Source organism: Enterococcus sp. MMGLQ5-1, from assembly GCF_013155265.1.
Taxonomy (GTDB): domain Bacteria; phylum Bacillota; class Bacilli; order Lactobacillales; family Streptococcaceae; genus MMGLQ5-1.
In genome coordinates this window covers 1-210,424 of record NZ_JABJXU010000003.1, presented here as the reverse complement: position 1 = coordinate 210,424, position 210,424 = coordinate 1, and the positions used below count along the sequence as shown (strand labels likewise).

Annotated in this window: 195 protein-coding genes and 3 pseudogenes; 16 read left to right on the top strand and 182 right to left on the bottom strand. The window is 37.7% G+C overall.

What is annotated here, in order from left to right:
• Positions 1-375: 375 nt before the first annotated feature.
• The 11 genes from HOY35_RS05310 to HOY35_RS05260 all read right to left on the bottom strand — a co-directional run bounded on the left by HOY35_RS05310 (position 376) and on the right by HOY35_RS05260 (position 5,277).
• The gene (locus tag HOY35_RS05310) at positions 376-798 is read right to left on the bottom strand and encodes a hypothetical protein (protein ID WP_172212825.1); all 423 of its coding nucleotides are present in this window, start codon (positions 796-798) and stop codon (positions 376-378) included.
• Positions 799-808: 10 nt separating this feature from the next.
• On the bottom strand, positions 809-1,297 hold the full coding sequence (locus HOY35_RS05305; RefSeq protein WP_172212827.1) for an ATP-binding protein: 489 nt from the start codon (positions 1,295-1,297) through the stop codon (positions 809-811).
• 9 nt (positions 1,298-1,306) lie between these two features.
• Complete coding sequence (locus HOY35_RS05300; protein WP_249641525.1) at positions 1,307-2,119, bottom strand: conserved phage C-terminal domain-containing protein; 813 nt, start codon at positions 2,117-2,119, stop codon at positions 1,307-1,309.
• Between the two features lie 21 nt (positions 2,120-2,140).
• Positions 2,141-2,446 carry a hypothetical protein gene (locus tag HOY35_RS05295; RefSeq protein WP_172212829.1) on the bottom strand — a complete coding sequence of 102 codons (306 nt, stop codon included), beginning with the start codon at positions 2,444-2,446 and terminating at the stop codon, positions 2,141-2,143.
• Between the two features lie 3 nt (positions 2,447-2,449).
• Positions 2,450-2,860, bottom strand: coding sequence for a hypothetical protein (locus HOY35_RS05290; protein WP_172212831.1), 411 nt, complete (start codon positions 2,858-2,860; stop codon positions 2,450-2,452).
• Complete coding sequence (locus HOY35_RS05285; protein WP_172212833.1) at positions 2,847-3,074, bottom strand: hypothetical protein; 228 nt, start codon at positions 3,072-3,074, stop codon at positions 2,847-2,849. The genes HOY35_RS05290 and HOY35_RS05285 overlap by 14 nt, the downstream gene beginning before the upstream one ends.
• Positions 3,071-3,571 (bottom strand): hypothetical protein, encoded by a 501-nt coding sequence (locus HOY35_RS05280; RefSeq protein WP_172212835.1) that lies wholly within the window; start codon positions 3,569-3,571, stop codon positions 3,071-3,073. The genes HOY35_RS05285 and HOY35_RS05280 overlap by 4 nt, the downstream gene beginning before the upstream one ends.
• A 145-nt stretch (positions 3,572-3,716) precedes the next feature.
• A complete protein-coding gene (locus HOY35_RS05275) occupies positions 3,717-3,965 on the bottom strand; it encodes a hypothetical protein (protein WP_172212837.1) in 249 nt (82 codons plus the stop codon).
• Positions 3,966-4,014: 49 nt separating this feature from the next.
• The gene (locus tag HOY35_RS05270) at positions 4,015-4,296 is read right to left on the bottom strand and encodes a hypothetical protein (RefSeq protein ID WP_172212839.1); all 282 of its coding nucleotides are present in this window, start codon (positions 4,294-4,296) and stop codon (positions 4,015-4,017) included.
• Between the two features lie 14 nt (positions 4,297-4,310).
• Entirely contained in the window at positions 4,311-5,081 is a 771-nt protein-coding gene (locus HOY35_RS05265) for an ORF6C domain-containing protein (protein ID WP_172285818.1), read from the bottom strand.
• Between the two features lie 13 nt (positions 5,082-5,094).
• Positions 5,095-5,277: a helix-turn-helix transcriptional regulator gene (locus HOY35_RS05260; RefSeq protein ID WP_172212843.1), complete on the bottom strand. Its 183-nt coding sequence runs from the start codon at positions 5,275-5,277 to the stop codon at positions 5,095-5,097.
• 241 nt (positions 5,278-5,518) lie between these two features.
• Here HOY35_RS05260 and HOY35_RS05255 point away from each other — a divergent pair, with 241 nt between their 5' ends.
• The 5 genes from HOY35_RS05255 to HOY35_RS05235 all read left to right on the top strand — a co-directional run bounded on the left by HOY35_RS05255 (position 5,519) and on the right by HOY35_RS05235 (position 9,398).
• Positions 5,519-5,887: a helix-turn-helix domain-containing protein gene (locus HOY35_RS05255; protein WP_172212845.1), complete on the top strand. Its 369-nt coding sequence runs from the start codon at positions 5,519-5,521 to the stop codon at positions 5,885-5,887.
• The gene (locus HOY35_RS05250) at positions 5,871-7,019 is read left to right on the top strand and encodes an ImmA/IrrE family metallo-endopeptidase (protein WP_172212854.1); all 1,149 of its coding nucleotides are present in this window, start codon (positions 5,871-5,873) and stop codon (positions 7,017-7,019) included. The genes HOY35_RS05255 and HOY35_RS05250 overlap by 17 nt, the downstream gene beginning before the upstream one ends.
• Before the next feature lie 67 nt (positions 7,020-7,086).
• A complete protein-coding gene (locus HOY35_RS05245; RefSeq protein WP_172212856.1) occupies positions 7,087-7,548 on the top strand; it encodes an SHOCT domain-containing protein in 462 nt (153 codons plus the stop codon).
• Between the two features lie 154 nt (positions 7,549-7,702).
• Positions 7,703-8,125, top strand: a complete 423-nt coding sequence (locus tag HOY35_RS05240; RefSeq protein WP_172212858.1) for a DUF3788 family protein — start codon at positions 7,703-7,705, stop codon at positions 8,123-8,125.
• A gap of 124 nt (positions 8,126-8,249) precedes the next feature.
• Positions 8,250-9,398 (top strand): site-specific integrase, encoded by a 1,149-nt coding sequence (locus tag HOY35_RS05235; protein WP_172212860.1) that lies wholly within the window; start codon positions 8,250-8,252, stop codon positions 9,396-9,398.
• On the opposite strand, the gene HOY35_RS05230 is transcribed toward HOY35_RS05235, so the two are convergent.
• From HOY35_RS05230 to HOY35_RS05220, 3 genes are all read right to left on the bottom strand, one after another.
• On the bottom strand, positions 9,341-10,054 hold the full coding sequence (locus HOY35_RS05230) for a response regulator transcription factor (protein WP_172212862.1): 714 nt from the start codon (positions 10,052-10,054) through the stop codon (positions 9,341-9,343). The two genes, HOY35_RS05235 and HOY35_RS05230, sit on opposite strands and share 58 nt — an antisense overlap.
• 125 nt (positions 10,055-10,179) lie before the next feature.
• Positions 10,180-10,557, bottom strand: coding sequence for a RidA family protein (locus tag HOY35_RS05225; RefSeq protein ID WP_172212864.1), 378 nt, complete (start codon positions 10,555-10,557; stop codon positions 10,180-10,182).
• A gap of 551 nt (positions 10,558-11,108) precedes the next feature.
• Entirely contained in the window at positions 11,109-12,098 is a 990-nt protein-coding gene (locus tag HOY35_RS05220; protein WP_172212866.1) for a 4-hydroxy-3-methylbut-2-enyl diphosphate reductase, read from the bottom strand.
• A 153-nt stretch (positions 12,099-12,251) separates the two neighbouring features.
• On the opposite strand from HOY35_RS05220, the gene cysK reads away from it, so the two are divergent.
• Positions 12,252-13,181 carry a cysteine synthase A gene (gene cysK / locus HOY35_RS05215; protein ID WP_172212867.1) on the top strand — a complete coding sequence of 310 codons (930 nt, stop codon included), beginning with the start codon at positions 12,252-12,254 and terminating at the stop codon, positions 13,179-13,181.
• Positions 13,182-13,310: 129 nt separating this feature from the next.
• On the opposite strand, the gene yidD is transcribed toward cysK, so the two are convergent.
• The 26 genes from yidD to HOY35_RS05085 all read right to left on the bottom strand — a co-directional run bounded on the left by yidD (position 13,311) and on the right by HOY35_RS05085 (position 46,092).
• Positions 13,311-13,577 carry a membrane protein insertion efficiency factor YidD gene (gene yidD, locus HOY35_RS05210; RefSeq protein ID WP_172212869.1) on the bottom strand — a complete coding sequence of 89 codons (267 nt, stop codon included), beginning with the start codon at positions 13,575-13,577 and terminating at the stop codon, positions 13,311-13,313.
• Positions 13,577-14,074: a YbhB/YbcL family Raf kinase inhibitor-like protein gene (locus HOY35_RS05205; RefSeq protein WP_172212871.1), complete on the bottom strand. Its 498-nt coding sequence runs from the start codon at positions 14,072-14,074 to the stop codon at positions 13,577-13,579. The genes yidD and HOY35_RS05205 overlap by 1 nt, the downstream gene beginning before the upstream one ends.
• A 290-nt stretch (positions 14,075-14,364) precedes the next feature.
• Positions 14,365-17,004 carry an alanine--tRNA ligase gene (alaS, locus tag HOY35_RS05200; protein WP_172212873.1) on the bottom strand — a complete coding sequence of 880 codons (2,640 nt, stop codon included), beginning with the start codon at positions 17,002-17,004 and terminating at the stop codon, positions 14,365-14,367.
• Positions 17,005-17,273: 269 nt separating this feature from the next.
• Positions 17,274-17,834: a sugar O-acetyltransferase gene (locus tag HOY35_RS05195; protein ID WP_172212875.1), complete on the bottom strand. Its 561-nt coding sequence runs from the start codon at positions 17,832-17,834 to the stop codon at positions 17,274-17,276.
• Positions 17,835-17,886: 52 nt separating this feature from the next.
• Complete coding sequence (locus tag HOY35_RS05190; RefSeq protein ID WP_172212877.1) at positions 17,887-18,942, bottom strand: hypothetical protein; 1,056 nt, start codon at positions 18,940-18,942, stop codon at positions 17,887-17,889.
• Positions 18,943-18,976: 34 nt separating this feature from the next.
• Positions 18,977-20,320 carry a DEAD/DEAH box helicase gene (locus tag HOY35_RS05185; RefSeq protein WP_172212879.1) on the bottom strand — a complete coding sequence of 448 codons (1,344 nt, stop codon included), beginning with the start codon at positions 20,318-20,320 and terminating at the stop codon, positions 18,977-18,979.
• Positions 20,321-20,462: 142 nt separating this feature from the next.
• Positions 20,463-20,957, bottom strand: a complete 495-nt coding sequence (locus HOY35_RS05180) for a Smr/MutS family protein (RefSeq protein WP_172212881.1) — start codon at positions 20,955-20,957, stop codon at positions 20,463-20,465.
• 34 nt (positions 20,958-20,991) lie between these two features.
• A complete protein-coding gene (locus HOY35_RS05175) occupies positions 20,992-23,340 on the bottom strand; it encodes an endonuclease MutS2 (RefSeq protein ID WP_172212883.1) in 2,349 nt (782 codons plus the stop codon).
• Between the two features lie 103 nt (positions 23,341-23,443).
• Entirely contained in the window at positions 23,444-24,004 is a 561-nt protein-coding gene (locus HOY35_RS05170) for a CvpA family protein (protein ID WP_172212885.1), read from the bottom strand.
• Positions 24,001-24,399, bottom strand: coding sequence for a cell division protein ZapA (locus HOY35_RS05165; protein WP_172212887.1), 399 nt, complete (start codon positions 24,397-24,399; stop codon positions 24,001-24,003). The genes HOY35_RS05170 and HOY35_RS05165 overlap by 4 nt, the downstream gene beginning before the upstream one ends.
• Before the next feature lie 371 nt (positions 24,400-24,770).
• The gene (gene ileS, locus HOY35_RS05160; RefSeq protein WP_172212889.1) at positions 24,771-27,557 is read right to left on the bottom strand and encodes an isoleucine--tRNA ligase; all 2,787 of its coding nucleotides are present in this window, start codon (positions 27,555-27,557) and stop codon (positions 24,771-24,773) included.
• A gap of 304 nt (positions 27,558-27,861) precedes the next feature.
• Positions 27,862-28,596, bottom strand: a complete 735-nt coding sequence (locus HOY35_RS05155; protein ID WP_172212891.1) for a DivIVA domain-containing protein — start codon at positions 28,594-28,596, stop codon at positions 27,862-27,864.
• A complete protein-coding gene (locus tag HOY35_RS05150; RefSeq protein WP_172212893.1) occupies positions 28,593-29,390 on the bottom strand; it encodes an RNA-binding protein in 798 nt (265 codons plus the stop codon). The genes HOY35_RS05155 and HOY35_RS05150 overlap by 4 nt, the downstream gene beginning before the upstream one ends.
• A 133-nt stretch (positions 29,391-29,523) precedes the next feature.
• Entirely contained in the window at positions 29,524-29,790 is a 267-nt protein-coding gene (locus HOY35_RS05145) for a YggT family protein (protein WP_172212895.1), read from the bottom strand.
• 8 nt (positions 29,791-29,798) lie between these two features.
• Entirely contained in the window at positions 29,799-30,491 is a 693-nt protein-coding gene (locus tag HOY35_RS05140) for a cell division protein SepF (RefSeq protein ID WP_172212897.1), read from the bottom strand.
• Positions 30,492-30,594: 103 nt separating this feature from the next.
• The gene (locus HOY35_RS05135) at positions 30,595-31,266 is read right to left on the bottom strand and encodes a YggS family pyridoxal phosphate-dependent enzyme (protein WP_172212899.1); all 672 of its coding nucleotides are present in this window, start codon (positions 31,264-31,266) and stop codon (positions 30,595-30,597) included.
• A gap of 20 nt (positions 31,267-31,286) precedes the next feature.
• Complete coding sequence (gene ftsZ, locus HOY35_RS05130; protein ID WP_172212901.1) at positions 31,287-32,546, bottom strand: cell division protein FtsZ; 1,260 nt, start codon at positions 32,544-32,546, stop codon at positions 31,287-31,289.
• Between the two features lie 15 nt (positions 32,547-32,561).
• Positions 32,562-33,929, bottom strand: a complete 1,368-nt coding sequence (gene ftsA, locus HOY35_RS05125; RefSeq protein ID WP_172212903.1) for a cell division protein FtsA — start codon at positions 33,927-33,929, stop codon at positions 32,562-32,564.
• A 251-nt stretch (positions 33,930-34,180) separates the two neighbouring features.
• Positions 34,181-35,083: an FtsQ-type POTRA domain-containing protein gene (locus HOY35_RS05120; RefSeq protein WP_172212905.1), complete on the bottom strand. Its 903-nt coding sequence runs from the start codon at positions 35,081-35,083 to the stop codon at positions 34,181-34,183.
• A 134-nt stretch (positions 35,084-35,217) separates the two neighbouring features.
• On the bottom strand, positions 35,218-37,842 hold the full coding sequence (gene polA, locus HOY35_RS05115; protein WP_172212907.1) for a DNA polymerase I: 2,625 nt from the start codon (positions 37,840-37,842) through the stop codon (positions 35,218-35,220).
• Between the two features lie 395 nt (positions 37,843-38,237).
• Complete coding sequence (gene thrB / locus HOY35_RS05110; RefSeq protein ID WP_172212909.1) at positions 38,238-39,104, bottom strand: homoserine kinase; 867 nt, start codon at positions 39,102-39,104, stop codon at positions 38,238-38,240.
• Between the two features lie 31 nt (positions 39,105-39,135).
• The gene (locus tag HOY35_RS05105) at positions 39,136-40,425 is read right to left on the bottom strand and encodes a homoserine dehydrogenase (protein WP_172212911.1); all 1,290 of its coding nucleotides are present in this window, start codon (positions 40,423-40,425) and stop codon (positions 39,136-39,138) included.
• A 71-nt stretch (positions 40,426-40,496) separates the two neighbouring features.
• Positions 40,497-41,621, bottom strand: a complete 1,125-nt coding sequence (locus tag HOY35_RS05100; protein WP_172212913.1) for an N-acetyldiaminopimelate deacetylase — start codon at positions 41,619-41,621, stop codon at positions 40,497-40,499.
• A 162-nt stretch (positions 41,622-41,783) separates the two neighbouring features.
• Positions 41,784-42,485, bottom strand: coding sequence for a 2,3,4,5-tetrahydropyridine-2,6-dicarboxylate N-acetyltransferase (dapD, locus tag HOY35_RS05095; RefSeq protein ID WP_172212915.1), 702 nt, complete (start codon positions 42,483-42,485; stop codon positions 41,784-41,786).
• A gap of 645 nt (positions 42,486-43,130) precedes the next feature.
• Positions 43,131-44,084 carry a hypothetical protein gene (locus HOY35_RS05090; protein WP_172212917.1) on the bottom strand — a complete coding sequence of 318 codons (954 nt, stop codon included), beginning with the start codon at positions 44,082-44,084 and terminating at the stop codon, positions 43,131-43,133.
• Complete coding sequence (locus HOY35_RS05085; RefSeq protein ID WP_172212919.1) at positions 44,071-46,092, bottom strand: beta-galactosidase; 2,022 nt, start codon at positions 46,090-46,092, stop codon at positions 44,071-44,073. Before HOY35_RS05085 ends, HOY35_RS05090 begins: the two co-directional genes overlap by 14 nt.
• Before the next feature lie 112 nt (positions 46,093-46,204).
• Between HOY35_RS05085 and HOY35_RS05080 the strand changes: the two genes are divergently transcribed.
• The gene (locus HOY35_RS05080) at positions 46,205-47,011 is read left to right on the top strand and encodes a helix-turn-helix domain-containing protein (RefSeq protein ID WP_172212921.1); all 807 of its coding nucleotides are present in this window, start codon (positions 46,205-46,207) and stop codon (positions 47,009-47,011) included.
• Between the two features lie 124 nt (positions 47,012-47,135).
• On the opposite strand, the gene HOY35_RS05075 is transcribed toward HOY35_RS05080, so the two are convergent.
• The 15 genes from HOY35_RS05075 to HOY35_RS05005 form a co-directional block, all read right to left on the bottom strand.
• Entirely contained in the window at positions 47,136-52,583 is a 5,448-nt protein-coding gene (locus tag HOY35_RS05075; protein ID WP_172212923.1) for an S-layer homology domain-containing protein, read from the bottom strand.
• Positions 52,584-52,703: 120 nt separating this feature from the next.
• Positions 52,704-53,507, bottom strand: a complete 804-nt coding sequence (locus HOY35_RS05070) for a gluconate 5-dehydrogenase (RefSeq protein ID WP_172212925.1) — start codon at positions 53,505-53,507, stop codon at positions 52,704-52,706.
• Between the two features lie 171 nt (positions 53,508-53,678).
• Positions 53,679-54,518, bottom strand: coding sequence for a 5-dehydro-4-deoxy-D-glucuronate isomerase (kduI, locus tag HOY35_RS05065; RefSeq protein WP_172212927.1), 840 nt, complete (start codon positions 54,516-54,518; stop codon positions 53,679-53,681).
• 4 nt (positions 54,519-54,522) lie between these two features.
• Positions 54,523-55,482 carry a sugar kinase gene (locus HOY35_RS05060; RefSeq protein WP_172212929.1) on the bottom strand — a complete coding sequence of 320 codons (960 nt, stop codon included), beginning with the start codon at positions 55,480-55,482 and terminating at the stop codon, positions 54,523-54,525.
• Between the two features lies 1 nt (position 55,483).
• Positions 55,484-56,131 (bottom strand): bifunctional 4-hydroxy-2-oxoglutarate aldolase/2-dehydro-3-deoxy-phosphogluconate aldolase, encoded by a 648-nt coding sequence (locus tag HOY35_RS05055; protein ID WP_172212931.1) that lies wholly within the window; start codon positions 56,129-56,131, stop codon positions 55,484-55,486.
• A 19-nt stretch (positions 56,132-56,150) separates the two neighbouring features.
• Positions 56,151-56,993 carry a hypothetical protein gene (locus HOY35_RS05050; RefSeq protein ID WP_172213074.1) on the bottom strand — a complete coding sequence of 281 codons (843 nt, stop codon included), beginning with the start codon at positions 56,991-56,993 and terminating at the stop codon, positions 56,151-56,153.
• Positions 56,987-58,366, bottom strand: coding sequence for an MFS transporter (locus HOY35_RS05045; protein ID WP_172212933.1), 1,380 nt, complete (start codon positions 58,364-58,366; stop codon positions 56,987-56,989). Before HOY35_RS05045 ends, HOY35_RS05050 begins: the two co-directional genes overlap by 7 nt.
• A gap of 11 nt (positions 58,367-58,377) precedes the next feature.
• Complete coding sequence (locus HOY35_RS05040; RefSeq protein ID WP_172212935.1) at positions 58,378-59,046, bottom strand: DUF624 domain-containing protein; 669 nt, start codon at positions 59,044-59,046, stop codon at positions 58,378-58,380.
• Between the two features lie 5 nt (positions 59,047-59,051).
• Positions 59,052-59,855, bottom strand: coding sequence for a carbohydrate ABC transporter permease (locus HOY35_RS05035; RefSeq protein ID WP_172213076.1), 804 nt, complete (start codon positions 59,853-59,855; stop codon positions 59,052-59,054).
• Positions 59,856-59,891: 36 nt separating this feature from the next.
• Positions 59,892-60,788: a carbohydrate ABC transporter permease gene (locus HOY35_RS05030; protein WP_172212937.1), complete on the bottom strand. Its 897-nt coding sequence runs from the start codon at positions 60,786-60,788 to the stop codon at positions 59,892-59,894.
• 144 nt (positions 60,789-60,932) lie between these two features.
• Complete coding sequence (locus HOY35_RS05025; protein WP_172212939.1) at positions 60,933-62,198, bottom strand: sugar ABC transporter substrate-binding protein; 1,266 nt, start codon at positions 62,196-62,198, stop codon at positions 60,933-60,935.
• A 61-nt stretch (positions 62,199-62,259) separates the two neighbouring features.
• A complete protein-coding gene (locus HOY35_RS05020) occupies positions 62,260-63,411 on the bottom strand; it encodes a glycoside hydrolase family 88 protein (protein ID WP_349627490.1) in 1,152 nt (383 codons plus the stop codon).
• 4 nt (positions 63,412-63,415) lie between these two features.
• Positions 63,416-65,110: a heparinase II/III family protein gene (locus tag HOY35_RS05015; RefSeq protein WP_172212941.1), complete on the bottom strand. Its 1,695-nt coding sequence runs from the start codon at positions 65,108-65,110 to the stop codon at positions 63,416-63,418.
• The gene (locus HOY35_RS05010) at positions 65,103-66,890 is read right to left on the bottom strand and encodes a DUF2264 domain-containing protein (protein WP_172212943.1); all 1,788 of its coding nucleotides are present in this window, start codon (positions 66,888-66,890) and stop codon (positions 65,103-65,105) included. The genes HOY35_RS05015 and HOY35_RS05010 overlap by 8 nt, the downstream gene beginning before the upstream one ends.
• Positions 66,891-66,920: 30 nt before the next feature.
• Complete coding sequence (locus tag HOY35_RS05005; RefSeq protein WP_172212945.1) at positions 66,921-67,301, bottom strand: hypothetical protein; 381 nt, start codon at positions 67,299-67,301, stop codon at positions 66,921-66,923.
• A 215-nt stretch (positions 67,302-67,516) separates the two neighbouring features.
• Here HOY35_RS05005 and HOY35_RS05000 point away from each other — a divergent pair, with 215 nt between their 5' ends.
• Positions 67,517-68,563: a LacI family DNA-binding transcriptional regulator gene (locus HOY35_RS05000; protein WP_172212947.1), complete on the top strand. Its 1,047-nt coding sequence runs from the start codon at positions 67,517-67,519 to the stop codon at positions 68,561-68,563.
• Between the two features lie 330 nt (positions 68,564-68,893).
• Here the strand turns inward: HOY35_RS05000 and fucO are convergent, their stop codons facing one another.
• The 5 genes from fucO to rhaB are packed head-to-tail and all read right to left on the bottom strand — an operon-like array spanning position 68,894 to position 73,951.
• Positions 68,894-70,048 carry a lactaldehyde reductase gene (gene fucO, locus HOY35_RS04995; RefSeq protein WP_172212949.1) on the bottom strand — a complete coding sequence of 385 codons (1,155 nt, stop codon included), beginning with the start codon at positions 70,046-70,048 and terminating at the stop codon, positions 68,894-68,896.
• A gap of 14 nt (positions 70,049-70,062) precedes the next feature.
• Positions 70,063-70,374 (bottom strand): L-rhamnose mutarotase, encoded by a 312-nt coding sequence (rhaM, locus tag HOY35_RS04990; RefSeq protein ID WP_172212951.1) that lies wholly within the window; start codon positions 70,372-70,374, stop codon positions 70,063-70,065.
• A gap of 3 nt (positions 70,375-70,377) precedes the next feature.
• Positions 70,378-71,205, bottom strand: coding sequence for a rhamnulose-1-phosphate aldolase (gene rhaD, locus HOY35_RS04985; RefSeq protein ID WP_172212953.1), 828 nt, complete (start codon positions 71,203-71,205; stop codon positions 70,378-70,380).
• A gap of 27 nt (positions 71,206-71,232) precedes the next feature.
• Positions 71,233-72,489 carry an L-rhamnose isomerase gene (gene rhaA, locus HOY35_RS04980; protein WP_172212955.1) on the bottom strand — a complete coding sequence of 419 codons (1,257 nt, stop codon included), beginning with the start codon at positions 72,487-72,489 and terminating at the stop codon, positions 71,233-71,235.
• The gene (rhaB, locus tag HOY35_RS04975) at positions 72,476-73,951 is read right to left on the bottom strand and encodes a rhamnulokinase (protein WP_172212957.1); all 1,476 of its coding nucleotides are present in this window, start codon (positions 73,949-73,951) and stop codon (positions 72,476-72,478) included. The genes rhaA and rhaB overlap by 14 nt, the downstream gene beginning before the upstream one ends.
• A 141-nt stretch (positions 73,952-74,092) precedes the next feature.
• Here rhaB and HOY35_RS04970 point away from each other — a divergent pair, with 141 nt between their 5' ends.
• Positions 74,093-74,938, top strand: coding sequence for an AraC family transcriptional regulator (locus HOY35_RS04970; protein WP_172212959.1), 846 nt, complete (start codon positions 74,093-74,095; stop codon positions 74,936-74,938).
• Positions 74,939-75,267: 329 nt separating this feature from the next.
• On the opposite strand, the gene HOY35_RS13395 is transcribed toward HOY35_RS04970, so the two are convergent.
• The 78 genes and pseudogenes from HOY35_RS13395 to HOY35_RS04595 all read right to left on the bottom strand — a co-directional run bounded on the left by HOY35_RS13395 (position 75,268) and on the right by HOY35_RS04595 (position 148,074).
• The gene (locus tag HOY35_RS13395) at positions 75,268-75,531 is read right to left on the bottom strand and encodes a hypothetical protein (protein ID WP_213173253.1); all 264 of its coding nucleotides are present in this window, start codon (positions 75,529-75,531) and stop codon (positions 75,268-75,270) included.
• 11 nt (positions 75,532-75,542) lie between these two features.
• A complete protein-coding gene (locus HOY35_RS13390) occupies positions 75,543-75,845 on the bottom strand; it encodes an alpha/beta hydrolase (RefSeq protein WP_213173252.1) in 303 nt (100 codons plus the stop codon).
• A gap of 36 nt (positions 75,846-75,881) precedes the next feature.
• On the bottom strand, positions 75,882-76,199 hold the full coding sequence (locus HOY35_RS13385; protein ID WP_213173251.1) for an alpha/beta fold hydrolase: 318 nt from the start codon (positions 76,197-76,199) through the stop codon (positions 75,882-75,884).
• Positions 76,200-76,431: 232 nt separating this feature from the next.
• A complete protein-coding gene (locus tag HOY35_RS04960) occupies positions 76,432-77,118 on the bottom strand; it encodes a hypothetical protein (protein WP_172212960.1) in 687 nt (228 codons plus the stop codon).
• A 275-nt stretch (positions 77,119-77,393) separates the two neighbouring features.
• Positions 77,394-77,594 carry a hypothetical protein gene (locus HOY35_RS04955; RefSeq protein ID WP_172212962.1) on the bottom strand — a complete coding sequence of 67 codons (201 nt, stop codon included), beginning with the start codon at positions 77,592-77,594 and terminating at the stop codon, positions 77,394-77,396.
• Positions 77,587-78,714 carry a hypothetical protein gene (locus HOY35_RS04950; protein ID WP_213173250.1) on the bottom strand — a complete coding sequence of 376 codons (1,128 nt, stop codon included), beginning with the start codon at positions 78,712-78,714 and terminating at the stop codon, positions 77,587-77,589. Before HOY35_RS04950 ends, HOY35_RS04955 begins: the two co-directional genes overlap by 8 nt.
• 24 nt (positions 78,715-78,738) lie before the next feature.
• A complete protein-coding gene (locus tag HOY35_RS04945; RefSeq protein ID WP_172212964.1) occupies positions 78,739-80,427 on the bottom strand; it encodes a DUF262 domain-containing protein in 1,689 nt (562 codons plus the stop codon).
• 132 nt (positions 80,428-80,559) lie between these two features.
• Positions 80,560-82,122: a recombinase family protein gene (locus HOY35_RS04940; protein WP_172212966.1), complete on the bottom strand. Its 1,563-nt coding sequence runs from the start codon at positions 82,120-82,122 to the stop codon at positions 80,560-80,562.
• On the bottom strand, positions 82,112-82,540 hold the full coding sequence (locus HOY35_RS04935; RefSeq protein ID WP_172212968.1) for a recombinase family protein: 429 nt from the start codon (positions 82,538-82,540) through the stop codon (positions 82,112-82,114). The genes HOY35_RS04940 and HOY35_RS04935 overlap by 11 nt, the downstream gene beginning before the upstream one ends.
• 2 nt (positions 82,541-82,542) lie before the next feature.
• Positions 82,543-84,102 carry a recombinase family protein gene (locus HOY35_RS04930; RefSeq protein ID WP_172212970.1) on the bottom strand — a complete coding sequence of 520 codons (1,560 nt, stop codon included), beginning with the start codon at positions 84,100-84,102 and terminating at the stop codon, positions 82,543-82,545.
• Between the two features lie 59 nt (positions 84,103-84,161).
• Positions 84,162-84,401: an SHOCT domain-containing protein gene (locus HOY35_RS04925; protein ID WP_172212972.1), complete on the bottom strand. Its 240-nt coding sequence runs from the start codon at positions 84,399-84,401 to the stop codon at positions 84,162-84,164.
• Between the two features lie 224 nt (positions 84,402-84,625).
• Entirely contained in the window at positions 84,626-85,567 is a 942-nt protein-coding gene (locus HOY35_RS04920) for an N-acetylmuramoyl-L-alanine amidase (RefSeq protein WP_249641527.1), read from the bottom strand.
• Positions 85,536-85,949, bottom strand: a complete 414-nt coding sequence (locus HOY35_RS04915) for a holin family protein (RefSeq protein ID WP_025186379.1) — start codon at positions 85,947-85,949, stop codon at positions 85,536-85,538. The genes HOY35_RS04920 and HOY35_RS04915 overlap by 32 nt, the downstream gene beginning before the upstream one ends.
• A gap of 48 nt (positions 85,950-85,997) precedes the next feature.
• Entirely contained in the window at positions 85,998-86,417 is a 420-nt protein-coding gene (locus tag HOY35_RS04910) for a DUF1617 family protein (RefSeq protein WP_172212974.1), read from the bottom strand.
• Positions 86,404-86,565: a hypothetical protein gene (locus tag HOY35_RS04905; protein WP_172212976.1), complete on the bottom strand. Its 162-nt coding sequence runs from the start codon at positions 86,563-86,565 to the stop codon at positions 86,404-86,406. Before HOY35_RS04905 ends, HOY35_RS04910 begins: the two co-directional genes overlap by 14 nt.
• A 26-nt stretch (positions 86,566-86,591) precedes the next feature.
• Positions 86,592-90,635, bottom strand: coding sequence for a phage tail spike protein (locus HOY35_RS04900; protein ID WP_249641528.1), 4,044 nt, complete (start codon positions 90,633-90,635; stop codon positions 86,592-86,594).
• Entirely contained in the window at positions 90,632-91,324 is a 693-nt protein-coding gene (locus tag HOY35_RS04895; protein WP_172212978.1) for a phage tail protein, read from the bottom strand. The genes HOY35_RS04900 and HOY35_RS04895 overlap by 4 nt, the downstream gene beginning before the upstream one ends.
• Positions 91,325-91,392: 68 nt before the next feature.
• On the bottom strand, positions 91,393-91,914 hold the full coding sequence (locus HOY35_RS04890; protein WP_129555528.1) for a hypothetical protein: 522 nt from the start codon (positions 91,912-91,914) through the stop codon (positions 91,393-91,395).
• 73 nt (positions 91,915-91,987) lie between these two features.
• A complete protein-coding gene (locus HOY35_RS13450) occupies positions 91,988-92,224 on the bottom strand; it encodes a hypothetical protein (protein WP_249641529.1) in 237 nt (78 codons plus the stop codon).
• A gap of 24 nt (positions 92,225-92,248) precedes the next feature.
• A complete protein-coding gene (locus HOY35_RS04885) occupies positions 92,249-94,549 on the bottom strand; it encodes a phage tail protein (protein ID WP_249641530.1) in 2,301 nt (766 codons plus the stop codon).
• 67 nt (positions 94,550-94,616) lie between these two features.
• Positions 94,617-95,261, bottom strand: a complete 645-nt coding sequence (locus HOY35_RS04880; RefSeq protein WP_172212980.1) for a DUF1643 domain-containing protein — start codon at positions 95,259-95,261, stop codon at positions 94,617-94,619.
• A gap of 265 nt (positions 95,262-95,526) precedes the next feature.
• Positions 95,527-95,910, bottom strand: a complete 384-nt coding sequence (locus tag HOY35_RS04875) for a hypothetical protein (RefSeq protein ID WP_077418074.1) — start codon at positions 95,908-95,910, stop codon at positions 95,527-95,529.
• Positions 95,911-95,919: 9 nt separating this feature from the next.
• Positions 95,920-96,510, bottom strand: a complete 591-nt coding sequence (locus HOY35_RS04870; protein WP_077418078.1) for a major tail protein — start codon at positions 96,508-96,510, stop codon at positions 95,920-95,922.
• Between the two features lies 1 nt (position 96,511).
• Positions 96,512-96,853 (bottom strand): hypothetical protein, encoded by a 342-nt coding sequence (locus tag HOY35_RS04865; RefSeq protein WP_172212982.1) that lies wholly within the window; start codon positions 96,851-96,853, stop codon positions 96,512-96,514.
• Complete coding sequence (locus tag HOY35_RS04860) at positions 96,850-97,281, bottom strand: HK97-gp10 family putative phage morphogenesis protein (protein WP_172212984.1); 432 nt, start codon at positions 97,279-97,281, stop codon at positions 96,850-96,852. Before HOY35_RS04860 ends, HOY35_RS04865 begins: the two co-directional genes overlap by 4 nt.
• On the bottom strand, positions 97,274-97,612 hold the full coding sequence (locus tag HOY35_RS04855) for a head-tail adaptor protein (RefSeq protein ID WP_172212986.1): 339 nt from the start codon (positions 97,610-97,612) through the stop codon (positions 97,274-97,276). The genes HOY35_RS04860 and HOY35_RS04855 overlap by 8 nt, the downstream gene beginning before the upstream one ends.
• Entirely contained in the window at positions 97,609-97,920 is a 312-nt protein-coding gene (locus HOY35_RS04850; protein WP_172212988.1) for a head-tail connector protein, read from the bottom strand. Before HOY35_RS04850 ends, HOY35_RS04855 begins: the two co-directional genes overlap by 4 nt.
• Positions 97,921-97,930: 10 nt before the next feature.
• Positions 97,931-99,148 (bottom strand): phage major capsid protein, encoded by a 1,218-nt coding sequence (locus tag HOY35_RS04845; RefSeq protein WP_172212990.1) that lies wholly within the window; start codon positions 99,146-99,148, stop codon positions 97,931-97,933.
• Positions 99,149-99,151: 3 nt separating this feature from the next.
• Positions 99,152-99,904 (bottom strand): head maturation protease, ClpP-related, encoded by a 753-nt coding sequence (locus HOY35_RS04840; RefSeq protein ID WP_142667416.1) that lies wholly within the window; start codon positions 99,902-99,904, stop codon positions 99,152-99,154.
• Positions 99,795-101,162, bottom strand: coding sequence for a phage portal protein (locus tag HOY35_RS04835; RefSeq protein ID WP_213173249.1), 1,368 nt, complete (start codon positions 101,160-101,162; stop codon positions 99,795-99,797). Before HOY35_RS04835 ends, HOY35_RS04840 begins: the two co-directional genes overlap by 110 nt.
• A gap of 58 nt (positions 101,163-101,220) precedes the next feature.
• A complete protein-coding gene (locus tag HOY35_RS04830) occupies positions 101,221-101,784 on the bottom strand; it encodes a hypothetical protein (RefSeq protein WP_142667392.1) in 564 nt (187 codons plus the stop codon).
• Between the two features lie 76 nt (positions 101,785-101,860).
• On the bottom strand, positions 101,861-103,453 hold the full coding sequence (locus HOY35_RS04825) for a terminase large subunit (protein ID WP_213173248.1): 1,593 nt from the start codon (positions 103,451-103,453) through the stop codon (positions 101,861-101,863).
• 59 nt (positions 103,454-103,512) lie between these two features.
• Entirely contained in the window at positions 103,513-103,737 is a 225-nt protein-coding gene (locus HOY35_RS04820) for a hypothetical protein (RefSeq protein ID WP_172212996.1), read from the bottom strand.
• On the bottom strand, positions 103,727-103,924 hold the full coding sequence (locus HOY35_RS04815) for a DUF5049 domain-containing protein (RefSeq protein ID WP_142667390.1): 198 nt from the start codon (positions 103,922-103,924) through the stop codon (positions 103,727-103,729). Before HOY35_RS04815 ends, HOY35_RS04820 begins: the two co-directional genes overlap by 11 nt.
• Positions 103,899-104,093 carry a hypothetical protein gene (locus tag HOY35_RS04810; RefSeq protein ID WP_172212998.1) on the bottom strand — a complete coding sequence of 65 codons (195 nt, stop codon included), beginning with the start codon at positions 104,091-104,093 and terminating at the stop codon, positions 103,899-103,901. Before HOY35_RS04810 ends, HOY35_RS04815 begins: the two co-directional genes overlap by 26 nt.
• 1 nt (position 104,094) lies before the next feature.
• The gene (locus HOY35_RS04805) at positions 104,095-104,478 is read right to left on the bottom strand and encodes a DUF4314 domain-containing protein (RefSeq protein WP_142667388.1); all 384 of its coding nucleotides are present in this window, start codon (positions 104,476-104,478) and stop codon (positions 104,095-104,097) included.
• A gap of 88 nt (positions 104,479-104,566) precedes the next feature.
• Positions 104,567-106,153: pseudogene (locus HOY35_RS04800) on the bottom strand (DNA cytosine methyltransferase).
• Entirely contained in the window at positions 106,146-107,399 is a 1,254-nt protein-coding gene (locus tag HOY35_RS04795; protein WP_142667386.1) for a site-specific DNA-methyltransferase, read from the bottom strand. The pseudogene HOY35_RS04800 and the gene HOY35_RS04795 overlap by 8 nt, the downstream one beginning before the upstream one ends.
• Positions 107,384-108,166 carry an S-adenosylmethionine synthetase N-terminal domain-containing protein gene (locus HOY35_RS04790; RefSeq protein WP_172213000.1) on the bottom strand — a complete coding sequence of 261 codons (783 nt, stop codon included), beginning with the start codon at positions 108,164-108,166 and terminating at the stop codon, positions 107,384-107,386. Before HOY35_RS04790 ends, HOY35_RS04795 begins: the two co-directional genes overlap by 16 nt.
• Before the next feature lie 4 nt (positions 108,167-108,170).
• Entirely contained in the window at positions 108,171-108,749 is a 579-nt protein-coding gene (locus tag HOY35_RS04785; protein WP_142667414.1) for a P27 family phage terminase small subunit, read from the bottom strand.
• A 131-nt stretch (positions 108,750-108,880) separates the two neighbouring features.
• A complete protein-coding gene (locus HOY35_RS04780) occupies positions 108,881-109,246 on the bottom strand; it encodes an HNH endonuclease (protein WP_213173247.1) in 366 nt (121 codons plus the stop codon).
• Positions 109,247-109,389: 143 nt separating this feature from the next.
• The gene (locus HOY35_RS04775; RefSeq protein WP_172213002.1) at positions 109,390-109,803 is read right to left on the bottom strand and encodes a DUF1492 domain-containing protein; all 414 of its coding nucleotides are present in this window, start codon (positions 109,801-109,803) and stop codon (positions 109,390-109,392) included.
• Complete coding sequence (locus HOY35_RS04770) at positions 109,803-111,155, bottom strand: DEAD/DEAH box helicase (RefSeq protein ID WP_172213004.1); 1,353 nt, start codon at positions 111,153-111,155, stop codon at positions 109,803-109,805. Before HOY35_RS04770 ends, HOY35_RS04775 begins: the two co-directional genes overlap by 1 nt.
• Positions 111,152-111,439, bottom strand: coding sequence for a VRR-NUC domain-containing protein (locus HOY35_RS04765; RefSeq protein WP_172213086.1), 288 nt, complete (start codon positions 111,437-111,439; stop codon positions 111,152-111,154). The genes HOY35_RS04770 and HOY35_RS04765 overlap by 4 nt, the downstream gene beginning before the upstream one ends.
• Complete coding sequence (locus tag HOY35_RS04760) at positions 111,436-111,645, bottom strand: hypothetical protein (RefSeq protein WP_172213006.1); 210 nt, start codon at positions 111,643-111,645, stop codon at positions 111,436-111,438. The genes HOY35_RS04765 and HOY35_RS04760 overlap by 4 nt, the downstream gene beginning before the upstream one ends.
• A gap of 136 nt (positions 111,646-111,781) precedes the next feature.
• Positions 111,782-114,025, bottom strand: coding sequence for a phage/plasmid primase, P4 family (locus HOY35_RS04755; protein WP_172213008.1), 2,244 nt, complete (start codon positions 114,023-114,025; stop codon positions 111,782-111,784).
• Positions 114,018-114,362, bottom strand: a complete 345-nt coding sequence (locus HOY35_RS04750; RefSeq protein ID WP_113837337.1) for a DUF4406 domain-containing protein — start codon at positions 114,360-114,362, stop codon at positions 114,018-114,020. Before HOY35_RS04750 ends, HOY35_RS04755 begins: the two co-directional genes overlap by 8 nt.
• On the bottom strand, positions 114,355-114,567 hold the full coding sequence (locus HOY35_RS04745) for a hypothetical protein (protein ID WP_172213010.1): 213 nt from the start codon (positions 114,565-114,567) through the stop codon (positions 114,355-114,357). Before HOY35_RS04745 ends, HOY35_RS04750 begins: the two co-directional genes overlap by 8 nt.
• Positions 114,568-114,570: 3 nt before the next feature.
• Positions 114,571-115,239: a Rha family transcriptional regulator gene (locus tag HOY35_RS04740; protein ID WP_172213012.1), complete on the bottom strand. Its 669-nt coding sequence runs from the start codon at positions 115,237-115,239 to the stop codon at positions 114,571-114,573.
• Positions 115,240-115,384: 145 nt separating this feature from the next.
• Positions 115,385-117,322 (bottom strand): annotated as a pseudogene (locus tag HOY35_RS04735) (DNA polymerase).
• 62 nt (positions 117,323-117,384) lie between these two features.
• Positions 117,385-117,933, bottom strand: coding sequence for a DUF2815 family protein (locus HOY35_RS04730; RefSeq protein ID WP_172213014.1), 549 nt, complete (start codon positions 117,931-117,933; stop codon positions 117,385-117,387).
• Between the two features lies 1 nt (position 117,934).
• On the bottom strand, positions 117,935-119,077 hold the full coding sequence (locus HOY35_RS04725; protein WP_172213016.1) for a DUF2800 domain-containing protein: 1,143 nt from the start codon (positions 119,075-119,077) through the stop codon (positions 117,935-117,937).
• Complete coding sequence (locus tag HOY35_RS04720; protein ID WP_249641534.1) at positions 119,077-119,322, bottom strand: rRNA biogenesis protein rrp5; 246 nt, start codon at positions 119,320-119,322, stop codon at positions 119,077-119,079. The genes HOY35_RS04725 and HOY35_RS04720 overlap by 1 nt, the downstream gene beginning before the upstream one ends.
• A gap of 88 nt (positions 119,323-119,410) precedes the next feature.
• Positions 119,411-119,611 (bottom strand): hypothetical protein, encoded by a 201-nt coding sequence (locus HOY35_RS04715; RefSeq protein ID WP_113837330.1) that lies wholly within the window; start codon positions 119,609-119,611, stop codon positions 119,411-119,413.
• A gap of 98 nt (positions 119,612-119,709) precedes the next feature.
• A complete protein-coding gene (locus tag HOY35_RS04710; RefSeq protein ID WP_172213088.1) occupies positions 119,710-120,327 on the bottom strand; it encodes a sigma-70 family RNA polymerase sigma factor in 618 nt (205 codons plus the stop codon).
• A 419-nt stretch (positions 120,328-120,746) separates the two neighbouring features.
• Positions 120,747-122,636 carry a hypothetical protein gene (locus HOY35_RS04705; protein ID WP_172213018.1) on the bottom strand — a complete coding sequence of 630 codons (1,890 nt, stop codon included), beginning with the start codon at positions 122,634-122,636 and terminating at the stop codon, positions 120,747-120,749.
• 19 nt (positions 122,637-122,655) lie between these two features.
• Positions 122,656-124,050 carry a hypothetical protein gene (locus tag HOY35_RS04700; RefSeq protein ID WP_172213020.1) on the bottom strand — a complete coding sequence of 465 codons (1,395 nt, stop codon included), beginning with the start codon at positions 124,048-124,050 and terminating at the stop codon, positions 122,656-122,658.
• 12 nt (positions 124,051-124,062) lie between these two features.
• Positions 124,063-125,076, bottom strand: coding sequence for an AAA family ATPase (locus tag HOY35_RS04695; protein WP_172213022.1), 1,014 nt, complete (start codon positions 125,074-125,076; stop codon positions 124,063-124,065).
• A 10-nt stretch (positions 125,077-125,086) separates the two neighbouring features.
• On the bottom strand, positions 125,087-126,082 hold the full coding sequence (locus HOY35_RS04690; protein WP_172213024.1) for a hypothetical protein: 996 nt from the start codon (positions 126,080-126,082) through the stop codon (positions 125,087-125,089).
• A 5-nt stretch (positions 126,083-126,087) separates the two neighbouring features.
• Positions 126,088-127,956: a Dam family site-specific DNA-(adenine-N6)-methyltransferase gene (locus HOY35_RS04685; RefSeq protein WP_172213026.1), complete on the bottom strand. Its 1,869-nt coding sequence runs from the start codon at positions 127,954-127,956 to the stop codon at positions 126,088-126,090.
• A complete protein-coding gene (locus HOY35_RS04680) occupies positions 127,956-128,174 on the bottom strand; it encodes a helix-turn-helix transcriptional regulator (protein WP_077418231.1) in 219 nt (72 codons plus the stop codon). The genes HOY35_RS04685 and HOY35_RS04680 overlap by 1 nt, the downstream gene beginning before the upstream one ends.
• Before the next feature lie 172 nt (positions 128,175-128,346).
• The gene (locus HOY35_RS04675; RefSeq protein ID WP_172213027.1) at positions 128,347-129,096 is read right to left on the bottom strand and encodes a hypothetical protein; all 750 of its coding nucleotides are present in this window, start codon (positions 129,094-129,096) and stop codon (positions 128,347-128,349) included.
• A 186-nt stretch (positions 129,097-129,282) separates the two neighbouring features.
• Positions 129,283-131,316, bottom strand: a complete 2,034-nt coding sequence (locus HOY35_RS04670; protein ID WP_172213029.1) for an InlB B-repeat-containing protein — start codon at positions 131,314-131,316, stop codon at positions 129,283-129,285.
• A gap of 528 nt (positions 131,317-131,844) precedes the next feature.
• Complete coding sequence (gene rlmD / locus HOY35_RS04665; RefSeq protein ID WP_349627491.1) at positions 131,845-133,203, bottom strand: 23S rRNA (uracil(1939)-C(5))-methyltransferase RlmD; 1,359 nt, start codon at positions 133,201-133,203, stop codon at positions 131,845-131,847.
• 422 nt (positions 133,204-133,625) lie between these two features.
• Positions 133,626-134,816 (bottom strand): LCP family protein, encoded by a 1,191-nt coding sequence (locus HOY35_RS04660; RefSeq protein WP_172213034.1) that lies wholly within the window; start codon positions 134,814-134,816, stop codon positions 133,626-133,628.
• 175 nt (positions 134,817-134,991) lie between these two features.
• The gene (gene pheA, locus HOY35_RS04655) at positions 134,992-135,828 is read right to left on the bottom strand and encodes a prephenate dehydratase (protein ID WP_172213036.1); all 837 of its coding nucleotides are present in this window, start codon (positions 135,826-135,828) and stop codon (positions 134,992-134,994) included.
• A 12-nt stretch (positions 135,829-135,840) separates the two neighbouring features.
• A complete protein-coding gene (locus HOY35_RS04650; protein ID WP_172213038.1) occupies positions 135,841-136,353 on the bottom strand; it encodes a shikimate kinase in 513 nt (170 codons plus the stop codon).
• The gene (gene aroA, locus HOY35_RS04645) at positions 136,354-137,637 is read right to left on the bottom strand and encodes a 3-phosphoshikimate 1-carboxyvinyltransferase (protein WP_213173246.1); all 1,284 of its coding nucleotides are present in this window, start codon (positions 137,635-137,637) and stop codon (positions 136,354-136,356) included.
• A 144-nt stretch (positions 137,638-137,781) separates the two neighbouring features.
• Entirely contained in the window at positions 137,782-138,879 is a 1,098-nt protein-coding gene (locus tag HOY35_RS04640; RefSeq protein ID WP_172213042.1) for a prephenate dehydrogenase, read from the bottom strand.
• A 1-nt stretch (position 138,880) separates the two neighbouring features.
• On the bottom strand, positions 138,881-140,047 hold the full coding sequence (gene aroC, locus HOY35_RS04635; protein ID WP_172213050.1) for a chorismate synthase: 1,167 nt from the start codon (positions 140,045-140,047) through the stop codon (positions 138,881-138,883).
• Complete coding sequence (locus HOY35_RS04630) at positions 140,047-140,985, bottom strand: hypothetical protein (protein WP_216656362.1); 939 nt, start codon at positions 140,983-140,985, stop codon at positions 140,047-140,049. The genes aroC and HOY35_RS04630 overlap by 1 nt, the downstream gene beginning before the upstream one ends.
• A 90-nt stretch (positions 140,986-141,075) precedes the next feature.
• Positions 141,076-142,143: a 3-dehydroquinate synthase gene (aroB, locus tag HOY35_RS04625; RefSeq protein ID WP_172213052.1), complete on the bottom strand. Its 1,068-nt coding sequence runs from the start codon at positions 142,141-142,143 to the stop codon at positions 141,076-141,078.
• Positions 142,140-143,006, bottom strand: a complete 867-nt coding sequence (gene aroE / locus HOY35_RS04620) for a shikimate dehydrogenase (protein ID WP_172213054.1) — start codon at positions 143,004-143,006, stop codon at positions 142,140-142,142. The genes aroB and aroE overlap by 4 nt, the downstream gene beginning before the upstream one ends.
• 249 nt (positions 143,007-143,255) lie before the next feature.
• Positions 143,256-144,557, bottom strand: a pseudogene (locus HOY35_RS04615) (hemolysin family protein); the annotation flags it as partial.
• 55 nt (positions 144,558-144,612) lie between these two features.
• Positions 144,613-145,722 (bottom strand): AI-2E family transporter, encoded by a 1,110-nt coding sequence (locus HOY35_RS04610; protein ID WP_172213058.1) that lies wholly within the window; start codon positions 145,720-145,722, stop codon positions 144,613-144,615.
• Positions 145,723-145,905: 183 nt separating this feature from the next.
• Entirely contained in the window at positions 145,906-146,268 is a 363-nt protein-coding gene (locus HOY35_RS04605) for a TIGR02328 family protein (RefSeq protein WP_172213060.1), read from the bottom strand.
• A gap of 52 nt (positions 146,269-146,320) precedes the next feature.
• Positions 146,321-146,992, bottom strand: coding sequence for an ABC transporter ATP-binding protein (locus HOY35_RS04600; RefSeq protein WP_172213062.1), 672 nt, complete (start codon positions 146,990-146,992; stop codon positions 146,321-146,323).
• Positions 146,993-147,003: 11 nt separating this feature from the next.
• The gene (locus HOY35_RS04595; protein ID WP_172213064.1) at positions 147,004-148,074 is read right to left on the bottom strand and encodes an ABC transporter permease; all 1,071 of its coding nucleotides are present in this window, start codon (positions 148,072-148,074) and stop codon (positions 147,004-147,006) included.
• 280 nt (positions 148,075-148,354) lie between these two features.
• Between HOY35_RS04595 and HOY35_RS13660 the strand changes: the two genes are divergently transcribed.
• Both HOY35_RS13660 and HOY35_RS04585 read left to right on the top strand, forming a co-directional pair.
• Complete coding sequence (locus HOY35_RS13660; protein WP_172213066.1) at positions 148,355-148,456, top strand: LPXTG cell wall anchor domain-containing protein; 102 nt, start codon at positions 148,355-148,357, stop codon at positions 148,454-148,456.
• 19 nt (positions 148,457-148,475) lie between these two features.
• Positions 148,476-148,757 (top strand): SemiSWEET family transporter, encoded by a 282-nt coding sequence (locus tag HOY35_RS04585; protein ID WP_172213092.1) that lies wholly within the window; start codon positions 148,476-148,478, stop codon positions 148,755-148,757.
• A gap of 208 nt (positions 148,758-148,965) precedes the next feature.
• On the opposite strand, the gene HOY35_RS04580 is transcribed toward HOY35_RS04585, so the two are convergent.
• From HOY35_RS04580 to HOY35_RS04565, 4 genes are all read right to left on the bottom strand, one after another.
• A complete protein-coding gene (locus HOY35_RS04580) occupies positions 148,966-149,784 on the bottom strand; it encodes an alpha/beta hydrolase (protein WP_172213068.1) in 819 nt (272 codons plus the stop codon).
• Positions 149,785-149,858: 74 nt separating this feature from the next.
• Entirely contained in the window at positions 149,859-150,842 is a 984-nt protein-coding gene (locus HOY35_RS04575; RefSeq protein ID WP_172213070.1) for a DUF4003 family protein, read from the bottom strand.
• Positions 150,843-152,559: 1,717 nt separating this feature from the next.
• Positions 152,560-153,129 (bottom strand): NAD(P)H-dependent oxidoreductase, encoded by a 570-nt coding sequence (locus HOY35_RS04570; protein ID WP_172213883.1) that lies wholly within the window; start codon positions 153,127-153,129, stop codon positions 152,560-152,562.
• A gap of 64 nt (positions 153,130-153,193) precedes the next feature.
• Positions 153,194-154,027 carry a helix-turn-helix domain-containing protein gene (locus tag HOY35_RS04565; RefSeq protein ID WP_172213885.1) on the bottom strand — a complete coding sequence of 278 codons (834 nt, stop codon included), beginning with the start codon at positions 154,025-154,027 and terminating at the stop codon, positions 153,194-153,196.
• Between the two features lie 329 nt (positions 154,028-154,356).
• Here HOY35_RS04565 and HOY35_RS04560 point away from each other — a divergent pair, with 329 nt between their 5' ends.
• Positions 154,357-156,036: an InlB B-repeat-containing protein gene (locus HOY35_RS04560; protein ID WP_172213887.1), complete on the top strand. Its 1,680-nt coding sequence runs from the start codon at positions 154,357-154,359 to the stop codon at positions 156,034-156,036.
• A 612-nt stretch (positions 156,037-156,648) separates the two neighbouring features.
• On the opposite strand, the gene tsf is transcribed toward HOY35_RS04560, so the two are convergent.
• The gene (tsf, locus tag HOY35_RS04555; RefSeq protein ID WP_172213976.1) at positions 156,649-157,683 is read right to left on the bottom strand and encodes a translation elongation factor Ts; all 1,035 of its coding nucleotides are present in this window, start codon (positions 157,681-157,683) and stop codon (positions 156,649-156,651) included.
• A 104-nt stretch (positions 157,684-157,787) separates the two neighbouring features.
• Complete coding sequence (gene rpsB / locus HOY35_RS04550) at positions 157,788-158,567, bottom strand: 30S ribosomal protein S2 (protein WP_172213889.1); 780 nt, start codon at positions 158,565-158,567, stop codon at positions 157,788-157,790.
• Between the two features lie 397 nt (positions 158,568-158,964).
• On the opposite strand from rpsB, the gene HOY35_RS04545 reads away from it, so the two are divergent.
• Entirely contained in the window at positions 158,965-159,414 is a 450-nt protein-coding gene (locus HOY35_RS04545) for a GNAT family N-acetyltransferase (RefSeq protein ID WP_172213891.1), read from the top strand.
• A 798-nt stretch (positions 159,415-160,212) separates the two neighbouring features.
• Here the strand turns inward: HOY35_RS04545 and HOY35_RS04540 are convergent.
• The 19 genes from HOY35_RS04540 to HOY35_RS04450 all read right to left on the bottom strand — a co-directional run bounded on the left by HOY35_RS04540 (position 160,213) and on the right by HOY35_RS04450 (position 182,365).
• Positions 160,213-161,784: an alpha-galactosidase gene (locus HOY35_RS04540; protein WP_172213893.1), complete on the bottom strand. Its 1,572-nt coding sequence runs from the start codon at positions 161,782-161,784 to the stop codon at positions 160,213-160,215.
• A gap of 75 nt (positions 161,785-161,859) precedes the next feature.
• Complete coding sequence (locus HOY35_RS04535; RefSeq protein WP_172213894.1) at positions 161,860-162,861, bottom strand: sugar kinase; 1,002 nt, start codon at positions 162,859-162,861, stop codon at positions 161,860-161,862.
• Between the two features lies 1 nt (position 162,862).
• The gene (locus HOY35_RS04530; RefSeq protein WP_172213896.1) at positions 162,863-163,507 is read right to left on the bottom strand and encodes a bifunctional 2-keto-4-hydroxyglutarate aldolase/2-keto-3-deoxy-6-phosphogluconate aldolase; all 645 of its coding nucleotides are present in this window, start codon (positions 163,505-163,507) and stop codon (positions 162,863-162,865) included.
• A 74-nt stretch (positions 163,508-163,581) separates the two neighbouring features.
• Complete coding sequence (locus tag HOY35_RS04525) at positions 163,582-164,871, bottom strand: glycoside hydrolase family 125 protein (protein ID WP_172213898.1); 1,290 nt, start codon at positions 164,869-164,871, stop codon at positions 163,582-163,584.
• Between the two features lie 159 nt (positions 164,872-165,030).
• The gene (gene uxaC, locus HOY35_RS04520) at positions 165,031-166,425 is read right to left on the bottom strand and encodes a glucuronate isomerase (protein ID WP_172213907.1); all 1,395 of its coding nucleotides are present in this window, start codon (positions 166,423-166,425) and stop codon (positions 165,031-165,033) included.
• Between the two features lie 15 nt (positions 166,426-166,440).
• The gene (gene uxuA, locus HOY35_RS04515) at positions 166,441-167,508 is read right to left on the bottom strand and encodes a mannonate dehydratase (protein WP_172213909.1); all 1,068 of its coding nucleotides are present in this window, start codon (positions 167,506-167,508) and stop codon (positions 166,441-166,443) included.
• Positions 167,509-167,519: 11 nt separating this feature from the next.
• On the bottom strand, positions 167,520-169,115 hold the full coding sequence (locus HOY35_RS04510; RefSeq protein ID WP_249641549.1) for a mannitol dehydrogenase family protein: 1,596 nt from the start codon (positions 169,113-169,115) through the stop codon (positions 167,520-167,522).
• A gap of 40 nt (positions 169,116-169,155) precedes the next feature.
• Positions 169,156-170,166: a Gfo/Idh/MocA family protein gene (locus HOY35_RS04505; RefSeq protein WP_172213911.1), complete on the bottom strand. Its 1,011-nt coding sequence runs from the start codon at positions 170,164-170,166 to the stop codon at positions 169,156-169,158.
• 14 nt (positions 170,167-170,180) lie between these two features.
• Entirely contained in the window at positions 170,181-171,341 is a 1,161-nt protein-coding gene (locus HOY35_RS04500) for a Gfo/Idh/MocA family protein (RefSeq protein ID WP_172213913.1), read from the bottom strand.
• On the bottom strand, positions 171,341-172,213 hold the full coding sequence (locus HOY35_RS04495) for a sugar phosphate isomerase/epimerase (protein ID WP_172213915.1): 873 nt from the start codon (positions 172,211-172,213) through the stop codon (positions 171,341-171,343). Before HOY35_RS04495 ends, HOY35_RS04500 begins: the two co-directional genes overlap by 1 nt.
• 11 nt (positions 172,214-172,224) lie before the next feature.
• Positions 172,225-172,884, bottom strand: coding sequence for a hypothetical protein (locus HOY35_RS04490; RefSeq protein ID WP_172213917.1), 660 nt, complete (start codon positions 172,882-172,884; stop codon positions 172,225-172,227).
• Between the two features lie 7 nt (positions 172,885-172,891).
• Complete coding sequence (locus HOY35_RS04485) at positions 172,892-173,773, bottom strand: carbohydrate ABC transporter permease (RefSeq protein WP_172213919.1); 882 nt, start codon at positions 173,771-173,773, stop codon at positions 172,892-172,894.
• 3 nt (positions 173,774-173,776) lie between these two features.
• Positions 173,777-174,655 carry a carbohydrate ABC transporter permease gene (locus HOY35_RS04480; protein ID WP_172213921.1) on the bottom strand — a complete coding sequence of 293 codons (879 nt, stop codon included), beginning with the start codon at positions 174,653-174,655 and terminating at the stop codon, positions 173,777-173,779.
• 40 nt (positions 174,656-174,695) lie between these two features.
• Positions 174,696-175,325: an SGNH/GDSL hydrolase family protein gene (locus tag HOY35_RS04475; protein WP_172213923.1), complete on the bottom strand. Its 630-nt coding sequence runs from the start codon at positions 175,323-175,325 to the stop codon at positions 174,696-174,698.
• A gap of 34 nt (positions 175,326-175,359) precedes the next feature.
• Complete coding sequence (locus HOY35_RS04470; protein ID WP_172213925.1) at positions 175,360-176,682, bottom strand: ABC transporter substrate-binding protein; 1,323 nt, start codon at positions 176,680-176,682, stop codon at positions 175,360-175,362.
• Positions 176,683-176,883: 201 nt separating this feature from the next.
• Positions 176,884-178,299 (bottom strand): response regulator, encoded by a 1,416-nt coding sequence (locus HOY35_RS04465; protein WP_172213927.1) that lies wholly within the window; start codon positions 178,297-178,299, stop codon positions 176,884-176,886.
• A 23-nt stretch (positions 178,300-178,322) separates the two neighbouring features.
• Complete coding sequence (locus HOY35_RS04460) at positions 178,323-180,020, bottom strand: sensor histidine kinase (RefSeq protein ID WP_172213929.1); 1,698 nt, start codon at positions 180,018-180,020, stop codon at positions 178,323-178,325.
• A gap of 209 nt (positions 180,021-180,229) precedes the next feature.
• Complete coding sequence (locus HOY35_RS04455; protein WP_172213931.1) at positions 180,230-180,934, bottom strand: histidine phosphatase family protein; 705 nt, start codon at positions 180,932-180,934, stop codon at positions 180,230-180,232.
• An 84-nt stretch (positions 180,935-181,018) separates the two neighbouring features.
• On the bottom strand, positions 181,019-182,365 hold the full coding sequence (locus HOY35_RS04450) for a glucose-6-phosphate isomerase (RefSeq protein WP_172213933.1): 1,347 nt from the start codon (positions 182,363-182,365) through the stop codon (positions 181,019-181,021).
• 267 nt (positions 182,366-182,632) lie between these two features.
• Between HOY35_RS04450 and bioB the strand changes: the two genes are divergently transcribed.
• On the top strand, positions 182,633-183,604 hold the full coding sequence (gene bioB, locus HOY35_RS04445; RefSeq protein WP_216656382.1) for a biotin synthase BioB: 972 nt from the start codon (positions 182,633-182,635) through the stop codon (positions 183,602-183,604).
• 82 nt (positions 183,605-183,686) lie between these two features.
• On the opposite strand, the gene HOY35_RS04440 is transcribed toward bioB, so the two are convergent.
• The 7 genes from HOY35_RS04440 to HOY35_RS04410 form a co-directional block, all read right to left on the bottom strand.
• Positions 183,687-184,223, bottom strand: a complete 537-nt coding sequence (locus HOY35_RS04440; protein ID WP_172213935.1) for a ClbS/DfsB family four-helix bundle protein — start codon at positions 184,221-184,223, stop codon at positions 183,687-183,689.
• A gap of 18 nt (positions 184,224-184,241) precedes the next feature.
• The gene (locus HOY35_RS04435; protein WP_172213937.1) at positions 184,242-185,381 is read right to left on the bottom strand and encodes a YdcF family protein; all 1,140 of its coding nucleotides are present in this window, start codon (positions 185,379-185,381) and stop codon (positions 184,242-184,244) included.
• Between the two features lie 171 nt (positions 185,382-185,552).
• Complete coding sequence (locus HOY35_RS04430; RefSeq protein ID WP_172213939.1) at positions 185,553-186,305, bottom strand: SDR family NAD(P)-dependent oxidoreductase; 753 nt, start codon at positions 186,303-186,305, stop codon at positions 185,553-185,555.
• Positions 186,306-186,405: 100 nt separating this feature from the next.
• Positions 186,406-187,122: a transaldolase gene (locus tag HOY35_RS04425; protein ID WP_172213941.1), complete on the bottom strand. Its 717-nt coding sequence runs from the start codon at positions 187,120-187,122 to the stop codon at positions 186,406-186,408.
• Positions 187,122-188,495, bottom strand: coding sequence for a PTS ascorbate transporter subunit IIC (locus HOY35_RS04420; protein WP_213173254.1), 1,374 nt, complete (start codon positions 188,493-188,495; stop codon positions 187,122-187,124). The genes HOY35_RS04425 and HOY35_RS04420 overlap by 1 nt, the downstream gene beginning before the upstream one ends.
• A 25-nt stretch (positions 188,496-188,520) precedes the next feature.
• Positions 188,521-188,808 (bottom strand): PTS sugar transporter subunit IIB, encoded by a 288-nt coding sequence (locus tag HOY35_RS04415; protein WP_172213945.1) that lies wholly within the window; start codon positions 188,806-188,808, stop codon positions 188,521-188,523.
• Positions 188,809-189,276, bottom strand: a complete 468-nt coding sequence (locus HOY35_RS04410; RefSeq protein ID WP_172213947.1) for a PTS sugar transporter subunit IIA — start codon at positions 189,274-189,276, stop codon at positions 188,809-188,811.
• Positions 189,277-189,482: 206 nt separating this feature from the next.
• Between HOY35_RS04410 and HOY35_RS04405 the strand changes: the two genes are divergently transcribed.
• Entirely contained in the window at positions 189,483-191,399 is a 1,917-nt protein-coding gene (locus HOY35_RS04405; RefSeq protein WP_172213949.1) for a transcription antiterminator, read from the top strand.
• 54 nt (positions 191,400-191,453) lie between these two features.
• On the opposite strand, the gene glyA is transcribed toward HOY35_RS04405, so the two are convergent.
• From glyA to purC, 9 genes are all read right to left on the bottom strand, one after another.
• Complete coding sequence (gene glyA, locus HOY35_RS04400) at positions 191,454-192,722, bottom strand: serine hydroxymethyltransferase (RefSeq protein WP_172213952.1); 1,269 nt, start codon at positions 192,720-192,722, stop codon at positions 191,454-191,456.
• 111 nt (positions 192,723-192,833) lie between these two features.
• Positions 192,834-193,016, bottom strand: coding sequence for a hypothetical protein (locus HOY35_RS04395; protein ID WP_172213954.1), 183 nt, complete (start codon positions 193,014-193,016; stop codon positions 192,834-192,836).
• 19 nt (positions 193,017-193,035) lie between these two features.
• A complete protein-coding gene (purD, locus tag HOY35_RS04390) occupies positions 193,036-194,292 on the bottom strand; it encodes a phosphoribosylamine--glycine ligase (RefSeq protein WP_172213956.1) in 1,257 nt (418 codons plus the stop codon).
• A 48-nt stretch (positions 194,293-194,340) separates the two neighbouring features.
• Positions 194,341-195,885 carry a bifunctional phosphoribosylaminoimidazolecarboxamide formyltransferase/IMP cyclohydrolase gene (gene purH, locus HOY35_RS04385; RefSeq protein ID WP_172213958.1) on the bottom strand — a complete coding sequence of 515 codons (1,545 nt, stop codon included), beginning with the start codon at positions 195,883-195,885 and terminating at the stop codon, positions 194,341-194,343.
• Between the two features lie 489 nt (positions 195,886-196,374).
• Positions 196,375-196,962 carry a phosphoribosylglycinamide formyltransferase gene (gene purN, locus HOY35_RS04380; protein ID WP_172213960.1) on the bottom strand — a complete coding sequence of 196 codons (588 nt, stop codon included), beginning with the start codon at positions 196,960-196,962 and terminating at the stop codon, positions 196,375-196,377.
• Complete coding sequence (purM, locus tag HOY35_RS04375; protein ID WP_172213962.1) at positions 196,955-197,989, bottom strand: phosphoribosylformylglycinamidine cyclo-ligase; 1,035 nt, start codon at positions 197,987-197,989, stop codon at positions 196,955-196,957. The genes purN and purM overlap by 8 nt, the downstream gene beginning before the upstream one ends.
• 86 nt (positions 197,990-198,075) lie before the next feature.
• Positions 198,076-199,539, bottom strand: a complete 1,464-nt coding sequence (gene purF / locus HOY35_RS04370) for an amidophosphoribosyltransferase (RefSeq protein WP_172213964.1) — start codon at positions 199,537-199,539, stop codon at positions 198,076-198,078.
• A gap of 15 nt (positions 199,540-199,554) precedes the next feature.
• Positions 199,555-203,289 (bottom strand): phosphoribosylformylglycinamidine synthase, encoded by a 3,735-nt coding sequence (locus HOY35_RS04365; protein ID WP_172213966.1) that lies wholly within the window; start codon positions 203,287-203,289, stop codon positions 199,555-199,557.
• Between the two features lie 56 nt (positions 203,290-203,345).
• The gene (gene purC, locus HOY35_RS04360) at positions 203,346-204,053 is read right to left on the bottom strand and encodes a phosphoribosylaminoimidazolesuccinocarboxamide synthase (protein WP_172213980.1); all 708 of its coding nucleotides are present in this window, start codon (positions 204,051-204,053) and stop codon (positions 203,346-203,348) included.
• A 195-nt stretch (positions 204,054-204,248) separates the two neighbouring features.
• On the opposite strand from purC, the gene HOY35_RS04355 reads away from it, so the two are divergent.
• Complete coding sequence (locus HOY35_RS04355; RefSeq protein ID WP_172213968.1) at positions 204,249-205,391, top strand: cation:proton antiporter; 1,143 nt, start codon at positions 204,249-204,251, stop codon at positions 205,389-205,391.
• Positions 205,392-205,652: 261 nt separating this feature from the next.
• Here HOY35_RS04355 and HOY35_RS04350 read toward each other — a convergent pair whose 3' ends face one another.
• From HOY35_RS04350 to HOY35_RS04340, 3 genes are all read right to left on the bottom strand, one after another.
• Positions 205,653-208,301 (bottom strand): FtsX-like permease family protein, encoded by a 2,649-nt coding sequence (locus HOY35_RS04350; protein WP_172213970.1) that lies wholly within the window; start codon positions 208,299-208,301, stop codon positions 205,653-205,655.
• 5 nt (positions 208,302-208,306) lie between these two features.
• The gene (locus HOY35_RS04345; protein WP_172213972.1) at positions 208,307-209,008 is read right to left on the bottom strand and encodes an ABC transporter ATP-binding protein; all 702 of its coding nucleotides are present in this window, start codon (positions 209,006-209,008) and stop codon (positions 208,307-208,309) included.
• Positions 209,009-209,548: 540 nt separating this feature from the next.
• On the bottom strand, positions 209,549-210,424 hold an 876-nt coding region (locus HOY35_RS04340), incomplete at its 5' end, for an InlB B-repeat-containing protein (protein ID WP_172285816.1).

Genomic DNA, 210,424 nt, shown 5'->3' with positions numbered 1-210,424 from the left:
AAATGGATTCATGATAGCTTCTTCTAAAGAAGCAATTTCTTTTTCAATTTCTTTTTTATTCCTCAGCAAATCTCTAACATGATTTCTAGCTGTGTTACTTACTTTAACTGTTTCTTTCAATCTATCACTCACCTCTTCCTACTTCAGCCTAATTGAATTATGATACCTTTTTTCTGGTATCTCTTCCAGTTTCACTGGTACAATTTCATATAACTTATTGCTGCATCTTCTCTTCTTAAAATCTAATTCAGCTAAAGATAAAATACTGTATAATAACGCTTCATTTTTGCTTGTTCGCTGGTGTGGTCTAGGATATCTGTAATCTGTACCATATACCCACTTCTTTGACTTCTTCGCTCTTATTGCGTACATAATTCATACCTCTTGATTAGCAGTATTATCTATTTCATCTAATGCCAGCTCAATCATTTCAAACAAGTCCATTTTATTATTTGATATCATGCGAGCGTATAGATCATCTAATTCAACTTCGGGATGTTCAATCTCTCGTGTTGACTTGTAAACTTCATATTCTAAGCTATGAAGTTCATCGCACAATTCATATAACTTTTGAGATACCTTTTTAAAATCGTTAGTTTCAACAACCTTATTAATTTCGTTATAGTTAAATGCTTTTTGTAATTTATTATATGTTTCAAGAATTAATATAGTATCTGCTTCATACTTGCTGTACTTACTTCTAAAAGATTGATGTTCAGGCGATGATTTAAATTGTTTTAAATAATCAATTATCGCTGGTTTCAACATGTCATATCTTGCTTGACCAAATTTATCCATTTTATACTCCTTAAAATTTCATCTTTAAACGTCTATCATTCCCCTGTGCTTTATAAACATCAGTTTTATCCATATTTTCAAGAACTCGGCTCAAAATTCTATCGCCGAATAATTCAGCTAGTTCATCGCTTCTAAGATTAGTTGTGATGATATATATTGCTTTTTTATATTCTAAAATTCTGAATAGCTGATCTATTTCCCATTCGGTAGGTTTTCGACCTCCAAAATCATCTAACACAATTACATTAGGTTTAGTTCGTTTGCTGACAAATCTGACAGGCGAATAGTCGTTATACTTTAACATCGCTTGTTTCATTTTACTTAGAAGCTCTGGAACAAACATCACTCGTCCATTAAATTGTTTAGCTATTTCAGTAGCAAGATACGTTTTACCACGTCCTGTCTTTCCTGTTAAAATATAATTGTGAGTAGCACCGTTTTTAATTTTGTTTACAACTTGATCAAAATATTTTTGCTTATCTTCACTATCAAATTTCATGCTTACTCCTTAAAATAAATTATCCATAGCACCATCATCATTTCTGTAAAGCGATGCATTAAATGGCTTCTGTGGTGCAACCTCGTTTAAATAACCATCAAACTTTGGACTGAATAATGTTGAAGGTCTTAAATAAGTTACCATATCAGGATTACCAATCCAGTCATTATATTTTTTATCAATTACCTTTTTAAAATCATCTAAGCTATATCCGTCTTTAAATCTTGCTTTAATTGGTTTTAAATTACCCTCCACAAATTTAAAATTTTTACTTAACTTTTGATTTAAATATGCTATTGGTATTCTAAACTGATAATTTTCTGGATTACCTTTTTTTACCTGTTCGATAAATACATCATTGAGCCATTTTGGAAATTCATAAGCGGGTTGTTCGACATTATCTTTTTTAAATTCACTTAAATTAGATTCACTTATATTATCTTTACTTATATTGTGGCAACCATTGGTTGCCATTTGGTTGCCATTTGGTAAACCGTCATCTAAACAAGGTACTTTCGGACTAACTAAATCAATATATTTGCTAGGTGTATACCTGTCTTTTCGTATTGCATTTTGCTCACGAAAATCGACTATAAAATAAACCATTTCATCATTTAAAGCTTTAATAAATCTCTTTACGACAAGTAAGCCAAGACTATCATCACTAGCGCCAATCATTCTAACTACTGGGAACGCTTCAACAACACCATCATCATCTGCATTAAGTATTAAATGAAAATATAATGCTTGTGTTTCTAGTGGCAGTTTTAAAAATTTTTGAGTTTGAGCAACTGTTTTACTTATCATTCTTCTATTACCCAATATTTACCTCCTTCCTATAAATCAAACGTCCAAATCATCAGGAAAAACACCTTTAAAAACATCGCTTTCTTTATATTTTTTATGACAATTCGGACATTGAATAAATGATTTTGGATGATTAGGGCTAAAATTTTTGGGATAGCCTACTTTTTTACCAAAATTATCACCTTTATTACCATATCCAGTTTCAATAAAATCAAATCCATAAACTTTGATAAGCTGTGTACCGCACTTTTCACAAAGGACATCTATAAAGCAGCCTGTTTCTTTACCACCCACTCTTATATACCTGTCTTTTAAAGTGAACATCTTTTTTAATTCAGTCATAACTTAGCACCAAAAAACGCAATCATATATATCAGCACATTTCAATATCATCGTTTCTAAGCCATCTTCTTTAATGAACGAGCAAATATATTCATCAAACGTTTTAAATCGCTTAGGATTGCTTTTATTTAATATTTCGGGTGGTTCTAGATACAATTCTAATCGTTTATTCCACAATGAAATTAAAACCTCTACCCCTTGATAATATTTTGACATCTTTGAATTTACATCGGTTGTTTTCATCATCTTTTCATATTGATTACCTAGTTCTTTTTCAATTAATTCAGCAACTTGTCCGGGCTTTGAAAATAAAAGGCGCTTTCTGCCATTCATTATTTTTTTAATTGCTCTTTCTCTTACAACTTTATCCATAACATTTGCAAACAATTCATCAGTTAGTTTAATATTTGACATTTTCTAACACCTCCACCGTAATTCTCTCGTTATAATCACTTAAAGCTTTGATGGCAAATACCAAACCGTTTAAACCATTGATATCACTTGGTGATAAATTATCACAACTACTCAAATGATCGTTTACATAGGTATCTAATCCTGTAATCGCATTTTTTAATTGAATAGCAGAAATCATTACATCATTTGAATCTACTTTGTTATTTTCACTCATGCCAATACCTCCGATTTAAAAGTACCATTCATCTTAAATATTTCTTTTTCAAGCATTTTACAGATGTATTCTTTACCTTTTTGCTCATTGAGATATTTTGTATATGTATTACTTGAGATTACTCTACCTTCACGCTCACCATATTTATCAATGCATAAGCTAACTAATCGACCAACCATTTTGTTGTGTTTAACTTTTAAAGGTAGCTTGTGTAAATCACTATCTGAAATATTGCATTTCATAAGCTGAAGGTATTCTTTTTCTTCAACATTCAATTTGATTCTGTCTTGCATAAACATATCTTCCATTAGTTTAGAGACGGCTAAGACCGCAAACATAGCTAATTCGCTATCATGTTCATTGTGATAATCCATATCTTTATCTTCAACCAATTTTTTGACGAATGATTGGGCTAATGAGTAACCTGTAATTTTACGAGCAAAATCAAAATCTTGTAAATTTCCCTTATAAGTTGGTGCTAAATCTAGTACGTGCATAAAATTTTCCTCCAATTATTTAAAAATATTCAATAATCTGCTATAATTGGGAAAGAACATATAGGTAAAAACCTACATTTATCGCCTTTATCACTGTCCACCAAGACTATTTGTGATAAGGCTTTTTCTTTTCCATTCATAACTTTTAATCCTCGATTTCATAACCTAATAATTCATAAATTAATGGTAAAGTTGTTTCAAGAATATGGTTTGCGTGTCCTTTCGCCCTATCTAATGCACTTTCAGTATGATCAACACCATCAAGCTTATATGGATATTGTTTATTAGCTTCAAGCGAACCAGTATCAACCATAATATCTCCAATTTTCGTTAGTAAATCTTTTACAGACGGCTCTGTTTCCTTGTTTTGCTCCAATTCAATAATTTTTGCCATGCTTCATTCCTCCGTTAATTCTCTTTTTTATTAATTGCTTGCCGTGCGATTAATCTCTATATTTTTTATATTTTCTAAAAAATTCAATAACATCTGCAGTTTCATAAAATATCTTTCCGCCCTCAATTGGCTCTGAACGTTTTAAACCAAGTTCTTCATACTTAGCCAACGTATTATAAGCCAAATCATATTCATCAATTAATTTCTTTTGACTGATAAACTTGGGCTCTGTTAATAAAATTTGACGTTGCTTTAGTTCTTCGTCTACTTTTTCAAAAACAAAATCAATCAGCTTATCAATCGCTTCTTGATTCAACAGGGATATATCCATAAGTTCCCCCTTTATTAAAATAAAGAAATCTGACTAATTTTTGCTTTAGTTACAGAGGACGGCTCCCAAGAATAGATAAACTCTAAAACACTTTGAAAATCTTTATCTTTAATCCGCCCACGATTAGGAACATTAAAAACTTGTTTCACACTAGAATTAAGGTCTCGATACAGCATACTGACTGCTTCTTTCCCTAAATGACGGTCATTAGCAAATTGATAAACTTTATTGCGAACATGGCGCCCGATTGTGCCTACATCCTCTGAAGTAATCAGCTTATTTTCTTCAAAGCTAGTAATACGGCTCTCGACATCATCTAAACGCTCATTTGTCTCCTCGTTCGCTTGTAATGCCAATAATGTTAAATCTCGTGTTGATTTAGGGATTTTGAATTCTTGTTCTTTTCTCATACTGAAATAGTTATCAACTAACTGATCATAAATTTCCCAAGCCTTATCATCTTCAAGAATTTTAAGCAGCTTCGCATATCCACGTTCTGATAAAATAAATACTGCGTTTGAATTTCCCCATTGTGCTTTAGTAAAACCAAATTTCAAAAACACATCACTCTCAGTGATTTGTTTTAAATCAATCAAATCTACTTCTTGTACAAATCGCTTCATATTTCTGAAAATTGTTTGATTAATAGTTCTAACTTCTGTTCCATGAATTTCTGCAATATCTTTAACCAACATTGCTTTCTTATCTTCTCCGAACCCTCCTTCAATTCCTGTAAATTGAATTGAGCCAATTGTTTGTGTACCTGTTACTTTTAAATTTGTCATTTTATAATCCTTTCTAATTTTTAAATAAATCTTCAACACTAATTTCAAAATACTTTGCAACCCTTAAAGCAAAATCTAATCTAGGTTTACTTTTGTTCCATTTTGAAATAGTTCCATTCGAAATTTTTAAATGTCGTTCCAATTCCGCAATAGTAACTCCTCGTTCCTCTGCTAGTCTTTTAATTTTGTCATACACAGATTTCCACCTCCATCAAGTAGTTTTGTTTCTAAAAATGTTTAAAACAATTGACAAATATTAGCTTTTATTCTATTATGAATGTATAGAAAATAATCTAACATGTCGAGTAGCAAACAAGTTATGAAACTGAATTAAAATTTATGCTCCCTCAAGCACATCTTCAGTTTAATAGTTTTGTTTCTATTTGTCAATAGTTTTATTTCTATTTCTAGATATTTTATCAGAGTGGAGAATTATTATGAATACTAAAGAAATAATCAAAACTTTAGCTGGACAAAAAGGGTTAACCCTTGCAGAATTAGAAAGAAAACTCGGAATATCGAATGGTACTATCGGAAAATGGAATTTAAGAAAACCAAATTCTGAGCCATTGGAAAAAGTCGCAGATTATTTTAATACTACGACAGATTACTTACTAGGTAGAACTGATAATCCTTACAAACCCCTACCGGCTTCTGAAGATTTTGATGAATGGAATGATGAAGAGGAAGAAATACGTATTATTCAAAGAGCTGCGAAGAAAATGAGTGATGAAGATAGGAAAAAAGCAATAGACTTATGGAAAGTAGCTTTTGATAAAGCTTTTGAAGATGAAAGAAAAGATTAAACCGAATTTTAAATTTGCAAAAGAAACTGCATATAAAGTATTAAAAGAGGCAAACATACATACTTTTCCCATCCCTATTTTTGATATTGTAAATCAAGTTAAAACATTAAAAGTGCTTTCATATAAAGAAATGTCAGATTTAATTGGAATCTCCGAAGGTGATGTTGCAAAAATTTTAGCTTTGTCCGATGAAGGAGCTATTGGCACTTATGGAAAAAATAGGATTATCATACTTTATAACTCAGATATTTCAGAAAAAATGATTGAGCGAATTAGGTTCACATTAGCTCATGAACTTGGGCATCTTTTTCTTGATCATCCACACTCGACCCAAAACTCAATTTTATCAAGAAATAGCATCACAAATCTTGAAAATAAAACATTTGAAATTGAAGCTGATTTCTTCGCAAAAGAACTATTAGCGCCATCTTTCTTTGTAAATAAAATTGTACCTTTAGAAGTGTCAGAAGTATCAAAAAAATTTGAAATTAGTAATGAATCTAGCAAGTATGCAATAGAAAATGTTGTTAAATCAATCAATTATGGTGGATTAAGATTAAATAATTTAACTCCCCCTACTTGGTTTTCTGAAGTATTCAATAAATTTAAATTTATTGATCGAAAAAGGAATTTAAACTTGGTTGGAATGACGTTTGATAATGAAAATACTTGGTATCCTACTTATAAAAAAATAGTTTATTGTTCAGAATGTAAGACAATCATTTCAATAAATTCTGAAGAAAATCATCAATATTGTACCAGGTGTTCAAGCTCAAAAAATATAGAAATAAATGAAAAAAATTATTTTAGATTTCATGAAATGGAGGAGCAAAATATTTTGAATTACACTACATTAAAAGTGGATAATGACGGTCGGCTACAAGATAAATGTCCTATTTGTGAAAATGAAAATCTTCAAAATAATTATTGCTCTATCTGTGGAGTATACATAATTAATGAATGTTCAGGAAAACATGACGTAGTCTATGAAAATGGTTATGTAGAAGAAGAAGAAAGTCCCCATTGTGATAAAAAATTGGGAGGTGCTGATAGATTTTGCAGTATGTGTGGCGCAAAATCTTCGTTTTTCGTCAATGGCCTATTAAAGAAATGGGAGGATGAACCATTTTAAATCAGTTGAATAACACTATATGAACTAAATTGTGATTGATTAGTATCCAAATATTTAGGAGAAGCGAATGGAAAAAGAATATATTTTTAAATCAAATGCAAAAGCATACATCAAAATTTTAGATGATAAGATAATAATCACGAAAAAAGGGTTATTAAATGCAATTAATCAAGGATTGAAAGGCGAAAAAACGATATTTATTAAAAATATATCTGCAATTCAAGTGAAAAAGAACGGTCTTACAACTGGATATCTACAATTTTCATTAATCGGTGGCGGAGAAAGCAAGGGTGGTGTAACTGCTGCAGTAAAAGATGAAAATACGATTTTATTTAATAATAAAAAAGAATACAATCAAGCGTTAGAAATAAAAGAATATATAGAAAATTTAATTTCGGTAGGTGAACACCATATTTCTCAAGAAAAAAGCATTCCCGAACAGTTAAAAGAATACAAAGAACTGGCAGATATTGGAATAATTACAAAAGAGGAATTTGACTTAAAGAAAAAAGAATTATTGAATTTATAACAAATAAAAAACACGTTCCCACCGACCAAAGTTTGAACGTGTCTAATCGAAAAAAATCAACCTAAAGCTAGCCAGTGTAAAGCAGTCCAGCCCAAATAAGCCTATATATAGCTCAATTAAAGATGGTTACACCATGTCTAAAGGAGGTAATACAATGTCACTAAGTATGTTTGATAATAAAGATTTTCAGCCAACAAACGATGATATTCAAAGTAGTTATGATGAAACTAAATATATACTTTGGCAAACGATATGTCACTTAATTAATCAAGATTACCCTAATGTTCTTGAAGAGTGGAAATTCTATAGCAAAAAGGCTGGATGGTCTTTAGTTATCAAAAGTAACAAGCGAACTATGATCTATTTAATCCCCGGGAAAAATGAAATTAAAGTTAATCTTGTTTTTGGTAGTAAAGCTACAGAGCATGTTCTCCGAGGAGACTTTTCTGATAAGGTTAAGCGCTTGCTCAATGAAGCACATAGTTATGTTGAAGGTCGCTCTATAATGTTTGATGTTATTAGTAAAGAAGACGTTGATGAAATTTCACGATTATTGAAGATAAAAAACAAATATTAGTAAAAGATATACCTTCTCAAAAAATGGGCTTATTTTTTGCACCCTAATTATATCAATTGAAAGGAGTGATGCCAATACTTTATCCTAACAAATTGCTTGCCGTGCGATTGGAAAGGATTAATTTATGAAAATAAAGAAAATAGTTTTAAAAAATGGAGAAACACGTTATCGATCAAGTGTTTTTCTAGGTAAAAATGAATTAACAGATAAAGACGTAAAGAAAACAATTACTGCAAAAACCGAAAAAGAATTGATTAGAAAAGTAAATACTGCAATTGTTAAATTTGAAAGACATGGATCAATGAATGATTTTAATGCTAAAACATTTGGTGATTTTTTTAAACTTTGGTTTGAAAGCCATAAACCGAATATTAAAGATAGTTCAATTCATTACATAAGTTCAATGTTTAACCTTCATGTACTGCCTATCTTAGAAAATCTAAATATAAAAAAAATTACACCTATTTTTATGCAAAATATTGTAAATGGCTGGGCAGATACTGGTAAAGATATTTCTAGCTGGTTTATATATACTAAATTAGTATTTGAATTTGCGAGACGAATGAGACAAATTGAATATAACCCAATGTCCGATATCCTAATGCCCAAAAAACATATAAAAGAAAACCAAAAGGATAAGTCTTGGTCTAAAGAACAATTGTTAGCATTCTTCAATTTTATAAATGATAAAAAAAATTTATCGTCAAAATTTGATAATTTAACATTTATAACCGCAATACATTTAATCGCATATACTGGGTTGAGAATTGGCGAAGCAAAAGCATTAAATTGGGCTGATGTCGATTTTAAAAATAAAACTTTACAAGTAACAAAAACTCTTAGCAGGGCTGGTAAAGATTTTATTATAAGCACGCCTAAAACTAGAACGAGTATACGTAGTATATATTTAGATGATTATACTATCAAAGTCTTAAAAAATTATCTCAATCAGCAAAGAAGGCACTTGTTGAAAATAGGAACTAACAGTAATAAAATTCTATTTACTAACGATGGTAGCTCCTATATGTCTGCAGCAACTCTCAGAAAATTTAAAAATTTACAGATAAAAGCAGGGCTACCAGTAATTACTATACACGGTTTACGTCACACACATACTTCTATTTCTTTGGAAGCTGGTGCAAGTATTAAAGAAGTTCAAAATAGGTTAGGTCATGCCAATTCTAGCATCACACTAGATATCTATACTCATGTCAATCAAAATAAGCTGAAGCAAACAGGTGAAATATTCGCTGATTTCATTAAATCATCATAACTGCGTAAAACACTGCGTAAAAATAAAAAAAGCTGTTTTATTGGGTTATAAATCCCTTTAAAACAGCAATATTTTAAAAATGGTTGTTTAATTAGCTCATAATCAACATTCCAAATTCCTTTAAAAATTGTTTGATTGTCAACTAAATTATAATCGGCAGCCGTTAAAATACTAAAAAGCTGAAATTCTTTTTTGGATAAAACAATCGGTACACCATCAATGATTAATTTATGATTGATTACTTCTACATGATGTTTAATAAATTGGTCACTGACCGCTTCATCATAAATACTATTTAAAAAGAACGGGAATTCTGCGCTTTGCTTTAGATGCTTTGCCAATTCATCTGTTAATTGCGCTTTAGAAATCGGATAAGAAAGGTAGTAATTATTCTCATCTTCATTTAATGTCGAAAGGACAACCACTGGTGTTTTGAGCTGCTTCATTTTAATAATACACTCAGGTTTTAAATCACTTAGTATAGCTTGATTTAAAATAACTAAATCAAAGGCTTCACAAAAGTCCGTTTGACCTTTTGTAATTTCGGATAAACAGCTTGCCGAAACCATCACCTCATAGCCTTTAATTTCCAACGTTCTCTCAAGCTTCCTAACGGATTCAGCATCTCTTGTAATTAATAATAATTTTTCTTTCATTTGAACAACCCTTTCCATATATCCTTTTAATTGATTATAAATTATTTTAATTTAAATAGCAAGTATTTTTAATTAAATTTTAATTATTCTATCATCTAAATATAGGAAGAGTGAATCAAAATTAGTTATTTAACAAGAGCAATAACTTCAATTTCAATTAGGACATCCTTGGGTAAACGAGCAACCTCAACAGCGCTTCTAGCAGGAAAATCAGCGTTGAAGGCCGTCTTATAAACCTCATTAAATGCTATAAAATGCTCAATATCTGATAGGAAACAAGTCGTTTTAACAATATGATCGAAATCTGTGCCAGCTTCTGTTAGAAGCGCACCAATATTTTTTAACACCTGCTCTGTTTGTGCTTCAATCGTTGTACCGATTACTTCACCTGTTTCTGGTGATAATGGAACCTGACCTGAGGCAAATAAAAAACCATTTGCAATTTTTCCTTGAACATATGGTCCAATTGCTTTGGGCGCCAAATCTGTGTGTACTGTTTTCATAAAAAGCCTCCTAAATATTATTTATCTTGAAAGTAATTTCAAAATTAACTTGATTATATCAAAATTTTAAATATTAAAAAAGCTGAGAGTGCTTGTTATGACATGCTCGAACGGTAGATATTCATTTTCAAGATAAAGGAAATTTGCCAATTTATTGGCCTAATTGACTTATTGATGATAAATGAATATCTCGGGAGAGCACTGTCAAGCACTCGAGGCTAGATTATTAAAAAAGCTGAGAGTGCTTGTTATGACATGCTCGAACGGTAGATATTCATTTTCAAGATAAAAGAAATTTGCCAATTTATTGGCTTAATTGACTTATTGATGATAAATGAATATTTCGGGAGAGCACTGTCAAGCACTTGAGGCTAGATTATTAAAAAAGCTGAGAGTGCTTGTTATGACATGCTCGAACGGTAGATATTCATTTTCAAGATAAAGGAAATTTGCCAATTTATTGGCCTAATTGACTTATTGATGATAAATGAATATCTTGGGAGAGCACTGTCAAGCACTCAAGGCTAGATTAAATTAAAAAAATAATTTTTTTAGTCTTTATTTAACTGTGTTTTTCGCAAATACGCCATTCGATTGGCACGCTTATCTTCAAGAGCTTTGGCCTTACCACGCGGCAAAATCATTTCTGGTGATACTTGGGAGGTCAATTTTTCTCCAGCAGCAATGCGATGAATTTCTTTAATCACCTCACGAACAATTGGAGTAGGTGTCGAGGCACCAGCAGTGATACCTACAACTTCAACATCATTAAACCACTCTGAACGAAGCTCACTAATATCAGCAACCCGTTTGGATGGCACGTCTGCTTGCTCATTTGCAACCTGTGCTAAGCGATTTGTATTATTACTCTTTGGATCGCCTACAACAATCACTAAATCACAGCCTTTGGCTTGCTCAGCTACAGCCTCTTGGCGTTCCTGTGTTGCTTGACAAATATCCTGGTGGATTTCTACACTTGGATACTTCTCCTTAACCTTTGCCATGATTGAATCTACATCCCATTGACTCATCGTCGTTTGATTCGTTAGGAAAAGATTGCCAGTTAAATTTAAATTTTCCACTTCTGCGACATTGGAGATTAGATGAATTTTTTGTGGATTAATACCAATCACACCTTCAGGCTCCGGATGACCTTTTTTTCCAATATAAATAATTTCATAGCCCATTTTTAATCTTAATTCAACTAATTCATGTGTTATTAAAACATCAGGACAGCTGGCATCAACAATGGTTAATCCCTTCTCTTTTGCTCGTTTAACTACCTGTGGACTGACCCCATGTGCTGTAAAAATCACAGTACCTGCATCAATTTTTTCTAATATTTCCAATCTATTTGGTCCATCCAAGGTTTGAACACCAATCGATTCAAAACTGTCAGTAACATGCTTATTATGAACGATCATTCCTAAAATATAAATGGGGCGAGGGAGCTCTGGCGATAAGGATACATTTCTAGCAATTACCATTGCATCAATTACGCCATAACAATACCCTCTCGGGCTAATATTTACTATTTTCATTATCAAATACCTCAAATAATCATTTATCATAGTTTCAATCTATCACTCGATAGAAGAAACATTCTTTTTTTTTATCTATCTTCCGAGTATACTAGAAATGGTAAGGAACATAAAATATTATTTACTAAATTTATCTTTTTGGAGGAAGCCACTATGTCAGCTATTTACAATAAAGTCTTAGAACTTGTCGGTAATACACCAATTTTAAAGGTTAATCATCTTGTCCCAGAGGATGCTGCAGAGGTCTATGTTAAGCTTGAGGCCTTTAATCCAGCAAGCTCAGTTAAGGATAGAATCGCCCTATCAATGATTGAGGCCGCAGAAAATGAAGGCAAAATTAAACCAGGTGATACAATCGTTGAACCAACGTCTGGTAATACTGGCATCGGTTTATCTTTTGCTGGCGCTGCCAAAGGCTATCAAGTTGTCATTGTAATGCCTGAAACCTTCTCAGTTGAACGCCGTCGATTAATGCAGGCATACGGTGCAAAGCTTGTTTTAACACCAGGTGCTGGTGGTATGAAGGGGGCAATCGCTAAGGCGAAAGAATTAGCAGAAGAAAACGGCTGGTTCTTACCACTTCAATTTGACAATCCTGCTAATCCAAACATTCATGAGGAAACAACAGGACCTGAAATCATCGAAGCATTTGGCACAACTGGCTTAGACGCTTTTGTTGCAGGTGTTGGTACTGGTGGTACAATCACAGGAGCCGGTCATGTTCTAAAAAAAGCAAATCCAAACATTAAAATCGTTGCCGTTGAATCTGCAGAATCACCAGTCTTATCTGGTGGCAATCCTGGACCACATAAAATTCAAGGTATTTCTGCTGGCTTCATTCCAGTTGTCTTAGATACAGACTCTTATGATGAAATTATTCAGGTAACAGGTGATGATGCCATCGCTACAGGTCGTGACTTTGGAACCAAAGAGGGCTATTTAATTGGTATTTCCTCAGGTGCCGCAGTTAAGGCAGCAATTGAGGTTGCCAAAAAGCTCGGCAAAGGCAAAAAGGTTTTAGCAATTGCTGCAGATAATGGCGAACGCTATTTATCAACTGCTTTGTATGAGTTTGAAGATTAATAATCGATAATTAATAATTGATAATTAATAATTAATCGTTCATGAATAAAAAAATGTCATCTCATTTTACAAATTGTAGAAAGAGATGACATTTTTTTAATTACCGTTCAACCACTAGGTAAAATGCCATCATGATTGGTTGGGGTTAATATACTTTTCCTCTGGATTACGTTTCAAGCTAAATTTAGCAGGTACGTAATCAATACCACCTTTAACAAATGGATTGCAACGCAAAATGCGTGCCAAGCCCATTAAACTGCCCTTAAACGAGCCATGAATTTTAATCGCATCAATCATATAATTAGAGCAAGTAGGGTGATAACGACAGCTTGGCTTGGTCCATGACGAAATATAACGTTGATACCAGTGGACAAGTAATAATAAAAATTTAGACATTAATATTTACCTAATAAATTCAGCTGCGTTTTAGCAATCACTTTGTCTGCTATTGCGTGATAAAGTTCATTTAAATAAAAGCCATCCTCTAGCTTCGTTGGCGCCAATAAAGCATAAGCCGTCAAGGTGTACCAATGGTCCTCATTTGGTGGTTGTGGTCCAGTATAACGCTGTGTGACCTCGGGATTAATTTTACCAACAAATTTGGAAATTTGCGAATTTTTACCCTGAGATAGCTTAGTCTGACGACTGTAGTCTTCTGGAATGCGAATGAATTTATCCGTAACTTCAATATCAGCTACTGGCCAATGAATCCACGAGAAGCCTGCAACTGGGATTGCATCATGGTCGATAAGTGTAAACGCCAAATACCTTGCATTAGCTGGAATATCAATTATTTCAAATGGAAAAGACTTAACTGGGCATCCCTCAATGCGCTCAGTCGCTTTTTTGGCATATGAATCGGGAATTATTGTAAACTGTGCTTTAATATTCATTACATCCGCCTCTCTGACTATTCATTTTATACTCCCCATTTTAAACCATTATCAAATAAAAGCAATTCTAGGCGCTTAAACCTAAAATTGCTTTTATATAAAATTAGCTTAATAGCTCTGGTAGCTTCGCTAGGGCTGCTGGAATACCTGATGCAGCCTTACCGCCTGCCTGTGCGCGTCAAGCCTGACTCTGTTCATTGATTTCGTTCCGAAATCGAATAGCACGTCGTCGACTTTCCTTTTCCCACAAAATGTCAACATTTTGCGGGAACCCTGCCGATTTAGCACACTTAACCTAATAACTCAGCTAGCTTCGCTAGGGCTGCTGGAATGCCTGATGCATCCTTACCGCCTGCCTGTGCTAAATCGGGGCGTCCACCACCGCCACCGCCAACTAAAGGTGCAATTGATTTAATTAAATCACCAGCTTTAATGCCTACGTTATTAGCCTTATCGTTTGCAGCGACTAATAAATTAACCTTGCCCTTCGCTTCTAAAATTAGCAATAATACATCAGAAACCTGCTTTTGCTTCCAATTATCAGCCAACGCACGTAATTGATTCATGTCTGAAACATTGACTTTTTCGGCAATATACGTCAATTTACCTGTTGATTGCACATTTTCAAAAATAGAGGCCGTTGCTTGATTAGCAATCTTAGTCGCCAATTTTTCATTTTCTTTTTGCATCGCACGAAGTTCCGCCTGAAGGTTTTCCACTTTAAGTGCAACCTCATCAAATTTAGGAGCCTTAACCAAGGCTTGAATCGTATCTAGCTCTCCTTCTTCCTTACGATATAGTTCGTAGGCTTCCTTACTAGTTACTGCCACAATTCGCCGTGTCCCTGAACCAATCCCCTGCTCTGAAACAATTTTAAAAATACCAATTTCCGAAGTATTTTTAACATGAGTACCACCGCAAAGCTCAAGCGAATAATCAGCAATTTTAACCATTCTGACATCTTTACCATATTTTTCGCCAAATAATGCCATTGCACCTAAGGATTTTGCAGTATCAATATCGGTTTCAATCGTTTCAACATCGAGCGCTGCCCAAATTTTTTCATTAACCTGATGTTCAATTTGTGCTAATTCTTCTTTCGTTGTCGCGCCAAAATGTGTGAAATCAAATCGCAAAAATTCAGTTTCATTCAATGAACCTGCTTGATTTGCATGGCTACCTAAAGTATTTTTTAGGGCTGCGTGTAATAAATGCGTTGCCGTATGGTTCTTAATAATTTTTGCACGACGCTCTTTATCAATTTTTAGCAGATAGCCTTCGTCTTTAACTAGATGACCATACACTTTTACTCGGTGTAATGGTTGACCGTTTGGTGCTTTTTGAACTGCTATAACCTCAGCAACCATTTCCCCATCTTTAGCAAAAATTTGTCCCTTATCAGCAACCTGACCACCTGATTCTGCATAAAACGGTGTATGAGCAAAAACAAGATTGACCTCGCCTGTGCTAACCTCATTTAAAACAGATTCATCGTCAATAATGGCAACCAAGGCTGAGGTCATTTCTTGCTCAGTGTAAGAAAACTCTGAGGAGACTTGCAAATCAGTTAACGCTTGATTTTGCTTACCCATTGAAAGAGTTTGACTACGCGCATTTCGTGCTCGTTCCTGCTGGGCCTTCATCGCTACCTCAAAGCCTTGATGATCGATTTTAAAGCCTTCATCACTCGCCAATTCTTCCGTCAATTCAACTGGGAAACCAAAGGTATCATAAAGCTTAAAGATCGATTGACCATCCAGTACAGCTTCACCCTTAGCTTTTAATGAAGCAAGTAAATCCTCAAGCATGCCACTACCTGCATCAATTGTCTTATGGAAGGTTTCTTCCTCATTACGAATCACTTTTTCAATAAACTCCTGCTGTTCAGTCACTTCAGGATAATAGCTTGACATGATTTGCCCAACTGTTGGCACTAATTGATAAAGGAAAGTATCCTTAATGCCTAATTTTTTGCCATGCATCACTGCCCGACGTAATAGACGACGTAAGACATAGCCACGTCCTTCATTACCCGGTAGGGCACCATCGCCAATAGCAAAGGCAAGTGAACGAATATGGTCAGCAATGACCTTAAAGCTCATATTTTCAGCATGATTTTTGGGATCATATTGCTTACCAGAAATCACTTCAATTTGGCGAATAATTGGCATAAATAAGTCTGTTTCAAAGTTCGTTGGCGCACCTTGAATAATGGAAACCATTCTCTCTAAGCCCATGCCCGTATCAATATTTTTATGTGGTAGCTCTTGATATTCACTACGTGGCACATTAGGATCTGCGTTAAATTGTGATAATACAATATTCCAGATTTCAATGTAACGATCATTCTCAATATCCTCCGCCAACAGCTTAACACCAATATTTTCTGGATCGAATTCTGTGCCACGATCAAAGAAAATTTCTGTATCAGGACCACTTGGTCCAGCACCAATCTCCCAAAAATTATCTTCAATTGGAATTAAATGATCAGGCTGCACACCTTGTTTTAGCCAGCAATTATAACTATCCTGATCATCAGGATAATAAGTCATATAAAGCTTATCCACTGGAAAATCAAACCATTTCGGTGAAGTTAAAAGCTCAAATGCCCAAGCAATAGCTTCTTTGCGGAAATAGTCGCCAATTGAAAAATTACCGAGCATTTCAAACATTGTATGATGGCGTGCTGTTTTACCAACATTTTCGATATCATTGGTTCTGATTGACTTTTGAGCATTAGTAATCCTTGGATTTTCAGGTACAACAGAGCCGTCAAAATATTTTTTAAGCGTTGCAACCCCAGAATTAATCCAAAGTAGGGTTGGATCATTTACTGGCACTAATGAAGCTGATGGTTCGATTGCATGCCCCTTTGATTGAAAGAAATCTAAAAACATCTGTCTTGTTTGCGCACTACTTAATTGTTTCATTATACTCTCCTAGAAATGATTAATTTTCAATATAAAAACACCACTGCATTTGGGAACGTCGCAACGTGGTACCATCCCAATTTACAATGATGTCTCATTATTCTTTAAATCCGTAACGTGGAAATTCGTTCTGAGTGAATTCAGAATCAGCAAAAATACTTAGCACTTTAAAGATTCGACTTGTTTGCACCAAACACAAGCTCTCTTGACAAATCCAGATAAACTATATCTTCTATAAAATTAACACAAATTATGTTTTTTTTCAATACTTAGTCACTATCAGAAATATCACGGACAACACGACATGGATTTCCAAAGGCAACTTTGTTCGCAGGAATATCCCTAGTAACCACACTGCCAGCACCAATAATGCTATGATCACCAATTGAAACGCCTGGTAAAACAATAACTCCTGCACCTAGCCAACAATTTTTTCCAATAGTAATCGCTTGATTAAATTGATATTTTTCTAATCTTTGATTAGGAGAGATTGGATGACCTGCCGTTGCTAGAGTTACGTTCGGACCAATCATTGTATCATCACCAATATAAATATGTGTATCGTCAACACAGGTGAGATTAAAATTTGCATAGACTCGATGTCCTAGATGCAGATGATGACCACCCCAATTTGCATAAAAGGGCGGTTCAATATAACAATTCTCACCTATCTCAGCAAGTAATTGTTCAAGTATGTCTTGCCGTTTCTCATTTTGAGATGCTCTAGTATGGTTAAAATCATATAAACGATCTAACCAAAGATTCTGCTCTTTTACCAAGTCTTCATCGTTAGGCAAATATAATTTACCGTTATGCTGATTATTCACCAAAAATTAACTCCCTTCAGCTATCACAGATCAATATTAATAAAAGCTACATTTTTTAGTGGTCTAAAAGATCAATTACCTTTCGGTATTGAAAGTGCTCTGGTGAAAGCTTATCACTAATACTGACACCATGGTGCGATTGAAAATAGGTTGCCAGCGGCAAAATATCTCGTACGATATTTCCAGTCTTAGCCTGATTAGTAAGCTTCAAAACAAAGGCATCATTGGTCAGTTCATAGCGTGTGCGGCTCGAATCAATGACTAAACCAAACATATTTTCTGATTCAGTTACCTTTACCTTATGAAAGCTATCACCAGTTTCCAAAAGCGCTGCCACTTCGGCCTGGGTATTAAAACGAAATAATTTACGAGTCCCACCACCAACAACATACTCCCATTCATTTTCAGTTAACAGTCTAAAGCCCTGAGCATCAATCAATTGAATGTTTTCACGATAGGTTTGAGGCATGTGTCTAAATAAACGATATTTTTCAGTAAAAGGGAATAAATCTAAGAAAAAATGCTGCTTGTCTAAATAAATATCAGGTTGAACAAAATTAATACTTTCAGTAAACGATAACTTTGGAAATAAAATCTCCTGCACTGCCTCTTGAAATTCACGAAATGAGATTTCATCTCCTAAAAAAGTTCCAGTAATTGGATTAATCATGCCAATGAATTCTGTTGACGCTGGTAGTGCATATTTAGCAACTATCATCGGCGGAATATCTACCTTCCGTAAATGAGTAGTATGTGCATTAATCCAATCATTGAAATTTTGTCCACTAAATTCCTTTTGTCGTTCAGCACTATTCACTAATTCATCGTACGAATTAAGCAATACCTCACGCAAGATATCATCATTGCCACCATTATCCCAGCCTAAAATCACATTTTTGGCACCAGGAATAAAGGTGAACGGCTCCTGATTCAATAAAAATTGGAAAGACCGGAGCTTGATACCGCTCATTTCAAAGGTTTTCAATTGCAATTTAGTCAATTTCAAATTTTCAGAAATTTTCGGTTTAATTTTCAACTCAAATAGTTCATACTTTTCTTGATCATTGGTTTGTTTCCAGTAGGTACTCTCTAATTCTGGAATTACTTTCAATCCATTCACCGCCAGTTTTCAATCAATCTTTATTTTAGAAGTTTTGCTTACGCCCTTTTCGATCCTCACGATTTTTATGCTTTGTCTCTAAACGACGTTTGGCCTTGTTTCTCTCCGAAATCGCTCGGTCAATTTTCTTTTTATATCCCGGTTTAATTTTTTTCTTCTTCTTTTTAACTAAACCAATTAGTGTTGGATCGAGCTCGTCTTTTTTCTTTTCTCGCTGCTGACGACGATTTCGATCATAGCTATCAACAATTTCGTTATTTTTAACTGTTTTTGGCACAAACTGAATACCTAATTTTTCTAAACCGACAATTGCTTGATCATCACTTGGCGTAAATAAGGTAATCGCAATTCCAGCTAATTGATTACGCCCAGTACGTCCAACACGATGAATAAAAAAGTCCAAATCATTTGGAATTTCATCATTAATTACATGAGAAATGCCCTCGATATCAATACCTCTTGCTGCTAAATCAGTAGCAACAAGATACTGAAAATCAAGATTACGAACCTGCTTCATAATTCTTTTCCGTTCTCTCGGCTCAATGCCACCATGAATTTTAGCAACCTTTAACCCGTTTGATTTTAGAAAATTAGTAATTTCATCAACACGCTGTTTAGTGTTCGCAAAAATAATTGCAAGATATGGATTGGTAATATGTAGCAAATTTAAAATGACATTATTTTTATCCTGACCCTTGGTTGAAATTAACCAGTTATCAATTTTGTCGCTAATAATCGTTCGACTCTCAATTTGCTCAGCCACTGGATTTTTTAGATATTTTTTCAAAAAAGGTTGTAATTTTTGTGGAATAGTAGCTGAGAAAACCAAAAACTGCACATTCTCAGAAAACTGAGCAGCAATTTGATCAACCTCGGGTAAAAAGCCTAAATCAAGAGCCATGTCTGCCTCATCTACTACAAATGTTTTTGCCGTAAAAAGCTTTAGCTCGGTTTTGGTTAAATCAAGAATTCGACCACTTGTTCCAATCACTAAATGCGGTTGGCTATGCTCTAGCTTCTCAAGCTGCCTTTTTCTATCTGTGCCCCCAACATAATTTGCAACTCGATATTCCGCTTCAGAAAATTGGACAAGTTCAATGGCTGCTTGATAAATTTGTTCCGCTAATTCACGACTCGGTACTGTAATTACTGCCTGTACCTGATTTAATTCAGGATTAATTTTTTCAATAATTGGTAATAAAAAGGTGTGCGTCTTGCCACTGCCCGTTTTCGATTGACCAATAACATTTTTACCTTGGCGAATAATTGGGATTAAACGTTCTTGAACCGCTGTCGGTTCTGTAAAATTGATTTTTTCTAGTGCCTTTTGTAAAAAGGGTGGGAAATTATAATCTTTAAATTTAGCCATATTGCCTCATCTCTATGTACTGTAAAGTTATTTTTTGTAATTGCTTAATATTGCTCATTCTCTTATCCAAATTATTATAACATAATCAGTTAAAATATAAATTACACAATCTTAATGCAGCTCATTTTCAATATGGATGCTGTTATTTAAATTCAACAATCGTCACACCCCGACCACCAAGATTTTGTGGCGCAAATTGGAATTGTTTAACCTGTGAATGTGACCTTAGAAACTGCCAAACACCCATCTGTAAAGCGCCGCTTCCCTTACCATGATTAACTCGAATATAGCTGTAATCATTGATAATTGCCTGGTCAACAAATTGTGCCAGCCTTTCAATTGCCGGTTCATAGCGCATACCATGTAAATCAAGCTCTGCTGAGCCTGAGCTTAATTCATGATAACCAGATTTTTTATAAATTGTTTCAGAATTTGTCACAGTTTGCGCCAGTGGCTCTAAATAATCGATTGATTCTCTCAATTTTAAGCCATTTGCTAATATCTCAATTTGATAGATTTCAAGAGAAAGGGCTTGTCTAATCACCGCTTTTTGCTTTATACGTTTGGCATAAACTAACATGCCAATTTTATAGTGATTTTGCTGTTGAGCGAATTCTGATTTTTTTCGAGCTGCCATAAATGCACCTCCTTATTTTAATCTAATAGAAGCATTATTTAAACTCAACAATTGTCACACCATTACCACCAGAATTCGGCGTCGCAAATTCAAAGTGCTTAACCTGCCGATTGGCCCGTAAATATTGCCAAACGCCCTGCTGTAAGGCGCCTGTTCCCTTACCGTGAATGATTCTGACATGAGGATAATTTTGAAGTAGGGCAGAATCGATATAGCGATCCAGCTCCGTCATGGCAGCTTCGTAGCGCATACCACGCAAATCCAATTCAGTTTTAATGCTTTGAGCGCCGCTAATCGCCCGTTTCGCTCGCTTAACTGTAGCCTTTGATTGCTTTTCTACTTCCTTAGCTACCTTTTCCAGCTCTGAGCGCTTTGCCTTCATTTTAATTAAGCCCATTTGAACCTCATAGCTATCATCAGCTAGCAATCTAATAACCGTTGCTCTTTGACCATAATTTAATACCAAGACCTCATCACCAATTTTTAATGCCTTTTGAGCCTTTGCACGTTTTAATACCTTATTATTAGATAAATCAACGCCAGTATCACGAAGATTTTTTATTTGTGTTTTAGCTTCGATTAATTCATGCTCTTTCGCCGAATTTTTTTCCCGAAGAGCAGCCATAATTACTGCTGCATCAGTTTCTGTTTTAGCAACTATTGCTTGTGCCCTTTCATCAGCCTTCTTTAGCATCGCATCTTTCTCACGCGTAAATTTTTGATACATCGCTTCTAGGTCGGCATGCAATAATTCATTTTCTGCTTCAATCTGCTCTGCCGCTGCTAAGGATTGTGTTAATTGAGAATTCGTCTGCTCCAATTTTTCCAGCATTTCATTAATTTCATGACTTTCACTGCCTGCTAAGGACTTGGCGTGATTAATAATCCGATCATTTAAGCCTAAACGTCTTGAGATTTCAAAGGCATTACTCTTTCCGGGAATACCAATTAATAATTGATAGGTCGGGCTTAATGTTTCAACATCAAACGCCATACTCGCATTAATCGTGTTTGGTGTATTAACCCCATAGATTTTTAATTCTGGATAGTGCGTTGTCGCAACCACTAAACCATTTTGACTCCGGATAAACTCTAAAATGGCAATCGCAAGTGCAGCACCCTCCTGTGGGTCAGTGCCCGCACCTAGCTCATCAAATAAGGTTAAGGTATTTTGGCTTGTTTGCTTTAAGATAGAGACGGTATGCGTCATATGGCTTGAAAAGGTAGACAGGTTCTGTGAAATTGACTGTTCATCACCGATATCTGCAAAAATATCATCTAAAATTGCGACTGTGCTTGTTTCACGCGCAGAGATTGGCAAACCTGCTTGAGCCATTAGCTGAAGTAGTCCTAATGTTTTCAAGGTAATTGTTTTCCCACCAGTATTGGGACCGGTAATAACCATCGAACGATAAGCCTTACCTAACTCAATCGTATTTGCAACAACGAGCTCAGTGCTAATCAATGGATGACGTGCATCTATTAATTCAATTTCTTGCTGCTCACTAATATTTGGTATAATTCCTTTAATTTTAGCAGCAAAGCTCACCTTGGCCTGAACCACATCCAATCTACCAATCACCCATGTATTTTGCTTCAGCTCATTTAGATACGGTTTTAAGTCTGCTGTTAATTCACGAAGGATTCTTTGAATTTCCGCTTTTTCGGCTGACTTAGCGCTGCTTAAATCATTATTGAGAGTTAACGTTTTAGTTGGCTCAATATAGAGCGTTTGTCCACTGGCCGATTGATCGTGAATCACGCCACCAAATTTATTACGGTATTCATGCTTAACAGGTAAGACAAAGCGTTCGTTTCGAATTGTGATAATTGGTTCGCTTAAATATTCGGCACTTTCCTTAGTATATCGTTCTAGGCGTTCTCGAATTTGTCGCTCGATACGCTTAACTGAATGACGAAGATTAGCTAAATAATCACTCGCTTCATCACGGACATAGCCTGATTCATCAATAACTGCCAACGCTTGACGAATTTTGGGCAAGGTGATTAATTTATCAGCCAATTCTTTTAAACTAATAATAGGTGTCTCAATAGCCATCTGCTCAAAAAATTGGGCTAGCGTATTAACAATTCTTAAAACGCGACCAATTTGTGCTAATTCAACACCATTCAAGTCAGCGCCGATTTCAATTCTTTTAAAATGCTCAGAGAGATTAGGCAGCTCAGCAATTGGAATTTGTGACTGCTCTCGAACGATAGCAGTAGCCTCTTCTATTTCAGTAAAATCTTTTTTTATTTGCGCGCGGTTGTTAGTGGGATGTAGCTGATTAACAGCCTTTCGACCTTGAAAGGTTAAAGTATAGTCAGCGACCTGCTGGATAATTTCTTTAAACTCTAATATTTCTTCTATTTTATGATTCATTTTTATTTCTCCTGATAAAAAACTCATGCTTTAAAAAAAATAGACTGGAAAACAATCGCCAGTCTATTTTTGTGTTTCCATCTCATCAACAATAGCCAAAAGACTAAAATGGTTTTTGATTAATTATTTCCGTAACCCATGAATTAAAAATATCATGGGAAAATATAGGGGTTCTCAACAACATAGCCTTTGCTAAAAGACTATTGGACAATGCATTTTGAATATTATTTATTGGAATCAACGCTAAGACTGCTAAGAACAATAATATGACAAGGTATGATTCAAGCACGCCTAATACACCACCAACCCAATGATTGTGCTTTCCTAAAACTTTAAGCTTGCCAAGTGGATAAGCAAATATCCCTAATACTCTAACAAGAATCAACACAATGATAAAAATAAGCATGAAAGCAAAGGCTGCATAAAAGACATCATTTAAATCAAAGATAATAGATTGATTTAAAATTGTTAATTTTGATCCTTCTGACGCCGATGGAAAAGGCACCCATAGTGTAAAAACCTTAGCATATTTAGTAAAAAGAATCGTTGCAATCAAATAAGCAATTAGTGTGCCGATTATATAATAAGCCTGCAAAGCAAAGCCTCTAAAATATCCAATTGAAAAACCAATTGCTAAAAAAATTAAAATAATTAATGAAATCATTTGCCCTCTTCCTTACTCGAAAGTATTTGCTGCTTTGCTCGAGCATTACTCGCTTTTTGTTCTTTTAAGATATTTAATGAGTTTTCTGGTAAATGATTTGGATGATTGCGATGATCTAATTCTGCTTGCTTTTCTTCTAAAGCTTGCTGCAGCTGATTGACTTCTTGCTTGATTTTTTCCAACTCGTTTTCTCTAAGCACTTGCTCAGCAACAACTTGCAGACTCAAAAGAACTGCCACATCTTCTCGACTAGTTTGTGGGGCATGCTCTTTAATTTGTTGAAATTTTTCATTGACAATATCTGTAGCTGTCCGCAAAAGCTGATCATTAGCTGTTGTAATTAATACATATGGCTTACCATCAACAAGCGATTTAAATCTTTTCTTATTGCTCATTCATCAGTGCTCCCTTTTATATTTAATAATAGAAAACTTAATAATTATATTTTATTATAAATAATGACAATAACAAATTAATTTCTATCTGATTTCATTAAAATCAATATAGTCACAATAAATCAGTAAAATATTATAATTATTCAGATTAATATAGAGTCGTTTAAATCAATCTGTTCTTTCTTATAAGTATAACTTAAATATCTAATCTATTAAAGCCTTTAAAACCATTGATATAAAGAAAAATAGCTTAAAAAACTGCATTACTGTTTGTCCTATTAGTCTAAATTAAGATTCGTTAACGCCAAACAGCAGCTACCTATTAGGATAACTGCTGCAATGATATTAATTATAGATAATTTTCAAAAAAGCTAGTCTTCAAAGCCATTCGCTACAGCATCTGGGAAATTAGCCTCTAAAATTTCAGCGCAATGTGCACAAACAGCTGCTAAATGAGGATTGCTATTTTGACCGACCGTTTCATCCACCCGACGACAGCGGACACAGGTATCGCCCAAAGCGTGTTCGATCACAATTTTAACATCGTCAAATATCTGTGCTGACTCTGGTGCCTTACCATCAGCAATTTGGAAGTCAGAAACAATTAATAACTGCGCAATATCTTCGTCTAAAGCAGTTAATAAAACCTTCAGTGGCTCACTTGGATAAATAGTCACTTTAGCCTCAAGCGATTTACCAATTAGCTTGTCATTCCTAGCAACCTCTAGAGCCTTTAAGACCTGATCTCGGAAAGCTAAGAAATCAATCCATTCCTCCTTAAGTTCAGCTTGATCTGGATATTGAGTCACTTCCGGAAACTCCGCCAATTGAACAAATGCTTCCTCTTCCTTCAATTCTGCCCAAATCTCCTCGGCTGTATGTGGAATAATTGGCGTCAACAGTTTTGTTAAAGCGACTAAAATTTCATAAAATACAGTTTGCATCGCGCGTCTTTCGTATGCGGTCTTAGCCTCGATATAAACGACATCCTTCGCAAAATCGAGATAAAAGGCTGATACTTCAGTTGTTAAGAAATTCATAACTGTTTTATAAATCGTTATAAATTCATAGGAATCGTAGGCTGATTTAATTGTTTGCACCGTTTCATTTAAACGAATTAATAAAAATTTATCAACCGAACGTAGCTCTTGATATTCAACTGCATCCTTCTCTGGATTAAAATCCGCCGTATTCGCAATTAAGAAGCGCAGAGTATTTCTAATTTTACGATAGGTTTCAGCAACCTGTGTCAATATCTCCATTGAAACACGAACGTCAGATTCTGTATCAACCGAAGCGACCCAAAGACGTAAAATATCAGCGCCAAATTGTTTAACCACCTTGTCTGGTAAAATCGTATTACCAAGCGACTTACTCATTTTACGGCCTTCACCATCTAATACAAAGCCTTGTGAAAGAACCGCTTTATAAGGTGCGACACCATTGATTGCAACTGAAGTTGTAATAGATGAATTAAACCAACCGCGATATTGATCACTACCTTCAAGATATAAATCCGCCGGGAATGTCAGCTCTTTGCGACCACGCAAAACAGCTTCATGTGAAGAGCCCGAATCAAACCAAACATCCATAATATCTTTTTCTTTGGTAAATTCACCATTCGGACTAGACGGATGTGTAAAGCCTGTTGGTAATAATTCCTTGGCACTTTTTTCAAACCAAATTTTTGAGCCATGTAGGGCGAATAATTCTGCAACACGCTCAGTTGTTTCAGGCGTAATGATTGGCTCCCCATTTTCACCATAGAAAATTGGTAAAGGTACGCCCCAAGCCCGTTGTCTTGAAATTACCCAGTCACCACGATCACGAATCATATTATGGAGACGGGTTTTACCCCAAGGAATGACCCATTCAACCTGATCAACCGCTTCTAAAATATCTGCTCTAAATTTATCAATTGAAGCAAACCATTGGGCGGTTGCACGATAAATTACTGGTTTTTTTGTACGCCAGTCGTGTGGGTAGCTATGAGTGAAATAAGAAACTTTTAATAAAGCGCCTTTTTCTTGCAATAATTCAATGATTTCAGGTGCAGCCTTTTCATAAAATTGACCCTCAAACCCTGGCGCATCTGCCGTAAAAATACCTCTTGAATCCACAGGCGAAAGGACTGCTAAATTATATTTACGAGAATAAACATAGTCATCCTCACCATGTCCGGGCGCTGTATGCACTAATCCAGTCCCAGCATCATCAGAAACATAGTCGCCACACATAACCAATGAGGTACGATCATAAAATGGATGCTGAGCAGTCATATATTCTAAATCAGTACCTTTAAACGTCTTTAAGATTTCAACATCTTCCCAGCCAATCGCATCTTTAATCATTGGAAGCATGGTCAAGGCAACCACATATTTTTGACCATTAACTGCAACCTGCGCATAATCAAAATCAGGATTCACAAAAATACCTAAATTTGCTGGTAAAGTCCAAGCAGTTGTTGTCCAAATCACGAAATTAGTATCGGAATCTAATAAACCTTTACCATCAACAACCTTAAAAGCAATGTATAGCGAAGGACTTTCAACATCCTTATATTCAATTTCCGCTTCAGCGAGTGAGCTTTCAGAGCTTGGTGACCAGTAAATCGGCTTTAGACCTTTATAAATATAACCCTTTTCAGCCATCTTACCAAATACACGAACTTGAGCAGCTTCATAGCTAGGCTTTAAAGTAATGTAAGGATTATCCCAATCCCCAGCGACTCCTAAACGTTTAAAATCAGTACGCTGCTTGTCAACTTGTGAGAGTGCATATTTGCGACATTCCTCAAGATAGTCTACCAAGGGCATTTCTTTACGCTTAATCCCTTTATTAGTTAAGACCTGCTCAATTGGCAAGCCATGCGTATCCCAGCCCGGCACATATGGAGCACGGTAGCCAGACATTGATTTCGAGCGGACAATAATATCCTTAGAAATTTTATTTAATGAATGTCCCAGATGGATATTACCATTTGCATAAGGCGGTCCATCATGTAATACGAACGATGGCTTATCCTCATTCACTTTTTGTCTCATCTCATAAATATGCTTTTCTTCCCACTCCTTTTGCCAATTTACTTCGCGATTTGGCAAATTAGCACGCATAGGAAAAGCAGTTTTACCAAGCTGCAGGGTTTCTTTCATTTTCACAATTATTTCCTCTTTTCATTAATTTTAAAATAAAAAATTTTCAGTAGTAATGATATAGCATATTTTTAATCGTTATCTTCACTAATCGCGAAGATAAAAAAAGACCTTCTTCAGGGACGAAGAAAGTCGTGGTACCACCCTAATTTTGATTATAGGCTATTCAAACTATAATCACTCTTCGATCTATAACGCCATCACACGTTTTAATTAATATTAGCTGATAACTAGCCATCTATTGAATACAGCCTCACACCATTCGCTGCTCGCTTTAAATATTAATGCCTAATCTTGTTCTAATAAATTTTTATTTTTCAATTTCTGTCGCAGATTCCTTTTCTGTTTCTGCTGTGCTTACAGAATTATTGTCTGCAGGCTCTTGGATATCTGCCTCACTCAAAAAGCTTGTTTCCTCTGGGATATCTATTTCACCAGTAGCCTCGTTCTCATTAGAAATAACATCCGCAACCACATCCTTAAAGGTAGTTGCAGCATCTGGAATAGTACTTGAAAACGGCTGTAAAATATCGTCCCATTCATTTGTTTTAACCTGTTGGAGCTGCGATTCAAGCATTAAAGCCAAACGTTGATGAAAAACCTTTGTTTGTTTTTTCAGCTCATCAGTCTCTCTAGCCAAGGTTTTAGCATCCTGAACGGATTTATTTAATATTTCTGCTCCCTTTAATCTCGAATCGGTTAGGATAGCAGTCGCTTGACTCTTCGCGTTTGCTACTAATATATCTGATTGTTTTTTAGCATCATTTAAAAGTGCTTCTGCCTCACTTGAAGCACCAAGCTTAACCTTATCAGCCGTATCCTGTGCAACAATGATTGACTGATTCAGGGTATTCTTTAAATCATTGAAATATTCTAATTTTTCATTTGTTAGCTTCACTTGTTTTTCAAGCTCACGATTTTTTGATTGTATATCTTCATAATCACGCACAATGATATCTAAAAAATCATCAACCTCATCTTGATTATAGCCTCGCATTTTTGTTGAAAAGCTTTTATTTTGGATATCCAAAGGACTTAAATTCATTTGCTACTCCTATCTATTAACAATACCGCGACAACAATTTTTATTTTCCCCTTCTTTGACAAGCCGTTAATACTATCCAGCCTAAATCGACCAAAGCCTCTGACAGAAATTAAATCAAACAAGCTTATTTCTTCACTAACCTTTTCGATTAATTGAAAATTAAGCTTTACACTTCCTCGCTCAATTAATAATTTACTTCTTTCTCTAGAGATATTATAAACATTACTGATTAAAATATCCAATCTTAAACTATTTATTGTTAAAGCTTTCTCAATAAATTCATCAGAGGAAACAATTAATTCAGTGATATCCTTACGCTCAAGCCTGACCTTCAAGGCAGAAATCCGATCAATCTGATTAATCAAAAAGTCAGCAATTACTTCATCTACAATTACTTGAAATCTAGTACCATCCGTTAAAATATCCCCGATTTTATAACGCTCAATACCTTGAGATAACAGCGTTCCTAAAATTTCTGAATGAGAAAGCGTAGCAAATTTAACAGGATAATGAACTTCTAATAGCGCTAAATGAAAATCAGCTGCCTCAATTTCCATAAACTCAGGTACAACAATAACTCTTTGACTTTCTGCATTTATTGTACCACCAAAACTGCGAAATTTTAAATCGTTATAACGATTTATTAAAGTTTTCAAAATCCAAAGCTCTCTTGGATTTAAAAAATGAGTCAAAAAGGGCGTGTAGCTCTCTTCTACCTCAATTAAATGGGCATTCATTTGCTCAATAAAATTTTTTTCGTCCTTTTTGAAATGTTGATAAATATTTTCAAACATATTTTTCCTTCGATTAAAAATTAGTCAAAAGCTTTTTTAAAGCGAGTTTTGGTCGTACAACAAACGATTTCTTAGTAAAAATTAGTAAAAAAGAGTCGACTTGAATCATTCTAAGCCGACGACACCTTATCCACTAAAAAAAGCTGCTCACTAAAATTACAAGTCCTTGAAAAGCAAATTGCAAGACCATTAATGCAACAATTACTGAAAAATCAATCCCAGCAAACTGCAAGGGCAATCTTGAAAAAAGACTTAAATACGGTCTGACAATAGTAATTATCGCTTTGCCAAATTTGGTTTGATAAGCACCAGGAAACCAAGATAACAACGCATAAATAATAATACAAAAAGAATAAATTTCAATTAATTTGGAAAGTATACTTAGAATTATTCCGATCATCGCTTCACCTATATCTCATAATCAAAGTCTTGATTGTTAACCAAGCTTTTTGCTTCATTACCATCAATTTGAATTGACGCAGGTGTCAATAAAAAAATTTGATTGCCTACTCTTTGTAAATCACCATGTAAAGCGTGCGCAATTCCTGTCAAAAAATCAATAATTCGACGTGCTTGATGCTCTTCCATATAGTGAAAATTAACAAGTACAGCCTCATCGTTCATCGCAAACTCAGCAATTTTCATCGCATCTGAATAGACACGTGGCTGCTTGATTGTTATCTTAGGTCGATTATCCTTTTTCGGCTGCTCTGTTGAAAAAGCTGCTTTACTCTGATTCTGTTTTGCATTTGCAGAGGGTCTACGACGCGGTTCTTGATTAACTAAATAATCTTCACGTGCTTTAGTGGCCGATGGCTTAATCCGATCATTGACAGAAGAGGCACTACCGCCATTTCCATAACGTGCTGTTTCTTGACGTGCCTTTTCTTCGGACTGTCTTCTCATCGCAACAACATTATCAGCTTGAACTGGGGCCACTTGGCGGCGAAAATTTGATGACTGCTCCGAACGTGGCGCACTTTCCGTCCTAATTCGTTCTTGCTTCGGACGACTAATAGGGCTATCTCCTTCAAAATCATCCACTTCATCATTAATTCCAAAAAAATTTGAAAGATTATTAATTTTGTCTAAAAACGACATATCTTCCTCCTATATAATTACAAATCCAAATTCATGCAGGATTTATTATTAATCAAAATAAATAAATAATAATTTTTGTTTTCAGACACAATAAAGGCAAATTTCAGTTATTTTTGAAAAAATCACTACCAATTCGGACATAAGTTGCGCCAGCTTCAATCGCAATTGGATAATCACGACTCATTCCCATACTTAGCTCATGACAAGGTGCATAAGATAAATTTAAGGCCTCAATTTCATCACGATATTGGCGAAGTGCTGAGAAATACTTTCTCAGATCAGAATCATCAGCATCCATTGGTGCCATTGTCATTAATCCAACTACCGTAATATGACTTAAAGCTGCCAAAGCTTTAATAAATGGCAGCAAATCCTCAGGTGAGACGCCGTGCTTGCTCGCCTCACCTGAAACATTGACTTGAACAAAAACCGAAATGGTCTTTTGAGCTCTCTTTTGTATTTCTTGTGCTAGCTTAAAGCTGTCTAGGGCATGAAAATAATCTACTAAATTAATAACATCTTTAACCTTGCGACGTTGAAGACTACCAATTAAGTGCCAAGTTACTTCTAAGTCTTGCATGGCATGGTACTTTTCTAAAAATAATTCTGTTCGGTTTTCAGCAATCTCATCAACACCAGCCTGAACAAGCGCTCGTGCCTGACTAATATCAACATATTTTGTAACACCAATCAAATGCACTTTATCATGACGATTTGCTTTTGCCTTGGCCTGATTAATTTGAGCAACGATTGATTCAAATTTATCCTTTAGCAATTCGAATGCTCCAATCTATCTTAGCGTTTATTTCGTCTGAAAAATGGTGGTGTATCTAATTCTTCATCCGTTTTAGTTTCATTTTTTTCAAACGTATTGATACTTGTTGTATCTGTTTTTAGCTTTAATTCATCAACATTTGGTCGAACATTCGATTCACGACGGATATCCCAACCATTAAATGGTGAATTTTCATCTTCTTGTTCAACTTCAATCGGAGTTGGTTCAGGCGCTACATAGGCTTGTGGCTTATTTTGTGGCACACGATTTGCAGTTGTTGACGCATTAGTACGTCTAACATTAGCTCTACCTTTTTGTTTTGGTGTATCTTCAATGCCCGTCGCAACAACAGTAACGCGGATACGATCACCGAGGCTTTCATCAATTGAAGTACCTAATAAAATATTAACATCTTGTCCAGCAGCTTGTATCACAACTTCTGAGGCATCTTGTGTTTCCATTAATGACATGTTTAGACCACCTGTCACATTAAGTAAAACATTTTCAGCACCATCAATCGTTGTTTCAAGCAATGGTGAATTGATTGCAAACTGAGTGGCTTTAATCACACGGTCGTCACCCTCTGCTTCCCCAATTCCCATCAGTGCAGCACCTTGGTTTTGCATCACAGTTTTGACATCTGCAAAATCAAGATTGATAAAGCCTGGTGCTGTAATCAAATCAGATACGCCTTGCACACCTTGACGTAATACGTTATCTGCTTCGCTAAGTGCTTCCAACATCGGTGTTCTAGGATCAACAATTTGCAACAAGCTATTATTTTCAATAATAATAAAAGTATCAACATTATCTTTAAGCTCTGAGATACCCTCTGAGGCAAATAAGCTACGCTTAGTCCCTTCAAAACCAAATGGTCTTGTCACAACAGCAACAGTTAAGGCACCAATTTCTTTAGCAATATGAGCAATCACTGGTGCAGCACCAGTGCCAGTACCCCCACCCATGCCAGCAGTAATAAATACCATATCAGCACCGTCAAGTGCCTGACGAATATCTTCTTCACTTTCTTCAGCAGCCTTACGACCAACTTCTGGTTGCGCACCTGCACCTAAGCCACGAGTCAGCTTTGGTCCTAGTTGAATAACAAGCTCAGCCTTTGAAGACTTCAACGCTTGAACATCTGTATTAGCAGTGATAAATTCAACACCACTAACGCCTTCTTCTATCATTCGATTGACGGCATTACCACCGCCACCGCCTACACCAATTACTTTAATTACTGCGCCTTGATCGACATTTGTATCAAAAGAGATTTCCATTATTTCCCTCCAAGTTTAATCAAAAATATTATTAAAGAAGCCTTTAGCACGATCTACTAAGCTCGCACCCTTATCTTTTAGGCTATCCTGAGAATCATTATTGCCAATTGTTTCTTCTGGATAATCATAGGAGTCGGCATAATCATCGACATACTCACTGTCATTATAAGCCGGTTCATTGGCTATAACCGGAGCAGGACGATTGGCAACGACTGTCTGATTACCAATAACAGCATTGTATGAAATCCAATTAATTTCACTTTGCAACGCCACATGCTCAACAATACTAATTACATTTGTAAATACAGGATTTCTTAACCCCATTTGATTCGGTACATACAATCTAACGTTTACACCTAAGCGATCAGCTGCTAAATCAACCAAGCCCGGCAGAGTAGCGGCACCACCAGTCAAAATAATGCCTCCCGGTAAATTAAATGCTTCAATTTTGTCAAGCTCTTTTTGAAGCTTTTCAAAAATTTGACTCAGCCTTGCTTCAATAATTTCTGATAGATAGCGCTCGTTAACTCGAACTGGTGCATTTTGCCCAATCACATCAACAGGAAACTCTTCAGTTTCGCTTGCATGATCTGGATACGCTTCACCGTAATTAATCTTTAAGCCTTCTGCATTTTTTAGCGATGTATTTAAGACTACAGAAATATCCTTTGTAACAAATTCACCACCCTCTTGAATGACCGAGGTATATCTCACTTGATGATCAAACATAATGGCAATTGAAGTTTGACCGCCACCCATATCGATTACAATGGTACCAAAATCTTTCTCACCGTCTGTCAAAATTGATTCAGTCAACGCAAGTGGAGTGATAACCAGCTGATCAATGTTCAGCCCCGCCTTTCTAACGGTTGATTTAATGTTATGAATCACTGTTTTAGGTCCAGTAAACATTTGACCACGCATCTCTAAACGAATGCCAATCATACCTCTTGGATCACTGATATTTGCAAAACCATCTACTACAAATTCCTCTGGTAAAACAGTAATAATTTCACGTTCTGGTGGTACCGCTCTCACTAAGGCTGATTTAATAACTGCTTGAACGTCAGCATCTGTAATTTCTTGGTTATCTGCACCAACCGCTAATAAGCCTTGACATTCTTCAACACTTAGTAAATTTGCTGGCAAGCCAACATTTACATTTGTCACCTGAACACCAGCTTTTTCTTCTGCCTGCCTAACTGCTTTTTTGATTGATTCAACTGTTTTTTCAATGTCTACAATTACGCCGTTTTTTATTCCGTCTGATTTTGTATTTCCGACCCCTATAATATTCATTTGGCCGTCTATATATTCAGCTACTAGCACTTTAACTGAACTTGTTCCAATATCAAGCCCTGTAAAAAAACCATCTTTGACCATAATTAATGGTTCCTCCTGCATCTACAAATTATTTTTATGCCCTATTAGTCATTAATTTTAACATTCCTAAGTGTACCATAAAATCAACTTTCATTAAATCGTTTTTACGTTAAAATTACACTTTTTTAAGATTCTGAAACATATTTGTTAAAAAAGATTGACAAAAAATTGACATTACTTTTTTATCGTCTTAATCATAACAAAAAACCCTATAATAAGGTAGGGTTTTTATTTATAAAGTTAATTATTAATTAAGATTGAGGATACGGGTAGCTATAGATGCCAGCCTCCATATCAACAATTCCTTTTTCAGTCATTTGGCTCGCTACCTCAGGATAGTATTTCATCTTGTCATCAATATCCTCTAGTGTTATTTTAACCTGATTACCATCCGCCATTGTCAAGGTTAGAAAATCAGAATTAGCATTAGTTGGTGTCAACTCAATCAGCTTAATTTGCCCCCTAAGCTCTGGCGAAAGCCTTTGATACTGGGCAACGAGCTTTTTAATTTTTTTTGTTGACTTAAAGGCTTTAATGACAGGATAACTCTCATTTTGCGTTTCAACCTTATCATCAAGTATTGTACCGTCCACCAATACCACTTTTAAAATATCATTTTCCTGAACATATGCCAATTCAGCCTTTTCCTTGATTTTAATCACAAAACGATTTGGAAAAGAATAACTGACTGTTGCGGACTTTATGCGCTTAAATTTTTCTTGAAGATTTGGCTCAACCTGATTCATTTTTTTACGTTCTGCTAAAATACTCTCGCCAACAGTCAATTGTGAAGCCTTAACAACCGCCTTGCTGCTTTCATTTTGATTGCCACTTACCTCAATTGCACTGAGCTTGCTCAAGGGTGAGAGAAAAAAAACAGTTATTGGAAAAGCGAGCATAAAAAAGATGATTAAAGGCGTTAACTTCTTTAGAAGCTGAACCCTCTTTTCCTTTTTTATTTTGGGCAGCGTGTCAAGCATTGACTCATGAGTCGCTTTATCCTTCTTTTTTTCGGTTTCAATATCAGATACCAGCTTTTCATTGGAGCTATCAGCTTTTCTCGCCTTGAGCTTCTCTGCCTTGGCCTTCTCTTTTTGAAGCTTCTGATATTTTTGATTTTCCTTTTGCCAAGGCGTTAAATGATCATCTGTCACATAATACTCCTTTTTATCTCTAATAACCGCATCGCAATTAATTTTACGAATCAGCCAAGTACTTAGACTTAATTTTTACGAAAACACCAGTATTAAATGATAAGCGTTTGTTATAAAAAAGTCAATTTTAGTTATTATTTGGCGTCGTACCAATTTTTTCCATAATTACTGTCAGCAATTAATGGAACAGCCAGTTCAGTTGTATGCTCCATAATCTCTTTAACAATTTGATCCAATTGCTCAATTTCTGACTTTGGCACCTCAAAAACAACCTCATCATGTACTTGTAAAAGCATTCTTGCATTAAGCCCAGCCTTTGCAATCTCATGCTCCAAGCGAATCATTGCAACCTTTAAAATATCTGCAGCACTTCCTTGAATCGGTGAATTAATTGCTGTCCGCTCGGCAAAGCTTCGACGGTTAAAATTTCTCGAATTGATTTCTAAAATTTCACGCCTTCTATGAAAAAGTGTTTCAACATATCCCTTGTCGCGTGCTTCTCTAACAATTTCTTCCATGTATTTTTTAATACCCGGATATTTCTCAAAATATGTTTGAATGTAGTTACCAGCTTCTTTTCTTGAAATCCCTAAATTTTCTGCTAAACCATAATCAGAAATACCATAAACAACACCAAAATTAACAGCCTTAGCTTTTCTCCTAGTATTTGCATCTACCTGTTCTGTGTTTTGAATTCCAAAAACGCGCATCGCAGTTGACGTATGAATATCTTGCTTTTCTTCAAAAGCTGCCCTTAAATGCGCATCACCTGAAATGTCTGCTAGAACCCGCAGCTCAATTTGTGAATAGTCAGATGAGTAAATATAACCGTCTGCAAAGGATGGTAAGAACGCCTCACGAACTCGTCTACCTTCCTCAATTCTAATTGGAATATTTTGTAAATTAGGGTCAACTGAGCTCAGCCGACCGGTCGCAGTCAAGGTTTGAATATAACGTGTATGAACCTTGCCATCTGAGGCAACAACTTTTAATAAGCCTTCTAAATAGGTTGATAATATTTTGGCAATTTGACGGTATTTTAAAATATGCTCAACGATCGGCGCTTGTGGGGCTAATTTTTCCAAAACATCTACTGCCGTTGAATAACCTGTTTTAGTTTTTTTAATTACCGGTAATTGTAATTTTTCAAATAAAATAACAGATAATTGCTTAGGGGAATTAATATTAAACCGTTCACCAGCTAAATCAAAAATCTTTTCTTCAATACCTGCAAGAATCTCAGTATACTCAACCTTCATTTCTTTTAACCGATCAGTATCAACCTTAATCCCACGCATTTCCATTTTTGCTAAAACATCCGCCAAGGGCTGTTCAATCTCTTGTAAAAGATGCAGCTGATTGTTATTTTCTAACACCTCTAACATCTTTTGCTCACTTGCAACTAAAATAGCAAGCTTTCGAGCCAGGTGTGCAAATAATTTTTCATCCTCAGGAATCGCCTGCTTTGTTCCCTTGCCATATACAGCCTCATCTGTTTCAATCTCAATATTAGTATATTGACTAGCAATTATTTTAAAGGTATGCGCTGTTTCCGCATTTAAAATATATTTAGCAAGCAAGGTATCAAATGCCACTGTTTTAAGCTCAATTTGATAATGTGAAAGTAAAATTTTAGTTTTTTTGTAATCATAAGTTTTGGAGAAATTTGCTTGAATATCTTTAATAAATATTGAATTGTTAAAAAGTAAGTCGCCTTTGGCAACGTATCTTTTTTCTGCGTTTCCCCAAGCAATTGCAATCACTTCAGCAGTATGATAATTATCGGTCAAGGTTTCTAGGTATAAAAAATCACCCTTTGTGAAAGTTGCTGCCTGATATTCTGTCACAATTTGGTAATCAATCGTCTCTAGCGTTACCTCAGCCTCACCCAGCTCATTTTCAATAAACTTATTGAAGCTCATCTGCTCATAAAATCGACGCAGTTCATCCGTATTAATCGGCAATACTGCTAAATCAGATAGACTAATTTCAAGCGGGGAATCTGTATCTATTGTTGCTAGTTTTTTTGAAAGAAAGGCAATCTCCTTTTCATTAATTAGATTTTCTTTCATTTTACTTTTTTTCAATTCATCAATATGCGCATATAAATTTTCAAGCGATTGATAGGCTGTAATCAGTTTTAAGCCGGTTTTTTCACCAATTTTTGTCACACCAGGAATATTGTCTGAGCTATCCCCCATCAATGCCTTTAAATCAATTAGCTGGGTAGGAGCAATCCCTAGCTTTTCTTTCATATATTCAGGTGTATAGGTTTCAAGATTATCCACACCTTTTCTAGTTATCTGAACCGTTGTTTTTTCAGTAGTCAGCTGTGTTAAATCTCGATCACCTGAAAAAATTTCAACCTCAAAATCAGCCGCTTCCGCACGCTTTGCTAAAGTCCCAATAATATCATCCGCTTCATAATTAACCAGATCATAGGTATGAATTCCTTGATACTTAAGCATTTCACGAATAAAGGGTAGCTGCTCACGAAATTCAGGGACTATTTTCTGGCGACCACCTTTATATTCAGCAAACATTTCTGTTCTGAAGGTTGTTTTTCCTGCATCAAAAGCTACCAGTATATGAGTAGGAGCAACTTTTTTGATAATATTGCTTAGCATCGTATGAAAGCCATAAATGGCGTTAGTGTATAAGCCACTGCTATTTTTGAAGCTTTCAATATTTTGAATGGCAAAAAAGGCTCTAAAAGCAATCGATGAGCCATCTACCAGCAGTAATTTTTTTTTAGACATAATGTCCCTCGCTTAATCAGATAAATTTTATTGAGTAACTCAATCATTATAGCCTTGCGACATAATAATATATTAATTTCATTGTAACATAAATTAGATTTGCAGATTCTTAATAAAATCCTTTGCTTAAATTTTTATTTAGCATCGTCCTTTGAACAAAACGGGCTTCTCTTTCACAAAAATTAAAACAAAAGGTGTGATACTGGTCAAAAGCGAGTACCAAAGCACCAAAATATGCACTTAAAGAGATAGCTCAGCTGCTGTCCTTCTCAAAGCAAAAAATGGCAAAAAATAGACTTGATCAAATGCGCTTAAAGATAAGCAAAGAAAGCCTAAGGCATCAAAAAAGCCTCCAAAAATGAAGGCTTCAGTTAATTAATTATTCACTTATTTGGCTATGGATAAACCTTCAACCCTTCTGTATCAACCTCAAGCAGCTCAACCTGACCATTTAGCTTTTTAGCAGATAGGGCATCTGCAAAGGGAACAGCCTCCGCTTCAGGAAGCAGGGTTAAAATCGTGGGTCCCGCCCCACTCAAATAGGTTGCATAGCTGCCAAAGGATTTAGCGAGCTTGCGCACTGTTAAAAATTCTGGAACAAGCCTTTGTCGGAATGGCTCATGAAATTGATCTGCTTCAATCATTTGACCGGCCGTTTTTAAATCTGCTTTTAACAATGCCGAGATCATTACATTGGCAATCGAGCTCGCCAAAACAGCCGTTTTAAAAGGTAGTGTCTCAGGTAAAGCTTTGCGTGAATCGCTCGTTTTTAATTCATAATTTGGAATAAAGCCAACAAGTGCACACTTTGGAAAAGGATGAACAATCGTCTGTACCTGACCATTAACGTAGCTTGAAATCGTAAAATTACCGAGCAATGCTGGTGCAACATTATCTGGATGTCCTTCAATTTCCGTTGCAAGCTGAAGCTTTTCTTGATTGGTTAATTGAAGGTTTGAGAGCTGATTGGCAAGCTCAATGCCTGCAATAATCACACTACTACTAGAGCCTAAGCCGCGCGCCAATGGAATTTTAGAGACCATCTGGATTGAATGCGGTGCTAAGCTTGGATCAACCCTTAAAGCAGTCTGGATTAATAAATTATCAGCATCACTTGGTACTTCCGCACCTAAATCATGATGGATCTCCCATTGTTCAGTTGGTTCATGAATCCCAATCACTAAGTATTGATTGACCGCAATGCCACACGAATCAAAGCCTGGTCCAATATTTGCACTCGTTGCTGGGACCTGTATTCTCATAAAATACTCCTTAAAATTCTTAATCTGTTAATTATTTACCTAAAACACGCAATGTATTAATTAATTTAAACCCATCAATTGCTTCAATTTCAAGCTTGATTGCCTTGAACTGTGCATTAGAAATTGTATGTGAGATTGCGACTACTCTGGCCTTTTCGCCATTCGCTTTTTGCTGCAAAACTTGATCAAAGCTTGCATCATTATTTGTGAAAATTTCAGCTAATTTCAAGATTTGACCTTTTTTATCCGGTGTTTCAATCGCAAAATAGTATTTAGCCTTCACTTGATCATCGACCGCTAGCTTAGTCTCGGTTTGATATGGATTGAATTTTTGACCCGTTGTCCCCTGCGTAATATTTTTGGCAATTTGAACAACGTCTGCTACGATACTTGTTGCAGTTGGCAAGCTGCCTGCGCCTGGTCCATAATACATTGACTGACCGACACCATAAGATTCAATAAATACCGCGTTCATTTCATTTTTAATTGTTGCTAATGGATGCTGCTCTGGAACCAGCATTGGTGCCACCTCTGCCGATACACTACCATCAATTAATGCACTTTCACCAATCAGTTTAATGACATAGCCAAGCTTTTGCCCCATTTCTACATCATCCTTAGAAACATGGCGAATGCCACGACGTGCCACATCTGATAAACCAATATCCATACCGTAGGCAAACTGAGTCAAAATAACCATTTTATACGCGGCATCAATGCCGTCAACGTCATTTGTCGGATCGCTTTCAGCAAAGCCAAGCTCCTGTGCCTTTTTAAGCACAGCATCATAGTCCTGACCCTCTTCTACCATTTTAGTTAGCATATAATTAGTTGTGCCATTAACAATCCCTTGTACCTTAGTAATACCGTCATCTGAAAGGGAGTTTGCCAGTGTTCTCAAAATTGGAATCCCACCAGCAACACTTGCTTCATAATATAAATCAACCTTGTTTTCAACCGCAAGTGCAATCAGCTCAGGCCCATGCTGTGCTAATAAATCTTTATTAGCAGTGACAACGTGCTTTCCAGCAGACAAGGCACGACTAATAAAGGTTTTTGCTGGTTCAATTTTACCAATTAATTCAATCACAATATCAATTTCTGGATCCTCGACAATCTCATCAAAGCTTGTTGTTAGCTCAATATCAAACTGCTTTTTGCGCAATTCTTTTTCGGCTTCATCTCGCACTAAGCCCTTAGCCACAACAATATCAATCCCAGCATTTTGCTTGATTTTGGTAGCTTGTGCTTTCAAGATATTTGGGACACCACCACCGACTGTTCCTAATCCGAGTAAGCCAATTTTTATTTGTTTTGTCATTTGTTCACCTTTCAATACTTTCATCAATTAATCTACATAATTATAGCAGAAATTTTCAGACAATTCTTAAATTACACAATTTTTGTTGCTAAAAATTTACCAATCTCAGCTACTGCAAAATCCAAGGCCGCTTCATCTGGATTGAACTTCGGATGATGCAAGGCATAAGGTGTATCAACACCTAGCCAGAACATCGTACCAGCCACCTTAGAAAGCAGGTAACCAAAGTCTTCACCAGTCATCGCTGGCTCAGTAATTGTCAAATCAACCGCCGGCTGCTGCTCAAAAAACGCAATCAATTTTTCGGTTAGCTCAGGATTATTCTCAACTGGCAAGTAGCCCTTTTGATTTAAAGTCATTTCAATTTGACAACCGAAGGCTTGTGCCACACCCTCTGCGATTTCACGAATCCGCTTTTGTGTTAAAAGATTCATTTCCTGTGTTAAAGTCCGAATAGTGCCATGAACCTCTGCGGTTTCTGCAATCACATTATTGGTTGTCCCGGCATGAAAGCTACCAAAGGTGACAACCGCCCCTTCAATTGGATTCACATTTCTAGAAACCAAAGTCTGTACCGTTGTAATAAAATTGCTAGCAGCCACAATCATATCGTTCGCGCGATGCGGAAAGGCCGCATGACCACCTTTTCCTTTAAAGGTAATCCGGACCTCACAGGTGCCTGCAAATAAAGTACCAGCGCGAGTACCGATGGTGCCAACAGGTAATTCAGGATTAACATGCAAGGCATAAAATTCATCAGGCAGCCAGTCAGCAAAGACCCCTGCTTCATACATCAGCATCCCACCAGCTTCGTTTTCTTCAGCAGGCTGAAATAAAAATAATAAATTGTTCTTAGGCTGCTTCTGACTCAATTTTTCAAGCAGACCAAGTGCAATCGTCATATGGAAATCATGGCCACAGGCGTGCATATAGCCTTGTCGCTGAGATTTAAAAGCACTCTCAACTGCCTCCGTGATTGGCAAACCATCAATATCTGTCCGCCAGCCAACTGTCTTAGTTGGTGCATAGCCTTCGACAAATACTAAAATACCTGTTTGCCACGTCCGTAATTTAATGTACGATTTGTCAGCAATCAGCTGATTAATTTGATTTAATAAAAATTGATGCGTTTGAAATTCTTCTAAACCAATCTCGGGTATTTGATGTAAAGCACGTCTAATCTCAATTAAATTCATCTATTTCTCCTTAATAATCGAAAAAAAGCTCTCGATTAAAATCTTAAGCTCTTTCGATTTGAAACTCTTTGCAATTAACTTTTGAACAGCACTATTCTTTAGCCCTGCTGCCTTAATACACTGCAGTAAAGTAATAAGCTTGCCAAATGATTGCAAAGATTATTATAATTTTCTCAACTCATCCATTAATTCAGTTTTACTTTTAGTCTTTGCATCAACATTTTTGATGACCCGAGCTGGACTACCTGCAACAACCGTATTTGGTGCAACGTCCTCAAGCACGATTGCGCCTGCCGCGACTACAGCTCCTGCACCAACTCGAACGCCCTCAACTACAACTGCATTAGCACCGATTAAGACACCATCCTCGATAACTACTGGGTCAGCAGAAGGTGGCTCAATCACACCAGCTAAAACAGCACCCGCGCCAACATGACAATTTTTCCCAACTGTCGCACGACCACCAAGGATTGCGCCCATATCAATCATCGTACCATCACCAATAACAGCACCAATATTAATGATGGCCCCCATCATAATAACTGCATTATTTCCAATTGCCACCTGATCGCGAATAATTGCCCCTGGTTCAATTCGAGCATTGAATTGCTTTTTATCAACCATTGGCACTGCCGAATTACGACCGTCATTTTCAATCACCTGATCAGTAATTTTTGCTTGATTCTCAGCTAGAATTGCTGAAATTTCGGCCCAATCACCAAAAATAACACCTGCTTCTCCATTAATAAATGTTTTAATGGACTTTGGGAATGTGATATTAGCTAAATCGCCCTTTAAATAAACCTTAACTGGCGTTTGCTTCTTCGCATTACCGATAAATTGAATAATTTCCTCTGCCTTCATCGTCAGTTATCTCCTTAATTTATACTATTTCTCTCCATTATACGTAAGAAAAATAACTCTGTAAATGAATTTTACAGTATTTTCTGAAAATTTCAGTCAATGTTAGGTATTCAGCCCTTAGAAAAGCTAGGTAATAGTTTAAATTAATGAAGTGAGCAGAGGCGCTTATCAATGTCCGCTCCTGTAACCCCATACTCGCTTCATTTATAATAATAATTTACTGGGCTGGTTTCATTAGTATCTGGGTGATTTTAATCTTTGAAGCTCTCCACCCAAAAAGCATCAAGTAACTATCCAAATTTTATATAAAGGATTATCTTTGATTATTGTATCTTATGCTCTAACGCTTCTCACAAATATAGGTGGTATCATCTAAAATCGCTAACTTTATTTAAATAGTACCTTAGCCTTAAAATCTATACTGATCGCTTACCTGTCAGAAAAAACAATGCAAACGTATCTAAATATGTTCTCCAATATTTTTTCACCTCATTAATCGTTTTTTGGTTATGGAAGCTCATTGCGATTTTCAAAAATGTTATTTGTTATTTATTGTAGCCAAAGAAAAAATATGCTCCGTCTGTGAAATTAGACCTTTTAGTCTAATTTATAAACTCAGCATATTTTGTCATTTTAGCTAATTTTCTATGATTCTACCTCAAATTGCATTTTCACAAATTTTTCAGCAGTGCTTCCTTTTGATAAAGAAATGTTTCCCCAGGCTGGGTGATTAATAATATCTGGCTGTTCTTGAAATTCAATCGCCAAGCCTAAATTACTCGACATTTTTGTACCATTAACCTCGACAAAATTACTGACCTTTGCCGCACTGTATAAAACCACCGCCTGCCGATTACTTGAAAATATAACTTTGCGTCCACTTATCTCATCAAACATAATAAGCTGCGGATTTTGATTTTCAGATAGAATAAAGGTATTGTCTAAGCCAGTTTCAAGTTTAGCTAAGCTATCACCAAGCTGCCTTAATTGTTGAAAATCGTAAGCTGTTGTCTCAACCAGGATGCTTTCACCAGTTGGTAAAGTATTTTCATCTACCACTAATACCTCTCGACTTGAAACCTGTAAAAATTGTTTGCCAATATCTGTCTTAGCATCACCTGAAAGATTCCAATAGGCGTGATTGGTTGGATTAAAATAGGTGTCAGCCAGCGCAGTGCTAGTAAATCTTATCGTTAACTCATTCCCCTTTAGCTGATAATCAACTAAAACTTTTTGAGGAGGAAAGCCACTATTTTGGTCAATCAATTCAAAACGAACACCCTTGACCTCAGTATTTTCATATTCAGTTGCCTGCCACTGCTGAATACTCCAGCCATTTTCACCAGAGTGATTAAGATTCGGCCCATTATTGGCCTTAAATTTCAACTCGCCAATTTCAGCATTCTTAATCCGATTAGCAACTGGTCCAACTGTTTTGCCAAAATAATAGCCTAAGTCGTTTTTTATCGCCTCGTCATCATCTAGGGTCAAAAGAATATTTTCTTTTACACCTTGACGATTTTTCATTTCAATTTTTACTAAAGTTGCGCCAAATTCAGAAAGCGTCACTGAAATATTTTCATTTTCAATTAAAAACATCTGCTACCTCTCGTTCACTTTCGACGATTACTACATCATAAGACGACAAGGTTTTTTCATCTTTTATCGTATCTCCAGTTAATATGTCTTTTTGACCAATAAATATATTTGGAATTTTAAGCTCCCGTTCGGTAAAATTGATAATAAATGTATATTGTCGGTCTTTTTGGTGACGTCTGACAATCTCTAAATCATTTTTTTCAAAAGTGGTTAAATCTGCCTGTGCCTCAGCTTGTTTTAAAAGCATGGCCAGACTTACTTGATCAAGCTGAGTACCAATATAATAAACCGACCCCCGCCCAAATTGATTTTTCGTGGCAATCGGTAAGCCTGAATAAAAATTATCCACATATTCTCCAAGTGACGTTGCTCCTTCTAAGTGGATAATATCAGCCAATAAGTGGCTGCTACCACTTTGACCATTAGCCAGTCGAACTTGATTTGCTTGTTCAGGTGCTAAGGCGTCAATTTCTTCTACCCAAATGCCTGCCAATTTCCGTAATGGTCCTGGATAGCCACCTAAATGCACATTATCACTTTCATTAACAATACCGCTCATAAAGGTGGTCACAAGCGTTCCGCCCAATGCTACAAAATCCTCTAATGCTTCTGCAACACCAGCTTTGATCATATATAAAACGGGTGCAACAATTACTTTATATTTGGAAAAATCAGCATCGGTCGCAATCAAATCAACCGATATATTATTTTGATAAAAATATTGATAATACTGATGAATTTGCTCAACATATTTCAAATCTTGATTAGGTCCACTAGTATATTCTAGCGCCCAATAATTATCCCAATCAAAAATCAGACCAACTTCTGAGCGGTTTTCACTATTTAAAATTTTATCACCAAGACTTTGCAGTTCTTCGCCGAGCTTTGCCACTTCTCTAAAAACTCTAGTTTTTTCATGACCGACATGCTCAATCACGGCACCATGAAATTTTTCGCAGGCCCCAGCTGAGCGTCTGAGCTGAAAAAATTGGACAGTATCACCGCCATGGGCGATTGTTTGGTAGCTTTGTGCACGCATTTGACCGGGCTTTTTTAGAGAATTATACGGCTGCCAATTTTGCTGGCTCGGTGTTTGCTCCATCAGCATAAACGGCTGATTTTTTAAGCCACGCATTAAATCATGTGTCATCGCAACTAAACTCCATGGCGTATCATAGGCAGGATAATTATCCCATGAAACAAGATCCATTTCCTTAGCCCATTTAAAATAATCTAAATTTTTATAGGTACCCATTAAATTAGTTGTAATTGGAGTTTCATTGTCAAATTGACGAATCACATCACGCTCCATTTTAAAATTTTCAAGCATACTATCAGAATTAAAACGTCGATAATCGATTGAAATCCCAGCAAACGCTGTATTCTGATAATCAATCCCTTCACTTAAAGCATTGGGTAAGACAATTTCGTCCCAATCATAAAGTGTATGCCCCCAAAATTCCATATTCCATGCTTTGTTAACCTTTTCAATTGTTTGATACCTGTTACGCAGCCAAACTCGAAAGGCATTTTCACAATTTTCACAGAAGCATTCGCCACCATATTCATTATTAATATGCCAACATGATAAATTTGGGTGATTGCCATAACGCTCTGCTAATTTTTGAACCAAGCGTTTGGCAAATTTTTGATACACCAAGCTATTTGGACAAGCATTGTGACGCTGACCAAATTTATGATGACGACCCTCAAAGTCTGTTCTACCAACCTCTGGATAGCGTTTAAATAACCATGCTGGTAACGCAGCAGTTGAAGTTGCCATCACTATATCATAATTTTCTTGACTCAATTTCTCAAATATTTCATCTAAATATGAAAAATCATATTGATTTTCACTTGGCTGAATTTTTGCCCACGAAAAAACATTAATCGTCGCCGAATTAATCTTGGCAGCCTTAAAGACACGCATATCTTCCCGAACGGTTGCCTCGTCCCATTGATTTGGATTGTAGTCACCACCGTATAAAATTCGTTGAAATTGTTTCATTTTCTGACCTCCATTACTTTATAATAAGATTATTATAATATTGAAAACGCTTTTAAAGTATAATATGATAAACTAAATAATATAAGATTACGAAACAAAAAGGAGCTTAGCAATGCCAATCTATTTTCAACTAATGCAACAGGCTTTACCAATTAATCTAGAAAGCATCGGTAATCATTGGCAGCAGCATGCTGTCAACCGTAATCAAGGCTATCCATTATACCACTGGCTGCAAACAGAAAGCGGACTTGGTGAAATTACAATTGAAGGCCAACAAATTCGTCTAAATGCTGGTGAAGGTATTTTAATTGCACCATTTACCCCTCATAGCTATTCTCCAATCGATCAATGGCAAACAAATTTTGCAACCTTTAGTGGTGAAATCAAGTCATGCTTTAAGCAACTGCTAAAGGTGGAGCAATTCGTCCTCGCAAAAAACACTGAACAGTTCCAATTTTCCCTTTGGATCAACCAAATCATTGACTTACATCGTCAAAAACAGCTTGAAGCAAATATGCTATCAGTAGAATGTTACAAATTTTTAATTCAGTTGAGACAGGGTGCTATTCAACCTTTTGTAGACTTACCGACTAACGCTAAAAAATATCTGACACCAGCAATCAAGGAAATAGAAACTAATTTTGCTCAAATTGATAAAATTGAAGTCATAGCTAAAAATCTATATATTAGCCCGCAATATTTAAGCCGTCTTTTTCAAAAATATATCCATAAAAGTCCCTATCAATACTTAATAGATTACCGAATTAATAAGGGAAAAGAATATTTAATTAATCAGCCAAACCTTGAAATTCAAGAAATTGCAAGTCGAGTCGGATTTCAATCTCCCAGTCAATTTATTGCTATTTTCAAAGCTAAGGTTGAGCTGACACCAAATGCGTATAGAAGACTACATTATTAATATTAAACAGCAAACAGCATTTTAAAAACAGCAGAACCAAAAGTGACATTCAAACAAAAGTCACTTATGGTTCTATTTTTTTGCCCCACTAAGATAGCGCTAGCTATAGCTTCTGATTTCCGGCTTATTTTTTTGTGACATCATCAAAGCGTTTCAAGAATAATGCTGCATGCTGTCTAATCACGTTATCTTTTGCACCAAAAATGTTGCCATAGCCCTTAGCAATATTATTGGCCGCTAACCATGTAATTGCCTTAGCAAATTGATTGCTCGCTGGGACATCTACAAAGACTTGATCAGCTACAACTTCTGGTTCTCCCGCCTCACGATATAAGAAGGCGGCAAATTGTTCACGAGTTACCTTATCATTTGGACCAAAGTAGCCGTTACCATAGCCAGTTGTAATACCTGCTGCCTTCGCCCAATTGACCGCCTTTTTAGCTTCATCATTTTGATCAACAAGGTCTGGGAAAGCAGTTGTTGTTGCTGCTTTTGGACTACCTGCCAAACGATATAGGAAAAGCACGGTTTGAAGGCGTGTCAAGCTATCGTTAACCCCAAAGATAGTATGTCCGTCGTTATCAGTATCGGCATAGCCTGTGGTGACTTTGTTATCTAATAGCCACTTAATTGCTGCTTTTGCTTCTGCATCAGGCAAATTGACGACATCATCAAAGATAAGAGCTTCCGATGGTTTTTCAACTAATGCTTCAATTGCAGCTTCTAAGGCATTATTTGCAGTGGCTACCTCGGCTTTGGTCGCAGCTACCTTGTCTAAAATAGCTTTGGCTGACTGCAAGGCATCAGTAAATACCTTCCAGCTCGAAGCCGTATAGTTGCCTTTTACCTTGTCTTTATTAGCATCGTACAATTCTTGGAGTGCTGTCTTATCTACGATTTCTTTTTCAACTAAACCTTTAACCGCAGTATTTAAAGCAGTATGAGCATTATCAACTTCTTCTTGACTCGCAGCGGCATTCTCTAAAACTTTATTAGCTGAATCTCTAGCAGTTGTAAAAGCTGCCCAGCTTGCATCTGTGTAATTCCCTTTTGCTTTATCTTTATTAGCAGCATACAAGGTTTCAAGAGCGGTTTTATCAACAACATCTTTGGCATCCACGCCAGTAATATCAATGCCATCCAATTGGAACGTACCACCAATCACTTCAACTTTTGCCGTATGCGCTTGATTAGATAAACCAGTTAATACATATGAGTTCAAACGATCACCAGTAGCAGCAACCTTACCGGCATTATCGACAATCACATTATCTACTGAAACACTTAGTAAAGCAGCTGATGTATTACCGAATAAACTAAAGCCAGCACCTTTAAATTTAAAGACGAAATAATTTGGTGTTTCAATTTCAGCTGAGCTGTAATAGATTGAAACGCCACGATAATCCATATAAGTAGTGTTGGCTTGATTATCACCCAATGACACTTTGAGTGTATGTGCTCTTTCTTCCAAACCTCTCGCTGAATAGATCACACCATCTCCAGGACCATGATTACCTACATCAACACCATCAAGCTCAAATTTATATGCCGTATTGCTTGTATTAGCCTTAAAATCAATCCCAGTACCTGTAAAATTAATCACCAGATAAGGATTGTCAGTAAATGCTGCCCATGCATTAGAAGCTTGTGAGCCCCAATTACTTGATCCACCTCGATAAGCATAAACCGTATTTTCAGCATTACCAAGCTCTTCATCAGATTGAATATGTGTTAAAGCGGTTGGTGCAAGACTCCGAACGGCACCTGCTGTTTCATTTGAGGTAAATTCTGCTTTAGTAAAATTAATTGAACCTTTTGTTGATACTATTTTTAGTGTATGCTCCTTATAATCTAATCCTTCTTTTGACCAAACCATTTGTGGAATTTCACTATTATTTAAATATTGAATGCTATCAATTTTTTTATCATCAAGATAAACATCAGCTGTGCCACTGTTTTGATCAAGAACACCATAAACCTTAGCATCAACACCAGTAAATTTCATTTCAAAGGCCGCACCATCAGAAGTCGACCATGCCCTTGAAGCATTTGTTTGCCATGTGCCTGAATAATATACTTTATTCGCAGTACCCTGTTCTTCCGTTTTGTCACCAAAAGTAATGGTTGTCCCACTCCAAACCGGTTTATCAGTTTTAGTTTCTGTTAGTGTGCGATTATAATGCGCATAACCAGACTGTTTATAAGTCCATGCACCAACATAACCCAATGGATTAAGCTCATTCAATCCAGCAATGACATCATCTTCTGCTGTAGCTAAATCTGAATAAATCTTACCTTGACCACTATCAATTTTTAACGATTCATAACTTACCGTATCGATTGGATCCACTCGTAAATTATCAATTAATGTTTCATAATAGCCACTACCAATGGTTACTCGACCACTCATATTAGTTTTAGCTGTATCAACATATGAAACCTGTTTTTTTCCATCTACAAAGAATGAAATTTGATTTTCATTGGCTTCAATCGCATAATTATGCCATTTGGTGTTGTCAAAATCAGAAATAGTCCCACTTTCAACAGTCTTTGTCTGTCGCTTCAATTCCCATTTACCATCTGCATAAATTGCTGCCTCATAACCAGCTGAACCTTTCAGCTGCCTAACACCAAGTAGGACAAAATTTTTCCGATCAGCACGTTGTTCAGCGTTCATATCTAATAAAGCATCGAAAGAATATTTATAATTCGTCCAGCGGTGGTCACCAAGCCAAGTATAGCTCGTTCCATCAGTGTCTGCGCCATCAGTACCACCCCAAACACCCCAAGGCGCACCTACTGTGGCTGTCGTAATTTTTTGTTGCAGGACATTAGCATGGTCAGCTTGATCTGGAATGGTGACTGCTTTTCGAGCAGCATAGCTAGTTGAATTATTCCTGTCAGCATAAGTTACCTCTTTTGTCACTTCAAAAGCACCATTTTGATCAGTTGTATATCTCGGTGTCCCACCACGACGCTCAACATAATCACGACCTTTATCATCCTTGACATAATCTGAATATTCAAAATCATCTGTATAAGGCAACGCTAAAATCGTATCCTTAGATATATCAACCTGTTTTGCTTGATAAGGTGTTGTCACATCTGCGGCTAAAGTCGTTACCGTTAAAATTGAGTATGGTTTAACTGTAATCGTGTAGACGCCAGCCTCTGGTGTGATACTACCAATATTTTGCAGCCAGTTCGCATCATAAGCCTGACCTTGATCTGGTCCTCTTGTTTCCCACAGCTGCACGATACTATTTTCTTTGCCTGCCAAATTTTGTGCTGAAATGGTATAGGTTCTTGAATTCGCCGTATTATTCGTATAAATTGTTGAATAATCATTACTATCTGGTGATTTTAAGGTTAAATAATTATGAGTCCCGCTTCCTGCCGCAATACCACCATCACTATGATTACCATCATTAAAGGTTGCCTCTGGCAAATATTGCCAACGTGTATGATTAGTATTTGCAAAATTCATCACCTGACGTACACCTGAAATACCGCTATCTTCTTCATAAAAGCCTGACCAAGGATCATAAGCACTGATTAAATGCTTCGGATTATAACTTGAGCCTTCATAAAAAGCTGCAACAGCAGGCTGAAAATCAAAGGAAACTGCTTTGAGCGGATTGGTTGTTTCTCCTGCCCATGAATAGGCCGCACCGATACGCTGTACCACATCAACCGTACCAGCAGTACCACCAACACCACCGTATTGGGGCTCCATATTCAAACGATATCTGGAGTTAATCATTGGGGCAATCCCTTCTGATACCCAGACCTCCTTCGTTTTTTCGCCAGCACTTCTCAAACTATTTTGTAAAGCCGTTAATTCTGCTGAACCAGATAGACCGTAATGATAACTGATGACATCAATTCCAGCTTTAACCAAAGCATTATTATTCATCAAGCTTGCAATCGTTTTTGTATCTCTATAGCCATCAGAAGCGACGTATTTAATATTTTTATAGTCCTGCTCATAATTTGATTCTTTTTTGATTTGTTCTAAATAATAAATTAACCACTTATCTTCATTTTTATTATTATTCTGTGCACGTTCATTTTGCGATAAGCCAACATAATCTAATGACCAGCCAAATTCTGCTTTAACTGCATCAATCGTATTTTTGTACCAAGCATATTTTGCTGAATAATCAGTATTTTTAGAACCATTCCAAGAAAAACGAGGCTCACCCCAGCGTAGAATTTCGGTTGTAATATGTGGATTAATCGTTTTTGCATCATTAGCAAAGGTAAACCCTGCGCCACGAACAACATTTGCTGGCTCATCTAAATAGCGCATAGTCGCAGGCTCTGCACCAGAGGACGAGTTCACATCAGCGCCTAATTCTACTTTAATGTGGTCAATCCCTGCACCCGTTGTCGGATTAAACAATTTATTCATAATTTCCCAATACGCTGTTGGGTGTTCTTCCTTATAGTCCAACAATAAGCGTGAAGTATTATTGCAGGTTACAGTGCCAAAACCTTTAAAAGTATTTTCTGTATCAATAACTGAACCATCAATTGTAATTTCCTTACCTTCAACCTGTTTTGGCACTTTAAGCGCATAGGTTTCAGCTTTACCACGATAGCTGACTGTTAAATTGACATTTTTAGCTGTCGCACCACGAGTAACCACCCCAGAGGTTGAAATCGCTGTTTCATCTGTTGAAGTCCAGCTGATACCATTACCGGAAATCAATTTTAAATGCTCTTTAACTGTATCACCTGTTTTAAAACCTAAATCATTTTTCAATTGTTCAAAGCTAAAATCAAGATTTTCATTGGTAACAGACGCCACAGTCTCATCAGGTAATGCAACATTATAAATTCTTAAATCACGATAATGCAGATCAAGGTTAGGATTACTATTCATTCCCCAACGATTCAAACGAATTACGCTATTTCCAATTTCATCAGCACCAATCCCATTAGCCGCTACTTCAACTACCTTCGTTCCATCAACCCATAGCTTGAGTTTACCGTCATTACCGCCATCTAAACTCAAGGCATAATTATGCCAGGCGTCAGCTGCCGGCAAATCAAATTCAGCAACAATGGCATCCGAATTTGCTTGTCTGATAACAACCGCTGATTTACCAGTATCACGATTCCAATAGGGACGAATTGAGATACTATTTTGCAAATAATCTGTCTTGCCACCATAAATAAACATCGCTCGATCCTGCGTATAAGTATTTCTAGATTGTGTTGCATTAAGCTTGGCATCAAAAGTAAAGCTGATATAATCCCCTGAAACTTTGGCAGAGGCTGGCGTATCACCCGCAATATGTCCCTCATTCGCATTATTATTATTAACTAATGATACATAATCATCATTAAATGTCACGTTACTACCCGTAGGCAAAACTTCACTCGAATTAATGCTATCGTTATATTCTGTTGTTTTATTTAAAGGATAATGGGCAACTGCCCCTGTTGGTTCAGGATTTAAAGCCTCAGCAACAGCTCTGAATGGCTCTGAGCCTATCGCCAAGCACTGATTGGAAACAATCAAACTTATCAAAAAAATCCGAAATAATTTGCTACCTTCTTTCATTTAACCATTCTCCTTATATTTTAGATTTCATCTTAAACATATTACTGCATTTATTGCAAACGCTTACATTTTATAAAAAAACAAACTGCTGATTAGCAGTTTGGATCATTAACTTTTTAACTAAGGCTGTTTTCCGATATATGCCAAAATCCCACCATCGACATAAAGTACATGACCATTAACAAAATCTGAAGCTGAGCTAGCTAAGAAAACGGCTGGACCCTGCAAATCTTCCGCTGTACCCCAACGCTCTGCAGGTGTTTTAGCGATAATAAATTGATCAAAGGGATGACGAGAGCCATCTGCTTGCTTTTCACGAAGCGGCGCTGTTTGTGGTGTCGCAATATAACCAGGCCCAATCCCATTACACTGAATATTATATTGACCATATTCTGAGGCAATATTACGGGTCAACATTTTTAAACCACCCTTGGCTGCCGCATAGGCTGAAACGGTTTCACGACCGAGCTCTGACATCATTGAACAGATATTGATGATTTTACCACCACCATTTTTAATCATGCCAGGAATCACTGCCTTAGATACAATAAAAGGCGCATTCAAGTCGACATCAATTACTTGACGGAAATCAGCTGCACTCATTTCAAGCATTGGTACGCGTTTAATAATCCCAGCATTATTAACTAAAATATCAACAATACCAACCTCAGCTTCAATTTGTTTGACCATAGCTTGAATGCCAGCTTCATCGGTTACGTCACAAACATAGCCATGTGCCACAATCCCTTTTTCCTGATAGGCGGCTAATCCTTTATCAACCCCTTCTTGTGTCCTGTCGTTAAAGACAATTGTTGCGCCTGCTTTAGCGAAGCTTTCCGCCAAGGCAAAGCCAATTCCATAAACCGCACCTGTTACTAAAGCAATTTTACCGTCTAATCTAAAGTTATTTAATTCAAAAGTCATTTTTTCCTCCTTATTTAAAATGCTGAAACGACCGTTTAGCGATTACGGGCTAAATTGCTTTAGAAAATCTGATGACTGCTGTAATGATTGGTCAAGCCAAGAACGCTTGACTGAATAAACAATCATTTTCGCTGTCACAGATTTTCTGAGCAAAAGCATTTAGCACCTTGATTACTTCAAATCAGCCATATCTACCATATCCATGTCAGTATAGGTAATATTTTCGCCACACATAGCCCAAATGAAGCTATAATTACTGGTGCCCACACCAGAATGAATTGACCAGCTTGGACTAATAATCGCTTGCTCATTATCAACGACTAAATGCTTCGTTTCATCTGGCTTGCCCATCATATGAAAGACTTTATTGGGACTGGCTAAGTCAAAGTAAACATAAGCCTCCATTCGACGTTCATGCGTATGACATGGCATCGTATTCCAGCTTGAGCCCTCTGCTAGAATCGTATACCCCATCTGTAATTGACAAGATTCGCAAACATTGGGATGAATATACTGGAAGATTTTCCGTTCATTCATCGTTTTACCTTCACCTGTCGCCATTGGTACAATATCATTAATGCTTATTTTGACATTAGGATATTTATGATGAGCAGGCGTTGAGCTAATATAGAATTTAGCAGGATTAGCCGCATCGTCACTTGCAAAAACAACTTGGCGTGTTTCTTTACCAATATAATAGCCATCTTGTTTAACCATCGACTCTGTTTGACCGTCAATCGTGACTTTACCAGGACCACCGATATTAATGACACCTAATTCACGGCGTTCTAAGAAATAATCCACACCAAGCTCTGTTGAAAGAACAATTTCTAATGGTTCAGTCGCTGGGGTCACACCACCAAAAATCATGCGGTCATTGTGCGTATAGGTCAGATTAATTTCACCGGGTACAAAAACCTGTTCAACTAAAAATTCACGACGTAATTCCTCTGTTGAATAGTGTTGAATATCTAGTGGACTATGGGTATAGCGTGTTTCCATGTTTTGCATTACTTTACACTCCTTCGTTTGTTTTTAAAAATTCAACTAATTCACTTGGCGTTGGATAACCATCATTATCGCCCGGATATTGAACTGCTCGTGCCCCAATCGCACAGGCACGCTCAACCGCTGATTTTAACGGCAATTTTTCTAGTAGACCTGAAATCAAGCCAACCGCAAAGCCATCACCTGCACCAACTGTATCCACCACTCGCTCAACCTTAAAGGCAGATACAGCGTATGGCTGCTCACCTCTAACCTTGACCAAGGCGCCTTTTGAGCCATTTTTAACAATCACAGTCTGGGTAATCGTACTCTGGTCAAGATAAAAATCAGCAATCGCTTCTAAATCATCTGTCCCTACTAGGATTTTTCCCTCATTAACACCGGGTAGTACAATCACTGCTTTCTTAGCCAATTCATTTAAAGTTTTAACCATCACATCCTCTGATGACCATAAGGCGGGTCTGAGATTTGGATCAAAAGTCGTCTGAATGCCCTGTTGATTAAGTAAGTCAAACAATTCGTCAACTGCTTTTAAGCCAAATTCTGAAATTGCCGCCATAATACCTGAAAGGTGCGCAATTTTGACCTGACTCAAATTCACATTTTTTAAATAATCGCTATTGAGATGAGCCGCTGCCGAACCTTTGCGATAATATTCAACCTTAGGATCACCTGTTGAAACCTTTTCTTTAAAATAAAAGCCAGTTGGATTGGTAGCAGTTGTTTCAATATAATCTGAGCCAACGCCGTGTTGATTAATTTCATTTAAAATAAATTGGCCAAAAGCATCCTCGCCGACTTGGCTAATATATTGAGTCGTATGACCTAGCCTTGCCACCCCAATCGCAACATTTAACTCCGCACCTGCTAAAAACTTTTGAAAATGAATTGCTTCGCTCAAGGGTACATCACAGTCTTGTGAAGCAAATACTGCCAAAGGTTCACCAAGGGTGATAAATTCACTCATTTTACACCCCCTGAATCGACCGATATTTATCAACGTATTGCTTGGCAACCGCAGTCACAGCTTCATAATCTCCTGTTTCAGCTGGTTTTAATAAATTACCACCAACACCGACAGCGACAACACCTGCCTTAAACCAGTCCTCGAGGTTATCAAGTGAAACACCACCGGTTGGCATGATATTTAACTGTGGCAGAGGCGCTTTAAAGGCACTAATAATTGAAGGACCAAACGCATTACCTGGGAAAAGCTTAATAATATCAACACCAGCCTTTAAGGCGGTCTTTATTTCGGTAATTGTCATGCAGCCCGGCAAATATGGAATTTGATACAGATTGCAGATTTCAGCCGTCTCCAAATCAAAAGTTGGACTAACAATAAATTCTGCACCCGCCATAATCGCTAATCGAGCGGTCACAGCATCTAAAACCGTTCCTGCACCAATTACCACCTCAGAATCTGAGCGATATTTTTCAACCAATTTGGCAATCGCTTGATCAGCATTTGGCACTGTAAAGGTCAATTCAATCCCCTTCATACCGCCAGCAATAATCGCATCTGAGGAATTAAGCGCTGCATCAGCTGTAGCACCTCTAACAACTGCAATCACACCGATTTGTTTTAGCTTGGATAAAATGTTCATTTTTTTCAAAGTAACCGCCCTTCATTTTCTAATTATCAAGGTTATAACCAAAGCATTCAATTTGCGTCAAGGCCGGAAAAGGTGAGTGATCTTGGTCACTCTTTATCAGCTTTGTGAGCGTAACCTTACTTATTTCAATTGCTTCAAAATTAAAATATTGGGGTACACTGCTTTTAATTGTTGTAAATTCTTTTTCTACCTTATCATCAAAAACAACTGAAGCTTTTGTCCAATAGCTATCATGCGGAAAGTCAGAACGCAACGTTAAACCGATTTTATCAATCAAAACCTTTCGCCCAAAATCTATTGTTAAAGCCGCATCCTGCTGTTGATTAATCCCCCACGATTGATAAGGATATGAGCCATGACTATTATTTGCAAAAATACCATCAATCGCATTTCTAGCGAAAAATGTTGCATCGTTTCGAGTTTCAATATTAGCATAGGCATGGGGATAAGCGAGACTATCTTCTTTTTGATCATGAGGATTGAATGACAAATTGCGATACTGTTTTATTTCAAAAGCTCTTGCCAAACGTACTTGTAGATAATGACGTTTTGCTCGAAATGCATTTTCACAAATCGCTTCCAAACCGTTAGTTGATAGCATTGGCTGATAGCGCCATGAGGTACCTTTCACAAAAATTAAAGTTTCCTCCAAGGTTTCATCTAGCTTAACCATCAGGTATTGATTTGGTTGTTCAAGAGTTAAAGTAATTGAATCGCCATTTTGGATAGGCAAAAGTTGGGTTGCTAGATAGACAAAATCTTCTCCTGTTGCCTGCATGGGCTTTAAGAATGTTTCATAATCATTTTTAGCTAGTTTAACTTGATTATTTTCATCTAGAATAGATAAGGTTAGCTTCACAATTTTTCCCGCCTTTCAAACGAAAATTCTTTGTTAAGTGGATAATAAAATTTAAATAAAATAAATATCAGCATAAAACCGATTACTGGAAAGGCTGCTGTTAAACATTTTAAAATTAGGCCGTCATAATCACCCCAAGTAGTTGGCACAGCAATTTCAAAAGTTGGTAAAGCAATTGATAAAGTCAATGGTATCAATGCTTGTCCTAAACCATTACTCATCTTTCTAAACATGGTATACATCGAATATAAGAGTGCTTCATTTTTCTTGCCCTTAATCTTTTCTTGATAATCAATACTTTCGGCAACGAAGGCCCAAGTATAAATAAATAAACCAAATGCAAAACTATTAGCTATCGTTTGTAAGCCAAGCCAGATAAAAGGCTGCTTGATCGGTAAAATAACCATCATAAAACTAATTATTGCGCTCACTGGTAATAAATACGTTACAATTTGATACCTTGTATATTTTTCCAATAATTGATTGCCAACAATTGTCCCAACAATCAAAGGCGTTAGAGTTACAATCGCATAAAATGAATTTAATCTGCCATCTTTAAAATAAACTTGAAAAGTCAACTGTCCCAGAGTGCCAGCACTATTAATAAAAATAATTTGAACCATACTGATCAAGGTGATTACAACCATCGCCCGATTCTGGATAAAAAGTCGAAACAATGCTCGATAGCTAACCTTAGCCCTTTCTTGATTGCTGGAGAATCGTTCTGTGACATTTAAAAAAAGTAAAATAAAACTAATTAAAGCAATTACACCTAAAATAATTGCGACAATAATCATTCGATTGCCAATAAATACACTGACATTTTGCTTTGAATTAATCATTTTTTTATAAACAAATAATGGTAAAAAAATCGAAATAAGTGTTGTTGCAATATACTGTCCCCAGCTTCGCCAAATAGATAAGGATGATCTTTCATTTGGTTTATCAGTAATCACTGTCGCCATAGCACCATACGGTACATTAACCACTGAAAAAACAATAATCCACAATAGATAAAAAATCACAAACCATATGATACGAGCAATATAGGGTAAGTCTTGATAGTTAACAAAAATTAATATTGGCAAAAATGCCAAAAGCACACCACCATATAAACACCAAGGCTTAAATTTATCACCATGCTTATTTACTTTTGAGTGATTAACTATCTGTCCAATAAACGGTGCGTTTAAAGCGTCAGCAAGCTGACAGCCAAAAATCAAGATGGCATAATGTGATAGTTTAATACCAATATATTGAGTGGTGAAAATAAACAGATAGGTCGAAATTAAATTAAAACTCATATTACAACCAAAATCACCCATTAAATAGCCAAATAAATCCTTGATACCGAACGCTCTTTTTTGTTTGAGCATAAAAATACCTTCTATTTTTGTTGATGTAGCTTACTGCAATTCAAAAAAATCGTTCCAATAAATAAGACTGGTGTTAAAATAAAACCAAATTGTGGTTTAAGAATCATCAAGGCCATCATTGAAAAAAAGAGACCTAGATTAAGTAAGCTGACATACCATTTTCTTAATAAATAATAAATTGAGATTCGCATGATATCTTTTAAACTAGCTGTATAATTACGAACTCTGAAATACAACAAATTAATCGTGAATGCAATTGCTAAAACACTCAATAAGATAAAAAAAGGCACTGTAATTTTCGCAAATGGTAAGTGATAGAACAGCAATGCATCACTTATTGTAATAAAGAGCATCAAGGTTAAACAAATACCATATTTAAAACCCTTTAAACCATATTTTTTTAAGCCAATTTGAAAGAAAAATTTAAAGGATTCAATCTCACCATAAATACGATAATGATCCATCGCTGCAAATATAATGATTATTGCGGGATAGAAAAGAATCGTTGACAAAACGAAAATCCCTAGGTTTTCCGGTGCGATTGCTAGAAAATTTGCCACACCGAAAAAAGGTAAATTTAAGATTAATAAACCAAGATTCATCATTAAGCCACAATAGAGATAATAAATCCACTTCATGTAAATATTATTGTCATAAGTCTGATTTTTGAAACGAAACATTTAAATCATCCTTTCACACCCGAAGATGCAATACCTTCTACAAAATATTTTTGCATAGATAAGAATAAGATACCTACTGGTAATATTGAAACAACTGAAGCAGCCATAATTAAAGCGTATTCTGCATCATAGAGGCCAACAAACATTTTCAACCCCAGTTGAATCGTTTTGTTTTCTGTACTTGACAAATAAATAAAAGGTCCCATATAATCATTCCACGTATTAACAAAAGTAATAATGGTAAGGGAAGCTAACGCTGGTTTAACCAAAGGAAGGATAATTCTACGATAAATCCCCCATTCAGATAGTCCATCTATTCTTGCACTTTCACTTAATGAATCAGGAATTGTCATGTAATATTGACGTAATAAAAATACCCCAAAAGCACTAAATGCTTGCAATAAGATAAGTGACATCAATGTGTCAGATAAACCAAGACTACGCATCATAATAAATTGTGGAATCATATAGCTTTGCCAAGGCACAGCGATAGTACCAATGTAGGCTAAGAAAAGAAAATCACGGCCCTTAAAATGCATCTTTGAAAAGCCATATGCAGCAAAACTGCTTGTAAACAACTGAATTAAGGTAATGACAATACTTAAAAATGCTGTATTTTTAAAGAAGGTAGCTAACGGAATGCGCTCCCAGATAATAGAATAATTCTCCGGATGAAAGGTCGCTGGAATCCAACGAATCGGTACAGTAAAGACTTCGTTATTAGTCTTGAACGACGAACTAATCATCCAAAAAAATGGTACAAGTGTGAAAATTGCTAATACTGTTAGAAAAATTAATAAAATAAACATTTTTAAACTTATTTTTTTGTTCAATGATCACACCTCCTATTTTGAACGCTCATTCAAGCTAAATTGAACAACTGTAATACCAAGTACTAAGACAAATAAAACAAAGGCAATTGCTGAAGCATAGCCGAATTTAAAATTAACAAAGGCTTCATTGTAAATATCATAAACTAATACATTAGTTGCCCGTCCTGGACCGCCATCTGTCATAACCTGAACCAAATCAAATACTTTAAAACAATTGATAACTAGCATAATTGTCACGAAAAAGGTTGTTGGCTTTAAGCTTGGTAAGGTGATATTTAAAAATTGCTTCCACTTTGAAGCACCGTCTATTGATGCCGCCTCGTACAGCTCTTTTGGAATTCCTTGTAAGCCTGCTAAATATAAAATCATATAATAACCCATACCACGCCAAACACTTACGATAATAATAGCTGGCATCGCCCAAGCAGTCGTTGTCGTCCAGCCTGGTGGATTTTCAATAAAAATTCTTAAAAATTGATTAATCGGGCCCATTGTTGGATGAAATAGCATATTCCATACAACCGCTATCGCAACTAAACTGGTAACATATGGGAAGAAAAATGCTGTTCTGAAAAATTTCATCCCTTTAATTTTTTGATTTAAAAGAATTGCCAAGCCCAATGAACAAATCAAAGTTAATGGTACAACGCCAACTGTATAGTAAATTGTATTCTTAAATGAAATCCAAAAAGTTGTATCATGAAGCATTTTTTGAAAATTACTTAAGCCAACAAATTTTGGTGCTGTAAATGAATCCCATTCCAAAAAGGCTAGAGCAAATGAAAAAATCACTGGAATTAAAGTAAAAATAAAGAATCCGATAAAATTAGGCGCAATAAATGAATAGGCCGTCAATAAATTCTTGCGTTCACGCTGTTTTTTAGCTTTGCTAATCGGTGCTGCTTCCATCAATTACTCCTTTACGTAATTAAAATTAAACATGAGGCAGAGCAAATGAAGTCAATTATCAAAATTGCTAGTACATTGCTCTGCTCATCAAATACTGAATTAACCAAATCAGTCAAACATCAATATAAAGCCTGCTATCTGATTTTATTCAACCTCTGATTTAACACGACTTTCCATTTCTTTAATCCCATCTGCTGGTGTTGTATCGCCAACAAGAATTAAATCATTTTCTTCTTGTAAAATTTTATCAATTGCGCCACCATTTTTATCAACTGGAAACTCAACCGCAATTTTATCAGGTGAGAAGGCTTTTAATGCAACCTCATCTGTCGGCATACCTTTTTTAGAGAAATAAATTTCATTAATTTCATCTGTACGGTAGCTTGGTACAACACCTGTTTCTGCCAATACCTTGGCACCTTTTTCACCAGAAGTAAAATCTAAGAACTTTTGTGCAAGTTTGGAATTTTTAGCATTTTTATTAATTGCAAAACCAGTTGGTGAACCAAATGTTGTGATTTTACCTTTTTCCTTTTGAGGAATCGGCGCAATTGACCAATCAACATTTGAAGTACCTGCTTCTTTTTCTTGAATAACTGCTGCCATGAACCATGTACCCATATACATCATCGCAGCTTTTTCACCATTAAATTGCGAAGCATAAGTGACTTGGGTTGATTTAGCAGTACCGTAATCCATAATTGCTTTAGAGTTTTGCAAGTCTAATGTCCGTTCGTAATAAGGTTTGAAGAAATCATAGCTAGGGTCAATTAAATTCGCATCATTTTGTGCACCTGCAATTGCTTGAATTACTGAACGCCATGTATGTTGATAAGCACCATAGACGCCGTTACTTGAATCAGTTAATTGTTTCGCATATTTTACATAGTCATCCCACGTAAGATTTGAAACATCAGTGATACCAGCTTTTTCTAATAAAGCTTTATTATAATAAAGTACCCAAAAATCTGTCCGATAAGGTTGTGCGTATGTTTTTCCTTCAATATCATACATTTTATAGGTATCTGCTGCCGCATCCGTATCAATTTCTTTGATATGTGATGTCAAATCCTTCAATTGATTGCGATAAGCAAACTGCGAATATGTATTTAAATTTTTCATAGTTAAAACATCTGTCTTATCACCGCTTGAAAGCATTGTTGTCAATTTTTCATCATAGTTATCTGCCGCAATGTCAACTGGTTCAATCTTTACCCCCGGATTTTCTTTTTCAAAGGCTGCAAACAAGGCTTTAAATTCAGGCGTTGTATCATAATTCCAAACAGAAACCTTCAAGGTTTTATCCGAGCTATCACTATCGGATGAATTTTTCTTACCGCATCCAACCAATAACACTGTAGCTAAGCTAGCTACTGCAGCTGTACCTAAAATTTTTTTCCATGATTTCATATCTTTCTCCTTTTTTTCGGCTAACCGAATATTTAATATAAAAAAATTTTATTACCAAAAATTAAAAATAACTGCGCCATACCTGATTAAGTCTAATAAGTGCTTCTAAATAGTAATAATCTCCCCAGCTCATGCATTCATCGACACCCTTATTACTATTTTTATCGTATACACCATGTAGCAATAGTCCGTTCGATTCTGGGACAGGTTTAGTGGTATAGTTTATGGCTAAAGATTCGATTATTTCTAAAGCAATCGCCTCATAATGACTTCGTTTTGGATTTGAAAGCGGCAATACTTTTGCTAATTCTAATAGACCACAAACCGCAATTGCGCCACTTGAACTATCTCGTTCTTCTCCACTGCCATCACTAAATATCAAATCCCAGTATGGCACCTTATCCGCAGGTAATTTTTCAATAAAATAATCTGCAAGTCGAATTGCAGTATCAATAAAACTAACATCATCTGTATATAGATAGCTTAGAGTAAAGCCATAGATGCCCCAAGCCTGTCCTCGTGCCCAACAGGAATCATCAGAAAAGCCCTGCTGTGTTTTACCAAATTTAGCTGCACCAGTTTCAACATCAAAAAAATATGTATGAAAGGTTGTTGCATTTGCTCTAACAATATACTTTTGCGTTTGCTTAGCGTGCAGATAGGCCGCTTCATGATATTTTGGATCACCAGTTTCGATGCTAGCAAAATACAATAATGGTAAATTTAAAAGACAGTCAATAATCATTCTGCCACTTTGCTCAGGATTATTTAAATCTCCCCAGGCTTGAATAATATGAGCCTTATCGTTATAACGGGTCATCAATAAATCCGCAGCTTTAATCGCCATCTCTCGAGACTTTAAATTGTCGTTTACCTTATAATCTGCAACTGCTGAAAGGATATAAAGAAACCCAATATCATGTGTTTCTAATTCAATTTGCTGATCTAAACGCTTTTGGAATGACTCAATCTGCAGCGCAATTACTTCGTCAAAATCTGTAGTTTTCGTTCCCTCCTTTGCTAAAAATAATTGACCTACCCAAAAGCTCGCTGTCCAATCTATATTTTTTTCTGCTGGAAAAATTTGATTTTCACTCGCAGCTGAAGGTACTAAATCTGAAAAAACGTCTAAATTACTCTTAATTTTTTGATAACAGTAATCCAATTGCTGTTGTAGCCATACTTCATTTTTTGCTCTGTCATTTCGGATCACGCTTTCACTCCTCTAAATAATTAATAATTTGATAGCTTACTTTTAGCTCATTATTCGTAATAAATTCATTCTGAATTAATGATGCAGGCTCAGCTTTACCTTGATGGTTTGAGTAGGTTACTCGTTTAATATCGGGTTTAATCGGCAGCTTCATACGCAAGCTAGATTTTTTTTCACTAATTAAAACTTTATTTTCTGTTTCAGCAATCACCTTACACCGCGTGATAAAATTTTCAATAATATGATTTGATTCTGTTGAAAACTTAAATTTATCCTCTATTATCAATTGATAAGTTTGCAAATTTAACAAAAAAGTTCGCTCAAAGCTTAGTAACTCAGGGTTATTTGCATAAGCAGATTTCAATTCAAGTGAAAATCGTAACTCAGCCTCAGTTTGAGTAAAGTCAATTAGCTCAGCTTGAAAAGGGCCAGCCTGCTGTAACTGCGCATTAATAATCGGCACCGAATGGGATAAGCTATTATTGACAAAATACTGATAACGCTTACAATCGTCGAAATAATCCTTTGTATACTCTCCCGCACCTAAATCTGCTAAAAAAAATATCCCATGTGCACCATAAATGAAATGACCTAAATCATTATGATTATGACTTTCATCATTTCGCCCACCACGCGCTGCAAAAAAAGTATTTTTTATTCTGCTTCTAGCAACAAGCCACTGGCTGTCTTTAAAATAATGAATTGTTTCTTTTTCCTGTGTACCTTCAATTGCATGGGAATATTTTAAATTGAAAAATGTTGGTGCAAATCGATAGCATTCATCACTATCCAGTGGGGTGACCTGTTCTACCTTGGGGGTGGCAACTCCTAATCTTAAAACTAGAATAGCTAGCAGACCAGTTGGTAAAGCACTAGCATTATAGTCTCCGAATGGGATAAAACAATCATTTGAAACTTCCGTGTAAAACGGAAACTTAGCAATTGCCCTAAGCTTCGGCCAGTCAAAATAGGTTCGCTTTCCTGTCACTGATAAATAGGTTTCTGCAAAATATATATAATAACCGAAGCCATATGCCCAGTAGCCAACACCTTCTACACAAGCACCATCCTCACCATATCCCCTAAAGAAGCTATGAAATGATTTTTCAAGACGTTTTAATAATTTATTTCGTTTTGTTTGACTAAAATCTAACCTTAATAATGTCATGCCAATACTACTAGCAATGACCGCACTCCAGTTATTTTCCTTTGCTTCCCACGCCCAGACCTGTGACTCAAATGGCTGGATAATTCTCCTCTCTATCTCGTCATTGATTAGTGTCATTAACACCGGGGAAAGCTTATCTTGAAATTGATAGGCGATTTCAGATAGGGCCTGCGCTGTTTCTGCCGCAAATAAATCAATACAGCTACTAATACCATTACGATTTAATTGCTGTGAATCAATATGAGCAGGTAAAGCCCAACTATACTCCTGCAAAATTGAATAGATTATATCCTCTAATTGTTGGATTGAGTCTTCCGAATCATCCTCTAAAGCATAAAATGTGCTAACCAAAAGTGACTTACGTCTATCAAAGTAGATTTTTTCGTATTTCAATCGATTACCGCTTGTAAAAAAAGACATGAAATCTTGAAAATTCATTAACACTTTCGGTTTTTCTGACAGCTGTCCCCAGGCATTCTTAATCTCAGTCATTAAAGGCTGACAGAAGTCTCTATCTTGGATTTTAAACATCTAAAGAAATCACCAGCCTTTTTTGTGCTTTAATAATCACTTCTTGATTATTAATCTCAACAACAGGTTTAGGGCTTTGCAAAGCTTCATCCGTAATACCACCAACAATAGAAATTAATAAGTGTTTTCCAACCGATAACTGAGCCTTTAATACTGGAAGCAATGTCCGATTGTATAGTAAATTAGTATTTGGCTCTGGTCTTATCACGATGCCTTGATCATAGCCCAATACTGCTTCTATGGAACTAATACCAACTGATGACTGATAGCTTGCCATTTTTTTTGTTTCGAGTTTATCATCTTGCTCATATAAATTACTGAAGCCAGCATCATAAACAAAAAGTAATCGCTGGTTATTTATTTGATGAACTCTGACATGATAATCAGCACAAGGAATAATAATCGAATGAATTGTCACATCTTGATAGGGTGCCCAATCATAAGATAACCAATCTTCAGTTGCGTCAAACGCTAAATCTTTTGCTTTAGGACGATAATAGGAGTCATCCTCTGAAACCGATAAGACGCTATCTAGCGCACTCTCATAAAAATGATAAGTCGATTTCGGAACGCTAAAGCCAAATTTTGTTGAATAAACAAATTTACTATATTTTGCAGCACTATGATTTTGATTAAATACAGACTGACCAAACGGATACATTAAAGTATGGTGATTTTCACAAGTGTGAGCTAAAATTGCTCTTCCCGGTTGGCTAAAATACTGTTGCTCATTTGTAGCATAGGGTATATTCTCTACAATCCAGTATGGATGATTTTTGGGCACTGCTAAAAGTAAGAAAGCTTTATAAGCCCAATAAGGTGAACCAGGTGAATTATACCCTTCAGCCATAGTTAAATTTTCGTAAGCATAACCGACACTTAATAAGCCATCGCTCGTTAGAATAGCTTGTTTAAACCAGTAAGCCATATTTCTTGAATATAGACCCTTAATCTCTCCCCAAGGTAAGGCTTCAACATCAGCAAACACCAAAGCAGACCAAAACGCCGCCTGAGCAAAACGATAGGTTAGGCTTCTGCCAAAAGGAATCGCCGCACCATCCTTATCAAAATAATGATAATAGCTTTTAGCAAATTTTCTTGCTCGTGATTTAAAGCATTCTGACCGTTTCGGGTCTTCTTCAGCCATTACTGTTGCATAAATTAAGCTATAGTAATGAAAACCCCAAGGAATATAATAGTCTCTTTGAGTTTTAGGACCATCATAATACCAACCCTCACCATCATAATATGAATCCATTAGTGCTAAATCTGATTCAATCAATGCTTGAGAATAAGCAACATCTAATTTTTTCAACGCTATATTAACTATTACTCTAAAGAAATGCCAATTATTATCTGGCATAGTGTGTGCATTAATTTGACGAAGCCAATTTGCTAGATTATTTTGTTGTAATTCAGTCATTAAATCCCATGTTTTTGCTTTAATCAAAATTAACGTTAAAGCAAGGGAGGCCATTTCTACTAGAAGTTGGTCAAAATCGGTTACATCTCCCCAATAATCAGCAGAATCAGGATCTGTACCAGCAGTGATGCCCTCCAAATAAATTTGATTTAATTCTGAATCATTTGCTTGTGTTAAATAGGGACCAACACCCCATAAAACTCTTAAATAGCCTTCAATTTGCCTTGTGTCCTCTTTATAAACCGTACCATGCGTACCAAGCTTCAATCTTCCCTTTCTTACTTGATAAAAATTTTTCAAATTGAAGGTTAGCCGCTTGAAAGAGTCACTTAAATTTTCATAAGAATCAAATTTCATAGTATTTCCCAGCTTGTCCAATCCATTACCTCATCTCTGCTCTATTTTCATCGCCTTAATAAATCCATAATATTCACCATAAACAGTGACAGTATCACCAATTTTAAACTTTTCGTCTACACCATGTAGAATTTGATATTTACCCTGTTCTGTTTTTAAGATAAAACGAGTATTTTTACTGATTAAATTATTTTTCTGATCTGTTTTAGTAATTTCTCCCTTTATTTGGACAAATTCATGAAGCGGGACCTCACCTAACTTATATTGCTCATCGGTATAAGCTTTAGCTTTCAAAACAATTCCATTTTCATCTAAAGTATCCTGATTAAATTGTTCAACCTGCTGTTTATCACAGCTCGATAAAACACCTGTTAATGTGATTAAGCATAAAAAGAAAGTTAATTTTTTCAAAAGATCACCCACCTTTTTGAAAGCGTTTTCTTTAACTAAAATTATTTTACCTCTTTTTTAGTTAAAAATCAATATTTTTAGTAAAATTTATTTTTAGATTTTTAAAAATATATTGGTCAGTCTAAAGCAAAGAGCTGAAATACAATAGTTCTTTGTTTTTTTAGTAAAAAATGATACAATTTACTTAATTAATTCAATTTGAAAGGAGGTACTTGATGGCTACATTAAGTGATATTGCAGAGAAGGCTAATTTGTCAATTGCAACTGTTTCTCGTGTTCTAAATATGGATAATTCCCTTTCAATAACCGTAGAGAATAAACGTAAGATTTTTGAAATTGCAGAGGAATTAAACTACACCAAATATAAGGATAAAAGAAAGCAAGGTCGACAAGCACAACGGACTTCTAAAGCAATTGTAAAAAATGATACACTTGCGGTTATCCAGCGTTATAAGGAATCTGAGGAGTTAGAGGATGCCTACTATTTATCAATTAGATTGGGGGCAGAAAAGAGAGCTACTGAACTGGGATATAATTTATTAAAGGTGAATCATATAGAGGATATTGAAAGTGAGAGCATCGTTGGTGGTATTGCAATTGGGAATTATAATGAGAAAGAACTAGATACCCTTAGTAAAAAGATTAAAAATTTATGCGTAATAGGCTCTAGCTTTCCTATTACAACCTTTGATGCAGTCAATACCGATTTCACGAATGCAACCATATCAGCTCTAGAATATCTTTTTCAAAAAGGGCATCGTAAAATTGCATTTATTGGCGCAGAAGAAACATTAGATATGTTTGGCTATCGAAAATTTCGAGCACCTACTACTAATGCCTATTTAGACTTTATGGAGGAAAAAGAGATCTTTCGCCCCGAATACTTTATTGTGGATGCTAATATGCCATTAGAGGTATCAAATGGTGAAAGCTTAACCTCAAAAGCACTAGCACTCTGGCAGGATGACCTGCCAACCGCTATTCTTGCCGCAAATGATGCAATGGCAATCGGAATTAATCATGTTCTAACTGACCATCACATTAATATCCCAGATGATATTAGCTTAATGGGAATCAATGATATAACTGTATCCAGATATATTACACCACCCTTGACAACTGTTAAGGTCTATACTGAAGAGGCAGGCGAGATTGGCATTGAAACTGTCCACAATCGAATCAAAAATCCTTCAATTTTTCGGCGTGTCCTTTTAACCACTGAAATTATTGAACGACAGTCTATTTTAGATATAAATGAATAATTCAACCGATTAAAAAGTAGAGCTTGTCAGGGTAACTAAGTTCTACTTTTTAATTTTTTTATAAATACACTCGCCTGATTCTAGAGCAATTACTACCTAGTTTAAATAACTATTATCTGTGTGATATGGAATTTCTATAGCTAACGTATTGTTTAAAAGAGGCATAATATTATTTTGCATTTTTTCAATACCAGCATCAAATGCTGAGCTGACCTCATCTAAAATATTAGCGATTCTATTAGTTTTTTAGTAAAAAAACATGTTTTAACTAAACTTTTTTGGAATTATCCTTAACTTATAAAAATAAGCTTTAGTATGTAAATTTATACATTACAATAACGATTGATACAGTTCAATAATTTCCTCTAATGTTGTATCTCTAGGATTTCCAGGTGTACAAACATCACGAAGCGCATCTTCGGCAATCTGTGGAATATCCTCTACTTTAACCCCGAGTTCCGAAATCGTTGCGGGTATGCCCACCGCCTTACTTAAATCATCAATTGCTTGACAAGCATTATTGCGAGCAGCTTCAAGCGAGATTAGATCAACATTTTCAACTCCAAGTACACGCGCAATATCGCGATATTTTTCGCCAGTAAAATCTTTATTGAATTTCATAATAGTTGGTAAAAGTGATGCGCAAGCCACGCCGTGCGGGATATTATACCAAGCAGAAAGCGGATGTGCCATACCATGAACTAAGCCTAAGCCGACATTAGAAAATCCCATACCCGCAATATATTGTGCTAATGCCATTTCCTCTCTGGCTGCTTGTGCTTTATCTAAGACCGAATTTTTAAGTGAACGTCCAATAATTTCAATTGCTTTAAGATGGAGCATATCTGTTAACTCCCAAGCACCCTTGGTAATATAACCTTCAATGGCATGAGTCATTGCATCCATTCCGGTCGCTGCTGCCAATGCTTTTGGCATCCCCATCATCATATCACTATCAACAAAGGCAACAATTGGGATATCATGTGGATCAACACAAACAAATTTGCGATGACTATTTTCATCTGTAATTACATAATTAATCGTGACTTCGGCCGCAGTTCCAGAAGTCGTTGACACAGCAAGAATTGGTAAGCTTGGTTTTTTTGTATCTGCAACACCCTCTAAGCTCAATACATCTGAAAATTCAGGATTTTCAACAATAATCCCAATTGCTTTGGCGGTATCGATTGGTGAACCTCCACCAATTGCCACAATAGCATTTGCTTTGGCTTTCTTTGCCGCTAAAACACCTGCTTTAACATCAGCAATCGTCGGATTGGGGACAATTCCATCATATATTTCATAATCAATGCTTGCACCATCTAATAAATCAGTAACCTTGGTTGCTACCTTAAATTTAATTAAATCCTTATCAGTTACTACTAATATTTTATTAAACTGACGTTTTTTGATTTCACCTACAATTTCTTGAATTGCTCCTTTGCCAAAATAGGACGTTTCATTTAAAATCATTCGGTTAACCATAATTACCTCCATTTTTATAATTCAAAAACTTTTTCTAAATCAACAACAACTGGCGATTTATCAGCATTTGTTACCATTAAATCAGCCATATAGTCCCACCATTTACGATTAATTGCCGTATCTGCTGCCTTGCGCCACAAAATTTCATCTTCAATTTCAAGATATGCAAATAAAGTATTGGTTGATTTATCTAAAAAAATACTGTAAGATTTAGCGCCATGCGCCTCTAGCATTTGACGCATTTCTGACCATAATTCATTATGACGTTTCTCATATTCCTGATGTTTGTCTGGAAAAACAGTCATCTTAAATGCTTTTTTTATCATTTTTTAAACCTCCGAGATAATACCAGCTCTTGGCGACACACCAAATCCTTTAGCTAAATCTCTTAAATTTTGATCTGTCATCCCTTGTTTGCGACCACCTTGTGCTTTCACAATTGTATAGATTTCTGCAGCTTTTTCAGCCGTTTCAATCAAGCCAAATACTTCATCCATATCACGACCAGCGCCATAAATACCATGAAACGGCCAGATAACCAAACGTGTTGTCTTCATTTTATCAGCCGTAGCGATACCAATTTCATTGGTTCCCGGAACTAACCAAGGAATAATAGAAACACCTTCTGGAAATACCACCAAACACTCTGTACACATATCCCAAAGCGTTCTAGTAAATTCATTTTCAGATAATTCATGAGTAAATGTCATCCCTAACAAATGAGTCGCATGACAATGCATGACTATTCTCGCCTCAGGGTCAACTGAAAGCCGAGCAATATGACTCATAAAATGACTTGGCAGCTCACTCGTTGGAGCACTATCGTTTTCAAGCCCCCATAAAACTTCTAAATTTTTCCCATCACCTGAAACTCGAGCAAGTCCTAAAGAATCCTCTGGAAATTCAACAACATTTTTAAAGTATTTCCCACTATTAGTAAAGATAAAATATTGATTTGCCAAAACTGTGGCATCAAAATCCATTGGGATTGTTCGAATAATTTCCTTAGGATTAATAAAGGGAAGGATTTCACTTTCATCTAAACGATACGATATATTACCGCCATTACGCTCATCCCAACCTAGTCGATACATATTGCTTGTTATTGAACACATTTCCTTAACAAAAGATGCTTCTAAAATATTTTTCATTTCCAAATTCTCCATATCTCTAAGCTTTGCAATTTAATAACGTTTCTTTAATACTTCAGCTTCATATTTTTCAACCACCGCATACCATTCTAGCTCAAGAGGTACCCCTTGTTCTTTACAGAAATAATCCCAAATCGCACCAAAGGGCAGATCTTTATACGCTTCAGTTAAAACTAAACGACTGGTATAATCAAATTCTAATTCTAGTTCCTTTAAGGTGACAGTTGGCTCAAGTAAAGCTTTTAGCAAGGCCTTTTGAGCATTTCGGACACCAACAACCCATGCCGCAATACGATTAATTGTACCATCAAAGAAATCAAGTCCAATTGCTGTTCTATCTAACAAATCATTTCTAACGATTTCCTTCATAATCTCTTGCAATTCATCATCCATAATGATTACATGGTCACTATCCCAACGTACTGGACGTGAAACATGGAGCATTATGCGATTAGAAAACAAAGATAAACTAGAAATTTTATTAGAAATCACTTCTGTTGGATGGAAATGCCCCGCATCCATTAAAATTGTTTTATCACGCGTTAAGCCGTAGCCCATATAAAATTCATGACTACCAACGGTATAAGCTTCACCACCAATGCCAAATAATTTTGATTCCACGGTATCAATCGTATATTTTTCATCTATTTTCTCAGAGAAAATTTCATCATAAGATGCCATTAAACGGCGACGTGGCGACAGACGATCAATTGGATTGTCCTTACTTGAATCAGGTACCCAGAAATTATTATATGCAGGCTGCCCCAATTCTTTTCCAAAATATTCAGCAATTTTTCTGGCACGTTTTCCATGCTCAATCCAAAATTCACGTACCTTGGCATCAGGATGGGCTAAGGTATAGCCATCTTTCATCATCGGATGAGAGAAGAAGGTTGGATTAAAATCAAGTCCTAAGCCTTGTTCTTTTGCCCATTTAACCCATTTTTCAAAATGTTTTGGCTCAAGCTCATTTAAATCAACTGCTTCGTCTGTATCTAAATAAATTGCATGTAAATTTAATTTATGCTTACCCGGAATCAAGGCGTAGGCTTTTTCTAAATCTTGGCGTAATTCTTCTGGTATCCTAGCAGCACCTGGATAATTTCCAGTAGATAAAATACCACCCGTTAAATCACCCTCAGGATTTAAAAAACCTTTAACATCATCACCCTGCCAACAGTGAACAGAAATTTTGGTCTGTCCTAATTTTTTTAATGCAAGCTCAACATCAACACCAATTGCTTCATATTGAGCCTTTGCATCAAGAAAACGCTCGTCAATCTTTTTCATTAGCGATACTCCTTATTTTTATAAATTTTTTATAAGCTGAAATTATTTTTTGCATCTCTAGCTTATTTTCCGGATAAAAGATTACTAAATCAACTGAATTTTGAATACCTTTTCTCGCTTCTGATAAATTCGCATAATCCTCAGTTGCAATCATTTGAACCATTAAATTACCAATCGCCGTCGCTTCACTTGGACCTGCTTCCACTTCAATTTGACAAAGATTAGCAGTCAATTGATTTAAAAAGTGATTATTGGAGCCACCACCAACAATATGCAATTTGTTAATTTTTTGATTGGTAATTTCTTCAAGCTTTTCAAGCTCGATAGCATAGCAAAGCGCTAAATTATCATACACACAGCGACTAATTTCGGCTACTGTTTCTGGTACCTTCTGTTCTGTATAACGGCAGTAATCTTGAATCGCCACTATCATATTGTCGGGATTTAAAAAAATAGGGTCATTAATATCAATAAACTGCTGAAAGCCCGGAACACCACTAGCTAATTTGGCAAGCTCAGCATAACTATATTGATAATTTTGAGCTCTAGCAACCTCTTGAATCAACCACATACCCATAATATTTTTCAAGAACCGAATCGAATTAGAAATGCCCCACTCATTAGTAAAATTACTTTCGTATGCTAAATCATTATTAATACCTTTATTAATTTCAACACCAAGCAATGACCATGTCCCCGAGCTAACATATGCCCAATCATCAGTCGAATTGGCAGGTATACCAACGACAGCTGAAGCTGTATCATGTGTTGCTACCGTAATAAAAGTTGCCTTTGGCAGATCATAGGTTGGAAATTTCGCTGCTCGGATTTCTCCGAGCAGGTAGCCTGGTTCAACTAAAGGTGGAAACAAACTTTCTTCAATTCCAAGTGTCGCAAGAATTGTCGCATCCCACTTTTTCGTTTGCAAATTGAATAGCTGCATTGTTGAAGCATTGGTTTTTTCAGTGACAGCTTTCCCTGTGAAAACATAACCTAAATAATCGGGTATTAGCAATAATTGTTTTGCATTTGCTAGGTTTTTTTCAACCAATAATTGGAAAATCGTATTAAATTGCTGAATTTGAATTCCTGTCATTTGATAAAGCTTTTTCAAATCAAGCTGCTTTTGAAATAGTTCAATTGCCTGATCAGTTCGCTTATCGCGATAGGCAACTGGATTAGTAAGCATGTCTCCATTTTTATCTAATAGAACATAATCAACAGCCCAAGTGTCAATACCTATAAAACATGATTCCACACCACTTTTTTTAGCCTTTTCTAGTCCAATCAAGATTTCTTTGATCAGATGTTGGATATTCCAATAATCTGTTCCTTGAATTTGATTAAATTCATTTTTAAAACGATGGATTTCTCTTATCTCAAAACTACCTTGACCGTTAAATTCGGTTTGTATTAAGCGACCACTTGAGGCACCAATATCTACTGCAATATAATCAGTCATTCTGTCTCCTACTTTCTGCTTGATTAACTAGATTATATTCCCTTTTTTATTCATCCTCACTAGCTATAAAAGGATAAAAATTATATAATCCCGTACCATTTTTATCTGCTATGAGCTATACTAAATAGGGGAGTGAGTATTATGTACCAAACAGAATCAGATACAAATAATCTAAAAAATGCTCAGTGGCTATATAAAATACCATCTGAAAACACTATTAAAAACTTAGCCTTTATTCAGGAGCTTGGCTATTTTGAAACAGATTCAACCCACTATACCAAACGCAATGGCTTACAAAGCTTCTTATTGCTTTACACGGTTTCTGGTACTGGTGAATTACAGTATCAAGGGAAGAAATATTTATTAGATAAAAATTCGCTTATTTTTATTGATTGCATGAACTTACACTATTACTACACCCAAGATAATTGGAAATATTATTTTATTCATTTTAATGGTCCAAATATCGCTTACTATTATGATATTTTTGCCAAAAATAATAATCTTCGAATTCATTCACAGGATGACGTGATTTTAGATTATATCAAATTACTTATCAATAACGAAAATAGCCTCAGATCTGATAATGAATTTTTAATCGCTAAATTATTAACTGATATCTTAACCCGAATAATCGTCGAAAAAGAGAATATTCGCTTTAGCCTAGTACCTGATATTTTGAATCAAGTTAAAACATATTTAAACCAGCAGTATTCAAAAAAGCTCACCTTAAATTCTCTAGCCAGAAAATTCAATGTGAGTGAAAGTTACTTATCGAAGGGCTTTAAAAAATACTTTAATGAGACCCCAATGGATTACCTAAATAAGACTCGAATTGATAAAAGTAAATATTTATTAAAAAAAACAGAAATGAACCTAGAGGAAATTGCGGATGTACTCGGCATTTCAAGTGCACCACATTTTATTAAGCTATTCAAAAAATATCTTCATACGACACCAAAAAAATATCGCATATTATGGAAATAAAAAATGATTAGTAGCTAGACTACAAAACGCTATCTATTGCGGGAGCAAATGTAATTATTCATATTTCTCAAATTACGACTAGCTTTTCTCGAAATTCTGTAAGGAGAAGTCATTAAGCCAAAAAAGAGACCCAGATTAAAATCTGAAATCTCTCAATTCTACAATTCCCTTGATATAAGGCTTTTCCTACTTCTTTTTCACGAGTAACGCCACTGTCTGAACACGCTTGAGATAACACCATTGATGTCTTGGGAGTTGTTGGCCTGTGAGAAATGGTCAACGGTTATTTTTAAGTAAAGATGGTTTGTAGGAACAAATCAAAAAATTTATTATCTCAAGTTATCAATAAACATTTGCATTTTAGTTGAAATATCTCTATACACAAAATTGTGAATATAATGCGGATAATCATATTCAAAAGAACTAGCACTTGTAAAGCTTTTTAGATACTTTTTCTGGAAACTTTTCCAAGTTGCTTTATCATATCCTGTTCCTTTTCCATTTGATATAAACATCAATATTGGAACTTGTGGAACACACCCAGAGCCAGCTTTCAATGCATTGTTCTTAATTTCTCTTGTTTCGTTAATCATTGAAGTATCCATTAATTTAGTATGGAAAACCGCTTTATAAATCTTTTTTCCTTATCGGTTAACGTCCCATATTTTATAGCAGCCACTTCATCAATGCCGAAAAAGCGAGTGAGTCCAACATTGTTCACAAATTGCATCAAATTAAGGCTAAATTGGTTGATGGCAAGATGAGTATATGCTTCTGGAACTGCCATATCTAAACCAATAATCGCTTCAATTTCATCTGGATATGTTTGTGCCCAATAGATTGCTTCTATTCCTGACATAGAATGTGGCACTAGAATTAATGGACCTTGAATATTTGCTTCTTTCAACCCTTCTCTAATTTCTGACAAAATAATGTCAATGTCTCACTTTTCATCTACAATATTACTAAAACCGTAACCAAATTTTTCAACGATGACAATTCGGTCTTTATCACTTAAAAGAGAATATAGCAATTTAAAGTCCAAAATCGGAGAACTTGTGCCACCTCCTGAAAGAAAAACCAACGTTTTTTCGCCTGTTCCCTCAATATAGATACTCATTTGATGCCCTTTGACAGTTAAAAGCTCTCCTAGAGGATTCAAGAGAACTTTCTCCTTGTTTTGTTGAAAACTATTATTGATAAATGAGAAAGCTAATATTACTAATACCATAGCAATAATATCAAACGAAACTATTATCATATATTTACTTCCTCATCTTTTCTTCTCACAAAATAAGGTACCTATCAATCAATAAATCATTCTAAAACAGTTGACCTATTTTTGAAAAAAACAAGTTATGAAAGTACAGTATTGTACCATCTTTAGAAAATTTCATCCTCTAATATCATAAATACAAATTAGCTTAAAAGTACTAATTTTATTCTTACATGAGTTAATAGCTTGCAGGTAGTTTTTGTTATATGCCTTCACTTTAAATTTCAACATTGGGTATAATGACATGAAAACCAAACTCATCAGATACATTCCCATTTTCGTCAAAAAAAACAGCTAAAATTCTTCTCCCAAGAGATTTTTCTTCGACTCTGTAATCCTCGATTTGAAACAACACTTTCCTACCATCATCTTCTTTGAGAAATTTAACAATCTCGTTCTCGAAATATGATTGTCCTCTCACGTCAGTACTATTTGTATTTGATTGGGCTGACTGAAAATAAATATTTCTAATATTCCCTTTCCCAAAAAAATGTGATGTGTTTTTTGAGGATAATCCATCTTTAAGCAAATAATTTTTAAACATGTTCGCTAGGTAGTGCCCTCTATGAACTTTATCATTATGATCAAAATGCTTGATATCATTTTTAAAATCGAAATCTTTAATATACCTATTAAAAAATTCTTCGGTAATATTATCCGATTTTCCACATAATTCGACAGTCCATCCTACTTGGATATCTGATTTATTCATAATTGGATCATTAATCTTATTTTGAAGCTCTTTTCTCATATTATCAAAATCTGTATCTATCTTAAAATACCTATATTTTTTACAATAATGAATTTTTCCGACTTCTTTATCATCTAAGAATTTCGCCAACTCTTTCAAGTTTGTGTTTATATCTTGAAAAAAATTTTTTCTATCTTGCCTATTATCCTTCATTTTATTCTCTCTATTATTAAAATTATACATGCTATTAATTTTTCCAGCTACCTGTAATAATATTCATTTAGATAGAAAGTATGCACGCGCTAAATCACGTTGACCACGTTTTCTAAGCGCTAGTTCTTAGCTTTTCTTGTTAGCAGACCTACACACTCAACATGTGGTGACATGACAAGATTGATGTCTTGGGGCATTTTGGGTTGTTGCTTGTATGTGGGAACTGTTCTACGACTATTTTTGATATAGCGTTGTTTGTGGGAACAAATCCACATTTATTTCTTTATTATTTTGATTGCAGCACTAGCAATTTTGGGACCATATTTTTTTAAGCCTATAAGTAAAGCTCCTGCCCCAATACCTACACCACCTAGAATGTTAATACCTTCTTTTTCATGCTTTGGACACAATCCAGTTTTGTTCTTTTCATCGGTTATTATTCGACCACATACCTTACAAGTCTTTTCTTTACTCATTTTCTGAATCCTCCAATGAAACAATGTATATCTCTTCTTCAACATCGTCTTTATCGTTTAATCTTAGTTTTTCCATATTTAACTCAATAGTTGGTATCATCTCCGTGGAAAATGTATGCCAACAGTTAATGTTAGTTTTATCATAAGGAAAATAATCATGCATCAATGTTGCAGCGGGCAATCCTTTTTTTGTTAAAGGTTTTGTAAGAAAATCATATACCACATGATGATATTGTTGTAGGACTTCTTTTGAAGCATCACTGTCTCCAATGTACTCCAACAATTGCATTCGGACACCAACATACTTTGTTGCCAACTGTAAGTCATCAGTCAAAAATCTCATATAAGTGTTTAACTGATTACCGAAAGGTTGCAAAAATGGATAGTTCACTTTTTTAGCAAAACTCTTAGATGTAGTATCAATGTTCTGATAAATTGCAGCTAAAGCTGCTCTTATTTTCCCATCTGCCTCCCTAACTAAGCGAATCTGTTCATCTTTCGTTTTTCTTGATTTAGATTCTAGAATTAACGACCTTGCATCTAAGAAAGGAACAATAAAGTCACGATCTCTATCCGTTTCAATTTGATACATCTGAAACTCTTGTATATCAGCTAACTTAGCGTAAATTTGCTTCATTTGAAGCTGATTACTTATGCTTCTAACTGTTTCAATATTATCAACTTTTTTAGTGATTTTCTTTAAAGTTATATCTTTTATTCTAACACCATTTTCATCAAGTATAACTGGTCGGAGATTTCCATCTACTTGCTTTGAATCAGCGATACTGTAGAGTTTACTTCCCAATTTTTCCTTTATATCATTTGGCAAACTATCAAAATCAGGAATTAACGTAATACCTTGATTCATTATAATATTGGCATGATGAACTACCTCATTAATAATCCCTAAATTACTTACCGGTAAATCACGTACTAGTTCTAAGGATGAGTCTTCCCTTAACTTAATTGCCATTTGCTGAACATATCCATCAAAGAAATCACTCATTTCCATAATATCCCTGCCGTACTTATCTATGTCAGTTTTGAAAATTATTAATGAGTTCTCAGTATCATTTTCTGGTATATTAGGCTCATCTATAATTTCTATTTTATCCCCCACTCATGTTCCCCCCCTAGATACAAATTATTGTAGTAATGCTCTGATATGTTTGGATAAGACTTCTTTACGCTTTTCATAGAATACATCAAAATCTTCAAAATCCAATGATACATCTTTCGGAATCGTAGCTTGCTCCATGAATGCCTGTTTTTGTACTTCATTCATATCATTATAGTAATCAATTAATCTCATATCACTTTTACTGGCATTACTTCTTCCCTCTAATAGATGCAGGTTTGGAAGTCTATTTCTCATTCCACGCCATAATTTCCATTTTTCAATAGTTACTTGGGGTGGTTTATTTGTATCAAATCGAGCGAATGGATGTAAGTGGTCTAACTCATATTTAAAATGTTTATTAGTCCAATCAAGTCCAAGATAATATAAAACTTCTCCAGCAACACGACTACCCTTTTCTTCGTTAAGAATATCTTCTATTTTACCGTCCGTAACACGAAGTTCATTCATTTGATCCAACATTTCCATCGTAATCTCATAGTTAAATTCGTTAATGTTGGTTTTCATTTGTTGAAGTTTGGCTGTTGTTCCAGACTGGAAGTAAGTAAATACAATTGCACGAATCAGATAGGCTTTGATTGCCTTCTTGTTTTCTTTATATTCTTGAGTGTAATAAATGTAGTAGATTATTGGTAAAAGTACGTTCCAACCAGATGAATATCTTGTTACATCAAGCTTCATCTCATTCAGGAGTTCCTCTAAATCAACAAGGGTTTGCTTGAATTTGTTCCAATCATTCTTTAAACTCTCTGCAATTTCACGAGTGATATTTGATTTGATGACATCACCATAAAGCATTAATGCCGTTCTTATAATAAAATCAGTTCCAAAGTTTTCATAACTTCTTACAAGCGTTTTCCCAAACTGCTCTCTAGCACTTGGCCAGTATGCTTCAAGAATTGACATCGTAATTTCTGATTTTCTTAAAGGTCGTCCACCACTATTGAAACGAACAAACATCTCTAATGCATCATCTTGATTCATTTCATATATTTCAGTATATCTTATAAGCTTTTCCTCATAGATTTTACTGCAAAGTTTTGTCAAAATATTTCGAGCGTATTCTTTACTATCAAGTGGCACGTTGGAAATATTTTTTTCAATTTCAGCTTCACGAGATTCTTTGTTTTGGAATTCTTCTTTAAGAATATCTCTCATCTTAAATTGAGTTGGGCTTATTCTTCCTATTTTATCGGTGAACTTTACATCGAACTTCTTGCTGTTATACTCTTCCTCATTGGTTTCTACTTTATTTTTATTAAGCTCAATAAGTAATTCTGAAAGAGTTTTCTCAGCATTTTTTCTTGCATATTTTTTTCTAATACCAGCTTGCCCCATTAGTGACAGGTACAAAGATGTAAATCTTTGCTGACCATCTAATATTGCTGTATCAGTATAATAAGTATCAATACTTGTTAAATCATAATTTGGACTGTCCGATTGTTTCCTGCTATCAAAAGTTACATCTGATAAAAAACTACAAAAATAAGTATCATGTAGAATATTCGAATTATCTACATGCCAAAAAAGAAATGTTGAAATTGGATAATCTAGTAGGATAGAATCCCATAGTTTTTCAATCTGCTCCATCGACCACACATATTGACGCTGAAATGCAGGCATAACATATTTTCCCTGCTCAATATTTTTTAAGGCTTCGTAAATAGTAATGCTTTCATCAACTAGCTTGCTCATTTAATCCCCCCTCAAAGTGTCATTCCCTACTATTATACAATTTTCATTCGTTAAATAACAGTCAAAACATTAATATGACAGACTTTAGCAACTACAAACACAAAAAGAACATCCTTAATCAAAAGAACGTCCTTAACTTTGTACCTCTATTTTAATTCCAGATTTGAACTTGATGTTGATGTAGTTATCGTAGACGTGCACCTGCTCTACCAATCGTCTAACTAATACTTCATCGTATTCAAGGCCACTATGTTCATTTTGGTCTATGAACTCAAGCATCTCATTCATTCTTTGTTTTGAATTATCATTTACTGCTTTACCTAAAAGAATATTTTGTTTTTGTTCTTTCAGCTGAACTATCTGCTCTCCAATACTAGTGACATCTTGATTCTTGCTTGATTGTTCCAGCAGTTGCTGTTGCAATTCCTGCAGTTGTGAATCAATGATTTCAACTTCTGCAGTGTTATCCACTTTCAGTAGTTTTCGAATGCTCGAGTTCAATATCTCCTTGATTCTGCCTTCATCCGCAAACACTCTATTAATCCCATCAACCACTGCCTGTTTTAAATCCTCTTCAAGAATCGTTCTGGCATCACAATACTTGGTCTTATCCAATCGGCTATAACATCGCCAAACAATGGACTTCTTACCCCTGTTGTTCCAGTGAAGTCTACGATAAATCTCACCACACTTTCCGCAGTAAGTAATGCCCGATAAAGCATACTTGCTACTGTAGTTAATCGATCCTTTCTTGTTTTTCAGGTTTGCTCTTCTAGTAATTTCTTCTTGAGCTTGCAGGAATAAGGTCTTTGGAATGATTGGTTCATGAGAATTTTCAACATAATACTGTGGCACAATCCCATTGTTCTTCACTCGCTTTTTTGTTAAGAAATCGACTGTATGAGTCTTGGCTAGAAGTGCATCTCCCATATATTTTTCATTTACCAGAATACCCTTGACCGTTGTGCCTGCCCACTTCTTATTTCCTGCTCCAGTAAGTATTCCATCAGTTTCAAGGTTTCTAGCAATTTGAATCAAACTAGAACCTTCAAGGTATTCTTTGAAAATGCGTTTGACCACCTCTGCTTCTGTTGGTTCAATAATCAAATGCCCATCTTCATCTTTAGTGTAACCTAAAAATCTGTTGTGATTGATGGTTATCTCACCTTGTTGGTAGCGATATTGTAATCCTAACTTCACGTTTTGGCTCAAAGATTGACTTTCTTGTTGGGCCAAAGATGCCATTATCGTCAACATAATCTCCCCTTTGGAATCCATGGTGTCGATATTTTCTTTCTCAAAAAATACGGGGATGTTCTTCTCCTTCAACTGTCTAATGTACTTTAGACAATCCAGGGTATTTCTGGCAAATCGGCTGATGGATTTAGTAATGATTCTATCGACCTTGTTTTCCATGCAATCCTGTATTAAGCGATTAAACTCTTCTCGATTCTTAGTGGATGTTCCCGAAATCCCATCATCTGCATAAATGCCAGCCAATTTCCATTCTGAATTGCTGTTAATGAAATTTGCGTAATGCTCCACCTGTACTTCATAACTAGATGCTTGTTCATCACTATCTGTTGAAACTCTGCAATAAGCTGCTACTCTTAACTTTGGCTTTTCTTCCGCATCAACCTTTAATGTTCCGACTCGTTTTGTTGCAGGAATCACGGTAACACTTTTATTCTTCATCGCTTTGCACCTCGCTTTCTATTTGGCTATAAATGTATTCTGCTTGTTCAAAAGGATCTGCGAACTTCTCAATGCATGGATTCATCTTGAATTTTGTTGATGGTTCAACTGCGAGAATTGGTTTAACTCGATTCAACCGACCCAACTTGGTTGCTCTTTTTAATCTTTCCTCTTGTACCTTTTCAAAAACTTCAGTTGAAATAATTTCTGGATAAAAATCATCGCCACAATATTCTTTTTTCTCAAGCATTCGACCAACTTGGCTATGAGTAAAATTCAAGGAGCAACTCTTAGAGGCTGTCACAAGTGATTCCCCTTCAAGAAATTTACTAAATAACATTTTGACTTGTTTACCATTTTCTTCATCAATTTCAGCTTTGCCATCAACTATTTTGTAGCCGTAAGGAATATGTTTCATCGCTACATCAACCTTTCCTTTAGTTTCAATCCACATTTTAATTTGAATACCAGTTCCGTTCTTGAAAGAATCACTACCTCATCTACAAAGCTATCAAACTGCGAATCCTCGAAGGTAATAATCATCTTCCCTTGTTTCGTAAACTTGACCAGTTCTTCTAAACATTCCAAATTATCAAAGCCTTTGGAAATAGAACCTGTTAGCATCTTCCGTTGATTTTCTAAAATATCTATCTGCTTAACCAGTTGGTTTTGCTCTTTTACAAATGTTGGTCTTTCAATATAACCATTGGCAACGAACTGAATTAAGTTATCTTGTTGCTGTTTCAATTTTTCTAACTCAGCATTAAGAACCATAATTTGAGTATTATCAACGGTATAAGTGGTAGCTCGTAAATCTGCAAGCAATGGCTTTAGCAAGATTTGATGGGAAAAAACAAGTTTGTTCATCATGGTGATGAATGCGAGTTTTATCTGTTCATCTTTGATAAACTTCTTGCTACAAGAATACTTGTCTTTAAGATGTGTCGTGCAAGCCCAAGCCACATACTTCTCATTTTTGTTCTTGGTTTGGATTCTCCTTTTGAAAGTTCCACCACATTCACCACATTTCAATATTCCAGAAAAACTATACCGATTTTGATACTTATCATCATCTTGAACAATATTCTTGGATTTGGCATTTTGAACCAGCATCTGTTGTGCCTGCTCAAATGTTTCTTCATCAATAATTGCTGAATGATGCCCTTCCATGAAATATTGGTTCTTATCCCCACGATTGATTTTTCTCTTAAAGGAATCATCCGTGAATGTTTTTCCAAATAAAGCATCTCCGATATATTTTTCATTCTTGATGATGCCACGAATGGTTGTGCCATGCCATGTTTTTCTACGTTTTGTGGTTACTCCTTGTTGATTTAGTTTTTCAGCGATGTCTCCAGTACTTGTACCTTTTAAAACATCTGCAAATATATCTTTTACAACCAATGCCTGTTCTTTATTGATAACCATAACACCATCTACCCAATCGTAACCAAAAGGTGGATAGCCAATCTTGTAAGTGCCATTTTGAAATCTTTTTTCAATGCCCCATTTGGTATTTTGGGACAATGATCTTGATTCACTTTCTGCCAGACTACTTAATATGGAAAGCATCAACTCCCCATCCATTGTTTGAGTATTGATATTTTCCTTTTCAAACTCAATGAAAATATTTAGGTCATTGAGTTTTCTGACCATCTCTAGGCAATCTACAGCATTTCTTGAAAAGCGACTAATAGATTTGGTTAAGATAAAATCCACTTTTCCATTTTCGCAATCTTGTAGCAGTCGCTTTAATCCATCACGCTTATCAATCTTTGTGCCAGAAATCCCTTCATCAAAATACATCTCCACAAATTCCCAGTTTGAATTGGCTAGAATTCGCTGTTCGTAATGCAATTTTTGATTCTCCAAGCTTAGGAGTTGTTCCTCACTAGAAGTGGATACTCGAGCATAAGCTGCTACCCTCAGTTTGCTAGATTTGACTTGTGCAAGGCTATCAATTTTCGTAATCTTTTTCACTGTCTCACCTCTTTCTTTGGTAGTAACATATTAGCTAATAAACCCAATTATAGCAACGATTACGAAGAATATAACTCGTATAAATATGGACATAATTCTTGTCTGATTTCTTGCTCCATTTGACGATATTCATCTACGGTTATCAGAGTATTTTCAAGTAATTTCTTCAATTGGATAATGGTACACTGATAAATAAAATCAGTTTGATGTTGCACAAATGTATCACTATCACTTGATGATTCATTCATAGCTTTATCTGTAATCTGATAGCCTTTTTTTTCGGTTATTTCTTGATTCATGGTTTCGCCCCCCTATATTTCAGCAAAAGAAGTCAAGAGTATGTAATCATTTAATATTTTTGACTTCCTAAGTTACAGGCAAAGAAAATCCGCAAAAGTAAACCCTTGACGTAAATTCTTTGACCTTTCATCCATAAGCGAAGGAGGGAGAAAAATCGAACCCATAGAACACAAAAAAGCCTCCAAGAATGAAATCAATCACTCTTGAAGGCTTTTACGCTTGTTTATGAAATTAAGATATAGTCATCCGGCTCAGTCTTCCCGGTAGTCTTTCCAACAGCACAATAACCAATTGGGCAACGCGCCCAAACCCACCCGTCAGCGATTGTTAGCTTTTCGTCTTTAGGTAGAGTCCACGTAGCACCTTTGTTGTAAGTACCAACAACTGTTCCATTTAGACTTGGGCGATTTCGGACGTTTAAGCCATTCACTTGAACCACGAGTTTCTTTGTAGCAGTGTTTGCTGAACCACCACCAGTGGGATAAATTAACTTCCCACCCTCATCAAATACGGAGTAGCCTTTATTGCGGTCAGCACAGTTCTTGGCATTCGTTAAATCCTTGAAAGCCCCGACCTGACTCTTGGCATCTGCCCATGATTTACGAACACGATATAGCCTTGATGTTGGCTGACTTGGAGTGGCTGAGCCTCCGCCACTATTAATCGCATTTGCCTTGTCCGCAATGTACTGGAGTTTACCTAAAAGCATCCCCGGACAAGATGTGTTTGAAAAATAGCTGTGAGGGAACAGGTTCTGATTCACTACTAGTTTCCCCAAGCCATGACGTTTAGCAATGTCTGCCACCAACTTTGCACAGGCATCGATTGTGGCTTGATTGATATTCCATGAAGGAGAACCTGTGGCGTTACAGTTTTCAATCCCAATACTTGAGATATTAGCATTCCAATTCCCCGCATGCCATGCCGTATTGTTTTCATCCACATAAGCACGTATTTCTCCGTTTTTACCAATACCATAATGAGCGGATGCTTCACGCGTCTGCCAGATACTTGGCACAATGTCGTAATTCGTTCCCGCCATGTGATGAATGACGATTTTGTTGACCTTCGCCCCACTACGACCCGATGTGTAGTGAGGGAAAGATTGAAAGCCGTATTTAGTTGCAAAGCTACTAATTCCCATTTTCGTTGTCCTCCTTACCATGTAATTGCTTGAGAGCTTCTTTGACTTTCTCTGGCACAGGTAAACCTATGCTTACGGCATTTTCTAGTAGTGAGATTCCCTCGTTTGAGATGTAGAAGAAAATCACTGCATCACGTAGGACGTTCCCTGTTTTAAGCTCCAAGTCAAGCATGTGACCGACACCAACGAGCAAGAAAATCAAAATCTTCTTTGTGATGCCCTTTGCCCCAATTCGACTTGAGACCTTCTTCTCGTTGATCGCACGCAAGACCCCTGTGATGTAGTCAACCACCACAAAGGCAAGCAAGGTATAAAGTGAGGCATCAAAACCTCCCAAATACCAACCGACAAGACCACCTGTTGCCACAAAGCCTGTCTGAATCAAATTCCATGTCTGTTTCATCATCTCATTCCTCCGTTTCTGTATTGAAAAAGGCATCTAGACTTTCGCCTAAATGCCTTTAACTTCTTTTTCCAATAATTCCAAGATGAGTTCTAAGGTCTCAGCATCTTTGCCTGAAACTTTGACCTCGCTATCTTCCAAGCCACCAATCAATAAAGGCAGTTTGTCCTGAAGTTCCGCTACATCAATGACGGAATCCTCATTTAACAAATCTGCCTTTTCTTTATGGTATTCGGCTGCGGTTTCGGGTAAAAGTAAGAAGTTCCCGTTATCTTGAATAAGGTTTCCTGAATCATCCTTCTTCCCAAAACGCTCTAAAAGTTCAACCTCATCCTTATACAGCTCATCAATCTTGGTTCGGATGAGCTTGACGAGTTTCGTTCGCACCCGACTGATTTTCGGTGTCAGCTCAAAGCTTTCGAGAAAGGTAATCACCTCCACCAATTCTTCATTTCTAATCCGTAACATTCTTGAGTTCCTCCTTCAATTTCCCGACTTGCACGCAGAGGTCATCAACGACCAAGGTCAATAATTCAACCATATCTGTGGTGCATGATTCAGGTTCCTCGACTGTTTCAACATGTGGCAAAACCACTAATTCTTCTTCATTTTCCATACTTGCCTCCCATTATGAATATGTCGTCATAGAGTTAAACGACTGAGCATTATACCAACCACTGGCAGTCCCGTTACTGTTAAAACCAGTTGGCAAGGCAATCGTTCGCCCTGCAAGCTTTTTACAGATTTCACGGATGAGACCAAAGTCAACCCAAGTGCCATCATCTCCAAGGAATAAGTTTGAGCCGTTAAAAGCAATACCTGCGCACTACCACCGCTATTCCCAATTCGAGTATAAAGTGACGAGCTGAAGGTAATGCCATTCAGGCTAATCGTATGCCCACCTGATAATTTAATCGTGCCGTTAAGCCAGACATCATCATCAAAATGAAATCCCTTCTCTTTATTGGTTTCAAGTGTCCGAGAGTACCAGATGAGTTTGGTCGTGTAGCTGCTCGCACCTGAACTATCCATGTGCGCCCAAGCCATGTATTCTGTACCATACTCAAGGTCAAACACGAGCCCTCGCCAATCACTATGACCGCTGATGTTATTCGCACCAATCGTTCCGACTGTTGTGCCACCACGCCTGATTGTCATTCCCTGTGAGTTAATTTCTGTGACGAGTGTACTTCCTGAGTAATAGCCAATGGTTGTCCCTGTGATTCGGATGGAATTACTTGCTGTAATTGCAGTTAGAATATTAGCAGCGAGCTTATCAGCCGTAATGGAACTGGCGGCTATGCGACTTGCAGATAGCGTTCCTGTTGTAATCTTCCCTGCATCAAGACTAGCAATTTTAGCACTTGTAATAGCCGCATCCGCAATCTTCGCTGTGGTAATGGCGGCAGAGCCAATCATGGCTGATGTGATAATTCCACTATCAATCGTGGTCTGACCTGTGATATGGACTTTATTTCCGGCTATCAGGATGCTTTCAGGCGAGAGGTTGATTTGGTTGATCACATCCCCTTTTCCAACTCGAAGGTTGATGATGTCCTTTTGCATGAAGATTGCTGAATAGACAGTATTGGCTTTGGAGTAATCCGCTCTTGCTGTAGTTGAGAAGACATTCCCATCATAATCATCAGGCTTAGTCGTGGTGTTCACTCGCACCCTCATCTTGAGTGCATTGCTTGGAACGGTCACGGCGCTTGATGAGCTTTGATAGGAAACTTGTACATAAGCTGACTCGTCGTCCATCGGGTTCATGGTAAATGGTGAAGTGGTCGCATTATAAATCCCCGCATACGAACCATTCTTGATTGAGAAGAAGGCAATATAAATCGCATCTGTTGGCATACCCGCAATCTGTGAATCAGATAATGTCCATTGGTGGATAGCGTTACTGCTATTTGTAACCACATCAATCTGCTCCCACACACCGCCGATATAAAGTAGGACGATATTGTCGGACGTGTCTTTTCGACCATTCCAAGTGATGGTGTTCGGAAAAACTCGACCGCCTAAAGGTAATTTGTAAATTGCCAGATAGTCCTCAGCTGAGGCATATGGGTTTGATGTTACTGAGCCAGTGATAGACAAGGTCTCGACATTTTTTGAATTGAGGTAATCAAGGATTGTGGTGTTGTCATACGTTCCAACAGCCAACTTCTCGACATACTGCTTGGGGGCTGGCACATAGTCCACATAGGGCAAGGTGAAACCATAAAAGTGATAGTAAGACGTGACTGACGTTCCATCTCTTCGTTGAGCAATATACTTATCACCTGACTCCACATAAATGAACTCTGAGCGGATATGGTTCGTGGCAGTTATCTCTGAACCATCACTCGTGTTAAGCGACCCCTGTTCCCAATTCTTCACTTTGAAGGGAATACCGATTTCATCTTGAAGTTCCGAGACTTTCAAGAGCATGGTATCAGAAGTCTGTTGAATCAATGTTTCGGCTGATGTCACCCTCCCTGTCAACGCATCAACGGAACTTTGACTTGCCTTTGATGCGATTTGCCCTGCTTGAACTGTCAGACTTGCCTCAGCACTTGTGATTCTGCCAGTTAAGCTATCCACCGAAGTTTGGCTCGCTTTGGCAGCTATCTGACCTGCCTGAACGGTGAGTGTCGACTCAGCTGTCGTCATTCGCCCTTGAAGGTTGGCAATGTTGGTCGCAGCCAGTTCAATTTTTGTGGCATGCTGATTTACGGTAGTGGTTAATGTTTCAGTCGCAGATTTGGCTTCAAGAGCCGATACCAATGATTGATTCAACCCTTGGTCAAGAACGGCTGTTGAGGTTGTAGTTGAGCTATCCGAGTAAGTCGTCACCACTCTCGTCCAGTAATACTTGCCACTCGACCAAGTGGGAATGGTGTTTGACCACGAGCCACCTGTTTGAGTGGTATTTGAGGTTGAGAGGTAAAACTGCTCTCGAACTGATGTAATCGTAGGCGCATTTTGCCCCGGAGTACCTGGACTACCTGTCGCACCCGTTGCTCCAGTGGCGCCTGTATCCCCTTTATCGCCTTTTACGCCTTGCTTTGAAACCGAGTACGAAGTTGTCGCAGAGTTGTCCTGAAGTGTAAACACAGTTCTCGCCCAAAGATACTGGGTTGAAGAAACGGATGGCACGGTACTTTGCCACCCCGACGTTGGGGCGGTTGTCCCACTTGTTCCGACCGCATAAGTGACCACTGACGATTTCACGGATTTGTTAAAGGCTGAGTCAGCGACTTGGCTGGCAGAATTTGCCGTTGCGTTGGCTTGATTTGCATTTTCCAAGGCGTTCACTACCTCATCAAAGGCGTTATTGGCTTTTTCAAGCGCATCAGCTGATTCTTCCTGAGCTTGAGCAACTGCTTGTTTTACTTCTACTGCTGTCAGGTCATTGGCCAGTGCATACCATTGAGTCACCCCGTCACGGCTTTCATAAACCCACATTTCAAGTTTGTCGCCATTCTCTTTGTACCAAACGTCCCCTAACTTTGGATTGGCTGGCGTATCCGGACCATAAAAGTTGGTGTTCTTACCATTGGCGGCAGTCAAAGCATAGTTGGCATCATCTTTGGCTTGTTCCACTTTGGTATCGACTTTCTTGATGTCCTTTGCCACATCGGTGAACTTCGGCATGACGTTCCCAAGCGTGATAGAAATGAATGCTTTCAAAATGGGGTCATACCTGTACTCAACCATTCGAGCGGTCACACTAAAGCCGTCCTCTGCATGAGTGACAGAGACGATATCGCCTAGATTAATCGTCTCAAGACTTGAAAACTGCTTATATTCCTCTGTTCGCTCAAGTGGGGCAAACTCTACATCATAAGTCGCAGTCGGTTTATCAATATGAGATACCGTAAATTCCAGTGCCGTAAGTCGCCTGAGTTCCGCATAAGCCAAATCCTTGGTCGCAAACTCGCCTTCTTCATCTCCTACTTTGACGTTGTCATACTTGGTGATCTTGATTTTAGGGCTGACATAGCTATTGATGAGTGGGCTATCAACATATTTTTCTGGCAAGAATAAACCATCATATCCTTCCGGCATGATGCGAGTAACGATAGACGAATAGTCTAAATCCGACTTGTAACCTGTCAGATTCTTCTTGTCTCGAATTTGGACACCATTGTCACTGCCTCGGTGGGCAAGCATAGAAATCGAATAGTTATCTCGGACAATCTCACCACCGAACCGTGCTTGATAGCCATTATCCAAATCACTATCAAGCAAGACTTCGACTGGATTCAATCGCACTAAGCGGACGTTGTTGACCGTAGTTATATTGGACGTGCCCGAGAAACTATGAGGGACAGTGGTTGCACCGAGTAACTGTGTCAACGCACCACTCCCGTTTTTATTCACGATATAGGTATCTTCAATGAGGTTCTTTGCCAAGTCGTAAAAGATATGATGCGCCACGATATGAACCAAACCTCCTAGTGAATCATCACGTTCTACGATTCGAAAGAGTTGGTCTTGAAGTTCAGGCACAGGACATTTCACAATCATCTCTGGTCGAAGTTTGTCGCTCGCCTTGGCATGAATGGGATAGTCAAATTCCAAAGAAAAAAGCCCATTGAGTTGTTCGGTAACAACAGGGCTTACGACAACACCATCAAGGACAGCGAGACCATTATGATTGAAGTTTGATTCAGTTTTCTCATATAAAATCATCATAAGTATCGCCACCTCGGTTCGATTTCGACTTTGGATATTCCTGTTCCTAGCGTGACCGTATTAGAGCCCACTCGAAATTCAGGAAAATCGCCTGTCATTAGATTATTTGTTGCCACATCTCCGTAGTAACATTCCTTTAATTCGCTATCGATAATCAAATATTCTGATTGAAGGTTAAGAACAATAGGTTTGCCATTGATGGTCAACGTCCTTGTTCCACTGCCATATACCTTGATTCGTGGCAGCGAAAAGACGTTACCGCTATTTGTCACCGTTCCTGACGAGGTTCGATTGATGAGCGGAACACCCACTTTATATCGAAATGGCGAGCAGGTAATTTCAAGCTCAAACTCCCACATGGTCGATAGTACTTGAGATAGCCCACTCGCCTTAACGGTTTTCATTTTATAAAAGACAGTCGGATCATTTGAAAAGCTGACAGTCTTGGCATTCAAGATTTGTGGAAAGATAGTTCGCCAGACCGTCCACACGTCCTTTGCCCAGATGACGGCTTTCAGGTTAAACGTCATGTCTTTCCAACCCTTGAACAAGGTCAAATCTCCCTCTCGCCCATCCACCTCAATGTTTTCAATCACACGTTCCGTTGTTGGAATCACAGGAACTTGCGTAATGCGAAGGCCAAGGTCAGTCCGTGAGTTGATTGTTCCATCTAAAATAAACGCATTCAAGCTACCACCTCCTTTTGGGCATAAAAAAAGACCGCAAAGCGATCTTTGGTTATTATTATGAAGCACATTTAAACATACTTCTTCAAATCATGATGCTTATTAGCAAGCTTTTTACGATATTCGTTTGTAGCTAGAATCAAGCCTCTAACATTTTCTCTTTCGTCATTGGCAAGTTGTTTTTCAAATTTGATTGATTCTTTAAACAGTCGTTCCAACTCATGACCTAGCTTATTCTGATTGGCAACGTGGAACACACCTCCACCTACAATAACGATAGGCGCAGCCACTACAGCAGCAATACTTGCGATTCCTCCAACTGCTCCAGCAACGCCAAATCCAGCAAGCGCCGCCATAATCTCCGCGCCGCTCATTCCGGCAAACACGGCAAACACAACCCCTACACCAACAGCACCAGCACCCAAACCGCTAATTGCTCCTGCTAATTCCGGTGGGAAACCTTCTGAAAACGTGATTTTATCACGATTTTCTGTCAGAAATGCCTCCTCTGATACAAGCAACTTAAATTCATCAACTTCTTTTTTGTCAATTGGAGTAATATGCCCCATGACATCATCAATAATATTCCCCATAATAACTCTCCGTTTCCTATTTCGTGTATTTAAATTATACATCAAAATAGAAAACGGCGCTTTTACTCCTTAATTAGTAAGCATAATTTCTACGCTTCAAAACAGCTAAACTCTTATCTATTTCAGGAGCCAAGCGACCAACAAGCGTTCCATCATCAAGAGTAATCTTGATGTCCATAGCTTTAAGCAAGGCTGGTAACATTTCACTCGTGATATTAGTCAATGCATCCACCTTAGCTCCTAAATCAAGCATAGAGAAGTTGCTGTCGATTGCTGTATGGATACCCGTATCAATATCGAAGTTTGGCATATCAAGTTTCGTTGGAATAGCATCTTACATGGTTTTTGCCACACCAGTCATTTCCTTATCGAAACCAACACCAATCCCTAGCGCCATGTTCTTCCCAATTTCATCTCGGAACAAAGTAGAAGGCGAGTGAATCCCAAAGAAATCCTTGATACTGTCTACCACGCCACCAAAGAACCCTGAGATTTTACTTTTAAGCCAACCCGCTGCATCAGCAATACCATTCCACAAGCCTTTAATCAGATTAAGCCCGATATTGCCCATTGTCGAGATGTACTCTCCAAAGGCATTCACGAGTCCAGTGATAATTTGAGGGACCGCCTTCACAACTGCCGAGATAATGGCTGGCAAGTTCTGAATCAGCGCTACTAACAGTTGCACACCGGCAAGGATAATCTTGTCGATATTTCCAATCAACGTGCCTGTAATAGCATTGATAATCTGGGGCAGAGCGTTCGCAATGGTTGTGATGATTTGTGGTAAAGCACCAATCAAGGCAACTAACAGTTGAATCCCTGCATCAATCAGCTGAGGAATTGCACCAATCACCGCATTCAAAATGTTTTGAATAATCACTGGAATGGCAGCTACAATCGAATTGATGATATCAGGCAATGCCGATACCAACGAGGTCAAGAGCTGAATACCAGTCTGCATGATGATGGGAATAGAACTGATAATGAAGTTCACGATTCCCGTAATAATCTGTGGCAAAGCACCAATCAAAATCGGTAAAGCCGTAATCAACCCTTGAGCCAGTCCCATGATTAGTTGGAGAGCTGCATCAAGGAGTAACGGCAAGTTCTCAATCAAACCATTCACAATTGTGATAATCGCTTGAATGGTAATCGGGATCAGTTCAGGTAAAGCCTCCCCGATACCTTGAATGAGTGTCGTTACTAACTGAAAGGCGGCATTGATGAGGAGTGGCAGATTTTCAATCAAAGTTTGCACAATCGTTAAGACGGCTTGAACCACTACTGGAATTAAGGTTGGTAATAAGCCTAGAATTGTCTGCAAAACTTGGGAGAACAAGGAAGTCACTGCCTCGAGCAAAGTTGGTAATAGCTGCCCAATCGCTCCAATGACCGCATCAATCACCGCAGGCAAGGCGGAGACGATATTTTCAATGGCAGGAATGATGTTCTTGAGCACATTTTGGAATGACACGACTACGTTTCCAACGAGTGAGCCAATATCCGCATTGGCATTTCCGAGTCCTGCCATGAGGTTAGAAATTGCCGACTGCATGCCATCAATCGAACCGCTAATGGTTTCAGTCGCCTCTTTGGCAGTCGTTCCTGTGATACCCATTTCTGTTTGAATGGCGTGAATCGCTTCGGTCACATCTGCGAAGTTTGACAGGTCATACTTCTTGCCTGTGATTTTCTCCGCATCAGCAAGCAGTCGTTCCATCTCACCTTTTGTCCCGCCATAACCTAACTTCAAGTTGTCCAGCATCGTATAATTCTGCTTAGCAAACCCTTGATACGCATTTTGGATATCAGACATATTCGAGCCCATTTTGTTGGCATTATCGCTCATGTCGGTGATAGCTTGGTCAGCGACACCAGCAGCTTTGGCTGTGTCACCATTTAACGACTGTATCAAACTGGCCGAGAAACCTGTGACAGTTTCCATGTATTCGTTTGCGGACATCCCGGCTGTTTTGAAAGCATTATCCGCTGACTTTTGAACTGTCTTTGATGCATCACCAAAAAGGGTATCAACCCCACCGACTAATTGTTCATAGTCGGCATAAGCTGATACCACTTGTTTACCTAATTCAATTGCGGCAGCACCTGCTGCAAGAGCAACTGCTCCCATGGCTGCACCAATGCCTTTAAGGACACCACCGAACTTCTCAAATTTGCCACCAGACTTCTCAGCCTCATCACCCGTATCCTTGAGTTCATTGCCAAGGTTATCCGTTTCTTTGGTGACGTCCACCTCTTCTTGTCCCATAGAATCGAGTGCCTTCTCGTTGGTCGCAAGTTCTCGCTCCATACCATTCAGTTGAGCTTTGGCATTGTTGAGTTGGATTGCCCAGTTCTGGGTTCGCTTATCATTTTCACCAAAGCTGTCGGAGGCATTTTGAAGAGCACTTTCAAGGGTGCTAATTTTCTCCTTCTGAGCATCAATGGATTTATTGAGGACGGCATTTCGAGCGGAAACTGCCTGAATGCTTTTGTCATTTTTATCGAACTCAGACGATACCAACTTCATCTCTGAGCCTAGCACCTTGAATGATTGGTTAATTTCTCGGAGGGAGTTCTTGAACTCCTTTTCTCCTTCAACACCAATCTTCAAACCAAAGTTATCTGCCATGAAACCTCACCCCCTCCCTGTTTTAGGCATGAAAAAAGACCGCCTAAGCAGTCTTAATCGACATGTTTTATTTTTTGTAGAAAATTCTTTTTAGCTCAGATTTTTCTATTTTTTGTAGTCTTTTTTCCCCATGGAAATTTGGATGTTTAGGGGATCCAGCAGATGTTGCTCCAAACCAAAAACATTTTTCAAAGTTATTTTCAAAAAGTTGATATAACTCATCTCTATAGTCACTAAATTTTTCCCATGGAATACCTGCTCCCCAATCGAGTAAAACATAGTCAGCTTTTTCAACTTCCGCTTTTATAGTTTCATAGTTATTGAATCCAATCAATCTATCTAATTCAGTTCTATCGACAGCATTCCGAATTTCATAATCTAATTGCTTGGATTGAATTGTTCGTTTGGAAAAAATATCTACCTGAATTAATTCTTTGAAAGATTTATATCCGAATAAGTCAGAAAAACGATACAGTGCGGTTCTTCTAGTTGGCTCCAACTTAGTAACATTTTGAGAATTCACATTATTTATACGATTTTCTTCCTCGCTTATCGGTTTATTGCCTCTTGGATTCATTGCAATTGCTACAATTACTTTTCCGGTATCATTCAAATGAAAAATCGAATACACAAGCGTATAAAGTGAAGTTTCTTCAACTAAATGAATGCCGTACTTAGTTTCTCTATGTTCCTGAAAAAGTTTGTAATCCATAGCATAGCCTCCTCAGAATCTCTTCAATAATATATATAAATTATAACACTTGGAATATTTTAAACACAAACTATCAATTAAATCCCACTTGGAATCACATCATCAATGAACATCTCAACTTTCGGTTTGCTGATGCCCGTGAACTGCTTATGACATTCCCATAAATCAAGAAACAGCCCAAGCGGGCAGAACCAAAAGTCATCTGAGGTCATGCCCATTTGAACTGTTCCGTAATAGTAAAGGCGAGTAAATGTTTCAACGTCACTTACTCGCCTGCTTTGTTTTTTGTTTCAATCTCACTCTCAATGTTCCGAGCTGTTCCTTTGAACATTGCTTCGGTGATTGCTGATTTGTATTCAGCTAGTTCAAGTGGTGAGGTCAACAGCTCCACATACTCAGTCGTGAGTTCGTCTTTCTTGTCGTCTTTATTTTTCAAGTTGTGAATCTTGATAGACTGGTTAGCCAACAAGGTAATCAGCCAGATGATTTCATCAAGGGCTAGTTCAAAGTTCTCGCTCTTAAGCAATTTCTCACCTAAGTTCTCCAATCCACCATAGTGACTTGCGATTTCTTTGGTTGCCTTGGTCGTCAATATGAGTTCATATTCATCTCCACCAAGCGTTATCTTGGCACTTCGTTCTTCTGTCATGGTATCCTCCTAGCCTTCCGTAAATTCAGGTTCATAAACACTTGCGTACCAACCACTGATGGTTGCTGTATCGACCCCAGTATCGTTTTCGTCAACTTCTGCTTTCCAAGGGTGTTTGCCTTGTCCATCAAGTTTATTTCTACGCATCACTGTTCCCTCAATCGTTGGAGTTGAGAAGGTAATGTCGTCACCCTTAGTCGCAAGGCTTGTGCTTGGTACGGCAAACTTCACTCTATAAAGCCACAGGTATTTATACTTCCCGTTGGACTTACGAGCACGGAAACCAATCGCAACCGGCGTACCTCCATCCTCAGTCGTTGAAATCAAGACGCCATTTTGGTCGACCGTTGCGCCCACAAGCACAGCTGCCACTGAACGCCCAATGTCATCAACACCAAGTGTCAATTTTCCATTCTTAAATTCTTTGACCACCTCTGATGCACCGTCATCCGCAAACAATGTCGCCTCTGCTAATTCAACTGACAGCTCAGCCGAGACTGCTTTAGCGAGTTTAACAGGTGTTCCATAGGTTTCTTCACCAGTGGTTGCTGACTCTGTAATCGGTGCATAAAATAATTGATCCAATCCAATCGTAGCCATCTTATCCCTCCATTTCGTAATGTTTGGCGACATCAATCGCCACATGATAGTATTTCGTGTCTTTCTCAAATCCGACAAAGAGCCGATTCGTGATAGTGAAATCAGCTTCAAGTAAGGCTTGAGTTATTTGTTTCTTCAATTCCAGATAGTTCCCACGGGCAAGGAGTGAAATGCGAATCTCACAAATATCAACCGTGGGCAAGTTGTCTCCGTAGACTTCGAAACGTTCGGAAAGTGGTGTGAGCACTGAATAAACGTCAGGAGCCGGACCACTGAATTCACCCATTTCAACTGGAATATCGAGGTTCGATAGTAGGTCGTTCAGTTCCTCTAATATCGTCAAATCCCCTCCACCTCGCTTTCCAATTTCGCCTTCATGGTCTCAATGCAAGATTTCCTTGATTGCGACTTCGCAGGTTTCAAGAATGGTTTAGGCGCTTGACCGTGACGACCGTATTCAAGGATATTCGCTATCTTGGCATTGGAATCACCGTCAGACCGTGATTCGTCAAAACCAACTTTGATATTCCAGTTCCCGTCCTTATCTTGACGGGCTTGTGATGTACCAAGTGCTCGTTCAAGCTCACCAGTTGACCGACTTTCATCCTTGGTATTCGCACCAACAACTGCCGAAAGATTGGTTCGCACTTTGGATTCAACCACCTCCGCACCGCTCTCCAACACTCGTGGCAAGATTTCATCCGTCTTGTTTTCAAGTCTTGAGACCTTCATCAAAAAGTCCTCAGGCATCTTCATCATTGCCCTAGCCATCTGCACTCACCTCAACTTTCGTGGTCAGCACCTCGAGGTACATGTCTCGATTTCTGACGTTTTCTACTGAAATAATTTGATACCTTTCATTGTCAGATAAGATAACCATTTCAGTCGTGACAGTGAGGTTCGGGATGATCCTCAGACGAAACAAACAAGTCGCTGAGCTAAAGGTCGCAAGGTTTACCCACTTTTCGGTGGCATTCTTCTCTTCCTTGTAAGCCCGAATGCTTGCCAGGACCTCATCTTGTTTGCTCACAAAACCTGCACTGTCTTTACGGTTGACTGTTTTCACTATCTGAATGCGTTGATTCATCTTTCCAAAACTCATACTTGCCACCGCCTGTCTAGCCTGAGTAACAGATTGACTGTATTCCAAACTTGGCCACTCGCATTGACATTATCCGAAAAGAAACCCGCCGTTGACCCGTCGCGACTTTCATAGAAGTGACTGACAAGCATAATAATGGCTTGTTCGGTCGTGGCTGGGATTTCATTTTCCGAATAATAGCCTTCCGTTAAGTGTTGGTAGCTTTCGGCATAGGAAAGAGCCGTCAGAATCAATCGTTCCAACAGCTCATCATCTTCATTATGCTCGAGTATGAGATTGGCTTTTACCTTTTCAAATAAATCGCTCATAGGCCTACTCCTATGATGCTGAAGCGGATGCTTTCATCTTCAAGATTTGAACAGCTTCAGGCAAGACGAGTTTTCCGTCCACACGTTCTTTGGCAAGGAAACCAACCATACCATTGCCCGCAAAGAGTTCACGAAGTTGGTCGAATGAACGCACACCACGGTCTCCGATGTTATAGTAGCTAAAATCACCAAAGGCAATGACTGGTTTGCCGGCAGCCACCGTGGGTACATACTCAGACGTGTAAACTGGATAACCATAAAGGCGATCAGGTTCACCTGCTTGAACGGCTGGTTGCCATAAGTAAGCACCATTGTTGTCTTTGAGTTTGCGGAGTAAAGCAATAGTCTGGTCGTTCATGATGAACTTCGCATTCTTACGGTATGGACGTTTCAAAGCATAAACGAGGTTGATTAATTCATCACCCGTAATAGAGCTTTGCGTGTTGGTTGTCACCGTAACTTGACCCCCACCAGTTTCTGCAAAGATTCCGAGTGGTTTACCTACACCGTCACCATTCAAGAAGGCATCTTCTTCGGCATTGGATAGTGCTTTAGCAAATTGGTCGATGATATAGCTTTCGAGGTTGAAGGCATTATCATAAAGCAACTCATCAGTAATCTTGATTGCCACATGAAATTTGTGAGCATCAAGTAAGATTTGGTCGAAGGTTGCATCCCCAAAGCTTAACTCGCCACCTTCTTCAATCCATGAAGCTGCCGGTTTGTTACCTGCAATATTGATTTTATGTTCACCACTTGTTGTAATCGTTGTTCCAAGTGAGCGCATGATGGTTTCAGAAGTTAATCCGTCAATCAAGCGTTTGTCGTATTCCTCTGGCACGAGGTAACCTCCGGCAGCATCAACTCCTTCTTGAAGGACGTTTGAGACTTGGCGGAAATTTGAACGAAGGGCTTGAAGAACGCCTTCCTTGTACTCGTTTGAAGCGCGACCAGTCTTTTTCGTTTTGTCGTTATTATTTTCAGCTTGCATAGGTTGCGAGGTCAAAGGTTCAGACATTGGTTTAGCCATTTCACGCTCCATATTTTCCATAGACTGCATACGCTCGATTTCTTTCGTGAAGTTGGCGACCTTTTTCTCCATTTCAGAGTAAGTCTTGGCATCTTCATCGGACATCAAGCCGTCTTTGTCTTTCTTCGCTTCAACGAAGGCTTTAGCGCCTTCCCATGCAAGTTTACGTTTTTCCATCAATTCTTGAATTTGGTTCATAGGTTAATCCCTCCATGTTTTCATTAAATTAAGCCGCTCATCTAAATTAGCGGCTAGGACAGTGTTTGTTGGTTTTGGTTCATCTTTTGGTGCAGCTTGCTTAATGCGACAGCGCTTGGCGATTTTATCCATGAGTGAATTCATAACCGTGGTTTCCGAGAAAGTCATCTTAGGTAGGTCTTCGTCAACCTTGCCGTCAACATCATCCGCAAAACCTAAATCAACCGCTGACCTCGCATCCATCCACGTCTCGGCATCCATCATATGGGCCAATTTAGTTCGACTCATGCCTGTCTTGATTTCATAAGCATTGATGATGCTTTCCTTCACTTCATCAAGCATTGCCATTGCCTTCTGCATATCCACTCGGTCACCAAACGCAACCGTGGACGGATTGTGAATCATCATCATAGCAACAGGACTCATGACCACTTTGTCGCCTGCCATCGCAATTACTGAGGCAGCCGAAGCCGCAAGTCCGTCAATCTTAATCGTCACGTCACCCGAGTATTCTTTTAGCATGTTATAAATCTGAGCGGCTGCCACACAATCCCCACCCGGGCTATTAATCCAGACCGTGATGTTCCCGTCGCCACTCATCAGCTCATCTTTGAATAGCTGAGGTGTGATGTCATCATCAAACCAACTAACCTCGGCGATTTGTCCGTTGAGGTAAAGGGTTCGGTCGGAGATTTGGCTTGGCTCTTGGCACTCCTGCGTTTCGGGTGTCGTCAGATTTTTCGGTGTCTGATTCACCCACTTCCAAAACTTCTTCATCTTGGTTTTCTTCCTCCTGTTCGTTAGTTTTTGTGGCAAATGCCCCAGCATCTTTCAGTGGGAGCATATTGCCGTTCACGAGATACAAGTCCCCACCTTCCTCTTCTGGAATGCGGTCGAGGTTTTCAAGTTCTCGAATATCGTTAGCTGACATCCACCCGTTTTGACGTCCTGTCGCATAACCGTTCATGCGTGATTGGTAATCGCCACGAAGGAGTCCGTCCACATTGAATTTGATGAAGTACTCTTTCTTCTCATCAAGTGATAGGAGGGCTTTCGTCATTGCCTGTTCCCACCTCATCACCCAAGGATCGAGTGTGTACTTCACAAATTCTAGGGACTGTTGCTCGATATTTGAAAAGCTCGACTTCTCAAGGTCACCAACCATGTGTGGTGGCACTCTGAAAATTCGAGCTATCTCGTTTATTTGAAATTTCCTTGTTTCAAGGAACTGCGCTTGTTCTGGTGAAATCGATATGGGGCTGTATTTCATCCCTTCTTCAAGTACAGCTACCTTACTGGCGTTGGACGAACCCCCAAAGGTTGCATTCCAACTTTCACGTATGCGGACTGGGTCTTTTAATGTTCCCGGATGTTCAAGCACACCACCGGGATTAGCTCCATTCGCAAAGAACTTAGCTCCGTATTCCTCACAGGCAATAGCCATACCAATCGCATTCTTAGCCATGGCAATAGGCGAATATCCTACCAAACCATCAAATCCAAGCCCAGGAATATGAAGGACTTCTGACTTGGAAAGCCTGACTTGTGGTCCGGAATCTACCGTGTAGAGGTAGTAAATCTCTTTGTTTTGGTCGCGATTGACCGTCATTTTGTCAGGCATTAGTGGATACAAGCCCACCACTTCACCTTTGCCGTTTCTGATGATTTGAGCATAAGCATTTCCCCAAAGCAATAAATGGGTCATGAGCGTTTCACGAAAGACAAATGAGGTCATCTCGCTATTTGGCTCATCATGGAGCAAAAAATATAACGGATGATCCAGAGCTTTCTCTTTTCCCCCGCCTTCTCGGTATTTATAAAAATGTAATGGCAAGCCTGCGACCGCCTCCGCTAAGATACGGACACTAGAATATACAGCCGTCATCTGCATGGAGCTTTGTTCAGTTACGACTTTTCCAGCCGTTGTCCCACCAAACATAAAACGGTATGGCGAGCTAATGGTTTGGTTCATCGGTTTGTCTCTTGACTTAAAGAGTCGGTTAAATATTCCCATTGATTAGTTCCTTTCCAGATTTTTGAGTATCAAAAAAGCACCTCAGTTGAGATGCCCCTTAATATAGTTCGTGAGAAAACATGTTCAAAATAGTTTTGTTTTCTTTCAATAACGCATCGCCAATTTCTCTTTCAAGTTCACTTGATTCCTTAATCTCATCAACATCAAGAGGGATGATATACGCTGAAGTTATAAATGAATTGAGCTTGTCATTTGCATCTTCCAATACTTTGAATTTTCCTTGGCTCAAAGCTAATTTAAGGATTATGTTTTGCGAGACTGAACCAAAAACAGAGTATTCCTTAAATAGGTCGCCAAATGCGATTCGTGCTTTTTTTGAATAGCTTGAACGCCCGACTACAACTGCAACGTTATCCTTTGTCAAGCCTATCCAGGCATAGTGGTAGTCTTTTGACTTCATCGATAAACCTTCGAACGATTTCTTAAACGCCTTATCAGGTTTCTTAGATAAATCACACTGAAAAATCTTATCCACTTTAATCTTAGCGGTCTGTAGCTTTCCGATTATTTCCCTCAGCTCAGTTATGCTTTCTAGTTTATTAGGACTCTTATTTGCTACCTCAGCCATTTCTATGCGTTTTTCTCTATCAGGTACAGTCAAGCGATTTTCCTCCCTCATCAATCGTATATTCTGATAAGAAGATTTTATCATGAAACCTGAAAAGATGATATAAATCTCACAAAAACAGCAAGCCTCTATCATCATAGACACTTGCCGCATTATTATTCCCACAGCGGATTGCACGGTCGAGTGCCATAATAGTCGCAATTGCTCCATCAATCTTCTCCGTTGATTTTTCTTTATCAGCTTTGATGTTTCCTGCTGGGTCAGTGCGAATGAAAATGTTATCCATGTTCCAACGCAAGACTGGATGACCACCATGAGCAATTTTCTGCTCGAGGGTGAGTTTCATCAACTCTTTAGTCGGTGGACTCATATCCTTGAACCCTTGTCCGAATGGTACAACTGTAAAACCCATGCCTTCAAGGTTCTGAACCATCTGCACTGCACCCCAACGGTCAAAGGCAATTTCTCGGATGTTGTACTTTTCACCCAATTCTTCGATGAAGGTTTCAATAAAACCATAATGGACTACATTCCCCTCGGTTGTTTTGAGCCACCCTTTCTTCTCCCACAAGTCATAAGGAACGTGGTCACGTTTCACTCGGAGGTCAAGAGTGTCCTCGGGTATCCAGAAATATGGCAATACGACAAACTTATCGTCCTCATCCTCTGGTGGAAACACCAACACAAAAGACGTAATATCGGTCGTACTTGAGAGGTCAAGCCCGCCATAACAGACACGTCCCTCAAGCGACTTCTCATCAACCTTGAATCCACAAGCATCCCATTTATCCATCGGCATCCACCGAATGGCTTGTTTCACCCATTGGTTCAGCCTCAACTGTCTGAATGAGTTTTCCTCGGCAGGGTTCTGCTTGGCTGACTCACAAGCTGCCTTTACCTTATCAATTCCAACCGTGATACCCAGTGACGGATTGGCTTTCTTCCAGACTTTTGGATCCGTCCAATCGTCTGCTTCATCCGCACCATAAATCACAGGATAGAATGTTGGGTCATGTTTACGACCGTCAATAATATCGAGTGCCTTCTGATGCGTTTCGTAACAGATGGAATTGGTATCTGTACCCGCAGTCGTGATAAGGAAATAGAGGGGTTGCGTACGTGCATCCCCTGAACCCTTCGTCATTACATCGAAGAGTTTACGGTTGGGCTGAGTGTGCAGCTCATCAAAGACCACTCCGTGGATATTAAAGCCATGCTTGGAATAAGCCTCGGCTGATAGAACTTGATAAAAGCTATTTGTTGGCTTGAAGACAATTCGTTTCTGCGAGGCAAGGATTTTCACTCGCTTATTGAGAGCCGGACACATCCGAACCATATCGGCAGCCACCTCAAATACGATGGAAGCTTGTTGCCTATCTGCTGCACAGCCATAAACCTCGGCACGTTCTTCTCCGTCCCCGCAAGTAAGCAAAAGAGCAACTGCAGCTGCTAATTCAGATTTCCCCATCTTCTTAGGGATTTCGATGTAGGCTGTATTGAATTGCCGGTAGCCATTTGGTTTCACCGTTCCGAACAAGTCACGAATGATTTGTTCTTGCCAATCAAGGAGTTCAAATGGTTTTCCTGCCCACGTTCCTTTAGTATGACTTAGGCACTCGATAAAGTTTACTGCATAGTCAGCGAGATCTTCATTATATTTGGATGTCTTGGCCTTAAACTTGGTCGGCTTATATTTCTTCAAAGGCAACCGCACCACTCCTTTCCAAGAGAAAAACAGCCCGAAAGCTGTTCTTCAAATTTTTAGTTATAAGTCGCAAGCACATATTGCAGTTCCTTCTCGACTGTTTCATCGGCGGGTTTAATGTCCCATCCACGGTCATAGTTGGCGACAATCTTTCCCTTAACCCGTAGCTCCAGTTTTGAAATGCGACCTTCGTCAATTCCAAACTCGCTTGGCTCTTCAAAATGCTTGATGCAAAATGCAACACTGGTATCGTCAATCTTAATGGCTCCATTAGTCCACATCTACTTCATCTCCTGTCATGATAAAGTGTACGTATTCTTTCTTGTGTTCCTCAATGAAAATCACGAGGTCAAAGAAGTTTCGTTCGTGGGCTAAGCGTTGCACGTAGCAGGTATCAAGCATGTTTGCTAACCCTGACTCCTGAATGGCAATGATTTGTTTCTTAACTCTTGGTGTCATTTTGACCATCCTTTCTGCCTTGCTCGTAGGCGGCGATTAACGCCGCCTCGAGGCTCCACACGGCAATGTCGAGGAAATCTTCATGGTCACTGTTATGTGCTTTCAGGTCGCCTCTCTCAGGCAAGCCGTAGATGTGCTTCTTGGCAATGTTGTAAATCTTGCGTTTGCTTACCTTCATCCTAAAGCCCCTTTCTGATGCGTGTCACTTCTTGCTTGTCTGCGTGGAAGTCCACCCAAACCAGGTCATGGTTAAGTACCATCTCGGTAATCACCTGCCAGGCATCATTGTAGGTTTCGAATGTTTCTTCATTGCCATTCTGGTAAACCAGTTTGAAGGTTGGCTCTGCTTTTACAATGCGAACCGTATCTTCTCCGAAAAGCACGTTCAGGCTTGAACCGCTGTCCCAGTGCACCAGTAGCGAACCAATGTCGTCTACTCCGTACACCGTGCCTTGTGCACCCTTTGGTGGGGCGTAAGGGTCGCTCATGGTAACCAGTTCAACCCGAGTTCCTTCTGGGTAACGTTTCTTCAATCCTTCGATTGTTTCTTTGCTTGGCATCATCTTGATGTCCTCCTTTTGCTTCTTTGTTCATTACATATATTACTCTAAAAGCCTTTTATATCAAGTGATACAAGCACTTTAAGGAACTTTATTTGATACAATCTCGGACTGTCCAAGCGATACCTGAAAGAACAAAACAAACGCAAGGAAGAGCTACTCCATTACCCCAAAGTTTGTATTCTGCTGAGTCAGAGTGAGGCGATTTCAGCCACTTGATGATTTGCTTCTCGGTTTTCGGCTTCACATGAGGTTTCACCGCCAAGCGATAGGTTTCAAAGACTTGTCGAAAGAACTCCAAGTCTTCCTCAGTGGGTTCAGGAGTTTCCAAATCACTACACCACTAAGATGGGAAACCTTGCAGTCTCGCACACTCGGTTGGTGTTAATCTCCGAACCACGTATTGTTTGTCATTGACAAGAGGCGGATCTTTGTAATCAGAAGCGACCAATGTTCCTGCCAATTCCTCAGTTGCTCTCGTGAAATGCGAGTTCTTACTAGCCGAATAAGTGGGATAAGCAACTCCGTGTCTATCGACAGTATTCAAAGTGAAACTCACATCATCACCCACACCACTACCTTGTGGTCCATTTTCATCCGCTCGACCAATCATCGACCCTTGAACAGCCACCACGGCAATGCCACCTTGATTACTATCTGGTGCGTTACCTGACGTATCGATGGTTCGTGAGGTATTTGATTCATAGACGTTTGCCCTCGAGTTGATTGTGCCTTCTGACGTAAATCGCACATCATAGGTCTTCGCATCTTCTACCACGAACGGCTGATTATTTCCACCCGTGCCGTATGTCGCTAAAACTGTCTGGGCAGTTTCAAGTGGTCCTTTGAACCTCGTGTCTTGGCTATGGTTTTCAAAGACGAGCGGTGGATGGTTCGATGTAGCACGTAAAGTTGGTGTCATGTCCTCCGTCACATCCATCCGTTCACCACCATGGTCGTTTAAGCAATAGATGCCTGATAACGCAGTGCCTGTTCTAGTACCCTCGGAAGAGTCTTGCCACGCACGGAAGCCCTCCGCAGAATACCCAGACAGGCCTTCTGACTCAAATAATATTTTTGATGCACTCCGACCTCCAAAATCTGCGACAAGGTAGATACGTTTTCGTCTTTGGGGAACTCCCCAAAACTGAGCATCAAGCACTCGCCACGCAAGTGAGAAGTTTTCTCCCACGACCTCTCCTGCGTTCTCCCATTTGTTAGGTTTAGTGATAGAAAGTGTTTCATCTGATATTTGGCTGATTTCTTCAAGGACGCTTCGGAAGTCTTCCCCTTTGTTGGAGGAGAAAGCTCCGCAGACATTTTCCCAGACGATAAATCTTGGCTTTTCTCCATTCGTCTTTTCCCTCATTTCTTTAACAATTCGGATTGCCTCGTAAAACAGCGAGGACTTACTACCTTCAAGCCCTGCTCGCTTTCCTGCAATGGACAAGTCAGTACAAGGGCTACCAAAGGTGATAATGTCCACAGGTTCAATTTCAGCTCCATTGATTTTGGAGATGTCTCCAAGGTGTTTTACCCCCGGCAATCGCTTAGTGGTGACTCGTATTGGAAATGGCTCAATCTCTGAACTCCACCTTGGCTCGATACCTGAAAGGAAGCCCCCAAGAGGGAAACCTCCTGAACCATCAAAAAGACTGCCTAAAGTTAAATTACTCATGGGCAGCCACCTCTTCATATTTGAATGTTTTTCCATCACGGATTAATGTGACGTTTTCAGCTGAGCCAACTTGCTCGATGTAGCGATTCACGATGACATCCACAAACTTCTCATCAAGTTCAATCGTGTAACAGATACGGTTAGTCTGCTCACATGCGATTAAAGTCGAACCACTGCCTCCAAACGAATCAAGGACGATGCAGTTGCTCATACTTGAGTTGGTAATTGGGTAAGCGAGTAGCGGGATTGGTTTCATCGTTGGATGATCACCATTCTTCTTAGGTTTATCAAATTCCCAGATGGTTGATTCCTTACGACCTGTGTACCACTGATGTTTCCCTTTCTTCTTCCAGCCGAACAATACTGGTTCATGTTGCCACTGATAGGGAGAACGTCCAAGAACGAGACTTTGTTTCTTCCAGATACACGTTCCTGATAAATAGAACCCCGCATCCACAAAGGCTTTACGGAAATTCAAACCTTCTGTATCTGCATGGAAAACATAGATACTGGCATCATCTGCCATTGACTTTTCAATACAAGAAAAAGCATCAAACAGGAATGTGTAGAATGCCTCGTTAGCCATATTGTCATTTTTGATCTTGCCGGCACTACCTTCATAGTTCACGTTGTAAGGCGGATCCGTTATGGTAAGATTGGCTTTCTTCCCATCCATGAGAACGTCATAAGTTTCTTGCTTGGTACTATCCCCACAAATCAATCTGTGATTACCAAGTAACCACAAGTCACCCGTTTTCGAGAAGGTCGGCTTTTCGAGTTCTGCATCCACATCAAAGTCATCTTCCTGAGCCTCGGCATCACCATTCAAGAGCTTGTCAATTTCACTGGCATCAAAGCCTAATAAGTCTAAATCAAAGTCAGCACCTTGAAGGTCAGATAACTCAATGGAGAGCATTTCTTCATCCCAACCCGCATTCATAGCGAGTTTATTATCGGCAATGATATAAGCCCGTTTCTGTGCTTCAGTAAGATGTTCCACAAAGATACACGGAACTTCCTTGATGCCTTCTTCCTTCGCTGCCATAATTCTGCCGTGGCCAGCTATAACGTTGAAGTCTTTATCAATCAAGCAAGGGTTGAGAAAGCCAAACTCACGGATGGATGCCCGAAGTTGGAGCACCTGTTCCTTTGAGTGGGTTCGTGAGTTTCTAGCGTAGGGGACAAGTTTTTCAATATCAACTTTTTCAAAATGGTCAATTGTTTTTATCACTAGAACAACCCCCATTCTGCTAATTTTTCAAAGCCACCAAGTTGATTCACGAAGTCACGCGCTTCCTCTACAATTTTCGAGTAAGGCAGGCCGTCAACTTGGTCATCACCTATAGCACAAACTAACTCGACAGGCTTTCCTGTTTGATGGGCTTTGAGGAAGGCGTGAATGTTAATTGATACATCAGCCTTGGATAGGTCTTTGCCATGCAAGCCACCACCTGTCACTGAATCAGCCATGTCTGAACCTAGCTTTCGGTTGGTCGCTCCTGTATCAACATCAGTGCCACCTGTCCAATCCCCCAGTGGGTTCACCCACGCAAATGGATACAATTCTTTGAGGTCAGATGTTTTAGCGTGACTCTGACAAATAATTAATCTCTCGCCATCAAGGATGTACTTCCCATCTGTTGGATACTTTTTATAAAGGTCTCGGACGATTTTTGAGAGTTTGAGCTGTTCGTCAGTGAGAGGTACGCCTTTGAAGATGCCATTGTCTCCACAGCGAATTTCATCTGCTTGGTTTTCGGCAAGCTCCTCGTCTTGAGGCACAACCACAATATCTTGTTTCACATCACCTGCGATGCGTTTAATTGCTTTCTTCACTTCTTCAAAAGAAAGAGCAGCTGAAGTTTCAATAATCAAATGACAGATGCCATGTCCGATTAAAACCTCAACTGCTATCTTTGGATTTGATTCTTCTTGGTAAGCCAAGTTAACAATTGCCCCTGCCACTCGGTCGGCAATTTTATCTGGATGGCTTGGATTTACTTTTTCAATCATAGGGTTAATTTCCTTTCTTGGAACGAAGCAATCGTTCCATCATGTCATCATTTGGACTGCCTTCAAAATCTGTCGTGCAGTTCTGTTTTACGATATCGAAAATCTCATACCATAGGAGATTGGCTTGCTTTTGGAAGCTCTGGCTCATTGTGACAAATGGACTCGTCACCACGCCACCTGTTGTTGGGTGTTTCCCGAGCAGACCATATTGGCTAACCGCTTGTTCACACTGGATGTAACGAGCAAAGGCTTGAGCATAACTTTCAAGCACTCGTGGACTGACAAGTTTCTCGCAGCCACGTTCCTTGAGCCATAACCACGTTTCACGGAATAGTTCATCCGCACCTAAAGTTGAGCCATCCTTTTGTTTTGCGGAAAGGTACTCACTTGGGTCTGGCATATCTGCTCCCTCAAGTTCCGCCCCTTCACCAATATCACCACCGACCAATAAAGTCTCTGGTTCAAATTCATGAATTTCGATTCGTTTGCCAGCTTTTCCGGCTGCTAGTTTATCCGCTAGAGGCGTTGGTTTAGAACCCGCCTTCGCACGTCTACCGCCTCTATTTGTACCGTCTCTTGCGATGATTCTCGCCTCCTTTTTTTCTTGGGGGTTAATAGGGCGTTTGAATTGAACTTTTTGTGCGTGAAAGCCTAGCGCGCTGTTCAATTCAATAGGTCGTAGAGATTTTGACCGCCCCTCCCCATCACTAACTTCTATAAGCTAGTTTTATCTTTGGTATTCATTCGTGTCATATGAATTCGTGAATGGCAGGATTTACACACACTCATCAAGTTAGAAAAGTCATGTGTTCCGCCTTCCCTTAGTTCTTTGATGTGATGGACAATCTCTGTCGGAGTTAAACGACCTTCTGCCTGACACATCTCACAGAGAGGATGAGCTGCCACGTATCTTGCCCGTATCTTTTTCCAAGCTCTGCCGTAACGTTTGTTGGTCTCCGGATCTCGTTCATATTTCTCGTAACGTTTCCTTGCAAGTGTTCTATGCTCATCGCAGTAGGTGTCATGCGTTAGGTGCGGACAACCAGGATACTTACAGGGTTTAGCTGGTTTCATTGGCATGGAATGCTCTCCTTTCTGTGCAAAGTAAAAGCCCTCGCAGATTTCTCCACGAAGGCTTGGTTGATTATAGTTTTTTCATACTACCATTATACTAGGTTTCAAGATGTGCGCAATGTGACATCGTGTGCCAGGGTGTGCCAACTTTAATCTGGGATAACAAAATGTTGTAATGCTTGGGCGTGGATTCTATGAGTTGACCTCAAGGAATAACTCAACTGATTAGCAATCTCATCCCAAGTATGATCATTGATGTATCTTGCACGAAGCAGTATCCGTTCATCAACACTATCTAACTTATCAATAGCATCTGAAATATCTAACTTGAGTGAAGAAAGATATTCTTCCTCACGTTTGATTTGCTCCTCAACCGCTTGCTTTCTTAACAAACAACGTACAAATGGAGCTTCAGTATTTCTGTTAGGACTTGAAATACGTTCACCGTACTCAACTCCCTGCACCGACTGTGACTGCAGTTGTAATTGCTCCACCTCAATCTTAAGTAAGTCAATATGGTGTTGCAATCCATCCGTCTGCTTTAAGTATTCTTTTGCTTCCACTATCCTTCTCCCTCCAATCTTGCTTTAACAGCATCTATCAGACTTGATTGAGTCTTATCTTTTAGTTTCAAAGCCAACATGACATCTTCATCAATCGTATCCTTGGCGATAATGTGGTGAATGACCACTGTCTCGTTTTGCCCTTGTCGCCATAACCTCGCATTTGTCTGTTGGTAAAGCTCAAGACTCCACGTTAAGCCGAACCAGACAAGGTTTGAACCTCCTGTTTGAAGGTTGAGTCCATGACCTGCACTCGCTGGATGAATCACAGCAACAGGAATATTGCCTTTGTTCCACTCTTCAATATCGGTGGCTGTCTTAATCCGACGAACCTTGAACCGTTCTTTAATTCGCTCAAGGTCATGTTGAAACCAATAAGCGATGAGGATTGGCTTGCCATTGGCTCCTTCAATCAAATCTTCCAAAGTATCCAATTTCTGATCATGAATATGGTGGCTGACATTGAACTCATCATAGATGGCACCATTGGCCATCTGCAGTAACTTGTTGGATAAAACAGCTGCGTTGGCTGCATCAATATCTGCATCTTTGAGTTGTAACACCAAGTCAGCCTTGAACTTGTCGTACTTCTGCTTTTCAGCCATTTCAAGGCTCACAGGTACTTCGTTAATCACTAACTCAGGCATATCGAGGAAATCCACCGACTTCATGGAAATCGTGATGTCGGAAATCTTGTCATAGATTTCTTGTTCCGCATTTTCTCGTGGTTTCCAAGAATAAATCTGCATCCCGTTTCGTTTATCAGGGAGGAAATACTTATCCCGATAGCGTGAAATGTAATATTCCAATCGTTCACCCATATCTAAGACCTTGAACTCCGCAAATAAATCCATCAAACCATTACTTGAAGGTGTTCCAGTCAGACCAACGATACGGTCAATCTTGTGACGGACTTTCATCAAACTCGTGAAGCGTTTAGCCTTGTAGTTTTTGAAACTGCTCAACTCATCAATCACAACCATGTCAAAATCAAAATCGTAGTCAGACTTCGTGATTAGCCAATCCAAGTTTTCTCGGTTAATCAGATACAAGTCAGCTTTCTTATAAAGTGCCTCAATTCGCTGCTTGGGGTTTCCTAAAACCACGGAATAGGACAAATCCTTCAAGTGATCCCACTTCTCGATTTCACTTGGCCATGTTGACTGGGTTACTCGAAGAGGTGCAATGATAAGCACTTTCTTAACGGCAAAGTCATCAAACATCAAATCCTTAATGGCTGTCAGGGTAGTCACGGTTTTTCCAAGACCCATTTCAAGTAGAAGGGCTGCAATCTTATGTTCCTTGATAAAATCAATCGAATATTGCTGATACTCATGGGGTACAAATTTCATGCATCGCCACCTCCAATCTCATCAATCAATGTGGGAATCTGTTCAACATCATCAAGGACAAAGCACTTGAATCCTAAGTCCCTGAATTGCTTTATCCGATAAAGCTGTAACGCTCGAGGTTTCTTCGTTGGTGCTTTCACCTCAACAAATCCCATCTTCCCATTTGGCATAAGAACCAATCTATCAGGCACACCAGACAGCCCAGGGGATACGAACTTTGGACAAATACCACCTCTTGCCTTTACTGCCTTAACTAGTGACTGTTCAACTTGTCTTTCTCTCATAGCCACACCGTCAAATACTTAAAATATGCATCACGCAATACTTCAAGATGCCCTTCGTTGGTGTAGTGAATCATCAGATATGCGACTTGTTTCTCGAATGACTTTTTCCAAGGATAGGTCACATCATTTGAGGCAAACTCGTAAAATGCATCAAAACTGGCGTCTCGTTTACCAATACCAATTTCTAACCATTGTTTAAATTTCATTTATATACTCCAATCTTCCTTTGGGGTGTAGATGGGTGAATAGTCATACATTAACTTTATATAGGTCTTATTTTTTTATCTTCTAAGGAAAGTACTGTAAACACCTTCACCTACCTACACCTTTATAATTTTTTCTTTAGTCCAAAAACTCCGAAACTACTCGGATACCTGATACGATGACACCTTTTTGGGTTCGCTTGCGGCCGATTCCCTCCGCTTCCAAGGCGGTGTAGAAGTCTGCAATACTTCTTGCATATTCCCCTGTTCTCATGCAGAACGCACGATATTCAGAATAGAGTTCACCTGATTTTTGGGTGTAGGTTGGGTCAAGTTCACAACACTCTTCTAAAAAGTGCCCCAACCAGTCATTATCAGATTTGTATTGTTGAATGGCTACATCGACTACTTCGGGTAACGGCAGTTTATAATCTGCGACTATCACTTTCTTCGCACCCTCAATAATCCACTGCAAGACAGCGCCACCCGCATTTTCAAACAGGTAGTCCGCATAGTTCTTGATATCCTTATTGCCTTCAATCGTGGCAAGGAAAGGAATAACAATCAGCCGTCTCCACGTCCCCTTGTCAATTGCGCCAACCTTGGGCAGATGGTTGGTATAAAGCACCAGTGTGTGGGTAGGGACGTATTTGAACGGGTCTTTGTACTTCTTCTCTGCCGCGATTTCATCAGTTGAGCAGAGTTGCTTGATGTTAGACGTGTTGAGTCGCATGCCTTCTTCAAGCTCGGCAGCGATGAGGAGACGTTTACCCTTAGCTTCGGCCAATTCAGGCTTCACGTTTCTTCGGATTTGGCTGGTCAGGATATCAGCAGAGATACTCCCTGAATAATTACCAAGTACTCGGCTTATGACATTCCAGAAAGTGGACTTCCCGTTTCGACCCTCACCGTAAGAGATGATGAGTGCTTCAACGTAGACCTTGCCAATGGCAGCCAAGCCAACAATCATCTGAACGTAATCGATGAGCTCTTGGTCACCCACAAAAATGGTATTGAGAGCATCGAGCCAGACTTGCTCATTGTCAGCGCACGGATCACATTCAGTCTGCTTGGTAATGTAGTCCTCAGCCTTGTGGTCTTGAATCGCACCCGTCCGTAAATCGTAGGTAGCAGATGGCGTATTGAGCAGAAACTCGTTCACATCAAGAATGCGTTGCTCGATTTCAAGCACTGGTCTCGCAACCTTTAAGGCTGACGACAGAAATTTGTCATCCCGTCTCTTCACTGCGTATTTCTTGTAAGCCTGAGCTGCCTCAAACAATTCATACGAATGGGCTTGGACTTTGTTGAACATCGTCACAGCCTTCTTCGGACCAACAGAGGCGAGAATGGCAAATGCACCGTTCTTGACCATTTCTTGTGTTTGTTTGGTAATGGCTGCTTCAGCCTCCTCCAGTTGACGTTCGGTCAAAGCTTGAGCTACTGCCTGTGATTTAGGAGCAGACTCTTCCCAGTACGAACCGTTGTAGACGATATAGTCAGTGGATGGCGAGTAGCGGAGTTTGCACTCATACTCACGCGCCAAGACGGTGGCTTGACCTACATCTGAGTAGTCGGTTGGTTCAAGCTCGGTATCCTTGTTGTACTGCTCAGGAGGGATATAGCCTTCTTGCTGCTTGACCTTCTTTCCGAAATTTACAGCTGAGTTCCAAATGGTCTTGAGCTCCTCGTCAGGCAGAGGCGGATTACATTTCTCCGCTTGCTCGAGAAAGAGTTCGTAGGTCTCCTTCTTTGCCCCGTAACGCTTGATGAGCTTTCCAGCAATGTGGCTCATAGTCGAATTTCGAGACCCCTCCCCAATCTCCGACAAGCTGTCCTCCCAATCCGCAAACAAGTCCTCTGAAAGCACGTCAGTAATGCGTTTCGAGCCTTCGTAAATTTCAACCTCTTGATTGCTCGTTCCGAAAAGCAGCCTTGCAGCATCCATTGCATTGTCGTCAAAGTAAGGAAATGCCTCGTTGATTTGTTGCTTAAGGCGGACATATTCATCCTTATCGGTGACAGGAGTAATTGGGAAATAAACGTGAAACCGTGGTCTGGCAGCCTTCTCCCCTTTGACCTTGTTATGGTTGCGAGAATAAGTCACTGCAAAGGCAACATCTGGAAACTGCATCGCCACATCAAGTGACGTTATCCAATCGCTTGGGTTATCTGAATGGTCATTGTCACAGTCGAGCGGAATCACGTCTGACTGGATGAAGTTGTCGCTCTTGCGGTAGTTGTTCTTGTACTCAGCTGTGACGTGGTCAAACTGAACGGCTTGTAACAAACTAGCCTTGTCAGTGACCACAGCCTTAGTCGGGAACAAGCTGTTCTTCTCATTCCCAACTGAGTTAGCAGTGTAAAGCGTGAAATTAATCATGGAATACCTCCTTCATCTCCTCGTCAAAGTAACGAATGTATTTGCCCCACCACTGAGCTTGTTCTAGCTCAATCGCCATACCTTTTGATAGACGGTTTCCAATAACCCAGACTTCTTCACACTTGCCAAGGAGGACTAAATCCATATGGATGGCTAACTCACGCTCGATCGTTTCATCCATAAACTGTGGGTACATGAGATGCGGTGCGACTGGCATACAGTCGTAGTCAATGGCATAACGGCAATAACGTTTGGTCTTTTCAATGTTGGCTGCCTCATCACCTGAAAAGGCTGAGCAGATATAAACCATTGGTCGGTAATCGGATCGTTTAGGCATTTAGTTCTCCCTCCTGGATCTTACGGCTGCAATCAGCACAGCAAACTGCCGTACTGAACAAATCAGAATCTCCATCTTTCAAAACTTCTGCTAAGTCTACTGAAACCTCTACACCACATTTGGGACAAGTGCAGTAGACGTTTTCGTCCGTAATTTCGATGGTCATTTCAGCCACATCACTCATTTTTTCTTTCACGTAAAACATAGTTTAGTCCTCCTTAAATTTCTTCATGTAATACCACTCCAACTTCTGTTTACGCTCCTGATAATCAGGAACTGAAAGTAATAAACCGGTATCAACTCGTTGTAATACATCAAGTTGTTTTCGTTCTTCTTCACTCAAAAATGGACGAATACTTGATTCTTCCAACGGAATCCCATGTTTCAACTTGTACTCTTTGGCATTCATGCCCGTCACAATCTTGTTAAGCATATTGGCTTCATTAATGTAATAGCGTGGTTTTGGAGTTTCGTGGAGCAGTGTAATGTTTTCAGTAAGCAACGGATATTCCATCCGCAAATTCACCAAATGTTTGATTGTGGCTTCCATTTCGTTGAAACGTTTGATATAAAGTTCCTTGAATTTCATTGCCTTCTTACCGGTGTACCCCATAACCAACATCGTGAATCCATCACGAGTTAGAAAATAACAAGGTCGGTTTTGATTTTGAGAATCTTTGTATGAGCCGAGCGCAAAATTGCGCTGAGCAAAATCCTTGCTCAGACCTGAATCCGTGGCTGTTATTCTTCGGATGTCACGCAAAACTTCTTTGTGATTTTTGCCGAAAGAATCAGCAACAAACAAGCTGTCGACACGGGCTGTGTCATGTGAGTCAGCAAAAATGCCAAACTCGTCTTTGGGTATTAACTCTTTCATGGTTAATCTCCTCCTGTAATTTATTCAGGAGAGGGGTTCCCCCCTTCCTAAGTAACAGGCAAAGAAAAACGGCCAAAGTAAACCCCCGGAGATAAAAAAATTTCAAAAAAAAATTGTGAAGCCATCTCAGACTCCACAAGTTCAACTAATCCTTCTTATAAAACATGCACTCATAACCATCCGCATTAAGTAGCAGACCGTCAGCCCATGATGGTGCTTGACCCATGATTCCGTTAATCTCCTCTACAGTTGTATGAGGTTCAACTTCGATAATCACCTCATCATGAACTGAGCCAACGATGTCAAATTGACGTAGGTTATCCATCGCAAAACAAAGAATGTCACGCGCCATTGCTTGCACAATGTTTTCGACAAACTTTGGACCATAACTTTCCAACCGTTCCCACTTCTTGGTTGCTCCTACTCCCTCATATGTGACAGACTCTCCACCAAATCGGTTCTCGCCAATTTGTGGTTTCACGTAGGCAAGCTTTCTTCCAGATAGTAGATGAATAAAAAGAAAGCCTGATTTGTATTCAAACCTGATGCCGTGTGTTTCTGTCTTACCACGTTGCTTGACACAATCCTTCACTGCTCTGTCCACGTCCCACCATAGTTTCGTAATGGCTGGATTAGAATCACGCCATGAAGTCACAAGGGGGTGAAGCTCATTTTCCGTGAGCCCCATGTTAAGTGCTCCCATTGCCTTAAGCGCACCGATAGAACCACCGTAGCCGAGAGCCAATTCTGAGATTTTTCCTTTTTGACGGAGGTGCCCATTCACGCCATGCTTTTCGACTGGCACACCAAACATCTGACTTGCTGATGCACAATAAATATCACCACCGCTCTTGAACACTTCTTGCCGCCACTTCTCTCCTGCAAGCCAAGCAATCACTCGAGCTTCAATAGCTGAGAAGTCAGATACGATAAACTTCATCCCTTCTCTTGGCACAAAAGCAGTCCGAATCAATTCAGACAGAACGTTAGGGACACTGTCATATAGAAGTGACAGAGAATCATAGTCACCTTGTCGTACAAGACCACGCGCTTCTTCTAAATCCTCCATATGGTTCTGAGGGAGGTTCTGAAGCTGAATGCCGCGACCTGCAAATCGACCTGTGCGGTTAGCTCCATAGAACTGAAAGAGCCCTCTTGCACGATTATCCGAACATGCAAAGTTTTGCATCGCCTGATACTTCCTCACTTATGACTTCGCAAGTTGCTGACGAAGTAAGAGAACCTCTTTCAGAGACTCATCATTGGTTAAACCGAGTAGTTCGGCTACTGCTGTCTTTCCAAGCGATTCAACTTCAATACCATGTTTACTTAACCAACAACGCATTTGAAGAACACTATTTGGATTTTCAAGCCCAGTTAATTCCTGTAGCTTTTTGTTTATTTCATTCTTCGATAATTCATCCATATGAACTGCTGCATCCGCCAAGGTCATGTCAATTTTAATACCCCTGTCATTGATTTCTTGATCCATCCAATATTCCTCCCACGTTTCTTGAGGTACTGGAAATTTGGATAACTTTCGCTGTATTGCCATCTCAACATCAACATCACGAATGTTGTAATCCTTAAAAGCAGACCACTTATCTGGAGCGTGGTTTGGAAGGTTACGAACTCGACCACCGTTTGCTTTTGTAGGGTTACAAGGCACACAGAAATACCGAATTAAGTCCTTACCTTCCGATAACTTTTGCTTATCTAGCCCAAGGGCTGCACCAACACCTGCAAGTGACAAAGGTAATCCAAGAGTGGCTGCCCAAATCATCGTGCAATGCCATCCTCGTGGATTCAGAAAACCGTCTATTCCTAGAAAACGTGATAAACACACACGCTCAAAGTTCGCATTGAATGCGTGTTTAATCACGGTTTCATCGGATAGTGCCTCAATGACTTCTTGGGGTAATCGTTCCCCATTGGTAAAGTCAACAAGCTCTACAGGATTTCCATCCACGCTATAAGCAAAGAGCATAATCTCAAAATCTGGACTTTCCGAATATTTATAGACTCCACATTTCGAGATATTGACACTTGAATACGTCTCGAGATCCAAGGATAAATGTTTCAAATTCAATCACTCCAATCTAAAATGAGCGACAGGAGATAGCTCCCATCGCCCTTAGTTACGTCTTATGCTAAAAAGTCATCATCTGCTAGAGTTTCAAATTCATCGGAAGCAGATACTTGTCCTCCAAGTGGCTCTCCATCACGAACAAATTGGATATTCCCGAGACCAGCAGCTACTCCTTTATTCCCATTTGAGTTGAAAGCGTAGAAGTTGATGGATACACGGGCATAACAACCACTGTAAACTTGTGAACGTTCAAGAATTGATTGCACACGTTGGTCCACGATTTGAGGTGGTGTAGTTGAGTTAGCATTAATGAAGTAGTGACCTTTATATGCTTCATCATCACGTTCAATGTCCCCATCACGAAGAGGTAGCTTGATAGCTGTCTTGTTGGGTTTCTTTCCACCGAATTTAGCAATGCCCTCTTCGATAGCTGCATCAATTGCCTTTTCAATTGCATCAATCGTTTTCTTATCAGATTTTGGAATCAAGACTGCTGTTGAATACTTCTCAGCACCACCGTTGATTGAAACCGGCTCCCAGCCGTGGAAATAAGAAAGACGAGTGTTAGTACCTGTGATTACCTTAGTTTTGTTAATGTTTGCCATATTAGTTTTCCTCCGTTAATTGGTTAAATTCTTCGTCTACGTTGTTGATTGTGACTGCCTGACGTTTGTCAGTGTTAGTTACGAGTGTCAGCTTGCCAGGTGGCTTAATGATGTAGTCCCCCAGAATCTCATTAAACTTGGCTTTCCCGAGTACTTTCGTCATAGCGGTGACACCAAGTAGTTTCTTATCATAAGGGTCATACCCTGCTTTGATGACGGCAGCAGCTACATCATTGTCATTGGAATACTTACGTGTAGAGCGACCTTCGACCAACTTGTGGTTCGTCCATTGTTTGCCACCAAGAGCCAGTTTTAAGGCGTATTCCTTAATGTCGTTACTCCATGAAACCAAGTCATCTACTTTTTCAAGAATGACCTCGATTTCATCGTCTTCGAGCAAGTCCGGTTTCTTGAACTCGTACTTGGCTAATTCAAGATTCTGTTTTGCTCGAACACGACAGCTGTTCTTAGCTGGGCAGAAGCCACACCATTTTCCACAGTGAAATTCACCCTCACCCTTAAAGGCAAGATTGGCAGCTGGCATTAGGACTTCTTCTGCCCACTGATACAGTTCTTCTTTTGATAGAGTGTAGGTACTTACGTTCTCACGTCTCGGCTGGAAGATGGTCATCTTTACTTCTTGGATATCGTAAATACCGTCAAACAGCTCCAGTGTTCCAAGTGCATAACACATCATCTGTGGGTTCTGATACGCATCTACTAATATTCCCAAGCCGTACTTCATGTCAATAACTGACAATGTTCCATCAGCGATGACCAAACAGTCACCAGTTCCAAAGCCGTCAGGCACAAACTTTGAAAAGTCTAGCTTTTGCTCCACAATAACAATTGGATCAGCAGTCGTTTTTCGTGCCTTCGCTACCTCTTCCATGACGAAAGTTGCATAATCCGAACTTGCTTTTTCCATTTCTTCATCATAGAACTCAAGTGTTGGTCTTGGATCTTCACCCTCATCACCGAGGAATTGATGCAACTTGTACTCACAGAGCGTATGGGCATCCGTTCCTTGTTGGGCATAAGGGCTAGACTTGTTTTCAAAACCTTCTGACAGCCTTACGCTTGGTGGACAGTGAATCCATCTGTTACTAGAAGAGGCTGATAAAGTTGCGTGTTGAGTTGGCATCACAATCCCTCCGCTTCCGCCATCAAAGCAAGGTAGCTTTCTGGCTGAATCTCACTCAAGCGGCTCGCCCCAAACTTCTCAATCAATGCTTTGACATCTGATGACTTACCTTCTTGAGACTTCCGAGCCAACAAGCCACGTACTTCTTCAAGTGTTGGCTGTTTCACTTCCACTGTCTTTGGGTCTGGGTCTGCCACAGATACTTGCTCCGATTCTTGTACCATTCCTTGCTCAGGTTCACCCAACTGCATCGCCTCCACCAGTTCTCGCAAACTGTCAGCTAGTGCTTGCATATCATCTGTGACCTGAAGCAATAATTTCATTCGACTCATGTTACTTTGCCTCCTTCTTCACTTCATGAATCTCGACCGACTCGATAGATTGTCCCGGTGTTAAGACGAGAATTTCCATATTCTCACCAAACAGCCACTCCGCAATCTTCCGCGGTAAGTTACGAATGCCGCCTTGGAGCACGGTCTCCTTGTTTCCTGCATCATCCGTGACGTTGATGCATACACGATGTTTCAATTTCATTTGAGTTTCCTCCTCAATTTGATTTGTAAGTGGTTGTCCCCCTTACAAGTTACAGGCAAAGAAAATCGGGAAAAGTAAACCCCTTCCCGAAATTTTTCTTAAAAAAGTTTTCTCAGGCGTGCATAAATCTTGTTCAGACGGTTTTGAATCGCTTGTTTTGTCACACCTAACTCCTCGGCAATCTCGACTTGGGTCTTTCCTTCATAGAAGACTTGCTGGATGAGCTGTTGTTGCTCCGGTTTCAAATTCAACATCAACTCAAGCAAACGATCTACCCGCGGGTCTACTTGGACTGCTTGTTCTGATGCCTTACATAACAAATACTGCAAAGGGTTCTTTTCAGGATTGAAGTCATCATCAGTCTGATCCAAGGACAGCACGTAGTTCCGAGGAAAATAATCATCTGCTTCCCCTTGAAAATAATCAGGGTCTGGCGTGTAACCATGCTCATTTTCAAAGTCGACAACGAAGGCTTCCTTCCAAGCCTCAACTTTTGCCTTTTCTTCTGGTGTGCGCTCTGGACGAATTGACTTGTAATAATAGTAGTTGTCGAGGTCATCGCGGCGATGGAGGTTCAGGATATCCATCTCGGTTACTCCATCCACTCCTGCTTTCAGTTCAACTACTTCGTCAATGTAGCGACCATCCTCGCCCATACGAGAGAAACGATACTTGTACGTTTGACGGTCATTTTTGTGGGTCTTCTTGAATTTCATTAAATTCACCTAGTCCTTCCTGCTGACTCGCAGTTAGGGCAAGGTGAAAAAAATAGGACCGGTGGCTTTTGCTATACCAGTCCTAGAGCGCACAAAACCTGACACAAAGGCGCAATAAAGAAAGGTATAGAAATGACCAATTTCAAAGGTGGTAACCTTTGGTATTGTGCTATTTCTATTCCTTGCCCTTATTGCAAATCAGGCTTGAATAATTTTTTGTTGCACTAGATTTCCTAGTACGTCTTTAATTTTAGCTAGTTTGGTGCTCACTTCCCAGAACACCAGATGACCTCATTTCGGTTCAAAACAACGCAAAAAAGCCCTTATCAAGAGACAAAATCTCTCAATAAGGGCTTCCCTTATACTGTTTAGCTAGGGGTCATCAGGTGACCCCATACTTTAGAAATAATTTCAAAAAACTACTTACTTGTTGACGTTGATTTTGGATTTGCCAGTGCCAATAGTTCTTTACACTCATATACTGGTCGCCTAAAGCAAGTACAAAGTAATTGTTCATATATTAAGTGCAAGTCATTTGTTTTCACAAATCTTAAGCCTGCTTTCTCAATCAACTCATAACTAATTTTTGGATTTAGTTGCATCCCAATGCATGTAAGTACCAAAGTCTCGAGGGAAGGCTGATAATCAAGCTTATTCCTCATTCTCTTTATCGTTTCACCAGAAATTCCTGAAGATTGTTCTAGTTCCGGGATAGTTAAGGTGTCAGGGTTACTCATCAACCAAACGAATGCGTCCCGAAAGTCCATACCAGCAATTTCCTGAAGAACCTTTTTCAAGCCCGTAGCCTTTCTTCTGTTCTCTGACATCTTATCCGCTTTTTCTTGGACTGAAGTGTTGTCATCTACGGAAAAGTCCATCTCAAAACTTAAAACCGACATATCATCACGGTTTAAAACACATTCAAGAACGTAACGTTTTTCTTGAGAATGCGATTTAACCGATATTGAAAATACTAAACAGCACTCATCCATATGATGCCGAGCATAGTCAGTTAGACTTAAATTCCCCCACATATCCTGCTCAACGTAATCAGGCGAGTTGATTACCATGTGCGATTCAACATAGCAATAATCACCTGCTAGTACCTGTTCATGTAATCTTGGGTTCTTTAATGTCTCTATAGTTGCATCAACAAAACCAATGGAATAAGTCTGGTTAGCAGATATAGCTCCCTGCTTCCAAGAGTGTGGGGGTACAGGATGGCCATCAACGAAATTTGACGCACCAATTGCAATCTCATAACCTAACTCAACCATCCGAATTTTTGCAGATAATTTTGATACGCTGAAAAAACTAGCAAGCTCTGAAATAGTTCCCTCGATTATGAGGAGCTGGTCCACTATTCCACTTCCGCCATCAGGACGCATAAACGTTTCAACTTCTTGTTTAAACATCTTTTTAGGCATCAAGATTTTAGGCGTAATCTTACTAGCTTGAATCTCCATCCAATCTGTTGGCGTCATATTTTTCTCAATGAGCCCATCGAACTCTTCTCTAGTCGTGGTAATATTCGAAAGCTCAGGCTGGAAAAGCCTAACCAATTCAAATGCAAGCCTATGTTTATGCCAATGGACACACTCGTGCATTATTGTGTTATTAAGTCCACCAATCCCACGGCTTTCGATGACACGAGGATCAATCAGGATAGTTTTTGCCTTGATTTCTTTCCCATCAAGAAGAGCATCATGAAAATAAATTTGACCAAAAATGTTCCCATCTTCTGAAATTTCATGGTACTCCACCGTAAGTCCCATTTTTTCAGCTATCAAAAGTGGATCAACACGCTGAGGAATTTCCATGGCTTCGGGGAAATACATTGTCAAAAATTGCTCAGCTTCAAATTCAACATCTTCTGAAGATATAATGGGAACCAAGGCATCAGACAATCTCCGATGAAATCTATTTTTCTTTTTATCGTAGGTCTCAACATCGTGAACTTTGAAGTTTTTCAATTCTCCATCAATCGTTGCACGACAATTAACTCGAAACCAAGCGTTGCAGCTATCCTCGTAATCATTATGACGGTCACATTCGCTAAAGTAAATTGCTCCAGATACTAGAACGTCAAACTCAATATCATTAGTGAGCGTTTCCTCATTAACAAATACTTGTTCAACCTTCATATCGTCAAACGAGACGTTTTCTTCATCTAGGTTATCAACATCAATGTTGTAAGACCATAAGTGGATTTCATCCAAATTATCTGGGATAAAAGACGCCACGGCATCAAACAAATCATTCTCGTGATGCTTGCTTACATATTTTTGAAATGAACGTTGTTGTGCCATGACTCTCTTCCCCTAACCTTTATTTATCATTTGTAATAACAAATCGATTATTCACATAATACTGCATTACTTCTTTTATATTGAAATACTCTTCTGAAATAAACAGATTCGGATCCCCTTCAGCATAAATACTTGAGAGTTGAAAGTGCTGTCTTCTTTTTCTTTCTTCAGACGGTAAGATTAGTGCTGAAAAAACATTATTATATTTGGGAGCAATGCTCTTTGAACTTCGTTCTCGCTCGATATATCCATAATAAATTATATCGCTAGTCGGATATCCTCCCATCCCAGATAATATAGATTTTGGAAATACTGCACTAGATTTTGTATTGTCAGGATACTCTTTCCCTATATAGCCTTCCAAGAACATGTTGTAACAAATCTGCTTATAGTTCATTCCATGGATTTTTGAATAATACTTTGCATCAAAAATAATTTGATTTCTCAACTCATCTACAAAATAATAGTCTGGTTGAAAATAGTGACTATCATTTAAAGAGTTTGGATAAAATGTTGGCTTTTTAAACCGAGCCTTATGAACATTTGATTTTAATTTGAGCTCTCCTCTAGTAAAGCTTTCAAAATTGCCATTCAAAAATTCCTCAACCATATTCTCCCATACACTTTTAAAGGAATAATGTTTTAGATAATAATTTCCTCCTGCTTTAATCTGAGAAAAGAAAGCAATTAAGGCATCTAATAACTCAATCTTAGAATCTTTGAACTCCGTCTCTTTGTATGACTGAAGCACCTCAACCACATAATCCTTAGACCCCAGAAAATCAAAATCTGGAAATTCTCTCCCAGTATCTGAAAGGTCAATAAAATACTTAAATTTCATCAGAGTATAATCAATTGCGAAAACCATCGCCTCTGTCAAGAAGGTGGAAAAGTTATACTTCTTTTCATAATAGAACGGAAACAAAACTGTTTTCCCGCTCTCAAGATAGAATTCTCCTTTAGAAATCGTTTCTTTCCACTTTATTCTTCCACCTTGATTTGGTTTTATTACCTTCCTGTCTTCAAACAAAAGACCAAATTCGGAGAAGTAATCATATACTCTAAAAAAAGGATCAAATGGATAATCGCTCTGAAAATTATTGGTAGTATTCTGGCCTATCATTGATACAGGTTTCTTATTTTGAGCCTTCATCAAAACGTTAAATAACAAATGAGAATCGTTTTCAATATTCTCTTTTTTAGCTGGGAAATGTTTGGGAAATACTGTTAAAACATCATTTTCGTTATTGATCAAAAAACCAGTAAAATCACAAACAATTTCAAACCCATCATTTTTTCCACTTTTTGATTTCTTTTCCCTTTTCCGTACATCTAAATCACCGAAAGTGAAACCCAACTCTTGATATTTGCTCTTGTCGATTGGTGCCCCTTCGATTGCATAATCAACTATCATACTGGCACCTCATCAATAATTATATATTGTCCTATTTGTACCACTTAGGAACTTGTCCAAAAAATCATCACTAAACACCTGTTTATTCCCAAAGTCTTCATATAAGGTATCAAAACTAGTGATATTATCAGCAAACAAACTTGAAGATGAAGCGAAACCACTCACTCCCTGCACATCTTGCCACAAATAAAGGAGTAACTTATTTCTAAGCGTTTCAATGATTGAATTTTGTGCAGTTGTTTTGTCCTTAGAAGTAAAGCTCGGGTTTCCTATGGTATCTGAATTAGAATTCAAAATATCATCCTTACTAAACTTGATAAAGAACTGACCTAACTGCTTATCTTCCTTTTTCCCGAGTCCATCGATTTTATCAGTAATAAATTTGTTTAGGGCAGAGTAAAAACTTAACCAATTGACCTCAAAGTTACCACCAGAACCTGAATAATTGATAGGAATGAGTGGATTATTTAATCTCGTATCTACAGTTGTCGTTCCTAATTTTACTTGAGGATGTGTTGAAACATATTTCCAATCAAATCTACGTTTAAATGCAGTATCCATTGGGAAAACATTCTGGTCATTCATATTAACAGTCCCAATAATGTTTAAGTTGGATGGTAGCTTTATATCATCAGTGGCTTGACTCAATTCAACAGCAATAGCTTTATTATTTACAGGGTATTCACTTACAAAATAGTCATCCCTATCAAGCAGTTGGAAAATATCACCAAAAATTGCAGCGACATTTCCTCGTGACAATTCTTCTAGGACGAGAAAAACTTCTGCGCTTGTATCCGCATATGCTTCTACCAATGCATCAGTAAACGGGCCTCTATGAAACTTAAATTCAACTCCCTTGGAAGTTGCTTCTGGTAACAATTGACCGATGAAATCTGAATAAGTGAATTCAGGGTGAATAGTTACTCTAAATACCTTGCTTTGGGGAACTCCCGCCAATAAAGTATCTTTTACTTTGCGGCTTTTTCCAGTCCCTGGTGCTCCATAATAAATTTCTTGATTATGCATTTCTTCTACCCTAACCTTTCAAAGTTTTCTTATCAAAATATTTCAAAAGAGATTCGAATCTTGGAAATTTATCACCATTTCCAAATGAATTAACTCTCTGATTTTGGTTATACCAATCCCACAACTGACTGTAATCAATCTCATAATTATTACGTAATGCTAATTCAAACATAGATAAAACATCTAACCAATAGAACTTTTCTTCGCTCCCTTTGAAGCCTGCATTACCTCTCCTCGTGCGTTCAACTTTTCTACCAAAGTTATTATGAGTCAGGTTTACTAGAAGCGTTCCAGATAGAATGGTTAGTTTTTTATTTATAACATCGAATTCGTATTCATCCGTCACTTGTACATCCGAAATTGTTTTACGGCTTCTAGGTAAATTTGCGATAAAATCAATTACACCTTCTACATCTCTTGGCATTTTCGAGAAATTTACACCTGTCGGAAAAAGCTCAATGTACTCAAAGTCTAGTTGGTTTAACCTCGCATAATTTGATAGAAGAGATGCTTGAAGTTCCCCACTCGGAGTCATTAAGCTAATATAATAAAATGGGTGATTCGCATACGTGTAACTTGGTGAGTTGATATATTGGTCAATATAGTCCAATAACCTAGGAAAAATGTCCTGAGCAACTGTTATATTTCGTCCCTCATCTTTGGTCGCAGGGCTAGTAAAAACATATGCCATAATTCTTTGTCGTATAACATTTCCAATTGCGTCAGTGAAGTATCTAGAATCATCTATTATACTAGTTGGTAATGATGGAATATTTTCCTCATCAATGATTAGTGCCGAATAAGTCCCTCCAATAAACCCTGTAAATTCATTGTTTATATCCAGGTATTCAATAGCCGAAATGTTTAATCTTGGGTTTTTATTATTTATCTCCTGTAGGAGTTTTGTCTCAATATATTCCAATTTGGAAACTCCAGTCGGAGGTGTCACATCGATTTTATTAAATTTTGTTTGATAACTACCATCTTGCAAGAGTAACTTTCTCATCCTTTTCACCTTTCAAAAGTATTATAGTTTGTTACTAGAATTTCCCGTCTTGGGTATTTAATCCCTGTTTCACCAATTGTATTTACATTAAAGCCGTGGTATTGGATCCACTCCATTAACAAGTGATTAGTTTTCCCTTTATGCTCAAGTACATTTGATAACATAAATTTTTTGCCTGCTGAATCCAATTCGGTGAGATATTTTAAGAGACTTGCTTCCTGTTCGGCATCCCATCCATCAAAACCACGCTTACCATCGTTATAACCAGCTGTTGTGACCAAATATGGTGGGTCAAAATAAAACACGGTATCATCATCATACTCGTTAAAATTAATCGCTGAATAGCTACCCAAACGCATCTCCACTTCTGGAGCTCGTGTAACAAAACGAGTTATTCTATCTTTATATCCTTCATTAAATTCATTATTACCAATAGGTGTATTGTATTTCTTTGCTTGATTGAATCGCAGTATATTTTGGAAAGAATAAATATTCAAAGTGTATAGGTTAATTGGTGTTTGTTCCTCATTATTATAATGATCACGCAAGCGATTAAACGCTTCTTTCCCTTTCTTCTCCAATGAATATCGACTTACGATCTGCTCAACATTTCTAATCAACTCATCTGCCGGAGTGTTAACAATCATCTGCATCATTTCAAAGACAAATGGATGGTATTCGTTATACACTACTTTGTTCAATGCAGTAGCATTCGCACCCACATTAAACGCTCCTCCCATTGCATCAACAAAAGTTGTCACATGTTTCGGTAATAGTTTAAATATTCTAGGAATCACATCGTCTTTACTCCCGGCATAGTTTAATGGTGATTTATTGGTTTCCAAGTTCTTCTTGAAATAGATGATTACTTCTTGAAGTTTCTTTCCCTCACCTTTCATACTGGAGTTATTTGTTGAGTACTCCCTGTATTCATTCGTCTCAACTTCAACAATACCATCAACTGCAAATCTTCTGGCTAGGTCAACTAATTCATCAAGTGGAACTATTGATTGATTGCTATAGCTAACAAGCACATGAGTAAAGTTAATCTGGCGGAACAAGTCTTCAAATTCATAATATGCCGTTGACTTATTTGAATACCCCGAAAACTCCCGCTTAACTCTTCTGCCAGTTTTCCCAAACAATTCAGGATTATCATAACGTGAGATTGTCTCAAGAACGTGATACGAATTAGTATATTGGGTAATTGTATAAGGTGGATCAATATAAGCAATGTCTCCGGAAATTTCCCTAACCAATTTATTTGTATTTTTATTAAAACATCTATTGTCCTTAGATACCGATAGTGAGTCCTTCATCTCAAGTGGCATTATGGTGAATTTTTTTAATGCACGTGATTCCCAAAACTTGAAGAAAGCCTGATAAGTCCCAGAAGTATTTGAAACCTTTGTTACACTCTCTAACAGAGAAGCCAACAGATAAGAATACTCTGCTTTTGAAATAACTCCTTCCTGAAACAACTCCTCGATATCAAGTCGCATTCCATCAATTTTAAGTGCGTTTTCTTCAGTCAAATACATTCTTTCAGCACGTGGAGTATAGTTGTTATAAACAAAATATCCATCATTCGGTGTATATTCTCGTTCGTTCAACCATTGAAAAGGTGTTTTCCCATACCTCTTTACAAAACTATCAAACTTCGGCTTCTCTGAATTCAACAATTTTGCTTCACTAATGACCTTTGAAAAATACATATAATCATTTGAGAGAACGGTGTATTCACCTTTGAAGTAGTCGCCGACAGAACCTGTTCCCGCAAATAAGTCTGCAAATGTCTGACCTTGTATATCATGTTTTTTTATAACCTGTTGTATGAAATTCAATAAATTAGTTTTGTTTCCTAAATACCTCATCAGTCATTCCCATTCTTTTCAAGTTTATATTCAACAATATCTTCTAACCCGCAGTGGAGTGCTTCACATATTCTTGCCAATGCCTCCATAGAGACCGTCTCATCTTTAGATAGTCTAGAGAGCGTAGAATTAGTTATTCCAGCCATATCTCGTAATGCGGTTTTATTTATTTTCTTTTTTAAAGCCTGTTCCCAAAGACGTTCATAGCTAAAACTCATTGAGTTCCTCCATTCCATTTTTAAGGAATTTTATTCTATAAATATAGAACTATTATATCACGACTTCAGGCACTAAAGAACAGTTTTGCTGATTGTTTTTTATTTAGTGCAAAACAAAAACTGCCTTGACCAGAAAAAATCAACGGCAGTTCATTATGATTTGGTATTACAGCTAGAAACTAATAGGAATATATCTATCAACTTCAATTGATACTGGTCTAGCAGCAATTGCTACATCCCAATTTGCGGCGCTAAGTAGCTCATCAACTTCACTCAAGATAATGATTTCAACTTGCGAACGATTTAAGAAAATCACATATTTGAGTTTATCGTTATCCTTTTTGATGAATGAAAGAAGATTTTTGTCTTTGCTCAATCGGTAATCTTCATAATGTCTCGGAATACCACTTGGCCTTGTTTTTGATTGATTACTACTATCATCAAAATACTCCATCATCTCAAGGGCAAAGTCAGAATATTGGATGAAGAAAATGCCAGTTTCATAGTCTTGCACATACTTTGATAAGCTCTCAATATGACTATCCCAATTCTTCTTAAAGGAATTTAGGAAATAATCATAGGAATGCTTCGGATATCTGAATTCCTGCCTTACCACCTGTTTTATCTCATCTTGCGCAATCTTTTTCTCAATTCCGGCAAGTTTTCCATCATGAATGTTTTTATCTTTTATGTGCTCAGCACCTTTTCTAGTTTCTTTAGAGGATGTAACCTGAAAGTGCTCTATAAAGCCAATATCAAATATAAAATCTGGAAAGTCACTTGAGTTATCATTTGGCTTTGCCGTTTCAAGTATTTTTGAAATTTCAACCAAATCATCAGAGAGTTCCCTCTGTTCTAAAGACTTAAAAAAAGCATCTTTTACTTTTGAAAACACCACAGTTTCTTTATCACCATGCCCCATTAACCAGCACCTCATTACTCTACTTAATTTGCTCATAATTATATCACGGATCCTATTATCCATTTTAGTAACCTTACTTTCTTCTTTAAGAATTGTTCAAACCTAAAAAATGCTCCGAGGATGAGCTCAGAGCATTTAGCAATAGGTATTCATTTTTTTCCGGCAACGTAGTAAATCGAAATACTTTTATTTAACACGTTTCTTCTTAATCATCACAGCAACCATCATGCCTAATGATAATAAACATACAACAGCCAATGGGACTAATAGTGTAGCATCTCCTGTTTTTGCTGCTGTTGTACTTTCCGTTGGTGAATTATTTTCAGTTGTGGTAACAAACGTTTTCTTTACCTTAGTGCTGCCAACATTTGATTTACTAGTTGTAGTTGAGGATGTACTCTTATCTTTAGCAACGCTAACTTTTGATTTACCAGCTTCACTAGAATTTCTGTTTCCATCACTCGACTCTACGACCGAAGGTTTGTTTCCATCATTAACACTATTGTTCTCTGAACCGCTTGGTTTATTACTGGGATTGTTTGGTTTGTCATTTATTGGGTTACTCGGTTCTACATTTCCGGGATTACTAGGTTGGTTGTTTGATGGGTCACTTGGTTCAACATTACCTGACTCAGATTTATTTTTCTCATATAAAGCTGTTATCGTCATATCTTCAGTAACTTTTGAAAAATCTTTATCCCATCCTTTAAATGTGTATCCATCCCTTGCTGGTGGTGCCGGTGCAGTTGCAGATTTTTCATATTCAACAGTCGAAGATGCAATTTCTTTATTTTCCCAGTCTACAAATGTAACTTTATATGTATTTGCGTCCCATTTTGCTTTGAGGGTTATATCACCATCAGAAAGGCGATAAGCCTCAAAATCATATTCATTTGCATCACTATCTTTGTACCATCCCTTGAAAGTATAACCTTTCTTTGTTGGATCAGTTGGCTTTTGTGATTTATCGAGTTTATTTGAACATCCATCTTTATATTCATCATACGTTAAAGGCTTGAACACAATTGAACCAACAGCACTCCCACCATCACTGTCAAATTCTATTGATGAGAAATCAACTTTAAAAGTTTCTACTACCTTCATACCAACTGCGTTGACTATCTTAACTGTATGTATCCCCTCATCTAAGTTTTCAAAAGTAACAATTGGAGCTGCACTGCCTCCCCAAGTATTCTCTTGAGTATCTTTGACTTTTACATCATCTAAATAGATAGAATAATTAGTTTCATACCAAATATTCCCAGACATGATATACTCATGTTTATACTGTTTGTTGTATATTCTCAATGACTGTTGTTGCCACGAAAACTTGCCCAATGGACGAGCAAAAGAAATATTTGGCTGAGTTGGTCTCTCCAAAAACATCAAACTCGGTAAGCTATGAATAGTAACATTTATATTTGCATTCAATATCATATTCTTTGCCCACAGAGGTAAAGAGTAGGAATCGCTATACTGTAAAGTTGAATAAATATTAGTATGGTAAGATTCCGCAGGTGTTTTTCCCTCCGGAAAGCTAGTAAACCATGTATTGTTTGAGCTTCCACACTCTATCGCCTCTAAATTTGCGGGCAAATATAGAGTATCAAGTGGCGTTTCCCAAAAAATACAAGGACCCATAATTTTGAGATTGTCACAATTTCTGAAGTCTAAAGTCTTTAGGCTTGGGTTTAATGCAAATGCATAGGCTCCAACTGTTTCTACCGTACTTGGAATATTTATTGTAGTCAATGAGGATCCAACGGCATTACCACTAAAAGCTCCATTTGCGATATACGTTACACCTTCAGGAAGAATTACGGTATCATATCCCATCGCTTCCGTCGCTCCAGTTACAGTTCCAAAAGAATACTCTCCAATCCGAGTTAAATTTGATGCTTTTGATAAGTCAATTTTAGTTAGATGCGTTGCTTTAAAAGCGCCGTAACCTATTTTAGTAATTTTATATGTTACCCCTTCATTTTCAACTGTTGCACCAAGCGTAAATACACCTGATAAATCAGGTTTATTCGACTTGATAACGTCAACTGTATCAGCAGATGTGATTTCATACACCAATTCCTGAGAATCTCCTTGAACTGTGAACGTGTCACCTACAGCTGCTGCAAATGCTTTAATCTCCCCCAGTGCAAAAAATGATGTAAATAAAATAAATGTTACTAGTACTACCCCAAGTAGTCTGCTTTTTGATAATTGCATATATCCTCCTTTTCATATGCCAATACGGCACTAAAATAAAATAGTAGAGATTATATTCTCAAAAACGCCATACATTTTCATCTGTTTTCACAAATTATTCATTCATTGTTAAAAGTTGTTCCCTCACCAATTCAATAAAAAAGGGGGGTAAAATCTCAGAGTAGGGGGTAAAATTTTCTACCCCCGGGGGTAATTTTTCAAAGGCGATTTCTGCTAATTCCGAATAAAATCCTCTCCAAAACAAAAAAGCCCAGCCTAAGCTAGTCCCACAAATACCGTTATATCGGGCTTTACGCCCTTAATCTCATTGTATCAATCTGGTGGTGCAAATATCTCCCGCAACAGGTACTGGTTCTGATGTGTTTGTGTTATCTTTTTTGTAGTGACACCCACCAAAAAGTAATCTTGTAGTGTCAACCCTCCCCTAAAACTTCCACCTCGATATATTCCCCCAAACACAAAAAAAGAGACTCCAGACCAAAATCTGAAATCTCTCAATTACACAAATCCCTTGATATATGGCTTTTCCTACTTTTTCCTCGTCATCAATGCCACTGTCTCAACATGATGTGTCTGTGGAAACAAATCAACTGGTGTTACTTCCTGTAAATAAAAGCCTTTTTCAGTAAATCGTGCGATATCTCTGGTAAAGGTTGCCGGGTTACATGAAATATAAACAATTTTATCAGGTTTAGCTTCACAAGCCGATTGAATAAACTCTTCTGCCAAGCCTTTACGTGGTGGATCAACAATAATGACTGATGGCTTCACACCTTCACTTGTCCACTCCGACATAATTTTTTCAGCACGCCCGACACGATAGCTGACATTTTCAATACCGTTTAATTTGGCATTAATTTTTGCATCATCAATTGCTTCAGCAACTGCCTCTACTCCAAAAACGCTGTGGACTTGTTTGGCGATACTTAAGCCGATTGTCCCAATTCCACAATAAGCATCAATGACAATATCATCTTTTGATAAATCAGCTAATTTAAAGGCTTCTTGATAAAGTACCTCAGCCATTTCAGTATTAATCTGATAGAAGGAAGGAGCACTGATATAATACTGATTACCTAACAGTTTATCAGTAATATATTCTTGACCAAATAGGAGCTTAAAATTATCACTCAAAATATTATTACTATTATCCGGATGAATATTTTGCAAAATACTTTTAATTTCAGGAAACGCTACAACTAATTCCTCAATCAATTGCTCAATTCTGAAAATCTTTGGCTTGGTTGTCACAATAACAACCATCACTTCATGTGAATAAAAACCGCGACGCACAATGACATTTTTAATTAGTCCAGTTTTTTCAGCCTCATCATAAGCATTTAAGCCGTATTTACGAAATAAATCACGGCATTTTAACACAATTTGATCAATGATTGGATCTTGAATTAAGAAATCTTCGATTGGTACCAAATCATGCGAATGCTTGCGATAAAAGCCGGTTTCCAATTGCCCATTAACCCTACGCACAGGAATTTGAGCCTTATTACGATAACCGATAGGATTCGGCATCCCAATTACCTCAGCAACCTTAACCTCTGTTAAATGACTATTTTTCTTCAATAAATCTTGAATTTGCTTACGCTTGAATGCCAATTGTTTTTCATATTTAAGATGTCCTAAGTCAGCAATCCCCGTTCTTAATAATTCACCTTGAATCGCTTCATTACGATCACTGGAACGCTCTAACCAATTCAATACCTTGGCAAAGCCATATTTTTTTCCAACTTTCATAACTAACGCCTCAACCTTTTCACCTGGCAGGGCATTTTCAATAAACAAAGGATAACGTTCAACCTTAGCAACACCTAAGCCCTCATGCGTTAAATCAATAATTTCTAATTCTAATTTTTCATTCTTTTTTGGTATCATTCTACACTCCAGTATCAAACTAACTTTAATTATCTCAGCTATTCTATTGTAACCTAAAAGCAATCAATTTGGCTATTTTAGTTAAAAATAGCAATGCCAAGCTTTCTCAGAAACCTCGGAAATTATGTCAAAAATCGCACTGATATTAACAGATAGTCCAATCTTTCTCGGAAACATCGGGCATTCCGAACGAAAACTCACCAATATTTGCAAATAAGCTAAGCTTTCTCAGAAACCTCGGGCAATTCGTCGATAGCCTACGCCCTAAAGCACAAGCCATTATGCTAAAACTAAAAAACCCCTTAAGTTAGATTTGGCTCTAACCTAAGGGGTTCAGTTTAGAAGATGGATATCAAATATCCATCTCAATCTTTTTAGACAAATCAGTCTGATTTGACACTAAGCATTTTGGGATTAAATTATTGATCTAAAAAGTCATTAATTTTGGCGATATACTTATCATAGTCAATTTCCAAGCCAAGCCCATAATACATATCGTAACCATCTGTCCAATCACCATTTTCAGGGACAGTCATTCGTTCAATTCCTTTTCTAGCCTGATTTAAGATACCCAGACCATTGGATAAAATAAACGAAGTATCAATATTAGTTGATGTATAACCATAAATTGTACCAAGCGCCTCTGAACCAGTAAATAAGGTGGCAGGATTCTTGACTTGATCGATAATTGCTGTTAAGACCTGCTGCTGACGTTGAACACGACCATAATCGCCTTCATCATCTTTACGGAAACGAGCATAGTTTAGTAATGTCCGACCGTCCATTTTTTGCTTGCCGACCTTGATTGTCTGCTCTGGTACCGAACCATCGGCATTGGCGTTTAAGTCATCTGGGACGGAGACCTCATTAACCGCTTGTCCATCAATCGTTGAAAATTTGGCATCAATACTAACACCATCAGGAAATAGTGTATTAATTACTTTTTCAAATGAAGAAAAATTAATTAAAGCGTAATACTGCATATCAATCCCGAAATTATCATCAATTGTTTGACGTAACAATTCAGCACCTTGGTTATCATTTTGCTCACCAATTGTATAGGCTGAGTTAATTTTGCTATCAGTATAGCCCTCAGTTCCTACACCGGGAATATGTACAAGCGTATCACGCATGAAGGAGATTAGCTTAACCTTCTTATCTGGACCATTGATTTGCATCACCATAATCGTGTCACTTCGGGTTTCACCGTTGCTTTGCCCATCGCGCTGATCAGTTCCCAAAATTAAAATATTGGTTGCACCATTGCTTGATTTAGTGCCATTGAAAGTTTCCACATCAGCTTTCTTAAATTCAATATCATTTTCAGCCTTATCTTTACCCTTTAAAAATAAATAAACAAAAATGCCGATTAAAATCAAAACTAATAATAATAAAATCTTCCACCATCTGCGTTTTTTTCGAGGCTTCTTTTTCTTAATTTTTTTAGCTGGTCGTGAATTGGGAATTTTTTCTTGGTAATACTCTTTATCCTCATAACGATTACCCATATCTGAAGTATCATATTCCGAATCCTGATTAATTGATTGTCGATCATCGATTCGTTTTTCAATATTATCACGATAATTTTTATATTTATCAACTCTACTCATTTAACTATAAACTCCCATCTTTGAAAATAATTAGCTTAAATTATTTTCTATTTTCAAAAAAATCATTTTTTCAGATTGTTTTTGAATAATATTCTGTGCCCTTTCACAGCAGAAAAAGTGTTAAAGTATCAACCCTAATAGGATAACATGAACAACTATTTAAATGCAAAAATATTTAGATTTCTTTATTTATTTCATAAACGTCAAAAATCCCAAAAAATTTAACTGCAATACCAATTAGTTCAAGCTCTTCAATCGCATTTATAATTAATTGCTCGTGACTAACAAACATATCAATTAAAAAGAAATATTCACCTAAAACAGTTTTTAATGGTCGAGATTCAATCTTTGTCAAATCAATGCCTCGCCATGAGAAAACTGATAATGCTTTGTGTAGTGCACCTGCTAAATTATTCGGTAGAACAATAGCTAAAGAGGCCTTTAAGCCAGTTTTGTCAAGCGGTAAGGGCTGTTGATCCGCTCCGAGCACCCAGAAACGAGTATTATTTAATGCAATATCCTGAATGTCCTGATGAATGATTTTCAAGCCATATTTTTCTGCCGAAATACTAGGTGCAATTGCCGCAAAATGTTTGTCAGGATGCTCAGAGACAAATTGAGCAGCATAAGCCGTTGAAGCCATCATTTCTACAGGTATTTTCGGAAACATTTTTTTTCTAAATTGTTCTGTTTGCGCCAAGGCTTGCGGATGTGAAAATATTTTGTCAATAGGCTGCTTTTCGTCAACAACCATCATTTGCTGGGCAATTGGTAGGACGATTTCGTGACAAGCCTTAAGATTACTGACATGAAATAAATAATCTACTGACTGATGGACGGAACCCTCAATACTATTTTCAATTGGAATAATTGATAAATCAACCGTCCCTGCTTCATATGCCTGAATACAGTCGGAAATTGAAGGCATCGGCACAAGTGTTTCATTTGGGTAGGCCTTCTTACTGGCTGTATAGGTAAAAGAACCCACTGGCCCTAAATAACCGATTTTCATTTTACAGTCTCCTCAGTTTGCTTCTTGCGCTAGCCAAGTGGTAATCTCAGCCGTTATTGTCTTTAAGGTTTTACCAGATGTCATTACCGTCAAATCAGCTAATTCCTGATAAATGACACGTCGAAAATCAAATAGCTCACGCAGCTCAGCCTTCGTTTTTTGCTGAACAAGTGGTCGTGTATGTGCTCTTTTTCCAGAAATTCTACGATAAATCACATCAAAATCACCATCTAAAAAAACAACCTTTTGATGTGCTTTTAAGAGCTCTTGATTTCGAGCTCGCATAATCACACCCCCACCAGGTGAGATAATTTGTTCAGAATCTAAAATATCCTCTAGTAATTCAGTCTCCAATTCGCGAAAAGCTGCTTCGCCCTCGTTTGCAAAAAAATCGCTAATCGGCATTCCTATTTTTTCAACAATTAAATCATCCATATCAACTGCTGGTAATTTTAATTCGCGTTTTAATTTTTTGGCAATTGTTGATTTACCAACACCCATAAATCCAATTAAAATGACTGACATCTAGTTTTCCAACTTTCCTAAATCATCAAAAAAGCTCGGGTAGCTTGTTGAAATCGCCTCTGGACGCTCTAGCTCAACAATGCCATCCTTTACTAACAAGGCAGCAATTTGTAGCATCATGCCGATTCGATGGTCGCCATAGGTTGTTACCTTAGCACCATGAAGTAGCTGTCCACCTCTGATAATCATGCCATCATCGGTTGGTGTGATATCAGCGCCCATCTTGGTAAGCTCGCGAGCTACGGCGTCAATACGATTCGTTTCTTTTACCTTTAGCTCCTCAGCATCACGTATAATTGTCGTCCCACTTGCTTGTGTCGCTAATAAAGCAATAATTGGTAGCTCATCAATCAAACGTGGAATGATTTCGCCACCAATTTCAGTAGCATGAAGTGAGCTTGTTTCAACAGTCACTCTTCCTGCTAAATTGGCACCATGATGTGTTGCTTCAATTGTAATCTGACCGCCCATTGCCTCAATCACATCAATAATACCAGTTCTTGTAGGATTTAAACCAACATTATTAATCACAATCTTACTATTTGGTACGACTAAGCCAGCTACCATAAAGAATGCTGCTGACGAAATATCGCCTGGTACAATTACTTCCTGACCCGTTAAATGCTGAGGACCAATAACTCTAATCACTTTACCAGCTGTCTCAATTTCGCCACCAAATTGTCGAATCATATCCTCGGTGTGGTCACGCGTTTTTTCCTTTTCAATAATCACTGTTTCACCAGTAGCCTGTAGACCAGCAAAAATAATTGCTGATTTAACCTGAGCAGAGGCTAAGGGCATTTGATAAGTAATTGGCTTAAGCGCATCTGTACCTGTTACCTCAATGGGTGGGGTTTCCTTATCGCCAACACCAGCTGCCTCAACACCCATCTCTCGTAATGGTACTAAAACACGATTCATTGGTCGTTTAGCAATTGTATCATCACCAAATAAGGTAGTGGTAAAATTAGCACCTGCTAAAATACCTGAAATCAAGCGAATCGAGGTTCCAGAATTCCCAATATCAATTGGTCCCTTAGCCGCCGTTAAGCTTTCAAACCCCTCACCTTCAACAGTAATTATTTGCCCGTCATCGTGAATTTTAACACCTAATGCTTCAAATGCATGAAGTGTACTCATGCAATCCTCCGCTCTTAAAAAATTCTGAATCGTCGTCTTGCCATGACTAATTGCACCAAACATGATGCTCCGATGAGAGATAGACTTATCTCCAGGTACCTCAATGACTCCTTTTAGCGATTGGCTGTTAATTTTTAATTCCATGGTCACTCCTCTAAAGCTGAAAGGACTGGTTAAATGAGCTCAAGCTAGCTGCTAAGTCCTTCAAAATAAAGAAAGACCTAGCAAAGTAGAGCGCCTTGTCCTCAAAGCTAGATTTTAATTGGTCTATCAAATTTACTAAATTATTTACATTTCGTAATAGTCATAATCTGTTTGTGCCTCTATTAACGCTTTAGCACGGGATAAATCTTCGTAATTCTTAAATGAAAGCTGAAGTGCACCTGTCGCCTCAGTTTCAATAATTTTAATATTAATGATTGATAAATCATCGGGTACAAATAAGCCTAAAACATTATGAATTACACCCGGTTCATCTGGCACATCAACAAATAAATCATAAAATGCTGGAATTGCACCTGTTTGATGAATATCCATAGTTTTGCGAAATGCCTTCGCTTCATTGAAAAAAGCCATTAATTCATCAAATTCACTTCGTTGAATCATTTGCTTAACTTTGGTCATCTCTACTTGCCATTCATCCAGTCGTGATAAAATAATGCTTTGATTACTCATTAAAATATCTGTCCACATTCGTGCATCGCTTGATGCAATACGTGTCATATCCCTAAAGCCACCAGCTGCCATGCTTTTAGCTAATGGAAATGCTTCACTAAAGTCTTTGGTTTGCAAAACGAGACTTGCAGCCAGGATATGAGGCAAATGTGAAACCATCGCTGTAATTTCATCATGCTGCTTGGCATCTAATTGAATGAAACGTGCCTTTAAGCCTGATAACCTTTCTTTAAAGGTCTCCACAACCTCGTCTGGCACATTTTCAGTAGGCGTTAGAATGTAAAATGCATTTTCAAACAAATCAATTCTTGAGGCAATGGCACCTGTTTTATGACTACCTGCCATCGGATGTCCACCGATAAAATAGATATCCCGATTGGCAAAAAGCTGATTGGCTGCCATTACAATTTCCTGCTTTGTACTTCCAGCATCACTTACCACGAGTCCAGCTTTCGTTGGTAAGGTAGCGAGCTCAGCCATGTATTTTAGCGACTGCTTGACAGGTGTTGCAAAGATAATATAATCCGCCTTGGTTGCTTCGCTTGAAAAGTCAGTTGAAAATGCATCAATAATGTTTAAGCTTTTAGCAATTTGCAAATTTTCGATTCTTCGCCCAATGCCAATAACCAGAACATCGTTATTTTGCTTAAAGCCTCTGGCGATTGTCCCGCCAATCAGACCAACACCAACAATTACAATTCTTTTTTTCATACTAGAACCGCTTTACATATTCAGCATGACTTGCCACAGCAGCCTTTAATTCTTCAAGATTATCGCTTGAAAATTTATCCAAGATTGCTTTAGCTACCTCTGTCGCTACAACAGCTTCTGCCACGACGCTCGCAGCAGGTACTGCCGTAGAATCACTACGTTCGACGCTTGCCTTATATGGCTCTTTCGTATCTATATTAACACTCATTAACGGCTTGTATAAGGTTGGGATAGGTTTCATCACTCCTCTAACAATAATTGGCATACCGTTAGTCATGCCACCTTCAAAACCGCCCAATTTATTGGATGAACGTGTATAGCCATTCGATTTATTCCAAATAATTTCATCCATAACCTGTGAGCCGGGTAATTTGCTCGCTTCAAAGCCAATACCAAATTCAACACCTTTAAAAGCATTGATTGAAACCACCGCTTGGGCAATTTTCGCATCCAATTTTTGGTCCCATTGCGTATAGCTGCCTAATCCGACAGGCACATGATCGATTTGTACTTCAACTGTGCCACCAATTGTATCGCCATTTTTCTTAGTTTGGTCAATCAGCGCCTTCATCTCATCTTCCACCGCTGCGTCAACAACTCTAAGCTCTGATTGGTTTGATATTTTTTTTATTTCAGCTACTGTTAAAGCCTCTGGAATGATTGCATCGATACCGCCTAAACGAGTAACATGACCTGCCACCGTCATGTCAAGCTCGCTCAAAATCTTTTTAGCAACCGCACCAATCGCAACACGCATCGTCGTTTCACGTGCCGAAGAGCGTTCTAAAACATTGCGTAAATCAGAAAAGCGATATTTCATACCGCCAACTAAGTCTGCATGACCGGGTCTTGGCTTGGCAACACGGCGCATTTTTTTCACCTTATCCGCCACTGGCTCACTAGCCATAATTTCAGTCCAGTTTTTCCAGTCTTTATTTTCAACAACCAAGGTTAGTGGTGAACCGAGCGTCAAGCCGTGACGCAAGCCACTTGTAATCTTGACTTGATCTTTTTCGATTAGCATCCGACCACCACGGCCGTAGCCAGTCTGACGACGTGCCAATTCTAAGTTAATATCCTCGGCGGATAAAGGGATACCGGCAGGTAAGCCTTCAATAATTGCTGTTAATTCTGGTCCATGACTTTCGCCAGCAGTAAAATATCTCATTAATTTGCTCCTCTATTTTTTGTAATAATTTGCGTGCCCTTCAACCAGTGTGGATAAAGAAACGTCAGCCATTCTGATTTGCCACGCCGATTGTCAAAGCTAACGTAGCCTGGGTAACGATAAAGATAATCAATTTTATATTGCTGATTCTGGTTCATCTGTTTACCCTTAAGCAGTTCAAGCAAAGCCTCACTTGATTGCTGCTTGGAACAATCACCTTTACTATATATATAAATCAAATCAGTTAATGATAAAAAATAACTTTGGGGGAAAATATTTTCTGTAATATGCTTGCTAATCGGCTGGTTAGCAGATAACCGCAAAAAAAATTGATGCTTTTTCATGTATGATAAGCCCTTAGCAATCAAATTGTCTATTTGCTGATCTGGATTTTCACAAAAAGCACGATAAGTTATCAGTGCCCGAACTGTTTTACCGATACCAATGTAACAAGGCGTTTTGCCCAAACAACCACCATGCTTATAGATACCTTTATGGCGCCACTCTGTTACCTGATTGCGCTCAAACAGCTGGTAACGCTTAATCCAAGCTAGCGCATTTTGACATTCATGTGTTTTTGCTAAACCGAATCGAGCAAATGCCTCAAGCACCATCGCATTATAGCAAGGAACAATATCATCAACGTGACCAGTATAGGAAAAGCCTTGCCCCGTACTCGCCTTCTCCTTTAGCATTTCTATTAAAACTTGAACCTCAGGCAAACGACTGCTATAAGGAATTTCGGATAGGGCACTCAATTTAAAAATCAATGATAAAATTGGGTTAGAATGACTGTTCTCACTATTCAAAATTTTTTTGATTAATTGTGACTGCGCTAAAAATTGATTGATTTTAGTATCAGTAAACAGTTCACCACGTTCATCACCGATTCGCAACAATAGCGCCGTATCTAATGTTGAAGAGATTGTATCCGGCAAGCTAAAACAATCTCTAACAGACTTAGCCACGACCTCTATGCACTAGATTACTAACACGTCTGGACATAGGCACCCCCCTTTTTTTCATCATCAATTCACTTTCAAATAATCCTTCATTTCAACCAAATCAATTGGATTAATTTTTGCCTTACCAATTTCATCTAAAATAATGGTTTTGATTTTCGAGCCGCGTGCCTTCTTATCATGTGTCAGCGCTTCATAAAGCTGCGCCTCGTTCCAAGGTGACAAGCTAATTGGCAAATGAAACTTCTCAAGCATCGTAATTAATTGTGCCGTTGAGCCTTTTGGCGATAAGCCTTTCTCCTCAGCAATCCGATTCATTTGTACCATGCCAATTGCGACACCCTCACCATGAGTCACGACACCATAGCCCGCGGTTGCTTCAATCGCATGACCGATAGTATGACCAAAATTTAAAATTAAACGAATCCCATTATCTAGCTCATCTTCAACAACGACTCGTCTTTTAACATCACAGCAGGCATGAATCACTGTCTCCGCATGATTTACCAAATCAAATTCATCCTGATAGCTTTCTAGCTCGTGCCACAGCTCAAGGTCATCAATGGCAGCACATTTAACAATTTCTCCGATGCCCTCACGGACACGGCGCTCATCTAAGGTAGCTAGAACCTCAGGGTCAATCAATACACCATCTGGCTGAGCAAAGGTACCAATCATATTTTTAGCAATAGCTGTATTAACACCTGTTTTGCCACCGATTGAGCTATCTACCTGCGCCACTAAAGTTGTTGGGATTTGTAAGAAATGAATCCCTCTCATAAAGGTAGAGGCAACAAAGCCTGCTAGATCACCAACGACACCACCACCTAAAGCGATAATGCCATCACTTCTTGTCATCCCACTGTCTGCCAAGAATAAATAAGCTTCTTCTGCTGTTTTCAAGCTCTTGCTAGCTTCACCCTCTGGAAAAACATAAGCAATCACTTTAAAACCGACTGCCTCTAGCTGTTTTTGAATATCCAAGAGGTATAAGCTTGCTACGTGATTATCCGTAATAATCGCAATAGTCTGAGGCTGCCATAAAGCCTTAGCCCATTCGCCAGTTTTTTTAATAGCGCCCTTTTCAATCCATAAATCGTAGGGATGACTGGGTAAATTTACATTTAGTTTCATTGAAATTTCCTTTCTAATGCGAGTTTGATATCAGAAGTAGGCATTTCTTGTCCTGTCCAGCATTTAAAGCTTTCAGCTGCTTGATACAAAAGCATACCAAGACCGTTACTCACCTTTGCGCCTTGCGCCTTCGCTTGCTTTAAAAATAAGGTTTCCAATGGATTATAAACAACATCAATTACTAGGTGATTGTTATTAATAATAGAAAAATCAGGAATCGGTGTTAGGTCTTTTAAGTGGTTCATGCCAACGCTTGTTGCATTCACTATTAGCCGAGCAGATGAAATTTCATGATTTAATAATTCTGTATCCGCTAGGTCGTTTAAAATAATTTGACGACCACATTTATCCGACATTTCATCTAATCGTGCCTTTTCCTCTGGAAAGCCTTCATAGCGTCTGGTAAAGACAACAATTTCTTTAACATCATCTAGCATTGCTTGGGCGATAATCGCTGTTGCCGCACCGCCTGCACCAATAACAACCATTTTTTCACTTGAGGTGAAGCCAAGCTCATAGGCAGAACGCATAAAACCAACGCCGTCGGTATTATGACCAATTAGCTTACCATCTTGATTTATGATTGTATTAATTGCCCCAATCAGTTGAGCAGCATCTGTTAATTCATCAACTTCCTTAATAAATTTTTGCTTATAGGGCATCGAAATATTAATGCCATAAAGGTCTAGTAAACGAATCGTTTTTGCAGCTTCACTCACCTGATCCGCTTCAATTTCAAAAGCCAAATAGACACCATTTATACCTAATGCCTGAAAGGCTGAATTATGAATAAAGGGTGATAAGCTATGCTTAATTGGATTTGCGACAACTGCTGCCATACGTGTGTGACCATTAATTTCCATTACCTGCTCCTATAATACAATTTAATTTTGCGCAGAATATTTTAAAATGCCTAAATGTTCTGTCAACTTTACTCTATAGTATAGCAAAATTTAAAAGAGCCGACAATTAACAATTTAACAGCATTGCTTGACTCTATATATTCTATAAAGCAGCTAAAAGCCCACCTGCTTCTCACCGAGAAACAAGCGGGCTTACTACTAACTATTATTTGCTTCATTTTCTTCTAAATCTGGCAAAAGCAAAGCGGTAAAGATAACTTTCAAACTATTAATTCGCTTTAGCTTCACCTCTTCTGAGATTAGAACAATATGATATTGATCCGTATCAATTTCATAGCTGATTTTTTCATCGTCATCTGGAATTCGACCAATTGAGCTGATGAAGAAACCTGCCATGGTATCCACATCATTTTTTTCAAGAGAGGTATCAAATTGCTCATTAAACTCATTAATCAACATCTTGCCTTGAATGATATAAGTGCCTTCATCAATTTTTTCAAACAATGGGGCAGCTAAATCAGACTCATCATCAATATCGCCAACGATTTCCTCCAGTAAGTCTTCAAGTGTAATAATACCACTAACACCACCATACTCATCTAAACATATCGCCATTTGATTTTGTGTTTTCTTTAATTCAAACAGTAAATCATCAACAAAAATTGTTTCGGGAACGAATAATGCCTCTTGCAAAATTTGACGTAAATTTAAGTCTACAAAGCCTTTTTGATAAGCATTTAATAAAAGTGTTTTGGTATGCAAGACACCAATGATTTTATCCTTATCATCATCATAAACTGGAATCCTTGAGTAGCTTTGATCCAAAATCTTTTTAAGATTTTCTTCTGTACCATCATTGATATCCACCATAAATGAATCCGTCCGTGGCACCATTAACTCTCTGGCCACGATATTATCAAGTGAAAAGACACCCTGAAGCATTTCAATTTCATTTGAATCAAGGACATCGTCATTAGATAACATATACGCCATCTCATCACGAGTCATCTTATCCATCTCATCATCAAATTTCATCGGAGTAATCCGAGAAAGCAGGTTTGTTGATGCCGACAATAGCCATACGAAGGGTCTTAAAATATGACCGAGCATTGTAATAGGACCACTTGAAAAGCTGGCAACCCTTTCATTTAGATTGAGTGCAATACGCTTAGGGTAAAGCTCACCAAACACAATTGAAACATAAGTCAATAGGGTCAAAGCGATAAAGCTAGCCGCAGTTTTAGCGGTTGCACTACCACCAAGCAATGGCGCAATCTTACTTGCCAAGGTTTCAGCAAGTGAAGCACCTGCTAAAATGTTAATTAGGGTGATACCAACCTGAATCGTAGATAAAAAATTATTTGGGTTGGCAACAATTTTTAATAGCTGCTGACTTTTTTTATCACCCTCATCTGCCTTTTGCTCAAGACGATTTTTGTTTAAAGAAACCATCGCCATTTCACTAGCTGAAAAGAAAGCATTTAAAAGTGTTAAAAAAATCAATAGTAGAATTTGAAAAACGAGCGACGAACTCTCGGGGTCACCGTTCATAAATATATCTCTCCTTATTTTTATAAATAATGTGCACTATATTAAGAGTAGCATTTTAATCTTCAGTTTTCAATAACTTACTTTGCTTATGCTCCAGATAAAGCGTGTGACAGAATCGAATTAAGACCTTCGCCAAAGAGTAAATCGGAACACCTAAGAAAATACCAAGTAGACCAGCTAGCTTACCTGCAACTAGAAGAATAATAATAATGGTCATTGGATGAATTGCCAAGGTTTTTCCAATTACATTAGGGTAAATAATGTTACCGTCAATTTGTTGGACAATTAAGACAATTCCGATTGCGATTACCGTTTTAACTGGATCATCGAAAATAGTCACCAGCACTACAGGTAGCGCACCTAAATACGGTCCTAAATAGGGAATTAGGTTAGTCAAGCCACCAACTACAGCAAATAAGAAGGCATAGGGCAAGCCTAATAATAGGTAGCCAACAAGCAAACCAACGCCTACAAAAAGACATTCAATAGCCTGTCCACTAATATAGGTTGAAATAGTTTGGTTCATTTCTTTAAGTAGACCAATCACATCGTACTTATCCTCTTTTAAAAATTTTGACTTAATAAAAGGTAAAAATTTATCGCCATCCTTAAGCATATAAAATAATAAAAATGGCACGGTACCGATAATAAATACCGCCTTTGTTATCACACCAAAGATTGAATTAAAGGAAAGAGCCGTTTGATTTAATGCCGTTTTAACAATACTGCCATAAGAAATATCAGCTTTACTTAATAATTCTTCAAAATCAATATTCTTAAAAATTTGATAGCGCTGAAGCTCAATCACCCATTGTTCAACATCATTAAAATATTGTGGGACATTTTTAGCCAATTCAGTTATTTGTTCAATCAAGGACGGTAATAAATTCATTAAGCTAAAGACCATCACAAATATCAATAAAATAAAAACAATAATAATGCCTAATAAACGTGGTACCTTCAGCCTCTTATTTAAAAATATTAAAGCTGGATTTAAAACATAATATAAAAAACCAGCAATTAATAATGGTGCAAAAAGAGTTCCTATAAACACACCAATTGGCTGAAAAACAAAATCAATTTTACTCGATAAAAAAACTAATGCTGCCAAGACCAATAGCTGAACAGACCAAAAAAACATTCTTGATTTAAATAATGAATTCATTTTTCACCTCAAAATAATCATAAACCAACAGAAATAACTCAGTTTATTTAAAATAGCATAACTTTTAGTGGATTACCATTAATTCAATTAAAAACCAAATTAAATCATTAATTACTAATTCAAATTCTAATGTAGCTTATTTATTAGAATTTATTATCAGTCGTGAGTTGGATTTAATAACAACTAAATGATAATTCCTTTTCGCTCTAAATTTTCTAGACATTCCAGTAAGTATGCATGATTATGCTCTGGATAAATTGGATTAGTAATTCCTTCATCCTGTAATTGCAAATAGGGCTCACATTTCATCCCACGATATCGCATATCTAACCACTTCTCATCAGGCTTATAATTACGACGCGCCATCTCTTCCATTACAAGCTTATGATAATAAAACAGCTTATTTGGTGAATACTTAAATACATAGTTTACTGTACTGTGTTTTTTTCCCCAGCCGTTACCTCTTAAAGCACAACATTCACGATGCTGACCAAGAAGCTGGGCACGAGGTAATTTTCTGATTAATTCTTGATGCCAAAGTCTCAATTCTATTTTCACCCTTTTCGTTTATCATCTTCAATGATTACTAAGACAGTTATTAATCATTCTTTAATTGTAAGGTACCATCTTTCATCGTATATATTTTATCACAATAATCTATAAGTCTTAAGTCATGCGTAACCATGATAATTGCCTTGTTCTTTTCTTTCGCCTCTTTCGCCAGTAATTCAACTACCTCAAAGGCTTTTTCCGTGTCTAAGCTGGCTGTTGGCTCATCAGCCAAAATGATTGTTGGGTCATTATATAAGGCTCTAGCGATTGCAACTCGTTGGCGTTCACCGCCTGATAGCTCATCTGGATATTTATTTTCCAAATGTTGAATACCAAGCTGTTCTAGAAGGTTGCCACTATCAGAATTAGTTTTCCTTTTTAGGACATGGTCAACAAGCTGAAGTTGCTGCTTTACAGTCAAAAATGGCACTAAATTTGACGATTGTAAGATAAAGCCAATTTTATCAAAGCGTACTTTAGCACGCTGCTTTTCATTTTTGTGACTAAAATCGTATCCATCAATTAAAACCTCACCATCAGTTGGCGACTGCAAACCGCCAAGTATGGTTAAAAATGTACTTTTACCTGAGCCAGATGGGCCAATAACAGCAATTAGCTCTCCTTGCTCTGCTGAAAAGTTGGTTGTCTTTAATGCCATAATCGTTTCATCACCATCCTGAAACTTTTTAATGACTGCTTTCATTTCAATTGCACTCATCTTTATTCCTCCTATCCAATAGCTCTTAGCGGATCAATCTTAACGATCGAGCGAACTGAGAATATAGCCCCTAAAACTGAGACTATAATCATTAAAACACCAACCACGATAAAATAAATCGTGCTACTTTGAAAGGGCACAGCATTTGGTAAAAAAAATGCGGTGATTAGAGTCATTACTAAGCCAATTAGTACACCTAACAATGAGAGCAAAAAGGTCTGGACTATAACCGAACGGGCGATATAGCCACTTGAAATACCTTGTGCCTTCATCACACCAAATACTGGTGTTTTTTGCATTGTTAATACATAAATAAATATACCAATCACGACTGCTGCAATAACGACTAAAAAACCAATCATAAAACCGAAGGTTAAAACCTGTGCACTGTAGCCGGGTAATTCATTTATAAAATCCTTAATAGATAAATTAACCACCCCGGCTGGAGAATTATGAAGCTTTCCTTTAATCACAATCGCATTAATCTTTGGCTCGGCTTGATTAATTGCTATAGAAGCCCCATTGGCAATCTGATAGGTTTGAAACGACATATACAGGACTGGAGCTGTGTTATATTTCGCATTTTCAGTGAAGCCAACAATTTTTAGTGCTTGATCATTGGTCGCTGCTTTGATTGTATCACCTAACTGATAGCCATTTTCTGTTTTAAGACTACTATCAGCGACAACCTCTCTATCTGACTCAAACATTCTACCTGAGCTTATTTTTGGTGCTAAAAATTGATTTTGATCAATACCAAAAAAACTGACATTTTCCTTTTTAGCTTTGTCAGCCGAGCGATAAATGACCGCAGAAGCCTGACTCAATGCCGCTTTTTGTTTAGCCTCAGCCTGATTGAAGAGGTTGGCATCCAATTGAGAAGCGCCTAAATTGTCATTGGCAGCATCAGAAATTAAAATCCTATCTGCCTGCCAGTTATCAACTGCAGTCCTATTCTCTTGTGCTAAGCCATAGGATAGACCGCTTAAAAAAAAGACTAAATAGGCAATTAAAAAAATAACACCGACCACCAGACCATATCTTAGCCTAGCATGACGAATTTCGTTTAATGCAAGAAACATATTTTATCCTCCAAGTTAACTTTATGGTCGTCCTAAAAATCGGCTAATTCAATTAACCAGACATAGTTTAGTCTACAAATGACCCTTTAAAAAGAGCTTAAGCTTTAATTAATTTTCTGTCAAAGTAATGGCTCAGCTAGTTAAAGCCTCAATTAATAAATAAAAATTTTTAATCAATACTAATCATCATAGATTAGATTAAGGAGCTCATTTTATGGTATGATGGTCATAGTTTAGATTCTATAAAATAACTCGAAAGTTAAGTATTAAGGAGATAAAAATGTTACCAAATACTGGAGAACAAGTCATAAAATCACTGCCATATATAGGCATTATTCTTATTGTCATTGGCATTATGATTTATCAGAAAAGGAAGAAGTAATGTGAAGAAAAAAATACATATGTTTATTGGAACAATCGGGGCCGCAATTGGTATATTTGTTTTCATCGCTTATATTCCTCAGATAGTAGCCAACTTAAACGGACACAAAGGACAGCCTTGGCAGCCCTTGATTGCCGCAATTTCTTGTCTAATTTGGGTATTGTATGGCTTAACTAATGAACCAAAGCGAGATTATATCCTAATCGTTCCAAACAGCCTCGGTGTCATTCTAGGTACTATTACTTTTTTCACCTCATTTTTAAATATAATATTCATTTACAATACACGTCTTTTTTATTAGCATTAGAATGTATCGATAAATAAAAATTAAAATTCAGCAATTTTTAGCCACTGCCAGCTCAATTTAACCTTATATTATTTATCATTGAGATATATGATATGTTGCTTTTTTATAAGATGTACCTCAAAATAACAGGACTAGCAATGATTCAAACGCTCATTGCTAGTCCTTTAATATTAAATGTATTAATTAAACAATTCTTGACGATCTACTGAGGCTCTGATTTATTGATATTCGCTTGAAACCATTGCTCAAAAAGCTGAGGCCAAACAGCTGCTTGTGCATTGATATCCTTGGCTTGTCCAGCACTCTCCTGAGTTGCCAAGCTTAAGCCATGCTGACCGCTTGGAAAAATGTGAAGTGCAAAAGGAATATTGTGCTGACTCAATGCTTGACTAAACAATAAGCTGTTTTCTACTGGTACAGTTTGATCCGCCGCTGTATGCCAAATAAAGCAATTCGGAACAGCTGGCCCAACCTGTAATTCAAGTGATTGTTTTTTCTTTTCATTTTGCGTCAAATCTTTTCCCAATAGATTAATAAATGAAGCTTGATGACCAAAGATACCTGAGCTTATAACTGGGTATGCTAATAACAACCCATTAGGCTGCCATTGCCTTGAATCGCCACCCAGCTCACGTGCTAACCATGCATCCTGCCAAAAGACACCCAATGATGCCGCAAGATGACCGCCGGCAGAAAAACCAGCAACCATGATTTTATTCGGATTAATTTGCCATTTTTCTGCATTATTTCTTATCCTGCGAACTGACTCAGCCAATTCAGTTAAGGCGGCTGGATAACTACCCAGCTCGACAGTATAATGTAAAACAAATGCTTGAAAACCTAAGCTTAACATTTTAATGGCTACTACTTCCGCTTCTCTTTCTACAATTCTTTCATACCCGCCTCCCGGACAAATAATAATAGCTGGTCGCTCAGCAATACGATCAATTTGTGAAGAACAATTTATCAGATAAGCTTCAAGAACTGCCGTTTTCCCAATCTTAATTTTTAAATTTTTCATATTATGACCGTTATCCTTCCTCTTAAGACAAATAATAGATAGATATGACAATAAGATTTAACTCAAAGCTCAAATTAATTATTGGCTGAGCTTGCTGCTGTGCTTGCAATAATCGCGGCAGTAATAGCAGCCTGCTGAGCAATTATAATATTCGTAATTGTGGTCGTAATACTAGCAACTAAAACCCCATCATTCAATTCCTCGGCATAAACTGAAGCAACAATCGCCGTTGTAAATAGTAAGCCTGTTTGCTTATCAATTGAAAATAGACCAAAGGCCTTCTGCTGCCTCAAATAATTGTATGCCTCAACTAAATCATCAACTACAAGCTCATTGGGTAATCCAAGTAAGGCCAATACCGCTAAATTAGGTGCAGTGTATGATCTATCCATGCGCATTTTGTGATTAATAAAAGTCTCGTTTAAATCAGTAACCTTTATTAAAGCCTCTGAAGAAGTGCCGCTAATCATTAATATTTGTGAAATCGCTTGAACTGAATTTGCAGGAAATTGACCTTTTAAAGCCTGATAAATATTCTCTAATTCACGGCTACCTTCTTCCACATCAATTTTCGTAAGAGTCAGCATTACCGAATAAATAACATCATCACTGCCAGTTATAAACATATGTCTCGACTTCATTTGACTATAAAAATCATGCGCCTTCTTAGCAATGCTTTCAAAATCCTGTACCTGTGCCTGTGTTGCCATTAAATAAGCGGCAACCGTTAAATAATCAGATGTATAAAACTTAGCCTCCTTCAATGCGCTATACGCTGCTTGAACCTCTTTAAACAACCGTTCAGGCTGAGCTTGAAGTGCTAATAGACTAGCAATTGGTAATGTTAAATTCCCTCGAAAAGTTGAAAATAAGCCCGTATTTTGCTTCATAATATCACGACTTTGCTTAATAGCTACAGTATTTACAGCTAGTCCTTTTAAGGTAAATAGGAGTGCTGACATTTTTTTCGATAGGCTATCCTGCCAGGTGAATACTTGATTCACCTCGCTTGTATTACTGACAAATAAATCAATGCTTGATTTTATTTTTTGCTTCATTTACTTCTCCCTCATCCAATTAATCGTTTTAGTTTTAGTTTAATTTTAGCATAACCAAAAATTATATAATAATAGCTATTCATTTTAATTAAAATTCTTGCGGCTAATTTAAATCAAACTTATCATCAAAAAAGAAACGAGGCTGAGACATAAAATCCTTACCTCTTGCTGAATGTTCTTAATTTCCGGAGGACAGGGCGACAACTTCAATACCATAGGAAAATAAACAAATTTCCGAATATTGCCTAAAAAGCTGAAACGGCTTGCTTTGAAAGTTGAGCATAAGACTGGAAAATAGTAAAGGCATTCTTTGCCATGACGACTTACTCTCCGAGAATTTCAGAGTGAAATTTGAGGCAGTTAGTCGGCAAGGTATGCAATTGAACTTACTTTTATAAGCGACCAAGGAGAGCTTTAAAAGTTTAGTTCAATTGTTGCCATGAATTATTTTTTCAGCTTATGCCGATACTTTCAAGCCGTTGAAGCTAGATTGCCTAAAAAGCTGAAACGGGCTTGCTTTGAAAGTTGAGCATAAGACTGGAAAATAGTAAAGGCATTCTTTGCCATGACGACTTACTCTCCTCAAATTTCAGAGTGAAATTTGAGGCAGTTAGTCGGCAAGGTATGCAATTGAACTTACTTTTATAAGCGACCAAGGAGAGCTTTAAAAGTTTAGTTCAATTGTTGCCATGAATTATTTTTTCAGCTTATGCCGATACTTTCAAGCCGTTGAAGCTAGATTATCTAAAAGGCTGAAACGGCTCGTTCTGAAAGTTGAGCATAAGACTGGAAAATAATAAAGGCATTCTTTGCCTTGACGACTTACTCTCCGAGAATTTCAGAGTGAAATTTGAGGCAGTTAGTCGGCAAGGTATGCAATTGAACTTACTTTTATAAGCGACCAAGGAGAGCTTTAAAAGTTTAGTTCAATTGTTGCCATGAATTATTTTTTCAGCTTATGCCGATACTTTCAAGCCGTTGAAGCTAGATTATCTAAAAGGCTGGAACGGCTCGTTCTGAAAGTTGAGCATAAGACTGGAAAATAATAAAGGCATTCTTTGCCATGACGACTTACTCTCCGAGAATTTCAGAGTGAAATTTGAGGCAGTTAGTCGGCAAGGTATGCAATTGAACTTACTTTTATAAGCGACCAAAGAGAGCTTTAAAAGTTTAGTTCAATTGTTGCCATGAATTATTTTTTCAGCTTATGCCGATACTTTCAAGCCGTTGAAGCTAGATTGTCTAAAAGCGTAAGCATCTTGGTTTGACAGGCTTTCTCTCTCAAAACTGTTCAAATAGATACGTCATCCGGTCAGACAGAAAGCGTCTGACTGAATAAACGAATGACTCGTCTATTTTCACAGTTTTATTCAGAGATAGAAAGCACCTCGGTTGACAGGCTTTCTCTCTCAAAACTGTTCAAATAGATACGTCATCCGGTCAGACAGAAAGCGTCTGGCTGAATAAACGAATGATTCGTCTATTTTTCACAGCTTTAATCAGAGAGAAAAAGCACCTTGGTTTACGAGGCAATTTAGCACCTATTTCTTCTATGTCGTTAAACGGCTTTTCTTCCACTTTCTAGGCATTTATGAAAAAGATTAATGATTTGGAATGAGAGTACCATAGACTTTCTATCTTAAATAAAGTTTAAAGTAAAAAAAATATTCATGAACTTATCTTAATCCCTATACATTATCTATAAATGATTTTGCTCTTATAAACGTGAGCTGATTAAGGCTAAACGCTTTAAAAACTGTTTTCTCTTTTTTTCGTTCGACCCTCTAACAAAGGATAGAGTCGAGTGCTTATAGGTTGAAATACCACACATTTTCAAGATTTGCTTGCTTAAAATCCGTCCATAATCCTTTTGGAATAAGCTAGCATACAATAACGGGGAATCGTGAGTATTAATTATCCATGCCCTTTTATTTTTTAACAAACCAATTGGAATGAGTCCCTTATATTGATAGGCAAAGCCCTTCGCAAAAACTCGATCAATAAAGCCCTTCAAAATTGCCGGCATACTGCTCCACCAAATTGGATAAATAAAAATAATGAATTCTGACCATTCAATTGCTGCTCTATAATCACTCGTTTCCTGATCTAAATTCAAATTGCGTCGCTGATGCGTCCCATCAAAAAATAAAACTGGATTAAAATTTTCCTCATATAAATCAATTATTTTCAATTGATGCGCTGGATTAATGTTACTGATCACTGCTTCTTTAATGGCATGATTAAAGCCCTCGTGATTAGGGTAGGTATAGATTAATAAAATATTCATAATATATTTTTACTTCCTTTCTGAATTTATAATAATAATACTTTATAAAAAGGAAATATTAAAATCAGTATTCTGATATTTTAGTATTAATCACTTCCCCGTATAAATCTTTAAAGATTTCACTACGGAGCAAGTCGTCATTACCTTTATCACCTTTATTAACAATTGACGATAAATAATAAAGATTTGCCAACATATGTACAGCATGGTGCTTGGTAACAAGATCAATCCCTTCTGAAATTGTGCCATTAATACTCGCCCGATTTTCATTTAAGATGATTTGAGCCAAAGTCTTTAAATAAAAGATAACCGCCAAGTTTTCATCAAAGGGCCTGCTTTTAATTTGAGTAATTGCATATTCAAACAGCTTCTGAGAATCTCTAAGCTGCCGCTTTAGCGCATAGATAAAGCCCAAACTGGCATAAGCTAATAAGGCTAAGGATTCTGAGCTATCATTCATTTTATCCTCCGCCAAGGCCAGCTTTAAAAGCTGCTCTGTCTCCTGTAAATCCCTTTTCACATGAAAGGTTGCGCAGCCCAAATAATAATAATAATTACGATACTCATTTCTAGTCTCAAGTTGACTTATCACTGATTCTGATATCAAGAAATTATAAAGTGCTTCATAATGATGAGCATTACATAAATCAGCGACACTTTGATTGAATTCATTTATTTTAGAAATCGGATAATGATATTTTAAGGCAATCTGATTCAAATCAAGTGACAATCTCCTACAGAGCGCAATAAATAATTCAGCATTCGGTCTATACTGATTATTTTCGATTGCCGATAGCATTGATTGCGAACATAAATTTAAGCATAACTCCTTTTGTGTCAAGCGCTTTTGCTTTCGTGCTTGACTAATTAGCTTCCCGATTTTTATATTTTGCCTCAAGTTGTTTTCAACTCCAATTTGCTATTAATCATAAAGTTTTAGAATAAGGATATAATTTAAGGTATTAATAAATTCAAGCTTAATTATATATTAACGAATACCATAAAGCATAAATTTATAGAGTATTTTTAAAATTTCAGCAAAATAATTGCTATTCTAGCAGCAATATCGCAATTTAAGCAATAAAACAACTAATTCCATATTTAATAAGTCAAATACGTGATATTAATTTTTTTTTCTAAAAAAAAATAATTATATTTAAATTTTTTCTTTTGCGATATGTTATGTTGCTTTAGATAAATAAAAATGATAATTAATTTGGAGGAAAAATGCTCAAGCAGAAAAAAATTTTAACCTTAGCACTAATCACAATAATAAGTAATAGTCTGTTTTCGTTTGAAGCAAGCAGCAAAGCAGAGGATACATCAGTACCAGCTGAAAAATTAGATAGTACTAGCAATCAGTTCAAGCAAGCAGCAGAATTATCCTCAGTGAGCAATTTAAATGATGAAAATATTTCAAAATCAACAGAATCAGATTTGGTAGAAAGGCTAGCTGAACAACAAATTAATGCAACACAAGACGCTAAGGACAAAGAAGAAACAATCAGAGCATTGTCAACAGAAAACGATATCAGCTCATGGATGCCCGATTCCAATCTGCAAAAATTAGTGATGGAACAACTAGGTCTGAGCGAGCCAGCTCAAATAACTAAAGCACTTTTAGCAGGCAATTCGATAACTATTGCGGAGGAAAATAGTCTTTTTCCACTCATCAATGATTTCACAGGACTAGAGTATATTCAAGGCTTGTCAATCACAGCAGCAGGTGACTATTCCTTTGATCGATTCAATGCTTTAATGAGTGATGCTTTAAAAGCTAAAACATCCTTAATGTTTCATCAGGACTTAGCCAAAACCTTTCAAAACGGGATTCATTTTTCTGATTTAAATCAATACAGCTCTGTAAACATCGATCCACATAATACTTATCATACAGCTAAGGCATTTGCTTTAGATCAAAATAATTACAAAAATTTCTTTTTGTCGTTTGACGAAATTCAACTATTTAACGTCCCTGCCTTTAGCTATATTTACCAACAAACATTGGCAATCAATAATAAATATGTTAGCTATATAGCCGAAAAAAAGGATAATGGCATTGAATACACTTTGGATATGAGTAATTCTAGTCCTGATTTGACCTATGAGGCTCTTGCCGGTCACAGCCTTTCTAACTCTGAAGAAACGCTATATCCAGATGGTCCCTATACCCAATGTGCAATCGAATATGGCAATTCTGATTTTCCAAATGTAAGTGGCTATATCAATATCTGCTATTCCCTTACTTTTGCGCCCATCAAAGAAGAAACTAATTTAATTATCAAATATCAAGATAATGCCGGTAATCAAATTGCTGAAGATAAGATAATCAATGGTTATATCGGAGACAATTATGACGTTTCTACTGCGGCATATCAATTAAGTATTGATGGCTATACGCTAAAGGAAATCCCTGAAAATGCAAAGGGCAGCTTTACAGAACAACCTCAGACCATAATTTATATTTATACAAAAAATACTATTCCAGCCCAAGCTCATACTGTTCAATTTGATAGCAATGGTGGTAGCAAGGTAGATACGCAGCAAATTGAAGATCAGGCATTGCTCACAAAACCAACTAATCCAATTAAAGCAGGTTATCGCTTCAACAGTTGGTATCTTGATAAAGGCTTAACTGTCACCTATGATTTTAGTTCAGCTGTGACCAGTGACTTGATATTGTATGCTAAATGGGAAAAGGACACTGAGAATGTCGCAAATGCTGAAGACAATACTAAAGCGAAGCCATCAATTCAAAATGCAGGGACAATAAACAAAAAGCTTCCAAGCACTGGGGAGAATAAAAATACAATTGATACTGCTTTAGCTGGCATTTCATTAGTGATATTGGCTAGCTACTACTTAATTACCAAGAAAAGAAATGCGCTTAAACAAAATAGAAAATAATTAATTTAGACAAAAAAGAGCAAAAGATTGGTTCATATCCAAAATTTACAGTCTATAAATAATTGAGCAAATAAAAAAATTTCCAGTACATGCTGGAAATTTCAGAATGTAGACAAATGCCGAAATATAATCGAGCGTTTGTCTATATGATGTGGCAGCATGCTTAGTGCTGCTTTTTGTGTTGCTCAAGATTTGTCGTTTTATTGTGAGACCAGCATTGCTTCCGAGAAACAAGCCCAAATCCATATTATAGATTCAGTCCAATTTATTATGGTTCCAAAAAAGAGCAAGATTAGGCTGGAATTTTTTTAATTGGCTTGTTAGTATAGTTTAACAAAGAAGACCACACTATTTTCTCCATTTTATCACTATGCTACAAATGACTTCGGTGATATAATCGTAAGGAAAATATTTTCAGCTGTACGCTTGCTCCCCTTTTCCTAAAAAAATTCCTTTTTGCGAATAAAAGCTTTATTTTCATTTTATATTTATTACTAGGCCAAAAAAAAGACAAGCACAAGACTTGTCTTTTATCTATCGTTTTAGCTTGCTTTCTTTTCTGTCAAAAATGCAAGCATTTTCGACAGGGGTGAACGAAGTTGGCGAACTAGCCTATTTCGCACCTTTAGCTTGTGCCATGACTTCTTCGGCAAAGTTATCTTCTTTTTTCTCAATACCGTCGCCAACTTCAAAGCGGGTAAATGATTTGATTTCAGCATTAACGCCTTCTAAGAATTTGCCAACTGTTTTCTTGTCGTCTAATACGTAAAGTTGAGCCAACAAAGTATATTGTTGGTCAATTTGTGTATTGTCAACCACAAATTTTTCTAATTGTCCTGGAATAATTTTGTCCCAGATTTTTTCTGGCTTACCTTGTTCAGCTAATTCTTTTTCAAGATTTGCCTTAGTTTCAGCTAAAACTTCATCTGTTAATTGCAATTGAGAACCGTAAGTCGGAATACGTAATAAAGTCTTACCAGTACGTTTGCGATCTTCATTTTCAATTTCTTGGCTTGCTTTTAATGCAGTCACTTCTTTTTCGATAAATTCAGGTTCTAAATCAGTATATGAAAGCACTTGCGGCTTCATGGCAGCAATATGCATTGCTAAGCTTTTAGCTAAAGCTTCGTCGCCACCTTTAACGATTGTCACCACACCAATACGACCACCATTATGTTTATAGGTACCAAAGCTTTCATCATCAGCTTTTTCGATTACCGCAAAACGACGGAAAGCAATTTTTTCACCGATAACCTGTGTTGCATTAATATAAGCAGCTTCTAGGGTTTCACCATCAGCAGTTTTTAATGCTAATGCTGCTTCATTTGTTTCAGGCTTATTTTCAGCAATTAATTGAGCTGTTTCATTTACTAAATTCACAAACTGCTCATTTTTGGCAACGAAGTCTGTTTCCGAATTAATTTCAACAATTGCTGCTGTATTACCAGTAGCATAAATACCAGTCAAACCTTCGGCAGCAATTCGGTCAGATTTTTTAGCAGCAGTTGCCATACCCTTTTCACGTAAAAGATCGATTGCTTTATCCATATCGCCATCTACTTCAACTAATGCTTTTTTTGCATCCATCATGCCGACACCCGTACGGTCACGTAATTCTTTTACTTGTTTTGCTGTTACAGCCATTATTAAAAGCCTCCTATTAATATTAATTAATGTTATATTTTAAAAAAACAGCAACGGACACTTGCCTATTGCTGTTTCAATTTATTACTGAGCCAATTAACGCAATATTATGCGTTGTCGCCTTCAACAACTTCAACGATTTCTTCGATTGAAACGGCTTCTTGACCATCCTCAGCTACAAAGTCAGCAGCTTCGACTTGATCTTCACCTTGATTTCCTTCGATAAATGCATCAGCCATTTTCGCAGTAATTAATTTAACTGCACGAATTGCGTCATCGTTTGATGGAATTACAACATCAATTTCATCTGGATCAGAGTTAGTATCTACCATTGCTACGATTGGAATATTTAATTTATGTGCTTCTTGAACGGCAATTCTTTCCTTTTTAGGATCCACAATGTACATTACATCAGGAATTCTTGGCATTTCAGCAATACCACCTAAGAATTTTTCAAGACGTTCACGTTGTTTGTTTAGTAAAACAACTTCTTTTTTAGGAAGAACCTCAAAAGTGCCATCTTCTTCCATTTTATTAATTTGTTTTAAGCGGGCAATACGTTTTTGGATTGTATCCCAATTAGTCAATGTACCACCTAACCAACGATGATTAACATAGTATTGACCTGAACGGATTGCTTCTTCTTTAATTGCATCCTGCGCTTGCTTTTTAGTACCAACGAATAAAGCAATACCGCCTTCTTCTGCAACGTTTCTCATGTATTCGTAAGCTGCATCTACCAATTTAACTGTTTTTTGTAAATCGATAATGTAGATACCATTACGTTCTGTGAAGATATATTTCTTCATTTTCGGGTTCCAACGACGTGTTTGATGACCGAAGTGAACACCAGCTTCTAGTAATTGTTTCATTGAAATTACTGCCATGTTTTTGTTTCCACCTTTGTTTGTTTTTTCCTCGTCATTGTTTCAAGCTCGACCTAGCACCATCCCTGGCAACACTAGATAAATACGCAATGACTGTGGTTTATTGCCCTTAAGCAACGCTTATAATTTTACTTGAAGTGTCTAAAAAAGTCAAGATTTTTCTTTGAATAAAATTTAGGATATGGATACAGATAAATTCACTAAAAATTTGCTTAGCTTAATACTTGATATTCTCTTCTTTTCAAAACATTTTTTTAATTATGGCGGCTAAAAATCTACTTTAAATACAACTGATTAAGCTGCTTGACAGCCTTTATTAATAATTGAAATATATGATACAATATGAGTAATTTGCTTAAAAATTAAACAATTTACAACTTTAGGAGGCTTATATCTTTTGACAAATTTTGAAACCGTAATCAAAACGACTGAACAATTAACGCCATCAGAACTGATTAATCTGCTTAAGGAGCGCACCAAAGTTTTTGTCGTTGAACAAAATTGTCCCTATCAGGAGGTAGATGACAAGGATATTTCAGCAATCCATGTTTTCTTCAAAAATAAGAATCAAATTTTAGCTTATGCCAGAATTGTCCCCTTTAATCAAGAGTATATGAGCATTGGCCGTGTGCTCGTTGTCAAGGAGTATCGGCAGTTAAAATTAGGTCGCAAGCTCTTTGCCACCGCAATGGACGAAGTGACCAAACGTTTTCCAAAAAAAAGGGTGAAAATCCAAGCACAAAGCTATCTTGAAGCCTTTTATGCTTCCTTTGGCTTCAAGGCAGTCTCTGATTCCTACCTTGAGGATGGCATCCCACATCTAGATATGATACTTCAAAATAAATAAAAAGCTTTATAAATAAGCTACATCCGGGTAAATGCCAAAAGGGAGGTGAGACAAAAGTCCTACCTCCCTTTCATACTGTTCGTAATTTACGGGGGACAATGCGACAACGACTAGTCAACGCCTAAGCTGAAAACCTCTTAGGGGACGTTGCCATAAGCTTTTCCGTAAGTCGCTGAAATACTCGTTTAGCTTGAATGGGTTAAATCAGCTAGAAAAGTAGCGATACAAGTGCATGAATACAAAACTAGCTTGTGCGTACTTTTTCTCTAATTTCCTAAACGCTGGTCGCTGAAGCCAGATTATCTAAAATGCGTAAACGGCTCGTTCTGAAAGTTGAGCATAGGACTGGAAAATAGTAAAAGGCGTTCTTTGCCATGACGACTTACTCTCCGAGAATTTCAGAGTGAAATTTGAGGCAGTTAGTCGGCAAGGTATGCAATTGAACTTACTTTTATAAGCGACCAAGGAGAGCTTTAAAAGTTTAGTTCAATTGTTGCCATGAATTATTTTTTCAGCTTATGCCGATACTTTCAAGCCGTTGAAGCTAGATTATCTAAAATGCGTAAACGCATTGCTTTACCGAAATTTCTCTCTCAATACGGTTCAAATAAATACGTCATCCGGTCAGACAAAAAACATCTGACTGCATAAACGAATGACTCGTCTATTTTTCACAGTTTTAATCAGAGAGAGAAAGTACCTTTTTACGTTGCTAAACGTCTTTTGTCCCACCTCCTTAGGAAATAATTCAGTTTATTTTACTAACAATTATTAATTTAAATCTTCAGCTAATTTAGCTTAAATATAATTGAAAAATGCTCTTGGCAATTCAAACCATTCAAACTTTTGATTGCCAAGCTCTGTTGACCAGACTTGCGGTAGCCTATCAGCCTCCCAATTAAGTGGTATTGCGGACTTACTAATCTTTAATGCATTTTCAATCGCTAATTTTAAATCATTAATCTGCTGTGTATCTAATTTCGATGGATCGCACGAGATAAACAATGGGGTGCCACTCGTTGACAGGCAATCTAACCACTTTTTATTATCCTGCCAGCTAATATCTTCTGTAATACCAACACAGTCTGCATCAGATAAATAAAATATTCGGTGTTGAGGCATTCTAAATGCAAGTGTATTAACGCCCATTTTTCGAGTTCGATTAAAATCCTTACCACTCGTATCATCACCTGTACGCATAATTTCAAAAATCTCTGCTGAAAGATGACTAATGGTATTACAGCCCATGATTATTGTCGAGCCAGCGGCATTTTTAATGACATCATAAAAATGATTAATAATTTCAGCAGTTGTTTTAGTTTTATCATAAAAATGAATTACTTGCTGCTGATAGTTTAAATCCATCTCTCTACCCCAACAACCGAAAATATCATAAGTCGTAAAATCATGTTTGATTAATTCATAACCCCATTCAGAAATTCGCTTAACATCTTTGGCTACTTTTTCTAAAACATCTGGATGACTGATATCCAGAATCACTTCTTGATTCGCTTGATGATGCAATATTTGTGCCTCTGGCATAGCTTCTTTTGTCAGTAATGGTCGAAACCAAATACCTGTTCTGGCACCACGCGCATGGATTTTTTCTGCTAAGTCTGCCATATTAACAAATTTATCATTAGAATCTGACCACGGACCACCATTATACTGACTAGAATGTGCAACCTGCCAGCCATCATCAACAACTACCCAAGGTTTAACCTGCTCTGACGCTGGCCAGATTGATTTGATAAAATCTGTACTCTCTAGGATTAACTGCTCGGAATTATTACCATACGCTTGGTACCAATCGTTATAGCCAATAATTGTTTCATTATAGCTCACATTTTGATGAACCATCTTTTGACAAAAATCGCTAACTGCTTCATAGGAAGCTTTTTGATAATCTGAAATGACGATCGTGCAAGCCTCTAATGTCCGACCGGCTAAAACGAGTGGTTCGCTACCATTTCTAATGTCTAGCCATAAATCAATACTCTGTGCGCAAACAGTCCAAGCGCAAAGTGCATTTGGTCTTGTCTTAACGCCATAACAATGACTGGCTTCTGCTGTACTAGCGCAAAAATACCAATGAAAAATTTTTTCAGAATCAATTTTAGCAAATGCTAAATCGCCATACGCTCTTTCAAACGCATCCCCCATCAGATTAGCTTGATTAGGTAAACGGTTTACCCAACCAATTTGAAGGCGACTAATCGCGCTTGTCTGGGCAGATATTTCAACCTCTAGCTCAGCTGATTGACCCTTCAGCGCAACTTGAATATCTTGTAAAATCCAACAACTTGCTTTTTCTTCCTTGAGTTCAAACCAACCTTCATTTGTCTGGACACGAATATAAGCTATTGACACCTCTATCATCCTCCTTTTTACTATTAATAATATTTAAATGTTATTTATAATTACTATTTTCAACTACAAGCACATTCATCGGGCGACATCTTCACTTGATTTGGTCATAAACTCAAGCACCTCTAGCTCGGAAAATGAATTACAGTCCCCTTTTACTGAATGCTTAAGAACTGTAGCCGCAGTAGCGAATTCAATCGTCAGCTGATCCGGCCATGTCGATAATATACCGTGTAAAATACCTGCTGCAAATGCATCACCACCACCAATGCGATCAACAATTGGATTTATTAAATATTTCTTCGCACTTTTTAGATTACCTTGATGGTAAATGAAGCCTTGGAGACTATTTTGTGATGCTGATTGACTCTCTCGCTGCGTTGAGAAAAAGTATTCAATATTAGGATATTTTTGATAAATCCGTTGATAGCAAATTTCTAAAGGCACTGTTTCAGTTTCAGCCAAAACATTTAATAAAAAACGTGCATCTAATTGACCTGCAGAGCAATAATCAACAAAGGGTAAAATCCTTTGAATCACTATGGCTGCCTTTTCTTGTGACCAAAGCTTGCTCCGATAATTAATATCAAAGCTAATCTTACAGCCCGCCTTTTTCGCTTGCTTAATCAAATCAAGTGCCACTTTTTCTAAGGCTGGTGACAACGCCAAGGTAATGCCAGAGAGATGGAAAATATCGACATCTACAAATATATCCGATTCTCGCCATACATTCTCACTAATTTCGGCAAAGCTAGAGGCCATCCGATCATAAATGACTTGGCTTGAGCGATTGCCAATACCAGCTTCTAAATAATAAGTGCCAATACGATTACCTGTCATCATAATTGCTGATGTATCTACCTGATTGCGCCGAAGATGAGCCAAAGCTCCTACTCCTAACAAATTATCAGGTAATTGGCTAATAAATTTCACTTGATGCCCAAAATGAGCCAAAGAAATGGCAACATTTGCCTCACCCCCACCATAGTTAACAGCCAAGTCATGCGCATCTGCCAAACGAATCCCTTTTTCAGTAGAAAGCCTTAATAAAAGTTCACCAAAAGTAACAATTTTCATCATTTTACCTCGCAATCAAGGCATATTGCTCAGCGAATTGCTTAGCAACGGCTTTAGTATAAGCGATGTCATCTGGTTTTTGGTGGTTCACTAAATCACTACCAATCCCAACTGCAACCGCACCCGCTTTAAACCATTCCGACATATTATCAAGAGTGACACCACCCGTTGGCATCACATTTAGCTGCGGCATTGGGGCTTTAAATGCTTTAATTATATTAGGCTGATATAAATTACTTGGAAACAGTTTAATAATATCAACACCAGAGGAAAGAGCGGTATGCGCTTCAGTGATTGTCATGCAGCCTGGTAGATAAGGTATTTGATAAGCATTGCATAATGTGGCAATTTCTGCTTTGAAAAATGGACTGACAATAAATTGAGCACCTGCTAGAATCGCTAGTCTCGCCGTTACTTCATCTAAAACAGTGCCAGCACCGACAACAACCCTAGGGGCTTCTTTGTATTGATTGACAAGCTCTTTAATCGCCAAGTCCGCTTCTGGTACGGTGAAAGTTAGTTCAATACCTGTAATACCACCAGCAACTGCCGCTTCACTAATCCTTATCGCCTCTGCTTTTGAATCACCACGAATGACCGCAATCAAGCCAATTTCTTTTATTTTTTCTAAGACGTCAATTTTTTTCATTAATTAAGTTCACTTCCAAATCCTGAACGCTCTCATCACGTTATATACAATCATTTTAGTTATGTTAAGCACTCTTATTTATTAATACGAATATCGAAATAATCCATTACCGCTTCACAATACATCATATTCGCCCATGAAAACCACTCTCTCGTAAATTGAGTCGGATCATTAACATCAAAGCTTTCGTGCATTAGGTGCGTGCCAGCGTCTGTTACAATTAACTGATCGATAATTGTCGCTTTTTCAGTTGATTTGGTTGCGGTCAAGCCTGTCATTGCCATCGCAATTGGCCAAGCATAATTATCTGGGGTATGTGATGACCCAATACCCTGTGCGTATTTTCCAGTATAATAGTATGGATTTTCCTGACTTAATAATGTTGCTCTTGTCGCTTGATAAATGTCATTATCACTTGGGATATAGCCCAAATAGGGTGCCGAAATTAAGTTAGGTACATTACTATCATCCATTACCGTGGCATGACCTAATCCGTCCACCTCATAAGCAAAAATTGTTTTTCCAGCAGCATTTCTGGTCATGCCATGCTTAAGAATACCTTCATTAACCTCTTCTTTTAACTGAGAGGCTCTAGCTGCTAATTCTGCTTCTTGCAAAATCGTAGTGAAAATTTCTTCCAAATAGCCTAAGACAACTACTGCAAACATATTTGAAGGCACTAAATAGCCGTATTGACAGGCATCATCACTCGGTCTAAAGCCTGACCAAATCATTCCTGTATAACCAACAGGATTACCCAAGCCATCATTTGGTAAGGTATCTTCTTGTCGCTTGGTCGCACGAATAAACCGATACTCAGATTGCGCATGATTTTGCTCAATTTTAAAAACGTCAAGTATTTTTTGAACACCACTTATAAATTGGTAATCAAATTGGTCTGTTCGACCAGTATTTTTATAGAGCAAATAAGCCAATTGAATCGGGTAACAAAGCGAATCAATTTCAAACTTTCTTTCCCAAATCCAACCGTTCATCGCTGTTTGGTCATCTTGATGTCCTGCGCCATTATCAGCTTCATTAAAGGCATTCGCGTATGGATCGATATTAATATAGAAAAATTGTTTTTTAACTAAACCACAAATCATATCTGCTAAGTCTGAATCATCCTTGGCAATCACCAAATAGGGTCTAACCTGTGCCGTTGAATCCCTCAGCCACATTGCTGGAATGTCACCAGTCAATAAAAAAGTTGTCCCATCATCATGACGTTTAACGGTAGTCAATAGGGTGTTGGCAAAGGCAAAGTTAAAATTTTCAGCCCAATCTGGATGCGTTTCACTGCATTTTTGGGTAATGTCGGCCATGAAGGCTTGTACCGATTGTGGTATTTCTTGATAAGTCATTTTCCCTCCTGCTCGTTTAAAAAGCCTGATTATATTTATGATGAAATAAGCATAGCCAACAAGTCACCAGCACTTTAGACATTGACCAGCCTTTAATTTATTTCCCATTTATTAAATAAATAATATCAATTTAGCTCAGACTAATCTCTCAATTTAAATCTAACATTCAATGTTAAAATATGATTTTGCATTTTTATATGAAATTTGTGCAACAATTTGACCAAGAAAGTCCAAATCATCGGTCAATTGCCCATCTTCAACCCATTCACTAATCAATTGACATAAAATACGTCGGAAATATTCATGACGTGGATATGATAGGAAGCTTCGTGAGTCAGTCAGCATACCGACAAAATTAGCAAGAATGCTACCTTCTGCGATAGTTGTTAGCTGATGACGCATACCAGAATAGGTATCATTAAACCACCATGCCGAGCCAAATTGAATTTTGCCCTTGACATCTGCCTGAAAACAGCCCATTAAGGAAACAATAGGGATATAATCATTTGGATTTAAGGAATAGAGGATTGTTTTCGGCAGCTGATTTTCCGTGTTGAGTAAATCAAACAACTGACCTAAGCCGGCTTGAATTTGGTTGTCAAGCATTGCATCGCCACCACTATCAGCGCCACTAGCTTCAAATAGCTTTCGATTATTATTGCGAGAAACCATTAAATGCATTTGCGCCACCCAATTTTCCTTGGCATAGCATTTCATCAATTCTACAAGCATGCCAAATTGAAACTCATTAATCTCAGCTGGACTGAGCTGTTTTCGGTTCAGCCGTTTGCTAAAAATTGTTGCCATTCGATTGGCATCTGGTCGATTATTTATCGATAAAGTTGATAAGCTTTGATCAGATAAACGGCAGCCCAGCTGAGCAAAATAGGTAATTCGTGCTTTAATTGCCAAAATAAAGTCTTGATAGCTACCAATCGTTTGCTGAGTTGTCTGAGTCAATTTTTCCAAATAGCTAGTAAAGCTCGCAGCCTCAATATGAATCAGTTGATCTGCTCTAAAGGTCGGTAGGACTTTAAATGCTGCATTATCCTGCAGCTTTTTGTGATATGCCAGTGAATCAATCGGATCATCGGTCGTACAGATTACTTTGACCTTAAATCGTTTAATCAAATTTTGCACACGCATCTCTGGTAGCTTCAATCTAGCGTTGGCCTTTTCCCAAATCAAAGGTGCATTTTCACGCGTCAATAGCTCATCTATCTCAAAAATACGGCGTAATTCTAAATTAGTCCAAACATAAAGCGGGTTACCGATACACTGCTCAATCGTACTGGCCCACGCTAAGAATTTTTCATAGTCATCGCCATCACCAGTAATCAATCGTTCTGGCACACCATTTGCTCGCATCAAGCGCCATTTATAATGATCACCAGAGAGCCAAGCCTGCGTAATATTTTCAAAATTTTGATTTTCATAAATTTCTTTTGGATTGAGATGACAATGATAATCATAAATTGGCATCTTACTGGCATATTCATGATAAAGCTTTTGCGCAATCTGATTTTTTAAAACAAAGTTATCATTTAAAAACATGTATATCCTCCAATGCTATTGCTTTTCAATGGCTTCCCAAAGGCCTAGTAAATATGAGGCACCGATGGCACGATCATATAAGCCATAGCCCGCTCTACCAGTCTCACCCCAAATCATCCGTCCGTGGTCTGGTCTAATATAACCATCAAAATGATTGTCGTGCATCGTTTTCAAAATCCGTGCCATATCTAAGGAGCCCTCTGAGGATAAATGGGGAGCTTCATAAAAATCTTTGTCATTATCAAGATATTTAATATTTCGTACATGGGCAAAAGGAATTCGATCCCTTCGACAAAATTCTGCCAAAATAGCGTAAACATCATTGGCCGGATCTTCCGCAATGCTACCTGTGCATAATGTAATACCATTAGCAGGACTATCAACCACATTACAAATCCAATCTAAATCATCCCGATTTTTAACAATTCGTGGTAAATTAAAAATTGAATAGGGTGGGTCATCTGGATGAATTGCCATTTTTATGCCAACTGCTTCACAAACTGGGATAATTGCTTTCAAAAAATAAGTCAAATTTTGACGTAGCTTATCATTATCAACCATTTCATAGGCTTTAAATAATTCTTTGACGTGTGCTAAGCGCTCAGGCTCCCAGCCGGGCAAAACATATTCACCAGTTGATTCTTCAATTGACCTGACAACCTCAGCTGGATCATCATTCATTTCTTGACTTTTAAACGCCATTGTAATGGATTGATCTGGTAGAACATATGCTAAGTCTGTTTTGTACCAATCAAAAATTGGCATAAAATTATAACAAATGACTTTAATTCCAAATTCAGCTAAATTACAAATGGTTGTCTTGTAATTTTCAATATACTGGTCACGAGAAGGCAATCCAATCTTAATATCATCATGGATATTGACGCTCTCAATTACTTCAAGCTTTAAGCCAACAGCCTCAACCTCTTCGACTAATTTTTTTATCTCTGATTTTGGCCATATCTCACCAACGGGGATTGACATCAAAGTCCCAACAATCCCTTTCACACCCGGAATTTGTCGGATTTCTTCAAGCTTCACCTTATCGTGTGCGCTACCAAACCAACGAAAAGTCATCTCCATTTAATTTCTCCTTATTCTGTTACAATACGATGCAATAATTGACGAACTGCACCTTTTTCACGAATCATCTCTGCAAAGTATTTTTCAATCCTAGCGCCAAGTTCAGCCTCATATAAATTGAGTCCAAAAATAGATGAATTTTCTAAAATTGGTTTTAATGCTGAATGGACATCTACTGAGTTTTCAAAAGCTATTATTTCAAGCTGCTTTTGCAAATCTTCAAGCAGGGGATCCGGGCTTAATTGCAACTCATTGCCAAAATCATCAATTGCTAATAAATAGCGTAACCAAGCGGCAATCGTCAAAGGAATATACTTAAGCTTAGACGCATCACTTTGCTTCAAAAGATATTTTTTAATTGTCTCACCATAGCGAACTGACATCTTTTGTGAGGTATCCGTCGCAATCCGTTGTGGCGTATCTGGTATCATTGGATTGGGTAAGCGTTTCTCAATAACGACATCTATGAATTTTTGTGCGTTAATCATTGGTGTATCAGCAACCATCGGTAAGCCTTCAAGATAGCCAACCCCTTTTATCAACCCAACAATATCATCATCTGACATCTCCCTAGCAATTGATTGATACCCTAATAAACAGCCAAAAATTGCCATTGCTGTGTGCAGCGGGTTCAGACAGGCAGTTACCTTCATCTCATCAATTGCATTAACAGCATTTTGATTGGTTAAAATAACATCAGCTAATTCAAGTGGTGGTCGACCGTTTGGAAAACTATCTTCTATTACCAAATAATAGGTTGTCTCAGTATTAGAAAAGGGTGCAATTTTAGTCCCTTTTGTTGTCTGCATAATTGTCATGCCATCAAGACCTGCTTTAGTCAGCTGTTCTGCCACGGCTTCGGATGGCCCTGGCGTAATTCGGTCAATCATACTGTATGGAAAAGTAATTTTACTTGAGTCTTGCACATAATTAAGAAGCTGACTCGGTACTAGTTGATTTTTGACCCATTGCTCAATAATTGTCAGAATGGATTGTTTAAATTTTGCCCCATTCTGTGAAAAATTGTCTGTTGATACTAAAGCCAAAGGCGCCTGATTTGCTTGAAAACGTCGATAGAGTAGGCTTGCAATGATACTCATCGTATGAGTAGCCCTCTGAGGTCCATTATTAAAATCTTCTTTAACAATAGTTAAAAATTCGTTGTTATTATCAATTAACGAATAGCCTTTTTCTGTAATCGTAACAGTAACCATTTGCAAGCTTTTTTCAGAAAATAATTCCGAAACTTTTTCAAACGCTGCTGCAGCCTCTGGTTGACAAAAATGGCTACTGGTAACGACATTTAAGAGCTTCTTTTCGAGCTTGCCATCTTCATGTAAGATGACCTCTAGAATATTATTATCGGCTGGTTGATAAATTTGGCTAATCACTGCTTCATCAAAGGTTTCACAGACAGCAATCCCACCAGCTAATTCACCTTGATTTGCCAGCTTTTGACCAATTTCAGCATGAAAAGCTCTAAATAAATTACCACCACCAAAGTGAAGCCATTTCGGTTGATCCTTAGCTTGACTCAACTGTGATTTAGTAATTTCAGGTAAAATAACATCTGCATTCACTAAATCCTCTTCATTAAAAAGCTGCATTACCATCCTCCCAATTTTTTATATATTTAAATCAAACTTATTAAACTAATTCAACCCATTGATTTGTTTGATGTGACTGATAAATACCGCAAACCAGCGCTAAAGAGTCAATGGCATCAAGTCGGGGTAAATAGGGAATCAATTCATCCGTTTGTCCAGTTATTTCATTAACAAAGGTTCTGATTAATCGAGGATGACCTTGACCCCAATAGCTTTTGCCAGCAATCGTTGCTTTAGGCTCATCCAAAACAATCTCTTGTTCATTTATAATCAGACTTTCATTGGTTAACCTAATCGCTGCACCTTCAAAATCAAAATCAATTGCTGGTGAAGGATTAGTGGAATAATTATTTGAAGCTGAAATGACAATCGGGGGACCATTTTCCAATACGGCAGTCGCAATGGCTGCATCCTCAACTTCAATCAGCTCTGATAAAAGCGAGCTTAAAATAGTGCCCTTAATTCTTTGTGGTTTGCCAATTAACCAACAAATCGCATCGAGGCTATGAATTGCTTGATTGATCAAAACACCACCACCTTCAGTCGCCCATTTGCCACGCCATGTATTTGCACTGTAATAATTGTTATCACGATGCCAAGTCAGGCTACAGTTGACACCATGCAAGCTACCAAAAGAATTCTCATTAAGCATTTTTTTTAATTTCACAAACGCCAAATTAAAACGATTTTGATAACAAACGTGATAGATTTGCTTAGATTTTTGCACTGCGGCGTTAATTTCTCTGGCATCTTCAAGCTTAATCGCCATCGGTTTCTCACATAAAACGTGTTTATTTGCCGCAAGTGCCGCAAGTGACATTTCATGATGCAAAAAATGAGGTGTTGCAATCACAACGGCATCAATTCTTTCATCGATTAATAAATCAGCATAATACTGATAAAACTGGCACTGATAACGTGCTGCAAAATTTTCGCCAACACTTGTTTCGATATCACAGCATGCTCTTAGCTTTGCATCTGGCATTTGATTCAGCGTTTCAGCATGAACGCTAGCAATATTACCGCAGCCAATAATTCCAAAATTAAGCATGGAAACTCCTAACCTTAATATGTACCTTCTGTATTTAACATTCTTTCGACCGTTTGTTTTTCTTTTGAGCCTTCAATCCTTTTGGTTAGCTCTGCTAAAAATAGGTCTTCATCAATTGGCAAATCAACCCAACGTTTTTGCCAAGATGAGAGATGAATCGCATTAGAAATACTCAAGCCATAAATTCCATCTGAAACCGGTGAAAGCAATGGCTCATCATGTAAGATATGATTGACAAAATTTTGCATAATCTTCTTGTGCCCCTCACCATCTTCATATTCAACTGGAATTTTAATTTCCCATATTTCAGGCTCACCAAAACCACCTTGATAGGTTTCATTCCACTCTGCTTCATCGACCTGTGTTTGCCAAAAACGCATTTGCCCATCCTCAATCACAATCTTGCCTTTAGAACCGACAATTTCAAAACGGTTAGTGCCCGGTGTTTCAGTCGTTGTGGTTACAAATAGACCAGTTGCACCATTCGCATATTCCGCATAGGCTGTCACTTCCGTTTCTACTTCCACCTTGCGTCGTTTACCGTAGTAGGCAAAACTATAGATTCGTTCTGGCATCCCGCAAATCCATTGCCAGAGATCGAGCTGATGTGGATCCTGATTTAATAAGACACCCCCACCTTCACCACGCCAAGTCGCACGCCAATTACTTGAATCATAATAGCTTTGAGAGCGATACCAATTCGTAATAATCCAGTTAGTCCGGCGTAGCTCGCCGATTTGACCCGATTGGACTAATTCTCTTGCCTTTTGATACATTGGATTCATTCTTTGGTTATACATCAAAGCAACTGTTAATTCTGGATGTTCTTGAGCCTGTGCAATTAGCTCTCGCACGTTTTTGGTATAAACGCCAACCGGCTTTTCAATTAAAACGTGTTTATGCGCATTAATGGCTTGACTCGCCAAAACAGGATGCTCGTAATGCGGTGTTGCAATGATGACAGCATCAACTGTTGAATCTGAAAAGGCTTCAGCTGCTGAATCATAATATTTGCATTGTTCACCTAGACGTTTTTTTGCGCGCTCAATTTTTTCTGGATTAATATCGCAAACGCCACAAAGCGTAATACCTGAAATTTCACCTGAAACCAGATTATTAATATGTAAATTACCAATATTACCTGCGCCGATTAGTGCAACTCTAACTTTATCCATTAAATCCACTCCTGATTCATTTCATCCAAAATTTTTCGCAAAGCCGAACTTGCGACATTGAATAGCTTTTCGCCTTCACTTGCCTCTGGCTTATCTGATTCTTCACCGTTTTCTAATTCTTGAAAACCAGTAAAATTAGCCAAGTGCGGTTCTAACGATAAAAAGCCATGATAGTCTCTAGCAACAAGTGCTTCTAAGACTTTTTTAACCTGACCATCACCATAGCCTGCTGGCATCACCTCATGATTACTAAATAGGGCATCTTTAATATGGACATAAGCAATTTCATTTTTTAACATCTCAAAAGCCTTTGGAAACACTTCAACATCACATTGGACAAAATTCGCTGGATCAAAAGCTAACTTAAGCTGAGGATTTTTCAAGGCTTGACATAGGTCAAGGCAACGCTCTGGCGTGTCACCAAATATATCTTTTTCATTTTCATGCAAGAGCGTAATCTCCGGATAATCTTTGGCTGCCTCTAAAAAGGCTTGCCAACGCTTGATTACCACATCACGAAAATCATCCGGATTCTTGCCTTCACTAATATAAAAGCTAAACATTCTGATATATGGACTTTTGAAAATTTTTGCAAGCTTTAAAACATGCTTAAATAACTCCAAATGAGCTTCAAAGGGGGCCTCAATATCAATTTTGCCAATCGGAGAGCCTAAACTTGAAACCTTTATCTGATGCGCCTCAAACTTTTGTTGATAGGCTTTGGCCTCAGACAAGCTGATTTCACTAATATTTTTGCCATCTAACCCACGAACTTCGATATGGCTAATCTTATTTTTCTGCAAAACCTTGAGTTGAAAATCCATTCTCAAATCAATTTCGTCAGCAAACGCCGTTATTTTAAAATTTTTCATTATTAAACACCTTATCTAACTTTTTTATAATCATTCATCACTTTAACCGTCATTAAAAAATTAACCCGACTGATCCTTTTACTAATTACAAATAAGATAATCGCAATCGCAAAGCCTTCGAAAATCGGGCCGAATAACATTACAACTAAAAAGCCAATCAAACTCCAAGATATTGATTTAAGTACAATTGCGATATTACCCAACCAATATTTACTCCCTAACAGGATAATATTTTGATTACTGATTTGTTTGTCAAAGCTAACTCTTGCAATCATCATAAATAAAAACCAACCGATAGCCAGTAATATTAAAGGTACTAACATACAACCAAATAGATTGATCCCTTTTAGCTTAAAAGAGATAGCCATCACAATTGAAAAATAACCAATAATTAAGATAAATGGCAAAGCAAATTTTAAATAATTAAAATAATTTGCCTTTAATATTAAAAAATATTGATTAAATAAATTGCTTGGATTCATATGCTTTGAATAATACAAATTCATCAATACCATCATTAAAGGCACAACTAAAATGAGTGCTATCAAATAAATGACTGTATTTTCAACCCTTAACTGAAAGCCAGATAAAAGTATAAATACCGGTAATGATAAAATAACAAATGGAAGACTTGAATAGATTATTTTGGTCATTTGATTGAATATTTTCATGTCACTTTTATCCCTTCATGCCTGAGGTTGAAATACCCTCAACAAAATATTTTTGAGCTGAGAAGAAAACAACAATTGACGGAATCAAGCTAATAATCGACATTGCTAAAATCTGATTCCAGTTCGCACTACTTGAAGTGGTATCTACCGCCATTTTAAGCGCAAGTGATATTGGATATTTATCAACACTTGAGATATAAATTAATGGTCCCATAAAATCACCAATCGCACTCATAAATTCAAAGAGCCCTACAGCGATTAAAGAAGGTCGCATTAACGGTAAAATAATATAGTAAAAACGTTTGAATGGGCCACAGCCATCAATAATCGCTACCTCATCCAAATCTCTTGGAATCCCACGCATAAATTGAATGAGCATGAAGACATAGAAAGTATTTTGTGCAAATAAGGTCGCTGAAACCAAAGGCACGTAAGTATCCAGCATGCCAATCTTTGACCAAAGTAAATACATTGGGACTTGGGTCACTACCCCCGGTAAAAATAGGGTCGAAATTAAAAGGCCAAATAGTATTTTTTTGCCAGGGAAGCTAAATCTAGAAAATCCATAAGCTGTAATGGCACTTGAAAAAGTCACAAAGACAATTCTTGGAATCACAATTTTAAAGGTATTTATGAAAAATGTTGTAAATGTATATTCTGTATTTGTTTGCCAACCATTAACATAGGGCGTGAAATCAATTTTATCGGGAATAAATGAAATTGATGTAAAAATCGCCGTATTATTTGCTTTAAAAGATGAGCCAATCAGCCATAAAATTGGATAAAGCATAAAAAATGCAATGGCAGTCAAGGCAAAATACCTAATAAATGATTGAAAATTGACTTTTTTCTTAGTAATGCTTGATTTATTTTTTTCAACTTGCATCATAGGCTAATCTTTCCCCCCGTCTGAATAAAAGACCCAATAGCTTGAAGATTTAAAGATTATTGCTGTCAGAGTCATAATAATGACAAAGAGAACCCATGACAATGCACTCGCATAACCCATATTAAACAATCGATAAGCATTATCATATATATACAACCCAATAAAGTAAGTTGTTTGAAGTGGACCACCTTTAGTCAACATATATGGTGCATTAAATTCCTGTAAGGCGCCAATTAAGCCCATTACCAAATTAAAGAAAATAATCGGAGATATTGATGGAATAGTGATATTTAAAAACTTTTTGAAATAGCTTGCACCATCCATCTCTGCTGCTTCATATAATTCTTGTGGTACCTCTTTTAGTGCCGCTAAGAATATCAGCATCGCTGAACCAAATTGCCAAACATGTAGCAAAACAATAACAAATAAAGTACCATATTCGGAAGAAAACCAAGAAATCGGACTGCCGCCAAGGCCACCGATAATTTGATTAATCAGTCCCGTATTGGAAAACAAAAATTTCCAAAGAATCATAATCGCGATATTTCCACCAAGAATCGATGGGATATAATAAACCGTTCGATATAAGCTAATACCTTTTAATTTTGAATTCATCACCATTGCAACAATTAAAGCAACAATTAAATTAATCGGTACACTAATCACAACATATCGAATCGTTACAAATAGTGACTTTAAAAATAGGGTATCTTTCGTAAAGAGCTTGATGTAATTATCAAAGCCAATAAATTTAGGTGAGCCGACAATATTGTATTGTGTAAAGCTCAAAACAAATGAGGCAATAAAGGGATAAATTTTATAAACACAGATACCAAAGAGCCAGGGTGCAATAAATAATAATCCCGTCTTATCTTTTTTCATGTAATCTACCTTTCTAGACTATCGATTAATCTTCACATGATTAATTGACTACTGCATCTAACCAGCTATCAGCAATTAGTACGTGTCCAGCCAAATTAGGATGGACACGATCAGGACTTAAAATATAAGACGACTGATATTTTAGAAATTGATCAAATGCTTTCTGACAATCTACGTAAATTAAATGATGCTTTTGACTCAGCTTTTCGCTAATCGCACGGTACTGGTCAACCATCTGACGCATCGCATCGTTTTGATTTGCTTCAATCATAAACGGTGATAGAATAATGATTCCCTTAACCCTTTTAGAAGCTTTATTAATAATTTCATCATAGGCTTTAAAAAAGAACGCCGAATCAATTAATGTCTCATTCGTAAAATTACGATCAAAATGACGCCAGACATCGTTGATACCAATCATCATACAAAGCCAATCTGGTGAATCATTTAAATCATTATTTTCTATGCAATCAGCAAGCTCAATAATACGCGCACCACTTATACCCAGGTTTTGAACCTTAAGCTGTAATTCAGGATATTTAGCCACCAAATAATGTCTTATTAAATTAACATAACCCTCACCACAGTCGTACAAATCCGAGCGATTACGATTACAGTCTGTCACTGAATCACCCGTAAATAAAATCGTTTCATTCTTTTCAAAAATCATCTAACAATCACCTTATACCTTTAGCTAATATTATTTAGTTACTTTTCAAGCCATCTAATGCTTCTTTCACACCGTCATACATCTGTTTCGCTGCATCCTTTGTTGAAAGCTCGCCATAAGCATATGAATCCATTAAGGGTCCCCAAGCATTCGTGACATTAGAAGCTTCAAAATATGGGCTGAGTGGAATGGAAGACATATTCGCACTTACATAATCCTGTACCGTTTTTGAAATGCCAGTAATCTTACCATCATTAGCCAGAATTGCTTCTGCCTTGGTATTAGAAGGAATCCCTCGTTCCAAGCCTAGCTCCTTGACCGCTGCTTCATCGTTTAGAATGAAATTTAGCAATTTAGTTGTTTCCTTGATATGCTTCGTGTTTTTAGAAATGGCAAATAAAACAGCTGGTTTAGTTGAAAGACCGCTATCTTTCATATTAGCCTGCGTTGGTAAGCCTAAAAACTCTAGCTCTTGATTATCCGAATTTTTCAAAGCTGTTTCATCTAATTGAGCCTGCGAAGACCACTCATGCAGGCCTGCATATTTACCACTTAAGAAGGCAGGTGATTCATTTAAGGCAGTAGAGCCTGAAATTTCACCGACCGCCTCTTTAGCTGGTGGAATTACTTTGTTATCGACCAATGAAGTATAAAATTCTAGCGCCTCTTTAATCTGTGCTTCACTAAAGCCTAGCTCGCCATCAGTTGTAATAAATGGCACGCCATATTTTTGTTGGATATATTGAGTTGCCAAAACAAAACCAACGTATGGTGAGGTATAAAGTGGGTATTGACCATCTGGAAATTTATTACCTGCCGCTAATAGCTCATCCCAAGTTTTTGGAATGGCAACACCATTCTTCTCATATTGTGTTTTGTTAACCATTAGGGTATAAGCATTAACCGAAACTGGCACGGCATTTTGAATCCCCTTAACCTGACCGGTTTTCAAAATATCTTCACTGTAGCCACTTAAATCCAAGTCAGTCAATTTACTCAAATCATAGAAGCCTTTGCCATCAGGTGTGTAATTAACCAGCCAGTCATAGTTTACTTGCATCAAATCAGGCTCAGTCCCACCAGCAATTTGCGTCGTCATTTTTTCAACGATACCGTCATAACCACTATATTCGGCTTTAACCTTAATATTTGGATTTTCCTTTTCAAATAGCTTAATCGCATTCAAGGTAGCTTTATGACGACTATCACCACCCCACCAAGAGAAGCGAATCTCTGTCACATCACTGGATGATGCATCACTACTTTTCTTTGCACTACCACAAGCTGTTAAAAGTAAACCAACACCTAGAAGCGAAATACCAACTGTTAAACCTTTTAAGATTGATGCTTTTTTCATAAAAAATCTCCTTTTATTATGATTTTTAGTGTATTAATACTTTTTTGTTAGCGCTTACATTTTTATATTATCATTTAACCAATCAGAAATAAGGTAAAAACTTGAGCAGAATCCGTAAAAAATAGAACATTTATTGTTTACAATTCATAATTAATATCGTCTTTTTGACACAAAAAAGAGGCTTTGAAGCCTCTTTTTTGCTTAATAAATAAGCTTAGTCGGTGAAATACCGAAGTATTTTTTAAACTGCTTGCTAAAATAATCAGGGTTATTTGCAAAGCCAACCCTATCTGCCACCTCATATATTTTATAGCCTGCTTTTAATAATTCATTGGCTTTCTTCATTCTGATTGCCAACAATTTTTCAGTAAATTTCATCCCTTTTTCCTTTTGATAAATTTTTCCTAAATATTCTGGACTCAAAAAAAGAATGTTTTTTGAGATCCAGCGCAAGGATAAATCACTCTTTTGGTAATATCGATTAATAATCAAATTCAAATTATCCGAAATTTTATGCTTATCTGTTGTTATTGAAACCGAATGACTCGCCTGTTCAATGATTTGTCTAATGATAATTTCTAATTGCTGTCTTGAGTTAGCTTGTTCAATTTGAGCAATCACCAGCGCTTGATTTTCGCTCTGTTCAATACTAGGCTCAAGTATTTTCACAAGGATTTGTTTAAGCCGTGGCGGCGCCATTAAATTGTTTTTAGCATAATGAATTAATTCCACTATTGATTTAATCGTTTCATCAAATTCATAGGCTTCAAGATTTTCAACAATCTGCTTTGTCATAATATTGATTGCCATTTTTTCTTCAAGGCGTGGGGCTTCAATATCAGGTAAATACAATAATTTGACCTGATTAAAATAAAAGCTTAGCTTTAGCTTCTGAAGCACCTCAAGTAAAATCGGACGAATTTTTTTATGCTTTAAATTCGCAGTTAGTACAATGATAAATTGCTGACTTAACTGAATACCCTCGAGCTCTCGAAAAATTTTAGGGTTGAATTGATTAGAAAATAAATAATAACAGTTAACATCATAAAAGCTACTCAGACTAAATTCAATTTGATAGCTGTTCAGCAATTTTTCAATTACTGGTTTAATCAGCTGATGATATTCAGTCCGATATAGCATAAAGTAAAAATTCTCATCAAAAACCTCATCGCTTGAATCATTCCCAATAATTTGATCAATTTGATTTTTCTTTGCTAGGCGCAAATTAGTTGCTAGCTCATCACAATCCTCGATTACAGAGCTTAAAACACTAATTATTTGCTGAGCTGAGCTTGGCTTTTGTAAGAAATACTTAATACCAAGCTCCATCGCTTGAGTTGCATAATTATAATCACCATAGCCCGTCAGAATAATAAATCTAACCTTTGGATTAATCAATTGAATTGCTTGAATAAGCTCAATACCAGATAGCTTTGGCATTTTTAAATCTGTAATCACAATATCAACTTCTTGACCCTGCATAAATTCGAGCGCCTTGGTACTTGAATAAAAAACACCAACTACCCCTATATTTAAATTGCTCTGTTCTACAAATTTGGCCACACCATCAGCGTTCAGCTGCTCATCATCAACCACCAATACTTTATACTTCCTCATCACATCCGCCACCTTCTATACTGTTAATCTAATGGAATAATAATCTCAACCTTAGTTTCAATCAATGGTTCCGAATGAATTGACAAGCTAGCTTGCTTATCATAAATAATTTTTAATCTAGAACGAATATTTTTAATACCAATGCCAGAGGACTGATGACCATCATTTTGACTTGCTTCAAAACCGGGACCATTATCGATTACCGTAATCAAAAGAAAATCATCTATTTTTTTTATTTTTAAGTCAATCTGTACTGGACTATCCAGCTTTTCAACCGCATATTTAACCGCATTTTCAATTAAGGGCTGAATAATCAATGCTGGTATCTGTAGAGTTAAAACCTCATCTGCTATATTTTGCTGATAGGTCAACCGATTCTTAAAGCGAATGGATTGAATCAAGATATAGGCATCAATGATATCTAGCTCCTCTTTGATTGAATGACTTTCTTTTTGCTGTTCAAATTTTGAACGCAATAAAAATGTTAAGGCCGTAACCATTTCAACGATTTCCATATTATTTTCATTGATTGCCATCCAATTAATTGAATTAAGCGTATTGTATAAAAAATGGGGATTTAATTGTGCCTGTAAAAATTTAAATTCCATTTCCTTATGTAAAATTTTCGCCTGATACTGATATAAAATCAGTTCCTGTATTTCATTAACCAAATTATTAAAGCTTGTATTCAACACACCTATTTCATCATTTCGCTGTAAATCAAGCTGATCTGTTAAAGTTGCCAAGTCATTTTCAGCAGTAAAGCCTTGCATTGTTTTTGCCAAGGTGTTGATTGGGGTTACAATTTTTAAAATAAAAATATTAACAATTCTGAAACCAACAAATAATAGCAATAATGTCACAACAAAATAAACAATCGCAATCTGAATGACCTGAAGCATTAGACGCTGATTTAAAAGATAATAATTAATCGTAAAAATATTATGCCCAATTTGAATCGATCTAGCCTGAACAAAATAACCAGTAATGCCTAAGACTGTTTTTTTATCAGCAAGCTTTAGATTCGTACTAGAAAGCTGATTTTCATAATGTAATACCAAATAATCCTTATTACTAAAAATACCTGAGCTATCCAATGTTTCCTGAATAAAGGTCAAATTTAGGTAAACGACCATCATTCCAACGCGTCGACTAGTTGAGGTCTGTGTGTTGTATAGGTTTCTGACATAAACAACCTCTTTCATATTTTGATCGAAATACCAATGACCAATATTATCATCCATTGCCAGCTCTCTGATTGTATCCTGAGCAGAAAAATTTTGAAAGGCCGAATTTTTATCAGCATTTTTACCAATTAAAACATCAAAATTATTATTATAAACAATTACATTTTTGATATTATTTTTTGACACTAGTAACCAGTTCAAGGATTTCTGCAGCTGAACATTAATTTTATAACGCTCAATATCTGTTAAATCACTACTATCAGCCAAGGCCAAATAGGTTTGCATTTCCTTGTTTTGATTAATTTCAGTTGTCAATGTCTGCAACTCATCAAATTGACTACTAATATCTGAGGTAAGCATTGTCAGTTTCTCATTCGTAAGCTGATAAGTTCGGACAGAAAGCATTTGAACAATAAAAATACCGAGAATCGTTATAAATAAAGCGTTTACAAAAAAGACCGTTATAAAAATCAGTTTCACTTTTTTATAATAGGACATTGAAGCATCGAAATAACTTATTTTTTTCTGCGTCATAAATAAACCTAGTTTCTATTTTAAATTAGAACTCATAATCTATTATCATAATCATTCTATGTTATTAATAACAAAAAATAAAGCAAAATCAAATTTCAAGCCCCAGCTCAGTGTTATTTTTGGGTCCGCGCAAAAAAAGATGGCTGCAAAACACAACCATCTATAAAACTTTATCATCATAAAATAGCTATCAAGCTTTTTGGAAAATGCTATTCAGCTAACATTTCGCGAGCACCAATTTCACGATAGTTCATATCACCGACACCGAGAATTTTAAAGCCCTCATTACTCGAGTATTCAATCTTAGTCACACTTCCATTATCCAAGCCCTGCACAGTTGGTGCTGACTCATCAATCAATTTAACTAATGTTGAAATTGTCATTCCGTGCGAGACAACAATCGCATTGCCGCCACCATTTTTCTCTAAAAAATGACCGATGTCTTCAAAGCCAGTCCAAATTCGATTACGAATTGTCTCCCAGCTTTCTGCCCAGTTTGCAGTATCAACCGCTTGGATGCTTTCAGCTAATTTCTCAAAAGAAACCTTAGCTAAATCGCCATTTACATTAATAAATGCTGGCGTGCGGGGCAAAACACCGCCAAATAGCTCGCCATCATATGCGCCGTCCATTGAACCAAAGCACCATTCGCGAATTCGTTTATCACGCACATAAGGAATATGCGGTAGCCCTAATTCTTCAAGAATAATTTCCATTGTTTGCAATGTCCGACCAGAATCAGACGAAAAGGCTGCCTTAAAGTCTATATCCAGCTTTTTGAGACCTCGCCCAAGCTCATGAATCCCTTGCTCACCAACTGCAGTCAGGGGGGTATCAGACCAGCCCTGCGCTCGTCCAATCGTATTAAACATTGTTTTACCGTGTCTTGCAACATATAGTATCGATTTTGCCATAAGTCACTTCCTCACTTTATATAAATGTATCAATAAGCACAGTAAACCAACACAGTTACTAAACTATGCTGGTTTCTCCATTAATTATAAACGTGCATTCAATTCTTTAGATAATTCTTCAAAGCCTGGTTTTCCAAGTAAAGCAAACATATTTTTCTTGTAAGCTTCAACACCCGGTTGATCAAACGGATTAACGCCATTAATGTAACCAGATAGACCAATTGCGATTTCAAAGAAATAAATTAAATTACCTAAAGTAAATTCATCCTGATTTGGAATGGTAATCATTGAATTTGGTACACCACCATCTGTGTGAGCTAATAATACACCTTGGAATGCCTTAGTATTCACATAATCTACATCTTTACCCTGTAAATAGCCCAAGCCGTCTAAATCCTCTTCTAAGAATGGAATATTAATATTCTGACGAGGTGTATCCACTTTAATGACCGTCTCAAAAATATTACGACTACCCTCTTGGATAAATTGACCTAATGAATGTAAATCAGTTGAAAAGTTAGCAGATGAAGGATAAATACCCTTTTGGTCCTTACCTTCAGACTCACCAGCTAATTGTTTCCACCATTCAGAAAAATATTGCAAGCTTGGTTCGTAATTAACCAATATTTCAGTTGCTTTACCCTTACGGTATAAAATATTTCTTAAGACAGCATATTGATAGGCTTCATTTTCCTTTAAATCAGCAGATGAATATGCTTCACGAGCTGCCGCTGCTCCTGACATCAGAGCATCAATATCGGCACCACTTGCAGCGATTGGTAATAAACCAACTGGTGTTAAAACGGTAAAACGTCCACCAACCGCATCTGGTACAACAAAGGTTTCCCAGCCCTCAGCATCCGCTTCAACCTTTACAGCCCCCTTAGCCTTGTCAGTTGTCGCATAAATACGTTGATTTGCTTCAGCCTTCCCGTATTTTTTAACTAATAATTCTTTAAAGACTCTAAAAGCGATTGCAGGCTCAGTTGTTGTACCTGATTTTGAAATCACGTTCACTGAAAAATCCTTGTCTGAAACATAATCAACTAATTGCGCTAAATAGCTCGAAGAAATCGAGTTACCTGCATATAAAATTTGAGGTGCCTTGCGCTCATCCTTAGACTGCAAATTAACAAATGAATTGTTCAAGAAATCAATTGCAGCACGCGCACCTAAATAAGAGCCGCCAATACCGATAACAATCAAGACATCAGAATCAGATTGAATTTTAGCACCAGCTTTTTTAATACGTGCAAATTCTTCCTTATCATAATCAACGGGTAAATCGATCCATCCACGAAAATCGGCGCCAGGACCTGTGCCTTCACGTAATTGCTTATCTAATGCAGTGACAGTCGCTTGCATATAATCAATTTCATGCTCAGCAACAAAAGGTAAAACCGGTGTGTAGTCAAATTTAATATGTGACATTCAAAAGCTCCTTAAATTTTTTATTTAATTTAATGTTCTTCTTAAATTCTAAGGCTTATTTCTAAAATTTGCAACCGTTTTAAAAGGAATTAATAGTTGAGTTTCCAATATCTAAACTAAATTAATATTTACACGACTATACCACTTCTGAAAAAAAGATAACAATTGTCACCAAACACTTGAAACGCCATAATTTTATGGTAAACTAATTCTTTATAAAAGGTTAACTAATTATTTTAAAAAAGTTAACAAACAAGGAGACGAACATTGAACTATTTAAAATTAGCTGAAAAAATTTGTCAGAATAGCATAGAAATTAATCGAGCACAATGTCTAGCTATTCTAGAATCAAAGGATAATTGGATTGAAATATTTAGTGCTGCGACCTATCTTCGTCAATACTTTAAACAAAATCGCATGAAGCTAAATAGCCTACTCAACGCCAAAAGCGGCATTTGTAAGGAAGATTGTGGCTACTGCGCGCAATCGAGCAGCAATTCTGCTGAAACAGAGATTTACGGTCTGCTTGCTGAGGATGTAATTTTCAAAAAGGCTTTGATTGCCGCTAAAAATGGTGCCTCAACCTTTTGTATTGCAACCAGTGGTACCAGACCAAATAAAAATGAATTGCAGCATTTAGGTAATGTCGTAAGGAAAATTAAAAGTCAGCTCAAGCTAGAAACGTGCCTTTCCCTAGGTACTGTGACACCTGAGCAAATTACTTACTTAAAGGCCTGCGGTGTTGACCGATTAAATCACAATTTAAATACAGCGGCGACCAATTACCAAAACATCACAACAACTCACAGCTATCAGGAGCGCAAGCAGACACTTGAATCCCTAAAAAAACAGGGGGTCAATAGCTGCTCTGGATTCATTTGTGGCCTCGGTGAAACAAATGAAGAATTGGTTGATTTAGCGTTCGACTTAAAGCAGCTACTACCCTTTTCAGTACCAATTAACTTTTTAATCCCAATTCAAGGCACGAAGCTAGCTAATCAGTGGGAGCTTGAGCCATTAAAATGTCTAAAAATATTGATGATGATGCGTTTTATTTTTCCAAATACTGAGCTACGCGCTAGTGCTGGTCGGGAAGATCAGCTAAGAGAACTTCAACCCTTAGCCTTTTTAATTGTTGACTCAATTTTTCTAGGTAATTACTTGACTGCTGAGGGTGCCCCGGCAGATCAGGATTTCAAATTACTAGATATGCTAAATTTAGATTGGCAAAGGAGTTAGCTCACAAAAAAGACTTTTAAAAGTTTTAGTCTTTTAAAAGTCTTTTCAGGCTTAAATATCGTTTTGTTAGCAAAATCATTGCTTAATTATCTAATGTTTTTTGATGAAGCTTAATTTTTTTAATCGCCCATTGATAATGGCTTGAGGTCGCTGAAATAAAATAACTACCAAGATTACTAGCTCCAGTCCAAGTAAAATGCTGCTTCTCAAACAGCTCAATATCCGAAAATTGCTCAAGCGCTGACATTACTTGGAGATGACTTTGCTTCAATAAATTTTTAGCTGCTGCTAGTTTGGTCGCTTGATGTGCCTCTTTAAATTCAACATTTAATTTGGGATAGGTACGCCAATTATATGGCTGTGGTAAAAATGGCTGCGCATTCCCCTCTTGATTCGCATCGAGCCATTTCAAAAGTAATTGATGCCATTCATAAAGGTGAATCAGCACATCCTTTAAATTTTCATCCCTTAACCAATGCGTCTCTTTGCCAATTTGACTGCCAAAGTTAAAATCCCTCTCTTGCTGCTGCTCTGTTATTGAATCAATCAGCTGCCACATTTTAGTAAATGAGGCTTCTGCAGCCTCTATTAATTCGTTTTTTGTTTTAGGTCTTGCCATTCAATTACCCCACTTTCATTATAGCGAAAAGAATTGAGTCATCACACCCTGGAAAATGCCTAATAAGACAATCAAAATAAGCACGATTGAATGACGACGCTTATGCATCATCATTATGCCAACAAATTCTCTTAGGATGGCATTTGGTAAGTAATAAAAAGCTGTTTTACTCCCCACACCATCTATTTTTAATCCAATTTGCTTTGCCAGTAATGCTGCTCTAAAAACATGAAAATTATTGGTTACAAAGCGAGCTGAATGATTACCAATTATTTTTTGACTAAAGAGCATATTTTCATATGTATTCGTCGATTGATCCTCCAAAGCAATTTGATGCGCTAAGACCCCCTGCGTCATTGCGTAATTTGCCATTGCCTGAGCCTCTGATAATGCCTCATCTGAACCCTTACCACCACTAAATAAAATAGTATTGTCAGCTGTTAAATATTCTAAGCCTTTATCAATTCTTGATTTTAAAAGAGGCGTTATTTCACGACCATTGAGAAGTCCAGCACCTAATACAATTACAAATGCTGTTGGTTTCTTCGAAGCAGTCATCAAATACAAAAACGAAACCATCAGGTAATTAATAAACGCAAAAAATAGATATAAAATTAAAAAGGGGCCAATCGATAAGATGCCATTCAATAATGGTGGTAATTCAATCCTGTCAATAATAATATTAAGGATATATAACAGGGTCATACCAATTGCCAATATTAAAGTTAACAAATTAGTCAATGAAAGTCCTTCACGTTTTCTTACTTGAAAAAAATTATAATAACAAAATATGACTAAGAATACTGGACCTAATGTCATCATAACTACAAAAATAACTAATAGAATTAAGAAAATAGCTGCGACAATAAAGTTAGGCTTACTTTCCCATAATAGTGCCAGAAAAACCGATAAGCTGATCAAAAATAGATTAAAAATAAAGCCATTAGCTAGACGCCTTTTTTCAGCATACCAACTAACTATAAAAACAAGCCAGAGGCTAAGTGGTAAAATAAAAAAATAAAGCTGATATTTAATTGCTAGTGCTAAAAAATAAAGCATGAATAATGCCGATATAGCTTGAAAAACAGGTATTTTAATCCATTTAAAGTAGTGTGCCATTAAATAAGCAATAAGCAATAGCACTAATACATAATCCATTTAGAGCTCCCATCTATCACAATCAGTCAACAGGATGATGCCAGATAAATTAATCATACCGTACTTAGCTTTAAAATTAAAGCTTGAAGTAATTGATAAATCCGCACATAACAAAAAGTAGTTGCTAAAATAATAACAACTACTTAAGTCTATAATTATCAAAATAAATGCTTATATTTGAATTGGCTGACCAGAGTATATTTCGATACCGCCTGAGACAGGTAGATTAACGCCATTACAGGAAGCTGAATGATCAGAAGCTAGGAAATAAATTGCTTGTGCAACTTCCTCAGGCGTACAAATACGCTTCAGTGGATTAGCTTCATTAAATTGATTAATTTTTTCCTGAGGATTGGCTAAAAACATTGGTGTTGCACAGGCAGAGGGACAGACATTATTCACTCGAATATTATACTGTCCGTAATCCAAGGCCATCGAACGACAAAGGTTAACGACTGCACCCTTAGCAGCATTATAGGCCGCCATATTATAATCGCCCTGTAGACCTGAGACAGAAGCAGTATTAACAATTGTACCTTGCTTTTGCGCAATCATATCTGGGATGAAATACTTGCTCGTCAATAAAATTGATTTAACGTCAACATTAAAAATTTTATCCCAATCCTCAATTGAAGTTTCATGCAAGGTACCAGGAACGAAGACGCCCGCATTATTGACAACTGAATCAATTCCACCCAATTCTTTTTTGGCATATTGATAAAGTGCAGCGACGTCCGCATCGCTCGTTAAATTACATTTTTTAAACCAAACCTGACCGCCATCACAAGCAAACTCTTTTTGTAGCTGGTTGCCTTGTGACTCATTGATGTCAACCATTAAGACAGACCATTTTTTCTTCAAAAATAGCTTAGTCGCACTTAAACCCATACCTGAACAAGCACCTGTAATTAAAACACGCTTCATTGAAATTCCTCCTTACATAATTGTATACATTTATAATTTTAGCATACTATAAGAAGAATAAAAGCGTTCACCTAAAAATATAAGCATAATTTAGGAATTATTAATTTAATATTGAGAAGCCTAGATTTTTAACATCTTGATTAAACATTTTAACTGTTTCTAATGACAGTTCCTTTAAATCCATCTGATACATTTTTAATTTGGCCAAAATTTCTGGTGGTACAGTAATGATATCAACGCCTAATTGATCTGCTTGAACAATATTGTATAACTCTCTTGTACTTGCCCATAATAATTTCGTCTTGCGCTTTGCTTTACAAAGCTCAACTGCTTCTGTCATCAAAGGCTCGGGATTAATACCTGTATCCGCGATTCGACCAGCAAAAACGGAAACAATATTTTCAGTTCCTGCTTTTAATGCATCAACTGTTGCGATAACTTGCTCTTTGGTCAAAATTGCAGTAATATTCAGCTTTAAATTTTTCTCAGATAATTTACGAATTAATGGAATGGCAGATTCTCCTAAGGTATTGGTAATAGGAATCTTGACAAAAACATTATCGCCAAGACTGGCCAATTTTAGAGCTTCCTTTTCCATTGTTTCAAAATCATCAGCAAAAACTTCAAAGCTAATCGGTAAGTCACCGACCTGACTTAATGCTTCATGAGCAAATTCAATATAATTGTCAATTCCCGCTTTTTTCATTAGGGTTGGGTTAGTTGTAAAGCCTGTAATATTACCCTGAGACTTCATCGCAACCATGTCCTCAATTACTGCACCATCTGAATATAACTCAATTTTAAAATTCTTATCCATTATTCTTCCTCCAGTTCAACATTGTTAATCGCTTGATTTGACGGTTTGATAAAATTCGGTAAGAAAAGTACAACTAAAATTGCCGCAAGGATGATATAAATACCAGTTTTTCCAAACGTACCGCCCACTTTTCCAAGTAAAATTCCAATCCAACCAAAGTCAAAATCACCAAATGTAGCATTTGAAAAGCCTAATTCACCTAGGACTGGTAGTAAAAGTGCTGGAAGAAATGCTAGGAATAAACCGTTTACAAATGCACCGATAATCGCACCTCTTCGTCCACCAGTCGCATTACCGTATATCCCTGCTGTTGCTCCACAGAAGAAATGTGGTACAAGACCAGGAATTATTAAGACACCGCCAGCAAAACCTAGAATAAACATCCCGATTAGGCCACCAACAAAGCTTGAAATAAAACCAATGATTACTGCAGTTTGCGCATAGGGGAAAAAGACGGCACAATCAACTGCAGGTACAGCATTTGGAATGACCTTATCTGCAATACCTTGAAAGGCTGGTAATAAATCTGCCAGAATCATCCGAACACCAGAATAAACAATAGTAACACCAACTGCAAATTTTAAACCACATAAAATGGCGAATAAATACGGTGATTTTCCGTCAGAAAGCGTTGATACAAACTCTGGCCCAGCTGCAATCGCTGAAACGAGATAAAATAGAATCATAGTTAAGGCAGTGGATATTGTTGTATTTCGTAAAAAACCGAATTTCTCAGGTACCTCAATATCTTCAGTTGATTTTGAGTTCTTACCTACAATAGAGCCAATCCACGAGGATAAATAATAACCAACCGAACCAAAATGACCCATGGCAATTTCATCGCCATCAGTCACCTTTAACGTATACCTTTGACCAATAGCAGGAGAAATCGCACTCCAAGCACCTAAAATAAAACCACCGATTAAAATTAGTGGTGTACCCTTAAAACCAACTGCACCCAAGACTGCAGATAATAAGCAGGCCATAAAGAATGAATGATGTCCAGTTAAAAATACATATTTATAACGAGTAAATCTAGCAACTAATAAGTTAATAATTAATCCAACAATCAAAATTGTCATTGTTTCGACGCCCAATACCTTTTGCGCCACCGAAGTAACTGCCTCATTATTTGGAACGACACCGGTAATATGAAAGCCCTTTTCAATCATTTTCGATAAGGGATCTAAGTTACCACTAATCACATCGGCACCTGCAGCAAGCATTAAGTAACCTAAAATCGGCCCCAGAGTACCTGTTAAAATCTTATGTCCTGGTGCCTTCATCGCAACCAAACCAACAAAGGCAACGAGTCCCATTAATACTGCTGGTTCACTGAGTAAATCTTTAATAAACTCTAAAAATGCCATAATAATCTCCTTTTCTTAGTCTCAAATCCTAACCATTCTGCTCAGCAATATCTTTTAGTTTCGCTAATACATCCTCCTCAATCTTCTTTTTATTAGCATAGCTACGTACAACTGCAACTGGTGCCTCTTTAGGAAATTGCTTTGCAAATTCATCAACTGTTACAAATAAATCTGGCGATTCTCCAAGAGCACCATTAAAATCACTTGGCCTTGCCTCTAGCTCAATACCATTAGCTTTGGCAATTTGTGAAATTTTCATAGCAAGTAAATTACTACTACCGATACCATTACCACATACCGTAATCACTTTAATCATTTAGATTTCCTCCAATCCTTCTTCTACATATTTTTGGGCTAATTTTACAAAATCGATAACATTGTTCGTTGCAATTAATGAGTCCACCTTGCTATCATCATCAAAAAGTAGTGAAACCTCCTGTAATAGACTCAAATGCCTTTGATTGTCATCAGTTGCCAAGCAAATAATAATATTGACCTTTTTATTAGAGTCAAAGCACACTGGCTGAGCTATTTTTAAAATACTAATACCGATTCCTAGTGCTCCATCCTCTGGTCGTGCGTGAGGCATTGCAACCTTCGGAACAATAACAATATAGCTACCCATTTCAGCTACAATCCGAATCATTGCATCAACATATCGTGCCTCAATTATCTCTGCTTCTAACAAAGGCTTAGCAACCTTTTCAATTGCCTGCTCCCAGCTATCAATGCTGGGCACAAAATGAATGAATTGCTCATTCAAAAAATTTTCACTAATTGACATTAATCCACCTCCATTCACCTTTTACTATAATCGAAGTAACAAGCAAATTAAATCTAATCAATTGCCAGCTAAACTGGCAAAAAGAAGCAAAAATATTTCAAGGCTTTCCATTAAATGTGGAAAACATTGAAACCGCTTTCTTAAAAACGTTAACAAATATAATGTATAATTAATAAAGAGAGATTAATTAAGAGATGAGGAAAAAAATGATTATTTTCAGTCAGAAAAGAATTGAGGACATATTTATTTATCTTTTTGAAAATGAAATTGTGCCTATTGGCGAACTCGCTAATTACTTTGCTGTCTCCGAAAGAACAATCCGCTCCAATATCAAAGAAATTTCTGATGAAATTAATAGATTCGGCTCGGAAATTAAAATAAAACGCAATAAAGGCTATTTTATTAAAAATAAAAATAACCTCAAAGAAATATATAGTATTTTCAAAGCAAATGATAATCAGCATAACCACTTTGATACCTATCAGGATAGAATTAAGCTATTATTAATTAAACTAACCTTCACCAATACCTATATTGATTTGGATACCCTCTGTCAAAGTATATTTATTGGCAGAACAACCTTAATTAATTATATGCGACAGGTTAAGCCAATGCTTAAATCCTACAGCTTATCAATCAAATCAAAAAGTAATCTTGGCTATCGGCTAATTGGCGAAGAATTTAACATCAGACAATTTATTTATGAACAATTAATTGATAAAAATTATGAGAGCTATATTTCAACTTTTTCAAGCCTAGAAAAAGAAGTCTTTGCTGGAATTGATTTAGAATTAATATCCCAAAAAATACTTGCAATATTTCCACCAAGTCTTTTCAAAATCACCGATTACAACCGAAAAAATTTCACGATACACACGGCGATTTTAATTAGTCGTCTGAAGCTGGGTAAAACAATTAATGATGCACCGGGTGCAACTTTCTTTGATAGTCAAATTGCCAACTCAATGAATCAATTAATAAATTGGCTAGAAAGCCAATTTGATTTAGTACTTTCAATAAATGAAACAAATTGGATTGAATCACATTTTTATATTGATTTTCAAAGTAAAAGTCATCATATTGATCAATCAAACAATATTGAAAGGCTGGTTAATTGTATTCTATTAAAACTTAAAACCGTTTTTGGGGAAGACTTTACAGAGGACCAAATACTCATTCAGGATTTAATTGAACATTTTTCTAATTATCTACCATTAAAAAATATTCTTAAATTTCAAAAAAATCCGTTGCTGACTTCAATCAAAAAAAATTATCCATATGCCTTTGAAATGTCTGTACTGTCTCTAGATAACAGCTTTTATCAAGAATATTATCATTTTAATGAAAATGATATTGGCTATGTTGCCTTACATATCGCAGCCGCCCTTGAACGTAAAGAGGACCAGCAGAAGCCCTTGAAAAAAGTAATACTGGTCTGTGGTCAAGGTTTATCAAGTAGTAGATTGGTTGAAGCAACAATCAAAAGAAGATTCCCAAATAAAATTGAAATCATTCAAGTCTTATCCTATGCCGAATACCAAACACAGCCACTTAAAGCGATTGATTTTATTATTACAACAATCCCCTTAAAAAATGAGCGCATTCCGACAATAGAATTTAATTATTTAGCAATGAACCATAGCATTGCAAAGCTCGAGACCGCAATTAATAACGATTCAATGCAACAAAGGCAATTAATTGAATTATTCTCTGAGAAACGATTTTACTATGCACAAGAAATAAATGAAGAACGTGATGTCTTCATCGAAAGAATAATTCACTATTTCTCAAAGCAAGTGAATTTACCTATTAATTTTGCTAAAGAGGTCGTGGCCCGCGAGAAGATTGTCCCGACAAATTTAAATGAATATATTGCAATTCCCCATGTTATTAGCAAAGCGATTCAAACTTCAAAAATATTAGTGACAATTTCGCACCAGCCTATAAAATGGCAGGGTGAAGAAACCATTCGGATTATTTTCTTGTTGGCTATTGCTGAAGCTGATCGTGATAATCTGCAAATATTTTTTGAGTGGCTATCAATGCTAATCGATAATCAAAATTTACAGCAAAAGATGCTTGATATTAAAACTTTTGACGAGTTTCAAAAATTCATCCAATAAAAAAAACTTTTAAAAGACTTCAATCTAAAAAGTCTTTTAAAAGTTTTTATTGTTTTACAATCCGGCTGTAAAATCATAAAGTGGAAATTGCTTGGTTAATGCCAGTATTTCTTGTTTAACCTCATCTAAAACAGCTTGGTCGTCTTTATTTTTTAGCACCTTAACAATTAATTGGGCAACCTCAGTCGCTTGCGCTTCTTTAAAACCACGAGAGGTAATCGCCGGTGTACCAATACGGATACCACTCGTTTTAAATGGTGACAAGGTTTCATATGGAATTGAATTTTTGTTCAAAGTAATATTCACTTCATCCAATAAGTTTTGCGCTTCTTTACCATTAATGCCTAAATCAGTAACCTGTACCAATAATAAATGATTTTCTGTACCGCCACTGACTAAACGTAGCCCCTCAGTTGCATTAAAGACCTCAGCCATTGCCTTAGCATTTTTAATAACCTGTGCCTGATAAGCTTTAAAGGCTGGGTCAAGTGCTTCTTTTAAGGCAACTGCCTTACCAGCAATAACGTGCTCTAAAGGACCACCCTGAATACCTGGGAAGATGTTGGAATTAATTTTTTTCGCCAATTCCTCATCATTAGTTAAAATCAAACCACCACGAGGACCACGCAAGGTTTTATGCGTCGTTGTCGTTGTAATGTCAGCGAATGGTACTGGAGAAGGATGTAAGCCAACCGCAACCAAGCCGGCAATGTGCGCCATATCAACTAATAATTTCGCACCAACCTCATCAGCAATTTCACGGAATTTTTCAAAATCAATAATTTTTGAATAAGCAGAGGCACCAGCTACAATCAGCTTAGGCTGATGTTCTTTGGCTAGGGCTAAGATTTCATCATAATTTAATTCTTCAGTGTCTTGATTCACATTATAGCTGACAAAATTATAAGTACGCCCAGAAAAGTTCACTGCAGCACCGTGCGTTAAATGACCGCCAGCTGATAAATCCATACCTAAAACCGTATCACCAAAATCAATTAATGATAAGTAAGCAGCGGCATTCGCTTGTGAGCCTGAATGTGGTTGCACATTGGCAAATTTAGCACCAAATAATTCTTTGGCACGTTCAATCGCCAGTGTTTCAACGATGTCTACGCATTCCGTTCCACCATAATAGCGTTTCCCTGGATAACCTTCTGCATATTTATTGGTTAGAAGTGTCCCTTGAGCCGCTAAGACGGCCTTGCTCACTACGTTTTCAGAGGCAATTAATTCAACATTATGCTCTTGACGAATTTCTTCCGCATGAATCGCTTCCCATAATTCTTTGTCATATGCCTCGTAATCTGTTTTATCAAAAATCATTCTTGAAACGCTCCTTTATATAAAATGTATTAATATCACTATATAGTTATTTATGACAAGATACAATCTAATTAACGATAATATTTTTTAATCGATAACGATTGTTAAAAACTAATCCTTCTCTAAATCCTTAGCCTTTTCAGCCTTTGCTAGCTTCTCTTTTTCCAGCCTTATCTTACGATTAGGATTGTATTTATTAAACAGTGCTTCAATTTTATCTGGTGTCCATGCCTCAGAGCTGACGACAAAATTGCCATCCTTATCACGATTAGAAATAATTTGTATTTCGCCCAAAATATCACCTACCTATATCTTAAAGTGCCTTACTGCCAATATCATGGCGATAAAAGAAATTCTCAAAATTTAATTGATCTAATTCATTATAAATCTCTTTTTGAGCTGCTTCAACATTTTTTCCACTCTGAGCTAATAAAAGGACGCGACCACCATTAGAAACTAGCTGATTATCAACCGCCTTGACACCAGCATAGTAAACTGTTGAATTTAGCTTGGTTAAATCAGGTAGAGGCTTACCATTTTGATAGGCATTTGGATAGCCTTCGCTTGCAACGACCACGCCAATAGTCACACCATCCTTTTCCCAGCTGATTTCAGGCGCTTTCTCCTCAAGAATATCTTCAATAATTTGGGCAAAATCACTTGTCAAACGTGGTAATACGACTTGAGTTTCAGGATCACCAAAACGAGCATTAAACTCAATCACTTTTGGACCTTCAGCAGTTAAAATTAAGCCGGCATATAAAATACCTGTAAAGCTTGTCCCCTCATTAATCATCGCCATCACCGTTGGCTTAACAATCTCTTCAATTGCTTCGTCAATTACTGCCTGTGGGATATGTGAAACAGGTGCATATGCGCCCATGCCACCAGTATTAGGTCCCTTGTCACCATCGAAGGCACGCTTATGGTCCTGTGCAATAATCATTGGATAATATTTATCATCCTTCACAAAATTCAAGAGTGAAAATTCTTCGCCATCTAAAAATTCTTCAATGACAACCTGAGCGCCACTCGAACCAAATTTATTGCCAGAGAGCATATCCTTCACTGCTTCAATTGCAATGTCTTCGGTTTCTGCAACCACAACACCTTTACCTGCTGCTAGACCATCTGCTTTAATCACAATCGGTGCACCATTGGCTTTAATATATTCGATTGCTAAATCAATGTCAGAAAAGGTTTCAGAGGCAGCCGTTGGGATTTGATATTTTTTCATCAGCTGCTTAGCAAAATCCTTTGAGCCTTCGATAATCGCTGCATTTTTTCTTGGTCCAAATACCCGCAAGCCGTTTGCTTCAAAGTCATCAACAATTCCATTCATTAAAGGCACTTCAGGACCAATAAAGGTGAAACTAATTTGATTTTTCTTGGCAAAATCGATTAACGCTGAATGGTTAGCTTCAGCAATGTCCACCAGCTGGATACCATCCTTAACCATACCAACATTGCCCTTAGCCACGAAAACCTCTGAAACTTGGTCACTTTCTAAAAATTTCTTGGCAATTGCGTGTTCACGACCGCCTGATCCAATGACTAAGATTTTTTTCATGAATACTCCTTACATTTAAATAATAATTGATAATTAATAACTAATAAATTAATGTCTAAAATGTCTCACGTCAGTAAAGAGCATAGTTAAGCCATATTTGTTCGCTGTATCAATTGAATCTTGATCACGCACACTGCCACCAGGCTGGATAATTGCTTTAATACCTGCCTTGGCAATCTCTTCAACATTATCTGCAAAGGGGAAGAAGGCATCGCTGGCTAAAACAGCACCTTCTAAGTGGGCTTTAGCTTGTTCAATTGCTATTTTTACCGAGCCAACACGATTCATTTGTCCTGCCCCAATTCCCAAGGTTTGATGGTCATTGGCAATCAAAATGGCGTTGGATTTAACATATTTAATTGAGCGCCATGCAAATTCTAATGCTATTAATTCTTCATTAGACGGTTGACGCTCTGTGACCACCTGCCACTCATTTACATTTGCTTTGATAACATCCTGATTTTGCACAAGAAGACCACCAAGTGTACCGGTGTACTCAGGCTCACTCTCTGATTTTTCAGCATTAGCAAAGTCTAATTGCAGCAGACGCAAATTTTTCTTTTTAGTCGTTAATATTTCAAGAGCTTCAGCAGAAAAACTAGGCGCAATAATAATTTCTAAGAATACAGGGTGCATTTTAGTGGCTGTCGCAGCATCAACCTGACGATTTAAAACGACAATACCGCCAAAAATCGAAACTGAATCTGCTTCATAGGCAAAATCCCAAGCCTGTTCAATGGTCTCAGCAGTACCGATGCCACACGGATTCATATGCTTTAATGCAACGACCGTCGGTGCTGTAAATTCTCTTGCAATGTGAATCGCCGCATCTGCATCACGAATATTATTAAATGATAATTCTTTACCATTTAATTGCTTCGCGCTGGCAATTGAATAATCAGTTGGCAACGCACTTTGATAATACGCCGCACTTTGTTGCGGATTTTCACCATAGCGTAAATCCTGCTTCAAATCATAAGCCAAGGTTAATTTTTCTGGCTCCTTTTCTGCAACCTGTTCAGTCAGAAAACCTGCAATTAAGCTATCATAATAGGCAGTATGACGGAAGGTCTTAGCAGCTAGGCGCTTGCGAGTCGCTAAAGCCGTGTCGCCAGCCTGCTCAACTTCTGCTAAAACAGCTTCATAATCCTCTGGGTCAACTACTACTGTTACTGCTGCATGATTTTTCGCAGCAGAACGCAGCATTGAAGGACCACCAATATCAATATTTTCAATTGCCTCTTGATAGGTAACATCTGGCTTTTCAATGGTTGCTTTAAATGGATAAAGATTGACAACCACTAAATCAATTGGTTGAATGTCATGTTCAGCCATGGCTGCCATATGTGTTTTTAAATCACGACGCCCAAGTAGGCCACCATGAATTTTAGGATGGAGGGTTTTTACTCGACCATCCATCATCTCTGGAAAGCCAGTTACCTCATCAATTGCAATTGTTTGGATGCCTGCAGCATCTAAGGCACTTTTAGTACCACCAGTTGAAATGATTTCAACACCAATTTCAACTAATTTCTTGGCAAATTCAACAATGCCTGCTTTATCTGAAACGCTAATTAATGCACGTTTAATCAATTTATTGCTTCCTTTCTGTTTTAAAAAGCTGAGAGTGCTTGCTATGACATGCTCGAATTTGGCTAAAAATGTATCATCATTTTATTTCCGACTGTGTCGGAAGCATACTACATATTCACATACCATGTATTATAAAATGATGATACAAAAACACACGCTACGCTGAAAGACAAGCCTTTCGACTTCGCTTAGTGTTCTAGCTGAGTGACCTTATTTTGACATGCTCGAACGGTAAACATTGTATTTTAAAATAAACGAAGCTTAACGCTTTAGCATTTTAGCTGAGTTATTGAAAAAATAAAATGTTTCGGGAGAGTACTGTCAAGGCCACGAAGCTGGATTACGAAACGTGCAACACACGTGCGCACAAATCATCTATTTTCCTAGCCACAGACCATTGAAGCTAGATGATTTAAAAAGCCGAAATGGTATATTAATCAATCTTGCTCTTTGAACTATTATTAAAAAATACAAAACCGTTATTAATAATCAAAAACAGGTCTGCTCACCCTTTTTTTCAATCAATTGTCTAACGACTGCTGGATAAAGTCGATGCTCCACTTGGTGAATTTTTGCCTCTAAGGTTGCCAATGTATCTGAAGCATCGACCAAAACTCGTTCTTGAACAATGATTTCACCTGTATCAACATTTGAATCAACATAATGAATCGTCACACCAGTTTCACTAACACCTGCCTTAAAGGCATCTTCAATGCCATGAGCGCCTTTAAAATTTGGTAAAAGTGCCGGATGAATATTAATGATCCGACCTTCATATTTCTCTAGTAAAGTCTGACCAACAATTTTCATGTAGCCAGCCAACAAAATAAAATCAACTTGATGCTTGTCAAGCAATTCAATGATTGCCAGCTCATAATCGACTTTACTTGAAAATTCCTTTAATTCAAAGGTGTAACTGGGCACCGATAACTTTTCAGCACGCTCTAAAACGAATGCTTGTCGCTTGTCACTAAAGACAAATTCAAGTTTTGCTGGAAAATCAGCCGAATTAATTGCTTTAGCTAAAACTTCAAAATTTGAACCATTACCTGAGGCAAAGATAGCAAGCTTAGTCAATGAAAACCACTTCGCTCTCTTGTTTTTCAGTTACTTTGCCAATTTCAAAGAAGGTCTCATCATTTGCCTTTAGAATCGCTTGAACCTCTGATAATTTTTCAGGCGCAACAGCTAATACCATGCCAATCCCCATATTAAAAATTTCATACATTTCAAGTGATTGAATTTCACCATATTGTTCTAAAACATCAAAAATAGCTAATTTTTCCCATGAACCAAGCTTGATTTCTGCTGAAAGTGCCGTTTGAAACATTCTTGGAATATTTTCAACAAAGCCACCACCAGTAATATGTGCCACACCGTTTAAAACTTGGGCATCAATCAACGGCTTTAATGCCTTAACATAAATTCTAGTTGGAGTTAACAATGCCTCGGCTACCGTCTGCTTTAGCTCTGGCACAATATCATCAACTTTTAAACCTTTTTTTTCAAAGAAAATTTGACGGACGAGGGAATAGCCATTGGAATGAATCCCACTTGAAGGTAGTCCTAATAAAACATCGCCAGCCTTAATCTTTTGCCCTGTAATCATTGCTGATTTTTCGGCGACACCAACCGCAAAGCCAGCTAAATCATAGTCATCCGCCTGATACATTCCCGGCATTTCTGCTGTTTCACCACCAATTAAGGCCGCACCAGCAGCTAAACAGCCATTGGCAACACCAGCAACAACCTGTTCAAGCCTCTCAGGAAGGTTTTTACCAGTTGCAATATAATCTAAAAAGTACAGAGGCTCTGCACCTTGTGCAACAATATCGTTGACACACATTGCAACACAATCAATCCCGATGGTATCATGCTTATCGGCATCAATAGCCACCTTTAATTTAGTGCCGACACCGTCAGTACCCGAAATTAAAACAGGCTCCTTTACATTAAGCTCTGTTAAATCAAAGGCGCCACCAAAGCCACCAATTGAACCCATTACGCCAAGACGCTCTGTTTTTTTAACGTGTTTTTTTATTCGTTCAACGACCTCATAGCCTGCATTAACGTCTACACCAGCTTTAGAATAAGCGTTTGCCATTAGTTCTCCTTTTATTTCAATTCTACATTTTATAATTCAAATTTATTATTTTTCACCAGTTTAATTTATTTAATCAGAAGGTGGTATTACTGTTTGCCTTCAGTAGTTGGTAAAGCTGCAATTAATGCATCCTCCTCAAGTGATTTACGATAATCAGCCTCATAGTCATACAGCGGTGTTGGATAATCACCATTAAAATATGCCATGCATAAGCCACTATATGGGGCGTCATTTTGCAAATTAATTGCATCAATCAAGCCCTGTTCACTCAAAAAGTAAAGTGAATCCGCACCGATAATATCCCTTATTTCTTCAACAGAGTGATTGGCAGCGATTAATTCTTTACGTGTTTGAATATCAATCCCATAAAAGCAGGGATATTTAAGTGGTGGCGAAGAAATCACAACGTGAACCTCTGCCGCTCCCGCCTCTTTTAAGAGCTGAACAATCCGACGACTTGTTGTGCCACGAACGATTGAATCATCTACCATCACTACACGCTTGCCTTCAACCACACCACGAACAGCAGATAATTTCATTCTGACACCTTGTTCACGTAGCTCCTGCGTTGGTTGAATGAAGGTCCGCTGGATGTATTGATTTTTTACCAGTCCAAGCTCATAAGGGAGACCACTTTCTTCTGCAAAGCCACTGGCAGCAGAAAGTGAAGAATTGGGCACACCAACCACAATATCGGCTTCAATCGGATATTCCTGTGCTAAGCGCTTGCCCATCCGCTTACGTGCTGTATGGACATTAACACCAGAGATTGTCGAATCAGGTCTAGCAAAATAGATAAATTCCATTGAACAAATAGCTAGCTGTGTATCATCCGTATATTTTTCAATTCGATAGCCATCATCATTAATGATAATCATTTCACCCGGTGCCACATCACGAATCAAAGTTGCACCAATGACTTCAAAGGCACAGGTTTCACTCGCCACAACATAGGCACCGTTTTTCATTTGACCCAGTGCCAATGGTCGAAAGCCGTTGGGATCTAGTGCAGCAATCATCTCATTTTCAGTCATCAAAAGGTAAGCAAAGCCGCCTTTAACTGTATTGAGTGCCTCTTTCATCTTATCAATCACATTATCAGCAGTTGAGCGACGAATCAAATGCATTAAAATCTCAGTGTCCGAATTTGAATGATAAATACCGCCACTTTCTTCTAATTCACGTCTTAAAGAAATAGCATTAGTAAGATTACCATTATGAGCCAAGCCAAACTGACCATTATAAAACTTGAATAATAAAGGTTGGATATTATTAATTGATTTACTACCCGAAGTCGCATAGCGGACATGTCCAATCGCTGCCTGACCTTTTAGCTTAGTCAAATCGCGCTCGTTTTTAAAAACATCTGCTAATAAGCCTAAATCACGATGACCACGTAGCTTGCCATTTTCATTTGAAACAATGCCAGCCCCCTCTTGACCACGATGCTGTAAACTGTGAAGGCCAAAATAAGTGACACGACTTGCATCTGGATGTCCCCAAATTCCAAAAAGGCCGCATTCCTCATTTAAACTTTTTACTTCAACCATTCTTGAATCCCTTTCCTAGTTCTTATTCTGGAAATAGCTGACCGCACTGACAAATAGTGACTGCTCCTTATTTCCCGGAATATTTTTAAACAACCCAGCTTCAAAGCGCTCTGAGTGCCCCATTTTACCTAAAATTTGACCATTTTTACTAATGATTCCTTCAATCGCTGCAACCGAGCCATTGGGATTAAATTCACTAGCCATTGATGGCTGACCCGAAAAATCAGCATATTGACTAATAATTTGACCATTTTCAATCAGTTCAGCTAATTCCTTCTCCGAAACTACAAACTTCCCTTCACCATGTGAAACTGGAATCGTATGAATATCACCTACTTGAACACCAGCCAGCCAAGGTGAATTAGTATTGGCAATCCGAGTTTCTACCATTTTTGCAACGTGCTGATTAGCATCATTATAAAACAGGGTTGGACTCGTTGCTGTAATTTGATCAAATCGACCATAAGGTAGTAAGCCAGATTTGACAAGTGCTTGGAAGCCATTACAGATACCTAAAATTAAACCACCTTTAGCAATAAAGGCATCAATGGCTGCTTTAACTTTTTGGTTAAGCAGAATATTGACAATAAATTTTGCACTACCATCAGGCTCATCTGCTGCTGAAAAGCCACCGCTTAGCATCAAAATTTGAGCTTGCTTTAAATTTTCAACCATTTGATCGATTGATTCGGCAATCGTCTTTTCATTTAAAGTAATGAAAGGTACAATTTTCGTTTCAGCACCAGCCGCCTCAAAGGCTTTTGCTGAATCGTATTCACAGTTTGTACCTGGAAAGACTGGTAAATAAACCAAGGGCTTCGCAACCGTCGTTGAATTATTAATCACAGCTTGACCTTTAACCTCTGGTACTTCGACAAGCGCTTGATTCTGTTCAAAGGTAGTTGGATAAATCTTTTCAAAGGTACCCTCAAAAGCAGCAAGCAAGCCTTGACCAGCAATTTCAATTTGATTAATTGTTAATTTAAATTCATTAGTTGTTTGTCCAATTCTTTCAACACCTGCTAAGTCAATTTTTTCTGAGCTTGTCAAAATAAAGCCACCAAACTCAGCTGCCAATAAATCTTCTATACATTCTAGCTCAACCGCTGCACCAATTTGATTACCAAAGCTCATCAAGGCAATTGCTTCGCCAAAGCCACCTGTTTTTGTCGAAATGGCAGAGCTAATTGGATACGATTTTTGTAATTGATCTACTAAAGCAAAATTCGCTTTAATTTTTGCATAATCAATTACTTCGGTAATCCTTTCACCCTTAATATAGTAAATATAATCCCCAGCAGTTTTAAATTCTGGCGATAAAATACGAGCTGCCGTCGAGGTTGTCACACCAAAGGCGACTAGACTTGGTGGCACATTGATATTTTCAAAGCTACCACTCATTGAATCCTTACCGCCAATACTTGGTAAACCAAGCTCAACCTGTGCTTGAATTGAGCCTAAAAGCGCTGCAAGTGGTTTGCCAAAGCGTTCTGGATTCTTATCCATTCTTTCAAAATACTCTTGATATGAAAAACGTGCCTTCGACCAATCACTACCTGTCGCAACTAAGCGAGCAGTTGCCTCGATTACCGCATAGGCAGCACCATGATAAGGCGACCAAGCAGCAATATCTGGGTGATAACCGTGTGCTAATAGGCTTACTGTACTGGTTGTCCCATTTAAAACTGGCAATTTCTGAACTGAGCTTTCTACTGGTGTGATTTGATAGCGACCACCGATTGGCTGATTAACCGTTGAACGACCAATGCTGCTATCAAATATTGTTTGCAGTCCCTTTTGACTCGCATGATTCATTTTGGCTAGTAATTGAGTCAAATCAGCTGAAAGCAGCTCTGTGCTCGTCCTTTGCGTAAATGGCATCGCTTGACCCTCATCAACCACAATCGCATCAATGGCGCTTCTGGCACCATTGGTATCTAAGAAACGACGGTCAAGCTCAACAATTTTTTCACCATTCCAGCGCATAACAAGCTGTGCTGCTTCAGTCACCTCAGCCACCTGTACCGCTAAAATATTTTCCTTGGCCGCTGCCGCAATAAAACCATCAACAGCGCTTGCCTCAACGACAACAGCCATGCGCTCCTGTGACTCGGAAATGGCAATTTCCGTACCATTTAGCCCTTGGTATTTCAGTGGTACTAAATCTAAATTAATATCAACACCATCTGCCAATTCACCAATCGCCACACAAACACCACCAGCGCCAAAGTCATTGGACTTTTTAATCAGCTTGGTGACGGTTGGATTTCTAAACAAGCGCTGAATTTTTCGTTCTTCAATCGGATTGCCCTTTTGAACCTCACTACCAGCTGTTTCAACGGAAGTTTTTGTCTGTACCTTTGATGAGCCGGTCGCCCCACCAACACCGTCACGGCCTGTCTTGCCACCTAATAAGATAATTGCATCACCTGCTTTGGGTGCAATTCGCTTAACGTTTGCCTTTGGTGCAGCACCGACAACCGCGCCAACCTCCATCCGCTTAGCAACAAAGCCGTCATGGAAGTATTCTTTGACATAAGTCGTTGCCAGACCAATTTGGTTACCATAAGAGCTATAGCCATGCGCTGCATCCTTTGAAATGACCTGCTGTGGTAGCTTACCAGCCATTGTTTCTTGAACCGGCTGTAAAATATTGCCCGCACCAGTAATCCGCATTGCTTGATAAACATAAGAACGACCAGATAATGGATCCCGAATTGCGCCACCAATACAGGTTGAAGCGCCACCAAAGGGCTCAATTTCTGTTGGATGATTATGCGTTTCATTTTTAAACATTAATAGCCAAGGCTCCTTGACACCATTGACATCAACCTCGATTTCAACGCTACAGGCATTTATTTCATCACTAACCTCTAAATCATCGAGACGACCATTTGCACGCTCATAACGGCCGAAAATAGTTGCCAAGTCCATCAAGGTTTTTGGCTTCGCCTGACGATTTAATTCGTTGCGCATTGCTAAATACTGGTCATAGGTTGCTTGAAGCTGTGTTTGAAATTGACTTCTTGAAAAATCAACATTTTTTAACTCCGTCTCGAAGGTCGTATGACGACAGTGATCGGACCAATAGGTGTCTAAAACCTTTAATTCTGTTTCCGTCGGACTGCGTTTAATGGATTGGAAGTATTCCTGAATGCAAAGTAAATCCGCAACCTCCATTGCCAAACCATTTTCTTGTTTAAAGTTGGCAAAATCAGCCGCAGCTGCTGTATTAAAAAAAGCTAAAACAGGTATTTTCTTATCCGAGTCAGCAAATTGCTCGAGCTGGATTGGTTCAGTAATTGTTTTAAAACGTGAATCAACAGGATTCAGCAGGTAATTTTTAATCCTATCAAATTCTAAGGCTGCAATGTCAGCATTCACCAAATAAAGCTGTGCCGAATTCACCTTAACCTCTGTATTGGCACCTAGTAAAAATAGAGCTTCCTCAGCAGAAGCAGCTCGTTGATCAAACTGACCTGGCAAGGCTTCAATGCAAAAATTTAACTTTTTCGTTAATAATGAATCAATTTCTGCTTGCTTTAATAATTGATCGGTCACCTTTTCAGCAAAAATATGATTTTCAGCCTCTGTTAATAATGCTTCATCAATATTAAAAACATCATAAACTTGAATTAACTGAACGGAGGTCAATGTTTCAAGCTGTAAATTATTTTTTAATTCTTTTAGTAACGCGATATCCTTAATTTTAAAGTTCTCTTTTTTTTCGACAAAAATTCGTTTGTTCATCTCTCCACCTTAATTATATTAATGTATACCTAATCAATTAACCCAACCAAAGCGACTTATTTTGTCAAACGGTTTAAAACCTCTTGATAAACAGGAATGATATCTCCCAAGTCACGACGATACAAATCCTTATCTAAGTGTTCATTCGTTTCTAAATCCCATAAACGACAGGTATCTGGGGAAATTTCATCTGCTAGCACAATCGCACCATCCGCATTGCGACCAAACTCTAGTTTAAAATCGATTAGCTTAATACTGGTTTTTTTAAATATTTCAATTAATGCTTGATTAATTTCAAGCGTTGCTGCCTTAATTTCCGCAATTTCTGCTTCGGTTGCAATTTCAAAATTTAAAATGTGCGCATCATTAATAAATGGATCATCCAATTCATCCGCTTTATAGTAAAATTCAATAATTGGTTGTTTGAGCTGAATACCTTCTTCAATACCAAAGCGCTTTGAAAAGCTACCCGCAACGTAATTTCGTAGAACAACCTCTAGTGGAAACATTGTCATTTTTTGAATTAATTGTTCGGTTTTTGATATTTTTTCGATAAAATGACTCTGGATGCCCTGTTCAGCCAAAGCCTCAAAGATACTAGATGTAATCTGATTATTGAGCTCACCCTTACCTTGAATCGCATCCTTTTTCAAGCCATTCAAAGCAGTTGCTTGGTTCAAATATTCAACCCATAGAACGTTTTCATCGTTTGTTTTAAATAGTTGCTTCGCTTTACCTTCATAAATTAATTCACCTTTTGAAATCACAATAATCTCCTTTTATTATTTTTTGACAATTTTAGTTTAACAAATTCATAAAATTTACGACTTGAAAAACCAAATTAATTTTAAAATCTAACATTCATTGTTCGGTTTTTTTAATTTGATGCTTGTATTTGAAAATTAGCTTATATAAGGATAAGATTAGAATAATAGGAATTGATAACAATCGGAGGAGATATGGGAGAAATTTTTTTAATCTTGAGCTTTTCATTATTTTTATCGGCCTTCTGTCGAAAAATCAATCTGCCAGTCGTCATAGGACAGCTCGCTGTTGGGATTATCCTTGGACCAGCAATTTTAAACTGGCTTCATTCAGCTGATGAAATCGCAATATTAGCTGAGCTTGGGGTTATTTTTCTGATGTTCTTGGCAGGACTTGAAAGTGACATTAATTTATTAAAACGTAATATAAAGCCAGCTGCTACCGTCGCCATTTGTGGCGTACTGATACCACTTATCAGCTTTGCATTTCTCGGTCATTTGCTTGGCTATCAATTTAATCAATCCTTTTTCTTAGGCATTGTTTTTGCAGCAACTAGCGTTTCAATTACTGTAGAAGTATTAAACGAATATAAGGCTTTAAAATCCGACGCAGGAGCGACTATTTTAGGTGCTGCTGTCGTTGATGATATTCTAGCAGTTCTAATACTCAGCTTCTTTATTTCAAGCATCGGCATTCAATCAACAAATGGCTTAAGCTTAGCCTTGCCAATTCAAATTTTACTTGAATTATTATTCATTATCTTTATTTATCTCTTAGCACGCTACCTCGCCTTTTACCTTTTAAGGCTGGCTAATCGTCTACCAGTATATGCTGCTAGTACAATGTTTTCAATCATGCTATGTCTGGGCTTAGCGTATGCTGCCGAATTAGTTGGAATGAGTGATGTCATCGGTGCCTTTTTTGCAGGCGTCATCGTTTCACAAAGTCAGGCTGCCAAAGAAATTGAAACCCGCGTATCTACCATTGCCTATGTTATTTTTATTCCAATATTCTTTGCCAGTATTGGTTTAAATATGAGCTTTGACGGTCTATCTAAAAATCTCATTTTAATTATTGGCATGACGCTATTAGCAGTCATCACCAAGATAGTGCCTGCTGCACTAGCAGCCAAAGGATTCGGATTTAAAACAAAAGAAGCCCTTTTGATTGGTAGTGGGATGATTAGCCGAGGAGAGATGGCATTGATTGTCCTTCAAATCGGACTAAGTGCACAATTACTAGAACAAGCAAGCTATTCAAGCTTAGTCATCGTCATTATTCTCACCACCTTGATTGCACCATTTATGATTAAATGGTGTCTTAAGAATCAAGCATAAGCTAAATTGTCGATTGATACGAAAAATCCAATCTTTCCGAGAAAGATTGGGAAATCTTCATTACTGAACATGATTTACAGGTCAAAAAAGGAGCAAGGACAAAAGTCCTCCCTCCTTTCATATTGTTCGTAATTTACGAAGGACAATGCGACAACGGCTAGGAAAATGGACAAATTTCCGAACATTTGCAAGCAATTGCCATCAATTTCCTAATTTTCTCCGACGCTAAACGTCTTTTGTCCCACCTCTTTTTAAGCTTTTTTATTCTACACTCTTCAGTGACTCAACCATATTAATTTTGCGGAGCTTGAAAAACATTACGAAATTGACAAAAATAGAAAAAGCAATCGTGATCAGCACTGAATAAACATAGCTAGAGATTGCGATATTTCGGCCAAACATAATGTCATCCACCTCCACCGTAACAATTAAATAACGATGCAGGAAAGTGCCCATTACGACACCAAACAGTGAGCCGATAATTGTCAATAAGATATTTTCCCGATAAACATATTCAGCTAATTCTAAGTCATAAAAGCCTAAAACTTTTATTGTGGCTAATTCACGCCGGCGTTCGTTAATATTAATATTATTTAAATTATATAAAACAACAAAGGCTAATAAGCCTGCCGACAAAATTAATACCCAAATAACCGAATCTAATGCCTTAAGCATATCATTCATGGTAGTTTTCAAGCTTTCAGTATATTGTATTGTTAAGGTAGCCGGCTCCTCCAATAAACGTTCACTTAGTGCATCCGTCGCTTGACTGTCATTTTTAAGTATTAATAAATAATCGTTAAACTGAGGTGACTTGCCATATAACTTTTGATAGAGCTTAGGTGAAAGGTAGGTATAGTACATCACGTAATTTTCTGTTACTTCAGCTACTTTTACTGATACTTGGTTGCGACCCTCGTCAGAAAGCTTAATGGTATCACCTTTTTTAACGTTCAGTAGTCGTGCCATTTTTTCGGAGATAATGACCCCATCATCATTCAATTGGTAAACCTTACCACTCTTACGATCCCTGAAAGTTAAATAATCATCTAAACCACTAAGTGTTTTTGGTACTACGACATAGCTATCTAAGTGCTCATCGCCAAAGCTCACACGCTGTGTTTTCATTTGAATTGGTAAATTACTTTTGATTGCCTTCTCATCAGCTAAAGTAGCCTGTAATTTTTCAACCGACGCGCTATCAGTCTCAGAATTCCCCATTAAAAGCGCATCATAGGTTTGTAATTTGTTATATTGCAAAGTGCTAATATCCAAAATTGAATCACGCAGGCCAAAACCAATTAAGATTAGCGAAAGACAGCTACCAATCCCAAAAATCGTCATTATAAAACGCTTTTTATAGCGAAATAAATTACGAATCGTCGCCTTCCAGGTGAAGCTCAAATGATTCCATATTAAGCCAATTCGTTCTAGTAAGACACGTTTACCCGCCTTAGGCACAGGTGGTCGCATCAAGGCAGCTGGCGATTGGAAAAGTGCCCGATAGCAAGAGAAAACTGTCGCGCCAATTGTTGCGACAAAGGCGGCACCAACTGAGATCAAGGCAAATTTTAAATTATAAGGCATCGTACCAATTGGCATATTTGAATACATAATGCCATAGGCACTGATAATAATACGTGGAAATATTTTTTCACCAATTAAAACACCAATCACACCACCGATAATCGTTGCTAAAAAGGCATAGGTTAAATATTTAAAGGCAATATCACGTTTGCTATAGCCGAGTGCCTTTAAGGTACCAATATTCATTCGCTCCTCTTCAACCATCCGAGTCATCGTTGTTAAGCTAATCAGAGCCGCTACTAAAAAGAAGATTAGAGGAAAGACATTGCCAATATTTTTAATTCTTTCAGCATTATCTCCTAAACCTGAAAAATCAGGTAAATCATCTCTTGTTTGAATTTGCCAGGTCGGTGTCTGAAGCTGATTGATTTGTGCCTGCGCTTCATCAATCTTTACCGTATTTTCACTAATCAGATTTTCTAAGGCAGCTTGATTTACAGCTTGACCGTCGATTATCATTGTCTGACCTGCCGACTGACCAAGCAGCGCTGACTGTGCTTGCAATGCCTCAAGCTGCGTTTTAGCAGAAGCAACAGAGGCTTGTGCCGCCGATTTCAGCTCATCGTAGCGCTTTTGGTTTTGTGTTGCTGAAAGCTTTTCTAACCGCTTAGTCACGGTATCAATTAAATTATCATACGCTTTGGTATACGCCGTTAAATCCTCGGCACCAGCCACTTGAATTAAAATCTGAGTCGATAAATCCGTTAAATTAAAATTAGCTTCAGTCACATACATGAAACCAGAAATGGTGCCATTGCCAATATTCGTGCTACCACGTCCATAAGAAATATAGGCTGGACTATTAACTATTGCCGTAATTTTATATGCTTTCTCAGTTAAGAGGGCGTTTGAAGTAGTTTCTGTATCGGCAAGCGTAATGGTATCGCCAAGCTTATATTGATTTGCCTTGGCAACCTTGCTATCAATCGCCACCTCACCAACCGCTTGCGGTAATTTGCCGGAAACAACCTCAAGCTGATTGATTTTTGAAGTCAAGGATTCAACACGCATGACAATTTGTTCATTGTCTGATTCGATTAGGACATCTGCTAAATTGGCAACCTCTGCATACTTTACCCCTTTTACCGCTTGGATCGCTTTTAGGTCATCAGCAGTTAAGCCCTGCGTCGCAATAATTCTTATATCCATTAGCCCCTGCTGATCAAAATAGGCATCAGCATTATAGCGCATATCCGGGGCGGTCGATTGTAAGCCTGCGTAAAAGGCCACACCAAGTGCAACGATAAAAAGAATGGATAAAAATCGATTAAAGCTTTTTTTTATTTCAACCAGTAAATCTTTATAAAGTGCTTTTTTCCGCATGCTCATCACCACTCAATCGTTTCAACTGGACGAGGTGACTCATTTTGATAATTGTCAGAAACGGTACCATTTTTAATTTTAATCACTCTGTCAGCCATTTCAACCAAGGCACTGTTGTGGGTGATAATAATTACCGTCATTTTATTTTGGCGACTGGTATCCTGCAATAGCTTTAATATTGATTTACCTGTTTGGTAATCTAGGGCACCTGTTGGCTCATCGCATAATAGCAGCTTAGGATTTTTGGCTAAGGCTCTAGCAATTGCAACACGCTGCTGTTCACCACCTGAAAGCTGTGCAGGAAAATTAGACATTCTATCTGTTAAGCCGACAGCGCGTAATGTCGTTTCAACGTCTAGTGCATTCGGTGAAACGGCAGTTGCCAGCTCAACATTTTCCTTCGCCGTCAAATTGGGTACTAAATTATAAAATTGAAAAACAAAGCCAACCTCTAAACGACGATACTTGGTCAGCTGTCGCTCGGTAAATTGAGCAATATCAGTGCCATCGACAATGATTTCACCACTTGTCGGTGTATCCATGCCACCAAGAATATTTAAAATGGTTGATTTACCAGCACCGCTCGGTCCCAAAATAACAACCAGCTCCCCTTCTTGCACCTCAAAATTTAAATCATTATTTGCGACAATCTCCGTTTCGCCCATCTGATATTTTTTATAGGTATGCTTAACCTCGATTAAATTCATCATTTCCTCCCAGCTTTTAGTTAGTCCGTATCTAAATAATAGCATATTTTGAAAAAGAACCTCTACTGATGAAGCTAAGATAATAAGAGATTTTAGAAGCTGGCAATTTGACAGGCATTAGCTAAAATTGATGATAATGTAAAGACAGTTTGTCCATTCTTTCTCAGAATGATTGGATTATTTGCAGGAAAATGGTGCAACTAACGTGAATTCGGCATTCTTTCCGAGAAACAATACCAGATTCGCACAAAAACAGCACTTTCAACGTGAATTTGGAATTGTTTCCGAGAAACAATACCGGATTCGCACAAAAACAACACTTTCAACGTGAATTTGGTATTCTTTCTGCGAAACAATACCGGATCCGCACAAAAACAGCACTTTCAACGTGAATTTGGTATTCTTTCTGCGAAACAATACCAGATTCTCACAAAAACAGCACTTTCAACGTGAATTTGGTATTCTTTCTGCGAAACAATACCAGATTCTCACAAAAACACCCCTCAGCAGCGATTCTGAGGGGCTTAATACAAATATAGCTTAGTCCTTATTTCGTTGTTTGTGCTTATAGTACAAGATAATAGTCACAAGCATAATCACAGCTAGGCCAATAGCTGGGCTAAGCAAGTCTTCACCTGTCCGTGGTAAGCTAAAATGACGCCAGCGCTTATCATGAGGTACCTGCTGCTGCTTCGTCTGACTAGGCGCAGACGATTTTGAGGCTTCCGAGGCCTGTGACTCTGATGGCTCCGTTGGCTGAGTTGGTGGTGTCTCAGCTTTTTCAAGTGCCCATTGGGCAGTTAAGAGGTGATTGCATTGAATCGCCACAAGCACAGCCGAGCCTTGATAAACCGTCTCGCCTTCGTCGTCTGCTTGCCAGCCGGTAAAGGTGTAGCCCGCACGCGTTGGGATTTCAGTGGCTACCTGATAATCTGCACCGGCTGTCACAAGGCTTGTCGCGGGTAAGCCTGTAACCGCGTCACCAGTCCCCTTGGCATAGCGAATCAGATATTGCTTGCGCCATTGCGCCGTCAAAACGGTATCACGGCTCAATTTTTCGAGCGTATCAGCTGCTTGATAAATCGTTTGCGCTGCATCATCTGCTTGCCAGCCAGTGAAAACATAGCCGATGCGAGCTGGTGCTTCTGTGGCTGGAATCTGATAATCAAAACCGACACGCACCGTGGCTTGCGGTGGCAGACCAATCACTAAATCACTTGTGCCCTTGGCATAGCTGACCTTTAGAGGCTTGGACCATTGGGCAGTTAGAGTAATGTGTGCTTGCACATTGACAATACTAGCGCCTGGTTGATAAATGGTTTTTGCCGCATCATCCGCCTGCCAGCCAGAAAAGTCATAGCCCACTCGAGCTGGCAGCTCTGTTGAGATTGGGTAGGTCGTACCGGCTAAAACGGT

What these genes read in the sequence shown, in the direction of transcription:
- HOY35_RS04700 (WP_172213020.1), bottom strand. Translation starts at nt 124,050, where the DNA reads ATGATAGTTGATTATGCAATCGAAGGGGCACCAATCGACAAGAGCAAA.
- HOY35_RS05010 (WP_172212943.1), bottom strand. Translation starts at nt 66,890, where the DNA reads ATGAAATTTGATTCTTATGAAAATTTAAGTGACTCTTTCAAGCGGCTA.
- purD (WP_172213956.1), bottom strand. Translation starts at nt 194,292, where the DNA reads ATGAAAAAAATCTTAGTCATTGGATCAGGCGGTCGTGAACACGCAATT.
- aroE (WP_172213054.1), bottom strand. Translation starts at nt 143,006, where the DNA reads ATGGAAATTAATGGTCACACACGTATGGCAGCAGTTGTCGCAAATCCA.
- HOY35_RS05270 (WP_172212839.1), bottom strand. Translation starts at nt 4,296, where the DNA reads ATGGATATATCCCTGTTGAATCAAGAAGCGATTGATAAGCTGATTGAT.
- HOY35_RS04870 (WP_077418078.1), bottom strand. Translation starts at nt 96,510, where the DNA reads ATGGCTACGATTGGATTGGATCAATTATTTTATGCACCGATTACAGAG.
- HOY35_RS04690 (WP_172213024.1), bottom strand. Translation starts at nt 126,082, where the DNA reads ATGAGAAAGTTACTCTTGCAAGATGGTAGTTATCAAACAAAATTTAAT.
- HOY35_RS04915 (WP_025186379.1), bottom strand. Translation starts at nt 85,949, where the DNA reads ATGAAACAGACATGGAATTTGATTCAGACAGGCTTTGTGGCAACAGGT.
- HOY35_RS04945 (WP_172212964.1), bottom strand. Translation starts at nt 80,427, where the DNA reads ATGAGCAAGCTAGTTGATGAAAGCATTACTATTTACGAAGCCTTAAAA.
- HOY35_RS05220 (WP_172212866.1), bottom strand. Translation starts at nt 12,098, where the DNA reads ATGAAAATAGTAAATATTAGCCCGAGAGGGTATTGTTATGGCGTAATT.
- HOY35_RS04500 (WP_172213913.1), bottom strand. Translation starts at nt 171,341, where the DNA reads ATGGATAAAGTTAGAGTTGCACTAATCGGCGCAGGTAATATTGGTAAT.
- HOY35_RS04710 (WP_172213088.1), bottom strand. Translation starts at nt 120,327, where the DNA reads ATGAAATTCAAGAAGACCCACAAAAATGACCGTCAAACGTACAAGTAT.
- HOY35_RS04460 (WP_172213929.1), bottom strand. Translation starts at nt 180,020, where the DNA reads ATGACGCAGAAAAAAATAAGTTATTTCGATGCTTCAATGTCCTATTAT.
- glyA (WP_172213952.1), bottom strand. Translation starts at nt 192,722, where the DNA reads ATGATTTTTGATAAAACAGATTACGAGGCATATGACAAAGAATTATGG.
- HOY35_RS05180 (WP_172212881.1), bottom strand. Translation starts at nt 20,957, where the DNA reads ATGGCAGCTCGAAAAAAATCAGAATTCGCTCAACAGCAAAATCACTAT.
- HOY35_RS05045 (WP_172212933.1), bottom strand. Translation starts at nt 58,366, where the DNA reads ATGCTCAAACAAAAAAGAGCGTTCGGTATCAAGGATTTATTTGGCTAT.
- HOY35_RS04725 (WP_172213016.1), bottom strand. Translation starts at nt 119,077, where the DNA reads ATGCCAACTCAACACGCAACTTTATCAGCCTCTTCTAGTAACAGATGG.
- ftsZ (WP_172212901.1), bottom strand. Translation starts at nt 32,546, where the DNA reads ATGGAAATCTCTTTTGATACAAATGTCGATCAAGGCGCAGTAATTAAA.
- HOY35_RS04760 (WP_172213006.1), bottom strand. Translation starts at nt 111,645, where the DNA reads ATGAAATTTAAACAATGGTTAGAAATTGGTATTGGTAAACGAGACGCC.
- HOY35_RS04530 (WP_172213896.1), bottom strand. Translation starts at nt 163,507, where the DNA reads ATGAAAAAAATTGACGTCTTAGAAAAAATAAAAGAAATTGGCTTGATT.
- HOY35_RS04600 (WP_172213062.1), bottom strand. Translation starts at nt 146,992, where the DNA reads ATGAGTGCAATTGAAATGAAAGCAGTCATTAAAAAGTTTCAGGATGGT.
- HOY35_RS04415 (WP_172213945.1), bottom strand. Translation starts at nt 188,808, where the DNA reads ATGATTAAAGTGATTACGGTATGTGGTAATGGTATCGGTAGTAGTAAT.
- HOY35_RS04795 (WP_142667386.1), bottom strand. Translation starts at nt 107,399, where the DNA reads ATGGGGGTTGTTCTAGTGATAAAAACAATTGACCATTTTGAAAAAGTT.
- HOY35_RS04770 (WP_172213004.1), bottom strand. Translation starts at nt 111,155, where the DNA reads ATGAAATTTGTACCCCATGAGTATCAGCAATATTCGATTGATTTTATC.
- HOY35_RS13450 (WP_249641529.1), bottom strand. Translation starts at nt 92,224, where the DNA reads ATGCCAAACTTCGATATTGATACGGGTATCCATACAGCAATCGACAGC.
- HOY35_RS04925 (WP_172212972.1), bottom strand. Translation starts at nt 84,401, where the DNA reads ATGAATCAAGAAATAACCGAAAAAAAAGGCTATCAGATTACAGATAAA.
- HOY35_RS13660 (WP_172213066.1), top strand. Translation starts at nt 148,355, where the DNA reads ATGTTACCAAATACTGGAGAACAAGTCATAAAATCACTGCCATATATA.
- HOY35_RS04470 (WP_172213925.1), bottom strand. Translation starts at nt 176,682, where the DNA reads ATGAAAAAAGCATCAATCTTAAAAGGTTTAACAGTTGGTATTTCGCTT.
- HOY35_RS04940 (WP_172212966.1), bottom strand. Translation starts at nt 82,122, where the DNA reads ATGAAGAATAAAAGTGTTACCGTGATTCCTGCAACAAAACGAGTCGGA.
- HOY35_RS05230 (WP_172212862.1), bottom strand. Translation starts at nt 10,054, where the DNA reads ATGAAAGAAAAATTATTATTAATTACAAGAGATGCTGAATCCGTTAGG.
- HOY35_RS05265 (WP_172285818.1), bottom strand. Translation starts at nt 5,081, where the DNA reads ATGACAAATTTAAAAGTAACAGGTACACAAACAATTGGCTCAATTCAA.
- HOY35_RS05235 (WP_172212860.1), top strand. Translation starts at nt 8,250, where the DNA reads ATGAAAATAAAGAAAATAGTTTTAAAAAATGGAGAAACACGTTATCGA.
- HOY35_RS05255 (WP_172212845.1), top strand. Translation starts at nt 5,519, where the DNA reads ATGAATACTAAAGAAATAATCAAAACTTTAGCTGGACAAAAAGGGTTA.
- HOY35_RS04745 (WP_172213010.1), bottom strand. Translation starts at nt 114,567, where the DNA reads ATGTTTTACGTGAAAGAAAAAATGAGTGATGTGGCTGAAATGACCATC.
- HOY35_RS04765 (WP_172213086.1), bottom strand. Translation starts at nt 111,439, where the DNA reads ATGAGAGAAAGACAAGTTGAACAGTCACTAGTTAAGGCAGTAAAGGCA.
- HOY35_RS04585 (WP_172213092.1), top strand. Translation starts at nt 148,476, where the DNA reads ATGTTTATTGGAACAATCGGGGCCGCAATTGGTATATTTGTTTTCATC.
- HOY35_RS04355 (WP_172213968.1), top strand. Translation starts at nt 204,249, where the DNA reads ATGGGAGAAATTTTTTTAATCTTGAGCTTTTCATTATTTTTATCGGCC.
- uxaC (WP_172213907.1), bottom strand. Translation starts at nt 166,425, where the DNA reads ATGTTTTTAAATGATAACTTTGTTTTAAAAAATCAGATTGCGCAAAAG.
- rhaM (WP_172212951.1), bottom strand. Translation starts at nt 70,374, where the DNA reads ATGATAAAAAAAGCATTTAAGATGACTGTTTTTCCAGACAAACATCAG.
- HOY35_RS05060 (WP_172212929.1), bottom strand. Translation starts at nt 55,482, where the DNA reads ATGAGTGAATTTATCACCCTTGGTGAACCTTTGGCAGTATTTGCTTCA.
- HOY35_RS05000 (WP_172212947.1), top strand. Translation starts at nt 67,517, where the DNA reads ATGGCTACATTAAGTGATATTGCAGAGAAGGCTAATTTGTCAATTGCA.
- HOY35_RS05150 (WP_172212893.1), bottom strand. Translation starts at nt 29,390, where the DNA reads ATGTTTGAAAATATTTATCAACATTTCAAAAAGGACGAAAAAAATTTT.
- HOY35_RS04890 (WP_129555528.1), bottom strand. Translation starts at nt 91,914, where the DNA reads ATGGGGAATATTATTGATGATGTCATGGGGCATATTACTCCAATTGAC.
- HOY35_RS05155 (WP_172212891.1), bottom strand. Translation starts at nt 28,596, where the DNA reads ATGAATTTAAGTCCTTTGGATATCCAAAATAAAAGCTTTTCAACAAAA.
- HOY35_RS05030 (WP_172212937.1), bottom strand. Translation starts at nt 60,788, where the DNA reads ATGGAAGCAGCACCGATTAGCAAAGCTAAAAAACAGCGTGAACGCAAG.
- HOY35_RS04430 (WP_172213939.1), bottom strand. Translation starts at nt 186,305, where the DNA reads ATGAAGCGTGTTTTAATTACAGGTGCTTGTTCAGGTATGGGTTTAAGT.
- HOY35_RS04855 (WP_172212986.1), bottom strand. Translation starts at nt 97,612, where the DNA reads ATGAGTTTTGGAAAGATGAATCAACGCATTCAGATAGTGAAAACAGTC.
- HOY35_RS04490 (WP_172213917.1), bottom strand. Translation starts at nt 172,884, where the DNA reads ATGAAAATATTCAATCAAATGACCAAAATAATCTATTCAAGTCTTCCA.
- HOY35_RS05015 (WP_172212941.1), bottom strand. Translation starts at nt 65,110, where the DNA reads ATGTTTAAAATCCAAGATAGAGACTTCTGTCAGCCTTTAATGACTGAG.
- HOY35_RS04660 (WP_172213034.1), bottom strand. Translation starts at nt 134,816, where the DNA reads ATGAGTAGAGTTGATAAATATAAAAATTATCGTGATAATATTGAAAAA.
- alaS (WP_172212873.1), bottom strand. Translation starts at nt 17,004, where the DNA reads ATGAAACAATTAAGTAGTGCGCAAACAAGACAGATGTTTTTAGATTTC.
- HOY35_RS04900 (WP_249641528.1), bottom strand. Translation starts at nt 90,635, where the DNA reads ATGATGATTTTATATGAGAAAACTGAATCAAACTTCAATCATAATGGT.
- rhaA (WP_172212955.1), bottom strand. Translation starts at nt 72,489, where the DNA reads ATGAAAAAGATTGACGAGCGTTTTCTTGATGCAAAGGCTCAATATGAA.
- HOY35_RS04475 (WP_172213923.1), bottom strand. Translation starts at nt 175,325, where the DNA reads ATGATTTTTGAAAAGAATGAAACGATTTTATTTACGGGTGATTCAGTG.
- HOY35_RS05250 (WP_172212854.1), top strand. Translation starts at nt 5,871, where the DNA reads ATGAAAGAAAAGATTAAACCGAATTTTAAATTTGCAAAAGAAACTGCA.
- HOY35_RS04485 (WP_172213919.1), bottom strand. Translation starts at nt 173,773, where the DNA reads ATGATGCAAGTTGAAAAAAATAAATCAAGCATTACTAAGAAAAAAGTC.
- HOY35_RS04610 (WP_172213058.1), bottom strand. Translation starts at nt 145,722, where the DNA reads ATGAATTCATTATTTAAATCAAGAATGTTTTTTTGGTCTGTTCAGCTA.
- HOY35_RS05245 (WP_172212856.1), top strand. Translation starts at nt 7,087, where the DNA reads ATGGAAAAAGAATATATTTTTAAATCAAATGCAAAAGCATACATCAAA.
- HOY35_RS04505 (WP_172213911.1), bottom strand. Translation starts at nt 170,166, where the DNA reads ATGCTTAATTTTGGAATTATTGGCTGCGGTAATATTGCTAGCGTTCAT.
- HOY35_RS04845 (WP_172212990.1), bottom strand. Translation starts at nt 99,148, where the DNA reads ATGAACCAAATTCAAGAATTGATGGAAAAACGTAAACTTGCATGGGAA.
- kduI (WP_172212927.1), bottom strand. Translation starts at nt 54,518, where the DNA reads ATGCAAAACATGGAAACACGCTATACCCATAGTCCACTAGATATTCAA.
- HOY35_RS04920 (WP_249641527.1), bottom strand. Translation starts at nt 85,567, where the DNA reads ATGGTAAGGAGGACAACGAAAATGGGAATTAGTAGCTTTGCAACTAAA.
- HOY35_RS04695 (WP_172213022.1), bottom strand. Translation starts at nt 125,076, where the DNA reads ATGCATAATCAAGAAATTTATTATGGAGCACCAGGGACTGGAAAAAGC.
- fucO (WP_172212949.1), bottom strand. Translation starts at nt 70,048, where the DNA reads ATGGTTAACCGAATGATTTTAAATGAAACGTCCTATTTTGGCAAAGGA.
- HOY35_RS04575 (WP_172213070.1), bottom strand. Translation starts at nt 150,842, where the DNA reads ATGAAGCAAAAAATAAAATCAAGCATTGATTTATTTGTCAGTAATACA.
- HOY35_RS05285 (WP_172212833.1), bottom strand. Translation starts at nt 3,074, where the DNA reads ATGAGTGAAAATAACAAAGTAGATTCAAATGATGTAATGATTTCTGCT.
- HOY35_RS04650 (WP_172213038.1), bottom strand. Translation starts at nt 136,353, where the DNA reads ATGTCAGTCATTTTAATTGGATTTATGGGTGTTGGTAAATCAACAATT.
- HOY35_RS04790 (WP_172213000.1), bottom strand. Translation starts at nt 108,166, where the DNA reads ATGATTGAAAAAGTAAATCCAAGCCATCCAGATAAAATTGCCGACCGA.
- HOY35_RS13395 (WP_213173253.1), bottom strand. Translation starts at nt 75,531, where the DNA reads ATGATTAACGAAACAAGAGAAATTAAGAACAATGCATTGAAAGCTGGC.
- HOY35_RS04425 (WP_172213941.1), bottom strand. Translation starts at nt 187,122, where the DNA reads ATGGATAAGAATTTTAAAATTGAGTTATATTCAGATGGTGCAGTAATT.
- HOY35_RS04970 (WP_172212959.1), top strand. Translation starts at nt 74,093, where the DNA reads ATGTACCAAACAGAATCAGATACAAATAATCTAAAAAATGCTCAGTGG.
- HOY35_RS04820 (WP_172212996.1), bottom strand. Translation starts at nt 103,737, where the DNA reads ATGTGGACTAATGGAGCCATTAAGATTGACGATACCAGTGTTGCATTT.
- thrB (WP_172212909.1), bottom strand. Translation starts at nt 39,104, where the DNA reads ATGAGAATACAGGTCCCAGCAACGAGTGCAAATATTGGACCAGGCTTT.
- rpsB (WP_172213889.1), bottom strand. Translation starts at nt 158,567, where the DNA reads ATGGCAGTAATTTCAATGAAACAATTACTAGAAGCTGGTGTTCACTTC.
- aroC (WP_172213050.1), bottom strand. Translation starts at nt 140,047, where the DNA reads ATGAGATATTTTACTGCTGGCGAAAGTCATGGACCAGAATTAACAGCA.
- HOY35_RS04910 (WP_172212974.1), bottom strand. Translation starts at nt 86,417, where the DNA reads ATGTTACGGATTAGAAATGAAGAATTGGTGGAGGTGATTACCTTTCTC.
- HOY35_RS05035 (WP_172213076.1), bottom strand. Translation starts at nt 59,855, where the DNA reads ATGTTTATTTTATTAATTTTTCTAACAGTATTAGCAATTTTCACACTT.
- HOY35_RS04875 (WP_077418074.1), bottom strand. Translation starts at nt 95,910, where the DNA reads ATGACAGAAGAACGAAGTGCCAAGATAACGCTTGGTGGAGATGAATAT.
- HOY35_RS04405 (WP_172213949.1), top strand. Translation starts at nt 189,483, where the DNA reads ATGATTATTTTCAGTCAGAAAAGAATTGAGGACATATTTATTTATCTT.
- HOY35_RS04880 (WP_172212980.1), bottom strand. Translation starts at nt 95,261, where the DNA reads ATGGATTACAAACTTTTTCAGGAACATAGAGAAACTAAGTACGGCATT.
- HOY35_RS05085 (WP_172212919.1), bottom strand. Translation starts at nt 46,092, where the DNA reads ATGAAACAATTTCAACGAATTTTATACGGTGGTGACTACAATCCAAAT.
- HOY35_RS04595 (WP_172213064.1), bottom strand. Translation starts at nt 148,074, where the DNA reads ATGTTTCTTGCATTAAACGAAATTCGTCATGCTAGGCTAAGATATGGT.
- HOY35_RS05080 (WP_172212921.1), top strand. Translation starts at nt 46,205, where the DNA reads ATGCCAATCTATTTTCAACTAATGCAACAGGCTTTACCAATTAATCTA.
- HOY35_RS04835 (WP_213173249.1), bottom strand. Translation starts at nt 101,162, where the DNA reads ATGGGAATATTTAACCGACTCTTTAAGTCAAGAGACAAACCGATGAAC.
- HOY35_RS05105 (WP_172212911.1), bottom strand. Translation starts at nt 40,425, where the DNA reads ATGACAAAACAAATAAAAATTGGCTTACTCGGATTAGGAACAGTCGGT.
- HOY35_RS04815 (WP_142667390.1), bottom strand. Translation starts at nt 103,924, where the DNA reads ATGGTCAAAATGACACCAAGAGTTAAGAAACAAATCATTGCCATTCAG.
- HOY35_RS04860 (WP_172212984.1), bottom strand. Translation starts at nt 97,281, where the DNA reads ATGGCTAGGGCAATGATGAAGATGCCTGAGGACTTTTTGATGAAGGTC.
- HOY35_RS05070 (WP_172212925.1), bottom strand. Translation starts at nt 53,507, where the DNA reads ATGACTTTTGAATTAAATAACTTTAGATTAGACGGTAAAATTGCTTTA.
- cysK (WP_172212867.1), top strand. Translation starts at nt 12,252, where the DNA reads ATGTCAGCTATTTACAATAAAGTCTTAGAACTTGTCGGTAATACACCA.
- HOY35_RS13385 (WP_213173251.1), bottom strand. Translation starts at nt 76,199, where the DNA reads ATGATAATAGTTTCGTTTGATATTATTGCTATGGTATTAGTAATATTA.
- HOY35_RS04410 (WP_172213947.1), bottom strand. Translation starts at nt 189,276, where the DNA reads ATGTCAATTAGTGAAAATTTTTTGAATGAGCAATTCATTCATTTTGTG.
- HOY35_RS05040 (WP_172212935.1), bottom strand. Translation starts at nt 59,046, where the DNA reads ATGTTTCGTTTCAAAAATCAGACTTATGACAATAATATTTACATGAAG.
- HOY35_RS05225 (WP_172212864.1), bottom strand. Translation starts at nt 10,557, where the DNA reads ATGAAAACAGTACACACAGATTTGGCGCCCAAAGCAATTGGACCATAT.
- HOY35_RS04450 (WP_172213933.1), bottom strand. Translation starts at nt 182,365, where the DNA reads ATGTCACATATTAAATTTGACTACACACCGGTTTTACCTTTTGTTGCT.
- pheA (WP_172213036.1), bottom strand. Translation starts at nt 135,828, where the DNA reads ATGAAAATCGGTTATTTAGGGCCAGTGGGTTCTTTTACCTATACAGCC.
- HOY35_RS04580 (WP_172213068.1), bottom strand. Translation starts at nt 149,784, where the DNA reads ATGAAAAATTTAAAAATTAAGATTGGGAAAACGGCAGTTCTTGAAGCT.
- uxuA (WP_172213909.1), bottom strand. Translation starts at nt 167,508, where the DNA reads ATGGAGATGACTTTTCGTTGGTTTGGTAGCGCACACGATAAGGTGAAG.
- HOY35_RS04960 (WP_172212960.1), bottom strand. Translation starts at nt 77,118, where the DNA reads ATGAAGGATAATAGGCAAGATAGAAAAAATTTTTTTCAAGATATAAAC.
- HOY35_RS04560 (WP_172213887.1), top strand. Translation starts at nt 154,357, where the DNA reads ATGCTCAAGCAGAAAAAAATTTTAACCTTAGCACTAATCACAATAATA.
- purM (WP_172213962.1), bottom strand. Translation starts at nt 197,989, where the DNA reads ATGGCAAACGCTTATTCTAAAGCTGGTGTAGACGTTAATGCAGGCTAT.
- polA (WP_172212907.1), bottom strand. Translation starts at nt 37,842, where the DNA reads ATGTCTAAAAAAAAATTACTGCTGGTAGATGGCTCATCGATTGCTTTT.
- HOY35_RS04465 (WP_172213927.1), bottom strand. Translation starts at nt 178,299, where the DNA reads ATGAGGAAGTATAAAGTATTGGTGGTTGATGATGAGCAGCTGAACGCT.
- HOY35_RS04705 (WP_172213018.1), bottom strand. Translation starts at nt 122,636, where the DNA reads ATGGCACAACAACGTTCATTTCAAAAATATGTAAGCAAGCATCACGAG.
- HOY35_RS04750 (WP_113837337.1), bottom strand. Translation starts at nt 114,362, where the DNA reads ATGCCTAAACGATCCGATTACCGACCAATGGTTTATATCTGCTCAGCC.
- yidD (WP_172212869.1), bottom strand. Translation starts at nt 13,577, where the DNA reads ATGTCTAAATTTTTATTATTACTTGTCCACTGGTATCAACGTTATATT.
- HOY35_RS05090 (WP_172212917.1), bottom strand. Translation starts at nt 44,084, where the DNA reads ATGTTTTTAATTGAAAATGAAAATATTTCAGTGACGCTTTCTGAATTT.
- HOY35_RS04885 (WP_249641530.1), bottom strand. Translation starts at nt 94,549, where the DNA reads ATGGCAGATAACTTTGGTTTGAAGATTGGTGTTGAAGGAGAAAAGGAG.
- HOY35_RS04905 (WP_172212976.1), bottom strand. Translation starts at nt 86,565, where the DNA reads ATGGAAAATGAAGAAGAATTAGTGGTTTTGCCACATGTTGAAACAGTC.
- HOY35_RS05100 (WP_172212913.1), bottom strand. Translation starts at nt 41,621, where the DNA reads ATGAATTTAATTGAGATTAGACGTGCTTTACATCAAATACCCGAGATT.
- HOY35_RS04480 (WP_172213921.1), bottom strand. Translation starts at nt 174,655, where the DNA reads ATGAAAAAAGATAAGACGGGATTATTATTTATTGCACCCTGGCTCTTT.
- HOY35_RS04715 (WP_113837330.1), bottom strand. Translation starts at nt 119,611, where the DNA reads ATGAAATTGAAACATCGTGTATGCATCAACGTCACGGATGATGCAGGA.
- HOY35_RS05310 (WP_172212825.1), bottom strand. Translation starts at nt 798, where the DNA reads ATGGATAAATTTGGTCAAGCAAGATATGACATGTTGAAACCAGCGATA.
- HOY35_RS05175 (WP_172212883.1), bottom strand. Translation starts at nt 23,340, where the DNA reads ATGAATCATAAAATAGAAGAAATATTAGAGTTTAAAGAAATTATCCAG.
- HOY35_RS04805 (WP_142667388.1), bottom strand. Translation starts at nt 104,478, where the DNA reads ATGATGCCAAGCAAAGAAACAATCGAAGGATTGAAGAAACGTTACCCA.
- HOY35_RS04495 (WP_172213915.1), bottom strand. Translation starts at nt 172,213, where the DNA reads ATGAAAAATTTTAAAATAACGGCGTTTGCTGACGAAATTGATTTGAGA.
- HOY35_RS05185 (WP_172212879.1), bottom strand. Translation starts at nt 20,320, where the DNA reads ATGGCTAAATTTAAAGATTATAATTTCCCACCCTTTTTACAAAAGGCA.
- HOY35_RS04435 (WP_172213937.1), bottom strand. Translation starts at nt 185,381, where the DNA reads ATGGATTATGTATTAGTGCTATTGCTTATTGCTTATTTAATGGCACAC.
- HOY35_RS04810 (WP_172212998.1), bottom strand. Translation starts at nt 104,093, where the DNA reads ATGAAGGTAAGCAAACGCAAGATTTACAACATTGCCAAGAAGCACATC.
- HOY35_RS04440 (WP_172213935.1), bottom strand. Translation starts at nt 184,223, where the DNA reads ATGGCAAGACCTAAAACAAAAAACGAATTAATAGAGGCTGCAGAAGCC.
- HOY35_RS04525 (WP_172213898.1), bottom strand. Translation starts at nt 164,871, where the DNA reads ATGACTTATCAAGAAATACCACAATCGGTACAAGCCTTCATGGCCGAC.
- HOY35_RS05170 (WP_172212885.1), bottom strand. Translation starts at nt 24,004, where the DNA reads ATGATTTCATTAATTATTTTAATTTTTTTAGCAATTGGTTTTTCAATT.
- HOY35_RS04640 (WP_172213042.1), bottom strand. Translation starts at nt 138,879, where the DNA reads ATGAAAAAAAGAATTGTAATTGTTGGTGTTGGTCTGATTGGCGGGACA.
- HOY35_RS04535 (WP_172213894.1), bottom strand. Translation starts at nt 162,861, where the DNA reads ATGATGAAAATTGTTACTTTTGGTGAACTTTTATTAAGGCTTTCTACT.
- HOY35_RS04345 (WP_172213972.1), bottom strand. Translation starts at nt 209,008, where the DNA reads ATGAATTTAATCGAGGTTAAGCATACCTATAAAAAATATCAGATGGGC.
- HOY35_RS04755 (WP_172213008.1), bottom strand. Translation starts at nt 114,025, where the DNA reads ATGATTAATTTCACGCTTTACACTGCTAACTCAGTTGGGAATGAGAAG.
- HOY35_RS04455 (WP_172213931.1), bottom strand. Translation starts at nt 180,934, where the DNA reads ATGGCAAAATCGATACTATATGTTGCAAGACACGGTAAAACAATGTTT.
- HOY35_RS05075 (WP_172212923.1), bottom strand. Translation starts at nt 52,583, where the DNA reads ATGAAAGAAGGTAGCAAATTATTTCGGATTTTTTTGATAAGTTTGATT.
- ftsA (WP_172212903.1), bottom strand. Translation starts at nt 33,929, where the DNA reads ATGGTCAAAGATGGTTTTTTTACAGGGCTTGATATTGGAACAAGTTCA.
- HOY35_RS05145 (WP_172212895.1), bottom strand. Translation starts at nt 29,790, where the DNA reads ATGATCGGAATAATTCTAAGTATACTTTCCAAATTAATTGAAATTTAT.
- HOY35_RS04740 (WP_172213012.1), bottom strand. Translation starts at nt 115,239, where the DNA reads ATGAAAGAGTTAATACCCAAAGACGAGTTTGGCATTTTTGCTGACTCA.
- purF (WP_172213964.1), bottom strand. Translation starts at nt 199,539, where the DNA reads ATGGTTGAAGTAAAAAGTTTAAATGAGGAATGCGGCCTTTTTGGAATT.
- rhaB (WP_172212957.1), bottom strand. Translation starts at nt 73,951, where the DNA reads ATGACTGATTATATTGCAGTAGATATTGGTGCCTCAAGTGGTCGCTTA.
- HOY35_RS05280 (WP_172212835.1), bottom strand. Translation starts at nt 3,571, where the DNA reads ATGCACGTACTAGATTTAGCACCAACTTATAAGGGAAATTTACAAGAT.
- HOY35_RS04685 (WP_172213026.1), bottom strand. Translation starts at nt 127,956, where the DNA reads ATGAGGTATTTAGGAAACAAAACTAATTTATTGAATTTCATACAACAG.
- aroB (WP_172213052.1), bottom strand. Translation starts at nt 142,143, where the DNA reads ATGAAACTAAATGTAAATTTACCCAGTCATCCCTACGATTTATGGATT.
- dapD (WP_172212915.1), bottom strand. Translation starts at nt 42,485, where the DNA reads ATGAAGGCAGAGGAAATTATTCAATTTATCGGTAATGCGAAGAAGCAA.
- HOY35_RS04730 (WP_172213014.1), bottom strand. Translation starts at nt 117,933, where the DNA reads ATGGCAAACATTAACAAAACTAAGGTAATCACAGGTACTAACACTCGT.
- HOY35_RS05275 (WP_172212837.1), bottom strand. Translation starts at nt 3,965, where the DNA reads ATGGCAAAAATTATTGAATTGGAGCAAAACAAGGAAACAGAGCCGTCT.
- HOY35_RS04680 (WP_077418231.1), bottom strand. Translation starts at nt 128,174, where the DNA reads ATGAGTTTTAGCTATGAACGTCTTTGGGAACAGGCTTTAAAAAAGAAA.
- HOY35_RS05290 (WP_172212831.1), bottom strand. Translation starts at nt 2,860, where the DNA reads ATGTCAAATATTAAACTAACTGATGAATTGTTTGCAAATGTTATGGAT.
- HOY35_RS04955 (WP_172212962.1), bottom strand. Translation starts at nt 77,594, where the DNA reads ATGAGTAAAGAAAAGACTTGTAAGGTATGTGGTCGAATAATAACCGAT.
- HOY35_RS05165 (WP_172212887.1), bottom strand. Translation starts at nt 24,399, where the DNA reads ATGAGCAATAAGAAAAGATTTAAATCGCTTGTTGATGGTAAGCCATAT.
- HOY35_RS05240 (WP_172212858.1), top strand. Translation starts at nt 7,703, where the DNA reads ATGTCACTAAGTATGTTTGATAATAAAGATTTTCAGCCAACAAACGAT.
- HOY35_RS04850 (WP_172212988.1), bottom strand. Translation starts at nt 97,920, where the DNA reads ATGAGCGATTTATTTGAAAAGGTAAAAGCCAATCTCATACTCGAGCAT.
- HOY35_RS05025 (WP_172212939.1), bottom strand. Translation starts at nt 62,198, where the DNA reads ATGAAATCATGGAAAAAAATTTTAGGTACAGCTGCAGTAGCTAGCTTA.
- HOY35_RS04510 (WP_249641549.1), bottom strand. Translation starts at nt 169,115, where the DNA reads ATGCAGCTTTTTAATGAAGAGGATTTAGTGAATGCAGATGTTATTTTA.
- aroA (WP_213173246.1), bottom strand. Translation starts at nt 137,637, where the DNA reads ATGGAATTAAAAATTAACAGCCAATCGCTAAAAGGAGTCATTGAGGTA.
- HOY35_RS05305 (WP_172212827.1), bottom strand. Translation starts at nt 1,297, where the DNA reads ATGAAATTTGATAGTGAAGATAAGCAAAAATATTTTGATCAAGTTGTA.
- HOY35_RS04670 (WP_172213029.1), bottom strand. Translation starts at nt 131,316, where the DNA reads ATGCAATTATCAAAAAGCAGACTACTTGGGGTAGTACTAGTAACATTT.
- HOY35_RS04780 (WP_213173247.1), bottom strand. Translation starts at nt 109,246, where the DNA reads ATGCCAATGAAACCAGCTAAACCCTGTAAGTATCCTGGTTGTCCGCAC.
- HOY35_RS04350 (WP_172213970.1), bottom strand. Translation starts at nt 208,301, where the DNA reads ATGCGGAAAAAAGCACTTTATAAAGATTTACTGGTTGAAATAAAAAAA.
- HOY35_RS05295 (WP_172212829.1), bottom strand. Translation starts at nt 2,446, where the DNA reads ATGACTGAATTAAAAAAGATGTTCACTTTAAAAGACAGGTATATAAGA.
- HOY35_RS04570 (WP_172213883.1), bottom strand. Translation starts at nt 153,129, where the DNA reads ATGAATATTTTATTAATCTATACCTACCCTAATCACGAGGGCTTTAAT.
- HOY35_RS05140 (WP_172212897.1), bottom strand. Translation starts at nt 30,491, where the DNA reads ATGTCGTTTTTAGACAAAATTAATAATCTTTCAAATTTTTTTGGAATT.
- HOY35_RS04935 (WP_172212968.1), bottom strand. Translation starts at nt 82,540, where the DNA reads ATGAAACATATTCCTTACGGCTACAAAATAGTTGATGGCAAAGCTGAA.
- HOY35_RS05205 (WP_172212871.1), bottom strand. Translation starts at nt 14,074, where the DNA reads ATGAATATTAAAGCACAGTTTACAATAATTCCCGATTCATATGCCAAA.
- HOY35_RS04365 (WP_172213966.1), bottom strand. Translation starts at nt 203,289, where the DNA reads ATGAACAAACGAATTTTTGTCGAAAAAAAAGAGAACTTTAAAATTAAG.
- HOY35_RS04675 (WP_172213027.1), bottom strand. Translation starts at nt 129,096, where the DNA reads ATGGGGCATGGTGATAAAGAAACTGTGGTGTTTTCAAAAGTAAAAGAT.